This is a genomic window from Bacteroides bouchesdurhonensis (assembly GCF_900155865.1).
GTDB classification, from domain to species: Bacteria; Bacteroidota; Bacteroidia; order Bacteroidales; family Bacteroidaceae; genus Bacteroides; species Bacteroides bouchesdurhonensis.
Window position 1 is genome coordinate 3,017,973 of record NZ_LT707006.1, and the last position, 230,686, is coordinate 3,248,658.

Below are 230,686 nucleotides of genomic sequence, written 5' to 3' on the forward strand. Positions count from 1 at the left end.
GATAATAATTGCTTAATGCATTAAATTTGTAAATTTGATCATGTTGAGGATTAAAAAAAACAACGACAATACATGTTTCTAAATTATTCATACAAATAATTTTGATATATATAGTTACAAATACTACAATGCATGTTTAACTCTCAATAAGAGATTCCAAATGAATTTTACAATTATCGAACGATGAACATAATTATCGCCTACCAATCTCAAAAATTGTATATATTTATGATAAAAATATCTTTTAAAACTTAAATGTCTAATCTCTGTTGGCACTAAAGCTTGATATCGAACATTTTTATTTGCTATAACATCATCTAATATATCAATAATCATCTTAGCAGTCAATCCAATATTGCTAAAGTTTTTTCGAGAAAATTCTTTTGTTCTTTCATAGTAGGAATCATAATTCTCAATCATATCCCTAATACAATCTGTTAATTCTTCTCTTTTTGTTTTAATAACAAAATCATAATCACACTTGGGAAATCTACTAGGACTTACGTCCGGAATTAACCAATTAGATACTGAAACAGAAGGTATAGGCATCATTGCTGCTTCGCATAAAGTAGATGACTCTTCTGAAACTAAAATATCAGAAACAGCAATTGCTTCAAAAATATTTGTTTCAGGCGGTAATATAGTTACCGAAGGAATATCTTTGTGTAAATCATACATCTCTTCAATATTCTTAACAATTTGAGGATACTCCTTAACAGGCCACTTTGCCTGCTTAATAAGAATATTAACATCTAACTTAAGCATAGACTTTACAAAATCATCTTGTTTATGATCATTTTCCCAAGCCGGAGCATACAAAATTGTCCGTTTATTCAAATCAAGGTTATATTTCTTATAAAATTCAACTTTACTCGAGTTCGATTGAATATCCTTAATAACGTCAGCTTTAGGCCATCCAACTTTAAATATACCTTTACGAGGTCTTGTATAATACCAATGAGAACTTTTATTCCAATTATTAACCCACTGTTCACTTGGTAATATACCTATATCATAAATATTCCAAGGCTCTCTATACCAAATATCTGGCCAATTACCATATTGCTGCAAGATATCATGTAGCATGACAACCGATAATTTACTATACTGTGGAAAATTAATATGCTGGCAGTAAAAACCAATTTCGCACTTTTCAAATTTATTGTTCGAAAGTTTAACACGATATCCTCGCTTTTCTGCTTCTTTAATAATAGGAGCAAATAGGCTTTTTTCTTGAGAGGACCAATATATAAAAGTAATATCTTTTTTAATCATTACTCTTGAATTTAATATAATTCAAAATCAAATAACGTTTACGATATGCTAATAATAATAATAATAACAACAACAAATATCTAATAAGCGGCATTGTATAAATCAATAAGCTTAATAACATGAATCCAATAAGGATAATCCAACTTTTTGACATGAATACCATGTTATATATTGATACATTACCAATATTTCTCCTTATGACTTTGCACATAAAAATATAATGCATAACTAGAAAAATCGTATAGCAAGTTAATGAAGTATAGCCAGCTGATATGTATCCGAATTTTGGTAATAACAAAATATTTAAACATATACTACATATTGCCCCTACAGATGTTGATATCATCACATATTTTGTTGCATTGTAATAAAATTCAACCATAGAGAAAAGGCTATAGCAAAAAGTAAAATATATACTCAATGCAATTGGAGGTACAATCCAAATAGCATCCATATACTCATCAGTACCCATTATCAAAATTATATCTGGACCTAAAAGCATTACTCCTAATGACAATAATCCGGCTAGAATACATAATTTGTTTGATTGAGCTCGAACCTCATCATAATTTTTTATCTTAAATTTTTCGTAAGTCCATGGGACATATGAACCATTTATTGCTGATATTATAACACTAGCAGCTAGCGATACTTGACTTGCTAATCCATAAATACCAGCTTTATCTTCTCCACAAATTTTACCAATGAGCAATCGATCTACCTGACCTAGAACAACAAGCGATAAGTAATGTGGTATAAGTGGAATATTGAATTTTAATGCATGAACCCAATATTTTTTATATAAAAAGCATTTCCCTCTATAAAATTGAATTAAAAAAAAATAGCTACCAAAAACAATCTGAATTAAAAGTGTCCCCCAAATAATAGCATTAACTCTTAAATTCGTACCTAACAGCAAAATTATACTTAGGATAGGTGTCATAATTGACATTATGATGGTTAATAATGCCATTTGTTTATAATGGTTTTCAACACGCTGTCTAACACACCAAAAAGAGACCGAAGGATAAGTTACAAAATACAAAAAAAGAAGCAAAATTGTAATTTTATCTATATCTAATATCTTAGACCAATAACTTGGTGAAATCACGTATAATCCAAAAAAGATAATTGTGACAATTAAGCTAAGTCCTTGCATACTAGATGTATATCGATCACGATCCTCGCTATAGTCAACCATAGCTTTCGTAAAGACACCACAGTACAAATTTAATGTGGCAAAAATTACCAATACACTACTCCACGATTGGAACATCGTAAAATGACCATATTCCGAAGTTGTTAGTAATCGTACATAAATTGGTATTACCAAAAAGTTTATACCTTTCTGAAGTACATTGCAAATCATATACCAAAGTGCAGCTTTTTGAGGTATAGACATGCTCTTATATGCTTTGTAGCCTATTATCATATTTTACAAATGTTCCTGTATAAAATTAAATATTATTGAGCAGGAATTGCTAGATTCATGATCCATAAATTTCGTTAATCGGCTCTTTCTTAATTTACTGAAGGTATCTCGACCATTTAGAACATCAGCTATACATTGAATTAATGTCTGCGTATTTGTTGGTGCCGGACCACATACTATATCATCCTTTTCATAATATAATCCTCGATCTCTCTTAGAATAAAAATCATAATCATAAATATAATGAATGATTGGTCTGTCTAATAGTAAATAATCAAAAAAGCATGATGAATAATCAGTAATAAGCGCATCAGAAGCTGCCATTAATTCCTGGGTATTATATTCAATAATATTAATGATTCGATTATTCTTTGTAGTATCTTCTTCTTTATTTGCACCAGTTATGTAATGAACCTTTTCAATCACAATGGCATTTTTTTCAACTAATAATATTTCAAAAAGTTTTTCATTTATAGAATTAAATGAAAATGATTTAGAAGTTGTATCTCTAAATGTAGGCAAATATAATAAAATTTTTGTATCTTCGTTCACAAAACCATATCCATTTCTTTTCAAGTAGCCTAAAAATTTTATTCTAGCGTCGTTTACGCTAGATTTATCATAAAATATTGAATTTCTAGGATAACCAGCTTTAATCAAATGACCGTCATCTTTATAAAAAGCTTTTTTTGCTATTTTGTCAAATTCAGTTGATGGGCTAAGAAAATAGGAAGTCATAAAATGGCTATTAAATAATTTTTCCGACAGAGCATAGAACCTTGATTGGAAAGCATCATAGCCTACCTTTTTCCAAGCTGCGCCATGCCATAGGTTCAATGAAAAAGCACCACTAAAATAGGCATTACTTTTTTCTGTTAAATCAACTATTTCTTCATTTACACAGATTACACCCGCATGTTTTAATATATGATGAGCTTCGCTAGTGTCCATATTAAAACACTCAATAGCTTTATTTAAAGGACTCAAATCAGCTAATGCTTTTGATATCCACACAACGCGAATATGAGGGTAGTTTTCTTTAACATAATTAGCAAAATAGAGGGAATTATCACTACATCTATTTCCAAACCATTCCCCAAAAACCCATAAATTGTTATCTCTTTTAACAAATTTATAAGAAATTGCTGTTGCAATTAACAAAATCTTACAATATAATCTATGAATTAATTTCATGTATGCAAGTGTATTTATTAAATATCAGTACGACCTGATTCTACTTTATAATCATAAGAACGACTTCCTTCCGCTCGGAAATCATCATGATAACGCTCAAGCACATTCTTAAAGATCTCATCGTACATAGGTATGAAAAGGTCATTCTTATTCTCCAAGTGCTCAATAATAGCATTAGCCATAGGTGCTGTTACACGCAAATCAGTTTTACCCTTATTAAAACTAGTTCCTTTTAATGAACCTGGGCTTACATTTAATATCTGATTTTTACTACCAGCTTTAAGCAATTCTACATTAACACTCTCTATAAAAACCTTCAGAGCAGCCTTTGTTGCCGCATAGATACTAAAGAAAGGTGATGACATAAATCCAGCTATACTAACCATAACTCCACAATAGAAATTATCGTCTTTCTCCAACTTATTGTAGAAACGCTTAATGATTCGCATTGCTGGTATCGTGTTCACATTAAAACTGTTCATAATCATATTTTCATCTGAATCCTTGAATAGTTGTAACCTCCCGAAACCTGCAGTAATCATTAAAGTATCGATATCTGAGAACTGATCAAATAAGGAATAATCTGATTGAGTTAGATCAAACTGATAGCACTTAAATTTTTCATTATAATACTCATCTGCTAATGGTACCTTATCTACGATATAGATTTTTTCTATATCTTTGCGTTTTGATATCTCAGTAGCAATTGATAATCCTATTCCATTAGCACCTCCTACAACTAATACTCGCTTCATATTCTAAATACTGGTGACATTTTCACCTCTATTATACTTCTCAATGATCTCTGCAATTTTTACACTCTCACATCTTCTCAATTTATAACAACTCTTACGTTTGTTTGCAATCATTGAGAAGAATTCTTGTATCTCATATCGAAGACCATCACCATCATAACTATAAAAATACTTTTTATTTTTGGTTTGATCTTCGTAGCGTACTTCAAAATAATCTGTTAGCCACCAAGGTGCAGGTACATACACATAGCCCTTTGTTCCTGATATCACAAGGTTGCCTTCTGTTTTAACTCCAATACCAAGTGTTACAGATGCTGTTGCGTGATGGTATGTAATGTTAGCCTTTGTAAATATATCAACCCCATTTTCCATTTTAGAAAAGAAATCGACTCTTTTATATTCCTTTCCTAGTAACCTTATAATAGCCATCAAATTCAATGGAGCATGTTCATTCATAGCACCTCCCTTCTGATCTGGGTCGAGTTCTCGGACTTCTCCCTCCATCATCTTTGAAAGAGAAGCTTTCACATCAACTATATCGCCAATAATTCCACTTTTTACCAGAGTTTCAAGATGGTTGAATGCTGGACAATAAGCAGTCTTGCTTGCCTCAAGCATAACAAGGTTATGTTCGTCCGCAAAATCATAAAGAGTCTTTGCTTCCTCAGCTGTAAGTGTCATAGGTATCTCACATAATACATGCTTACCCGCTTTGAGGGCTTTCATAGAATATTCAAAATGAGAAATGTGAGGCGATGCCACGTATACAGCATCAATAGCTTTAAGAAAACTTTGATAATCGTCACTATATGCAGAAATTCCGTAAGTACCAGCAAATGAATTTGCTTGTTCACGATCTGGATTGAAGACTGATTTTACTTTCACACCGTTAACAAATTTTGTTTCAGGTACAAACCGTTTGGCAATTCTTCCAGTACCAACAATACCAACATTAAAGTTCGCCTGGCTATCAGCTCTAAGCATTGTTGAAGATATGCCTTCAGTACGAGGTAAATAAATTACTTTACAATATTCATTCAAATAATCAAAGTGTCCTTCCCAATCAGATCCAATTGCAAATATATCAACATCATAACGTTGTATATCATCAATCTTCTGGCCTAAATAATCTTCAATAATGACTTCATCGGCATATCCTGTCGCTTTAACAGCTTCAACTCGTTCTAAGACATTATTCCTAACATTAAGTTTTCCACGTCCTTTATCAAAACTGTCACTAGTAACACCTACTATAAGGTAATCTCCTAGTTCCTTGGCACGTCTCAATAGGTTTATATGACCTTGATGTAAAAGATCATAGGTACCGTACGTTATAACTTTCCTCATTATATCAATACTATCACACTAAAGTCAAACTTATGCTTACAAGTTGGCAACAATATTAGATTCAGCATATATCAAGTCATTCTCATCGTCAATTTCATACCACCTGACATTAGAAGAATTGTATACATATAGAGGAACTCCATTTTGAGACATCCAAAGTAACTGATACTCATAGCCTAGCTTTGTTTTTTCTATCACAATCTTCTCATATTCTGCACACATCTTGTGATAGAATACTGATGAGATTTTGTGAATACCTACAAGTTCGCCCTTTGCGGATATTTCGTCTTTATTGGTTGAGCATCTAGTAAGGATACCATTTTCATCATATTCTACATAATATTGATCCTGAAACTTAGTCACTGGTGTGATCAACATAATATCAGAATGTTCATTCCCTTGCAATTCTGTAATAGCATTACGACTATAGATGATGTCTGATTCAAGCAAAATAAAATCGTCATCACCTATAGCCTCACGACAGTTCCAAAGAGTATACATGCTATTAGTTTCTGCATACTTTGGTGAGAATACACACTGAATCTGGGGGTACTGAGTTTTTAATGATTCATAAGCCTCTTTCTTATAACCAGTACCGATGATAATTTTATCAATACCACAACTAACGAGTGTTTCAATAGAACGAATAACCATTGACATTCCACCACACTCAATAAATCCCTTTGGTATCATTTCTGTCATTTTACCGAAACGACTACCAAGACCTGCCGCCATAATAACTGCTGTTTTAATCATTCTGTTTTATTTTGGATAATCCCCAATTATAAACGAGGTCTATCGTTGGTACTTCAACACCATTTTCATGTGCCAAATCATGAATCATTCGCAAACCATATGGAAAATCCTCGGTAAAATACCTACTTGAAAAATCTGGCTCCCATCCTCCAGGTACTTCGATCATAGGAGATTGTATCGTGGATAATGACTGAATGCTCTTTAACTTTCTTGTCATACCTTTTGCATCGGTAGATTCATAATGTGCCAATAATGTTTCGATCTTAGAAGTATCAACCCTTAATGTATCCAAAAGAGTGAAAAATTCTGCATCCATTTTAATTTCAATTTCAGATGCTTCGTCTGTCCATTCATGATAAAAAAGAATGCAATGATCAAATGGAGTTTCATCCCAATCTTTAAACATTGTGTAAAGACGCCCTGTATGAAGAATTGGATTGCTATTGCTCAATGTAACTTCATAAAAAGTATCAACCAATGAGGTTTTCTCTCCAAACATAGCCTCTATTAAAGTCCTAAAGTTCTCTGCATCATCTATATTTTCTACAGCCATGAATAGTTCAGATCTGTATCCTAACAGATTTGCTTGCTTGCCATATTCAACTACTCTTGATACATAAGGGACTCGCTGAAGTCCGAATAGTTTTGCCTTTGAACTTAGATGCTTATGACAGAAAACAAAAAAACCAGAATTTGCAACAACAGTACCTAGTATCTGGTTATCCTTTAGGTAAGGCTTTAGCTGTAAAATTGTATCTTCAACTAAGAATGATGGTAGACATAATAATATAATATCACTTCCATCAATAGCTTTTTTAGGATCCTTGGTAATTTCATTCAATTTTCCATTGATTTTATTACCATCAGGATCATTAACTACAAAAGATTTACACCACTTTTCTGGATGATTTGTCAATAAATTAACAACAACATCAGGATATGTGGACAATATTGCAGAACATGTATGACCTAAACCTCCACCTCCACACACAGTTATTTGCATATCTTGTTATTTTATGATATTATAATATTCTAATGCAGCCTTGAGAACAACAAAAAAAGACTCTATGTCTTCAACAGTAATCGTACCAAGGGAACATAAACGGAATGTATTTGTAGTACTAATCTTTCCAGGATAAATAGTATATCCACGTTCATAACAATAGTTATGAACCTTTTCGAAACTAAAGTTTGTATTCTCAGGATACTTAACAGATACCACTAGTCCTGACTCGATTTTTTTGTCTATTACAGTTTCTAAGCCCAATTCTGCTATTCCTTTGTGAATAGCTTCATAAACTGCGTGATGGCGAGCAAACTTGGCCACTTCACCTTCCTCAAAATATTCCTTCAACGCCTGGATGGTTGCATATATTGTCTGTACTGGAGGGGTAAAGTGCATTTCTCCAGTCTTCTCAAAATACTCATACTGCAAATATAGGTTGCAATAGTATGAGCGAGTAGGATAATTCTTTGAAGCCTCAATAAGATCCTTTCGACCGATGATGAATGAAAGTCCACTCATAGCCATCAAACCCTTCTGTGCTGATGCCATACAGAAGTCAACATTATCTTTCACTACATCCAAAGGAATCATACCTAGAGTAGATGTTGTATCACTCACAAAAATAGCACCATACTGGTGAGCCAGTGCACCAATCTCGCGGATAGGATTAAGAATACCAGTACCGGTCTCATGATGGCAGCAATATACTACTGCAACATCAGGATTTTCCTTCAAAGTTTTTTCTACATCCTCAAGATTTGGCTGTTCATATATACTTGACTTGAGATTGATATGTGGTATATGATACATCTCACATACCTCTACTGCACGAGTATTATAAGCACCATTATTAACAACTAGGATTTTCTTACCTTCTGGTACCAATGAGTTGATACAAATATCAATATTAATTGTACCAGAACCACAGAAAAGGACAGAAGTATATGTATCCTCAGGAGCGTGAACAACTTTCAACAGGTCTGAACGAAGACCTTTCATTAAGCCTGCGAATTCCTTCTCACGAGGACAAATATCTGGTACTACCTGAGCCAACTTCACAGAGTCTGTTGTTGTAGCAGGTCCTGGGTTCAGAAGAACGTTTCTCTTTATTTTAATATCTTTCAATTCCATTATTTTATTTGCTTAGAAATTCCATCAATGCTTCCTTATTTTGGATAGGAGTTGTTGTTGGACGACCAAGATCTTTTCTATTTCCCTTCTTTACTTTTACTTCAAGCAAAATAGGTCCGTTTGCTGCATTCACCTGCTTCAATGCCTCACCAAGAGCCTCAGGTGTTTCTACTGAAAATGTTGCAGAATAACCACATGCCTTAGCAACTGCAGGTAGATCGATCTTCAAACCAACTGTTGGCTGACCACCTACAGAATCATGAGCACCATTATTGAATACTACATGAACATAATTTTTTGGAGCCTTTGAAGCAACGATTGCTATAGATCCCATGTGCATGATAGTAGCACCATCTCCATCGAAGCACCAAACTCTACGATCGGTCTTCTGCATGGCGATACCTAATGCAATCTGAGATGCATGTCCCATCGAACCTACTGTAAGGAAGTCACGATTGTGAGCCTCCCCCTTAGATGTACGATACTCGAAAAGTTCACGAGAAATCATACCTGTTGTAGATACGATGGCATCTTTCTCACCAAGAGCAGCAGCAACTGTTTGGATAGCACTTTCACGAGTCATGGTGAGATCATTCACCTCTACACTCTGAAGTTTGTAATCCTCAAAAGTACCTTTCTCGATAACGAGTGCATAAACCTCATTATTCTTAAGTGCTTCTACTGCAATTGAAATCTGCTTTGCAGCCTTCTCCTCATCAGTACTAAGTACATCATAATTGATACTCATAGTATTGAGGATACCAGTTGTAACCTTACCTTGCTTGACGTGCTGTGGCTCATCATGAACTCCAGGACGACCTCTCCAGCCAATAAGGAGTAGTGCAGGAATGTTGTAAACCTCTTTATCTGTCAAAGATGCAAGAGGATTGATGATGTTGCCCTCACCAGAGTTCTGCATGTAAACAACACCAGCCTTGCCTGTAGCCAAATAATAGCCAGCTGCCAAACCGACTGCAGCACCTTCATTGGCTGCAATGATGTTGTGCTGTGCATCCATATTGTCGGCAATGTAAGCACAAATATTCTTGAGCAGAGAGTCAGGAACTCCTGCATAGAAATCTATATCATAAGACTTAAGAGTCTCAATAAAAAACTTTGGAGAAATCATATCTGCTTAAGACTTTTTGGTACCAGGAATAAGAGTCAGAATCTGCTTGATAGGCATGCAGTACTCATCTGAAGCCTCGAGTGAGCGGCTAGTACGGAGGATTGTTTCAGCGCACTTAACCATTGCAGGATAAGCAGCACGAAGCATATGATTAGCATAGATAACAACATTGATACCCCATGTAGCAAGTTCTTCTTCAGTGAACTGATTGTATGTAGTAGGAACTACAACGATTGGAGTATAATCATCTTTCTCGCGGAAACGAGTACAGAATTCCTTAATATCTTGACCATCCTTATTCTTAGAGTGGATCATAATTCCATCAGTACCTGCCTCTACATAAGCATAACAACGCTCAAGAGCATCATCAACACTCTTACCAGCAATCAAAGACTCACAACGAGAGATGATCATGAAGTCACGAGTAATCTGAGCAGCTTTACCAGCACGAATTTTTGTCTGGAAGCCTTCGATTGTATCCTGTGTCTGAACAGCGTCAGTACCGAAAAGAGAGTTCTGCTTCAAGCCAACTTTATCCTCAATGATAATAGCGGAAATACCCAAACGCTCGAGTGTACGAACAGTAAAGCCAAAGTGTTCAACCTTACCACCTGTATCGCCATCATAGATAATAGGCTTTGTAGTAACCTCAATAGTATCATTCAAATCGTGAAGACGAGTTGTCAAGTCAACAGCTTCAATATCAGGTTTACCTTTGCTGGTGGAGTCTGTCAAAGAAGATGACCACATTCCATCAAACTCACGTTTTTGCCCGTTAACCTCAACCATAGTATGTTCAGCAATCAAACCTGTAAGACCACAATGAGACTCAAGAATGCGTACAATAGGTTTTGCCTCAATTAATCTGCGAAGTGAAGACAAGCGCATTTGAGGAGTTACACCTAGGGCATTGATTTCTTCCTTAATACCAGATGCAGTAACATTCTTAGTGTAAGGAATTTCAATTACCTCACCACCAAGTTTCTCCATAGTTTTATAAACCTCATCACGAAGGAATTTATCAGGACCTTCCTTCCAGTCATCACCATGAATTATGTACTTTGGTTTATACTCGAGGAGATTAGGAATATAGCTCCAATCGTCTTGGGGTACAACCTTAGCTACATTCTTAATATTTTCAACAACTGACTTACGTTGCTCCCATGTTAAGTAAGGGAGTCTGCGATGATTTGCAATCGCCTTATCAGTAAACAAACCAATCATCACTTCGCCATATTCAGCAGCCTTGTTGATGATGTTAATGTAACCAGGGTGCATGATATCACCAATCATGCCAAGATAAACGGTCTTTGCCATATTGTTATTTTTTTTATATTCTTTAGTGTGTATTATACATTAAATTATAATATTTTGATAGTTACCAGAGGTAATATTATCCATCCACTCCTGATTATCAAGATACCACTTCACTGTCTTTTCAATACCTTCCTCAAATTGCAGACTTGGCTCCCACCCAAAATCCTTCTGGAGCTTCGAAGAGTCGATAGCATATCTCAAGTCGTGTCCTGCACGATCAGTGACATACGTGATCAGATCCATATCCTCACCTTCCTTGCGACCGAGCAAGCGATCCACCGTCTTGATCACCACCTTGATGATATCGATATTCTTCCACTCATTGAAACCACCGATATTATAATTATCCGCAATCTTACCCTCGTGGAAAATCACATCTATCGCACGCGCATGATCCTCAACATACAGCCAGTCGCGCACATTCTCACCCTTACCATACACAGGCAATGGCTTGCGATGACGGATATTATTGATGAACAGCGGAATCAACTTCTCAGGGAACTGATAAGGACCATAATTATTAGAGCAGTTGGTCACGATAGTAGGCAAACCATAAGTATCATGGAAAGCACGCACAAAGTGATCACTGCTAGCCTTACTAGCCGAATATGGCGAATGAGGCATATACTTCAAGTCCTCAGTAAAGAACTTCTCGCCATAAGCCAAGTGATGCTCACCAGAAGACGCCTTAGTTGTGAAAGGGGGCTCGATACCCTCGGGATGAGTCATCTCTAGCGCGCCATACACCTCATCGGTAGAGATATGATAGAAGCGTTTATCCTCATACTTCTCTGACAAAGACTCCCAATACAACTTTGCTGCCTGAAGCAAGCTCAGTGTTCCCATTACGTTTGTGCGAGCAAATGTAAATGGATCCTTAATGCTTCTATCCACATGACTCTCTGCTGCTAAATGAATGATACCATCAATCTTCTCATCCTGCATTAGCTTATAGAATGCATCGAAGTCGCAGATATCCATCTTCACGAACTTATAATTAGGCTTATCCTCAATATCCTTGAGGTTCGCCAAATTACCCGCATACGTCAACTTATCTAAGTTGATGATATTATACTCAGGATACTTATTCACAAAAAAGCGAACAACGTGTGAGCCAATGAATCCAGCTCCTCCGGTTATGACTATGTTTCTTTTCATATCGAGCTTCTTTACTTTTTTAAATTTGCAATACACTTCTCAAGGCTATCTACCCAATAAGGCACCTTCACGCCAAATGTATCCTTGATAGAGTGCTTATCCAATACGGAATAAGCAGGACGTGTAACAGGACTTGGATATTCAGAACTATAGCATGGCTGAATATCACAAACTGTATTACCTGCAATCTTGGCAATCATCTGAGTGAAGTCATACCACGAGCATACTCCCTCATTAGAGAAATGAAATACACCAACCTGAGGTTTCTCAAGGATAGTTATAATAGCATTAGCCAAATCCAATGCGTATGTAGGAGTTCCACATTGATCAAAAACAACCTTTAAGGCAGGCTTTGTAGCAGTAAGATTCAACATAGTCTTGCAGAAGTTCTTGCCAAACTCAGAATACAACCAAGCTGTACGGATAATAACGTGCTTGCAACCAGTGGTAATGATCTTCTCCTCACCATGGAGTTTTGTCTCACCATAAACACCTGTTGGTGTTCCCTTCTTTTCAGGACCACAAGGTGTATTGTATGGTTCTTTGCCAAATACATAGTCAGTTGAAACCTGGATCAACCATCCATCTACCTCCTTCATTACCTTTGCCAGGTTCTCTGGAGCATCAGCATTCAACTTCTCTGCCAATGCAGCAAGTTTCTCGTCTGTTTCACAAGCATCAACATTTGTCCATGCTGCACAATTGACAATAGCATTTACGTTATTGTCCTTCACCATCTTGCGGATGGCATCAATATCTGTAATATCAAGATAGTTGGTCTCTAGACCTTCAACCTGATTCACGTCTGTGAAAATATAATTATCGCTTGTGTTCTTAGACACAATGCGCATTTCATTTCCTAATTGGCCGTTGGCACCTGTAACAAGGATATTCATATTGTAAGAGTTTAATTGTTTAAAAACTTACTTGAACTCTGGATAGAGGTCAACGTCAATAGAGAATGGAGAATCAAAGTCCTTCAAAAGAGCATGCTTTGTGTCCTTATCTGAAAGAAGAGCTTTATCAGCATCTATTTTCCAATCAATGCCAAGGCTATTATCAACGATTGAGATACCGCCATCAGCCTCTGGAGCATAGAAGTTATCACACTTATACTGGAATACTGCTGTTTCAGAAAGAACTGCAAAACCATGGGCAAAGCCTCTAGGAACGAAGAACTGACGATGATTATCCCCTGTCAATTCTACTGCCACATGCTGACCGTATGTAGGCGAACCCTTACGAATATCAACCGCAACATCAAGAACAGCACCTTTCACGCAACGTACCAGTTTACTCTGAGTAAAAGGAGGACGCTGGAAATGCAAACCACGCATTACACCATAAGAACTCATGCTCTCATTATCCTGTACACAATTAATCTTGCGAACCTTTTCCTCAAATTCACGCTGAGAAAAAGACTCAAAGAAATAGCCACGAGCATCCTTGAATACTCTTGGCTCTATGATCACAACGCCATCAATGGCGGTCTTGATTACTTCCATTATCTTATTCTAAATTTACTTTTCCTGTTTCTTTAATCTCATCAATCACCTTGAGCAAATATTGCTCATACTGATTCTTAAGCATAGGCTGTGCCAGCTCACGCATACGCTCCTCACTGATCCATCCCTGTCAATATGCGATACCCTCCAGACAGCCTACCTTCAAACCCTGACGCTTCTCAAGTACCTCGATATAAGTAGAAGCTTCAGAAAGGCTATCATGAGTTCCTGTATCAATGTTTGTACTCTGAGTACTCCATCTTTAAAGAATTGCTGATTTACTGTGGTGATTTCATATTCACCACGAGCTGAAGGCTTGATATTCTTAGCAACTTCAACAACCTTATTTGGATAGAAATACAATCCTACCACAGCATAATTGCTTTTTGGTTGCTGTGGCTTCTCTTATATCGAAAGGCAATTGCCGTCTTTATCAAATTCAGCAACTCCATAACGCTCAGGATCATTCACACAATAGCCAAAGCCTGTTGCCTTCTTATCCTCGTTAGCAGTACATACAGCTTCTTTCAGCATGCTCATAAATCCGGCACCAATCGTAAATGCTTGTGCAAGACCATCTGGCGAAGGCTGTTCAGCATAAGTGAAGTTCACTCCATAATCACTACCATTCCCCAACAAACGCTTAAAACCAGGAAGGTCATAAGGAGTTGAAATAATCAAAATATTACGGATGCCTGCAAGCATCCACACACTGATAGGATAATAAACCATTGGTTTATCATAAATCGGCATCAACTGTTTACTAATACCTTTCGTAATTGGATATTTAGCCAGATAACTATTGTACGAAATTCCCTTCTCCAGTCAATTCTTTTTGTATATATTCAAGTGCAGCTATCTTCTCTTTTGTTTCTTCAACATTGAGAATACGTGTATTGTTTGAGTTAAACTCTGTGAGCTTATTGCGCTCTACTTCGCCCTCCTTGAAAAACTTATCATAATTCAAGCCGCGGTTATCTGCAGGAACACGATAGAAGTTACCCATATCTTCTGCTTTAGCACATTCCTCATTGGTAAGTAATGTCTCATACATCTTCTCACCATGACGGATACCAATGACCTTGATATTTTCCTTTTTGCCACCGAAGAGTTCACAAACTGCTTCTGCCTGTGTGCCTATAGTACATGCTGGTGCCTTCTGAACGAGAATATCACCATTCTGGCCATTTTCAAATGCGAAAAGAACAAGGTCAACTGCCTCCTCCAAAGACATAATGAATCGTGTCATTGAAGGCTCAGTCAATGTGATAGGATTACCATTACGGATCTGGTCAATCCACAAAGGAATAACAGAACCACGAGAGCACATCACGTTACCATAACGTGTGCAGCAGATCTTGGTATCACCAGAATAGCGACTCTTTGCAACAGCAATTTTTTCCTCAATAGCCTTGGTAATACCCATAGCATTGATTGGGTATGCAGCCTTATCCGTAGAAAGACAGATAACTGCACCAACCTTAGCCTCAATAGCTGCTGTAAGTACATTATCAGTACCAATGACATTAGTCTTTACTGCTTCCATAGGGAAGAACTCGCATGAAGGCACCTGCTTCAATGCTGCTGCATGGAAGATATAATCAACACCAGGCATAGCATTGCGACAAGACTGCAGATTGCGTACATCACCAATAAAAAACTTGATTTTATGAGCTACATCAGCATACCTAACCTGATACTCATGACGCATATCATCTTGCTTCTTCTCATCACGAGAGAATATACGTATTTCACCGATGTCTGTGCGAAGGAAACGATTAAGTACTGCATTACCGAATGAACCTGTACCTCCTGTAATCATCAGGGTCTTGTCTTTGAATATACTCATAGTCTTATATGAATTATAATTTTTACTAATTGATCACTTACGTGGTATCGAACCACATACTCACAGAGTATTACCTGGAATAAATGAGAGGAACTGGTTATTGATTATTGGTTATTGATCCAATTTAGTTATTTATTATTGACCTTTTGCTTCATCTTTTTTAGGATTACGGTCAATAGTTTGCCAATGCGGGAGCAGTCGTGCTCGAGAGACTCATACATGCGGTCATTAATATATCCATTATCATGAAGTAATGATAATCAGTATTGTGTTTCGTCTTGCTCTTTTTGAGCTATAGATAACTTCGAAATAAAGTCTGCATCGCTTTGTGCGTGCTGACCTTCTCTGATATTAGCTCCAACACTACTACTTTACAAAAGCAATGTTATTAATTGTATATCAACTGATTATACCACTCACTTACATAATCTCCACAACATACTGATAGTTTGCCAACAGCTGTTTAGTATCCTTGGGAAGGCAGTAACCGTCATAACCGAATGACAGGATTGTTGTAGTGAATCCGCAACGGAAACAAAACCTATGCCATTGATGATATCTTATATATCTTTTTATTTGTTAGATAAAAAGTCCTCCTTATCTAAGACTTCAAACCTTGAATTCCTAGAGATAAATTCCGGCACGATCTTTTTCATCAAAGCAACCGTATCCATGATCTCCACATTACGAGCAAGATTCTCAAATGCAGCATAAGCTTCCAATACATCATCATACTCATAACGACGAACCTTAGCTATTTTAATCTTTTTATTGGTAGTAGGAAGAGTATTCTCTTCAGTACTCAGTAATTCTTCATACAATTTTTCTCCTGGTCGCAAACCTGTAAACTCGATCTTGATATCTTCATCCAAACGATAACCTGCCAGTTCAATCATGCGAGTGGCCAGATCTACAATCCTAACAGGCTCACCCATCTCAAAGACAAAGATCTCATTTCCCTCTCCCATCATGCCTGCCTCCATTACCAGACGGCAAGCTTCAGGAATAGTCATAAAATAACGAATAATATCAGGATGAGTTACCGTAACTGGTCCTCCATTCTCGATCTGTTCCTTGAAACGGGGAATTACTGAACCATTACTACCCAAAACATTGCCAAAACGAGTAGTGATAAACTTAGTCTTACCTTTTACTTTTCCTTCCTTGATAGCAGTTCCCAAACTTTGAACATAAATTTCAGCCAAGCGTTTAGAAGCTCCCATCACATTGGTCGGATTAACAGCTTTATCTGTAGAAACCATGATCATCTTCTCTGCCTCATATTCCACTGCCATTTCAGCAACCTGACGGGAGCCGATCACATTGACATAAACGGCCTCACAGGGATTCTCCTCCATCAAGGGAACATGCTTATAAGCGGCTGCATGAAAAATGATCTGCGGATGGTACTGCTCGAAAACCATACGTATGCGTTGTTTGACACGGACATCACCAATAACAGGAACAAAATCGATATTCGGATATTTTTTCTCAAACTCCAAACGGACATTATGAAGAGGAGTTTCAGCAGAATCAAACAAGATCAATTTACGAACTCCTATCTGGGCTAACTGCCGACACAACTCACTACCGATACTTCCGGCAGCTCCTGTTACCAAGATTGTCTTATTACGATATTCGGAAGCAATCTCCTGCATATTGATTTTGATTTCTTCGCGTCCCAACAGGTCTTCTATCCGAATAGGACGGACAAATTGATGGAAAAGACCGTCTACATCAGCTTCACTGATTGATGGAGCTATCAGAGTCTTTACGCCACTACTTTTACAATATTCAAGTAGGCGGTTTTCTTCTTCTTTGATGGATTCATTACGAGCAAACAAAATGCCCTGAATATGATGTTTTTTTATCAGGAGATCGAAACTCTCCTTATCGCTGAAAGAATAAACCCGAGAGTCTACAAGTATTCGGCGGCTATGATCAGGACTATAGATACAGAAGCCGGCTATTTTATAATGGGAACTATTACGCAAACGGGTCTTAAGAGCGACACTCTTATCGTCGGTTCCATAAATTAGAATCTTGGTATCCGTTTTACGGACAATGCCGATCAAGGATTCATAGGTGACAATGACTAATACGCGCAGACCGATCAGAGTGATCAAGGTAAGCATTCCGTCAGAGATGACAAATACCAGATTCTGACCACCGAATAGTTTATCTTGCTTAAAAAAGAAGAATACAAAAATAGCCATGCAAGCTGTTTTAAAAAGAACACTGCAGGTGATGCGCCATAAGTCCTTTATCTCGGAATAGCGAATCGTGTTGCGAAAGGTATTGAATATCAGGTCTCCCACTACACTTGACAGTAAAGCGACAGCAATTACCTGAATCAATTGAATAGTATTCCACTCTATACTCGTAATATAGTGAATACCGACAAAAGTAAACAATGTGCAAAAGCTGGCAATGACCGTATCTACCCCCAAAATGAGCCAGCAACTAAAAAAATTCCGACTTGTATACTGAAGGAATTTTTCCAATGATTTCTTCATAATTATATATCTATAGATTCCCCTTAAACTCTAGATCAGTTCCTGTTTTAACTTGACTAAAATATCTTTCACCCATAGTTTCCAAACTGCTGTGACAGCTACAGCCAGGAATACAAAAAGTATTACATACGTTTTCTTTCCCGTGCCGGAAGACTGTTGCGGAACGACGGCAGGTTCGACAATCGCAAACACAGGCTTCTCTTCCTGAACTTTTGCCCGGGCTACCTGTAACTGGGTTGCCACCTGACTGTAGACCTGATAGGCCAAACTCATATCATTTTGCAAACGTTCCTGTTCCGCACGAACACTTTGAAGGATCAGATTGTCATGGGTATCCACATAGGTTGCATATTTCTTTTGAGCAGTATAATACTCATCCTGACGTTCCTTGAACAACTTTTCTAAATAAATACAGTCTTCTTTTGCTTTGGAAGTACGATAACCTGTTATGCATTCCTGCAATTTATGAACCACTGAATCTGCAACAACTGCGGCAACCTTGGGGTCCTGCAAAGTCACGGAAACATTGGTAATAGCAGTCTTCTTATCTACAGTAGCCGATATCTTTTTCTTTAAAGCATCTATTTTTTCTTTTTCTTCTTTGGTTAAAGAGATTGTTCCGGATTTCATTCTATCAGCAGTATTCTCTTCATTGTCATCAGTAAAGAATGATTTCACACCACCTATTACCATACCGGGCATACCCAAAATATAGTTCCACCAGGGAGAGGACTGGGTATCCAGATAAGATATCAAAGTTATATTCTCATCTTTATTTACAGCAGGAACGTTGATCTCAAAAAGTTCCAATAAAAAGGGAGTAGAAGACACGATATCAGATGAAAGAGAGGCATTCAATGCATCAGAACCATCACCGACTGTTGCTCCACTGCCTAAAAAAGAGGCGGCAAGACCGGCAAGGCCATTGTTGCCTTTTGAATTTCCCATTTCCGGAGAAAGGGTTACCTGAACTGTATATTGTTTCGGAATACTCAAAGCTACAATAATACCAATAATCAATCCTATTCCCGCAGCTTTATACAAAGTCTTACGGATAGTTATTAGTTTGCGTAAGATATCCATCAGATCAATCTCCATCTCATCAGTCTTCGAATCGTTGGATACAGATGGAAGGTCTTTTGCTAGTTTCTGTTCTGTCATGATAGATATCCGTTATTTTTTTATCAAATTAGCAATAGAAGCGATCATCATGCCCAAAGAGCTGAAGGAAGTGGCATAACCCAGTATTTCGCCAACATTAGTACGTTTCTTCGATTTACTCGGAACTATGATCTCACAACCCGGCTCGATCTGTTTCTTGCCGTTACCTTTTACCCTACTCACTTGTCCGTTCATGTAAACGATAAACTTCTTACTCTTCTTAGCATTATCAGAATAACCTCCGGACTGGTTCAGATAGTAATTTATGTCTTTACCTTCCAAATAAGAAACCGTATTTGGAACCATCACAGCACCGTTGATAGTGACTGTATTCGTATTCTTTGGAATTGAAATGACGTCTCCTTCACGCAAAACAATATTGGAACTGCTTTTAGGATCACGAAGGGCTCTCTCCAAGTCAATACCTACAGTAAAGGTATCCTCAACATCTATTCCCAAAGAATCCATCATCTCCTCTCCTAACTGGCGACGCATCAGACGGATAACGTCACCCATACGTTTCTTTTCATCGGCATTGGCTACACGAGTCAGTTTTGCGCCACGCAGATAAGCATAGTTTGTAGCACCGCCGGCCTTATTCACCAAATCAGAGAGACGTTCTTCACGACTCGTCAAGGCATAAGTTCCATCAAAGAGGATTTCTCCTTCAATACCGACGTTCTGTTGTGCCTGGTAACCGGGGCTTCTACGAACATAGACTTCATCATAGGGCTGAAGAACAAAACCGGGCTGACCGTCGATGACAAAACCGTCTTTCAATGAAAAAGAGAACATCTGACCAATCGTATCATTGTCGGTTGTACTCCGGGGATTCTTGATTCTCCGAGATATATCCACACGAACCGTAGAAGCTGCTTCACGTAAACCGCCTGCCTGAATGATCAAATCCTCCAAAGTCATGTTATCAGCATAAGGATAAGAAGCAGGTTTTGTAACTTCACCATGGACTGTGATATTTCCCCGATCTTCCAAATCATGGATACTAGGGATATAAAGGATATCATTTTTTACCAAAGCGATATTGGGAGATGTACCGTCCATGATAGATTTTATATCCACTGAAAGTACTTCTGTTGTTAAATCTTCACGCTGACGGTAAAGAACAGCACGGTTCAAGAAGGCATCACCCGTCAAGCCCTGAGCTTCATTTACTAATTCACGTATTGTATTGAGTTGACCGCTTAATTGATAAATTCCAGGACGATAGACGGCACCGCGAACCTCTAATTTATTGGTAAAGCGATTCAGAATGGCTTCAGCAGTGACAACATCACCATTACGCATCTGATAAACACTATAATCGATATCTCTCACTGTATTGACCTCATACTCTTGACCGTTCTGACGGACTACGCGCAAAGAACGGGTATAGGCATCGGCATCAAAACCACCGGCATACTTTATTAAAGTAGCAAGATTCTCGTCTTTCTTCATTTCGAAACGCATCGGACGTTTTACTTTACCACTGATCTTCACCAAAACATCATAAGCGGGAACGATAACAACATCTCCTTCTTGCAAACGAATATCATCCTGACTATTGCCTTTCATGATGAAATCATATACGTCAATGGTAGCAATATTCTTTCCGTTACGTACTAATTGAACGTTACGTAAACTTCCGATATCACTCACACCACCGGCACGGTAAAGTGCATGAAATACGGTAGAGAAAGAGGAAAGAGCATAAGTTCCCGGTTGAATGACTTCACCCATCACATTGATCTGAATGGTACGGATATTACCCAAAGTAAGGCGAATGTCTGAACTAGGGTCAGTGTCGCTATTCAAACCATTATAAATCTTGTTCAGTGACTTTTTGAGATAGTCATTACCCTCGGATACTGTCAAGCCACTAAGATAAACGGGACCTATCTTTTGAATATTTATAGTTCCATCGGGAGAAATCTGTTGGCGGATGGTATTCTGACTGGCACCCCAGATATCAATAATCACTTCATCACCCGGACCGAGACGATAATTGGAAGGAGTTGCCAGATTGACACTGGGCTCGAAAGTAAGATTCTTGGTGTTGAATATATTCCGACCGAATACCTGATCTTCACGGACTAAATCCTCAGCAGTTGGCTGATCTTCCAACATGTCGGAAGTATTTTCTTTCATCTCCTCACGCAGACGAGACTCATTGACCTCTGTACCTGTTGTATTTGTAGTGCTTACATTATTCTGTTTTTCATACAACTCTTTTACACGCATTGCCTGTTCTTTAGTTACTCCTTTACGAGCTAATTCTGAGGCTAGTTGTTTTTGTTCTTTTCCTTGTTTGATACCGTCTTTTACATACTCAAGTACTTGCTGGTCACTCATGGTTTGAGCCATGACTAGGGTAGTACTTCCTAGCATCAAAACAAATAAAAATACGCTAAATAGTTTTTGTATCTTCATCTATTAAAATTGAATTTTATCAATTGATTTTATTTGATTCTTTTATCTCGTTATAAATCGTAAATAGCTGTTCTTTGATGGGGGAAGAAGTTAGTGAATCGAAAAGGCTCCGGGAACGATTTAGAATTTCCTGTTTTTTGAATTCGTCATCCGGATTAGCATAGATAGATACACTATATCCCATTAGAATAGCCAAACATAAAGCAGCTTCCTGCTCTACTGTTTTGCCTCGCAAAGGATACAGTTTATTAATCTGTTTGTGGATACTTTGATTCAGTTGAGAAAGGTCGTCGGCATAGATATAGCCATTTCCTGTTGCACTTTGTAGAAATGTGTGCACTGTTTGTTGCAAAGCGTCTATCTGACTCTGCAAATCTGAAATTTTCATATTCCCCACAATTATAATTTTTCCCCTATACGTTCGACATAACCTATTGGCATATCAACACTAGCACAACCTAGCATATCAAGTCGAACAGCGATTTTAGTTTTGCCATTTAAAGTCACCAGCTCACCTTCCAGCCCCCTTAATGGTCCTTTTATGACACGAATAGTTTCTCCCGGTTGCAATGGAGTATCACTCATATTGACTGCTTCCTCTGAGTAGTCTAACATGAATTTGAATCTCTCCATTTGTGCATCGGGTACAATAGCCGGAGTGCTCTCACCATGTAGCACCATATAACGGCTGATTGCCGATAACATGAGAACCTCTTTCTGTTCCCGTGCATCGACATGTACAAATATTTTCATTGGAATTACCACGTGATCGATCTTCTTGCGACGGTCACTCCAGAAATGAGTCTGCTTCTGAATTGGGAGGTAATTTTCAATCCCCATTTTCGTCAAACGCTCACTCGTTTTTTTCTCGTGGTAGATGCGGACATGGGCTATTAACCAACGTTTAGGCAAGGCTACGCCGTTACCTGTCACATGTGCAGGTAAACCCTCGGTTCTTGTATCCTTTAACCTCAGAATCATCTCTTTTTACTAAAAGTTATTCTGTTACTTCATAGGTAACGGAATAAATTTCCCGCAAAGATAGATATAAAACATATACCAAACAACGATAATCATTATCTTTTTTAAACTTTTTGTTCAGAATATGCGATAAAAATATGCCATAAGACTACGGGTTATCAGGTGAACTCTCCGTTACCTATGAAGTAACAGAAACCTTCTTTTCCTAGCAATCAAACACTTACAGCCGTTCAATCTCTCATATAGAACTTTCTTACGTAAAAATAATTTTGTTTATTCACTTCGGTTCTTCTTTCCAAATCGAACCCTTTCAGATAGATTTGCGTAGTCTTAATAGACTTATGCCCCAAAGATTCACTAATCATTTCTATCGGTGTACCACAATTCTTAGCAGTAGTTGCCCAGGAATGCCTGAGTGAATAGGAAGAAACATGAGACCGTAGGCAACAAGCTTTGGCAAGATATTTCAATTGATTATTGAATTTACGAAGGGCAGACTGATATTCGATGTAAGCTCTCTCCTCTTTTTTCTTTTTATCACCACGCAGTATATTAAATAGGTAGTCGGGATAATCCGGATGATAGTTTTTGGTGTTCCATAGTTGAGCCAATAGCTTATGGGCAGTATCCAGTACCTCTACACTCATAGAGGTGCCCGTTTTTACTCGATTGTATTTAAGTATATTCCCTTCTAGATTTTTTTTCTCTAAATGAGCCAGATCGGCAAAAGACATTCCACAGAATAGAAACATCAGATTGGCAATTGCCTGCGTTTTTCGTAATTTATCCGATTTTGGATCTTTATACAGAAGTGCATGAAGTTCTCCGGTAGGCAAAGCTTTCTTTTGCCGGGTATCGACTCCTGTATATACTCCCCGGAATAGCCGATGTATGTAAGGGGTATGCCCGGCATCTACTCCTCTATTATATATACATCTCAGCATACGCATATAGGTGGAGACCGTATTGGGCTTGTGATTGTGTTCATACAGATAACGGTTATATCTCTTCAAGTTCTCACGATTGATCTGCCGAAAAGATACATCCGTGCCTCCACAAAACTCTGTAAAAGAACGTAGCGCATGCTTATACACATGCGCCGTGGAATAGCGTCCTTCTTCTTTCAACTTAACAATGTACTTGATAGCACATTGCGTAAATCCATCTTTCTTCATAACTATTTCTTTTGATTAAGTAAAACATAACTGCTGCATAACTCTTTTTAGACAAAGGTAAAATCGTTGATTGTATCAAAACTGGTTAACATGGAGGCTAAAACATCCGAAAAACTTAATAATTCCATCATTCATATCAATTTTAACACTAAAAAGATTCTCCATTTCGCAAAATTGTTTATTTTTGCATTCATAACAGCTCTCCTTTTATTATTGCAAATCAGTTTGTTGATACTCGCTAATTTACGATTTTTTTTCGAGATCTTGCTATATTCCCACCCTTTTTGTTGTATGGGAATCTTTAATTCTTATTACTATGTTAATTACGGATTCAAATATCAAATTTTCTGTTCTGATGCCTACGTATAATCAGGCATCTTTTATTCGACGTGCCATTGCAAGCCTCCTGAAACAGACATATCCTTTCTTTGAGTTGATTATCATCAATGATGGAAGCACGGACAATACAGAGGTGTTTATTTCCGATTATTTACATGATAAACGAGTCTCATATATAAAGAATGATGTTAATTGGGGGTTAGGCAAGGCTCTTAATCAAGGATTAGAGGCTGCAAAATACGAGTATATTACTTATTTACCTTCGGATGATTTTTATGACGAGGATCATTTGGAGTCTTTTAAAAGCAGTTTTCAAAAATATCCAAATGCAGTATTATCGGTTAACGGCATACGATATGATGAGTCTAATGTAGTCGGTGTATTATCCTTTCGTAAGTGCAAAGGTGCCATTCCGGGATACAGTGCTCAATTGGTGCAGGCAGCACATAGGCGAACAGCAGAACGATGGACGGAACGTATGGAATGTGTGTCGGAAGATCTTTTCTTTTTGTTTTGGAGGAAACTTGCCTGCAAGGGGATGTTTGTTTTTACTGGGAAAGTGACATGCGAATGGACGAATCATTTGGATCAGCATCATAAGATATGTGGTGAAAGGTTTGGCGGTGGATTAAATAAATATCGTTCTTATTATAATGTGCAGATCCCCATTCGTTTTCGTTCCACTTCTTATAAGACGATTGATGAACCCGCCGCTTACCTTCCTTATCAGAAATCCGTATCACCTCGGTGTGGTGGTTTGAAAATATTGATTGTAGGTGAACTCGCCTATAATCCGGAACGGATTTATGCTTTTGAAGAGGTTGGGCATAAGTTGTATGGTTTGTGGGCAAAACCTCGATTCTGCTATTCTACCATTGGACCGCTTCCTTTCGGACATGTGGAGACCATTCCTTATCAAGATTGGAAGACACGGGTACGTGACATTCAGCCGGACATAATCTATGCCCAGTTGAGCACTTCTGCAATTGATATAGCTCATGAGGTGCTGATGGCTGATATGAATATTCCTTTCGTCTGGCATTTTAAAGAAGGGCCTCACGAGGCGATGAAAGAGGGAATGTGGAGTAAATTGATTGATTTGTACACTTATGCTGACGGAAAAATCTACTTGAATCCGGAAATAAAAGAGTGGTTTGATTTGTTTACTCCAATCTTATGTGATGTTCCAACGATGATAATGGACGGTGATTTGCCCAAAGCAGAATGCTTTCAGGGAAACTTTTCACCAAAACTTTCTGCTACCGATGGAGAGTTACATACAGTTGTAACTGGGCGAATCATCGGATTACCTCCAACGGATTTCAGGGAGCTGGCTGCAAACGGTATTCATCTGCATGTGTACAACGAGAATTACATCTCCGACAATGAGGTATTAGAACCTTATCGACAAATGGCTCCGTATTATTTCCATGTGCACAGACACTGTTCACAATCAGAATGGGTCAAAGAATTTTCCCGGTACGATGCCGGTTGGCTACATTGCATCAATAGTACCAACGACGGTTCACTTTTTAAGGCTACATGGGCGGACCTTAATCTGCCTGCACGAATAAATACATTGGCTGCGGCAGGGATTCCGATGATTCAGAAACAGAATTCTCGTCAAGTTTCCGCACAATACAGTTATGTCATGAAATACGGTATGGGAATAGCTTATACAGAAGTAAAAGAATTGATAGCACAACTAAAAAACAGCTCTTTATTGGAAAAAGTCAGTCAGAATGTGATGCTCCATCGGAAACAGTTTATGTTCGACAGTCATTTGGAATCATTAATTCAATTTTTCAAAAAAGTAATAGACCATCATCATGAAAGAAGATATCAAAAATAGAGTTCTGCAAAACATTGCCAACACATTGAGCATGTACGTTTACCACATAGATAATAATGGTTTGGTGAATGGGAAAATGGGAATCATGCTTTTCCTTTACTGTTATTCACGATATACGAAGGAGGAATATTACGAGGACTTTGCGGGAGAGCTGTTGGACGGAATGTTAAAGATCTCTCGTTCATTGCCTCCTGGTTTTGAAGATGGGCTTGCCGGTGTGGGATGGGGATTCGATTGGCTGATGAAACATGATTTTGTGGAAGGGGACTCTAATAAAGTACTAAAGCCTATTGACAATAAACAGCTTACACAGTTGGCATACGGCACGGTAACTTCCATTACCGCAATGCTGAACTATTGGACAGCAAGAATTCAGGAAGGAATTCCGGAAAGTGATATTGTAAAGCTGACAGCCGATTTATTGGAATTCATTCATCGTTGTTTGAAAAATGGTGGAATATCACTGTATCATATCAATGCTATCTTGCATTTTCTGTGGTGTGTAAGGGGTATTTTACAGATAAACAAGGAAGCTGCCATTATTCAATTGTTAAATCCGATCATAAACGAGGCGTTCAACAAATTTGCTTTTGAAGCTGTCGACTTGTTTATTTTTCATCAACTATTGAAGAAATATAACGGCAAGATAATATTAAGTAAAGATGCAGAAATCACATTTTGTCTATATGCTTCTGTCTCTCTGACTATCAATCAACGGATTAAAGCAGCATGGCAAGAATGGATTTATTTTGATAAAGTGACTTGTCCTATGCCTGAAGATAAAGAAATAATGGAATATGTAGATAAAAGTCTTCAAAGTATGCAGTTAAATGATTTTGTCCTGAATCAAGGATTGGCAGGATTGGGACTTTGGATTTTGAATGTGTAATCATTAAAATATGTCTAATTTGATACAAAATTGATTATGAAAAAGAGTTTAACAGAAAATAGTTTTCGGTCTATAGATGATATGAGTCCGGATGAATTAAAATCTTATTTAGATGAAAATGGTTATTGGGATTTTTATGATAAGATTTTTATAGAGGGAATAGAAAAAGAAGGAGAAGGTGTGACTTGGATAAGAAAGCATCCTCATGAATTTGAGTATAATATTTTAACTCATGAAGATTTGATAAAGCTTCAGTTAAGTACTTGGCTACAACGGATGAGGGAAGAAGGAGCACCCGGTATGAAGAATAATCCTAATTCGATTGAAGCCTATAATGCTTTTGCGCGTTGTGACGAATGGCACGGTGGATATGTAGAAGGATATGGATATATTGATGTTGCAGCATCTTCTCTATATGGAAATTCTTTATGCTTAGGAAATTCGTGGTATGCATGTGGGACTCCTCAAAATCCTGTTCGTGTAGCTAAGTTTTATAAATTATCTCTTGAAAATAGATGGAGAGGTGGAGAGGTCAGTTCGTGGGGATATGTCTCAGAAAATACAAAAATATTAGGCTGTTCTACAGAAACTCTCACTCAAGTGGGACAAGGGGAAGTGACTTTAGGAACTTTAATTAACGTAAATCATTCTTTGGGACATGGTGTCGTTACAATAGAGTCAATGAAAAATAGGTTCAAAGATTTTTGGGATACAGCAAGAAATAGTTATCAAATAGATGACGGAGCACTCTCAGAGTATATAAGGCAGAATTTTTATTATGCACCAACCAATGATATAAAAGAAGGGTTGGTGCAGCATAAAACAAGTTTATTACGTCAAGTGACAAGGACAACTGACGATTATCAGGGAATTAAAAAATATGGATATGATGTAATGGTAGTAGATTATAATGGAATAAAACATAAATATGAGTGTATCGAACCAACCGGACCGTCTGTAACTTCTATTTCAGAAAAGGATATTCGGGAGGGAAAAATAGAAATTCAAACTCATATACTTTCAAAATCATAACATTATGAAGAATGTTCTGTTAATTAGTACCGTGGCACTGCTATTAGCAGTACCCGTACGCAGCCAAGATTTGAATCGCGACAGTGTGCCGACTGTCAATGTTTATAAAAACGCAGACGAAATACCATTTTTTCCGGGAGGAGTGGATGGTTTCCATCGTTTTGTAGAGAAAAATTTCATTGTTCCAGCAGAAGTTTGGCGAAACGGAGGAGGAAATGGTAGCAAATTACGATTTATTATCAGAAGGGATGGAGTGGCATGTGGACTTAAACGTGATGGTATGCCTCTTCCTTTGTACGAAGAATGGAAACGACTGTTTAGTATTATGCCTCTTTGGACACCGGCAATGATTAAAGGATATCCTGTTGATGTGGAATATTCTTTATTTGTCTCACTATATGATAGGAAAACGGGCTTTCCTTTTCATATAGTGAGACTGATGAAGGATTTAGGAAATTATGACGACCCTAATAAAGAATATAGAAAAGGTATAAATGAAGAGGAGGCGGAAGAATTAGTAACAAAAGTAAGTGAAATTGTGAATATTACCCCTGAAAATGGGAGAGTAACTTCACTTTTGATAAGACTATATGTCTCTTTAGGAAAAAACGACGAGGTGATTCCTTTTGCCAAAGAAAGTGTGGAAAAGGTGCGTGATTTGGGAATAAAAAAGAGAAATATAGACAAGAATAGACCTTGGTTTATTGCGAAAGGTGCAGAGATTAGAACTCCTTCTAATTATGACAGTAAACTGTATATGAATGTGGCACTGGCATATGCCCTTGCGTGTGATGTCGCTGGAAGCAAAGAGCAAAAAGAGAAAGCATATGAATATGCCCTTAACGTAGTAGATGAACGTATTTTTTTGAAAGATATCAAAAAAACAAAGAACGATTATAAAAATGAAACGTACCGTCGTCTGATGGCAGAGAAACAGATTTTAGCGGCAAGCTCCACTTCTCCCGGTGTAACCTTGAACAGTTCGGAACGTTCGGCGATTTTTAATCATGGGTGGGTGAGCAGTGAAACAATGCGAACAATAGACAGAAATATAGAAGAAGGCAAGATAGATAATCCGCGCATTCGGCAGATTAACACTCATCTTAAAGAAATGGACGAAGAACGTCGTAAGAATCCTCCGATCAAGAGAGATACTCTCTATCTGTATGGTCTGCGTGCAATGGCAATTGATTTGTCGGAAGGTCAGGAAGCTTTGAACCGCTATGTAGACAGTATGCAACAACGTGAGAATGTAGGTTCTGAACTGAAATCCTATCTTTCCAAGCTGGCGGAAAACAGGCGGAAACATGCTGCGGTATTAAACGACAGAGAGGCGGTTGTCCGTAGTCTTGCGGGGTATGCTCCTATCAATGCAGAAGGCGAGAGCAAGGTAGCACAAAAACAGCGGGCGAAGGAATTTTATAAATATCGGGATGCCATGAAAGCGGTGTATCCATTGAAGTGGTTGTGGAAGCAATAAGTGTTTTTTAGAGTTTCCTCTCAAACAAAAACACATGCGCAATACACCTCATTGAAAAGAAAGCATAGCTCCGATCTTTTAATATCAGAACTATGCTTTCAATCTTCTATTTCCGTTTCTGTCCGTTATTATATATCTTTTTAAACATTACTTCCAACATTTCAATCGGAAGAGCCACATAACTAGAACAAGCAGGTTCAACCCTTCTCGACAAATCACTAAATTTGATCTCTACTTGGGAAGATTTCTTTATTTGTGCCCTTACCAAACATGCGTACAAACTCTTAACCGTAGACTGAACCAATTCCTGATCTGATCCATCAACAATCTTTTTTGAAGAACCCGACAAGGTAATATAATAGTTAATCAAAGTAAGTACAAATTTCGGGCTGACCCCTTATATATTGCATACGTAGTTCTTATTGTGTAGATAAAAATAATATTTTAAGCCTTCCTGACAGGGATAGTGATTTATGAAAAAAGCTCTGGAATATTTGAATTCCAGAGCTTTATCTTTAATTTTTCTTTTGCTTTAAGCGGTGCGCACGAGGCTCGAACTCGTGACCCCATGCGTGACAGGCATGTATTCTAACCAACTGAACTAGCGCACCAACGTTTTTATTTTATTTTAATTAACCATATACATCCTCACGAATGCGGATGCAAAGGTAGATGTTTTTTTGAAACCTGCAAGAGCTATTGTATCTTTTTTCTCAAAAAGTGTTTTTATTGAGAATTATCCTGTACATTTGCAGGCATTACATCAAATAGAAAATAGAATGAAAAATACACCAATTGAACGACATGTGATTGATGAAACAATAAATGAGTTTCAAATTGTCGATTTTTCCAAGGCAACAATTCGTGAAGTGAAAGCTATTGCTTCGAAAGCTGAAGCTGTATCCGGCGTTGAATTTATAAAGATGGAAATGGGAGTTCCGGGACTTCCCCCTTCTGCTGTTGGAGTAAAAGCAGAAATAGAAGCATTGCAAAACGGAATAGCAAGCTTATATCCTGATATCAATGGTTTACCGGAATTGAAAAAGGAAGCGTCGAAGTTTATCAAATCATTTATCAATGTAGATTTGAATCCGGAAGGCTGCGTGCCCGTAACCGGATCTATGCAGGGGACATTTGCTTCTTTTCTGACTTGTAGCCAATGTGACGAAAAGAAGGATACAATTCTGTTTATTGATCCGGGATTCCCGGTACAGAAACAACAATTAGTAGTCATGGGTCAAAAATATGAAACCTTTGATGTCTATGACTACCGCGGAGAGAAGCTGAGAGAGAAATTAGAAAGTTACCTGAGAAAAGGAAATATATCTGCTATTATTTACTCAAATCCTAATAATCCGAGTTGGATTTGCTTAAAAGAAGAAGAATTACAGATTATTGGTCAATTAGCAACTCAATACGACGTTATTGTTTTGGAAGACCTAGCCTATTTTGCAATGGATTTCCGCCAAGACTTAAGTAAACCGAATCAGGCTCCTTTCCAGCCAACAGTTGCTCATTACACAGATAACTATGTATTGTTGATCTCAGGTTCAAAAGCATTTAGTTATGCAGGACAACGTATTGGTGTCAGTTGCATCTCGAACAAATTATATCACCGAAGCTATCCCGGATTAACGAAACGTTATGGTGGAGGTACATTTGGTACTGTTTTTATTCATCGGGTACTTTATGCGCTTTCTTCCGGAACCAGTCATTCGGCCCAATTCGCAATGGCCGCTATGCTAAAAGCGGCGAATGAAGGTCGCTACAACTTCTTGGATGAAGTAAAAGTATATGGCGAAAGAGCCAAAAAGCTGAAAGATATTTTCCTTCGTTACGGATTCCACTTAGTATATGACAAGGATCTTGACGATCCCATAGCTGATGGATTCTATTTCACCATTGGATATCCTGGAATGACCAGTGGCGAACTGGCTAAGGAATTGATGTATTATGGTGTCAGTGCAATTTCATTGGTCACCACAGGAAGTCACCAGGAAGGATTACGTGCATGCACTTCTTTCATTCAAGATCACCAATATGAACAACTTGAAGAGCGAATGAAACTATTTGCTAAGAATCACCCTATTACCTGATTTATAGATATTCTGAATACTAAAATTCATAAAACTGGTCCTTAATGATAAAAAAATAGGAAAAAAAGAAGGATATTCCGTTTTTTTTCTTAATTTAGGGGCATGAATATCAATTCCGACATATTTAAGATTGAGTCTAATAATGTTTTGCCGTCACGAGGAAAGATTTTAATATCAGAACCTTTCCTCCGTGACACAACATTCGGGAGGTCTGTAATTTTACTGATTGACCATACCGAAGAAGGAAGCATGGGATTAATAATCAACAAACGGCTTCCACTATTCACTAATGATATTATCAAAGAATTCCAATATCTAGATGATATACCTCTTTATAAGGGGGGACCTGTAGCAACCGATACATTATTTTATCTCCATACGTTAAGTAATATCCCCGGTGCGCTTACCATAGGTAAAGGACTTTACTTGAATGGTGACTTTGATGAAATAAAAAAATATATGTTACAAGGAAATGATGTCAATGTACCCATCCGTTTCTTTTTGGGATACTCCGGTTGGGAAGGTAAACAATTAGGTAATGAAATCAAAGAAAACACTTGGCTAGTCTCTGAAGAGGAAAATGACTATCTGTTAAACACGAATATCAAAGGAATGTGGAAACAGGCCTTGGAAAAACTAGGTAGCAAGTATGAAACATGGTCCCGTTTTCCACAAGTACCTTCTCTTAATTAGCCGATTTCTTGTTTTTATTGTTTAGTAGGATTAAGACATTGAAAGATGATAGCATCTTTATATGTACTTTCCACTTGCAACCAATTTTTCAATAATCCACATTGGACAAATCCACAGGAAGTAAATAATTTGATGCAAACTTCATTATCGATAGCGACATGAGAATATAACTGACTTAGAGACAGAAAATCAAAAGCATATTCGCAAAGTAATCTTAAAGCGTCCGTTGCGTAACCTTGCTGGCGATAATCTTTATGGATGGCTATTCCCACTTCACCACGGGAATGCAATGGAGCAAAGTCTGTGATATCGATTGTCCCTAAAACACAATGGTCTGATTTACGCAAAATCATAAGACGTAGCTGTTTATCCGCAAATATATCACATTGAGAACCTTCAATATATTGCCGCAGCACATAACGGGAATAAGGTACAGTAAAATTACTAATATCCCACAAAGAAGGATCATTCTCCATTTCATACATTATGTCCATATCTTCGGGCTCTACTGCACGAAGATAAATACGGTCGTTCACCAAGAATGTTTTTCGCATTTCTTTTTTAATCTTTGTTGATATGAAGTTCATTTCTAAGTCTCTTTTCGCTTGGCAGACAGAAAAGAGAAGCAGTCAGACAGATCAGCATACACAGATTTCCCGTATTACTGAAAGTCAGATAATAACACAGCAAATTCAAAAGGATAGCAACTTCAAGCAATCCCAACCGGACATTACTCAATTGTACATAACGTTTCAAAGCAAGTGTTATAGTCATGTGGTCAATCTTCTTTTTCAGTACCAGATTAAATAATTTAAGAGAAAGAGGTACGCAAACAGCAGTCAACAATATGCCGAAAGTTTCAAAATAATAGGTGGCGCGTACATCGTCTGCAAGAGTGCCAACAGGAAAAAGCTCAAACTCTCCTGCCCCTAACAAAAATGCAGGTAGGACCCAAAAGAAGACATAACTGATATTTAAGTTTCTGACAGCACGTTTTATTTGTTCTTCCATGTTCGTTCAAGAAAAAATAATTAATGATCTATACAGTTCCGGTAAATAGAGTCCGATTCACAATACTACGTCCCAGAGTCACTTCGTCAGCATATTCAAGTTCGTCACCGACAGAGATTCCCCGTGCAATCACACTAAGCTTTACGTTCATCTTTTCCAATTTACGATAAATATAGAAATTAGTAGTATCACCTTCCATTGTAGTACTCAATGCCAGAATAACCTCATTGATTCCTCCTTCCGCTACACGCTGCACCAGGCTTTCAATTTGCAGATCGCCCGGTCCTACCCCATCCATTGGAGAAATAACGCCACCCAATACATGATAAAGTCCCCGATATTGCTGCGTCGCTTCCACCGCCATCACATCACGAATATTTTCGACCACACAGACAGTTGAAGCATCCCGCTGAGAGTTACTACAAATCTGGCATATTTCCGTATCGGAGATATTATGGCATACTTTGCAATACTTCACCTCACGTTTCAATGTCATAATAGAGTTTCCGAAAGCTTCCACAGTAGCTGTATCCTGACGGAGCAGATGCAGCACAAGTCTCATTGCTGTCTTGCGCCCGATACCGGGCAGTTTGGAAAATTCGCCAACTGCTTTTTCCAGCAGTATAGAAGGATATTGTTGATTCATATAAATAAATGATCGTTCTATCGATTACGACCGCAAAGATACAGATATTGTTTTTAAATACCTATAAAAAATATTACCTTTGCAGCCGATATGATGATACTTGCCACTATTACATGCTATTTTACGGCATTATTGCTAATATCCCGTATCACCGGATATAAAAGCGATTCAAATGCAGCGTTCTTTAAAGGAGAGAACAAATCACCTTGGTATGTGGTCTCTTTCGGCATGATCGGTGCTTCTATTTCCGGAGTAACATTTATATCTGTACCGGGCATGGTACGTGGAATGGACATGACGTATCTGCAAACTGTATTCGGATTCTTTTTCGGATATATGATCGTAGCCCACGTACTCCTTCCTTTGTATTACAGACTAAACCTAACCAGTATTTACGGTTATCTGGGAACACGAATCGGAATACGTTCCTATCGTACCGGATCTTTTTTCTTCCTGTTATCGCGTATGTTAGGAACTGCTGCTAAATTATATCTAGTCTGTCTTATTCTTCATACCTATGTATTTCAGGAATTACACGTGCCTTTCTGGGTAATAGCAGTCGGTTCGGTAACTTTAGTGTGGATATATACTCACAAAAGCGGAATTAAGACAATCGTATGGACAGATACTCTACAGACCTTCTGCTTGATTGCAGCATTACTTTTCATCATCTATTTCACAATTCAAAAACTGGATATTGGTTTCAATGGCATTATACAGGCCATTCAGGAGAGTGAACACAGCCGCATTTTTGTATTTGATGACTGGATCTCCCGACAGAACTTCTTCAAACAATTCTTCAGTGGCATCTTCATTGTGATTGTAATGACCGGATTGGATCAGGACATGATGCAAAAGAATCTTTCCTGCCGAAATTTGCACGAAGCCAAAAAGAATATGTATTGCTACGGTTTTTCTTTCATTCCACTGAATTTTCTATTCCTATGTCTTGGAATTCTGTTATTGGCTCTAGCCGGTAAAATGCAATTGGAACTCCCTGCTATGAATGATGATATTCTCCCAATGTTTGCAACACAAGGATATCTGGGACAAGCGGTATTGGTACTCTTCACGATTGGTATCATAGCAGCAGCCTTCAGCAATTCAGATTCCGCTTTGACAGCAATGACTACAAGTGTTTGCATAGATCTACTCAATACGGGAAAAAATACGGAAGAAATCTCACGTCGTAAAAGAAAAATAGTCCATTTGCTACTTTCCGCTCTATTGGCATTTTTCATTTGCCTGGTAGAAATGCTAAATAATAAAAGTGTAATCGATGCAATATATATCATCGCATCCTATACATACGGTCCATTACTCGGAATGTTTGCTTTCGGATTATTCACCCGCAAACATACCAATGACCGTTTAGTTCCATTTATAGCCATAGCTTCACCCTTATTTTGTTATATAGCAGATTGGTGGGTAAACAAAGAATTTGGATATAAATTCGGTTATGAGTTGCTTATGTTGAACGGAGCACTTACCTTTGCAGGATTGATGGCTTTGTCCACAAAAGAGAATCGACTGAAAACGCCTTAATCAAGGCATCTTTCGTTTATTAATAAAAAGGAATGGAGTTTATGCATAAACGGCACATTAGTTTATTAATAAATGGTTTAGTGAGTTTATTAATAAAAAAGAATGGTGAATTAATTGACAAGAATTATGGAAATAACAAATGCAGAATTTGTAATGAGTAACACAGATGTGAAGAAATGTCCGGCAGGAACATTCCCCGAATATGCTTTCATCGGTCGTTCCAATGTGGGCAAATCAAGTCTTATCAATATGCTGACTTCCCACAAAGGACTGGCTATGACATCTTCCACTCCTGGAAAAACGATGCTCATCAATCACTTCCTGATAAATAATAGTTGGTATCTGGTAGACCTTCCGGGATACGGCTATGCAAAACGTGGGCAAAAAGGCAAGGAACAGATACAGAAAGTAATCGAAGATTATATTCTGGAACGGGAACAAATGACCAATCTGTTTGTGCTCATAGACAGTCGTCTGGAACCTCAAAAGATAGATTTGGAATTTATGGAATGGTTAGGAGAAAATGGTATTCCTTTCTCTATTGTTTTCACTAAATCAGACAAGTTAAAAGGTGGCCGCCTGAAAATGAATATTAATGCCTACCTGCAAGAATTACGGAAACAATGGGAAGAGCTTCCTCCTTATTTTATTTCATCATCAGAGAACCGTACCGGGCGCACAGAAATCCTCGACTATATTGAAACCATAAACAAAGAGATAAATACAAAGTAAAAATGAAAAGAAAGTTATTCTTTGCTGCATTCGTAGCAGCATTTTCAATGATGGCAAACAACAGCCAAGCACAGTCTTTAAAAGATCTATTCAACAAGGACAACATTTCGAAGGTAGTAAACGCTGTAACAGGTCAAGCCCAAGCTATCGACATGACCGGAACTTGGAGTTATGAGGGTTCCGCGGTAGAATTTGAATCCGAAAACCTGTTAATGCAAGCAGGAGGAGTTGCCGCAGCTTCTGTAGCTGAAAATAAATTGAACGAGCAACTGACTAAAGTTGGTATCAAAGCTGGACAAATGAGTTTTACTTTCAATGCGGACAGTACTTTTACAAGCAAGGTAGGTAAACGTACCATGAATGGAACTTATTCATATAATGCTGCAACCAAACAGGTATCATTAAAATATCTGAAACTGATAAATCTAAATGCCAAAGTAAACTGTACTACGGAATCTATGGAATTACTTTTCAATTCGGATAAGCTTCTGAAACTATTAGCTTTCATTGGTAGCAAAAGCAATAGTACTGCACTGAAAACCGTCAGTTCATTAGCTGAAAGTTACGATGGTATGATGGTAGGATTCGAATTAAAAAAATAGGTACCTAATTACGCTATAATGGCGTTTTGGATACCTTTTTTGAAGTGTCAAACTCCCAAACAAAAAAGTTCGCACACCTCCAATTCGTAGAGAAAGAGAATACATAATAATTCTTTAAATAAAATGCCGTTTATATGGCAAAAATGTTATAATTTTGCAGCCAATTCTTTACTATTCGGCAGAATAGGAAGATAATCCGATTATTCACATTTAACAAAAGAAAAAGATGAAAGTAGCTATTGTTGGCGTAAGCGGAGCCGTAGGACAGGAATTCCTGCGCGTGCTCGATGAAAGAAACTTCCCGTTGGACGAGTTAGTTTTGTTCGGTTCTAAACGTAGTGCCGGAACAACTTATACTTTCCGCGGTAAACAGATCGAGGTCAAACTCTTACAACACAACGATGACTTTAAAGGTGTAGACATTGCTTTCACTTCCGCCGGTGCAGGAACATCCAAAGAGTTCGAAAAGACCATCACCCAATACGGTGCCGTGATGATTGATAACTCTAGTGCTTTCCGTATGGACGCTGATGTACCTTTGGTAGTGCCTGAAGTGAATGCCGCCGACGCATTGGAGCGTCCACGTGGCGTCATTGCCAACCCGAACTGTACAACTATCCAAATGGTAGTTGCACTGAAAGCCATCGAACAGCTTTCCCATATAAAAACGGTACACGTTTCTACTTACCAGGCTGCCAGCGGTGCTGGTGCCGCTGCCATGGACGAACTGTACGAACAATATCGTCAGGTATTGGCTAACGAACCTGTTACTGTAGAGAAGTTCGCCTATCAACTGGCCTTCAACCTGATCCCTCAGATTGATGTGTTTACTGAAAACGGTTATACCAAAGAAGAGATGAAGATGTTTAACGAAACTCGTAAGATTATGCACTCTGATATCAGAGTCAGTGCTACTTGCGTTCGCGTCCCGGCATTACGTGCTCACTCCGAAAGTATCTGGGTGGAAACTGAACGTCCGGTCTCTGTAGAAGAAGCTCGTGAAGCATTCGCAAAAGGTGAAGGTTTGGTTCTTCGGGATAATCCGGCTGAGAAAGAATATCCGATGCCTTTATTCCTTGCAGGTAAAGATCCTGTTTATGTAGGACGTATCCGCAAAGATCTGACTAACGAAAACGGATTGACTTTCTGGATTGTAGGTGACCAGATTAAGAAAGGTGCCGCACTGAATGCGGTACAGATTGCCGAGTACCTGATTAAAGTGAAGAACGTATAATAGAAGAAACCTAAGACTTAAATAATTTGTCGGCTTGCATTGTGAAATTATTTACAATGTAAGCCGATTTTCATTTTGGGACATAAAAAAAAGAGTGACGGTATATGCACTCAACAAATTACCCATAATACCTTCTTATTTTACTGTAGAAACGCCTGTCAAATTCCCCAAAAATGAAAAATAAATAGGAGTAATTCAAAAAAACTTCGATGAAATGGGCTATTTTTAGCAAAAAGCGAAGTTGGTCCGAAATAGCCAGCCATTTTATTTGCTTTAATTACCCAAACTCCTTATCTTGCGGCATCGAAACACACAAATATTCTTGTATCTTTCGGATGGCTCAATTTTATAAATTACTTTATCTAATATAAAAACACCATTTTTACAAAGCAACTTTGTTAATATGAAAAAGCCCGACACACCAAACAACATTCCGAAAATAATCCACCAGTTATGGTCAGGAGAGGAAAAGCCCTTACCCGAAGATCTTAAAATATTAAGTGAAACCTGGAAAGAATACCATCCCGACAGGGATATGAATCCGAAGAGCTGGAAAACAAATTGGAAGAAGCATATTCTATTCATTATTTCTTCAATGCTTGGGTATAATGATAAAAACATTCAACGTTAAACTATTTTAGAATAGCATGGACCTATCCGGAATACAGAAATGTTGGATCAGCACCCGGAAGGATGGAAAAGATTCAGGCACTGCTTTGGTATTAACTCCGACACCCGATTTCTACGAACGGATCGATGACCAGGAGCAACAGAAAAGGAATTTGTCTTTTTATCTCCGCTATCTGTTTCCTTACAGGTCACAGCTCTTCCAGCTTGTAGCCGGGATGCTATTGGGAAGTGTATTTTCACTCATCCTCCCCTTTCTTACGCAAGCAATGGTCGATCAAGGAATCGGAAACCGCAATCTCAACTTTATCACTCTGATACTTATTGCCCAGTTAGTCTTATCAGTCACCCAGATGGGAGTCGGTTTCATCCAAAGCTGGATCAGCCTGCATATGAATACCCGCATAAGTATTACTCTAATCTCTGACTTCCTTGCCAAACTGATGAGGTTGCCCATCCGCTTTTTCGACGCAAAGAACATCGGGGATATCATGCAACGCATTGGAGATCACGGGCGCATCCAGTCATTTATGACAGGAACCACCTTAACCACTATATTCTCATTCTTCAACTTCTTTGTTTTTGCCTTTATTATGGCCTATTATAACCTGACCATATTGGTAGTTTTTTTGGTAGGAAATGCGTTGTATGTAACATGGATATTATCCTTTATGCGTTATCGCCGCAAATTGGATAATGCCCGTTTTGCCCAAGCTTCCGCCAATCAAAGCAATATGGTACAGCTTATCACCGGTATGCAGGAAATCAAACTGAATAATTGTGAGAAGCAGCAACGCTGGAAATGGGAATCTATCCAAGTGAAGCTGTTTAAAATCAGTATCCAAGGAACTGCTTTGGGACAGATTCAGCAAGTGGGTTCTCTCTTTTTCAGCCGGACTACTTCGCTTCTCATTTCATTCCTGGCAGCTAAAGCTGTTGTAGACGGAGAAATCACGTTGGGTATGATGATGTCTATCAGTTATATCATCGGTCAGCTATCCGGTCCGATCGGTCAGGTGATTGGTTTCAGCCAATCCCTGCAAGATGCCAAAATCAGCTTGGAGCGACTGAATGAGATCAATAATAAAGAAGACGAGATCGTAACAGTGGAAAGCAAAATAAACACACTCCCGGAGGATAAAACAATCAAACTGGAAGATGTCTGCTTCAGCTATGACGGAGCTGAAAGGGAATATGTACTGGAGGATCTGAACCTGACTATCCCCCAAAATAAAGTAACAGCGATTGTAGGTGCCAGCGGTAGTGGAAAAACAACTATCATAAAGTTGTTATTAGGCTTCTACGAACCGGTAAAAGGCAAATTAAAAGTAGGTAATTATTCGCTTACAGACATCAATCCGCACTTGTGGAGGCAGAATACAGGTGCTGTGATGCAGGAAGGGTTCCTTTTCTCCGATACCATTGCAAACAACATTGCGCTGAGTGAAGAGGCTGTTGACCAAAAGAAACTATTGTATGCCGTAGAAACAGCTAACATTAAAGATTTTATTGAATCACTCCCTTTAAAGTACAATAGTAAAATAGGCATGGAAGGAAGCGGTGTCAGTCAAGGACAAAAACAACGCCTATTGATTGCGCGGACTATTTATAAAAACCCGATGTTTCTGTTTTTTGACGAAGCGACCAATGCGCTGGATGCCAATAATGAACGAACCATATTAGATAAGCTAAAAGAATTCTATAAAGGGAGAACGGTAGTGATTGTAGCACACAGGCTTAGTACTGTGCAGAATGCTGATAACATTATTGTACTGGATGAAGGTAAAGTAATCGAAGAAGGAACTCATAAAGAACTGACTGAGAAGAAAGGAGCTTATTATACCTTAGTGAAAAACCAGTTAGAGTTGGGAGTATAATATGATGAAAGAGCAAGATAAAAAAGAAGAAGATATAATCGAACTCAGAAGCGAAGAATTCCAAGAGGTTCTGAGTGGTATTCCCCCATGGATATTACGCTGGGGCATTACCACTGTTGCTATCATCGTCGTAATCTTATTAATCGGCAGCAGCATATTCAAATACCCGGATACCATCACATCCACCATTACGCTTACCGGAAGCAAGCCTGCTGCCAACATCGTAGCAAAGTCATCAGGCAAGCTGCAAGAGTTATTTGTGAAGGACAACCAACTTGTACAACCGGGAGATTATCTTGCAGTCATAGAGAATCCGGCTAAAACTGCAGATATCCTTTACTTGAAAAAATTCCTTCAAAAATATATGTCATCACCCGATTCAATCGTTTCATTGCCACAAAAAGAGATGAATCTGGGGCTCTGCCAAGCACTTTATTCATCCTATTACCTGGCATTATCGCAATATATCCAGTTCAGAAAACTAGGGTACTATCAGGACAAGATAGATATGATGAAAGACCGGATCAGCAGAAATGAAAAGCACTACCAGGATATGTCGTATCAGGAAGAACTGGTGAGCCGACAACTGGCAATCGCGTATAAACAATATCAAAGAGATTCGACCTTGCACATAAAGGGGGCAGTATCGGGCAAAGCTTTGGAAACGACTTACAATCAATATATTGCCGGACAGCTTTCTATGGAGAATATGCATTCTACGCTTGAGAATCTGCGTATTCAACTGGCAGCAATGAAAGAAGATTTACTGGATACTGAATATCAATACATCGACAAAGAGAGTACACTGACTACTCAACTGAAGTCATTAACCATTCAGTTATTAACAGAAATACAAGCATGGGAAATCAGCTATGCACTGATTGCGCCCATACCCGGGAAAGTTACATTCACTAACTATTGGATAGAAAATCAGAATATCATTTCCGGTGATATCGCATTTAGTGTCATCCCTTCATCCAACAATAAATTGATTGGGAAAGCCTTGCTCCCTGCCGAACGATCGGGAAAAGTAAAAGTAGGTCAGAAGGTGAATATAAGATTCAGCAATTACCCCGATAACGAATTCGGCCTGGTGAAAGGAAAGATACAGAATATCTCTCTTATCTCGGTCAAGGTGGAGGCTAAAAATCATTATGTAGTTGAAATCGACCTGCCGGATGGGCTAACGACTACTTATGACAAAATACTGCCTTTCGTCTCGGGAATGGAAGGCCAGGCAGACATCATCACGGACGATCTGTCTCTGCTGGAACGTATATTATTACCTATGAAGAGAATATTAAATGAAAGCTTATGAATAAACAGGAAGTGCTACAACGTACCGCCAGGTATTTAATGCTACACAGTAGCTTTACTGACAAAATCGGGCTATTCGAGGGTAAAATGGGAATTATCCTATTTTTCATGAATTATTCCAGGTATACGAGGTGTAAAAGATACGAAAAATTTGCTGGGGAACTCATTGATGAGATTTATGCAGAAATACACATCGACTGTTCCCCGGATTTCGGAAACGGATTGGCAGGTATTGCCTGGGGAATGGAATATTTAATTAGAAACCATTTCGTAAAAGCAGACCCGAACAAGGTTTTGATAGAGTTGGACAACCGAATTTTAGAGAGAGATGTCAGAAGGGTGAAAGACTTCTCGGTTGAAAACGGGCTGAAAGGAATTGCAACCTATGTAATCAGCCGTTGTGCAGGCAGAAAGTACTCATGCATTTTCGAAGAATATATCTTTGATTTGGCACAGGCTCTGCAAGCAAGTACCCCGGATGACAAAGAAAGTTTTCGTCTCGCCGACATTCTACAGGATATTATCAATAAGAATGAAACATCCAATGAAACGGATTTCCTGGACAGATTTATAGCTAAAATTCAGATAAAAGATCCACTCAATTTTATCATAGGAAGAAATTTAGGAATCAGAGGCGGTCATGCAGGAATTGGACTTAAAATGATGCAGGAGGAAAGTGTATGACGAAAAAGAAAGTTTATATATTCAACAGTAATTCGCGTGCTGCCGTATATGGCATTGGAACGTATATTGCACAACTGACCGATTGTCTGAAAGAAGCAGAGATTGAGTTTGGCCTCGTCTATATTCATGCAGAAGGGGATGAAGTAACGGTAACAGAAGAAGGAGGATACCAATTAATCTCTATTCCGGGTATGAGTTCCAGTAATCCCCGAAGTCGTGAGTATTATGCACGAAACATTGCTTATTTGCTGAAAGAATTCATTCCAGTAGAGAAAGGCGTTGAATATATCTTCCATCTGAATTTTATGGGTAATCCGGCATTAGTCAGCAACCTAAAAAAAATGTTTAGATGCAAAGTCATATTAGTCGCGCATTATTCCAATTGGAGTTTAACTCTGTTGGGAGATAATCTCAAGCTCCAGCGGATTCTGGCAAAAAGACCTAAAAAACGCGATTATAGCGAGCAGGGCATTGTCAAAGACGTTAAAGAAAATGCAAAAATGATTGCCCAATGTGATAAATTTGTTTGCATTGCCCGCCATTCTATGGAATCATTTACAAGTATCTGCCGGATAGATGCAAAGAAAACCGTATTAATAAACAACGCACTAAAGGATTGCTATATACCTGTGGATGAAGAGGAAAAAAGAATCCTTCGACATAAATATTACATTCAGGAAGGAGTCCCTCTATTGATGTTTGCGGGGCGGTTGGATGAAGTGAAAGGTATCGTTTTTCTTATTCAGGCATTCAGGAAAGTACTGGAAACATATAAAAATGCCAGATTACTGATTGCAGGGGATGGAAGCTTTAACAGATGGATGAAAGAAGCCAAAGATATCTGGTCACAAGTAATTTTTACCGGAAGAATAGAGAAGGAAGTCCTTTATGAACTTTATCACATAGCGGATATGGGGATTGTATGTTCCCTCCATGAGGAGTTTGGATTTGTAGCTATTGAAATGATGATGAACCAGTTGCCTGTTATTGTATCAGATACAGGAGGTTTATCGGAGATTGTAGAAAACGGCATTTCAGGACTGAAAGTACCTGTTATGAATGATAGCAAACAACAGGTAATTGACGTTGATGCATTGTCTGCTAAAATGATACAACTGATTGAGCAACCCGATTATGCTAAGGTTTTAGCAGTAAACGCCCGAAAAAGATTTCTCGAGAAATATGATCTGACGATTTTCCGACAAAAGATATTGAATCTTTATCGGGAAATTTAACTCTCGCTGCTGACAATATGTCGGTGATATGTAAAAAACAATTTCTTTTATAACTTTACTATTGATATTTAGTTGATGCTTTCACAATTACCGCACTGTGCGTGCATTATTGACAACTAATTATGTATTAGTATTTATCAATTAACTCATCTGTTTTTTGCTGAAAAGACATTGATAAATATCAGGAAGTGAGAAATGAGAGATATTGTATCATGACTGTTTTTTATTATTAATCTTTTAAAACTAATTAAAGATGAAGAATTTAAAAAGTTTGAACTTGCATCGTCTTGGCCAGGCCGAGATGACAAGAAAGGAAATGAATGCTCTAACGGGTGGTCAAGGTGGTGATGATTACACTTATGGACCTTATGACATACCCGAAGTCTATGTTTGTGGTTGCCGTTGCTCAAATGCGACTTGCGGATGCAAATACGAAGGTCCGCAAGAGGGACCTGATGATTCGTATTATGGTGGTTCTAGCACTACTGACAATAATAGTGCGAATCAAAACAGCCCCGATGCAAGTACGCACGCTTCAATTAGTGCATAAAGCAACAAAGCTTATGACCTCTTGTGATAAATAAGTAGGAAATAAACGCTTTGCAATTGACTCTCTCTACTAATTTTGTAGAGAGAGTTCTCTAATTCTTATTTATTTTTTAATGAATCCACTTAAGAGTACGTTTCTCAGATGCATACTCACCAGATGCATTTATGTGGTATTAATTACTTTATTATTGAACTTAATTATATAAAATAATATGAAATATTTAATTGTTATTGTTTGTATACTAGCAGGTTGTTCCACTAAACCTACATCATCCAGTACTACTGAGACTACAAACGATTCAGTAAAGGATGTTAGAATAGATCCAATAGTTATTGATATGACCAAAACTCCTAAAAAGGTACTAATTTTGGAAGACATCGCAAATATAGAATATATCCCGTTAGAAACAAATGATAGTACTTTAGTTAATCGCCCTCGTCCAAATGTCGTTTCAGACCATTATATTATATATCAGAATGACAATGGTCAGATTCATGTATTTAACCGGAAAGGGAAGAGTCTATATTCTTTCAACCGCAGTGGAGGAGGACCGGAAGAATATTTCAAAATATATGACATTGTTCTAGATGAAAAAAAGGAAGAATTATTTGTTGAAGATATTCATAAAGAAAAAATTTTCGTTTATTCAATCGATGGAAAATTTAAACGCGAACTAGCTTTACCTAGAAAATTTTTTCCTGAATGTTTAATGAATTATGATAAAGATTATCTATTTTGCTATAACGTTTACTTTCTGGATCACGCGGATGAGTCAAATCAGGAAGATTGCAGAAAAAGAGATAATCCTTATTTCTTTATTTCGAAACAGACAGGAGAAATAACTCCTTTGAATTATTGCATACCTAACAGAACGGGTAACAAAGCCAAGGAAATGAAAAATGGGAAAAGAACAGCAATTCTATCTATAGGTATATTCCCTTTGTCTCAAAACACTCCAGATATTATGATTACAGAACATGTAGACGATACTATTTATTCTCTGAAAGAGAGAAAGCTAACACCTATAATGATAAAGAATCCATCAACACATAAAATGGATCCCCCAATGTTGGTAGGAGTTGATTTTTTTACCGATAGATATATCTCTTTCTTAGCATGTAAGATGAAATTCGAGGAGCGCATATCGTCTATTAATATGATTTACGACAAACAGTCTGACGAATTCTATCGGCTCGCTACGCGTCTTCCTATTTCCTTCCCAATGAAAGGCGGCAAAATAAATTTACCTAAAAACACAGCTCTTTGTCGTATAACTCCCGAAAGACTACTTAAAGATTATAACGACGGTAAATTGGAGGGAGAATTGAAAGAGATTGCTTCTAAACTTAAAGAAGATGACAATCCGGTATTAATGTTGATCAAATTTAAAGAATAACACAATGGATAAGTTTAGAAAAATATCCCCGATGGAGATAGAATATAATCTAATGAACTTAAAGCAGTTGATCTTTGAAGTAACTGATGCCTGCAATTTACGTTGCAAATATTGCGGGTATGCAGATTTATATGAAGGATACGACCAAAGAGAAAATTTAAAATTTCCTTTTCAAAAAGCAAAGTTAATTATTGATTATCTTTATGAATATTGGAAGAAGCAATATTGTGCTGATGTTAATAATCCGATCTCAATAAGTTTTTACGGTGGAGAGCCATTATTGAATGTACCCTTTATCAAGCAGGTAATTGATTATTTGGAAAGCTTAAACCCTATCGGCAAAAAGTTTCATTATAATATGACTACTAACGCAATGCTGCTCGATAAATATATGGACTTTTTGGTTGAAAAAGAATTCCGTTTACTAATCAGTTTGGATGGAGATGAAAAAGGACAAAGTTATCGTGTAGATGCCAAAGGACAAAACTCTTTCAATAAGGTTTTTTCCAATGTGCAGTTATTACGTTCCAAGTATCCTACGTATTTCAAGCATTTTGTAATGTTCAATTCCGTTTTACACAATCGAAATGGAGTCGAATCGGCTTATCGCTTTATTAAAGATGAATTTGGCAAAGAAACTGCTATCTCTCCATTGAATAACTCCGGAATTCGTAAAGATAAGGTAGAAGAGTTTTATCAGACTTATCAGAATATGTCTGAGAGTATACAAAAAGCTACTAATTGTGAAGCATTGAAAAAAGAATTGTTCATTAAAGGTCCAGAAACTGGTATGCTTCTTAATTATATCCACTATCAAACAGGGAATGTATTCAATAATTACAATGAATTATTATTGGGTAGAGTAGGACTTCCATTCCCACCATCCGGTACATGTCCTCCTTTTGCAAAAAAAATGTTTGTAACAGTAAAAGGACGTATTCTTCAATGTGAAAAAATAAATCATGAGTTTGCATTAGGACAGATTACGGATGATAAAGTGGAACTTGATCTGGAACAAGCTGCCCAACAGCACAATGAATATATATTCCATTATGTTAACCAATGTAAGACTTGCGCAGTCAGACATACTTGTGCACAATGTGTATATCAGATAGACGATATACATGATAAGACATCCAAATGTAACAGTTATTGGTCAGCTAAGCAACTTGAAAAGCAAAAAGAATACAGCATGGACTATTTGGACAAACATCCGGAGCTTTATAACAAAATTCTAAAAAATGTCGTAATAAGATAATAGTGGAATGAAAAAATATTGGTTGATTTTATACCCGGATACTTTCCTGTGGGTAAAGCAGGATAGAGGATGTATCTATAATGCAAAAAATTACAAGAAAATCTACTTTGAAAACAAAGGAGAACTGTCGGAATTGGCTCAGACTTTACTCGATATTGATCAGCTATACCGAGTTGATTTGTCGGAAGAACTTCTACAAAAGCCACAAATCAAGGAATGGGTAAATGAAATTATTTCTTCGGAGAGCGGTCAGTTGGTTTTAGATGACGGATTAAATAAGAGACCGGTATCAATGAAACCGGAACTGAAAGTGCAGGATGACGTAAAATATTACGAGTGGGAACATAAACGAGGCATTGATGGCAATGTCATTGATAACCTTCACAAAATAATTATCCACATCAATGGAAGTAATTACGGGAATATTGCTTATACCAAACAAACAGTATACCACCCGGTCCAAACAAGTTCGATACTCGATCATGGAAGTATTTCATCATTTGTTAAGAATGCCCGTGCATGCAGTTATCTGAGAGAAATGGCATTAGTGGGGGATGTAGCATCATACCCTAACTTTAAAGGGTTATTATCAGACATTCTGGATTTTGGATTTAGAAGAATATCAGTCTATTGTCTGGATTATGATTTCTTAAAATACATAGAAACGAATCAGGATTGGGAGAATAAGGCGATTTCATATACAGTACTTGTATCCGATTATTCAGTGATAGAAAAATTAATGAAAGCCATTAAGCAGTTACCTCCAGTTTCTTTTATATTTCTTATCCGCTCGGAAAAAGAATATGAGAATGCAAACTCTTGTATAGAAACGAATGAACTATCAAAAGTAGAAATAGTACCTATATATACAGAGGAGAATTCATCTTTCTTTGAAAACAATCTTTATATAGATTCAGAAAGTATTTCAGAGATAGAACTATCTAAGCGTCAAGTTTTTATCCAACAAAAGCTAAATATTTTCTCATTTGGTAACCTAATCGTTTTACCTGATGGTAAAATATACGCAAATTTGAATGATCCTTCCATCGGAACAATCAATGATACACCACATAGCGTCGTTTATCGGGAATTAACCGAAGGAAAATCATGGCTCAAAATCCGTAATCAGGAACCTTGCTGTAATTGCATCTATCAATGGCTTTGCCCCTCACCCTCCAATTATGAGACAGTGATAGGAAAACCCAATTTATGTTTGATGGAAAATACATCCAATTAGTTATTGCCAAAGAGTTAAAGGAAACTTTGCAAAAAGCAATGCAGTTATTTTCTTAAGTACATCTTTCGTGTATATTAAGAAAAGAACTGCTTGTTTTATCATACTAGATTTGTTAATCTATTACAAATCTTAGACTAAATATAACAGACATATCTATAATCATCAATAGAAAGGCACACGGTGGCAAAGGTGCTATCATAGCTATTGTCAAGACCGACGATGTCATTGTTGTGATAGAACCAATCCCTGAAGAAGCACTCCAGATGGTGCGGGAGGTCACGTGACATAAAAAAGAGTTTTAATAGATACTATCTCAGAGAGTTACAAATTTCTTCAAAGGCAGGAAGTATCAAACTTCCGGATTCGAGTTAAAAAAATAGTAAAAAAAGTCCGTTTAATACAATTTCTCATAACAGAGAATATATTTTAGAGAAAAAATATTATCTTTGTCGCTTGAAATCAAAAAGAAGGAAAAATGAAAAAAATACTTTTTTTAGTGACTTTATTAGTGATGGGAGTTAGTCTAGCATTTGCTGAAAGAGCAGATGGAGGTGCTGCCATTAAGTTTGATAAGACAACACACGACTTCGGAAAGTTTTCCGAGAAACAACCGGTAGTAACTTGTGAGTTCAAATTTACTAATATAGGTGATGCTCCTTTAGTGATTCATCAGGCGGTAGCTTCTTGCGGATGCACTGTACCGGAATACACTCAGGAGCCAATTTTGCCGGGTAAGTCAGGTATTATCAAGGTGACTTATAACGGAGCAGGTAAATATCCGGGACACTTCAAGAAGTCCATTACTTTGCGTACCAATGCAAAAACCGAAATGGTACGGATTTACATCACTGGTGAAATGGAAGCCAAAGATAAAGATGATAAAGACGCCAAATAAGAAAAAATAGACCAGAAGGAAAAGGAGAATCTTTTGATTCTCCTTTTTTTTTGTTTACTTTGAAGTCTGGAAACATAAACTACTAAAAAATAATATGAAAGAACATCAAGAAGACGACAAATTCACCGGGTTACCCGAGAATGCGTTCAGAGAATTGAAACCGGGAGAAGTATATAACCCGCTAATGAGTCCCTCAAAGAATTATCCGGAAGTTACTCTCTGGTCAGTCTCGTGGGGTATTGTCATGGCAATTCTTTTCTCCGCAGCAGCAGCCTATCTGGGGCTGAAAGTAGGACAAGTTTTTGAGGCAGCTATCCCTATCGCTATTATTGCTGTGGGTGTCTCAGGTGCTACAAAAAGAAAAAATGCGTTAGGAGAAAATGTAATCATCCAGTCAATTGGAGCTTGCTCCGGAGTTATTGTTGCCGGAGCTATCTTTACCCTCCCCGCTCTCTATATTCTTCAGGCTAAATATCCTGAAATGACTGTAACCTTCATGCAAGTGTTTATCAGTTCATTGTTAGGCGGTGTGTTAGGTATTCTTTTCTTAATTCCGTTTCGGAAATATTTCGTTAGCGATATGCATGGCAAGTATCCCTTTCCGGAAGCTACAGCCACTACACAAGTATTAGTGTCCGGTGAGAAAGAAGGCAGTCAAGCAAAACCTTTATTGATAGCAGGATTGATCGGTGGTTTGTATGACTTTATAGTAGCAACCTTCGGTTGGTGGAACGAGAATTTCACAACTCGTGTCTGCGGTTTTGGAGAAATGTTGGCAGAGAAAGCAAAGTTCGTCTTCAAGGTGAATACGGGAGCAGCTGTACTTGGTCTGGGATACATCGTCGGATTGAAATACGCTTCTATCATCTGTGCCGGTTCACTGGCCGTATGGTGGATTATTATTCCCGGAATGTCTGCTATCTGGGGCGATAGCGTACTGAATGCATGGAATCCGGACATTACTGCTACAGTAGGGATGATGAGCCCGGAAGAGATCTTCAAATATTATGCAAAAAGTATTGGCATCGGTGGTATCGCTATGGCAGGTGTCATAGGTATTATTCGTTCATGGGGAATTATTAAAAGTGCCGTTGGACTCGCTGCTAAAGAGATGGGTGGCAAAGGTAATGTAGAAAAAAGCATTGTCCGTACACAGCGTGACCTTTCAATGAAGATTATTGCTATCGGCTCTATTATAACATTGATTTTGGTTGTATTATTCTTCTATTTCGATGTGATGCAAGGTAATTTGGTACATACGTTGGTAGCTATCGTACTGGTAGCCGGTATTTCTTTCCTATTCACAACAGTTGCAGCAAACGCAATTGCTATTGTAGGAACGAATCCGGTATCAGGAATGACATTGATGACACTAATTTTGGCTTCTGTTGTGATGGTATCGGTAGGACTAAAAGGTCCTTCCGGAATGGTAGCTTCCCTTGTAATGGGTGGTGTAGTTTGTACTGCATTATCTATGGCAGGAGGTTTTATTACCGATTTAAAAATAGGTTATTGGTTGGGAAGTACGCCTGCCAAGCAGGAAACTTGGAAATTCCTTGGAACGATTGTATCTGCTGCAACGGTAGGTGGTGTAATGATTATCCTGAACAAAACTTACGGATTTACTAGCGGTGCATTGGCAGCTCCGCAGGCAAATGCAATGGCAGCCGTTATCGAACCGCTAATGAGTGGTGTAGGTGCACCTTGGTTGCTTTACGGGATTGGAGCCGTTTTAGCTATTATTCTGACTCTTTGTAAAATTCCTGCATTAGCATTCGCATTGGGTATGTTTATTCCTTTAGAATTAAATGTGCCTTTGGTTGTTGGTGGAGCCATCAACTGGTATGTTACCTCTCGTAGCAAAGACACAGCATTGAACACAGAAAGAGGGGAAAAAGGAACCCTGTTGGCTTCCGGGTTTATTGCCGGTGGTGCTTTGATGGGAGTAGTCAGTGCTGCTATGCGTTTTGGTGGAGTCAATTTGGTAAATGAGACATGGTTGAACAATACTTGGTCAGAAGCGTTGGCATTAGGAGCCTATGCTCTGTTAATCCTTTATTTCATTAAAGCTTCAATGAAAGTAAAATAACATGAAGAGATTCTTATTCTTCATAATGTCATTTATAAGTGTAATAACATTTGCACAACAGCCCGTCGAGCTACCTTTGTGGCCCGGCGGTGCTCCCAATACTAACGGGCTGACTGAGAAGGAAAAGGAGGTATCTCATCTGCAACCGATGATAAGAGTCGGGAAATCCTATTTGGGTACTAAATACGTTGCTAATACACTGGATGAAAGTCCGGAGGAAAAGCTTGTCATCCAACCTCAAAAGGTAGACTGCCTGACATTCGTTGAATATGTGTTAGCACAAGCACTTAGTTCTGATATTACCAGAAACTTACAGAACATACGGTATCGTGATGGTATTATCGACGGATATCCTTCCCGGTTACATTATACTTCAGATTGGATTGAAAATGGTGTACGCCATGGATACCTGGAAGATATCACAGCTGAAAACAGTTCATATATCAACAAACTTTCACTTTCGTTTATGTCCACTCATCCGGAACTGTACAAACAGTTGGCTAATTCACCGGAGAATGTAAAACGAATAGCTGAATGCGAAAAAGCATTAACCGGAAAAACAGTACATATATTGCCAAAGAATAAACTTCCCGACAAAGGGCTCCCTTGGATTGAGGATGGAGATATCATTGCAATTACCACTAGTCTGCCGGGTTTGGACATAGCTCACGTGGGAATAGCCAATTACATCAGCGGTAATTTGCATTTGCTTCACGCATCTTCTTCATTAGGAAAAGTCGTGATCAGCGAAAAGCCACTCAGAAATATGCTTGACAATCATAAATCATGGACAGGAATACGTGTTGTCCGGATGTCTCACCCTAAAAAATAATCAATTATGAAAAGAGTAAAACATTTCCTTCTTACTTTTTCTCTACTACTGCCGACGCTATCAGGAGGAGCACAAGGAGTAGCAGACGCTACTTTTCTGGAATTAACTCCGGATGCACAATCAGCAGGTATGGCAGGCACAGGACTAGCCATCACTGATAATGGAAGTACGGCTATCTTTCATAATGCTTCCACCATCGCTTTCTCACAAGACGTCATGGGTGCCAGTTATTCATACGCTGATATCAATAAGGATTATGCACTACACAGCGTATCTCTATTCTACCGGATCGGTCGGGAAGGGAAGCATGGTGTTACACTTGGTTTTCGTCATTACAAACAACCGAGTTTCGATGTAAATGACGAAAAAGAAAATGATATTTTAAACTTTCATCCTCATGCCTGGAGTTTGGAAGCAGGATATTTCAGAAGTATAACACAGAATCTTGCTCTTTCATTAAATCTCAGATATTTGCAGACAAAAGTTTATCCAAATACTGATAGCAAAGGAACTGTTTGTCTGGACTTTGGGGCTACCTATCATCGAAATATGTCTATTTTGGATGAGATGGCTTCGTGGTCTATCGGATTTCAAGCTGCCAACTTGGGCAGAAAGCTCGATGGACAGAAATTACCCGCTCGATTAGGATTAGGAGGAGCCATTGACCTTCCATTCAGTATGGAAAATCGCCTACAAGTAGCATTGGATCTCAATTATCTTCTCCCTTCCGATTACCGTCATTTTCAAGCTGGTGTTGGAGCTGAATACAATTTCCTGAAGTACGGAGTAGTCCGCGCCGGATATCATTTTGGAGATAAAGACAAAGGAGTAGGCAACTATGGTACTTTAGGTTGTGGGATTAACTTCTGGCCCATTCGCGCAGACTTCTCCTATGCATTGGCTGATAAAGACAACTTTATGCATAAGACTTGGCAAATTAGCTTAGGAGTAGTTTTCTAAGCTCACCCTCAAGACGTTGCTTCACTTCGTCCATTGACACATCCTGTTTCAATTCTTGGCGAAGAGAAGTAACGCCTTTATCTATAAATCCACATGGATGGATATAACTGAAATAACGTAAATCCGTATTCACATTCAAAGCCAATCCATGCATAGTGACAAAATGACTACTGCGTACTCCTATCGCACAAATCTTACGGGCACGAGATGTTTCACCTTCCAGCCAGACTCCTGTTGCTTTTTCCAGCCGTCCCGCTTCGATACCGTAGGAAGCACAGACACGTATCACTGCTTCTTCAAGTAAATGTACATACCCCTTTAATCCCAGTTGAAAATCTTCCAGATTCAGAATCGGATAACATACCAATTGTCCCGGACCATGATAAGTAATATCCCCTCCCCTGTCGATATGATAAAGGGTTGCATCAATGGCTTTGAGCTGTTCGTCATTCAACAGCATATTATTTTCTTTCCCGCTACGCCCCAACGTATAGACATGAGGATGTTCACACATAACGATCCTGTTTACATATGGTTCTCCCTGTGCTTTCGCATGAACGAGAGCATCAAACCATTCCGTTTGCCGCTGCCATGCGTCGGCATAAGGTATCAAGTTCCAATATACAAAAGATGTTTTCATAAAAACAAAGATAAAAAATAAAAAGAAAATGTGTACATTTGTCGGACTAAATAAAACAACCGACCTTATGAAAATGGATTTTCCACAGGTTGATTTACCTCTTGAGGTTCTAGCCTGGACAGATGTTACTGAAGATATTCTTAACATTTATAAGCAATCATGCCGACTGCAAGCCTGTATTGTGGCTATTTGTACCGAGGGATACATGAAAGCCTCTATCAATTTACTGGATTATGAGATTCGTCCCAATGATCTGATCACATTACTTCCAGGAACGATTATTCAATTTAAAGAAAAAACTGAAAAGGTACGTTTGTGCTTTGCCGGATTCTCTTCGACTTGTGCCGGGCGCATTAATCTGATAAAAGCTATCGGAGATGCTTATCCCAAATTATTGGAACTACCTGTAGTTCCGCTTTCCGAAGATATTTCTAAATATTTAAAAGAATATTTCGCCCTATTATCTCATGTCAGTTGCGATGATTCTTTTGATATGGATCCGGAATTATCAGAGATTTCTCTTCAGGCCATTCTAACAAGTGTCAGACTAATATACCGGAGACTAATTGTAAAGAATGACAGTTCAAATCGCAAAAAAGAGATTTGCCGGGAATTGATACAATCAATTACAGAGCACTATAAGGAGGAACGTCGTGCACAATTCTATGCAGATCAACTTGGCATTTCTCTTCAACATCTTAGTACCACCGTCAGGCAAGTGACAGGAAAAAGCGTACTTGACACCATTGCTTATATCATTATCATGGATGCTAAAGCTAAATTGAAAGGGACTAGTATGACTATTCAGGAAATAGCGTATTCCCTAAACTTCCCCAGTGCAACCTTTTTTGGCAAATATTTCAAACGATATGTGGGAATGACACCTGTAGAATTCAGGAATGGATAAAATAGGTGACATTTTTAGATAGAATTTGGGGCTAAGAAATCTGTACGCAATAAAGAATCTCGTATTTCACTCATACAAAAGTAGATTCTTCACTGCGTACAGATATTATTTTCTTCCCAGACTCAGAGAATTGAGCACCACACTTACACTGGAAAATGCCATAGCAGCACTTGCCAACATCGGATTCAACAATAAACCATTAAGTGGAAATAAGACTCCGGCAGCAATAGGAATACCAATCAAATTATAAATAAATGCCCAGAAAAGATTCTGATGGATCAGTCTTACGGTCTGTTTTGATAATTCGAAAGCTTTAGGTAATAACAACAAATCGGATGTCATCAATGTTACCATTGCCACATCCATTGCAATATCCGTACCCTTACCCATCGCAATGCTGACATCAGCCAAAGCCAATGCTTGTGAGTCATTAATCCCGTCTCCTACCATAGCCACCTTTTTTCCCTGTAATTGTAGTTCATGAACAAACTCAGCTTTATCATCCGGCAATGCATCAGCAACAAAACGTTCAATACCCAACCGGGAAGAAACAGCCAACGCGGTACGCTGTCCATCACCTGTTAGCATACAGATATCAATGCCCAGACGCTTCAGTTCTCTTACAGCTTCTGCAGAAGTCGCCTTCACCGGGTCTGAGACAGCAATAATGGCCAATAATTCACTCCCCCGACCAAAATAAATAATGCCTTGACCATCGGACTCATACTGCACCAACATATCAGCCATGATATCTACTACTATCGCATTGAAGTCTTTCAGTAGTTTATGGCTTCCAACCCAATAAGTATAACCCTCATAAGAAACTTTTATTCCTTTCCCCGTAATACTTTCAAAACTATCTAAAGTGACAGGCTTGATATTTTCTTCTTGAAGAGCTGCTACAATAGCACCTGCAAGTGGATGTTCGGATTTCATTTCCGCTGCCAACAACACATCTTTGAAATGCATTTCCTGTGGTTGCGCCCACAACCATCCAGTAGCGGTGGGATGGCCTTCGGTCAATGTTCCTGTTTTATCAAGTACGATTACATCCACTTTTCTCATTTGCTCCAAAGCAACAGCATCTTTTATAAGAATATGCTGGCTGGCAGCTTTGCCTATTCCGACCATTAATGCAGTAGGGGTAGCAAGTCCCAAAGCACAAGGGCAAGCAATCACAAGTACAGATACGGCAGAAAGAATTCCATAGGAAATATATTCACTACCGCCAATCACGATCCATAATATAAATGTCAGAATAGCGATACCTAGTACGACAGGTACAAAAATACCTGTAATACGATCTACAATACGTTGTACGGGGGCTTTACTGCCCTGAGCTTCTTGTACCATACGGATGATACGTGCAAGCACAGTTTCAGTCCCAACCTGTGCAGCACGAATAATGAATGAACCACGTTGATTGATTGTTCCGGCTAGTACCTTATCTCCTTTTTTCTTTTCCACAGGAACCGGTTCACCGCTGATCATACTTTCGTCTACATAAGAATCACCTTCAGAAAGTTGACCGTCTACAGGAATCTGCTCTCCCGGACGAACGACCACCAGATCTCCGACTTGCAATTGTTCTATCAGAATTTCTTCTTCCACTCCATTCCTTAAAACGCGGGCAATCTTCGGCTGCATTCCCATTAGTTTCCGAATAGCAGCCGATGTATTCCCTTTAGCACGTTCCTCCATCAGCTTTCCTGTCAGAACAAAAGCGATAATCACAGCAGAAGCTTCGTAATAAACATGCGGCTCCAATCCACGAGCATACCAGAACTCGGGAAAGAATGTATTGAATACACTGAATAAAAAAGCAATGGATGTACTCAGTGCTACTAGAGTATCCATGTTACTACGTCCTAACTTTGCCTGTTTCCATGCACCGGTGAAAAAGGAACCTCCGAAAAGGATCATTACCGGAATAGTAAGTACTAACTGAATCTCACTTGAATAAGGCATATGCATCAGTACCATAGAAAACAGAAGCAAAGGAACAACCAGTATCCAAGCTCCAATAACTTTCCGTTTCAGATGAAGATAACGCTTATGCTGTTCCTCTTCCTGACGTTCTTCTTTATGTGTTTCTTCAATAATTAAATCGTATCCGGCAGCAAGCACTGCAGCACGGATTTCTCCGGGAGTCAATTGACCGCTCTCATACGATACGGTTAATGTATTCGTTGCAAAATTGACCGAAGCTTCTACAACTCCGGTCAGTTTCTTGACTGTTTTTTCGACATTATTAGCGCACCCTGCACAGTGCATATTTAACACAGGGAACGATTTCTTTACTATATTACCCATACAATCTATATTTAACCTCTTCCCTTCTTCCTTCACCCAAAAGGAGTTGAGAAGAGGCTGTTCTTTTATTTATAAACAAGCAGATACGGGTCTTTGTTCGATTACTTCTTATCTGCTTTCTTATCTTCCTTCTTTGTTTCTTTTACAAATTCCGCTTCGTATTCAAACTTCTTAAACCCAGCCTGCAAGTTCTTTACGTTCGTATTTTCAGCATCATAAGTGATGGTTACCGTTTTTGTCTTCAGCTCGGTAGCCAACTCTTTTACCCCCTTTTCGAAGCGTATGTTGTTTTTCACTTTCCGTTCACAATTTTCACAGTGCATCTGAGATACTTTGAATACTGCTATACGGATATCTTTTGCCATTACGGCTGTTACACCTAAAAGAGCTACGATGCATGTAGCCATCCATCTTTTTGTTTTCATTGTCTTTCTCTTATTTGTTTTAATATTATATAATCATCAGTTTCTTGCCAAATTAAATCGTACCCCGATATAAGCTTTTGCTCCATGTACAGGTCCCCATATCATCGTTGAATCGAAATTATCTCCCCAAGGATTCGAGGCATCTATAATAGGATTCTTCTGCTTAAAATTAGTAAGGTTCTCCCCTCCTACGTAGATAGACCAACGACGAAAATAACGGGTTATCTGTGCACTCACTTGTTCGAAACTACCATAGCTACGCTCCCAGGACAGTCTTCCACCCGCCAATTCATAAGGGGACGGCATTCTGCCACCACCATTAAGCTGAAGTGTAGCATCCAACTGCCAAATTCCCATTGGAGTCTGGTAGGAAGCAGTCAATAGTCCCTTATACTTACTTGTCAGAGGCTTTTCCATCCGCTGACCTTTATAGGTAGTTTGTGCATCTGTCAATCGATAAGCCCCGGTCAGTGTAAATCCTTTAAAAAAAGGATAGCTCGCTTCTACCTGGAATACATGAGAATAGGAACGTCCATCCAAGTTATAAAAAGAGACTTCATGCGGATTATTATCCATATCCACAATTACTTGTTTCAGAAAGTTTGTGTAATAATATTCTGCATTGATATTCAATGTTTTTCCAAAGATTGGAATATAAGTAGCTACGCTGGCACCATAGTTCCATGCTTCTTCTATATCCAGATTTTGGGCTATCGTAACTTTTCGACTACTAGAGAGCAAATAATTGTTTTCGGCCAGAACATGATTTGTCCGATAACCTTTTCCTGCCGAAAGGCGAAAATGAACATATTCATTCGGATTATATTTAAGATGTGCACGCGGAGTCATAAAAAATCCATGCTCGTTACTGTAATCTCCACGCAAACCTGCCATAAACATCCATTGGTCATTCAGATTTAATGTATATTGCACATAAGCTCCGGGTACAGCTTCTTTATCAAAAGCCTTACGCAAGAGCCCTTCTGCATCATTTTCCAGGCGGTAATATTGATCGAATGCATCATAATTAAAACTCAATCCTGTAGAAATACTATTCTGCTTATTTAATTCCGTCTCAAACATTAATGAAGCATAGGCATTGGTTTGGTCTACATTATAAAGTTTCTTTCCATATAATGCGTCTTGATTGTGCCAAGTAGCAGATAAGATCAACGCTAAATTAGTGTTTTTCTCTTTATTAAAAATATACGCATTTTTGGTAAAGAGCTCATAACGCTCCGTATCAATGCCGACTTTATATAAGTCTGAAGCTAACATATTTCCATGATGAGTTTGTCCACTGTTACGACTTTCGGATAATGCCTTAAATCCCGCCTGAAAAACATAATGGTCACCCATATATGCCCAACGGTTCCATACATTATATTGTTCCACTTGCGGAATATCTACAAAACCATCATTATTGCCGTCATGTGCTTTAGTCTCATTCTCGTAATGTGCCAATAGGGAGGTACTCCAACGTTTGGAAACCTTCAGGGTAGCATCTGCATTCGCTTCATAACGGTTGGTAGAGCTCGCAAAAAGATTAGCAAATACCCAATCAGCTTCCGGCAATTGCGGTTTCTTAAACTCTACATTAATTTGTCCGGTAATGGCTTCATAACCATTTTTTACGGAAGAAGTTCCCTTTGATACCTGTATACTTTGCATCCAAGGACCGGGAACATATCCTAATCCATAAGGAGAAGCAGCTCCACGATAGTTCGGAATATTCTCTGTAAGCATCTGTACGTAAGTACCGGACAAGCCTAAAAGTTTTATCTGCTTTGCTCCTGTCGCTGCATCCGAATAGCTAACATCCACCGAAGGATTCGTCACAAAACTTTCTCCCAGATTACAACAAGCTGCTCTGCTCAATTCCGCACTAGTTATAATATCTTCATTAAGAACACTATTACGTATCTTCATTGTTCCCATCTTACGTCTAACGACACTGATTTCATTTAGTTCTACTCCATCCTGAAGTACAATATCCAGCTCATCATTCTTATTACTAACATGAATCGTATCATTCTGAAAGCCTATAAAACTTACTACCAACATATGTTCTTTTGCCGGTTTATGAATAGAAAAGCTACCATCTTCTTTTGTGGTTACCCCTTGTCCTGTATTCAACCAAAAAATATTTGCTCCGGGAACCGGTTCGCCAGTATTATCTTTTACTATTCCTCGCACTTGCCCACAGATATCGAATGCCAACAGCGAGAATAAACTTAATATTATATATTTCATTTATTTTATTTTCGAGATACAAAAATAGATTACTTCTAATGCAACCAAGTTGCATTACTTTACTCATAGTCTAATTGACTAAAAGTAAAAACGTAGATTAACGCCGACTCCATCCAGGAATCCACATCAGAAAAATATAAGATGTAAGCTAAATGACAAGTACAGAATGTAGTGCCAACTTCTGTCGAGGACAGACATGTGGCGGATCCCAAAGACAAGAATAGGCCTCCGAACAGTCCATACATATCGAAGCCATCCATTCATTTATCTGTCCATAAAATAATGCAATCACCGGAACAGAAACTGTCATCTCGGAAGTGTGCTTCATCAAATCAATCTTGTAGATAGTAGCTGTGCAGCCTTCTTCCTTACAATCTTTCTTTGAATCACAAATATGAACTTTTCGGCATTTGGAACAACCATCCATACAACAGTTCTGTGCACTCTCACAACGAGCACAACAATAATGCATAATAGACACCCCTACTCCTGAATTAATTATCAGAAGAGAAAGAAGCATTACTGTTATGTAAGATAGTTTTTTCATTGCGGAAACAAAGATAAGGATAAAAATGGAGAGCCCTATATTTTTAACAATAATAATGAGATAGACTAGTATGAATCACCTATACTAAAAAATACTATTCTTACAAATCAAAAATCATTTAACAGATTTCCAAACACCTTTCGGTGTCATTTTATGATATTCAATACTATACTTTTCAACCTTCACAATCTCCCTAAATAAGGATTCAATTTCTTTTTATGTAGATGAGAAAAATAACATCCGACCCCAAATCTATTAAAAAAACCGATTATTTTAAGCATTATTTAATGCCAAAACAACCGGTTTTTAATAAGGGAAAACATCTTGCTTTATTCCAAACAACAAACAATTCTAAAGGTATATTTCATTTTACCAAGAAGCTTTAGTCCCTGGATTCTCCCAAACATATTTGAACCAATTATCTAATTGCGTTCCATTGCTTTCTACCCACTTCGCAAAGTTAGGTGCATAAGCTTGACGAATATCCACTTTTTCAAGCGGAAAATGGAAATCACTGACAACCTTCATCCCCCAAACAAAGTTTTTATCAGTCGAGTAGGTTTTATCTGGACTCATCACTGCATCCTTACTCTTAGCTGCATCCACCTCATACGAACTATAAAGAGGAGTGGCTTCGTATCCACGAAGATGGATTTCACGTTTACTGTAAGTTACCAAGAAAAAGTCTTGATTGTAAGCATTAGATGCTTGTACAAATCTCTTATTAGATTCCTGACTACCTCCCACTTCATTTGCATAAATGCCAAAATTGATAGTGGTTAAGTTTTTATCATCCTGCTGTTCTGTATTATAGTAAATAGAACCATTCTTTTTCAACTGCTTCAGTCCTTCTATATAAAATATAGGAGCAGAATCTGGTTGATTAGGATTAGCAAGACGTGCAGTTAAGCCATTCACACTTTTATCAAGTCCAGTATATTTTCCAATATGACGTTGTAACAAACTTCCTGACTCATCACCTAAAAAGCGTAGACCAAGTTTGTCTGGTGCACTGCCTCCAATAGCACGGATAGTTACTGAAACTTCAATACGTTCATAAGGATATTGTCTTTCATTATTAGCGGTATAACTAGTAATTTTATAGTCTGCTACAAGGTCATTAAAATCATAGTCAGCAAAATCAGGCCAACTATCTTCGAAAATAACATTTCCTGATGTTATATATTTCCTCAGTTGATGTTCATCGCTACCAATAGTTATAGCAGCCATTCCCAATAACTGATCAGTTCCTATTGACAAATATCCTTGATTATCATCTGTGGCACGAATAGCAGTAGCTTTCTGTTGAATCTTAACTTTTGATATAGCAGTAGTGGATTCCCCTGTCGGATATTTCACATAAAGATAATCAATTGAAGTAGGAACATCAACGCTACCCTCAATTACATTTTCCGGTCCTACAGGTAATTCTGCAACCAAACTTTTATCCGAGCATTCTGCCTCTGTATAAATAGAAACAATAGAAGTTACCGGAGCAGTTACCTCTAAATTTACACTACGAGAAGTATTCCACGTAAAATCACTAGGGATATCAAGATCAAGAGTATTCTCTTGAGAACTATCAGGATCAGAATAATCCTTATCATTTTCAACACATGCTACACATAATATTGTAGCCCACATCAGTGAGTACAATGTCCGCTTTTTTATTGTTATCATTTTGTTTGTATTAAGTAATGTTTATACGTTTATAAACTTGGGGCAAATATACAAATTAAGTTATATATAAAAGCAAAAAACTTGAATATATTATTCATTTTAAGCATAGAATACATACAAAAAAAGGAGGAACGCTCGAGAAAGTTGAAATATACCATTCGAAAGACCTAAATATTTTTTCTTTTTTATTCGTCGGATTCGGTAAATTCATTTATATTTGTCGATAAGGAAAGAGACAACAAATATAGAATTTATAGTAAAAACGAGTATGAAAAAACAATATGTCAGCTTGCTTGCGATTATCCTTTCGGCAAGCGTTTTTTTGTTTTCTTGTCATGACAAGATGAACAAAAATACTGGAGCTTTAAAATTCGATAGCATTCAAGTAAACGAAACTGTACACCTCTTTAATGATACAGCTAAACCTGCATGTAACATAATTATTAATTTCACCTTTGCTACCAAGTCATCAGATCCGATTTTAAAAGATAGCATCAACGCCTATTTCATTTCCACTTTTTTTAGCGATAAATACATTGGAGATCAACCTAAGAAAATCGTGAAAGAATATACTGACGAATATATCAACACATATCTTCACGACCAAGAACCGATGTATCTGGAAAGTGAAAAAAACAAAGATGACGAATCGGCAATAGGATCATGGTATTCTTTCTATAAAAGTCTCGAAAGTCGTGTACAACTTTATGAAAAAGACCTTCTCGTTTACCGCATCGACTACAACGAATACACTGGAGGGGCTCATGGTATGTACATGACCACTTATCTAAATATGGACCTTACCTTGATGCGTCCGCTTCGTTTGGACGATCTTTTTGTTGGAGACTACAAAGATGCACTGACCGACCTGATTTGGAGCCAATTAATGGCTGAAAACAAGGTAACTACCCATGAAGCTCTAGAAGACTTAGGATATGCTTCTACCGGAGACATTACTCCTATAGAAAACTTTTATCTGAGTAAGGATGGCATTACCTTCTACTATAATATATATGATATCACACCGTACTCCATGGGACCGGTCAAAGTAACTATCCCTTTCTTCATGATGGAGCACTTGCTGGGTAGTAATCCGATTCTGGGAGATTTGAAAAGCTAAAAATTCATAATTGATAAATTATAATTCAAAACAAGAAAGTGGAAATCATTCTTAAATATTTTCCGAATCTCACGGAAGAGCAACGCAAGCAGTTTGCCGCTCTATACGACCTATACATTGATTGGAATTCTAAAATCAATGTGATCTCTCGTAAAGATATCGAGAACTTATACGAACATCATGTACTTCATTCGTTAGGTATCGCCAAAGTGATACAGTTCCATCCCGGCACCAGTGTCATGGATCTTGGTACGGGGGGAGGTTTCCCTGGCATTCCGCTGGCAATTCTATTTCCTGAGATAAAATTTCATTTGGTAGACAGTATTGGTAAAAAAGTACGTGTAGCAACAGAAATAGCCAATGCTATTGAATTGAAAAATGTCACTTTCCGCCATGCACGTGCCGAAGAGGAAAAACAACTGTTTGATTTTGTGGTAAGCCGTGCCGTTATGCCTTTGGCCGATTTAATAAAAATCATAAGAAAAAATATATCCCCTAAACAGCAAAACGCTCTGCCCAACGGATTAATCTGTCTTAAAGGCGGCGAACTGGAACATGAAACAATGCCATTCAAACATAAAGTCGTGATGAGCAACCTCAGTGACAATTTTGAAGAAGAATTCTTTAAAACCAAAAAGGTAGTGTATGTCCCACTTTAAAGAGAAATCATTATTAAAACCATGAAAATAAAGAGATTTGAATTTAATATGTTTCCTGTAAACTGTTATGTTATATGGGACGAGACTAAAGAAGCCGTGGTTATTGATCCCGGTTGCTTTTATGATGAAGAAAAACAGACTTTAAAGAACTTTATCCTTACTAATAATCTGAAAGTAAAGCATTTGCTTAACACTCATCTACATTTAGATCATATTTTCGGCAATCCGTTTATGCTGAAAGAGTTCGGTCTGTCGGCAGAAGCTAATAAAGCGGATGAGTATTGGATTGACGAAGCTCCGAAACAAAGCCGTATGTTTGGTTTCCAATTACAAGAAGAGCCTGTTCCACTAGGTAAATACCTTCATGACGGAGATATCATAACTTTTGGGAATACAAAATTGGAAGCCATTCATGTACCGGGTCATTCCCCAGGAAGTTTGGTTTATTATTGCAAAGAAGATAATTGTATGTTTTCAGGTGACGTATTATTTCAGGGAAGTATCGGCCGTGCTGACCTTACAGGAGGAAACTTTGACGAGCTAATAGAACATATTTGTAGTCGTTTGTTCGTGCTTCCCAATGAAACAGTTGTTTATCCGGGACACGGTGCGCCTACAACTATCGGCATGGAGAAAGCAGAGAATCCGTTTTTTAGGTAAATTGCTTCTGAAGTTACCTGATAATAGTAATAATCAGAATATAAAAAAGCATGGAGCTAACTAAAAGATAAGACTTTAAATTAAATACATATATGGACAATACAGAAACATCTAGAAATTCCTTTTCCTTTGTCAGAGAAAACTGGGGAACAACTTTTGCTAGCCGTCATATCGGTATCAATGAAGAAGATATCACTGTGATGCTCCGTAAAATTGGCGTAAATTCATTAGATGAGCTAATTGATCAAACAATTCCCGCGAATATCCGACTAAAAACACCTTTGGCATTGACACCTCCACTTACGGAGTATGAATTCAGCCGCCACATTTCAGAGCTTGCAAACAAAAATAAATTATATGCTACCTACATTGGTATGGGATGGTATAATACCATTACTCCTGCCGTTATCCAACGAAATGTATTTGAAAATCCTGTATGGTACACATCCTATACTCCTTATCAAACGGAAGTATCACAAGGACGATTGGAAGCACTGATGAATTTTCAGACAGCAATCTGTGACCTCACAGCCATGCCACTGGCCAACTGCTCGTTACTGGACGAAGCGACCGCTGCTGCCGAAGCCGTCAGCATGATGTATTCCTTACGATCACGTGCACAGCAAAAAGCAGGTGCAAATGTCGTTTTTGTCGATGAAAACATCTTCCCTCAAACATTGGCAGTGATGACTACTCGTGCGATTCCCCAAGGGATTGAGTTACGAATTGGAAAATATAAAGAATTCGAACCGACACCGGAAGTTTTCGCTTGTATATTGCAATATCCCAATTCTAATGGAAACGTAGAAGACTATGCTGCATTTACAGAAAAAGCGCATACCGCAGCATGTAAAGTCGCCGTTGCAGCAGATATTCTCAGCCTTGCTTTATTGACTCCTCCGGGAGAATGGGGGGCAGATATCGTATTTGGAACCACACAACGTCTTGGAACACCAATGTTCTATGGAGGACCTTCTGCTGCTTATTTTGCTACACGCGACGAGTATAAACGAAATATGCCGGGACGAATCATCGGATGGTCTAAAGATAAATACGGAAAACTCTGTTACCGCATGGCTTTACAAACCCGCGAACAGCATATTAAACGTGAAAAAGCAACCTCAAATATCTGCACAGCACAAGCTTTATTGGCAACGATGGCAGGCTTCTACGCAGTTTATCATGGACAAGAGGGGATACGGACGATTGCATCACGTATCCATAGTATCACTGTTTTGCTCGAGAAACAACTGAAGAAATTTGGTTATACACAAGTCAATGCCCATTACTTTGATACTCTTCGTTTCGAACTCCCTGAACAAATTTCTGCTCAACAGATACGTACTATTGCACTAAGTAAAGAAGTCAATCTACGTTATTATGACAACGGAGATGTCGGCTTTAGCATTGATGAAACTACAGATATTGCTGCTACCAACGTGTTACTTTCCATTTTTGCCATCGCTGCAGGAAAGGACTATCAAAAAATAGAAGAAGTACCGGAGAAATGGAATATCAACAAGTCACTAAAACGTTCATCATCTTTTCTGACACATGAGGTATTCTGCAAATATCACACAGAAACGGAAATGATGCGATATATCAAACGTCTGGATCGGAAAGACATTTCGCTTGCACAATCCATGATCTCACTAGGATCATGTACCATGAAATTGAATGCAGCAGCAGAAATGCTACCACTGAGTTGTCCGGAATTTATGAGTATACATCCGCTGGTTCCCGCAGAACAAGCAGAAGGCTATCGTGAATTAATCAATAATCTTAGTAATGACTTAAAGATTATTACAGGATTTGCAGGAGTAAGTTTACAGCCTAATTCAGGTGCCGCGGGAGAATATACAGGCCTTCGTGTTATCCGCGCCTATCTCGAAAGTATCGGTCAAGGACATCGTAACAAGATACTAATTCCTGCTTCAGCTCATGGAACAAATCCGGCTTCTGCTGTTCAAGCCGGTTTCGAAACAGTGATCTGTGCGTGTGATGAACATGGAAATGTGGACATGAATGATCTTCGTGCAAAAGCCGAAGAGAATAAAAGCGAGTTGGCTGCTCTTATGATTACTTATCCTTCCACACATGGTATTTTTGAAACAGAAATAAAAGAAATCTGTGACATTATCCATAGCTGTGGTGCACAAGTCTATATGGATGGAGCAAATATGAATGCACAAGTGGGACTTACAAATCCGGGATTTATCGGTGCAGACGTTTGTCACTTAAATCTACACAAAACATTTGCTTCACCGCACGGTGGAGGAGGTCCGGGAGTAGGTCCTATTTGTGTGGCAGAACATTTAGTTCCTTTCCTCCCCGGACATAGCATTTTCGGTAATTCTCAAAATCAGGTATCTTCCGCTCCGTTCGGTAGTGCAGGTATTTTGCCTATTACTTATGGATATATTCGAATGATGGGAACGCAAGGTCTTACCCAAGCTACAAAGATCGCTATTTTGAATGCAAATTATCTGGCTGCTTGCCTAAAAGATACTTACGGGATAGTTTATCGGGGAGCGAATGGTTTCGTAGGTCATGAAATGATTCTGGAATGTCGCAAATTGCATGAGGAAACCGGAATATCAGAGAATGACATAGCCAAACGTCTCATGGATTATGGTTATCACGCACCTACCCTATCCTTCCCTGTTCATGGCACATTGATGATTGAACCGACTGAAAGTGAGAGTCTTTCTGAACTGAACAATTTCGTAAATGTAATGCTCACTATCTGGAAGGAAATCCAAGAAGTGAAAGATGGCGAAGCTGACAAAAACGACAATGTATTGGTTAATGCTCCTCATCCGGAATATGAAGTAGTCAGTGATCATTGGGAACACTGTTATACACGGGAAAAGGCAGCATACCCGATTGAAAGCGTACGTGAAAATAAATTCTGGGTAAATGTAGCCCGAGTTGATAATACGCTGGGAGACCGTAAGTTATTGCCAACACGTTACGGATCATTCGAATAGATTTCATAAGCCTTGGGATCAGCCAATGTGATCCCAGGGCTTATGTTCTTTCATCCCAAGTCTTTTTAGTATTTATCCCTGGGGTGTCATGGACATTTATCCCAAGGATTAATGAAGTTATGCAGGAATCTCTTATTTTACAATCGTCACCGTTCCGACTTTTACGGCCTTTTCTTTCTTCGGTATCTGCGGATCGGCAAATCCTAATGCAACACAACCATATACTTTATGATTCTCAGGAACACCTAATGAGGTAATAAATTCCCGCACTTCCGGATCATCACAAGTTGTTCCAAGTTGATTAATCCAGCAAGAACCAATCCCCAAGGAAGTAGCGGCCAGAAACATATTTTCAATAGCACAAGCACAATCCATACCAGCCCACCATTGAGTAGATTCGTTAGATACAATCACTAAAGTTGGTGCATGATAATAACAACAATAGCTTTGATTATGTCCACGTTCCTGCATACGTCGGTCATCACTTTTGGCAAATGCCCCTTTGATGCGGTTATTCAATTCAGAAAGTTTATCGGCATTCTGAATAGCAGTGAAATGCCATGATTCATAATGCATTCCGTTTGGAGCATAAGTAGCTGCTTCCAAAATAGTTTGCAAATCCTCGTAAGATATTTGCTGATCTGTATAAGCTCGCACACTACGCCGCGCTTTAATATTTTCTAAAACTTCATTTGTCTTCATACTCCTTTTTCATTTCTGTACCAACTGTTTTTAACTCTCCAGATACTTCTGGTTCTATTACAATAATAAATCCAAGTCCATTCTCATACGAATAATGCAGGTAATACAATTACCAAGCTTTTTCCCTATGATATATTCAGTTATCCCTATCGTTTCGTCAATCCAATCTTAGCATTCAACTTGAAATAATACGTACCATTCTCTTTTTCCAAAAAGCCGTATTTATCTTTATCCAACGAACCTTTCTCCAAACGTGAGTTCCGGAAAAGAAAATCTTCCATTACCTGTTTTTCTGATTTATGATAACATAGCACATTACCACTTCCATCCATTAGTAATATCCCTTCTACAGCAGAATCCTGCCCGTTATATATTTTTGCAGGACGCATCCCCAATGCCAATGCCATAAGGAACTGCTTTATCTTAAACTCATAAAAACAATGTTTATTTATCAATTCATCTTTTATCTTTAAAGGATTGATCTGCTTAATAAGCTCAGTTAGTTCACTGATACGAGTCACATCATCTAAGTGCATAATCCGTACCATTTCAGCCAACACTCGTGGAAAATGCAAATCAATCATCGACAAATTACTACGAAATACCCGGTCAGCTACATCCGAATACTTTAGCACACCACCCAAACGTTCAATCATCCTGATTCGCTCAGCCACCTCAGTCGGTGATTCCGGCAATGCATTAATCTTATTTACTGTGGGAGTAGCAAATTTGATTCCACTCTGTTCCAGCTTCAAGTTTGCTGCACGTCCCCCATCTAGCAACGGATTCATAACACTCAACCGCGAACGTACATTAAATCCGCTCAGCGGTGCTCCAGGATGCCAGAAAGCAATAGAAAAATCTGTACGGTCCTCCGTTTTCGCTTCTAAATCAAAGATAGCCACTTCATCCAGAAACTCTTCCACCCCGGCAGGAGAAGTTACTTCATTCTCCAATGAGCTCTTTACGGCTTGTAATATCAAATCTGCTACTATACTAAAATCTTCACGAGATATTGATTTAGTACTTTTCTCGCTTTCGATACGAATATCTTCTTTTTCTATATAATAACAGCGTGTACCATCATGTTCCTCCCGCTGAATCATAGCGATAGGCCAATATACATCTCCTTTTTTCACATCAGCTGTACCTAATGCTACTTTTCCGTCAGCCAATAAACGGAAGAAGGTTAATAGTTCACACCATTCTCTTTTTGTTGCTTCAAATGCCATATTTTTCTGTTTTCATTTTTCATCCATAATACGTGCTGTTTCTACCTTTTCCAACCTTGCACGCAACTTTGACATCATCGAACTACGGATTCTCAACGTCATACTGCAATCCATATCATAGGTTTGACTGATTATCTCCGGTTCTTCTTCTTTCACGATACGCATAATGTCATTCATAAAGGGATATTCAAACATTACCGTCACTTCTTCATCAACTGTTTTTTCTATAATGTTAGCAGCCGCTATTGCTTCGGCAGCAGCAGCTTTATAAGCTACAATCAAGCCGCTTGTACCTAACTTAATTCCTCCGAAATATCGAACTACAATAATCAGAATATCAGTCAATTCATTCGAATTTATCTGTCCAAGTATTGGTTTTCCTGCAGTTCCGGAAGGCTCTCCGTTATCGTTTGCACGAAAATCTTTTCGCATTGCTCCCAACATGTATGCATAACAGACATGACGGGCATCATAATATTTCTTTTGATACGTTTCAAGATGTGTCTTAATTTCATCGAGCGTACGCACAGGAAGGGCAATAGCAATAAACTTGCTTCGCTTTTCTGTATAAATACCTTCAGAAGGTTCGACTATGGTTTTATAAGTATCTTTAGCAGTCATGCTGCAAAGATACGGCTTTATTGATAGAATTCCATCTCTCATCTGGAAATTATTGTTTACTCAACAAGAACTTAAACAAGTTAAATATATATATTAGAATCACTGGAAAGATGTACTAGAGTTCTTTGGAAGATGTACTAGAGTTCTTTGGAAGATGTACAATAACTGATTGAAAGATGTACATGACTTGGCTGGAAGATGTACTTTAATTACTAATGAAATATTTAACTTCAATCCTTTCAATGTTCGTTGATAAACTATTCGATCTTTTTTTTAATCACTACCGATGTTTGAAATAAACATTGAGAAGATTATTCTGAAACATTTCGATCTTTTTTTAGAAATTTAGTCTACGGAAAGTAAATGAAATCTCTTCTCTGTCATGTCATTTTTTACTGTATATCACTATCAATCTGAGAAATATAATGAAGGAACATAATTTATACCACTTTCTATTGTCGTAAAACTCAACCCAAAGGATGATACATACAGAAAAGATACAAAACAAGTTCCTTCATCATAACTAGCTATAGTACAAACTGATAGAATAAAATATGACGATGAATGAAAATGAAATAGCAATAATTGAATGAATGATTTTAATGCTTGTTTTTATAAAAACCGCTTAGTCTAACTTATGAATCACTAATCCAGAGCGCAGTTTTGGTTCAAACCAAGTAGTCTTTGGAGGCATTATATTACCAGTATCCGCAATATCCATCAATTGTTTCATTGATACCGGATAAAGAGCCAACGCTACTTTCATTTCACCACTATCTACTCTTTTCTTCAATTCTCCTAAACCACGAATACCACCGACAAAATCGATACGTTTATCAGAGCGTAGATCCTTAATACCCAGAATTTCATCCAATATCAGATTAGAAGATATAGTCACATCAAGCACTCCGATAGGATCATTGTCATCATAAGTGCCAACTTTTGCAGTTAAGCTATACCATTTACCCTCTAGGTAAAGAGAGAAGTTATGTAAACCTGAAGGTTTATAAATATCAGTTCCCTCTTCTTTCACAATAAAGTTTTTCTTTAAAGCAGCTAAGAACTGTTCCGGAGTCAATCCATTGAGATCTTTCACTACACGGTTATAGTCAATGATAGTAAGTTGATTTGCTGGAAAACAAACAGCCATAAAGTAGTTATACTCTTCATCACCACGATGATTTACATTTTGCTTCGCTTTTTCGGCACCTACCAATGCAGCAGCTGCAGAACGATGATGACCATCAGCTATATAAAGAGCTGGCATTTTAGCAAATTCAGAAGTGATAGTGGCAATATCTTCATCCTGATCTATAATCCAAAATGTATGGCCGAAGCCATCACCCGGAGCGATAAAGTCATAAACAGGTTTATTAGCTACATATTTCTTAATGACTCCATCCAGTTTTACATTATCGGGATAAGCGAAGAAAACAGGTTCGATATTGGCATTATTCACGCGAACATGTTTCATACGGTCTTCTTCTTTGTCACGACGTGTCAGCTCATGTTTCTTGATGACACCATTCATGTAATCAGGTACATAGGCACCAACTACCAAACCATATTGGGTCTTGCCATTCATCGTCTGGGCATAGATGTAATAGTTCTCTTTTGCATCCTGTACCAGCCAACCTTTGTCCTGGAAAAGTTGGAAATTCTCAGCAGCTTTTTCATATACACGCTCATCGTGTTCATCCGTACCAACCGGGAAATCTATTTCAGGTTTAATGATATGATAAAGGGATTTTTCGTTACCTTCCGCCTCTACGCGGGCTTCTTCGGAGTTCAATACATCATAAGGACGTGAAGCGACCTGCTCAACCAGATCTTGTGGAGGACGAATGCCTTTAAAAGGTTTAATTATAGCCATGATATTAGGTATTTTATATGAAAAATTAAAAGCCACAGACTTATTGAAAATCTGTGGCTCAAATATACTACTTATTTCTATAATAGACGTTTTGTAGTGAACTGTTTTTATTCAAAATACTTACTAATGACTTTGAACATTACTTATTCACTCTAAATTTCTCGCAACCGTCTTTTAGGAATCCTACAATTTGTTTAGCAGCAGCAATTCCTGCATTGATATTTGCTTCGGCCGTCTGTGCACCCATCTTTTTAGGAGTTGAGAAATAACGTCCCGCAAATTTCTCTGCAAATTCAGCATTAGCAGCAGGCATAATATCTGTAAGATACTTAAAGTCAGCACGTTCTTCCATCAACTTAATCAACTCAGCTTCATTGATAACTTCCTTACGAGCTGTATTTACCAGCATAGCCCCCTTCGGCATATCTTTCAGCAGAGCATAATTAATAGAGTTTCTGGTTTCAGCAGTTGCAGGAATATGAAGAGATACTATCTGACAAGTCTTATACAATTCTTCTGCTGAATCAAGTGCTTTTACACCATCTTTTTCGATCACGTCCTTCGGGCAGAATGCATCATAAGCATACACTTCCATTCCGAAGCCTTTTGCAATGCGTGCTACATTGCGACCTACGTTTCCGTAAGCATGAATACCCAATTTCTTACCCATCAATTCAGTACCGGAAGTTCCGTTATAGAAGTTACGAACGGCATAAACCATCATACCCAAAGCTAATTCAGCTACAGCATTAGAGTTCTGTCCTGGAGTATTCATTACACATACACCATGAGCAGTAGCAGCTTCCAAATCTACATTATCATATCCTGCACCTGCACGGACTACGATTTTCAGTTCTTTGGCAGCATCCAATACTTCAGCATCAATAATATCACTACGGATAATGATAGCATTAGCATCTTTCACAGCATCCAACAGTTGAGCTTTTTCTGTGTATTTTTCCAACAAAGCAAGTTCATAACCCGCTGCTTCTATTTCTTTACGGATACCGTCTACAGCAACTTTCGCAAACGGTTTATCAGTAGCTATAAGTATTTTCATAATCTAATTCTATTTATAAAGACTCACCACAGATTACTTAGACTTCTTCAGATTTTATTTAATATCCGGAAATCCATGTAATCTGTGGTGAAAATAATATTAATGAAGCTTCTCAAATTCCTGCATACAATCTATCAAAGCCTGTACGCTTTCTTTCGGCATTGCATTGTAGCAAGATGCGCGGAAACCACCTACTGAACGATGTCCTTTGATACCTACCATACCTCTTTCTGTAGCAAACTTCATGAAGTCAGCTTCAAGATCTTTGTACTCAGGTGCCATTACAAAACAGATATTCATGCGTGAACGGTCTTCCTTGGCAGCAGTACCAACAAACAGTTTGTTACGGTCGATTTCTGCATATAGCATATCAGCCTTTTCAATAGCTCGACGTTGCATTTCTTCCACACCACCTTGTGCCTTGATCCAACGCAAGTTCAGCAATGCAGCGTAGATAGGTACTACCGGAGGAGTGTTGAACATAGAACCATTATCAATATGTGTCTGATAATTCAACATAGTCGGGATATAACGGGAAACTTTACCTACAGCGTCATTCTTTACAATTACGAAAGTAAGACCTGCAGGTGCCAAATTCTTCTGTGCACCACCATAGATACAGATATATTTTGAAACGTCAATCGGACGTGAGAAAATATCAGATGACATATCAGCTACCATGGGAACCGGAGAATCAAGATCACTCTTCAACTCAGTACCGTAAATGGTGTTATTTGTGGTAATATGGAAATAATCTGCGTCTGCCGGAACTGTGTAATCTTTTGGAATGTATGTATAAGTAGCTTCAGCTGAAGAGGCAACTTCGATAACCTCTCCAAATCCCTTCGCTTCTTTCATTGCTTTCTTAGCCCAAACACCGGTGTTCAAGTAAGCAGCTTTCTTTTCAAGAAAGTTGAAAGGCACCATGCAGAACTCCATACTAGCTCCTCCACCCAAGAACAATACCGAATAACCTTCGGGGATATTAAGTAATTCCTTGAATAAGGCCACTGCTTCATCAACCACAGGTTGGAAGTCTTTGGCGCGGTGGCTGATTTCCATCAGAGAGAGACCAGAGCCGTTGAAATCTAAAATAGCCTTCGCCGTATCCTCTATCACCTCACGCGGAAGAATGGAAGGTCCTGCATTGAAATTATGCTTTTTCATTTGAAGTTTGTTTTTGGTTTAACAATTTCGTTAGTTTATGTCGTTAGACCCTGCGAATTTACGAATTAATTTCCGCCACACAAATCTTTCCTTATAAAAATACTGTTTTAAAGCAGATTTCTCTTTCTTTTTATTGGTTTATACAGGATATATACACCATATTGTTATCTATACATATCAAATATGGTATTTTAGACGAAAATAGAGACTTGCAGGAAATATTGATATATACTTCCTAAAATATGAACAACCCATATTATAGCATTTAAATACCTTATCAATCACAAAGCACAGCCAAGAAACATATAACCTCTTTACTTGGCTTCCTCAATAATGGTTTTCATTCCTTTAATCTTCTCGCCTTGAATAAGATTTAATAATTGCTTCACTTTAGTACGACGAATTGCCACAAACGAATAATGTTCTTTCACATCAATTGCTCCAACATCTTCACGACTTAGATTACCTTTTTTATATAAGAATCCTGCAATATCAATCCGATTCAATTTTTCTTTCTTTCCTTTACCTATATATATAGTAGCCCAAACTGACTTGGGAGGACGAGGAGGATTTTCCGGTAATACTATCGTTTCTATGTCTTCCGGAATATAGAGAGGCAATTTTTCTTCTTCATTAAGAATCAGATATGAAGTACCTGTTGCATCCCAACGGGCAGTACGACCATTGCGATGTGTAAACGCTTCTTCATTAACCGGCAAATGATAGTGAATAATATGCTCAATTTCAGGTATATCAAGTCCACGTGCTGCAAGATCAGTAGAAATCAGAACATGACAACTGCCGTTACGGAATTTATATAATGCACGTTCCCGGTCAGGTTGTTCCATTCCTCCATGAAAACGTTCTGTATATAATTTCTTTTCCGCTAATAATTTATGTACACGATCTACAGCATCCCGATGATTGCAAAAAACAATACTGGAGCTACTACCCAATGTACAAAGCAAATTATAAAGTGTATCTACTTTATCTTTCGAAGGAGATATTACCTTCATCAAAGTCAGACGAGAATCTCGCTCCTCAGAAGCTTCTGGAAGGAAATTCAATTTAACAGTTCGATTCAATCCTGTGAATTGAGGGATTTCTTCAGCATCAGTAGCAGACAATAGAATCCGTTTCTTTAATCCCGGAAGTTGAGTGATAATTTCCGCCATTTCATCATGAAAACCGAATTCCAACGATTTATCAAATTCGTCAATTATCAACGTATGGATAGTTTCTGGATTGAAATTTCCTTTTGATAGATGATCAGTGATACGTCCAGGCGTACCAATAATAATAGCAGGATGATTACCCGCAATACTTTTCTTCTCTTCAGCTATAGGATGTCCACCATAACAACAACAAGTTTTCCAAGAAGTCTCCATTGATTTGAAAACAGTATCTATTTGCAAAGCTAACTCACGTGAAGGAGCAAGAATCAATACTTGTACACTGTTGTCATCCGATTTCAGGATGAGCAACAAAGGTAACAGATATGCCAGAGTCTTACCTGAACCTGTCGGCGACAAGAGAATCACATCTTTCTTGCCCATAGCTTGCTCAAGCGATGCTTCCTGCATCGGATTCAGTGCTTTAATATTCAAATTACGAAGGGCTGATTCTATTATTTCATTATTCTGTATCATGAAAACAAAGATATGAAAAGAAATGAAGAATGAAAGTTAATTATGATATTTTAGCCATGCCTGTTAAGATGTAGCGACCTTTTAAATCATGTTCCTTCATATAAATTACAACTTCCGCCCGGCAGGCTGAAATTAAGGCATATCCTGTAAGATTCTCATTGATAGCTTTGGTAAACGAATATTCTGTGTCATTGTGGATAAAAGATATACGGTGATATTCCATAACATAATGTATTTAAAAGATCAATATTGGTGTCAAATGTACAAAAATAATAGGTAATATTAATAAAGAACAGGAAACTATATTTGGAATCTATATAAAATTTATCAATTAGAGACGAAAGCGAAAAGCAAAAAATAAACGGAAAATCTGAAAGACATAATTGCCTTCTTCAGATTTCCCGTTAGTCTTATATTTACATACTAAAAGCAGCAAAGAACCATTTCTGAAGCTTTACAAGTCCATGCTTGTTAGAATATTATCCTCCGAAGTTATCGAACATCAAGTTCTGTGCCGGAACGCCCAGATCGTCAAGCATCTTCTCCACAGCTTTGGACATCGGACCAGGACCACACATATAATATTCAATATCTTCTGGTGCTTCATGATTCTTCAAATATGTCTCATAAATTACATTATGAACAAATCCCGGAGTGTATTTCACACCTGCTGCATCAGCCGCAGGATCCGGACGGTCTAGTGCCAGATGGAATGAAAAGTTCGGGAAGTCTCTTTCAATCTGCAAGAAGTCTTCCAAATAGAACACCTCGTTCAAAGCACGTGCACCATAGAAATAAGACATTTTACGATCAGTAATATGCAATGTCTTCGTCAAGTGCATGATTTGTGCACGCAACGGAGCCATACCGGCACCACCACCAATCCACATCATTTCTTTCTTAGAATCTAAGATTGGATGGAAGTCTCCGTAAGGACCACTCATAATCACCTTGTCACCCGGTTTCAGAGTAAAGATGTATGAAGAAGCGATACCAGCGGGTACATCCATAAATCCGGGACCTTGATCTTTCGGTTTAAACGGTGGAGTTGCAATACGTACAGTCAGCATAATACGGTCACCTTCTGCTGGATAGTTAGCCATAGAATAAGCACGAATTGTTTCTTCGTTGTTTGTACACTTCAAACCAAACAGACCGAATTTCTCCCAAGCCGGCAAATATTCCTCACCGATCAGCCCCTTATCAATGTCCTTGTTGTAATCCATTGTATATTTAGGAATCTTGATCTGTGCATAAGAGCCCGGGATAAAGTCCATATGTTCACCCTTAGGCAGTGCAACAATAAACTCCTTGATAAATGTAGCAACGTTCTTATTGGAAATAACTTCGCATTCCCACTCTTTTACGCCAAGTACAGATTCGTCAATCTTAATAGCCATGTCACCTTTCACTTTCACCTGACAACCCAGACGCCAATGGTCTTGTTGCTGTTTACGGCTGAAATGAGGAACTTCAGAAGGCAAGATCTCGCCACCACCTTCAAGTACCTGACATTTACACTGACCACAAGACCCCTTACCACCACAAGCGGATGACAAGAATATTCCGTTTACAGACAGTGTGTTCAGCAAAGTAGAGCCGGAAGCTACTTCCAGTTCTTTTTCACCGTTAATTGTAAGTTTCACGTTTCCTGAAGGTACCAAGAATTTCTTGGAAACCAACAAGATGATAACAAGCAGCAGAATAACCACAAGGAATACCCCAATGCTCGCTAATATTAAATTCATATCCATTGTTTATTCCTTTCTTTATTAGATGTTCAAACCAGAGAAACACATAAATGCGATGGCCATCAGACCTACTGTGATAAATGTGATACCTAAACCTTTCAAAGGAGCAGGTACATCAGAGTAAGCCATTTTTTCACGTATCGCAGCCAAACCAACAATAGCCAGTAACCAACCGATACCTGAACCCAATGCATAAGAGAGTGCATCCCAAATGTCACCAATATATTTCGGATCGCTCGGAGCCAAGTTGATACGCTGTTGCATGAAAAGCGAAGCACCCATGATGGCACAGTTTACAGCAATCAACGGCAAAAAGATACCGAGTGAGGCATACAGCGACGGGCTGAAACGCTCTACTACCATCTCTACCAATTGCACGATACCGGCAATAACCGCAATGAAAAGAATAAAACTCAAGAAACTAAGATCAACACCTTCGACGATAGCGTTAGCTGCCAATACCTTAGTTTGCAACAAATAATTGACCGGAAGAGTAACAATCAACACGAAAGTTACAGCAATACCTAGTCCTACGGCAGTCTTCACATTCTTCGATACAGCCAGGTATGAACACATACCGAGGAAGAAAGCGAATATCATGTTGTCCACAAAGATGGAGCGGACGAATAAACTTAATAAATGTTCCATATCTTTAATTAAGAATTAAGAAAGAAGAAGTCAGATTGAAGAAAGCACAACGAACGGCAACATAAAAATGTACACACTGCTCACAGTCCCAATTCTTCATTCCCCCTTTTTCATTCTTCATTTATATTATTACTTTTCTTGCAGTTCTTTGTGACGTGCACGTTGATACCAGATAATGCAAGCTACGATAATCAATGCCATCGGAGGCATTAGCATCAGACCATTGTTTACGTATCCAATTTTCTGAATCGGTCCGTAGTTCAAAATGTTGAAACCAAGCAATGTTCCCGAGCCAAACAGTTCGCGGAAGAAAGCTACGATTACCAAAATCTTTGCATACCCCAAACCGTTACCCACACCGTCAAGGAATGATTCCCAAGGACCGTTTTGCATGGCAAATGCTTCCAAACGTCCCATCAGGATACAGTTTGTAATGATCAAACCTACGTAAACAGAAAGCTGTACACTTACATCATATGCAAACGCTTTCAGGATTTCACTTACGATAGTTACCAAAGCTGCTACAACCACCAACTGTACGATGATACGGATACGGTTAGGAATGGTTTTGCGCAACAATGAAATAACGACGTTAGAAAATGCGGTAATCACTGTTACTGAAAGCCCCATCACAATAGCAGGTTCCAGTTTAGCAGTTACAGCAAGTGCCGAACAGATACCCAACACCTGTACGGTTACCGGATTATCCATTCCCAGCGGAGCAGAGAATACTTCTTTATTTCTCTTTGAAAACAACTGTCCCATATTCTTATTTCTCCTCCTTTATTATTTAGTTAAAAAACTCAAGTAACTATTCAGACAAGCCTTCAACATGGCATCTACCCCCACTGATGTGATTGTACCACCGGAAATACCGTCTACCTGATATTCAGGTTTCTCTACCTTGCCGTTCTTAGTAACGCCAAGAGCGACAGTGCCATTTTCTATTGTTTTCTTGCCTTCAAATGCTTTTTGGAACCAATCTGTTGCAATTTCAGCACCCAGCCCCGGAGTTTCACTTGCATGTGAGAAGTAAGTACCATATACAGTATCTTTATCTTCGTTCAGTGCAACATATCCCCAGATAGCCCCCCAAAGACCGGCACCGTATACAGGGACCACATATTTAGTCTGACCATCTACTTCGCATACAAATACGTGCAAACGTTGGTTCTCTTTTGCTTCCTTTTCGTAATTAGTAACAAAATCACCTGTATTTTCAGTCAGTGTGCCATCTACGTTCATCAGCATGTCACCTTTTACATATTTCTTATATTCCTCATCCGCATCTTCCACATTCTTAATGTTCAGGGCAGCGAGAATTTGTTTTTTAGTATCCAACTGTACATTCTTACTTTGCGTTTCTCTTAAAGAAGAACTAACGAATGCCAGCAGGAATGCAACGATAACAACCATTACCGAAGCATAAATGATAGTATAACTATTACTATTCGTATTCATTTTCATTCGGTATTTATTGGTTAGACTTTACAGCGCGTTTTTCGCGGCGAGTGATATTACTCTGCACTACACAGTAATCAATCAACGGAGCAAAAATGTTCATCAGTAAGATGGCGAGCATCATACCTTCCGGATAACCCGGATTCAGTACGCGGATAACAATAGCCATTACACCGATCAAGAATCCGAAGATATATTTACCTGTTTCTGTACGCGCAGAAGTTACAGGATCAGTAGCCATAAACACAGCACCAAAGCAGAAACCACCTAATACAAGATGCTCATACCAAGGCATGTGAGCCATTGCAGTATCAGGACCTACGGTATTAAATACCCAAGCCATGAATGCACCACCAACAAATACAGAGATCATCGTCTTCCAACTTGCAACACCAGTCCACAAAAGGATAGCAGCACCAATCAGGATGGCGATCACACTTGTTTCACCGATAGAACCTGGAATTAGACCTGTAATCATATCCAGGTTGAATGGAGGAACCGCACCGGTTGTTGCAGCTTGTCCCAACGGAGTAGCTACAGTCAATCCGTCTACAGCCTGTCCCATACCAAAGATACTGTCACCAGATACCCAAACGACGTCACCGGACATTTTAGTCGGATAAGCGAAGAACAAGAATGCGCGAGTAATCAATGCTACGTTGAAAATATTCATACCCGTACCACCAAATACTTCTTTTGCGAAGATTACAGAGAATGCAGTAGCTACGGCAAGAATCCACAACGGACAGTCTACCGGCACAATCATCGGGATCAGAATACCAGAAACCAAGAATCCTTCCTGAATTTCTTCCTTCTTCCATTGAGCTACAACAAACTCAATGCCCAAACCTACTACATACGATACAATAATTTTAGGCAATACAGCCAAGAATCCGTAGATAAACATTTCGATGAAGCTGCCAGTAGCACCTGTATGAGTGAAATGCTGGTAACCTACGTTGTACATACCGAACAACAAAGCCGGTATTAATGAGATAACCACAATCGACATGATACGTTTACTGTCGATGGCGTCGTGTATATGCGTTCCCGTTTTCGCAGTCTTGTTGGGCACGAACAGGAATGTTTCGAAGCCGTCGAACACCGACTGGAATGCGTGGAATTTGCCGCCCTCTTCAAAGTTCGGCTTTATCTTATCGAGATAATTTCTTAACGCTTTCATTAATATATTTACAATTTTACGATTTACAATTTACGATTTGCCATACGAACATTATTACGCCATTTCTGCACGAAGCATGTCAAGCCCCGCACGAACGATGCGTTGCAGTTCCATCTTCGATGAGCAGACGAATTCGCAGAGAGCAAAGTCTTCAGGAGCTACTTCATAGATACCCAATGCTTCCATACGGTCGATATCAGCAGCAATGATCGCTTTAATCAGATATTCAGGCAGAATATCCATCGGGAATACCTTATCATATTCACCAGACATGATCATGTGACGTTCGCCACCTTTCACACGTGCATCTAATGTGTATTCCTTTTTGGCCATCAGCCAGCTGAAATAAGAGTGGTTGGCACTGTATTGATCAAAACGAGGCATAATCCATCCCAACATTTCATGAATCTCATCACCTTCAGGGATTACAGTCAGTTGGCTGTCGAAAGCACCAAGGAATCCGTTGGGAGACACTTGTTTACCTGTCAACACATTACCACTGATATATCGCAAATCTTTATCAGTAGTTACGTTACCAGCAAAAACGTTTGTCAGCAATGCACCGACCTGGAGTTTGCAGTATGCAGGTTTCAATACCTCAGAACCTGTAACGGCTACAGTACGTGTAAAGTCTACACGCCCCGTATTAAAGAGACGACCGATGAAAATAACGGCTTGAGGATCAATAGTCCATACAGTTTCACCTTTAGACACCGGATCCAAATGGTTGATTTGAACACCCACGTTTCCAGCAGGGTTCGGACCATCAAATGCAGTAATGGTAACGTTCTTAGCCTGAGTCAGAGCAGCGGCAGTTTGTTTCACACTGATGTTCAAGTAAGTTTTTGCCATTTTGGCAAGAACATCAAGACCTGTCTGGAAGTTTGCTTCTTCTCCTTTCAAGGCAAACTCGAAATTGGGAGCCAATGGATTGGTGTCGAATGCAGAAACGAAGATTCCTTTCGGAGTGACCGTCGGATCAGCAATGATGGCATACGGACGTTGTTTGATAAATGCGAAAATTCCTGCTTCCAACAAAGCAGTCTTCACAGCATCAGCATCCATAGAAGCCACATTCTTCTTACCGAAATCTTCGTAGTCTTGTTCAGCAGCAGCTTCCACTACGATGTTTAATACCTTACGGCGGGCGCCACGTTCTACGCTCGTCACTACGCCACTTACGGGCGAAACAAATTTCACTTCAGGATGATTCTTGTCGATAAACAAGGGTCCACCGGCCATCACATACTCCTGCTCTTTCACAACTACCTTCGGTGTCACTCCAGGGAAATCATCGGGTACAAGTGCGTAGAATCCCGGCTCCTTCACTGTAGCATACGTCTCAGCAGCTTTTCCTTTCAGGTTTATGTCAAGGCCTTTACGTAACTTTATTACATTTGCCATGCTATATAAAATAATGGTTTCATAAATTTGCCGCAAAAGTAATAAATAATAATGTGATTCGAGAGGAAAAAAGAAAGGAATTACGGAGAAATTTCCGTAATTCCTTTCGTGTCCGCACACATTAACATTATTCCTCGGTTTTGAAGTAAATAAAAGACCTAAGGAGAAATTGCAGAAAGCCTTTATACATGGCATATTTAAGTCAGATTTTAATAGTTCTCACTTAACAGAACTCTTTAATGCGAACGTTAATCTTTACTTATTCATCCATTTTATTAAAAGATAAAAAGGATAATTGTCTACGTCAAGTATGCGGCAGAGAAGAAATTATTCTTCTCCGGCAAACATAGGATCCCAGGCAGGAAGACGTATCGGCTTCTGCTTCAGTATTTCAAGAGCTTTAGGAGTTGCAAATTTCGTTTCTATGACAAGACGGAACATATATTCATTGAACCATTCGTCAGTCATAATAAGATGTCCCTGATAGCCGGCACCCGCTCCCCAACTATTTTCAACCATCCACTTGGTCGGCTTTCCATTTTTATCGAGATCTACGGCCATGAGAGTCATAGCATGACTGGAACCGCTGTCAAAAGTTTGGATACGTTGTTTCTTATCCATACCAAAAGAAGTCCCCATCAGAGATTCATAATCATAGTTTTTAACGTCGAGAAGACCACGGTCTGAATTCAGACATTTGCCTACATCACAGGAAAAGTACATCATAGTGCTGTCCTTTAAAGAAGCAATTGCCATTTCCTTAATATCCTCGATCGGGAGATTCACATATTTCCAGTTCGTTCCGTCGTAACGATGCCGGTCATAATCTATTTCGTAACACTTGTAATACTCACGGCTTGGGTCGTTCATTAACATTACATAGTTACCGATTAAGTTTTCATCGCCAAACTTCTTCAGGAAAGAAAGCGGAGTATAGGTAGCCGTCTCAACAGCTTCACCTTTTGAATTATATTGTGTCCAGGTAAATTCAGTGGGAGGGACACCAAGATTCAGGACTAACATACGGTATATAGTACCTAGCATTTCCGTTTTAGCTTTTTCCAAAGCAGCAGGTTTAGCACCTTTTGACCCCATGTCCCGAAGTTGCAATCCTTGTTCACGGAGCTTTAAAGTAATTAATCCTGCCATACGGGAAGTATTTTCACTGCTATTTGTTTCAGGCATCACTTCCTTGGGAACCAAGCCATATTTGCTTACAATGTCGGCAACTCCTGTAAATGTTCCTCCATCACTCAAAGGATGTTTAAAGAGCCATTCCACCATTTTATCGTTCATCGGTTTATCACTGGTGTCAATGATACCTTGCAAAAAAAGGTTTGCTTTTTCCAGTTGATCAAAGAAGAAAGGATAAATCTGCGAAAATTCGAAAGAGCCAAGGTTATATTTAGCAATGGTTTTGGCACGCATCACATTTAGCCCAGTGAAAAGCCAGCAACGTCCCGAAGACTTCTGATCAGTAATACCTTTAGAAGGCACTTTGATGGAAAAATGCGTATCCATACCTTTCAAATTATCCTGATTCAAAGCCAGCTTACGGATGTCGTTACTACCTATAGCGTTTCGGATTGCTTTATCAGCGGATGTTTCTTGATAAGTTTGTTTGATCTGCTGCATCATAGTATCGCTGATACCGCCTTTTCCTTCTTGTGCTTGTACAGAATGATAAAAAGCACATAAAACAAAAACAGATAAAATTCGTTTATTCATAATATAAGTAATTAATTAACTTACCGATTGGCAAGTTACCACATTTGTATACGATTGTTTCGCAAAAATACGATTCTTTTTTAGATTTATTATCAATGAGTATAAAAACTAATCGAAATAAAATAGTTTCCTTTGCATCGAATTTCAAAAATGAGTATGAAGAAATATATTATAGGTATATGGGTAGCATTTCTACCCGCCTGTGTTGCATTGGCCCAAGATAACAGCACAATAGTAAAGGACACTGAATCACCAAATGCTACTATTACCATTAGCGAGGTTGCAACAACTGATACCACTCCTACCCTTTCCAAACGCGAATTACGACGTCAACGCGTAGCAAAGCGAAATCTCCACTATAATATCTTAGGTGGTCCCAGTTACACACCCGATTTTGGTTTGTTAGTAGGTGGTAGCGCACTAATGACATTTCGGATGAATCCGAGTGATACTACCCAACGGCGTTCAATAGTTCCGATGGCAATTGCTTTAATGTTTAAAGGAGGATTGAACCTGATGGCTAAACCACAGCTATTCTTTCAAGGTGACCGTTTCCGTATTTTCGGAACTTTTTCCTATAAAAACACTATCGAAAATTTTTACGGTATCGGATATACGACTAACAAAGATTTCGAACGTGGAAAAGAAACAAGTGAATACCGTTATAGCGGTGTTCAAGTGAACCCATGGTTCCTGTTTCGTTTAGGAAAAAGTGATTTCTTTGCCGGTCCGCAAATTGACTTCAATTATGATAAAATCACCAAACCTGCGCCAGGAATGGTAGAGCAACCCTCTTACATAGCAGCAGGAGGAACAGAGAACGGTTATAGAAACACAAGTTCAGGTCTGGGTTTTTTGCTGACGTATGATACTCGTGATATTCCAGCGAATGCTTATAAAGGAATTTATCTGGATTTCCGTGGAATGATGTATAATAAAGGATTTGGAGGAGACAATAATTTCTACCGTTTAGAAGTAGATTATCGACAGTATAAAAGCTTCGGACGCCGTAGAGTGCTTGCCTGGACAGCTCAGACCAAAAACGTGTTTGGTGATGTTCCTTTGACAAAATATGTTCTTAGCGGCACACCTTTTGATCTACGCGGCTATTATATGGGACAATATCGTGATAAATCATCTCATGTAGTAATGGCCGAATACCGTCAAATGATCAATACAGATAAAAGTAATTGGGTAAAGAAAATGTTAAGTCACGTAGGCTATGTAGCATGGGGCGGATGTGGTTTCATGGGTCCTACTCCGGGCAAAATCGAAGGTGTACTCCCCAACTTAGGAGCCGGTTTACGTATTGAAGTTCAGCCCCGTATGAACGTCCGTCTGGACTTTGGCAGAAACATGGTGAACAAGCAAAATCTGTTCTATTTTAACATGACTGAAGCATTTTAGTCTAACATATTCGTGCATTCTATACAATTTTTGCAAAAATAGGGTGGAAAAATATCGCTAAATGAACTTAATTGTTACCTTTGTGTATTGATAAACAAACAAGAACAAAGACATATGTTCATTATGAAGCATTTTAAAGCCCCTATTGTATTTTTATTGCTATTATTAGCACCTATGTACATTGCTGCACAAGAAGTGAATAATAATTCCAACTCCAGTGAAGTTGATTATGAAAACATTGTACTTCCACCTCTTGATGTTCTATTTGAAAATGCTAAAAACACACCAATTTATGAAATGGCTGACGTAAAAGCTGCCATAGAACGCAAATTACTTGCCAAGGAAAAGCGGGCTTTTCTTGGATTCTTCAGCCTACGAGGAAGCTATCAATATGGTATGTTCGGTAATGAATCTACTTACACCGATGTAGCAATCGCTCCCTATCTCAGTTACTCCACGCAGGCACAAAATGGTTATACCGTCGGAGCAGGGGTTAGTATACCTTTAGATCAACTATTCGACTTAAAGCCACGTGTCAGCCGTCAAAAATTAGCTTTCAGAAGTGCTGAACTGGAAAGAGAAATTAAATACGATGAGATCAAGAAAGAAATCATCGAAATGTATGCTATGGCAACATCCCAATTGCAGGTACTCCAAATGAGAAGCGAAAGTCTAGTACTTGCAACTGTACAATACGAAATATCGGAAAAGAACTTTGCTAATGGTACTATTGAATCTTCAGAGCTGTCCATTGACAAAGAGAGACAATCCAAAGCACGCGAAGCTTTTGAAAGCAGTAAGTTTGAGCTAACCAAAAGTCTCATGATACTCGAAGTTATTTCCCGTACACCGATCATAAAAAACAAATAAGATTTATGAATTTCATCATTTCAACGTTACGGACTCTTTTCCGGCATTATTGGCAAATCATATTAGTGACCGGTGTATGTACTGCATTAGCATTTTACCTTACTTCTAACATGCAAGGAGGTTATGAAGTAAAGTCTACCTTATATACAGGAGTTGCTTCCGGATATAATTTAGAAAGTGAAAAACAAACAAACTGGGCAATGGTACAAAATTCGATGGACAATCTAATTAGTATCATGCAAGCAGAAAGCACACTAAAAAGAGTATCCATTCGTTTATTTGCCCGAGTTCTTATCAAAGGAAACCCTGATAAAGAAGTAAATGGCATTACCCCTTCCAGTTACCTATATACTTATAATCATTTAAAGAACAGCATTCCAGGGAAGGAGATTTTAGCACTTATAGACAAAAGTAGTGAAGATAAGACAGTAGCAAACTTTACCAAATATATGCGTCCTGAGAAATCCAACTATATTTATGGACTATTTTATTATACTCATCCTTACTACAGCTACGAAGCTCTGAAAAAGATAAAAGTTCAGCGTAGGCTTAGCAGTGACCTTCTCGATGTTAGTTACACATCGCAAGATGCGGGAATTGCTTTCAATACGATGAGTATCTTAATGGAAGAATTTGTGAACGAATATAGCCGTATTCGCTATGACGAAACAGATAAAGTAATCGCTTATTTCGAAAAGGAGTTAAACCGTATAGGTACGAAACTTCGGAACGAAGAGAATGACCTGACTAAATATAATGTAGAAAAACGTATTATCAACTATACTGATGAGACTAAAGAAATAGCGGCTATTAGCAAAGAATATGAATTTAGAGAACAAGATGCACTTTTCGCTTACAACAGTGCTAAATCGGTGTTAGAAGAACTTGAAAAACACATGGACAGTAATGCAAAACAAGTGGTAAAGAATTTACATTTCGTAGATAAGTTAAAAGAAGCTTCAACCATCACTGGAAAAATATCTGAAGCGGAAGCAATATCTAAAAAAGGGAAACAAGATAATAAAGAACTAAGTGCTGACAAGAAACGAATGGATGAAATCAAACAAGAACTGAGTGAGTTAGCAGATTCATACGTAGGACATAAATATACAAAAGAAGGAGTAGCACGTACCAATATTATCGATCAATGGTTGGAACAAACTCTTTTATTTGAGAAAGCAAAAGCAGAGTTACAAATTGTGCAAGATTCCCGAAAAGAATTGAATGAACGTTATGTGTTCTTTGCCCCTGTTGGTACAACCATAAAGCAAAAAGAGCGTTCCATCAACTTCACAGAACAAAATTACTTAAGAATACTTCAAAGTTACAATGAAGCATTATTAAGAAAAAAGAATTTGGAGATGACTTCAGCCACTCTTAAGGTGTTGAACGAGCCAACTTATCCAATATCTCCCACTTCTACCCATCGCAAACAAATACTTATGGTTATTTGTGTGGTCAGTTTCTTGATAATCGTAGCGTGGTTTATTCTTATCGAGCTATTAGACAGAACCTTACGTGATGCGACACGTGCCAAAAAGGTTACAGGATTCAAGGTTATCGGTGCCATTCCTAATTTCACATCCATACGTTACGGCAAGTTGAATAAAACTTATACCCAATGTGCTGTCAAAGAGATAGGTAATTCATTACTACGATTTTTCACAGAACGTAAAGCAGGTAACGTATTTACTGTTAATTTATTCAGTACTGGCAACAATTCAGGGCAGGAAGAACTAGGCAATTTACTCTGTGCATATTGGCAAAGCCGTAAACTAAAAGCAAAAGTTATTTGCCATGGCATTGATTTTGACATAGAATCCTCTGACTTTCTTCTAGCCAAGAATCTTTTGGACTTCTACACGCCTCAAGGAGAAGATATCCTCATTATTGTTTATCCTTCATTAGAGCAATGCAGTATTCCCAACGGATTATTATTAAACACTAATCTCAATCTGTTGGTAGCCCCTGCTAACCGAGGTTGGAAGACTGTAGATAAACAACTGAGCGAACAGCTGATGGTACAACTCGGAAAATCATCTTCCCCCTTACGTATGTGCCTGACTGATGCTGACAGGCTTGCTATAGAAGACTTTACAGGATTGTTGCCACCATATACTTTCATACGCAAATTCCTCTATCAACTTAGCCAATTATCGTTAACCGAAAAAATAAGAATCAGAAAAAGAGCAGAAGCAGATAACGACGACGACGATGAGTAAATTAACAGGCATTCATTTAATGTTTATTACACAGTTTCTACTGTTTATTGTAGGAATGTTTGTCGATATTAAAATAGGGTTAATATTTACAGCCTGTGTTTTGATATTTACAATTGTCACTCTGATACAGCTCAGCGATGATGAAAACACAGATTGGAAAACCGGGCGGAATATAATGCTTGGATTATTTGCAGTCTGGTTCGTTTATTATCTTTTGGAACTTTTCAATCCCAACAATGTAATACAAGCATGGAACATTAATTTACCACCCTACGCTTTGTTTCCGTTGATATTTGCTTTTCTTGTTCCCATTACGATACGTAACACCAAGAGTATTGAATATTTATTATTCATCTGGTCCGTTTTCGTAATAATATTCACTCTCAAAGGTTATTGGCAGAAAAACCATGGTTTCAGTGATCGTGATCTTTTCTTCTTATATTCACGTGAAGGTTGGCGGACCCATCTTATTTGGTCGGGTATACGTTATTTCTCCTGCTTTTCGGATGCAGCAAATTACGGTGTACACGCTGCCATGTCATCAGTTGTTTTTAGCATATCGGCCTTTTTTGTAAAGCAGAAATGGAAACAAATCTACTTTCTGTTCATTGCTGCTTGTGCTCTTTATGGAATGGGTATTTCAGGCACGAGATCCGCCATGGGTGTCATTGCAGGAGGGATTATAACAATTGCTATTCTTGCACAAAACTGGAAAGCAGTTTTTACAGGAAGCGTTTTAATAGCCTCTATTTTCTGTTTCTTTTATTTTACAGACATAGGAAGCGGAAATCAATACATATGGAAAATGCGTTCTGCCTTCCATCCCGACAAAGATGCTTCTTATCTGGTACGTATTGAAAACAGGGCAAAGATGAAGACCTTAATGGCAGAAAAACCGATTGGCTATGGGATAGGACTTTCTAAAGCGGGGAACTTCGAATCAAAAGAAAGAATGCCATACCCTCCGGACTCATGGCTCATCAGCGTATGGGTAGAAACAGGTATTATCGGGCTTATCATATACCTTCTTATACATGGCATTCTCTTTACCTGGTGTGCGTGGATATTATTATTCAGAATACGCGACAAACGTTTACGAGGGCTAGTTGCAGCATGGTTTAGTATGGATGTCGGCTTCTTTATAGCTGCCTATGTCAATGATGTTATGCAATACCCTAATCAGCTTCCAGTCTATGTTGGTTTTGCCCTATGTTTCGCAGCACAACATATCGACGAACGAATCTGGTTAGAAAAAGAACAAATACCCAAAAACATAATAAACGAAATAGTATGATCGACGAACATCCGCTTCTTTCCTTTATCACCATCTGCTACAATGGATTCAGTGATACATGCGAACTGATAGATTCTATACAAAAGACAATTCATTCGGTAAGCTACGAGATCATTGTTGTAGATAATGCTTCGCGAGAACATGAGGCTGCAAAGTTACAAGAGCTTTATCCCTCTGTGATAGCTATTCGCAATGATATGAACAACGGATTTTCTGGTGGGAATAATGTAGGTATTCGCAAATCAAGAGGCAAATATCTCTTTTTGATCAACAATGATACCTATATCCGGAAAGACGGAATATCCTCTCTCATAGAACGGTTAGAAAGTAGTCCTAAAATTGGTGGCGTATCTCCTAAGATACTATTTGCATTTTCACCTCAACATATACAGTTTGCAGGATTCACCCATTTGTCGCAATTCTCGTTACGTAACAGCACACTAGGTTTCGACTGTCCTGATGATGGAACGTTCGACAACGCTCACCTCACTCCATATCTTCATGGAGCAGCCATGTTACTAAAGCGAGAAGTTGTAGAAACGGTAGGATTAATGCCGGAAATCTTTTTTCTCTATTATGAAGAACTGGACTGGTGTACTAGCATGACAAGGGCGGGCTATGAACTGTGGTACGAACCACGTTGCAGTATATTCCATAAAGAAAGCCAAAGTACAGGGCAACTCAGCAAGCTTCGTACTTACTATCTGACACGTAATCGTTTGCTCTATGCACGCCGAAACTTGAAAGGTTTTACGCGGTCAGTCAGCCTACTTTATTTGAGTACGGTAGCAGCAAGTAAGAATAGTCTGTTATATGCGTTGAAAGGTCGTTTTGATCTATCCGCGGCCATCTGTAAAGGTACTTATGCAGGGCTGACACTTACATTACCCCAAAAACAATCATCCTACGTACTACCTCATATCCACAACATACCATGAACATTATCGACTGGATACTTTATATTCCTTTGGCACTCTGTGTCGGCTACCTGCTAATATTCGCCATAGCCTCCAAGTTCTACCATGCCCCCCGGTATCCGGAAGCCAGAACTTATGGTCGTTTTGCCATACTATTCCCAGCTTACAAGGAAGATCAAGTAATCGTTTCCTCTGTACGCAGTTTCTTGCAACAAGATTATCCATCTGAGAAGTTTGATATCATTGTCATTTCAGATCAAATGAAGCCCGCTACTAACGAAGAGTTACGCTCTCTGCCCATCAGTTTATTAATTGTGAATTACACAGAAAGTTCAAAAGCCCGAGCTCTCAATACAGCAATTAATTCAATAGAAGGTGAAGGATATGATGGCATTATTATCATGGACGCCGACAACTTGACCATCCCTAGCTTTTTGAGCGAAATAAACAAAGCTTTCAACAGTGGCATTCGTTCTCTACAAGCACATCGTACGGGGAAAAACCTAAATACAAGCATTTCCTTATTGGATAGTATCAGTGAAGAAATCAATAATGGATTCTTTCGAAGCGGTCACAATGCGCTCGGTCTTTCGGCAGGGTTATCCGGCTCCGGGATGGCTTTTCATGCCGAGTGGTTCAGGCAAAATGTGAAACTTCTCCAAACGGCGGGAGAAGACAAAGAATTAGAAATGTTACTTTTACAACAAGGTATTCACACCGCATATCTACAGCAACTACCTGTATACGACGAAAAAGTACAAAAGAAGGAAGCTATCGGTAATCAGCGAAAACGTTGGGTAGCTGCCCAATTTGGTACTCTCCGCACATCACTCCCATATTTTCCCAAGGCCCTATTACAAGGAAACCTTGATTATTGCAACAAAGTCCTCCAATGGATGCTTCCTCCCCGACTGGTTCAGCTTGTCGGAGTCTTTGGATTCACAATTATTTTTACCATTATTGGTGTGTACTTGAGTATGCAAGGAAAAGGAAATGAATGGCAAATAGGTATAAAATGGTGGATTCTATCAATTGCTCAAATCACAGCAATGCTTTTACCAGTTCCGAAAGAAATGCTCAACAAACAACTGCTAGTTTCCATTTTACAATTACCAACACTTACTATCACTACTATCAAAAACCTGTTCAAATTGAAAGGAGCCTATAAAAAATTCATTCATACAGAACATGGTGAACATGAATAAACAAAATCGAAAGATATGAAAATAGCCATTGAAGCACAAAGAATATTTCGTACTAACAAACATGGGATGGATTTTGTCGCTCTCGAAACAATTCGGGAACTGCAAAAAACAGATCAGGAGAATGAATATTTCATATTCGTTAGTCCAGGTAAAGATCGCTGTTTGAAAGATTCAGACAACTTGCACATTGTAGAATTGTCCTGCCCTACTTATCCGCTATGGGAACAAATAGCGTTGCCCAAAGCAGTAAAACGCTTAATGCCGGATTTGCTACATTGCACTAGTAACACTGCCCCATTACACTGTCCAGTTCCATTGATACTGACATTGCATGATATTATATATCTCGAAAAACGACAATCTACCAGCAAGTCTTGGTATCAGGAAATGGGCTGGTATTACCGCCGCATGATTGTTCCCCGCATCCTACCTCATTGCAGTAAAATAATTACGGTTTCTCAGTTCGAGCGTCAACGAATCCGCGAAGCACTTCATCTTCCGGATGAACAGTTAGTTACTGTGTACAATGGATACAGTCCTCACTTTTATCCTCATTCAACAGTTTCCGACACCATTTACAAATACATAGAAACGGATGATTATTTGTTCTTTCTCGGCAATACTGATCCTAAGAAAAACACTTCTCGTGTATTAAAAGCATATAGCTTGTATTTGAAACAATCAGAACGAAAAAGACCCCTATTAATAGCTGATGTAAAAGAAGATTATATTGACAATATACTCCAATCTGAGCAATTAAAAGCCATCAAACCCTATTTACGTTTTCCGGGATATATACCCAACACAGATTTAGTGAATATATATAATAGTTCATTTGCTTTTCTATATCCTTCTCTACGGGAAAGTTTCGGTATACCAATGTTGGAAGCTATGGCGTGTGGTACCCCTGTCATTGCAAGTAACACATCGGCAATGCCCGAGATTGCTGGCGAAGGTGCTTGTCTGGCAAACCCATTTAGTCCAGAGGACATAGCTCAACATATTATTAGGTTGGAGAAAGATAAAGGCTTTTACCAACAGCAAGTAGAATACGGTCTGAAACGCTGCCAGTCATTTTCATGGAAGAAAACAGCTGAGAAATTATTAGAAATATATTCAAAAAATTCTGTATATCAATAATATATAATCAAAAGAGTGAAGTGTAGTAAACACCTCACTCTTTTTAACAAAAAATTAAAATGTCCAATATTCTTTTACATTGAAACATGAATATACCTTAATTTACTCTTCCGATTCAATCTTCCCATTCCTACTCAAATCAGGACTCAAGTCCTGATATCCAACAATACGACAACCAGAAAATGTGTAACCATGAACCGAACGGACTTCGACGGTCTATGTAACTATGATCCCAAACAAAAACCTCTTGATACAATACTCTAGACAAGGAAAAACAACTAAGACAGCTCATACAAGAAAAGAAAACGCTTCGGATCATTGGTAAGCCAGTGGAACAAAACAACCAAAAAGGCAAAAAAGAAAAAACAAGACAAAAAGAATTGCACAAAAAAGAAAATGTTATCATAATTTTCATTATCTTTGTATCAAGAGTATAAGCTTGTCAAAACTAAGTTGAATAAAACATGAACAGTTGTAAAACGGACGATAAAAGTTTAAGAGCATTAATAATTTTTCGGGAAACAAGAGACATGGATAACCTTTTCGCACCTATATTGTGCGAGGCTATCCGGTTGACCGGCATTGATGTTCGATGTTCTTGCAAAGAGTTTTGGGAGTCTGACACGACTTATGATATTATTCATTTTCAATGGCCCGAAGAAGTGGTGGGTTGGAACTGCAACGATCCTAATGTTATTGCCCGTCTGAAAGAACGAATCGATTGGTGGCGTTCACAGGGAACGCATTTTGTATACACTCGCCATAATATCTGTCCATCCTCAGCAAATAAAATCATCAGTCGTGTTTATGAAATAATAGAAACGGAAAGTGACATTGTGGTACATATGGGACGCTACAGCCTTCACGAATTTACCCATGGAAGTCCCAATGACCAAAATATCATCATTCCTCATCCTATTTACGAATATACATACCGAGAAAATATCAGCATAGAACGGGCACGTCAATATCTCAAAATGCCACAAAATGCGTTTATCGTTATTGCATTCGGAAAATTCCGTAATAATAAAGAAAGACGCATGACACTGAATGCATTCCACAAGTGGAACAAAAGTAATAAGTTATTGGTAGCCCCCCGTTTCTATCCTTTTTCAAGAATCAAGAAATACGGTTGCAATTTCCTGAAACGCTGGGTCTCCCGTATAGGTTTCTATCTGCTAATACCCTTACTTAACCGATGGCTGAATATACATGCCGGAGCTAAAGACGAAATAATAGATAATTGCGATTTACCGTACTATATTGCTGCCAGTGACATGGTATTTATCCAACGGAAAGACGCATTAAACTCAGCTATGGTCCCGCTCGCTTTTTTGTATCATAAGGTAGTAGTAGGACCTAATGTGGGAAATATCGGTGAGTTACTATATGAAACAAGTAATCCGTCCTTCAATCCTGATGACCCGCTAAGTATCGTGAAAGCACTGGAAAAAGGAAATTTGCAGACTATTTGGCACAAAGGGGAAAGAAACTACTCGTATGCAATGGAACATATGAATATAAAAAAAATAGGAAAAGAATACGCCCAAGTTTACATGAACTTAGCAAACAATAAATGAGCAAAAGTCATCCGAATGATGTACAACTAATAAGTGAAAATGGAAAGTAATAAAATCAAAGCCAGTATTATCATACCCGTTTATAATACTAAAAAATATGTTCGTCAAACAGTGAAAAGTATCATGAATCAGACACTGAAGGAACTTGAAATTATTATCATTAATGATGGTTCGACGGACGAAAGCCTGAAAATTGTAGAAGAACTTGCTTTACAAGACAATCGTATACAGATATATTCACAAGCCAATCAGGGATTATCCGTAGCCCGTAACGAAGGCATTGCACATGCCCAAGGAGAATATCTCTATTTTATGGATAGCGATGACTTACTCAATACAAACGCTCTTGAAATGTGCTACCATAAATGTGAAGAAAAAGAATTGGACTTTGTCTTTTTTGATGCCCGTACTTTTCGAGATGACGGTTTCACCAATATTCCTCAATTAAGTTATCAGCATACTGAAAAACTAGAGGATAATAAGGTGTATAGTGGCATCGAAGTGCTCAAAATGCAATTACAGAACTACGTTTTTACCCCTTCGGCTTGTCTCAATGTCATCCGCAGACGGTTTCTTGCCGATTGTCATCTACTGTTTTATCCAGGCATTGTGCATGAAGATCAATTATTCACGGTAAAACTTTACCTACAAGCCTCCAAAGTAGCTTGTATCCACCAGGCCTTTTTCCAACGTCGCCTACGGGATAATTCAATCATGACAAGCAAATTTTCGTCCAATAATCTGAAAGGCTATCTTACCGTAACACACGAACTTTTGGACTTCAAGAAGCAAGCTCACAAGAAAGAAATCAGAGAAGTTATTGATCTGCACCTCTCACAAATGCTGAATGCTGTGATATGGCAAGCACACACACTTCCCATAAGTAAACGTATGCAATTAGCTTTCCATGTTCTACTTAAATATAAGCGATATGTGACAACGAAAAACATTGGAGTTTTGTTATTCAAATCTTTGATCCATCAACAATCGAAAAATAATGGCTAGTAATATCAAACAACAACTTTTTTCTGGCGTAATTTACACTGCGATTGCCAAATATAGCGGAATTTTTGTTTCACTCGTTGTTGCAGGTATTTTAGCACGCTTGCTGCCACCTGACGATTTCGGAATCGTAGCCATCGCCTCTGTCATCATAACCTTCTTCAGTATTTTTACAGACATGGGAGTGTCTGCCGCGATCATACAAAACAAGTCGCTGACAAAGGAGGAATTATCAGATATTTTTTCATGTACCATATGGACAGGAATTGGAATTAGCCTTTTATTCTTTGCCGCCTCCTGGCCTATTGCCAATTACTATCAAAATGATATTCTGCGAACACTCTGCCAACTTTTAGCGATCAACCTTTTCTTTGCTTCCGCTAACATCGTTCCGAGTACGATGTTTTACCGAAACAAAGAATTTAAGTTCATCGCTATACGTAGCTTTGTCATCCAAATAGCCGGAGGTGTTGCCGCTGTAACTGCCGCTTTATCCGGTGCGGGATTATATGCATTGATTATCGGCCCGATACTTTCCAGTATCCTGTTATTCGGTATTTCCTATCATCGCTATCCACAGCAAATCCACTTTACCTTAGGATTGAAGGTACTACGAAAGATTTTCTCATACTCTGCTTATCAATTTCTCTTTAATATTATCAACTATTTCAGTCGTAATCTGGATAAACTGCTTATTGGAAAATACATGAACATGTCCGACTTGGGCTATTACGAAAAATCATATCGTCTTATGATGCTTCCTTTACAAAACATCACACAAGTGGTTACTCCGGTGATGCATCCTGTTCTTAGTGATTTTCAGAATGAAAAAGAACGTTTAGCATCATCCTACGAACGAATCGTACGTTTTCTGGCATTTATCGGTCTGCCATTAAGCGTATTACTGTTTTTCACAGCAGAAGAAGTAACTCTGCTAATCTTCGGTGACCAATGGTTGCCCTCCATTCCGGTATTTCGAATTTTATCACTTTCGGTAGGCGTTCAGATCATACTAGCTTCTTCCGGATCCATTTTTCAAGCATCGGGCGATACACGAAGCTTATTCATCTGTGGTGTTTTCTCCTCATTTCTCAATGTATCGGGAATATTACTCGGAATTTTTTACTTTGGCACATTGACATCAGTTGCCATTTGTATTACCATCACATTTACCATAAACTTCATACAATGTTACTGGATGATGTACCGGATAACGTTCAAAAGAAATCTGTGGTGCTTCACCCGACAACTCTTTTCACCAATAATAGTAAGTTTGTTAATAGTAACTTTTCTTTTACCTTTGCAGTACATATTAGAGAATATGAATATTTTTGTTACTCTGATATTGAAAAGTTTCGTTAGTTTTATTATCTTTGGGGCATATATTCAGTTAACGCATGAATATAATATCTTAGAAAAGGTACGATCCATCTTGGGTAAACTAAACAAACAAAGCAACTCATAATGAAAAAAGCACTTTTTTTATTATTTCACGGCTTCGGTGAAGCGAATGGTATCAGTAAAAAAATACGGTATCAGGTAAAAGCACTAAAAGAATGCGGATTAGATGTGCGTACCTGTTACTATGATGTCACAACAAACGGACGTCGTCGCTGGATGCTCGATGACAAGATAATGGTTGACTTTGGATTTGGTTTATCCGCAAAAATTAGAAAACGAATCGATTATAGTTTTATCGCTGATTATGTCCGTCGCGAGGGTATCGAATTCGTCTACATCCGTTCCTATCATAACGCTAATCCTTTTACGATCCATTTGGTGAACCGCATGAAAAAATATGGTGCAAAAGTGTTGATGGAAATTCCTACTTATCCTTACGATCAGGAATACATCACACGAGCAATGAAACTTGATCTTTTCGTTGATCGACGTTTTCGCTCCCGTCTTGCCCGTTATTTGGACGGCATCGTCACCTTCTCTAATGCAGAAACAATCTTCGGAGGACGAACGATTCGTATTTCCAACGGAATCGACTTTGATGAAATCCCAATGAAAACAAGGAGAAATGATACTTCTCGTGAAATGCATCTCCTGGGGGTAGCCGAAATCCATTATTGGCATGGCTTTGACCGCCTTCTACAGGGACTCGCCGAGTATTACCAGACAAACCCCGAGTATAAGGTTTATTTCCATATAGTAGGACCACTTTTCGGAGAACGTGAACAACAGGATATTTTGCCCGTAATCCAAGACAATAGATTAAAGGATTATATCATCCTACATGGTCCAATGCATGGAAAAGACCTTGACGCCTGCTTCGAAGAAGCAGATTTCGCAATTGGCAGTCTGGGGCGACATCGTTGTGGCATCACTCATATCAAAACACTGAAGAACCGTGAATATGCAGCAAGAGGAATTGCCTTCACTTATTCGGAAACCGATGAAGACTTCGACTCGATGCCTTATGTCTGGAAAGTTCCAGCTGACGAATCACCGATCCATATTCAGGATCTAATTGAGTTTCAGCGTTCCATTACGCTTACACCGGAAGAGATACGTGAGTCCGTACGTCCACTTTCGTGGAAAGCACAAATGCAAAAAGTAATCGAAACTCTGCCTTATGGATAAAAAGACAAAAATAGCCTATTGTATTCCCTCACTCTACTACCCGGGGGGAATGGAACGTGTATTGACTATGAAAGTAAACTATTTTGCTAAAAAGTTTGATTATGATATACACATTATCCTGACGGACGGTAAAGACAAGAAACCTTATTATGAGTTGTTACCGTTAATCACCGTACATCAACTCGACATTAATTATGATGAGTTGTATGATCAGCCTCTCCACAAGCGGCTCTTCGGTTATATCGGCAAACAACGTACTTTCAAGAAACGGCTTAACGAATGCCTGTGTCGTATCCAACCGGATATCACAATTTCACTTCTCCGACGCGACATCAATTTTATTTGTAAGATGAAAGACGGTAGCCCAAAACTCGGGGAAATCCATCTTAATAAATCCAATTACCGAGAAATAAATGATCATCTACCCGCTCTCATTCGAGCCTTCATACAGAAATACTGGATGAAGCAATTCATCTATCATATACGAAAGCTGGAACGATTCATAGTCCTTAGCCATGAAGATGCAGCCAAATGGACAGAATTGGACAGTGTATCGGTCATTCACAATCCACTTTCTTTTTTTCCAGACTATCAGTCCGACTGCACTCAAAAGCAGGTGATCGCAGTTGGAAGATATATGCCTCAGAAAGGATTCGATCTTCTTGTTCCTGCTTGGAGCATTGTTAATGAAAGACATCCCGACTGGACACTCCGTATCTATGGTGACGGCAAACGGGATGAGCTACAACAACTGGTCAATTCTTTCGGGATTTCTTCTACTTGTATATTGGAACATAGCATATCGAATATTGTGGAAAAGTACTGTGACAGTTCCATCTTTGTACTGTCCTCGCGTTACGAGGGCTTTGGAGTAGTAATTACCGAAGCCATGGCTTGCGGTGTACCACCGGTTTCATTCATGTGTCCTTGTGGTCCACGAGATATCATTGATGACGGAAAAGACGGCCTGTTAGTAGAAAATGGGAATGTGAAAGAGCTAGCGGAGAAAATCTGCTATCTGATAGAAAATGAAAAAGTCCGTCAAGAGATGGGTAGGCAGGCACGCATTGATAGCGAACGTTTTAAGATTGAACATATCGCCTGTCAGTGGAAGGATTTATTCGAATCGGTTTTGCAGAAAAGAGGAAAGTGATGAAATGGTATGAAAACTACTTGGAAGTCTACGAAAAACCTTTTGAGGAAGCTCCACAGAGTGCTCTTGAAATTGTACGAAAAAGGTTGAAAAGCTTGAATAAGTTTACCAAGCCATTAGTTTCGGTAGTTTTGATATGCCATAATGAAGAAAAACGTTTATTAAGCTGCCTTTGGTCGCTCTGCGAAAATCAATGTAATATTCCTATGGAAATTCTGGCAGTGAATAATAATTCTTCAGATAATACAGAGATGGTGCTACAACAATTGGGGGTGACTTACTTCAATGAATCCCGAGAAGGACCGGGGTTTGCCCGACAATGTGGACTCGATCATACCAGAGGAAAATATCATATCTGTATTGATGCAGATACGATGTATCCGCCACATTTCATTTCAACACATTTGGGCGAGTTAATGAAACCCGACGTTGCCGGAACTTTCAGTTTATGGAGCTTTATCCCTGAAAAGGGGCACTCTAAATCCGGATTGTGGTGTTACGAAACACTAAGAGATATCTATCTAAGCATACAGGCAATTCAACGCCCTGAGTTATGTGTACGGGGTATGGCTTTCAGTTTCAAGACAGAATTGGGAAGGGGGGTCGGATTTCGTACTGATATTCGCCGGGGGGAGGACGGATCGCTCGCTCATGCAATGAAACCTTATGGCAAATTGATATTTATACACTCACGAAAAGCTAGGGTATTAACAGGAAACGGTACACTGAAAGCTAAAGGTTCGCTACTACACAATTTTAAAATAAGATTGAGGGAAGCTTTCGTAAACATAGCTACACTCTTTACCAAAAGAACTAAATATTATGATGATAAAGATAATCTAATTTGATGAATATGATTCCTATAATAAGCATAAACAACAGACATAAGCGTAATCTGCAGCTTCTCCTTTTGGTTGCAACGATATTAAATACCGCTTGCATAAAGGAGATGAATTTTTTTAAAGAAAAAGAGGAAAGCAACAACAAGGAAGAGGAAAAAGACGATAAAGGGTCTTTCTATCTATACCCTTTTGATAAAGAAATTCTGAATGCTTCCACTTCTTTACTTATCCGAACCAATAAGCCAATTGATGTAACTCTGATTCAGGCGGAAATCCCCGTATTAAAATACAATAAACAGTGGTTATTAATGCTGACACAGGATGACTGCCTGCAATCTACTTATTGTCGAACCTGGGCTGCAATCAATGGAAAGCCGATAGCTAGCTCCCAACTCTATCCCGATCCAACAGACAGTGATCCGGATAGAATGATTGACTACTATTACCATGCGGCACAGTTGCAGAAAGGAGATCTTCCACCCACAATTATCCCTGCTGGAAAATCACTCGGAAGTACTGATGGCACAGGGAAAGAAGTTCGCTTCGCCATCACTGCAGCTATTTGGCCGGAAAAGGATATGATGACACAGAAAGTAACAGTGACTCCCGGATTCACAGACAATAATAATTACCGTTTCTATAGAGGTGCCTCACTCGTATGGGATGATGTGTCCGAAATGCTTAACTACGGATCGGGTATTGCTTTCCATGATGTAGAAGCTGAAAACGTAAAAGATCCCGCTTCTATCCTGGAACATTTTACTATTGCGCAGACAATCATTCAGGATAACCTTTCGGGACGAGGATGTAAAACATTGGCTGAGCCCAATGGAAACAAAACATACATCGAAGCAGCCAATCAGTATGTTCCCATCCAAACAATGGTCGCACAAACTGAAGCTGATGATATCTATCCTTTTAAAGTAATTAACGACCTACACAAAGTTGTCCATAACAGATATTTTAACGATGATCCGAGTGAGTTCAAACAAATGATCCTGAAAGAAATTAAGAACTTTCCTCCTAAAGCAAGAAGAGGTATTCATATTGGTGTACACAACACAGATAACAACTGGGTAGAACTGTTGTCATGGGTTAATAATACTTATGGGAAAGACGGTGATGACTCTGTCTGGTTTCCTAGTTTCGAGGAATACTATGAATATAATTATTATCGGATTCACGGCACTATAATGGTTGAGCAGATTGATCTGAATACATTAAAACTTACTGTCAATCTTCCCAGTGAACAATATTTTTATTATCCATCTATTACCGTCAATCTGTTCGGTATTCCTTTAGAGAATGTGGCTTCTATTGAAACTGATAACGTAATCACTGGTTTCTCATACACCAATTTCGAAAATGGTTTAATGATGAATATTGATTGCCGGAAATATCTGGTAGAACATGCAGAGAAATTTATAGAGAGGTATGAAAAAGATCAATCAAACCAATCAAATAAAGCGGATGCCATCTACTATGTAGATATGCTCAAAGATTCAGATACCAAGACGAACTTACTTAACCGCCTCAAATAATAATCTTATGATCACACGTAATCCTTTTGACAGATATGACCTAAAGATTAAAAAAAATGATAGGGTTCTTGAAGTTGGTTCAGGGCACAATCCTACATTTCGTTCAAATACCATCGTAGAAAAGTATGTAGATACAAACTACCATCGTTGTGGTGATATCAAAATATACCCGCATCAAACGTTTGTCAATGCTTCGGGAGAAGAACTTCCATTCAAAGACAAGGAGTTTGATTACGTAATTTGTAATCAAGTACTTGAGCATGTAGATGACCCGGTTCGTTTTATTCAAGAACAATGTCGCGTTGCAAAAAGAGGTTATATGGAGACTCCAAGCCTATTAGGTGAATTTTTATTCCCTAAAAAATCACACAAATGGGTGATTCTTTATATTGACAACAAACTGGTACTGTTTGAAAAAGATAGAATGCCGGGAAATTATGCGAATAATTATGGGGAGTTGTTTCTCAACTATCTCCCCTATCAGTCCCTGATCTATAAATTATTGTGGTACACAGAAGGAAATATAATGCTAAACCGTTGTGAATGGGTGAATGATATCGATATCATTGTGAATCCGACGGATAAAAAGTATTTATCGTTTTTTACAAATCCATGGAACAGAAAAATGGTAGAACAATTATATCCGCCAAGAAGTCTTTCCAAAGAAATAATAAAAACAGTAAGTGCTATAAAATACTTAGTTAAAAGTAAAATTAAAAGCAAAAATAATAAGCATGTAGCACTCAATTTAAATGAATACATGAAGTTACACAACAAAAATATACAACTATGAACAATACACTTATTCTCTGTCTCGAAATTCTTTTTTGGTTTGCCCTATTCATCGTATTCTATACTTACCTGGGCTACGGTATTCTGCTCTACGCTCTTGTCAAACTGAAAGAATTTTTCGTAAAACCGGTGAAACGATCGCTGTCGGCATCGGACAGTGACCTGCCGGAAGTGACTCTTTTCATCACAGCTTTCAACGAAGAAGAGGTAGTTGATGAGAAAATGAAAAACAGCCTCGCACTGAAGTATCCTACGGATAAACTTCACATTGTTTGGGTGACTGACGGTAGTAACGATGGCACTAACAACCGCTTAGAAACACAATGGAGCGGAATGGCAACTGTCTATTTTCAACCGAAACGACAAGGGAAAACTGCTGCCATAACACGCGGGATGACGTTTATAAAAACTCCCATTATTGTCTTCACTGACGCCAATACAATGATAAATAGTGAAGCAATCCGAGAAATAGTGCTCGCTTTTCAAAATCCAAAAGTAGGCTGTGTGGCAGGAGAAAAACGCATTGCTGTACAAAACAAAGATGGAGCAGCTGCTGGCGGAGAAGGTATTTACTGGAAATATGAATCGACTTTAAAAGCACTTGACGCACGACTTTATTCTGCTGTGGGGGCTGCCGGAGAGTTGTTTGCAGTACGTCGCGAACTCTTTGAACCAATGGAGCCGGATACCTTATTGGACGACTTTATCCTTTCGCTCCGTATAACGATGAAAGGATATATCATTGCTTATTGTACCAATGCCTACGCCATCGAAAGCGGTTCTGCAGATATGCGTGAAGAAGAAAAAAGAAAGGTACGTATCGCTGCCGGTGGATTGCAATCCATCGTTCGTTTGCGTCCTTTACTAAATCCCTTCCGCTATGGGATTCTCAGTTTTCAATACACCTCACACCGGGTACTACGGTGGTCTGTTACTCCATTTTTGTTATTTGCGCTACTTCCACTAAATATAGTACTTTTGCTTTCCGGTAGTGCACCTGTATTCTATGGGATTCTGCTCATTTTACAGATCCTGTTCTACATAATGGGATTTTTGGGGTATTATTTGTCTACCAAACAAATAAAAAATAAGTTCCTTTTCATCCCCTACTACTTCCTTTTCATGAACATTAATGTACTAAAAGGTATCGGTTATCTGAAACGAAAAAAGGGAAATGGAGCGTGGGAAAAAGCAAAACGAGCAGAGTCTTAACTCAATGTATCAGGAAATACAACTAATTGATTGATAATTCTATAAATTGTATAAACAATTGACCAATTCTTTTGTTATCTTTGCCGATAGACAATACTCCTATAATCTATAAAGAACATGAACAGGACATTACATGATGCAAGCAATGCACAAAGGATATTGAAACTTACTGCTGATACGATGCTACTGATTGATCGGGACGGTGTTTGCATGGATATCGATACTCATAGTGAGTTGTGGTTTCTACAAGAAGAAAAATTACTTGGCAAAAATATATTTAAATTACTCCCCGAATACACAAGAGAGAAGGTACTTCCTACTTTCCAAATTGTATTGAATGAACAACGAAGTATCAGCAAGAATTTCAAACTGGAATTGTCAAATGATACATATTATTTCAAATGTATCATGTACCCTTACGATGACATGGTGCTGTGTCAATATCGCGACATCACGCAACGTAGCAATGTGAAACGCCTGCTAGAACATGCAAACAGGAATCTACGAGAAATACAGAAGGTAGCACAGATTGGGCAGTGGACGTACAATACCCGGGAAAATATATTCCATTATATGGGACATACTGGGATTCTATGCACCGAAGAGGTGAAAAGCATTTCATTTAACGACTATAAGCAATATATCGTTGAAGAGGACCGTAATATCTTCAACGAGTGGTGCAAAAGAAACATAGAAAACTTTGATCAGGAAAGTATTAGCTATCGTATTCTTCATGATAATGAAATATACTATGTGCAGCTTCAAGCATATTCGCACGAACAACTTTCTGACGGTAGCTTTCACATCGAAGGATATATCCAGAATATCACCGATACTCAACGTCGTAGAAACGATATCAATACCTTGACACACGCTATCAATAATGCCAAAGAGAGTATCTTCGCTACTAAAGATGATGGTACGCTCATCTTTGCCAACCGACAATTTATGCAAAATCATGGAATTACCGAAAATGAGGATATCGGTAAGCTGAAAATCTATGAGGTGGTAGCCGACATAAGTACACAAGAGGAATGGCGCGAACGATGTAGGAATATTATGACTTCAGGAAGCAATTATATTGTCCAAAAACCATCTAAGAATAACAAGGATATTTTAGCGTACGAGGGTATCATGTATAATGTTACCAATGATTCAGGAGAGGAAAGTTACTGGTCGTTCAGCCATGATATTTCTGAAAGATTACGTTATGAGGCGCAAATCAAACGATTGAATCAAATCATGGATACGACAATCAACAATCTTCCCGCAGGTATTGTCGTGAAGGATATTAATAATGATTTTCGTTATATCTACCGAAACCGAGAATCATATAACCGAGATATTTGTAATGGAGATTCTATCGGCAAAAATGATTTCGACTACTATCCGTTAGAAGTAGCTGAGGAGAAAAGAAAAGGAGATATTGAAGTTGCCACCACCGGAAAGGAGCTTCATTGGACAACTGAGGAAAAAGATAAGAATGGAAATTTACTGATCCTTGACAAACGAAAAATACGTGTGGATGGTGATGATATGACTTCTTCAATTATTATCAGCATAGAATGGGATATCACAGCCATGGAACTGATGAAACGGGAATTACAAGCCTCTAAAGAAAAAGCGGAATTATCTGATAATTTAAAGTCGGCATTTCTTGCTAATATGAGCCATGAAATCCGTACTCCGTTAAATGCCATTGTCGGATTTTCACATTTAATTGCCGAAAGTGAAGATCGGGCAGAACGAAAATCGTATTATGCAATTGTTGAAGCCAATAATGAACGTTTGTTGCAATTGATCAATGAGATACTCGATCTCTCAAAGATTGAATCTGGATTTACAGAATTTACTTATGGTCCTACAAATCTCCACAAACTTTGTAAAGAGGTGCACGACGCTCATGTATTCCGCACTCCGCCGGGGGTTAGTCTAATCTATGAACCCTCAAACGAGAAGTTGATGATAGAAACGGACAAGAACCGTGTGTTCCAAGTATTCTCAAATCTGATCGGAAATGCTTTCAAATTCACGAAAGAAGGAAATATCAGTTATGGATTTGAACAAAAAGATAATCGTATTATCTTTCACGTTACTGATACCGGAGCGGGTATTGAGCCAAGTAAAGTAGGACGGATATTCGAACGCTTCGCTAAACTAAATAATTATGCGCAGGGCACTGGGTTGGGATTGTCAATCTGTAAAACGATTATTGAAAAACTTGGAGGAGAAATTTCGGTTACATCAGAAGTTGGCAAAGGTACTACTTTTACTTTTCATCTTCCTTATGAGGCTGAGCAACTCTCGGCAGAATCATCGACGTTACCAAACGGAACTGCTTCATTATCCGATGAATCTCAACAATCTGATAGTAATAATCCTATTGTAGACGACGAGTCGTCTGTCTCTACTAGAACCGAAGTAGAAAAATCTTCTTCTAAGCCTACCATATTAATTGCTGAAGATACCGACAGCAATTATGATTTGCTAAATGCTATTTTAGGTAAGCAATATAGGCTAGTACGAGCACATGATGGCATAGAAGTTGTCACCATGTATGATGAAGTAAAACCGGATCTCATTTTAATGGATATAAAGATGCCTAATCTGGACGGATTCGAGGCCACAAAAATCATTCGCGAATTATCGTCTGAGGTACCTATCATCGCTCAAAGTGCTTATGCGTATGGTCATGATCTGAAAACTGCTAAAGAAGCGGGATGCAATGATTTTATTGCCAAGCCGATCTCACAGGTCAAATTAAAGGAAATAATAAAGCAATGGCTACCGCAAACTTAAAAGATCAAAAACAACCAAACAGGAACAAATGATAGATAGCAAAAGGACAAAATAAAGCGGCTACTTGACAGAAATAAGCATATAAAATAAATTGAATAAAAAATAGAGATCAAAGGAAGTATGAAGGCTTTTTACAGATTATTTTATTATATATCGATTTTACTAACAGTAATTCTTGCAATCTTAACATTAGCCGGAGCTTTTGTTGAAGATACTCCACCGGATAGTTCAATGTTATTGCCTTTCATCGGATTAATATTGCCTGTGCTTTTGCTTATGAATCTAGCTGTGGCTATCTATTGGATTATTCGCTGGAGATGTTGGGTATTTATTCCAATCATTGCTATTGTGGGTAATTGGACATTTCTGAGTCGTATACTACAATTTCCTCTCTTCGATTCGGCTGCTAAGCCCAGAACAAGTATGATTATCGAAAAGAGAAATCAAGCAGGTAATAATCTGGAAATAACGGTAGCAACTTACAACGTTAATAGTTTTAATCAAGAATATACGGGGTATTCCTGTAAACAAATTGCCGAATATATGAAGAGTCTTGGAGTGGATATCTTCTGTTTTCAGGAATTTGGAATCAATAAAGAGTTTGGAGTGGATAGCCTTTATGTGGCACTTTCAGAATGGCCTTATCATTATATTCCTTCTTCTCCTGAAGGAGAAAGTCTTCTTCAGCTCGCTTTGTTCAGCCGTTATCCGATCAAGGATCAACAGCTGATTACTTACCCGGAGTCTAACAACTGCAGTCTTTGGTGTGACATTGACTTCAATGGACACACAGTCCGTCTATTCAACAATCACTTGCAAACCACTGATGTTAGCAGTAACAAACATAAACTGGAAAAGGAACTTAAAGCTGATAACTCTGCTAGAATTGAGCTTGCAGCTATTACCTTGGCAGACGGTCTGCACAATAACTTCAAAAAACGTGCCGCCCAAGCTAATAAAATCAATCAACTGATTACAGCTTCCCCCTATCCTACTCTAGTCTGCGGTGACTTCAACTCTCTACCTTCCTCTTATACTTATCGCACTGTGAAAGGAAATCTGAATGATGGTTTCCAGACCTGTGGACACGGGTATATGTATACTTTCCGTCATTTTAAACATTTGCTAAGAATCGACTATATTTTTCATTCTCAGGAGTTTGAAGGAATGGATTATTTTTCTCCGGATATTAATTACAGTGATCATAATCCAGTGGTGATGAGGATGAAATGTAGAGCCAATATATAACAATCCCCTTATTTTAGCCTTTTCATAAACCGAAAAGAGTAAATAAGGGAATTGCGTTCTAAAGTGATTTTAATCTATTGGATCTTTAATTCCAAAATTCTATCTTGTCAACTCTTTACTCTGAATATTTGCTATTATCAATGAAAGATATAACGAATACTAAACTGAACAGAATACGTAGAATTAAAATTCTTATACTGAGTATAAGTATCTGTCAATCTCTTACCACTACTCTTCTGGAATGTATAACCTTTGCCAGCTCCTGTTCCTTTTTCTCCATATGCATCATATGCCAATAGGTTTGAACTATTCACTATCTTATATAATCCCCAATCAGAATTCAATAGATTCAAGAAATTCTTGATATCAACACCAAATTGAAGTGTATGACGTTTGCCACCTACATTCATGTAAAAATCTTGCATAAATTTCAAATCCAACTGATGATGCCAAGGCATAATAGCTCCACCACGTTCTACATATTGACCTTTGTGTTTCTTCAGATAACTATCCTGATTGATATATGCCCAAAAATCATCTTTCTGTTGCTCGGCTGTATATAGTTGGCCATCCATCTTATAATCATAATATTTTCCATCCACACTATTCCTTGTCTTTTCAACAAATGCCCAATCGTTCAATTCTTCTCTGGATGCAGGAATATATAACAAATTGTTTGCACCACCGTCACCTACAATATTACCTGCAAAAGTATATGAGTAACGAGAATAACCATAACCTCCGGCATACCCCATATTCATTCCTTCATAAATCAGAGACAATGAAGAGGCAAATTTTTTCGCATATTCTATACGATAACCTGCTGAAGCGACAACACGATTTGGAGAAACATAAGTACCATATCCCATTTCATGATCATTAATACCATTTACAGAATAGGTATTTGTCTTATATGCAGAAGTAACCTGGTCGCCAATACCATCGTTATATGACTTAGCTTTTGAATAAGTATACGCAGCAGATAAATACAATCCAAAATCAAACGATTTAGCTAACTGAGCTGTGAAAGAATAATAGTAGGCTTTATGACCGCCATTTTCTATATAAAAAGCATTCTGTTTCGAGCCATTAACCCATGATGGATCAGAGTACTTTGTATATACATTTCGAGTATCATTAGGGCTGAAAGTTTTCGTAGATTCTGAAGGCTTATATACTTTATTAGAGATGACTGCAGGATTAATATCCTTATTAAATATACCTTCTATAGAGAAATCAATGTCACCCGGAAGTTTAGCATCAAAAGCTAAAGATGTCTTCCACGTTGATGGCATCTTCAAATCTTTATCTATAATAGTCGGATCAATGGGTGCCACAATATCTGTTGTTCTGCCATTCGGATACAATTCATTTAACACCCCAGATACAGAAGGCTGAAAATGAGGCTTCAAAGTAGCCACATTTACATCTGAATATTTATATTGATACTGACCAACATTTGAATTACCCACTGCAGAAACCAACCATACAAATGGTAAACGACCAACATAAATACCTGTACCTCCACGTAGAACAAACTTACGTTCTCCTGTGATATCCCAATTAAATCCAACACGTGGAGAAACTGAAATCTTCGCCGATGGCACCTGGTCTGTAGAATAGCTTACTCCACCAAAATCATATTTTGCAAAATCTTCATTATAGTTATTCTTTAATGAAGGATATTTAGGTAATTCAAAACGTATACCTGCCATCAACTTAAAGTTATCACTAATATTCATCTGATCTTGTACATACAAAGAATATTGCAATGTTTTCATTTGAGCCTTAAATTGGCTATAGTCAGCTGCATTGGAATGTGTAATAGCAAATGCAGAAGGTAGTTCGTTATTCTTGAAACTTTCCCAAGAATTGAATACATAGAATCCATTACCTGCTTGTTGGAAACCGTTGGTCGCTTTATTATATTCGAATTGGAAACCAGCTAAGAAATTATGGATACCTGTAGTATAAGAAATCTCATCAGTAGCTACAAATGTTTTTGCTTGAGCCAAGTTTCCCGGAGAGAAAACATCAGGACCAATACGTGCATACACAGCACCATCTTTCAAGATATCAACAGTTGGAAAATCTACTGCGCCATTATAACTTCTTGGTTCATCCTGGAAAGAATATGTCACACGTGTCATGTTATTCAATCTGCCATCCAACCATTTAGAGTTCCATTCGGAAGCGTATGACGTAAAGTTGTACTCTTTAAAATAGCGAGAATTCTCAAAATATAAAGCACCATTACTAAGGACAGTACCTGAACCTTTTGAAATATTATCTACTGTTCCTCCAGGATAAATATCTGACGCATACAGAGGTGATGTTGAGGATGTAGGACCACTATTATCTTTCGAATGAGCACGAGTAAAACGGAAATTCAATTTATTATTATCATTGATATTCCAGTCTAAACGAGCTACGACTTTATAAGCGGGAGTTTTAATAGAATATCCTTGATAACGTCCCGGATCATAACCGTACTTATTTATAAAATAATCTCGAATTTCATTCATATCCGATACAGTCGGACGATTAATATTAACCGTATTAGCTCCCCAATCATCTGTACTATTGATACGTGCTTTGCTAGCAGGACCTGCTGTTACATTATCTTCATATTCCCCATTCACAAAGAAGAATAGTTTATTCTTAATGATAGCACCTCCCAAACTAGCACCATAAGTATAATATTGAGATTTTTCACGAACCAACTCTAAATCACCTACTTTATTACCTTTCAAGTTCTCATTATTTAAAAAGGTATAGGCAGTTCCATAGAAATCATTTGTACCACTCTTAGTAACTGCATTGATTGCTCCACCAATAAATCCGCTTTGACGAACATCAAATGGAGTAACAGATACAGCAATCTGTTCCAAAGCATCCAAAGAAATAGGAGATCCACCACCCGGCAAGTTAGAACCGATACCAAAAGTATTGCTAAAAGCAGCACCATCCACTGTTACATAAGACTGACGATAGTTACCACCACCTACAGCAAAACCATTTCCTGTATTTGCTCCCTGAGGAGTCAAACGCATAACGTCATTCATACTACGACTTACAGTAGGAAGCATTGCTATTTGTGCTTCTCCAATATTAGTAATAGCACCTGCACGATCGCTCTTCATATTACTATTTCTTGTAGCAGTAACTACAATTTCATCCAATAATTCTGAACTTTCCTTCAAAGATACATTCAGTACATAATTTTCTCCCAAAGATAGATTAATTCCATTGTAAATAGCAGTCTGATAACCTACATAAGAGATTTCAACTTTGTAGGGTCCTCCCGTACGCATACCTTGAAGATTAAACTGTCCACTGACATTGGTCACAGTTCCATAACGTGTTCCAGAAGGCTCATGGATAGCAGTAATTGTTGCTCCAATAATCGGTTCATCTTGTGCTGTCACTTTACCGCTCATGCTAGCAGTTGTAACCTGCGCACTCATCGTAGCAGTAATTAGCAACATTACTACTACAAGAAAAGATCGCATTTCTTTTAACATAATGTAATTGATTAGTTTTACTAATTGTTTTGTTCATTAAATTGAGTACAAAGATAATTAATATTATTTAGATTTACGTTACATTTGCAATACAATAATTTAAGAGAGATAAACATTTCTATGTGAACAAAATAAAAAAGCCCCTACACGTATTTGTAGAGGCTTTATACTGAAACACAAAAGATTGTCGTATTTTCCTGACTATTACAGCATGTTAATCATTCATTAACTTTCTATAACGAACACGCTTCGGTTCTTCATTACCTAAGCGCTTCATCTTGTTTTCTTCATATTCCGAATATGATCCTTCAAAATAGAATACATTCGAATCTCCTTCAAAAGCTAGAATATGTGTACAAATACGGTCAAGGAACCACCGGTCATGAGAAATAACAACTGCGCAACCTGCAAAATCCTCCAAACCTTCCTCAAGTGCTCGTAACGTATTTACGTCTATATCATTGGTAGGTTCGTCAAGTAATAGTACATTACCTTCTTCCTTCAAAGCCATAGCCAGATGCAAACGATTTCTCTCACCACCTGAAAGTACGCCACAAAGCTTTTCCTGATCTGCTCCTGCAAAATTGAAACGAGAAAGATATGCACGTGCATTGATATCACGTCCTCCCATACGAATCAATTCATTTCCACCGGAAATCACCTGATAAACACTTTTATTCGGATCAATATCTTTATGCTGTTGATCTACATAAGCTACCTTTACAGTTTCTCCCACTTCGAACTCACCTTTGTCTACTGTTTCCATTCCCATAATCAAGCGGAATAAAGTAGTTTTTCCTGCACCATTCGGACCGATTACTCCAACAATACCATTAGGAGGAAGCATAAAATTCAAATCGTCAAACAACAATTTATCGCCATATGCCTTCGCTACATGTTTAGCTTCAATTACCTTATTACCCAAACGCGGACCATTCGGAATAAAGATTTCCAACTTCTCTTCTTTCTCTTTTACATCCTCATTCAATAATTTATCGTATGAATTAAGACGAGCTTTTCCTTTTGCCTGACGAGCTTTCGGGGCCATGCGTACCCATTCCAACTCGCGTTCCAACGTTTTACGACGCTTAGTGACAGTTTTTTCTTCCATCTCCATACGTTTGGTCTTTTGTTCTAACCAAGAAGAGTAGTTTCCTTTCCATGGAATACCTTCTCCCCTATCCAGTTCAAGAATCCATCCGGCTACGTGGTCTAGAAAATAACGGTCATGTGTCACGGCAATTACTGTACCCTCATATTGCTGCAAATGCTGCTCAAGCCAATCAATAGATTCAGCATCCAAATGGTTGGTTGGCTCATCAAGCAGCAGAACATCTGGCTTCTGCAACAGCAAGCGACAAAGAGCCACCCGGCGACGTTCACCTCCGGAAAGATTCTCTACCAACTGCTCTTCAGGCGGACAACGAAGTGCATCCATTGCACGTTCCAATTTGCTATCCAAATTCCAAGCATCGGTAGCATCAATAATATCCTGCAATTCCCCTTGACGTGTAAATAGAGCATCCATTTTATCTTGATCTTCATAGTACTCAGGTAAACCAAATTTTTGATTGATTTCTTCGTATTCCGCCAGTGCATCAACAATTGGTTGTACACCTTCCATTACTATCTCTTTTACAGTTTTAGTATTGTCCAGATATGGTTCTTGCGCCAAATACCCTACAGAATATCCTGGAGAGAACACAACTTCTCCTTGATAGGATTTCTCCAAACCTGCAATAATCTTTAATAACGTAGATTTACCAGAACCATTCAGACCAATAATACCGATCTTCGCTCCATAAAAAAACGACAGGTAAATGTCTTTCAGCACATTTTTATTTGGTTGGAAAGCTTTGCTCACTCCCACCATTGAGAAGATAATTTTTTTATCGTCAGCCATATATTATTATTGTATATTGTTGATAATTGCACAAAGGTAATAAAAATGTTTGAAATGCTTTGGAGTTCTAAAAAAATGTTCTACCTTTGCACCCGCATTTCGAAAGAGTAAGCAAAAGGATTGATTCGCTAGCTCAGCAGGTAGAGCACAACACTTTTAATGTTGGGGTCCTGGGTTCGAGCCCCAGGCGGATCACTTCTAAAAGATTGAAAAATAAGCGGTTATCTAAAACAGATAATCGCTTTATTTTTTATATACATTAATATACACTTCAGTTTGATGAAGACAAATGAATGAGCAGAATCTTTCAGTAAGTACTATAATTGCCGATACAGTATAAGAGCCGAAGAAGGTGTCACTCCGATATTTCCTCCATGCAAATGCTCCTGACCGTCTAAGTCAATTCGCCCATCGCGACAAACTACAGTCCAATCCTGTTCCGGAATATTAAATTCTGTCTGATGCCGATTTCCATTGTAAGCTACTAGAATTTCTTTCCACTCATCTCCGTTCGCATATTCACCTAACGTATAGGCTATTACACCAGAATCACCCGTATCCATAAAATGAAGATACTGTTGTAACCCCTCTACTGTTGGAATACGGAAAGCGGGATGCGCTTTACGAAGCATAATCAACCCTCTTATATAATCAAACACATCACGATTCTTAGCTTTGAATGCCCAATCAATCTGGTTGATGGCATCCGGTGATTTAAAACTATTCGGCTCCCCCTGTTTGTCCTGCATGATTTCGTCACCTCCACGAATGAACGGAATTCCTTGGGATGTTAATAGCACAGTATGCACCAACTTGACAATAGGAACCAACTCATCGGCTGCCTGCTCACCATGAACTGACAGTTTCAGTTTATCCACCAAAGTATATCCATCATGACAGGATACGAAATTAATCATTTGTGAAGGAGCAGCCGCATATGGGGCATCGCAATAAAGTAATCCATCATAAACTACTTGCGGATGCTGTGTACCACCGACAATACCGTATTTCACCGGCTCAAAATGTCCATTTATATTTCCAGAGGCATATCCGGGCTCCTGTTCATCAAAAGTACTTCCTTTCAAACCATCACGAAATTCGTCATTAAACACGGCAATACCTTCCATCTGACCGACATTTTCTTTTATCGCCCGTTTTTCCGGTGGTAGAGGAGAATCAGCAGCAAGCCATCCTTCGCCATATATAAAAATAGTAGGATCAATCTTCAGCAACTCTTCTCTCAAACAATTCATTGTCTCAATATCATGTATCCCCATAAGGTCGAAACGAAATCCGTCAATATGATATTCATTAGCCCAAAACTTAACAGATTCAATAATGTAGTGTCGTACCATATCTCGTTCTGAAGCTGTTTCATTTCCACAACCAGAAGCATCCGAATATGATCCATCCGGGTTCTGCCTGTAAAAATAATCCGGAACCGTCAGATTAAAGTTCGAATATTTAGTAGAAGCAGTATGATTATATACCACATCGAGAACGATACGAAAACCGTTTTGATGAAGGCTCTGGACCATTTTTTTGAATTCACGAATACGGATAACAGGATCAGACGGATTACTAGAATAACTTCCGTCAGGTACATTATAGTTTTTCGGATCATATCCCCAATTGTAGTTATTTTCCTCCAATTTTGTTTCATCAACTGTTGCAAAATCGAAAGAAGGCAGAATATGAATATGCGTCACGCCAAGTTCTTTTAAATGATCCAAACCGGTAGCTTCTCCTTCAACAGATTTAGTTCCGGTTTCAGTCAGAGCCAGAAACTTTCCTTTATTTTCAATACCCGAATTAGGATCAATACTAAAATCTCGGTGATGCAATTCATAGAGAATGATGTCGGAATACATTTTCAATTCAGGTGCTCTGTCCGATTCCCAGCCTTCCGGGTTCGTTTCATTCCAGTCGATTACGGCACCGCGACAACCATTAACACCAACTGCTTTTGCCCAAATACCAGGTGTCTCATCCAGCCAATTTCCATCTTTTTCTATCTGGAAAGTATAGAAATAACCTTTCAGATCACGATTTAACTCAATACGCCATGTGCCATCATCGGCCATATCCATTTCCAATTGTTCCTCTACATCTCCTTCTTGACCTGATAAATACAGATTCAGTCTAGCTCTATTTGCAGAAGGTGCCCACAGAGTAAAAATTGATTTCTCAGGTGTGTACACTAACTCCAAATCACTTCCATAATAACATGGATATTTGTCAAACGAATCCAATTGTTCTGCAGACGGATGATTCTTTATCTTTTCCATTTATTAAATTAATTTAATCCCATAAAAATTGGTTTACTTTCCAAAACAAACAAGTTTGAATGTTTTGTTTTTCTATTATAACAACGTAAAAGACAAAATAATCGTTATCAAATCAAATAAATATGAATATAAAAGGAATAGTTAAGATAAATTTTAATTAAAAAGGCAAATATGCCATATCTTATAAAAAAATAAAGTAAACATGCAAATACAAGAACTTTACTATTGACATTTTTGTTAGGCTTTAATTATTAAAAATTTTAGAGTTATGGAAAATGGTGTAATGATGCAGTATTTTGAATGGAATCTGCCAAATGATGGAAATTTATGGAAACAATTAAAAGAGGATGCATCGCATTTACATGATATCGGTGTAACTGCTGTCTGGATTCCTCCCGCCTACAAAGCCGATGAACAACAGGACGAAGGTTATGCGACCTATGATTTGTATGACTTGGGCGAATTTGAGCAGAAAGGAACCATAAGAACAAAATATGGAACGAAAGATGAACTGAAAGAAATGATTGATGAATTACATAAAAATCATATTTCAGTCTATCTAGATGTAGTATTGAACCATAAAGCGGGAGGCGATTTCACCGAAAAGTTTATGGTGGTGGAAGTAGATCCGAATGATAGGGAAAAAGCATTAGGAAAACCTTATGAGATACAGGGATGGACCGGATATAGTTTTCATGGACGTAAGGATAAATATTCTGATTTCAAATGGCATTTTTACCACTTCTCTGGAACAGGTTTTGATGATGCTCAAAAACGAAGCGGCATTTTCCAAATACAGGGAGAGGGAAAATCGTGGAGCACAGGTGTAGATAATGAAAACGGAAACTACGATTTCTTGTTATGTAATGATATCGATTTGGATCATCCGGAGGTCATTACCGAACTGAACAGATGGGGTAAATGGGTTTCTAATGAGCTGAACCTTGACGGGATGCGCTTAGATGCCATCAAGCACATGAAGAACAAATTTATCGCACAATTCCTGGATGCAGTGAGAAGCGAGAAAGGTGATGCATTTTATGCGGTAGGAGAATATTGGAACGGTGACCTGGAAACACTTGATGCCTATGTAGAATCTGTAGGTCATAAAGTCAATTTATTCGATGTTCCGTTACATTATAATATGTTTCAGGCATCGAAAGAAGGAAAAAACTATGATTTACAGAATATCCTGAAAAATACCCTGACTGAACATCATTGCGACTTAGCCGTTACCTTTGTCGATAATCACGATTCGCAATCAGGAAGCTCTCTTGAGTCACAAATCGAAGATTGGTTTAAACCATTGGCTTATGGACTGATTTTGCTGATGAAAGATGGTTATCCCTGCATTTTCTATGGAGATTATTACGGCATTAAAGGAGAAAAGTCGCCTCATACTAAAATTATTGATATACTATTGGACGCAAGGCAAAAATATGCTTATGGCGAGCAGATAGATTATTTTGACCATCCTTCAACTGTAGGCTTTATCCGTACGGGAGATGAAGAACATTCTGGTTCCGGATTGGTTTTCTTAATGTCTAATGATGAAGCGGGCAGTAAAATGATGAGTTTAGGTGAAAAACATAAAAACGAAGTGTGGCATGAAATAACCGGAAGCATTCAGAAAGAAGTTACTTTGGATGAAGAAGGTAACGGAGAATTTTCTGTTGAATCTCGTAATATAGCTGTTTGGATAAGAAAAAATTGAGTATTGATATATTCAATAAATTATGAAGGTGCTATTTACATTTGCAAAACTGCATCTTCATAATTTATTTGTACCTACTCATGGACTTTCAAGATGCAGTATACGTGCCCGAATTGATAGGTTCGTTCTTATTTATATAAAGTGTTTGAGTAGGGAATGCAAAATCGAGCCCTGCTTTATTAAAAGAAGTAAGTATCTCCAAATTCATATCCGAAGTAACTTTCAATATATCACCTTGTTTCTTTATATAGTAGTTATAAGTGATAACAAGTGCCGAGTCAGCGTAATCTGTAAAAACTGCAGAGATATCCGAAGGATTTTCAGATACATTTTCCATCCTTTTGGGAATAGCCCTCAATATATCCAAAGCCTCTTTCATTTTTTCAGGTGTTGTATCATACGTCAATCCGAGTTTTACAGTTACCCGGCGCATCGGTTCGGAAGAGATATTGATGATTGATGTATCCGTAATTTTATAATTCGGAAGCGTGGTAATACGCCTATCATAGCCCAATATTTTTGTACTCCGCACGCCAACATCAACAACTGTCCCCTCAGTACCATTCACATTTATTGTATCGCCAATGCTGAAAGGCTTGTCTGTAAAGATGGTAAAAGCACCGAAAATATTCTTTACCGTATCTTGTGCAGCCAAAGCGAAAGCAATACCACCAATACCCAGAGTACCTAATAACGCACTGATATTAACGCCGATGTTACTTAATGCCATTACAAGTCCGATAATCCATACAATGACCAAAATTGTCCTTTTAATAACTGGCATCATTGTATTGGCCTTTCCGTCGGAGTTATGCCTCCAATAAATCTGGAGCAAGCCACTGAATAGGCGAGCAAAGATCCAAGTAATATCCAGAATAATCAAAATTCGATAAGCATTGTCAACAACCTTGACGAAACTATCCGGATAGACCAACCTGTGAATAGCTATCCAGATACCAAGTAATATTACAGCAAACTTTATAGGTGATTCTAGAGAATAATAAATAATATCATCTACCCTGTTAGTGGTGCGGTTGGTAAATGGCTTGATAACCTTCTTCCCCAACAATGATAAAAGTTTTATCAATATGAACGCTCCCACTACAATAAATATGGAAATGACCCAGTTTTCAACGGTATTTCCCCCAATTTCCTGTTCCAACATATTCTCAATATTTTTAATTATTCATTTAAAAAATTATATTCTTATCTGCTTTCTTCTGTCATTCTACTCTTTCCATATAAATCTTACCCTCAATTATAATTTTTATGCAATTTTCTGTCCGCTAAACCACATTGTACCAATTGTTGATTCATTTTTTGTATCAACAATTCTTCTACAGATAGAACACCCTGTTGGGTAAACAAATAGAGCTTAAATTTGGCAAAAAACGCATATACTGCACCCGATTCCTCCATCATCCACACATGTGACAGCCTCCGTTATTTATGGACAAAGCAACCCGTTCCTGTATAGTTATTACTCAGGAACGGGCTCTAATAATAATCTTAGTTCCCAATGAAACATTGTTAAAACTTATAGCCATATCCTAACATAATGACCACATTATCTTCATGTGCAAGCATAAATTTAACTTCCGCATTTAAAAAACTATGAGAGGATAAAGGGAGAGAAATACCGCCACCTAAATTAAATGCAAACTTTGATGTATTATCGCTCTTTTGTTCAATGTTTTCACCGTCTACGGTAATTGTACGTTTTCCGTAAAAATTATTCTGCATACCAATACCGGCAAGCGGATAAACAGAAAATCCCTGTTTATCTTTACTAAAATTGAATACATAGTGGAAGTTGAGGTTTACATCCAGCCCTGTTATTTTATCTTTAGGAAAGAATAATGTAATATCCGGAGCTAGACGAAGGTTGTTTGCTATAACATAGCGTCCCTGTACTTCCAGCCCAAATCTTTCATAATTTGTCTGGTAACCTAAATTTCCCATGATAGAGCCTTCACCTTTCAATGTCTGCGCATCTACTCCTGCGGTAGCCATAATAATCATAATAAATAATAATATTTTTTTCATGATTTCTTTTTTTTGATTGATAAAACGTTTTAAAAATACAGAGAGAGCAATGCGATTTTTTTTCATAATTCCCTCTCTGCGAAAATCAACATCCACTTATTTTTTTGCATTGTCTGCAAAGTTGTGGACTTTGTTCTTCATCTCATCGGCCTTCTCTGCAACATTAAAAGTCGTGTCGGCTACCTTATCGGCAACTTTTGTCCCAGCATCTATGACTTTGTCTTTAGCAGAACCAACAAAATCTTCTGTCTGGTCAGTAGCTACATGAAGGGCATGAGATATTTTATCCTTTACTTGCTTTGCTTTTGAAGATTGACAACAGCGATAAACAATAGCTCCGAAAATGGAACCTAATCCAAGCCCTATCCAGAAATTTGAACATTTACTTTCCATAATTAAAATTCAGTTTAAAAGTTAATAAATACGATTCAAGAAACACGTGGTTTTCTGAATAAAGAAACAATCCATAACAGCAGAATAGCACCTACAATAGATGTTATGAGGCTGCCGAGAATTCCAACAGTGGCGATCCCCAACAAACCAAAAACCCAGCCACCCAGAAGACCGCCTACGATACCAACCAATAAGTTGATGAGTAGTCCAAAGCCGCCTCCTCTCATAATTTTGCCAGCAACAAATCCAGCAATAATTCCAATAATAATGTACCAAATAAAATTCATACACTTTTAAATTTAGGATTTATAATCAATTTAAAACTTCTGTTTTTTCAGTCTTTTTCAGAAAACAGAAGTTTCAATATATAGTTCGATATGCAAAAATACAATTAACAATAATTTTAATATTAGAAAATTATCACTTTAATCCTCTAAAAAGTTTCAATTTACAATCAAATCGTGATTTTTTTTTAAATTAAAGTTTGTTCCTTTTTCGAATTAACCTAAACATTTATCATCACGGATTCATGTTAGAGGAGTATTTTACTGGATTGTCAAAAATCCACAGCTTGATTACTTTTATCCATCAAGGGAAAACTATTCTATGGATAGTCATTAGTCATTCAGTTCCAGTATTACTAATGCTCTAATCGTTCTATGGATAAAATACATATAATTATGGAGTGGAATAATATCCTTAAAGAGAAGTTCTCGCAATTAAGCAAAACTAATTATGAAGAAACACTTCAAATATGTCTAAACGCATATTCCCGAAGGATGCGAGAAGGAAAAGTCACTTGCTATCGAAGCTTATAAATTGCGTTGTCATAGTTTGATAGAGAATCGTTATATGTGTCCCAGATTTCCGGGAGAGAAACAAAAAAAGAAGTGAAAAAGAAATTTTATTAAATTCTTTTAGCACTTAATCAATGTGGTGTCAAAATGAAGTAACTCTTTAACTACAATATACATGATTATAAAGATATAAAAAGACCGAATATTCAGTCTTGCTTTTTATCTCCCTTCATTTTGGACTTACACGTTTTATATCCATCCGTTAATGTTTTCATAAATGCCACGATATCCGCCTCTTCCTTAGCAGTCAATCCTAGATTACCCAACTCTTCCCCGTTCACAGTAGCGGGATACTCTGCAAGAGGATATTCATTACCTACATCCCGGACATTATAAAAATGAACAATATCTTCCAACGTTTTAAAATACCCGTTATGTCCGTAAGGAGCAGTTAATTCTACATTACGGAGTGTAGGCACACGAAACTTACCATTTTCATCTTCGGATTTCACAATGGCACCTAGACCTAGATCAATAGAGTCAGAAGTTAACAAGAAATATTTAGTAGGTACCTTATAATGTGGATTGTCTGGATTCCTAGGTATTCCTAGATTATCATATGTAAAATCAGTAAAGAGAATTTGATAAGCCTGTTCATCCCGCTCCATAACATGGCAATTGGCACATTGCCCCTCAGTCTTAAACAGTTCCATTCCCCGCATCTCTTGTTCTGTTAACTTGCATTCCCCCTCCATATAGGCATCAAATTTAGAAGAAAAAGGAGAGAGCTCTTCTGAAGACTCATACGCAACCATTGCATCAGTGATATATGCAAAAATTGAATCCACATCATCAGTCTTTCCATAAATGCGTACTAATTCTGAATAATAAGCTGTACGCTTTACCTTTTCTACTACCATATTTTTATCTGCATTCCCCATTTCGACAGGATTCAACAAAGGAATCCCGGCCTGATCCTGTAAAGAAGGAGACCGTCCGTCCCAGAATAGGCCCCCAACATAAGTCGAATCAGAATCATCATAATGTAATTCTGGAATATACTTGGCATAACATATACTCATAGAATTACGTTGAGAAAAAAGGCTGGCTATGGCACCGGGAGAAACAGCACGGTGCTTCTCGTCACTGAAACCTTTCGAATTATCATGGCAGGTTGCACATGACTGTCCTGCAGGTTCGGACAAAGTAATATCATTGAAAATAAGTTTTCCCAGTGTTTCTTTATCATTGCATATCTTGAGATGTGTATTTCCACACGCAGTAAACAGCGAGCCAAACAATACCATATAAAGTAGTTTCTGCATAGTGTTCATAGTCAAATGAGATATAATAACGTTATAATCCATAAATTACTCAAATATAGAATATTTTTGCCAAATTACAAATAACATATAACATTTCTACTACATTACCAACTCGTTTTTTTTTAAACGACATATTTTAAAGTATTCAAGTTTCCTATACAAAATGTAAATATGCATATATCCACTTACATCTTAACTCCATTACTCACATAAGTACAAGAGCAATTGATGACGAAAAAAAGATAAGTCCAATCGAACGAATCACATTTATAATCCAGATTCCTTTCATATTTTAGCAGCCCCTACAATTTTAAAGTAATACAAAACACGATAAGTATAACGATAACCTAACAGGTCAACCTATTTATTTGAAATTTATTCCGGCTTTACGTGCCTGTGAATGCTGGAATTGGCGTTTGATAAAATATAATTTTTTATCTTTGATAAATTTGGCTCCAGTCTGTTTGAACCAGAAAGCAATATCATTCTCTACGCATACATTACGTAGTTCCATTACCCAATCGAAATCACATAAACGAGCTTCATATCCCGATTCTCCACCCACAACTACCTGTTCAATCCACATACCAATATCGAAAGCACTAAGGTCTATCCTTTCTAGAAGTGGCTCGCAGATTATGATTTTATGCTTGATAGGTGCAGCTTTGTATATAGGTAAGCGGTAATCGGCACACATCTGATTCTCAACTGTACAACAAATAGTCACATTCTCATACCCATCACCCCAATCTTCAGGTAAATTCTGAGCAAAACGATCAATACGTTTAGTAATCATCATAAAATTAAGATCACTACGTTCACGCATCATCGCCCAAGCCTCCATGCGCCAATGGTCGGCATCTTCGATAAAGAAATCGGATGTAAAACAAGTATATACCATTGTCCCTGAAGGAACTTTGTAATCCCCATTGCGTTTCCTGCGTATTGGCAAATCGAAGTTTTTCGTTTGCGCTACTACCGAACTATCCACATCACGCTTGACATCACCACGATAAACGTAGCAGTGTTTACATCCTGGACTTAACTTGTGGCAACCGTGCCATAAATTCCACATCACTGATCCTTTCACAATAGCGTTTGTTGGCATTACACTTTCCGCAGACTCCTGACGTTTTACAAACCATAAGCGTCAGGAGTAATAAATAATAATGAATCTATTTTTTTAAAGACTGATATACAGTTTTTGCCATAACCTTTGCACCTTCTTCGTTAGGATGAATACGGTCTGGGAATAATTGAGGCATTCCATCCATTGCCGTATGAAGGTCTATAACAGGCAAATCATTTTTCTTGGCTACTTTCTTGATCATTGGAATAATTTCCTCGACAATAATATCATCGTTTATATGTTCTCCGACCAGATAAGCTTTTGAAGGAAAGCAAAGATAAATTTTTGGCTGAACAGGTAATGCTTTAAATGAATCAATCATAGTCTGTAGATCCTTCATGTAATCTGTCTTGTATTTCCAATTAAATGATTTACTGTCATTAGTCCCTAACTTAATAACAACTATATTAGGCGCAAAGGCCAATGCATCTTTATATGCTTGTTCTTTCATATAAGGATGATCACCTTTATTTAATAAAGTACGTGCACTGACTCCGAAGTTTTTCACCCAATAACTATCCCCTAACAGACGACTCAATACAGAAGGATAACTATCATGTTTCGGGTTTCTTGTTCCTACCCCATACGTAATACTATTACCAATACATGCCACGCGTACAGCATCTTTACGAATGGCTTTAAAACTACGTAACCAAGAAGTCAGTTCGTCAAGCATTTCATTTTTATAGGCAAAATCCTCACGAATACCCCAACCATGACCACCAGTTGGATAAATATGAAGGACGGCAGGAACTCCTTTTTTATTCAAAGCCAAATAATAATTAACTCCATTAGCAGGAGGAACCGCCTTATCATCATCACTATAAACAATGAAAGCACGAGGAGTCTCTTTCGTCACCTGCTTTTCATTAGAATATTTGTTTTCCAGCTCAACAGAAGCATCTTTACCCAAAAGAAAATCATGAGAACCCATGTGAGTATATGATTTATCCATTGTGATCACCGGATAGAATAAAATCTGGAAATTAGGACGAAGTTCCGGTTGGGTATGTGTTGCGATAGTCGATGCAAGATGTCCTCCTGCAGAAGAGCCCATGACACCAATATCATTCGGATTCAGATTCCAGACATCAGCACTGTCCCTAGCCATTTTCATTGCTGCTTCCCCATCAGAAATAGGAATTGTATAATCTCCGTTAGGCATACGATATTTCACAACAATCAAAGCAATACCTTGTTTATTAAAGTAAGGTGCCCAATCATATCCTTCATGACCTACAGCCAGATTCACATATCCCCCACCTGGAAAAGCAACTACGGCACGACCTGTTGCCAATTCCGGATCCGGAAGGAAAACACGTAGTGATGGTTGTTCAATATCAAAAGATTTGGGAGCATTTTGAGCCGTTCCCCGCGAACTTGCTAACAAAGTAATTAACAGTAAGAAGAGAGTAGAAAATTTCTGTTTCATAGTATCTTTATACTTTGGTTAATGAATAATTAGATGTGCAAAGATAGCTATTTTTATGTATATTTGTACTTTCTTTTAAACAGAAAATTCATATGCAAGGAATAAAGAACCTTACACAAGGTCCCATCAACCGCCAATTATTTAACTTGGCAATGCCCATTATGGCAACCTCATTTATCCAAATGGCCTATAGTCTAACAGATATGGCTTGGGTAGGACGATTGGGAAGTGAGGCAGTTGCTGCTATCGGTTCTGTAGGAATCTTAACGTGGATGTCCGGTTCCATATCCTTATTAAATAAGGTAGGTTCCGAAGTCAGTGTCGGACAATCCATCGGAGCACAAAATCAGGAAGATGCCCGCCATTTCGCCTCACACAACATAACGATTGCACTTATTATCTCTATTTGTTGGGGCGGATTGCTTTTCATATTTGCAGATCCTATTATACGCATCTACGAACTGGATGAACACATCACAATCAGCGCAATCAAATACCTGAGAATTATTTCTACCGGATTACCCTTCGTTTTCCTCTCCGCAGCTTTCACCGGAATTTACAATGCTGCCGGACGAAGCAAAATTCCATTTTATATCAGTGGAACAGGATTAATTCTTAACATAGTACTCGATCCTCTATTTATCTTCGGTTTCAGACTAGGCACAAATGGTGCTGCCTATGCAACCTGGATATCAGAAGCAACCGTTTTCCTTATTTTTATCTATCAATTACGCTACCGTGATGCATTGCTTGGAGGTTTCCCTTTCTTCACCCAATTAAAAAAGAAATATACCCGGCGTATTTTGAAACTTGGATTACCTGTAGCTACCCTAAATACATTGTTTGCCTTCGTCAATATGTTCCTTTGTCGGACAGCTTCCGAACAAGGAGGACACATCGGACTAATGACTTTTACCACCGGAGGACAAATTGAAGCTATCACATGGAATACCTCACAAGGATTCTCTACCGCACTCAGTGCCTTCATTGCCCAAAATTATGCAGCAGGACGAACTGAACGAGTCATCAAAGCTTGGTATACCACTCTTTGGATGACAGGTATCTTCGGAACGTTCTGCACACTGCTGTTTATTTTCTGTGGGAATGAAGTCTTTTCTATTTTTGTTCCCGAACGAGCTGCTTACGAAGCCGGAGGTGTTTTCTTACGTATTGATGGATACTCACAGCTCTTCATGATGCTTGAAATCACCATGCAAGGAGTCTTTTATGGTATCGGACGTACCGTACCTCCTGCAATAATAAGTATCATATGTAATTACATGCGTATACCGCTCGCTATCTTGTTTGTACGTATGGGTATGGGAGTAGAAGGAATTTGGTGGGCTGTCAGTGTTACTACAGTTGTCAAAGGATTGATTCTTTTGGGATGGTTCATAATTATCAAGCAGAAGTGTTTGAACTTACCTTCTGTAATGCAAAATCAAGTATCGTCTTCCAAAACCTAACAAATCTAAAAGATAGAGATTATTATTTTAACTTAAAAAGAACGTCGAAGACAAATAATATTTATCTTTGCATTGTTATTTATTGAAACATTATAGAATATAAACCTAATTAAAAAACATTGGATTATGAATAAGATGAAATTTATGGTTCTTTTCATGAGTATCACTATGATATTCAGTGGCTGTGCTAGTATGAGCAATACAGGTAAAGGTGCTGCTATCGGCGGTGGTTCGGGTGCTGCGCTAGGTGCTATCCTGGGTGGTGTTATCGGTAAAGGCAAAGGTGCTGCTATTGGTGCCGCTGTCGGTACTGCAGTAGGTGCCGGTACAGGTGCACTTATCGGTAAGAAAATGGATAAAGCAGCAGCTCAAGCAAAACAAATTGAAGGAGCTCAAGTTGAACAAATAACCGATAATAACGGATTGCAAGCTGTAAAAGTAACATTTGACTCCGGTATTCTTTTCAATACAGGTAATGCTAGTCTGAGTGCTGCTGCAAAAGCAGCTTTGAGCAAGTTTGCCAACAATGTGTTGAACCAGAACCGAGACATGGATGTAGCGATCTATGGTTATACAGATAACCAAGGCTGGAAAAACAGTACTGCAGAACAAAGTCGCCAGAAGAATATAAACTTATCACAAGAGCGTGCCCAGAGTGTATCAAGTTATCTTTTGAGTTGTGGTGTTGCGGCTAGCCAGATCAAGAGTGTAGACGGAATGGGAGAAAGTGATCCTGTTGCCAGCAATGAAACTGCTGCAGGTCGTGAACAGAACCGTCGTGTAGAAGTTTATATGTACGCCAGCGAGCAAATGATCAAAGATGCACAGGCAGCTAATTAAAAAAATACTTCGTTACACTCGTAATCTGCTGATTTTTTTCTTTGCATCTACTATTCTAGCGGTCCTTGTTTATCGTTTTATGCCAGTCTACATCACACCGTTGATGGTGATCCGTAGTGTTCAACAGATTACATCAGGAGATAAACCCACGTGGAAACACACGTGGGTTTCTTTTGATAAAATATCTCCTCATCTGCCGATGGCAGTCATTGCTTCCGAAGATAATCGTTTCGCAACACATAATGGTTTCGACTTCATCGAAATAAAAAAAGCGATGAAAGAGAATGAAAAACGGAAAAAGAAACGGGGAGCAAGTACTATTAGTCAGCAGACAGCTAAAAATGTATTCTTATGGCCGCAATCTTCATGGGTACGGAAAGGATTCGAAGTTTATTTTACTTTCCTCATTGAATTATTTTGGTCGAAAGAACGAATCATGGAAGTATATCTTAACTCTATTGAAATGGGAAATGGCATTTATGGTGCGCAGGCTGCTGCCAAATATAAATTCCATACCACAGCAACCAAACTAACCAAAGCTCAATGTGCATTGATTGCTGCGACATTACCCAATCCCATACGATTCGATTCAGCCAAACCTTCTCCTTATATATTAAAACGACAGAAACAGATTCTTAGATTAATGAATCTTGTCCCAAAATTTCCTCCGGCTCCAATGAAAAAGCCTGTGGAAAAGAAGAATGCAAAGAAAAGTAAACGATAAATGGTGAATGACAAATAGGATTGTGCCATGACTACATCAATCTATGATTTACCGTTTGCACAAACTTCAATGATACGTCCACTAAAATTTGCCATCACACAATCACAAGTATTCCATGGAGTGGCAATATAACAAAATACATCATTCGGCTCGTACTTATGTCCTACTTCAAGTGGCATAGAAGGTGATTCGACATCTATTTCCCAGATAATACGTCCTTTTTCCATAGCAGAGATAGGCTCTACCTTAGCACGTTTTAGTCGTTTCACCTCTTCCTCAGAAAAACCTTGTTTAGCAAGAGTAACATCTTTGGCACGTTGCAAATCAGTCTCGAAACATTTTTTGGCAATCCCCGATTTATAATCACGATATTGGCGATCATGCATGACCAGTTCAAACAATTCCTCATCGTCCTGTCCGAACTCCCATCCGTTCTCTATCATCTCCTTGCGATATTCTTCTAACTGATCCGGATAATTCTTCTGTGGATCTTCATCTGTAAATTCATACCCTTTTTCTTTAGCCAAAGCAATTATTTCGGGAGCAAGACTTCCCGGAAGACGTCCACTATTACCCAATATCATATCCCAAGTATGATTATCGATCATCGCCCAACGTCCCTCCCCTTTAATCAAGGACATCACATTCATCAAAGCTACATTTTTCACATACTGGCTGAAAGGAGTTACCAATGGAGGATAACCAAGTTTTGGCCAAACATACTCAACTTCATCAAACAACATCACTAATAAATCATCAATACTCAATTCCGGTTCATTCTTACTTTTCAATATCATGTTAATACCGGAATGTACTCCTTTCAAATCCGCCATCATGGAGCCCATCATACCACCGGGTAATCCACGATTGCCACATGTCCCGATAAACGAGACTAAACTTAATTTCTTTTTTCATTGCTTTTAATTAGATGAGATTCATTTATTTAGGCTAACTAGTTATTACAAGCACACTAAGTCATTTAACATTATGACAAATAAGAAACAATAAAGTTTGACCAATAAACACATTTAATAACATATTGCTATAAAATCAAAGGAGCAAGCGAAGATATATTCCGTTGCTCCTTACAAGAACTAAGTTCTAAAAATGTTATCCTCTATTAAACAAAATCTTTCAATTCCTGTTGCAAACGTTGGCGAGTAAAGAAGATACGGCTCTTCACTGTTCCAAGAGGCAGATCCAGCTTTTCAGCAATCTCCCGGTATTTAAAACCGGAAACGTGCATGGAGAAAGGGACTTTATATTCTTTCGGCAACGCATTGACAATACGGTGCATCTCTTTCAAGTCATAAGCACCTTCTGTACTCTCAAATCCTGAGTCTTGAGGAAGATTCAAATGATATAAGTTATCGGTTTGGTCTACATAAGTCTGATCCCGTACTATCTTACGGTAATTATTAATAAATATGTTGCGCATGATGGTATACATCCATCCTTTAAAATTAGTATCCGGGACATATTTTTCCTCATTATCTAATGCTTTTAATGATGTTTCTTGCAATAAATCGTTTGCTTCCTCACGATTAGCCGTTAATTTATATGCAAAACGAAGCAATTCTTCCTGAACTCCAATTAAATCTTTTCTGAAACTTAAACTTTTCATACTCTAAAGGTTTTTGGTTAATATTTCGTTTCTTTCTCAATGGTTGCAAGTTTAAAGGTATTTTCAGAGTCTAACAGGGGAGGAATCAACATTTCATAGGGGGTAAAACTGTCAATTGATAGAATTTAGGTGGTTTTTGATAGTTTTTGGGTGGTTATTAATGTTTTTTATTTGCCTCTTTTTGGTAAAAAAGACCAAATAGCCTACTTTTGATAAATAAATTAAATTAATTAATAGACTATGGCTACACTTATTATTGTTGGAGTAATCGTACTACTGGGAATCATTTTTGCTTCCATGTACAACTCTTTAGTGAAATTGAAAAACAATCGCGAAAATGCTTTCGCAGACATTGATGTACAGTTAAAACAGCGTCATGATCTTATCCCGCAACTAGTAGAAACAGTAAAAGGATATGCCTCACATGAAAAGGAAACGCTCGATCGTGTGATTCAAGCAAGAAACGGTGCAGTAAATGCTAAATCAATTGATGAAAAAATAAACGCAGAGAATCAACTATCATCAGCATTATCAGGACTGAAAATTACTTTAGAAGCCTATCCCGACCTGAAAGCAAATCAAAACTTCCTGCAACTGCAAGAAGAAGTTTCCGATGTAGAGAACAAATTGGCTGCCGTACGCCGTTATTTCAACTCTGCGACAAAAGAATATAATAATGCTGTCCAGACATTCCCTTCCAATCTTATTGCAGGAATGTGTGGTTTCCGTAAGGAAATCATGTTCGATCTAGGACAAAACGAACGTGCAAACCTGGAGCAAGCACCCAAAATTAGTTTCTAACACCGTCATTTACCCAACCACAAAACTCGAACATTTATGCAATACGTCGGGATCCAAACGCAACAGAGCCGGAATAACCGCCGTTCTGCGATTCTGCTACTATTATTTCCATGTCTAGTAACAATGCTCCTTTATCTGTCTTGTTATTTAATAATCGTTTTCGGATATGGGACAAATATGGAAAGCGAATTATTGCCAATGGTCAATCAGTTATTCATTTCAGCCTTTCCTTATACTATAGGGATTGTACTGGTCTGGTTTCTGATTGCTTATTGGGCTAATACAAGTATCATCAATACTGCGACCGGCTCCAAGCCGCTAGACCGCAAGGAGAATAAGCATATCTACAATTTAGTAGAAAATCTTTGTATGTCGCAAGGCATGAAGATGCCTAAAATCAATATAATTTATGATAATTCTCTGAATGCTTTTGCCAGTGGTATCAACGAACGGACTTATACTATTACTCTTTCACAAGGCATCATCCAGAAACTAAAAGATGATGAACTGGAAGCCGTTATAGCCCATGAACTAAGTCATATTCGCAATCATGACGTTCGCCTGTTAATCATATCTATTGTATTCGTTGGTATCTTTTCTATGCTGACACAGATCACCCTTTATACTATCACACACGTTCGTATACGCAGTAATAATAAAGGTGGAGCAGGAATCATTCTCTTTATACTTATTACTTTAATAGTGGCTACCATCGGTTTCTTTTTTGCAAGCTTGATGCGTTTTGCTATTTCACGCAAACGCGAATATATGGCTGATGCAGGATCTGCAGAAATGACAAAGAATCCATTGGCTCTGGCAAGTGCTTTACGCAAAATATCGGCAGATCCGAATATAGAAGCTGTAAAACGTGAAGATGTGGCGCAACTATTTATTCAACATCCCGGAAAACAAGCCAAAAGTTCTTTCATAGGATTGAGCGGACTGTTTGCTACACATCCTCCTATTGAGAAAAGAATCGCTATTCTAGAACAATTCTAAAAACAAATAGGAAAATCAGGAAATTAACACCAATCCTTGCTTATTTTGTGATTAATAAGCATGGATTGGTGCACGGCTTTTTCATTTAAGTTTTGATTTAGGGGTACAATCCCCCTACCCATGCCAGTGCGGCATGGGCGGGTATCCCGTTGTTGGTAATCAATGCGTTACGAATATGTCAAATCTGAATTTTTCTCATTTTTGAGCCAAAAAATGCAACACGTTAGTGAAGCTTACCGATAGTTCCCTTATTATCTCAGCTGTACCCTTTTGCTTATCTGATATTTTTTTCCTTCTGTTCTTCCAAACGGCAATCAATGCCAACACCATCCTTTGAATTGTGTCCAGATTCCTGGCCGCCCGTTCAGCCTTACGCTTTATGCTGTCCTGCCGGAGATTGCGGTCAAGATCCCAGTGCATGCTTTCAATAGCCCAATGCTGTTTGGTTATCTGACTAAGCCGCTCTGCACTGCTATCCAGGCTTGAAATGTAGAGTCGCTGTTCAGATGTACTCCTGCCATCGGACTTTTTTTCGGTAGATGTGACTATTTCTATAACTGTCAAATTGCCATTCCATTTTTCCCTGTCCACAATAAGTTCTTCCCCACGGTATATACGGCATATCCTTGACTCAATCCTGCCGTGTTCCAAGTATGGACCTTCCTTGTAGACATCAGTCGGGGTGGCGGTCTTTATAGAATCTTCAAGTCCATAGCGCAAAGATCTTTGATTCGCCTTGAGTTCGATCACGAAGTCTGCTCCTTTATCTCTAATCTTGTCTATTATTACCTTTTGGAATGACATGGCGTCTGCTGTGACTACACATCCTGACACGTCTAGTTTGTCCAATAACCGGGGCACGGATTTGATTTCATTACTTTTCTCCTTGCAAATATCAGTAGCCAAAGTAAGGCCCGAACCAAGTGAGTAGGCAGAGACGATATCAGGGTTACGTCCGTTGTCGTACAAGGTACCCCGCATGGCCTTGCCATCAATACAAATGATATCAGTTGCCGTAGTGGATATTTCCTTGCGGAAAACATCTGCAAAAGCAGACATGCGCTCAGCCATCTTTTCATCGTCTATGCTTTGAAACACACGGCAAAGCGTAGCTGCTGAGGGTAGCCCATACGGGAATAGCCCTTTCCCCTGCAGGCGTTTTAAGTGATGTTTGCCAAATTGAAGTATTTCAGCCCTGGTAATACACTTGCTGAGTCTCCCCAATATGACAAGCATGAGTATGTCTTCAAGTTTGTGCTTGAAGTTTCCCCTGCTTGTTCTGCGGTATTCAGGGACTGAGGATACAAATTTTCTCAAATGAGTCAGGATGCTGCCACGAAGACAGTCAAGGTGTTTCTTCTTTAGTAGTATTATGCGTAAAAAGTTGTATATCAGGGAAATAAATCGTATTTTTGCTGTCGCAAAAACAAAGGCGGAAGACAATAGAAACATCATACCACTATTGAATTCCGCCTATAAAAAAATAAAAATGAACGATAAGAAGAAACACCTAAGGCGGTGCTTCAGCATCGCTGCGCACGAATATAAGGATTTTTATTACAACAACAAGCGATGAACAATATTTCTTAAATGAAAAAGCCGTGTGGATTGGTGTTTAATTTTCATTAAAGATAGCATAAGTCATCTGATTTTTAGTATATTTGAATGTTATAATATATACTCACTAAAAATATAACTGATATGAAAACGAAAAAACAAATCTTGGTGTTATTACTAGCTATGCTAGTAGGAGCTCCTACCCTTTCGGCTCAAAGCAAGAAAGAAAAGCAGGAACAGAAAAAAGAAGCGGTTAAACAAGAAATCGTATCAGAGAACTACAAGATAGATGTCAATACCGCCATGCCTATGCGTGGACGTAATATTTCATTGTCATCTCCCTATTCATTAGAAATCAGGAATGATTCGGTTATCTCTCAATTACCTTATTATGGAAGAGCTTATAGTATTCCTTATGATGGTGGAAAAGGTTTAAACTTTAGTGCTCCACTTAAAGAATACACTATGAAAGTAGATAAGAAAGGTACTGCACGCATTAAGTTTACAGCACGTAGCCCGGAAGATTTATTCGATTATAATATTAGAATATTCAGTAACGGATCGGCTTCTATCGATGTCAGTATGCAGAATCGGCAATCTATCAGTTTTATGGGAGATTTAATAATGAAAGACAGTAAGTAATAACCAATCTGATCTTTTAAAGATGATGTCACTATCCTGTTAATATAATAACGCTATAAGCTAAGCATAGCGGCATTATGGTAGCAGGATAGCGTCATTATTATTAAGAGGAAGTCCACCATTTCACCCCTCTTCATTTTCATTCTCTTCATTTCCTTTCAGGATTGGCAGACAGATATGATATTTCACAGCTAAGATACGAGTCACGAAAACGGTTAATCCGCCTATCACTTGGCAACCGTATGAATGCATACCTATAATATCGCATATCCAATAGGCAATTCCACCGACCACACACGCCATAGCATAAATTTCTTTTCGGAAAATCAATGGTATTTCATTGATAAAGACATCTCTTATCACACCTCCGGCAGCACCCGTTATACTGCCCATAATAATTGCCACCCAAAACGGATAACCTAAAGCAAGACTTTTACCGACACCAACTACCGTGAATAAAGCCAGGCCGACAGTATCGAATATAAAAAATGTATTATTAAGCCGAATCAACGAACGCCCGAAGAAGATGACCCACAACAAAGCCAGAGCCGTACATATCAAATAAATAGGATTAGTCATCCAAGCAGGGGTGACATCCAGTAAGACATCACGTATAGTACCGCCTCCGATAGCTGTAGCAAGTCCCACTACATAAGCTCCAAACCAGTCGAAACGTTTTGCTGAAGCCAAACGGATACCACTAATTGCGAAGGCAAACGTGCCAATAAAATCAAGAATTTGAACGAATGTGGGCATATATTTGTTATTTTTGCATGCAAAGAAACGAATAAATTCCGTAAGAAGATGTATTTTTGCTTCTTGAATTAGATAGAAACGATATGAAAATAACAATTGTTGCCGGGGCTCGCCCCAATTTCATGAAAATAGCTCCTATTACGCGTGCTATCGAAGCTGCAAGGACGCGGGGTAAAAGTATTTCCTACCGTCTGGTCTACACAGGCAAAGAAGACGATACAAGTCTGGATGCTTCTCTATTTTCAGATCTGGATATGAAAGCACCTGATGTTTACTTAGGAGTAGAAAGCAGCAATCCCACCACGTTGGCAGCCGGAATTATGATCGCTTTCGAACAGGAACTGACTGAAAATCCGGCACACGTTGTTTTGGTAGTAGACGACCTGACAGCAACGATGAGTTGTGCCATTGTAGCCAAAAAACAAGGAATCAAAGTAGCACACCTTGTAGCCGGAACACGTTCATTCGACATGAAAATGCCGAAAGAAGTGAACCGTATGATTACGGACGGAGTATCGGATTATCTCTTTACTGCCGGAATGGTAGCCAACCGTAATCTCAATCAAACGGGAACAGAAAACGAAAATGTGTATTACGTAGGTAATATCCTGATTGACACCATACGATACAGCCGTAACCGTCTGCTCAAACCTATTTGGTTCTCTGTTTTAGGACTGGAAGAAGGAAATTATCTTTTGCTCACTCTCAACCGTCGTGCATTACTGAACAATCGAGAAACTTTGCGCTGCCTGCTGGAAACAATTATTAAGAAGTCGGAAGGCATGCCTATTGTAGCTCCCCTGCATACATACGTACGTAATGCTATTAAAGAACTTGGAATTGAAGCTCCTAACCTTCATATCATGCCGACACAGAATTATCTATTTTTCGGATATCTGATCAATAAAGCCAAAGGTATTATTTCGGATTCCGGTAACGTGGCGGAAGAGGCTACATTCCTGGGAATCCCCTGCATTACTCTCAACACCTTTGCCGAACATCCGGAAACATGGCGTATGGGAACCAACGAATTGGTGGGAGAAGATCCAACTGCACTCGCCCAAGCTCTGGACAAACTGATGAAAGGTGAATGGAAAAAGGGAGGATTGCCCGAACGCTGGGATGGACGTACAGCAGAACGCATCGTACAGATTTTAACAAATAAATAAGCGATGAGTTTCAAGGAACAAGACTAAGTGTTTCATGCCTTGAAACAACTAGTTTCATCCATTGAAACATTTAGTTTCATCCATTGAAACATTTAGTTTCATCCAATGAAACACTTAGTTTCACCCCATGAAACCAATAGTTCCACCCATATGAAACCAACAGTTTCAAACCATGAAACTAAAAGTTCCAAACCACGAAACAAAAAGAGACTATGGATCGTTCTATGATTATGCATGTAAAGAACAAAAAACGATGAGTAAAAAAAGTTATATAATCTGTTATACTTAGAGTTATTTGCTAACTTTGCGCCCCTACTACGTACGAACGTTATGAAACAACAATACAACAAAATAATTATGCTGCTCTTATTCATACTGGCAAATTCAAATACTTTTGCACAGCAGATAAAGGGAGTAGTTACGGACTCTATTACCAATGAGCCATTAATGTACATCTCGGTTTACTACCAAGATAAGAAAGACTTGGGTACTATCACGAACATCGACGGTGAATATAAGCTCGAAGCCCGAAAAAACGGCGGAACTCTTATATTCTCAGCTATCGGATACATCAGTAAGACAGTAAAAGTAGGTTCGGGTAACCAAACTGTCAACGTCAAATTATCAACGGATAATGTACTGATTGATGAGGTCGTAGTGAAACCCAAGAAGGATAAATACAGTCGTAAAAACAATCCGGCTGTCGATTTCATGAAAAAGGTAATCGAACACAAAAAGGCACAATCCTTGGAAGTGAACGACTACTATCAGTACGACAAGTACGAGAAAATGAAGATGTCTATCAATGATTTGACACCGGAAAAGCTGGAAAAAGGTATTTATAAGAAGTATTCTTTCTTGAAGGACCAAGTGGAAGTGTCGGAGACTACTAAGAAACTGATTCTTCCTATCTCCGTTCAGGAAACGGCTTCACAAACTATCTTCCGGAAGGATCCCCAGAACAAAAAGACTATTATTAAAGGAAAGAATTCTAATGGTATAGATGAGTTCTTCTCTACAGGTGATATGCTGGGAACAGTCCTGAAAGATGTATTTGCCGATATTAATATCTACGATGACGAAATCCGTCTTTTACAACAACGTTTCGTCAGTCCTATAGGCAATAATGCCATTTCTTTTTATAAGTTCTATCTCATGGATACGCTTGTGGTCAATAAGCGTGAATGCGTACATCTGACTTTCGTTCCGCAAAACTCACAGGATTTCGGTTTTACAGGACATCTTTATGTCCTGAATGATTCCACTTATGCAGTTCTGAAATGTACCATGAACCTTCCGAAAAAAACCGGAGTAAACTTTGTAAATCAGATGGATATCGTGCAACAATATGAACAGCTTCCCAATGGCAACTGGGTATTGGCGGATGACGACATGACGGTAGATCTTTCCTGGAATACCAATAAGACTGCCGGAGGATTACAGGTAGAACGAACAACGAAATACACTAATTACCTGTTTGATCCTATTGAGCCACGACTTTTCCGATTGAAAGGTGATGTAATAAAAGAAGCAGATATGCTCTCGAAAAGTGATGAATATTGGGCAGAAGTCCGGCAAGTACCACTGACGAAGAAAGAGAGTAATATGGATATCTTCGTAAATCGCCTGGAGCAGATCCCGGGATTCAAATATATTATATTCGGAGCAAAAGCACTGATCGAGAACTTTGTAGAGACAGGAACCAAAGAACATCCGAGTAAAATTGATATCGGTCCTATCAATACAATGATTTCAAGTAATTATATTGATGGAACCCGTTTCCGCTTAAGTGGCATGACAACAGCTCATTTCGATAAACATTGGTTCCTCAATGGCTATGGAGCGTATGGTCTGAAAGATGAGCGTTGGAAATATAGTGGGACTCTGACTTATTCCTTCAACAAGCGTGATTATGTAGTATGGGAATTCCCGAAACATTATATATCAGCGACTTATAGTTATGATGTGATGTCACCGATGGATAAATTCCTGTTTACGGATAAAGATAATATCTTCCTTTCTCTGAAAACGACAACGGTGGATCAAATGTCTTACATGCGTGATGCTACTATCAATTACGAACTGGAAACTCAAGCAGGATTTGGTGTAAAAGCAATGCTTCGCCATCGTAACGATGAACCTTGCGGAAAACTGGAATATTTGCGTAATGATGCAGCACAAACGCGTGTACATGATATTACAACTTCTGAAGCCAGCCTTACATTACGATATGCTCCGGGAGAGTCTTTTGTTAATTCAAAGCAACGCCGGGTGCCTGTTTCGCTAGATGCTCCCATCTTTACATTGACTCACGCAATGGGATTCAAAGGGATATTGGGGGGAGAATACAATTTCAACCGTACAGAAGCAAGTATCTGGAAACGTTTCTGGCTTCCTTCATCCTGGGGTAAAATTGACTGTAGCGTGAAAGCTGGTGCAGAATGGAATGTAGTGCCTTTCCCATTGCTGATTTTACCGGAAGCTAACTTATCTTACATCACCCAGCGCGAAACATTCTGTTTGATCAATAATATGGAATTCCTCAATGACCGTTTTGCTTCCATGTCCGTTTCTTATGACATGAATGGAAAACTGTTTAATCGTATTCCTCTGATCAAGAATCTGAAATGGAGGGAAATGTTCCGTGTACGTGCTTTGTGGGGATCATTGACCGATAAAAACAATCCATTCAAGAGTAGTAATCCGGAGCTATTCCGTTTTCCTACCCGCGATGGTAAATTTACCAGTTTTGTAATGGATCCTAAAGTGCCGTACATTGAAGGTAGTGTCGGTATATACAATATATTCAAATTGCTGCACATCGAATATGTGCATCGTTTCACTTATCGTGATAATCCGGGTATTAATAAAAATGGTATCCGCTTCATGGTATTAATGGTATTCTAAGAATTATGCAACCTCTAGCAGAACGGTTACGACCTAAAACTTTAGATGAATATATCGGTCAGAAACACTTAGTGGGACCGGGTGCTATCTTGCGAAAAATGATTGATGCGGGACGTATCTCTTCTTTTATCCTTTGGGGACCTCCCGGAGTAGGAAAAACGACTTTGGCACAAATCATTGCCAATAAACTGGAGACTCCGTTTTATACTTTAAGTGCTGTAACTTCGGGTGTAAAAGATGTGCGCGAAGTGATAGATCGTGCCAAGAATAACCGTTTCTTTTCACAATCCAGCCCCATTATGTTTATCGATGAAATTCATCGGTTCAGTAAATCACAGCAGGATTCATTGTTGGGAGCCGTAGAACAGGGAACCATTACTTTGATTGGTGCTACAACTGAAAACCCTTCATTTGAAGTGATTCGTCCTCTCCTATCCCGTTGCCAACTTTACGTGCTCAAATCTTTAGAAAAAGAAGATTTGCTAGAATTGCTTCAACGAGCTATTACTACTGACGTAGTACTGAAGGAACGAAATATAGAATTGAAAGAAACTACAGCCATGTTACGTTTCTCCGGTGGAGATGCACGTAAATTATTAAACATTTTAGAATTGGTTGTAGATTCGGAAACAGAGGATAAGGTTGTCATTACTGATGAAATGGTAACTGAACGTCTACAACAAAATCCGTTGGCATATGATAAAGACGGAGAAATGCATTATGACATTATTTCCGCTTTCATCAAATCCATTCGGGGAAGTGATCCGGACGGAGCTATTTACTGGCTTGCACGTATGGTAGAAGGAGGTGAAGATCCAGCTTTTATTGCCCGTAGATTAGTGATTTCTGCTTCTGAAGATATAGGTCTTGCCAATCCCAATGCTTTGCTTTTGGCAAATGCTTGCTTTGATACACTAATGAAAATCGGTTGGCCCGAAGGAAGAATTCCTCTGGCAGAAACTACAATCTATTTAGCGACAAGCCCTAAAAGTAATTCTGCTTACAATGCAATCAATGATGCATTGGAATTGGTACGTTCTAGCGGCAACCTACCTGTGCCTTTACACCTCCGTAACGCTCCTACTAAGTTAATGAAACAGTTAGGTTACGGACAAGAATATAAATACGCTCATAATTACGAAGGGAATTTTGTAAATCAGCAGTTCTTACCTGATGAATTGAAAGATAAACGAATCTGGCAACCTCAGAATAATCCGGCCGAGCAGAAACATGCTGAACGAATGCAGCAATTGTGGGGAGAAAAGTTCAAGAAATAGGAATAGACAATTCAAAATATATATTTATGAAAATAGTAGTTTTAGACGGCTATGCCGCCAATCCAGGAGATCTATCTTGGGAAGGTTTGAAAGCTCTCGGAGAATGTACTATCTACGATCGTACTGCCCCCGAAGAAGTGCAAGAACGTGCTGCCGGTGCAGAAGTAATTCTAACCAACAAGGTTGTTATCAATAGCGATCTTATAGCTGCTCTACCCGAACTAAAATATATCGGTGTATTAGCAACCGGATATAATGTGGTAGACACTATTGCAGCTAAGGAACGTGGTATCACTGTGACAAATATCCCTGCATATAGCACTGCTTCCGTTGCACAGATGGTATTTGCCCATATCCTGAATATTGCATTGCATGTACAACATCATTCAGAAGAAGTTCGGAAAGGTCGTTGGACAAATAGTAAGGATTTTTGTTTCTGGGATACTCCATTAATAGAACTTAGAGAAAAGAAAATTGGCCTCATCGGATTGGGAAATACAGGATATACTACTGCGCGCGTTGCTATCGGCTTCGGCATGCAAGTGTATGCAGTAACTTCCAAATCACATTTCCAACTGCCACCAGAAATAAAAAAAACGGATATGGACCAGTTGTTCAGCGAATGTGATATTATCAGTTTACATTGCCCGCTGACTCCTGATACTCACGAGTTAGTAAATGCCCGCCGTCTGGCTACAATGAAACCATCGGCAATCCTGATCAATACTGGTCGCGGACCGCTAATTAACGAACAAGATCTTGCTGATGCGCTGAATAATGGCAAGATTTATGCAGCCGGAGTAGATGTACTTTCATCAGAGCCTCCTCGTGCTGATAATCCGTTACTTACAGCAAAGAACTGTTACATCACTCCGCATATCGCATGGGCTACTTCAGAGGCACGCGAACGGTTGATGAATATCGCAATCAGCAATTTACAAGCATTTATTGCCGGAACTCCGGAAAATGTAGTGAATAAATAAGGGAGTTGCATACTTTAAAATAATGTAAGACTACTCCATTCTGAAATACCCCCTAAAAGTAGAACAAAACTTTTAGAGATTCTATTAACAGAATGAAGTAGTCTTATTTTTAGTCACTCCAATGCCCTTATAAATATTCTAAAACCTAACAAGTATGTTTAAATTCTATTTCAATAGGCATGTCCACCTTCATCCATTTCTTTCTCTGTGATCTTCTTGTTGTCAGTACTCCGCCATGCATAGAAAATATATGCAATCACAAATGGAACAAGAATAGAAACCCATGCCATTGTTTCCAACGTATACATACTGGAACAACTATTGGCTAACGTCAAAGAACTTTGCAAATCCGTAGTAGATGGGTAATAGGCTGTATTATTATATCCTGCTACTAATAGCAAAGCCAATACAGTCAATACAGTTCCAATTCCTGTAAACCAAATACCTTTGTCAAAAGTCTTTTTAAGAACAGTCTTTCCTATTCCAAAAAGTACTAATATAACTCCAACTAGAAACAGTCCCAAAACAACAGGCATCTCTATGAAGTTGGTAAAATACTTAAATGGCTGCATATAAATCTCTTGAGTATCGGGGTTTACAGCAAAGCCATCTGATACTAATGTACGAATTACAAATGCTAAGAAAAATACTAGAAACAATATTGTATTGTTCAATACCGCCCGGCGACACTTTGTGTTTAATTCTTTATCGCTAATATTATTAATAAAATACAAAGCTCCTAACACACGTGCTAAAAAGAACACAGCCAATCCCAAAATCACATTCCAAATATTTGTCAGCGCATCTAATCCATGCCAACCATTTCCCCAGTGACTGATAACCGGCATAATCGTATCCGTAATATTTGATTTATTTACATAAAAATCCGAACCGGTAAAGAAGGTAGCAACTGCTCCACCTAACAACAACGGACCTACTACTCCATTAATTACCAGAAAAGTCTGATAAGTCTTTTTACCTAACAAGTTTCCTGCTTTACTTTGGAATTCATAGCTAACTGCCTGCAAAACAAAGCTAAATAGAATAATCATCCATAGCCAATAAGCACCTCCGAAACTAGTACTATAGAACAATGGGAAAGATGCAAAGAAAGCACCTCCGAATGTTACTAGTGTAGTAAATGTAAATTCCCATTTACGTCCTGTAGAATTCACCATCATTTTGCGATGTTCTTCTGTCTTACCAAGGCAAAACAACAATGAATTTCCTCCTTGCACAAATAACAAAAATACGAGTATGGCTCCAAGCAAGGATACAATCAGCCACCAATATTGTTGAAGAAGTATATACATGAGTTATTAGTTTTAAGTTTCATATTATTTGTTTAATCCCTCCGGTCCCTTCTTAATAGCCCGCAACATTATTCCGATACCGGCTATCAGCATGACTGTAAATAAAAGTAAGAAAATAAAGAATGTAATCTGTACGGAACTTACATCCAATTTTGAAATAGCGACCGTTGTAGGAAGTAAGTCGCGAATAGCCCATGGCTGACGACCACATTCGGCTACTACCCAACCTGCTTGTCCGGCAATATATCCCAAAGGAATAGTCAATAAGGCAATCCAATGTATCCAACGCATTTTACTCAGGTCTTTCTTATATGCAAGGTAAAGCACAACAATAAAGAACAGGATAAAATAACCACCCAATATTACCATCACGCGAAAAGCATAGAAATTCAAAGGTACGTTAGGAACCAGCTCATTTACATCTTTAATATATCCGTAACCAAAATAAGGCATATTCTCTTTCAATACTGCATGTGCAACTTCTGCATCCTTTTCATTCCCAGCCTTCTTTGCAGCTTTAAATGCTTTCAATGCACCAATAGCTGTTTTTCCACGATCAATCTTCTCCTGTGCCGAAAGCGCAGTTGAACCATCCTTTAACTGATAACCTCCTTCAATGATATTTGTAATTCCGGGAACGTATGCATTCGCATCCCGTTCAGCCAAAAATGAAAGGAAGCTTGGAATTTCTATTCGGAATAGGAAAGGTTCTTTCCCATCATCATATGTTTTCTTCTCAGGATTTAATGCTCCAATAGCTACCAAACCGACATTATTACCTCCTTCATACAAACCTTCTACAGCGGCCAACTTCATTGGTTGGGTCTGCGCTATTTGATATCCGGAACCATCACCTGTCCATGCAGAAAGCAAGGAAGCTACTAATCCAAAGATTGCACCAATCTTAATACTGGCAAGTGCAAATTCACGATTGCGTTTCTTAAGTAAATACCAACAACCGATACCCACTACAAAAACTCCACCCAGTACCCAACCGGATAACACTGTATGAAAGAACTTATTGACAGCCACTGGAGAAGTTGCTACAGCCCAAAAATCAACCATCTCATTACGGGAAGTCTCCGGATTAAATTCCATCCCCACCGGATGTTGCATCCAAGCATTAGCAACAAGAATCCACCAAGCAGAAATAGTAGCACCTAAGCCAGTCAGCCAAGTAGAAGCTAAATGAAAACGTTTGCTAACCTTCTCCCATCCGAAAAACATAACAGCAATAAAGGTGGCTTCCATAAAGAATGCCAGAATACCTTCAATAGCAAGTGGTGCACCAAAAATATCCCCTACAAACCATGAATAATTACTCCAATTCGTACCAAACTCGAATTCCAGAATTAATCCGGTTGCCACACCAATAGCAAAGTTAATGCCAAACAGTTTCATCCAGAACTGGGCAGTACGTTTCCAAAACTCATTACCTGTCTTATAATACAACGTCTCCATTATTCCCATCACCACTGCTAGTCCAAGGGTGAGTGGAACGAAAATCCAATGGTACATAGCTGTCATTGCAAACTGGGCTCTCGACCAATCGATCAGCGAGGTGTCAATACTTTCAATCATAATCTTATCGGATTTTAAGTTTAATAATCAGTAGTTTTCTCTGGGAGTGCACGTTGAATTAATTCATTTCCCACATAATCAGCTTTATCTGCATCCGTAGGATAATCGCCGAGAAAATCAGAGAAAAAGAAGAATTTAAGTATAAAGAACATAACAAATAGTTTCACCAGAATAATAAGCCAAAGTGTACGACCTAAGGTCATACTACGGAAACCATCAAGATAAAAGTTCCAGACTCCAAGTAGTGCATTCTTCATAATCGGATACTTAGGATTTGTAATTAGTACAAATATACAATTTTTATAATTAAAACAAACAAGTAGGCTAAAATGTTGAGTGATTTATACACTTTTTCCTATAATACCTTCCTATCGACACAAAAAAATCATTTAACGGGGAAATATCGACATTTGTCTATCGTTTTTGCACCTAATATTAGATGTACGTACCTTCGCATCAGTAAAATCAATAGCAACAAAATATGATAAACGTAAAAAGATTGGCAGTGATAGCAGTTCTGGGAACGGGTATACTGACAGGCATATCCGCCCAGAATTCTTCTGTGCAAACTGATACCCAAAACGAAGTGGCAACCCCAGCTCAATGGGATTTGCAATCGTGTATCGATTATGCTTTGCAGCAGAATATTACTATTCGTAAGAATCGGGTTAATGCGGAAAGTACGCAGATTGATGTCAAGACAGCAAAAGCTGCTCTGTTTCCCAGCTTGTCGTTTTCTACTGGTCAAAATATGGTAAATCGTCCATATCAGGAATCAAGTAACACTGTTAGTGGAAGCGAGATCATCAGAAGTACAAGCAAAACCAGCTATAATGGTAACTATGGTTTGAACGCTTCTTGGACTATTTACAATGGCAACAAACGACTTAATACCATTAAACAGGAAAAACTGAATAATCAGGTAGCCGGACTTGAAGTAGCGACTTCGGAAAACAGTATTCAGGAATCTATTGCACAGACTTATATACAAATTCTTTATGCAGCAGAGTCTGTGAAAGTAAATGAAAATACATTGCAAGTCTCTATTGCACAACGCGACCGCGGACAAGAACTTTTAAATGCAGGAAGTATTGCTAAAAGTGATTTTGCTCAATTGGAAGCACAAGTAAGCACAGATCGTTATCAACTCGTTACAGCGCAAGCCACTTTACAGGACTACAAATTACAACTAAAACAATTGCTCGAACTAGATGGGGAGAATGAAATGAATATCTATCTTCCCTCCTTGTCCGACAACAGCGTGCTTTCTCCGCTACCGACTAAAAAAGATGTTTATGCCAACGCTCTCGCAATCCGCCCGGAAATTGAAGCAAGTAAACTGAATGTAGAAGCATCTGAATTGGGTATCGATATTGCTAAAGCAGGTTACCTCCCTAGCGTTAGTCTTAGTGCAGGAATTGGAACGAATCATACAAGTGGTAGTGACTTCACTTTTGGTGAACAGATGAAAAACGGATGGAATAATTCGATCGGATTATCCGTTAGTGTACCTATCTTTAATAATCGCCAGACAAAGAGTGCTGTACAAAAAGCCGTATTGCAACGTGAAACAAGTATGCTATCTTTACTTGACGAGCAAAAGGCTCTCTATAAAACGATCGAAGGTCTCTGGCTAGATGCCAATAGTGCACAACAACGTTATATAGCAGCTAATGAGAAACTAAAAAGTACTCAGATCAGCTACGATTTAATTAGTGAACAATTCGATATGGGTATGAAAAATACCGTCGAGCTCCTCACAGAAAAGAATAATTTGTTGCAAGCACAACAAGAGCAACTTCAGGCTAAATATATGGCAATATTAAATGCACAATTGCTGAAGTTCTATCAGGGAGATAAATTAGCATTATAAATAAGTAAAAACATAGAAAAAGAATGAAAACAAAAAAGATTATCCTAATCGCTGTGGCAGTCGTCGTGGTAGTGGGTGGAGGAATCTGGTTCTTTACTGGTTCTCCTGCTAAACACAAAGTCACTTATGCAACTGCTAATGTCAGCAAAGGCGACATCTCCAATTCAGTGACTGCTACAGGCACCATTGAACCGGTGACAGAAGTAGAAGTCGGTACGCAAGTATCTGGTATCATCGATAAAATTTATGTAGATTATAATTCAGTAGTAACCAAGGGACAGTTAATTGCAGAAATGGACCGTATTACTTTGCAAAGTGAACTTGCCTCTCAAAAAGCTACTTATGATGGTGCAAAAGCTGAATATGAATATCAACAGAAAAATTATGAACGTAGCAAGGGATTGCACGATAAATCATTAATTAGTGATACTGACTTTGAACAAGCGTTATACAATTTTCAAAAAGCTAAAAGTTCTTATGATAGTAGCAAAGCTTCATTAGCAAAAGCTGAACGTAATTTGTCCTATGCAACCATTACTTCACCAATTGATGGCGTAGTTATTAGCCGTGACGTAGAAGAAGGACAAACGGTAGCTTCCGGATTTGAAACTCCCACCCTCTTTACCATTGCAGCCGATTTGACACAGATGCAAGTTGTGGCTGACATTGACGAAGCTGACATAGGTGGTATTGAAGAAGGTCAGCGCGCCAGCTTTACTGTAGATGCTTATCCGAATGATACGTTTAACGGAGTAGTAACACAGATACGTTTAGGTGATGCAAGCAGTTCTAGCAGCAACACTAGTTCTAGCAGCAGCACTGTCGTTACCTATGAAGTAGTAATTTCGGCTCCTAATCCTGATTTGAAATTGAAACCTCGTTTGACAGCCAATGTTACCATCTATATTCTAGATAAGAAAGATGTATTATCTGTTCCAAACAGAGCTTTACGTTTCACTCCGGAAGAACCGCTAATTGGCAAGAATGATATCGTAAATGACTGTGAAGGCGAACATAAATTATGGACTCGTGAAGGAAACACCTTTACTGCCCATCCAGTAGAAATAGGAATCAGTAATGGAATCTCAACAGAGATCATCAGTGGAATTGCTGAAGGTACTAATGTTGTGACAGAAGCTACTATCGGTGCTATGCCTGGAGAAGCCGTTACAGCTGAAACCGATCAGGAAAATACTGAGAAAAGTCCTTTCATGCCTAGCCATCCGGGAAGTAAGAAGAAAAAGTAAAAAGAAACTTTTCCTCAGCTCTCTATTAAAAATTAAAGAACTGGAGATCGGATTCGACTATATACAGAGTATTTAGAGACTAATTATTAATCAAAAAAAGTACCCCCTATTCCTTTTCCTTTAGAAAGGGTTGGGGCGAGGCTAATATGAAAAAAGTAATCGAACTTCAAAATATCAAACGAGACTTTCAGGTAGGAGAAGAAACTGTCCATGCGTTACGAGGCGTTTCGTTCACTATTTGTGAAGGTGAATTTGTCACTATCATGGGGACTTCCGGTTCTGGTAAATCTACATTGCTCAATACATTGGGTTGCCTAGATACTCCTAGTAACGGAGAATATTTGCTCGATGGAATCTCTGTCCGTACAATGAGTAAGCCTCAACGTGCTGTGCTGAGAAACCGTAAAATCGGTTTTGTATTCCAAAGTTATAACCTGTTGCCTAAAACAACAGCTGTAGAAAATGTAGAGTTGCCACTCATGTATAACTCTTCAATCAGTGCAACAGAACGTCGGCAGCGTGCAATCGAAGCTTTACAGGCTGTAGGGCTGGGTGATCGATTGGAACATAAATCCAATCAAATGTCCGGTGGGCAGATGCAACGTGTAGCCATTGCACGTGCTTTGGTAAACAATCCTGCAGTTATCCTTGCCGATGAAGCCACAGGTAACCTCGATACACGTACCTCATTTGAGATACTTGTATTGTTCCAAAAACTTCATGCGGAAGGACGTACTATCATATTCGTAACGCACAATCCCGAAATTGCGCAATATAGTAGCCGGAATATTCGTTTACGTGATGGTCATATCACAGAAGATACTATTAATTCGCATATTCTATCTGCTACTGAGGCTTTAGCTGCATTGCCGAAAAATGAGGAAGATTAAATGATTTAAATTATGAATGGAACCAATTTATTTAAGATAGCTCTCCGGGCCTTAGCTAATAATAAGCTTCGTGCTTTTCTTACTATGCTAGGTATCATTATTGGCGTCGCTTCGGTTATCACGATGCTTGCCATCGGGCAAGGATCCAAAAGAAGTATCCAGAAGCAAATTTCTGAAATGGGCTCGAACATGATTATGATTCATCCGGGAGCCGACCGACGCGGAGGTGTTCGTCAAGACCCATCAGCGATGCAAACATTGAAACTTACTGATTACGAAGCTTTGCGTGATGAAACGAATTACCTGGCTGCCATCAGTCCGAATGTCTCTTCATCGGGACAACTCATTGCCGGTAATAACAATTACCCTTCTTCTGTTAGTGGTGTCGGATTAGAATATCTCGAGATCCGTCAATTAAGCGTTGAGAATGGGGACATGTTTACGGAAGCCGATATACAAGGCTCTGCCAAAGTATGTGTTATTGGTAAAACAATTGTGGATAATCTTTTCCCGGGTGGTAATGATCCTATCGGAAAAATTATCCGTTTTAACAAAATACCATTCCGAGTTGTAGGAGTACTCAAAGCTAAAGGATACAACTCTATGGGACAAGATCAGGATAATATTGTGCTGGCTCCTTATACCACAGTAATGAAACGTCTGTTAGCAGTTACTTATTTGCAAGGTATCTATGCCTCTGCTCTCACAGAAGATATGACGGATTATGCTACTAACGAAATTAGTGAGATTCTTCGCCGTAACCATAAACTTAAAGCTTCGGATGAAGATGACTTCACAATCCGTACACAACAAGAATTAAGTACAATGCTAAATTCTACAACAGATTTAATGACGACTTTACTTGCTTGTATTGCCGGAATTTCCCTTGTGGTTGGTGGTATCGGAATTATGAATATCATGTATGTTTCTGTGACTGAACGTACTCGTGAAATTGGTTTACGTATGTCTGTCGGTGCACGTGGAGTTGATATTCTCAGTCAATTCCTTATCGAAGCTATTATGATCAGTATCACTGGTGGTATTATTGGAGTGGTAATTGGTTGTGGGGCAAGCTGGGTTGTTAAGAGTGTGGCACATTGGCCTATCTTTATACAACCATGGAGTGTCTTCCTTTCTTTCGCTGTTTGTACTGTTACGGGAGTCTTCTTCGGATGGTATCCTGCAAAAAAAGCTGCAGATTTAGATCCAATTGAAGCAATCAGATACGAATAAAAAACTATCTTTGTCTTTATGAAACAAACCTTTACATCCGCACGTCGTCCCCTGGAAATACTGATACATATTATCAGCTGGGGGATTATGTTCGGATTTCCATTCTTTTTCGTTGAGCGGGGAAATGGAAATATAAATTGGATGGCCTATATACGGCATGCTGCTGTCCCACTCTCTTTTATGATTGTGTTTTATATTAACTATTTCCTTTTGGTTCCAAAATATCTTTTCCAAAACCAGACTAAGAGATATATTACATATAATATTCTCCTGCTCTGTGCCATTGGAGTATTATTGCATTTCTGGCAAAGTTTAACATTCGATCCATCATTAGCTCCCAAACCTAAACGACCGAATATGCCTCCGGGTTGGTTATTTTTCGTTAGAGACATGTTGAGTCTGGTTTTTACAATTGGCCTGAGTGCTGCGATTCGTATGAGTGCACGCTGGAGTAAAGCTGAAGCCGCTCGTAAGGAAGCGGAACGTAGTCGCGCAGAAGCGGAACTGAAAAATCTACGTAATCAATTAAATCCTCACTTCTTGTTGAATACCTTGAACAACATATATGCTTTAATCGCATTTAATACAGATAAGGCACAACAAGCTGTACAGGAGTTAAGTAAATTGCTTCGATATGTTTTATACGATAATCAGCAGACTTATGTTCCACTATGTAAGGAGGTGGATTTCATACGCAACTATATCGAACTGATGCGTATCCGGTTGTCATCTAATGTACAAATGACAACTCAATTCAATATTCAGCCGGACAGTCAGACACCTATTGCCCCACTCATTTTCATATCTCTGATCGAAAATGCGTTCAAACATGGTATATCTCCTACCGAACCTAGCTTTATCAATATCTGCCTTGCTGAAAACGATAAAGAAGTAATATGTAATATCCGGAATAGTAATCATCCTAAAAACATGATGGATAAAAGTGGTTCCGGCGTGGGCTTAGAACAGGTAAGCCGACGTCTGGAGATACTTTATCCCGGAGCTTACACTTGGTCAAAAGAGATCTCTGAAGACGGTAAGGTATATGAATCAAAATTAAGGTTAAGTATTAAGTATTAAATATCAAAGTATTATGGTGTTACGTTGTGCTATCGTTGATGATGAGCCTTTAGCGCTCGGCCTACTGGAAAGTTATGTAAACAAGACTCCATTTCTACAACTTATTGGGCAGTATTCTAGTGCAGTGCAAGCTATGAAAGAGTTGCCGGATCAAGAAGTAGATCTTCTTTTTCTGGATATCCAAATGCCGGAACTAAATGGATTGGAATTCTCTAAAATGGTTGATGCACGCACCCGTATTGTATTTACAACTGCTTTTGGACAATATGCCATTGATGGTTACCGTGTTAATGCACTCGACTATTTACTAAAACCTATTTCGTATGTTGATTTCTTACAAGCAGCCAACAAAGCACTCCAATGGTTTGAATTGACACAGAAACCGGAAGAAAAAGATAGTATCTTTGTAAAAAGCGATTATAAACTTGTACAAATAGATTTAAAGAAAATACTATATATCGAAGGCTTAAAAGATTACATTAAAATATATACGGAAGATGTCCCCAAACCAATATTGTCATTAATGAGTATGAAAGCAATGGAAGAGCTTTTACCTTCTAGTCGCTTCATACGCGTTCACCGTTCATATATTGTCCAAAAGGATAAAATCAGGATAATTGATCGTGGACGGATTGTTTTCGATAAGACCTATATCCCCATCAGTGATAGCTATAAACAAGCCTTTCAAGTTTTTCTTGATGAAAGAAGCTAAAGCTAATGTTTGCATATTTATCGGCAAAAATAGAATTTTGTCGATTATGCTTTGGTAGACCGGGTTTTATCTATATCTTTGCATTGAACAGAAAGGGATTGTGAAATTCCAAGAATAGAATAGTTTAGTTAAGTCTAGTTTAGTTTTTGTGTTGATCGGAAGCCTGCAAGCGAGCATGAGCTTCCGATTTTTATTTTATTGATATACAGAATATTAAAAGCACAATCGAACTATTTTTCCTATCAATTAGTAGTCTATAATAGAGAGCAAAAACGTCACTTTTGACGCTATAAAATGGTCGGATTATGGTCGGAAAATTCCCGGATTAGAATCTGATTATAAGTAAATTACAATAGGATGTTAAAAAAATAATGGTCGAAAACGCCATTTTTACCCTAAAAACACAAATTATGGCTACATTAACATTGGTAATAGTTCCCGCAAAAAGGTTATCAGACGGGACACACAAAATAAGAATTCGAGTCGCACACAACTCTGAAACGAGATTCATCACCACGGATATAGTGGTAAGGGAAAACGAGTTTAAGAACGGTAAAATAGTACACCGTCCAGACAAGGATTTTCTCAATACGAAATTACAACAGCTATACAACCTTTATTTCAAGCGATACATGGAACTGGACTACCCTGATTCACTCACGTGCACGCAATTAGTCAAAATGATAACTAACCCGTTAAACGGAGAAAAGCACCGTAAGTTCGAGGATATCGTGGATGAATATCTGTCCCAAATAGATGAAGAAGAACGTACCAAGACATACAAACTCTATCGGCTGGCCACAAACAAGTTTATGCAATTCATCGGGAACGGTTCTCTCATGGAACATATTACCCCTATCAGAATGAACCAGTACATATCATGGCTCAAAAAGACAAAACTGTCAAGCACCACAATCAACATCTACATAACCCTGCTAAAGGTTATTATCAACTATGCCATAAAGATGAGATACGTCACCTACGATATCGACCCTTTCATCACAGCCAGAATTCCATCAGCCCAAAAGAGGGAAACGCAAATCACCGTCGAAGAACTCAAGACAATCAGGGACGCCAATTTAGAGCATTACAATCTCAACGTCACACGGGACATTTTCATGCTTACTTATTATCTTGCCGGCATGAACCTAGTAGACATACTAGCATACGATTTCCGGACAGATGAAATAAACTACATCCGAAAAAAGACCAAAAACACCAAAGAGGGGGACTCCCTGATTTCCTTTTCCATTCCCGAAGAAGCAAAGCCCATTATAAAAAAGTATATGAAAAAGAATACAGGGAAAATCATATTCGGGAAATACAAGAACTATACCTCCTGCTATAACCTGCTGGCCAGGAAAATCAGTCAATTAGGTAAGGTGGCAGGAATCAGGCATAAATTCACCCTATATTCAGCCCGCAAATCTTTCGTCCAACATGGATATGACCTGGGAATTCCTCTTAGTACACTGGAATACTGTATCGGGCAATCAATGAAAGAAGATAGGCCAATCTTCAACTATGTCACAATAATGAGAAAACACGCTGATAAAGCAATCAGGGAAATACTTGACAACTTGAAAAATGAATAATCACATATAAAATAAATCACTAAGAATTTGCATAATAACCAAATGCTTATTATCTTTGTAGTGTCAAATAAGAGTTCTTAATTTTAATGTTTAACTGATGAAAGATGAAGAAAAAAAAGAATTAGAACAAGAGTATGAGAATTTAAAACTTCTCGCTTCATTTCACGAGGTCTATGGGGTTCCTGAAAATGCCAAAGAACGGGAAGCGCTTATAAATGACATACTCGATCGGATGAACGAAATCCAAGAGAAATTAAAGAAGTTGTAATTAACATCCCTCCCTTCGGGGAGGGACAAACATTAAAAGCTATGATAGATTGGAATGATTGCCTGCCAACAAAAGAAATGCAGGCTGACTTTGAAAGATTCAAAGAACTAAAAACCACAGAAGAACAAGAAGCTTTCAAAAAGGAAATGCAGGATAAATATAATAAACTACCGGAAGCCCAAAAGGAAGCCTACAAAAAAGCATCTGAAGCCGGGCTAAAAGCAACGGTAAATGCCTGCAATGATTATATAGAAAGAGTGGAAGAAGCCATATTACGTGATAAACTTGGAGAATTGCCCGAAGCAATCTCATTCAGTTATATTGCAAAGAAATATTTTGGTAAAAGTAGAAACTGGCTATATCAGCGTATTAACGGGAATATAGTCAACGGGAAAAAGGCTCGCTTTACTGACAATGAACTCAAAACGTTCCTGAACGCTTTGAACGATGTTAGCGAAATGATTCATCAGACATCATTAAAGATCAGTTAAGCTCTTATTTGACACCATCCCTGCATTTGAGCCGATGCAGGGATTTTTATTGCTTTATCAAAAAATAGTAGTATCTTTGCAACATCAAGATAATACGGACATAATTCGGATTATTTTGGTTTGACTTTGGTGAGGGGGTGGTTCCCCTCACTTTTTTTATGCCCCTACCGAACTTTTCATTTATATGTTAGTACTATCTTATGTAAGCCTTCTTGAGAGTGTGTTGATTGTGTGTGTTGTTGATCGGAAGGATTACAAAACAAAGAGGTAGCTTATTCGGCTACCTCTATTTTATTATTTTCTAATTTCAAACGGAATTCTTGAAGTTTAGATTAAAAGAAACTTATTTTCTTTCAAATCGGCTCAAAAGTTTTATTTTAGAAAAATAATCATTCCAATACTCATTTGATGATTGAGGATTAGTTCTGTCATTGTATAAATAAATACGATTAATTTTCCCATCAGTATCTCTCTCTACAAACTTTTCATCTCCTGCAATTTCAAAAAGCTTCTTTTCTGTTACTTTCTCATACTCTGTATGGATGGGAATATTCCCAAAAGCATTATCAGAATTTATATCTACCGGAGAATCCTCTCTTTCATTCCATCCAAGAGGTAAATACTCCCGGTTGAAAGCAGACCATCTACCTTTAGAATCTCGGACAATGCCATAAGGAAGATTAATTCTAAAAAAATCAGTTAGTGCCATGATGCATTTTTTTTTATTAATAATTATGTAAACTGTAATACAAAGATAACATATTGTTAGTCATTAGCACTTCGTTAGTACACCAAATTCATGATATTAATAAAAAAAGCCCTGACTACACTTAGTCAAGGCTCATCCTTTTTGGAGTAAATAACGTATTATCTCTCAAACCCAAAATCTAGCAAATCTTCCACGTAGAGAGATGATACAACAGACATCCACGTCTGTACACAAATATAGGAATTATAAATGAGATGAGCAAAAGAAAAGCCCCGAATCAGGGAGACGGGGCAATAATTTGTTTGTGAATAAGTAAACTGCTAAGTTTATTAAAACATAAATAGTTCGTAGGTTTACTCAAGTTCTACTTTATGCGTTTTTCTGATACTGGTTGCGGATTTCTATAAACAACAGTATCAATCTTTGATGTATTCACTGTACTTGATTTTATCGTGGTAAACGTTACTCTATTACCCACCTTCCATGATTTATTTTCTTTATTATACTTCAACTTATCTCTATAAACTTCTAATAAGATAAATGCAGAATCTATTTTGGGGGCATAATAGGGACTAGGAAATACTATACTTTCATTCTCATTTTTCGCATTTAACTGTATTCCATACCATTTTAGAACTTGCTGATATTCACTTATTTGATTTTTTAATTTTATGTTTTCCCTTTCACTTTTATTATATTTCGCTTGACACTCTTCCAATACATTCTTCTTAACAGCATTTGGATCAAGAGAATAATTTCTCCCTCCGCTTGCATTTGAAGTAACAACATACTTATGATTAAAATACCGTTGACTTAAATCATGGTATATCTTGTAATATCTAACAGAATCATTTAGTGAGTTTATTTTTTTGTGCAATTGTAAAATTTCGTCACTTAGACTATTGGCATATTTTACCAATTCACTAATATTAACCTCTGATTTACCACTTCTTATAGTATCCACGACCTTTATTGATTCTTGCAATATTGAATCTTTTTTATTCAAATTCTCAATTAAAGAATCTCTATTTGCAAGCTCAATTTTAAGTGAATCTGAATAATCGAAAAGTACAATCAAGGAGGCAAAAAGGCTGATGATTAAGACAATGGACACTCCTCCAAATATTTTGCTATATTCAATTTTTAACTTCATATTGTTTATTGTATTTATTCATATTACTTTTCAATTCTTCAAACTCTTCTCTTGTCACAGATGTATTACTATTTCGGCATAAATCCAATTCCGATTTTAAATTCTCACGCTCTCTTTGTAAATGTCCAATCTCTTGAATATATTTTTCTGTACACTTTATTTCCATATAAAAACATCCAGCTTTATATCCAATACCAAAAACTGTGACTATAGCACCGATATATATCATTATTTCCTTAACAATATCTACATTGCTTTTGTTATTATTTGCTACATTTTTTTTTGCCATATCCATATAAATATTAGGCAAATATACTACTTTTTTCCTACCTTATATATCTTAAATCCAATAATAATTAGTCCAAATGCAGCTGCATATACATCCAGTTTGTGTAAATTCCACCACGATAGTTCAACTAACTTCTCTTTCTGATCTAGCATAGCATCGACCTTATTACTAATCGTATCAAGTCGGTTAGAAAAAAGCTGCATAGTTAGCAGCATGGTTTCATCTATTTTCATATTCTCCTGTTCTTTCTTTGAAGCCGTAGTCGTACTTTCTCTTATAGGATACTGCTTACCCAACGAATCAGGAGGGGATAAATCTACTGTCTTATTCTCAATTTTCAGATCGCTTAATTTCTTTGATGTAATCTTCGTTTGCTTATTCACATCTAGGCGTAGTGATTCAATAACATTTCGGAGATATTGAAACTCTCTGGAGTAATCAACCTGTTTATGCATCTCAATATTGCGAGAAGTCTTGCATGAAGAAAACCATATTCCCGACATCAGGAACATGGTTATATAAATCAAGGCTTTCATAATCCCAGGTATTTAACGATTCCTTCAATATGTATCTGAGCAACTGCATCTTTACCCTCCCGAGACAAAAGGTACTCAACGTCCTCTTTATTGTCCTGGAAGAAGTTCTCTGTTAATACAGCCGGACAATTAGTATCCCGACAGATGGCAAGATTCTGTTCCCAGTATTCCCGTCCGGGCATCTGCTTTCGGACGGGAACCGGAATACATTCTGCTACTTGTCCCAGGCAGTCTGCTAATTTTTTGCTGTTACTAGAAGCATTATTCGATACAAACACGCTCCAACCTTTTGCGCTCATCCAAGAACTACCATTGCCGGCTGCATTACAATGAATAGATACAAGGATAGCTTTTTTACCTGCTTCCTTGTAAATAGCATTAGCCCGTCGGCATCGCTCAGACAATGGAACATCTGTATCCTCTTTAACGATGCGCTCGGCATCAATTCCCAACTTGCGCAATCCTACTACTACCATATCGGCAATCTCTCTTGAATACGCCCACTCTCTCAATCTTCCGTCCGGTGAACGTTTACCAGGTGTATTTTCACCGTGACCATTATCAATCAATACTTTCATATCTTTTCCTCTTTATCTAATTCGTTCTCGATTCTATCAATAATTCCCTGTACATGTGTAGGCGTGGCCCGTTTAAATTCAAAGCGTATTACATGATAGATAATACGAAACCCTTTGTTTTTAGGATAAGCAATAATTAGATTCTTAAATGCGTTCTGAAGATACACATAAGAGAACACATACGTAATAGTCTTAATAACTAACAATGAGTTCTCACCGTCTCCTATCAAGGTCATAAAGGAGAAGACTACCTCAATGATTATAAGATAGAGGAGAAGTTCGACCAAGGCATTTTTAAACTTATCCCACTTAAAGTTTTTACAACGTATAATTGAAACACCATCAGCCCTCATTCCGCACCAAATATTAAATCCAAACATTACAACTAATGCTATAAGAAAACCTTTAGTCGGCGTTAAATAAGCAAGAAGAGAACTGAACATCGAAACGAAAATAATTCGTATCTGGTCTACATTAAATAACTCATATAACCATCTCATAATATTAATCATAAAGTTACTACCAATATTGAAAACACAGTAATCAGCCCAGGAAGCAAAACAGTAGCTAATGCGTCAAGCCAATCAAAGATGAACCCGCACTTTTTCTGAATGTACTCAACCACTATTGCGGCAATGGCGGTTGTCGTTAAAGAAACAATAGCAGATTTACAGAAATCAATGCCTAATAGAAGGAAACAGAAAACAAGCATTACAACAAAGACGAACATCCCGGCTTTGACGTGTGCCGGTCGGTTAGATTGCAAAAGCCAATCATACAATACTTTTATACCCATACTCATAGCGTTTAATTATTAATAAAATATTCTGTATGGAACAAATGTATTGAGTATAATAACGAGTTTTACAAAAATGGAAAATCTTGGAAATCAATTCTATGATAAATATCTATAAAACAAGACATTATAATTTTCACTTTTTCCATAAATAAAAAAGGGATGCTTGATAAGCACCCCTAAACAACCAACAGATTGAACTATTAATCCGTAAACATATACACGGAAAGATCAACCTTTTCTATTTCGTCTGAAATCGTATCTCCATACATTGTAAGACACACCCGATAACGGTCAATACTTCTTTGAATCTGTTGCAAGGTAGGTTTCTCGGGATATTCCGAACTGGCAAAAGTTACTAGTTCTTCACCATTCTCACTGGTACCAACCACCCGGAAGTGATGACGTACAATCCAAGTTCCGTCCGGCTGTTGCTCGATAGGCTTAGCAATCCCACGCGGTAAGATATTTTTTTGATCCATGTCTTTTGATATGTTTAATTAGTTGTTTTCTATGGTTATATTTATTCTTCAATACAAACTTTTCAAAATGTCCTTCGATATAAACATATTCCCACCATTCAGGAAGTAACATCGCTGCAATTCTACGGCGGATATTGTACGTTGCAAAGTGTTTCATCAGGCCATAATAAGAGTTCATCGTACTCACAAACTTCTCAACATACGCTTCTGCAAATCCATTTTCAGCTATTCTATTAAATTTCCTGACAGCGTTATATGTGTTACCAACCACCCTGTCAGATACATAAATTCTACCAGGCAAAATGAACGCCCCTACAAACAAGACTCCTTTTTTATAATGCTGAAGATACAGTTTGCGTGGATGCAACCGTAAAAGGAGTTGTTCTTTCAGGAAACCATCAAGAAGATGGACTTTGGACAATATTTCTTCCGGTGATTTCACTACGATACAAAAGTCATCAACAAAGCGTACATAATACATGAATCCCAGTATTTCCATCACGAAATAATCATATACAGACGCCAGAAAGTTGGCTATGAGTTGCGACGGCAGGTTCCCGATAGCCACTCCCCTGTCAGGGTCATTATGAAACAGACTTTTATTACTGGGAAGTTTGTCCCACATGGAGACGGGAGAGCGTCTGATACACTTATTTTGTGGACAATGAAAGATAGTAACGGCTAGAAGGTAAAGCAGACATTCAATATCATCGCCTTTATAATTGTCCCTTACGAATATGTTCAGCATTTCCCATACCAACGATTTCGAGATAGACATGAAGAAACTGAACAGGTCATCTTTGAAAATGTACGCATCAGCAGTATAATTCTCACTGACCTCGACTATCATGTTATTCAGATAGTGCACGGCAGACAAGCATCCCTCACCTTTCCGGCAGTTCTTCGAGACGTTCCCTTGTTCCCGAAAACGTTCCTCTAAAATCGGCTCGATACGAAGAGCGATCCAGTGATGGACAACACGATCAATGAAAGCGGCGGCAAAAACCTCCCGATATACCGGGTAAGTCCGTATGAATACTTTTGAAAAGTCCGGTACATATTCACCGTAAATAATAGAATACCATAGCCGCACCAATGCAGACTGATAATCATTATAAAACTCAACACAATCCGTACTCGTTCTTTTCTGCCTGGCACAATCTTCGGATGCTTCGAAAATACTGCTAAGAAGTATGTCATAGATTATATTACCTGTTGCGGCGAGGGGACGAACCCGGTTCGCGTTCTGGCGGTTGTTCGTGTTGACGTTGCCGTTGTTGAAGTTCACGTTCCAACTGCTGGAAGCCGTTGCATCCGCTATCTTAGTCTTTCCCGGCTCATCACCGGGGGGATGCCCAATAAATAATTCTAATTGCTCACTCATAATCCCCTTGGCGATTATGACTCCGGCTTTGCGACTTGTTGCGATCCGTTAGCTTTTTGCCGTTGGAGATCTGCAACCGTTTTTTTGTACCAGCCGGTACTTTGCTTACCGATACTCTCTGCAAGCAGACAGATTTCGGCTGTTTGAGTCAGGCTGGTCAAATGTCGTTCTTCACACACTCTTAGCAGTAATTTCAATGCATCAAACTCACACAAAAACTTCATCAGATAATCTGCACGGTGCTCAAGGTTCATATCTGTATTTGCATAACGGATATATTCGCAACAATGAACGGCAAGCATCATCAACTCCGTACCAAATTCATACCGGAACGCCTTGGGGAATTGTTGCCGGGCATCAATGATAAGGTTCAGAAGCTTATACATCGAATTTGATATAGGAAGGTCTTGTGTAAGTGCCATGTTAATTTTTTAATATTTTAATGTATGTATTAGAGGGCGCAAAGTTAATAACTGTAAAGCAATTAACACAATTTTAGCTCAAAAAAGTGAAACCAAAAAGCCCCTACCGGGGCTTTTATTTAGTTAACCCTCTAAGGGATAAAGAATTAAAGGGATAAAGTGTTTATTGCGGCGAGGGGACGAACCCGGCCCGCGCCCTGGCGGCCGTACGCGTTGACGATGCCGCTGCCGAAGCCCACGGTCCAACTGCTGGAAGCGTCATATTCGGTACTAGACCAATACCAGTCGTTTGTAAATATATTTTGATTACCAAACATAGAAGTTATGAGCTCATTGATTTCGGTTTTATACTTGGCCATAAGCATAAGTTCACCCAATGCGGGCAGGTTCCACACGGTTGTATCTTCAATTCCGTCAGATTCAAGCGTACAGGCTTTATAGGCTCTGGCAACTTCGGCGGCAGGGGCACCGACAGTTCCCTGGGTGTCCTTGACGCCTGCAAGGGTTTCTATTATAACATCGGTATTTTCTTTGCCGTCGAACGTATCATAGAGTCCTTGGTTACCACTGCCGTAGTTTTTCAGGCCGCGCAGGTCTGTGCCGTAGCCGCCCCATTTGAAGGTTTTCGTACCATCGGCGGCGACACAGTCGCTTTTGGCGATAATGAACTGGTGACACTCGGCACGTAGCCGGATGCCGATACGGATATACTTGGAGCGGTTATTCGCGCTCATGGAGTTCCATTCGGAAGCCGTGAAAAAGACTTGTTCACCGTCTTCGATTCGAAGCGTAGCCAAAGAAAGGTCAAGAAGTGTACCTGCCCATTGCATATACTTGGCGATGTCACTCGCCGGGGTATTTTCATTGACGGTTGTAAAACCGATTGATTGCAAAGCCGCAACTTGGTCTTGTTTATTCAGGCGCATAAGCATTGCGTTAGCGATATTTTTATCCATTTTATTATATAATTTTAGGTTAATACTATTCAGAAGCAACAGCTCTCACATGGAGAAGATTTGAATTTTTGTTTTGGTTCGTAATACGTCCGGTATTCAGTTCGAAAGTCCAGGCGGAATTATTATCCCAAATCGTACTTGACCAATAATACTTATCGGTCATCAGCATGGAATCACTGCTCCAAAAGGTACGCATCATCTCATTGATTTTATCACGGTAGCGGTACATCAGAAGCATTTGACCGGATGACGGAAGGAACCAGTTGGATTCATCCTCGATACCATCACTTTCCAAAGTGTAGGCACGGTAGGCGCGGGCGGCTTCGGCAGCTGGCGCACCGATCACACCACTATTATTTTGGTCTTTCAGAGTTGCGATAATAAGGTCGGTATCTTCCGCACCCGTGAAGCAGCCATACATGGCGCCCAGTCCTTTTTGATTCAGGCCGTCTATGGCTTTGCCCTGACCGCCCCAGTAGAAGGTGGTAGTCATGTCGGCATTATAGCACTCCTGAGCGGAAATTACGAAGGAGTGTCCGTGGGCACGGATACGAAGACCGCGTTTGATAAACAACTGTTTGTTGGTAACCGTGAGGGAATCCCATTCCTCACGGGTGAAATACCATTTGGAGTTATCCGAGATGCGGTTACAGGCAAGATTCAAATCAAGCAAGCCAGCGGCCCACTTGATACGTTGTCCAAATTCAGATGCGCGGGAATTCTCGGTGACATCCGAGAAGCCCACGGCGTTCAGTGCTGCCACTTGTGCCTGTTTATTCAAGCGAAGCAGCGTTGCGCTTTGTTCATTCGTCATAGTTACTTGTTAATTAAATCATTAATATCCATATTGTCTTCAGCAAACCGTTCGAGATATTCCTCGTAGGTTTCGCCGTTATAATATTCAAGGACTTCATTGATGTTGTCCAACGTTACGTTATCGTAGTACGGTTCTCCGCCATAAGACTCATTATTGAACCAGTTGATCAGGTCGATGTAGGCATCTATGACGGTAAGGATGACAAGGCCGTCAATACCGGATTCAAGGGATTCGATTTCATCCGTTTCACGGATAACTGTCAGTTCATACGTGCCGTTGACTACCGGTTTATCCTGTCTGTTGCCGTCCTCATCCATTCCGGCAACTCCATATTCGAGAATGGCAAGAAGCTCGGAGCCGTCAGCCTTCAGGGTCATGTTCGAGATACGGAGCATGGAAAGTTTACGGGATGCCGCTTGTGAAGCGAGGACGTCACGGAGCATCTGAATGGCGTCAAGTTGAGGCGACGTTTCAAGACGCAGGCGTTGGACGTTCGGCATGGATTCTATTTGCAGGCCGGACGGGGCGGAAAGACCGGTATAGGTCAGTTCAGGAAGACCGACAAAACGGAGGCTTGTCATTGTTGGTGGAAGAGAGATGTCATTAATCGGAGAAGTCTCTGCAAGAGTGATGTTCTCCAGTTTGCTACCGGACGCATTGATATGGGCGATACGTGGGCATTTGTCGGTAACGAGCGTAACGATTTGTGTGTTCCGGATATCGAGTGATACGAGGAAGGGCATTTCGCCGCAGTTCAGCGAGGTAAGCGGTGCGTAAGAACCGATGGATTGTTCTGTATGGGTGTCAGAGCCCAAGATAAGGGTTTCCACAAGTTGCATGGCGGAGAAGCTCACCGTACTTGACAGGGAGATTTCAGACAGGTCGAGCAGCTTCATGCGGTCAGCCTGATAGATATATAGCAAGGCGCCTTCCTCATGTGAGAAGTTGGTGAATACATATTCTTCGCCCGCTTCAAGGAAGCAGCTTTCGGAAAGGTTGCCGCTAGCGTCATTGCCGACACCGAAGTAACCGTTTTTAGCAGCGACAATCCGGATGGTGGCGTTTGATTTGGAAGATACGCGCCCGGAAATTACACCGCTGAAGAAATCACCGGTTTGGAAATAACCGTCCCGGATACGCCAGCGTCTTTCGATGAAGGACGGAAGGGCGGTAAGTCCAAGACCTTGGAGGGCGTAGAAATAGATAGCGTCAGAGGTGGCGGTATAGGAGATGTATTTCCGTTCACCATCGTAAGAACTAACCAGTTTCTGCCATTTCTTGAGCCGTTTGTCAATGAAGAAATGCGTAGCTCCTTCGGGTGAGAACGGGTGCAGGGTGACGCCATCAATGGTCGCCTGAACGTTACGCATGGCGGCGGCAACAGTACGTAGGGAGAGTTCCGTACCGGATGAGTCAATCCACACTGTTTGTTGGAGATAGATGTTATTAAACAGAACGGAGCCGTAGCCAGCATAAGGGTTAGTGAATGTTTCATCGCTCGTCCGGTTGGGATCCACCTCGGCGTCAACCGTGCAACCACCGTCGTTATCCTTGCTGTTGAGCGTATCGCAGTCATAGATTTTATTCAGGTACATGCGCATGGCATCCTCGGAGCTGTACACACCGTCCGTTACGGAAGCATACTCTTCCAAGAACCACATCGGCTGCATATTCTTGGCACGCTGATCCGTGGCGGCAAGGTAGTCGGTGAAAATATCATAACTCAAGACACTTTCCGGACAGGCGTATTTATACATGTTTTCCTTCCATGTTTTTTGCCAGTTCCCACCTTTGGAATAATCACAGGAATCACAGAAGCGTAACCACCGGTAGAGGCTATACGGCACTTTCTTACCAAGAGCATAGTCAATAGCGAGCTGATCGTCATCAATAAGTGATTCAAAATAGTAGGTCCATGCAGGGAAGGTATCGGCAGAGATTGTCCCACCGTCCACTAGTTTCTGAACCCATGATGATTTATCCGTTTTCATGGCCATCATATCCTGAACGGAGCCAACGCCTTGGAACCAGTCCATTCCCTGATAGTTCAGAAGTTCGAAGCCTTCGACGGGGTTAAGGACATCACCGGTGACATTCCATTTGCCGTTTTCGTACTTCATGGAACCGGATTGCTTTTTCCAGGAACCGTCCTGATACCTCATTATCCGGTATGAACTACCACAATACAGGGAAAGCAGGTACACGCTATCCGTATCGAGTCCGTCAGTCTGTTTGAAGCGCGTTTCGATGGCATCAAGGGTTTCGCCGGACGTACCGAAGAACTCGATGAAATCACCATAATTCAGACAGCCTTTATTATAACCGGGGGTATCCTTGAAACCGAGGGCGAATTGTTCCCCCTTATCTTCCTTCCAGTTACCTTTGGCATGGAAATAGACATTTTGCAGACTGTCATCTTTACACCGGTAGGTGGCTACAGGGTGATTGGCAGTGGAGTGGTTCATCTGTAAGCCTTCGATGTGTAAGTCTCCGCTGTCAAATGTTCCGTCAAATGCACGTTGAACGGGCGTCATGTAGTTACCTGCCAAGGCACGATAAGTAACGTTCATCATTTCACAGGCGCCGCAATCGTTCGCATTGCCGGAATCGGAGTAATCGACTTTTACGGTGATGACATCGACCGGGATTGTATTATCACCGACCTGCACTTTGTTGATGGCGGCAAGAGCGATTGCCCGGCGCCCTTCTTCCGTTGTATCGTCCGGATTAAGCAGGATGATTCGGGTATCCTTGTTTTTGCCTTTGCTCTTGGCGAGGTAGTAGCGTTTATTCTTTACCGGGCGTTTGGCAGAGGTGGTTCCCTGGTTGCGGGTTTGGACACTCACGGCCTTGAAGTTACGCCACGGGCGTTCGGGGTCAAAGTAATAGAGCGTGATGTATATCTTCGTACTGGTGGAAGTGGTGCCGTCCAGTGCTTCTATATCGGAGCCTTCATAGGGGCATTCGACAATGTAAGGCATACCGCGTGAATAGATTTCGGCAGCCGACGGGCGGCTTTGGGTACTACCCTCGGCTGTCTGGCTTTTAAGGATGTCCTCAAAGGCGTATTCCTTCACCATTACCTCTGTATCGGTCAGACGGACAAGGTAGTTCTTGAACGCCTGTGCCCATTCCATATAGGAGTTCCAGGCCATCATGTAATAAAGATACAAATCACCCAGTTTGCCGTCCATCGTTATATACTTGGTTTGAATCAGGGAGCCGCCGCCCGGAACATAACCAAGACAGGCGACTTCCTCACCGTTGAGGAAGAGTTTCATCATGGAATATCGTGTGCCGTCACGTTCGACGTAGTTGCTTGCAGGTCCAACAACTACGGCTACGGTTATCTTTTCACCCTGCCGGTAGGCGCGTTCTTCACGACGGGCGACACCATTGTTACAGAAGATGCCGACCACCCGGCCGGTGACATAGAAGCCGGCACCGGACGTTTCATCATAGCAGCTAAGGAGCAGGGCATCATCATCGGTCACGTTCTTGGAAGCGAAAGCGAACTGGATGGCGGCACCGTTGGATTCGATGGACGAGCCGGCAAACGGGGCATGGTTTAATGACACGCCCACATTCTCGGCTACGCGAAGGCAGTTCTCACCCAAGAATGTGCCAAAACCGTTGGTAGTCCAGTTGGCACCGTCCACTTTCATTTCATAATTACCGCTGACAATGCTATGGTCAGTTTCCTGATTGGTACGGGATGAGAAGTCAAAGTTATAGATGGCGCCTTCTTTTATGGCGGCGTCAATGGCGGAACCGCTAACTGTCACCCGGACAGGTTCGCTAGTCACGTCCTTGCATACGGCAGTATAGTTGACCGTATCGGTGCCGTCAGCCTTGTAGCCCTGCAGTTGTTGTTTGACCTGATAGGTTTTGTTACGACTGGCAGCAATTTGTGTTACCTGCACGTTATTGGCTTTCACGCTGACGGGTGAAGTCATTTCCAACGGGTCATAACAGGCAACATCAAGTTCTACGGTTTCGTACAGTCGGACTACTCCACCGTTTTTATCATCGTATCTCAAGGCGACAAGAGGTGTGGAACTATTCGGGTCAATTACCATGACAGCCGTGTAGATGACATTTCCTTTCACTCCGGATGCGACATCCGTTCCTTGGATGCGCAAGGGATAGGTACCGTGTTCTAGGCCGAGGGAAGCAGGGCGGATTACAACGGAGTGCGAGTAGTTGTCATTTACAACGGTGGTAGACAGGGATTGCCATTCACCATTAATCTTGATGTCAACCTGGGCACTGATACCTTTATCAGAGGTGTTGTTTCCGAACTTATAGAGTGGAAGGCTGAAACTTTCAGTTGTCGGAGTAAGCAGAGTTTCAGGGGTATAGTTGAGCACCTGCACACAGGTACAGGTAATATCAACAGCTGTTACATTGACATTCTTGGAACCGGTGTTGCCGCTTTCGTCAGTGGCTATCAGCTTGAATTTCCGAGTACCGGCAGCCGTAAAGTATGTGGTGAAGTCCAGTTCAAAGGAGAAGTCCTTCATGTCACCGGAAGATGCTTTGTTGACGGTTTCAGTCCAGACGGTAAGCCCGCTTTCACGGTCTACGAGTTCCAGTTTCTCAATCAGGTTGTCAGAGGATTCGACACCGTTCGAGGTCACGGAACGAATGGCGGCAAAGGTTCGTAGCGTGGAGCCGTAAGAGCCATAGACAGGTGTCGACTGGAAAGCAATGGCAACAATGGTACCACCAGTTTGACCGCCGCCACCCGTGCCGATAGCGAACTGCACTTCATCGCCAAGGGTTTCACCGGCAGCGTTCTTCATCTGAAGTTTTACAATGCCTTCTGTTTCCACGTTTACGTCGAGGTTGGCCGGAACATAGGCATAGGCGCCACCAGTTGAAAAGGCGTCCTTTCCCCCTTCCGCCGGTTCATCGGAAGTTTCAAAAACGGAACTGCCACCACCATTCCCGAAGGGTTTCCAAAGAGAAGGGGTCGCAAAATCGGACACAGCACCCTGGAACTGCCGGGTTTCCATTTCATACTCGCCTGTTTTGTAAGTAATGATGAGACCCGTTCGCTCATATTTGACGCCAGATTCCTGTTGATAGGAGACAATGGCGGCAATAGCGGTTTCAAGGGTATAGTAGCCGTCTTTCAATGGGCGGATCTCATCAACAATGACGATGGGGTGTGTTACATCGTCAGCGGGCGTGCCGCTCTTCATATCCTCAAGGGCTTGCTTATCCTCGGCGGACAAAAGGCCGGCTTGTTCAAGGGTAGCAGAAGGCAAACGGAAGCTGTCATCCGTTTCTTTACCGGTTGTTTTGGACACTTTTTTGAAAGATACATTGAGATAGGAAGCGTCAGACAGGACGGAGAATGAATCAGGTTTGATTATGTCGGAAGGGATATTTGTCATTGCATCCTCTAAAGCCTTTCCACGGTCGCCGGGGAAGGCTTCATCTTCACTTTCCCCAAGAGACAACGGTTCAGGCAGACATTCAGAAGGAACTTTACTTTCTTCGTTCAAAGGAGCGATACCGTTCGCTTTTCCTATCCTTTCCTCAAAGTCATTTATTACAGAGGTCCATTTGCCCCATGTAACACTCTCATTGGAAACAATACCTATTCGTGAGATTGTACAAACTGTACCTAAATATACACCTTCGGCATTGTCTGACATGGTAGCCAGTTGTATACACGAAGTGAATGATTGACAAACCTTATTAAGCTCCAACCGTTCAATTTGTATATTTACAGGAATCTTAGACGAATCAACAGACAAAATACACCGATAATTCCCAATAGAAGAATCCCCGGAATACATTGTTTTTAATTTATCTTTAAAGCTACCAATAGTAGTAAAAGAGCCAATACTTTTAAATGGGTCAGTCAAAGGATTGGATTTATCAGACACTCCTGTTATACGTTTCAATAACTCGGCGTCTCCATCCGATAAATCTTTTGCAATCTTATTGACATTCTCCACTAATGCATCAAAATCACCATTCACCATTTTAGCAATGGTACTTGAAAGTAAATCAATAGATATTTTCCGACCGCCACTAACTTCAACGTACATATCTTTGGATAGCTCTGTTGTATCAGTCAGTTGCTCTATTGTAAGACTGTTTGTCTTCAACGCTTGTAACACAAGGCTAATAATCTGTTGTTTTTCTGTTTCTGTCATAATTCTCTTTTTTAATCATTTTCATATACCCATACAAGCTCAATGGTCATACCAAGATTATCTATGTCGCAATCATAGACATTATCAAGATAAAGTTGGAACTCCTTCAGAGCACCAATATCTCCACCGTTAATACCTTTCAAGACACATACACCATCCCTACTGATTACACTCCCTTCAATGAGGTTAGTATACGAATCTCCTTTATATAGTACAGCACGCAAATTTATCGAACCGTTGTCCAAATCGTTCTTTAGTCTATCCAGTCCATTAACTGTAAGTTTACCGTAACCTCTTCTACCAATATACTTGTTATCTATGTCAGTCGTCTTGATTGCAATCAAATCCCAATATGAATTTTTATCAACACCTGGGTGATGAATACTGTTGACAGTAACCATAGTATCACTATTAATAGAAACTCCAGTATTAGGAATAGCCTTAGTCATATTGATATATGCTCCGACCTCTGCAACCCCACTTTCTGAACCATACTTGATACTACGCATTCCTTCATCATCTGCTATCCTATAAGCACCGCTTTGTACACACCTCATAGCAAGCTGGTTATTCCATTCCAAAACTGGATTCATCGTTCTTACCTTCTGTAACATTTGATTGAACACAAAACTCTTCAATCCCTCTATTTGCTGGTTAAGTTCCGGAACATTACTTTCCTTTCTGGTATATCGAACACCATCAAAGTAGACGTAATTACAGCATAAGACACGATTCAATAATTCAGCAAACCACACAGGGCATCCCATCCCATTTCCAAGCGTGAATAATACTGTTGTATATTCGTGGCTGAATAGCTCAACAATATCCTCATCAGAGGTCACGAACTGCTCATTATCCACACCGAACGTCCATCCGTTATCTTTGAAACCACCAGGAACGCGAAAATCAAAAAAGTATTGCATCCCATCTATCCACCAGACAGCATCAAGATGCTGCTTATTATCTTTCATTGAATACTGAATAAGGCTGGTTTCTGATAACTCACATTCATCGTCCGTAACTTTAAAAATCTCACTCGTATTCCCATTAACTGTTACAGTATAGTATCCACATGGAAGCAATGAAATGTTATAGAAATAAAGAATCTTATCATCATTCATCTTCCATGAGCTTAATGATACAGGTGTAGATATATTACTTAAAAGATTATTAATGTAAACTATAGGCTCCTGCTCTTTGGCTGTCAAAATCAATTCAACAAAAATCCTGTCTGTACGTGCGAATAATTGCACATATTTACTCTTCGCTCCAAATTTATCGGTAGACGGAGAAAAAAACAGTGGGGTAAACGGGCTTATAATCATATTTCTAGGCTTTTGTTATTGAACGGACAAATAAATCATACTTCACTCCCTCGTTTCTCTCAACTGTACTACTCACCTCTTTGATGTAGCCCTCGTAAACTAGATCATCTTTTAAGATTTTAATCGTTTCATCATCTGTTGGTGGAATATCTTCATTATAAGTTGTGAATGAAACATCTCCACAAGTTATAATACCACTTTCAACGTTAAAATCATCTTTCATTCCTATACCATTGACAACAACATCACTATTACCGTCAGAAGAAGAATAAGATAGTTTTTTAGTGAACATACCAATATAGCCGGCATTTGCTTGCAATATGCCTCCTTGCCAATACATGGTATTAAACATCGTTTCAGGATCAAGTACACCACTTATTTCCCAACCGCTCCTTATAAGCCTATACTCTTTATATGTTTGTACTCCGCCATTATCATGTAATGTAGTACTGGCACAAACAAAAAACACATCATTGTCACTTTCACTATCCGTTGTATCTTGGCCTCTCTTTTGCGATAAGAATTCAATTCCATAAACATCAGCACGGTAAGGGCTAATCAACTCTAATACATTATCAGTTATATCAATGCCAGTAGTATATTCAGTAGTAAATCGGAATTCGTCACGACCATTCATACTTTCATAGTCCTGTTTATCATATCCTACCCTAACCAAAGAATATATTCTTGATGAATCAACCTTATACTCAAAACTAGAAAAGCTGCTATTTAAATCCTTTACATTGTTATCACTAAACAATTTGTCCCGGTGTTTAAAAAAAACAGTGACACCATTGATCACAGGCACAAAGCCAAAAACTGTTTCCATCCAGTTTTTAAACTTCGTATAAGAAGTATATAGCTTAGCTTGAGGGATTCCACGAATACTTTCAGCAGCTAATATCACGCAATTATCTAACCTTTCATCAACACCTGAAGCTATTTCACCATAGATACCTTCATTTCCACCATTCATGCTTTTAAGCAATCGGTTTAACACATCAATAGGTCTTATTGCATCCACATAGATAGGGTTAGCTCGAGAAGTAAAGCGTGTCTCAAATTTGAAATTACGAAAATAAATATTGCCAGTAGAAGCATTAACTCTGTTAAATGTTACCTTCAAATCAAAAAATAAAGCCTGCCCTTTAGTCAGATGAATCTTGATGGATTCATTCAGATTACTTGGGGTAACATCCCCCTTATTATACCCCCATCTTTTCAACTCGACTAAACGACCATCTTCGTAACGCCCACCTAGAACAATTTCAGCTTTAGTTGTATACGCATCACTATAACTGATATAGTATTCAAAACTAAAATTCAATACTATATCAATGTCGGACAAGGCTTTAACAAATACATTTGGATCATCTTTCGATTCCTGTGGTGCATCATAAAACTCAAGAGGTGAATCCCGTGACGGAAGTTCACCACCAGAAATATATAAGGGAAGCGAATATGTTATAGCTTCTACATATATTCCTTTGTCAATTACAATATATTGCAAAGAAGCATCATTTTCTACAGTATTACCACCTAATGTATGCGGTTGACTATAATTCATACTTACAGAATCATAATAAAGCTGATATACATCTTTTATCTCATCTACCGAATATTCGTACTGCGTTCCTTTGTTAGCCTTTATGATATTAGCGACACTATCATCTATCGAATTAATAGAAACAGTATTTCCATCATAAGTTAATGAACCGAAATCCAATCGACAACTAAAGAATTCTTCATAAGTATGAGAATTAGTTATAGTATAAACGGTGATACTAGCATTAGAAGCCAGGTATTTGCTCAAATACTCCTCCAATATGAGATCATAGGCTTCTCCCACAAACTGGAATTTTGAAGTAAAGGTTCTAGTTATTCCTTCAAGTCTGGAGCGTTTACGGGAAAACTTTATTTCATCCCAATTCTGAATACAAGATTTGGGAATTTCATAGATAATACGATCAACGGTAAGCACATATTTACAAAGCATTTTAACTCTTTTTGAATGTTCACGAGCAAATATATAGAAAAAGCCAACCGGTTTCCCAGTTGGCTAAATTCTTGAAAATCATACTTTGCCAAAACGCCACATAATTCACTGGCTATCAGTGAATAAAATATTATTTTAGAAAAAAGCGTTTTATTTATAGCTATTTTATATCATGATCATCCAAAGTGTTTAAACTTCTCAAACGTTTACTTCCAAATTTGTTAGATAATACACCATCAAAATATAATTCAGGTGTCCATTTAGTTAATGCCCCAACAACTTGATCAATAATGCCAGCTGCAATTCCCACATAAGGATTCCATAAGCCAAGTCCAGTAACAGCCCCAAATCTTAACCATTTGGTTATTAATTGTTCCCCTTTCTTAGCTATTAATATATTTTGAAGTTCTCTCCAATCATAATCATTCCCAGCGATCCATTCTCTGAATTTCACTCCATGAACATTCTCCCTGACCTCTAATATATCTTGAAGTGTTATTGCCCCTTTATAATATAAAATAGAAAGATCTGGAAGAGCTTTACTTTTTAAAACCTGATCAATATTTCCCATCAATGACTGATCTAATTCACGACCACTTTTCAACGTTAACCAATATTTAGCATTCCCTTCCATTCCTATTTCATTCATTCTAAACTCACGTGACCAAACCAATGTGCGTTCAAGAATAAATAGCCTCATTATAGTAAAAGCATCATCATCACAAATATTAAACAAATCTTCAGTTTTAAGATTTAAATGTGCTTTTAACACAGGAATATTTATATCTTCTAAAGTATTATCTAGTGCTATACTATCTAAATAGCCTGATGCGTCCTCCTCTAATAATTCATGATACAATACATGATATAAATAACTATATTGAGAAATCCGGTATCTATTCGACAATCTAGAAATAATATTTAATCGCGCACTATCTGAAGGAATTTGAGTATTCCAAAAAGAAAAATTCTGATCCTCAAATGCCATAATTTTGGGAGAAGACCAACCATCTAATATTTTCAATATATCTTTGGATATTAACAGACTCGTAGCCTCAATCCCAAATACTTCAATAAATTCTTCTAACGAAGTAATACGTATATATATTTTATCATGTAGTAATAATGAGTTTATTATATTCTTAATGAAATACAATCTTTCAGGTAAAATAAATTCAGGAAATGTATTACCATCCCATCTATCCAAATATACTCCACCTGATAATTTTTTAACTCTATATGAAAAACTATCTAACAATATTGCCATATCATGCTTATTTAGTGATAATACAAATATATAAATAAATTTCTATAAGAACCAAAATCACACAATATTAATAACCTAGAGCATGAAATATCATTTTTCTTCCAAATGAAATACGACTTCTTACAGTTCCGACAGGAATGTTCAGGATTTCACTTATCTCATCATAAGAATACCCACTAGCATAATACATCACACTATCAATACAACGGGATTTTTTAGCACACCGTTGTATTGTGGAAACCAAATCATCAAACAGTATTGAATGAGCTGTACAGTTAGAAATGGCACTTCCGTCTACCATATCAAGCCCTGTAAAATGTATAAGGGAATTTCTATTGTATCTTATTATATAAGTATTCCTCATTATAATAAGGCACCACGGTTGAAGTGGTTTAGAACAATCAAATTTATCACGATTCACAAGTAGCTTATAAACTGTATCACCGGCTAAGTCTTCAGCATCTTGCATGGAACAGCAGAATTTTCTTGCCACCTTTAATATCCAAGGATATATTTCTGATAATTCCTTTTCAAAGTCCATTGTCAGCCCTCCTTATTAGGTGTATCTTCGGTTCGCCATTAATGCACCTTTCCACATATTTCCGGTGCATGATACTTTGTTCGTGCATTTCCTTAGCAGAACGCTCGATTGAACTAATAAGAGTGCCTATATCGGGGGGCAATAAGGCAATCATTTTTTTTACCTCGGACACTTCTGCTGTTATCCGATTACACTTCGTCTCTAATGTACGTAATTCTGACAATAAAACATTGTATAAATGCCTATTTATACAATGGATGCTGTTTTTTCTATTCATAAAAAAGTCGTTTGTGATTCTAAAGGAGATGTACAAACGACTGTATGAAATAATTCGCTTTAATTAAAAATTAATCGAATTACAGCATATATGTAGTACCAATATTATCATGTGCTTCTTTTTCTGATCAATATTTCAACATCAGCTTGATGAACGATATTTGCGTAGACAGCAGCATTAATTACACGAGAATCAATACTCATTTTAAAGAATGTCATTAGAAAAGCAATCTCAGCATCAAAAGAAGAACGAATTTGTTCAGGAGTAGCCTTACTTCCTTTATGTTCCTCACTGCGTCTTTCCTCATTCCGTTTTTGCTCAAAAATTGCAGAATGAAGTAAATAATCAATCTTCGATATTACTTGTTCATCACTCATATTTCGGGTATCTACATTTAGTTGACCCAATACCTGACGAACATCATCATAAAAGCCAAGAGAAACTAGAGCCTGACAAATACGAAGACTCAATAGTTTGGCACGTTCTTTCAGCATATCCTCTTTGTCCATTACCATAGCCTTCATATTTGAAGGATTAACAATACTTCTGTATTCAATGAGCAATTTAGATGCTATCTCTTTAAGCGTACTTTCGGACATAGATTTGCAGTCCGAAAGCAAACAAGCATAGTTTCCGCATGAAAGTTCAATGAAATCACTCAATGTTATCTGATTTAATCTTTCAATCATGGCTATTTCAGTTTAGATAACTTATACAGTTCAAATTCACGGTTAGAAGCATCTTGGCGTTGCATTTTTAGACTCTTCATCAAAAGGAAATTTGTTCTATCAACCCTTTTTTCTAATCGGGAATAATCATTGAAAACAATGGTGTCACCGGAAGAAGATGCAAAATATGTCGGTGAAAATGTGGGAAAGTCCCAATCCGGTATATCAAAATTAGAGATATCTACCTTATCAACATCAGGAAAGACTTGCGCACCTTTAGGAATATCAACTAAAGTTGGAGTATCAGGAGTAATCCATGCTTTTCCAGAATACATGATAACTTCATGTTTACCGGCATCACCAACTAAAGCGGCACCGCCGGGATGCCTATCATTACCTTGAGTACCGTCTGCATAGGAAGGAATAGGAGTTGCAAGAATAGTTGCAACCTGAATTGCTCCCATGGCACCAATAACAATAGATAAAGGAATATTCGGTAAAGCTTCAGTTATTGCCAGTGCAGTGGCTATTCCAGCTTGAGCGACACTAGTCGCCTTTTCCCAAATGGCTTGTTTACGTGCCATTTCTTGTTTTTGTTTTTCAAGTTCAGCATTCTTAGCTTCAGTTCTTTCCTTGGCCGCACGCTTACGAGCTTCTGCTTCTTCTTCGGAGATTGCTCCCGAATCAGCTAGATTCTGTATTCGTTCTACATCCTTATCATATTTCTCATCATTAGCTTCCTGCTCTTCTTCTATTTTCTGAATCTGACCATCATAAATAGTAGAGACTAGATCACCAATAGCACCCACTGCTTGAGATGCAGTTTGAAGCCATTTTTTCAGATTCCTCTGACGTTCTTTCTGTGCTTTCTCATCCGCTTTAGTAACTTTATTGATAGCATCTATTTCCGCTTCTGCTTCTTGCTGGGAAAGGTCCGCTTTCAATTTCTGTAACTGCTCTGCAATCTTTGCCCTATCCTCTGCGCTCAAATTTTCGTTTCGAAGCTCCAACTCCAACGCATCAATTGCAGCTTCGGTTGTTTTACGTACATAATCTAATTTTAACTGATACTCAAGTTCTGCATACTCTTGCTGGGTTATTTCCTTAGAAGCTAACTGTTTTTTAAGAGCAAGCGTATCCATAACATATGCAGCATCCCGGATTTCCTGCTCATGCGCTGCATTCTCTGCTATTAATTGCACCTGATCGGATGCATGTCTTTCGTAAAGTTCTTGTTTCTTTTTTGCATATTTGTCGTCAATGAGAAAAACATCTTCACCTGTTTTCTCTGCTGCATCAATTTCTGCTTCACGTTGCAACTCCAACTGGTGCAATTTCAAATCAAGTTCTTCCTGGGACCCCTTTTTTACAACAGCAAGAGCGTTCTCAACATCTTTCTTTTCACGGTCAGAATTATACTTAATAGAGAATTCATCTAATTTATCCTGCATTTCTTTCGCCAAATTCTGACGAGTAGCAATTTCCTCTTTGCTATTACCCTTGACGGCAGCAATCTTCTTTGAGTAAGCAACACCAATTTTAGCAAGTTCTTTCTCCAGTCCCTCATCCATAAGAGCTAGTTCTGATTCCTGATAAGTTTCATGAATTTTCAGCTTCTCTTTGAGAGCTTTTTCCTGTTCACGTTTTTCTTTATCAGTAAGGACTGTTATACCTGAACCATTTTTGTCGTTACCCTTTGGACGGAACTTTTCTGCAATCACATCAAGTCCACGATTAAACTCATCGCTAGATGCTATTTTAAATAAGTTTTTAGAAAATTCCAACTGAGCCTTATCCGCTTTTTCTGCTTCCGATGTGTAATAGCCAAACATTTTAGCAGCACCATTCTTTATCCAAGACATATCTTCAAACTCTGATGTTGCATATTGAGCACGAGTTTTCATCCGTTTTAAAGCTTCTCTCTCTTGGGCCGTTACTTCAATACGTTTATTTTTCATTTGAATAACAGCTTTTGTGTATGCTTGTTCCTCTGTATCACCAGCATCAATAAGCCTCTTATATTCTGCCTGAAAATCTTTTTCTACTTCCAATAACTTTTTGTTCGCATCTTTTTTTGCAAGTGTTCTAAAATTATAATCTATCTTTTCTATTTTTTCTTCAGGAGATTTCAAATCATTGGCGATACCTCTTATTTTATCAGCCATCCAATTAAGAAACTCCTTAGCAGGTCCCGTTGACTCGGAGAAAGAAAGCATAAACGCTTCCCATGCTGAAGATAAGTTAGCAAGAGCTCCATGAACATTATCTCCCATCGTGTGAGCCATATCGCCCAATTCACGTTCTACACCAGTAATCTGTTCTCTAAGTGGTAATATTTTATCAACAGCGGTGAGAAAGGCATTAAAAGCGGCAACACTACGCTTATCAGTTAATTCAAGAGTAGTATTCAAGTCTACCCCTTTTTCTTTTAGCGATTTCAATCCTTCAACTAACTCAGGCAATGTTTTAACGGGCTTACCTAACGCCTTTGCCAGCTTTCCATTACTATCAGCTAAATTTAGAAAAACATTACGAGTAGCAGTAGCAGCCATTGAAGCATCAAAACCGGCATCCGATAATTTACCCAACAAAGCCAAAGTATCTTCAATACTGAAATTAAAGGCTTTTGCAACCGGTCCAACAATTGGTAATGCAGTAGCGAGATATGAAAACGACAATGCGCTTTTGGTTGTTGCGACAGCCATCGCAGACACATATCTTTCAGTTTCTCTTGTATCAGCATTAAACATACGAAGAGAAGCACCTGCCAATGAAGCCGCATCTGCTAATTCTGCCCCGGTAGCTTGTGCAAATTTTAGAACGTGCTCTGTTGCATCTAATATTTCTTTTCGAGTAAAACCTAGTTTAGCAAGTTCTATTTGCAAATCCGTAGCTTCGGATGCAGTGTATTTCGTTGTAGCACCCAAACGTTGAGCATCCGCAGTTAACTCCTTCACTTTATCAGAAGTGGTTCCTAATATTGCAGCAAGCCTACTATTAGCTAATTCAAATTTAACAATATCACCTACTCCTTCACGCAGTTTTGTAAATAAAGCAACAACTCCACTAACAACAGCTTGTGCACCAATATATCCAGCTGCCCACCCTTTTAAACCAGCACCAACTTTACTTAACCCAGGAGCAAGCTCTGTATTAAGCATCCTACCGGCATTCCGGGCAATAACACCCATATTCTGCATGGATTTATTACCGTTCTGTATCTCAACCCATGCAGCCTTTACTTCTTCCCGGTATGCACCGATAGTCATTTTCTGTTGACTATATCGATCGGAATTTCGCTTTATGTAATCGGTATTGATTCCGATTGTAGAATTAAGACGGGCAAGTGTACGAATATAGTTTTCATCCGTATCTTTCAAAACATCAACAGCCTTTTGCAGCTGCTTATTCATTTCCTTTGCTTGTGAACGGCTATGTACTTCCTGATTAGTCAAGATAATAGCAGTTCTGATAAGTTTTAAACGTTCTTCTTCAGATAGAACAGCTTTCTTACGAGTAGTATTACCGGCATTCTGCGCTTTTGTCAAGTTAGCTTCTGCTTTAGCAGCCTTTTCCAAGGACACAGCATTATCCGAGTTTGCTTTGGTTAGTTTCTTCAGTTCAGCAGCAGATAATTTCTCTACATTTAGCTTTTCCTCTATCTTCTTACTGACAGTTTGAGTTATTTCAGACTGTTTTCTAAGAGCTTCGGTTAATTCAGCAGATGCAGAACCAGCCGTTTTTGCTTGAGTATTATAAAGGTTACTCAACTTTTCAAGATCAGCAACACCTTCTACATTTAGTTTCAAACCTTTTGCTAATTCTTTGGCCGCATTAACATAATCAGCCCTCACACGCTCAATAGTATTATCAAGCTCCACCAATTTCTGCAAATCGCTCTCATCAACGAAATCTTTCAATTTTAAATCCATAATTACAGATAATGTCTATATTCAATAATCTTTCCTTTTATCTCAACTCCAAGTTTATCAAAAGCATAGGTACCATCTTCTTTCTGATAAACAACATACATGCAACCATCCAAGACAGCTGCTTTCTTTGCAAGATCACTGATACGTTCCAGTTCACTCTGCATCTTTTTTATTTCGCAACTACAAGCCATTTTCTACCGATATCCACATTCTGAAAAGAAACGTTCCATCCAGGGACGGAGATACATAATATTAAAGTACTCTTTAGCTGTATCACCAATGCCTAAAATCTGCTCACCGTATTTCTTCTCAATAGAACTACCGTCCGTAAATCCTTTCGTTGAGAATCGAAGCCCGGAATCAATTCTATCGGCAGTTATGCTATCATAGAAAGTACCAGTAATAAAGAGGTTAGGTACCTCAACCGGACGCGGTGGCAAATAAAGTATCTCACTTCTAAGAGGTGGAGTTATCCTCTCCTTCCATCGTTTATATTGTTCCGCACGGTTCTGCCAGGGACCGGGCTCGTTAAAATAGGTGTCAGTATCATAATCAGGATTCAATAGATGTTCGGTACCGTCCAAGCCGGAATATAATTGTTCCTGAATACAATCAACGAGCACATTCTTATGTTCTTCCATACACCTAATACATTCCTCTTCAAACCCGGATGCAATGGAATGAATAACTCTATGTAATTCATCAAAATCTGCCATACAGTAAAAATATAACGGGCTGGGCTGTAATCACACCCCAGCCCGTCGGTTACTTAGTTATCGCATCGTACACTTCCGAGAGCTTCTTCTTACGGTCAGCTTCCTTCAGTTCCTGCCACACGACTTTAATGTGCGCATTAATAAACTCTTCCTTCGTCATGCCCTTCACAGCAACCTCGACGAACGTAACATTATCTACCTTCATGACACCTGCTCGATACCTCTGATTCCTTTTTCATACAATACAGAAGGAGCTTTCAACGAAGGAACCGCCCCGGCTTTAGGAACAATGGTAATGATACCATCCGAATATGTAGCAGAAGTTACGTTATTCATAACTTCAGCAGCACCATCAGCAATAAGACTGCCAAATTCTTCTGTACGGTCATAACCACCAACAACTTCAACTATTTTGTAAGTATTTTCGGCCTCCAACTTTTGAAACACAACATCAACCAAGCCTTTAACGAAATTCTTGGGATTGAAGTCTAACTGCACGTAGTCAAAGTGCAATTGGCTGTCTTCCACATCTTCATGTGAAAAACTAACAGTCATCGCAGACTTAGCACTACTGGTCGGGTACTGTGTCACGGTCGGGTAAACAGTAGACATCGGAATACCGGCAAGGATATCAGTGTCATCATTATAACCGATCAACATATTATCCTGATTCCAAAAGTAAACGTCCCATCCTTTATTGGCACATTTCAGAAGCTGGGCATTCAAAACCTCATCAAATTTCTTCAAAGTGAAGGTGTCTGTTTGAGCGCTAAGCCCGTTGTATTCACTTGCACCGTACCCTACAGGATTAACTTGAGGCTCTCCACCATTCTTGGCATACTCCAGGAATGGCAAAATAGGGTAAATACGCCCGGGACGGTCTGCATGGCACAATTCGAGCAACTTCTCACCTGTTATATCAGCAGGGAGTTTGACACCATGTTCTGTCAAGATAGCACCTTTGACTTTTTTCCAGTCAATGCTACAGGCAGAACTACCAGTGTTCATCCGGGAACCCTTACACGTTCTAATCTTTCTCATTTTCTTCTACAATTAAGATTATTAATTTTTATTTCCATCGAGCGTATATTTATGGCATCAATCGGCTCGCTCACAGCCTCACCGGAATCTGTATAGGCTCCGTATCTGCCATATGAATAGTTTTCTGAATAACTATGTTTCACTTTTTCGTCATAGTCGCAGTCGAACCGAGAATCTTCATATAATACTTCCAATAAACGTTTATAGATTGGCCGAAGGATATTTTTAAAAGATGTGGTTCTGCGCATCTCATTGCTCCACTCTTTACAAGAAGAACATGCTATAATTAACGAAACCTTTGCTTTTGAAAAATAATCCGCATCACCTCTATCCTCACTAATTGGAGTGAATAGTGCAACCAATGGAAACTTCCTTTCAGACTGGGCAGAAGACTTACTGTATTCATCTAAAATATCTTTGATATATTGACTGCTACCAAAGATGTAATTCAATCTTGGTGACTTTACAATTTTTGCCCCACCTTTCCCATTAGGGTAGAGGATTTCAAGTCCTTCAGGAAGTTTTCTAACTACTTCTTCAAACAGTTCTGTTATATCCAATTCCATCATAAATTGAAAGCATTAATGGGAGTTAATAGGTTCTTTTGAATCTTCAAACCGGTGAAAGGACAATCATCGGACATCGCCCATTCTACAAAGAGTCGGTTCTTCTTCACCATGCTGTTCCAGACACTAACCTGTCTCTTAATCGGAGATATATACTCGTTAGCACATTTCAATCTTACAAGACCAGTGATAGTAGCCTGTGTATTCATATCACGTAAAATGTGAAAGAACACATAATCGGCGAACGGTTCACTTAGCTTTTCACATAAAAGTGCATATCCGGATTGAGGTTCATCTTTTTCCAAGATATCAACCTCATCTGAAGAATCCTCTTTTTCCTGTTCTACGATCTCCAAATAATCAGTAATAGCTTGTGAAAGACTAAAACCGACAGCAGTATGAAGAAATTCGGTCTGAAATGCCTTGATATACCCGTTTATCACCTCATTTACTGCAAGAGACTGGGGCGAAGGCATTTCAGCGACCGAAGCATTCTCAATATGCCTGGGACCTGACGTAAAATATGAAACATCAATCAACATGGCAATAGTTATTTAGAAGCCTTACCCTTTCCGGTTTTCTTTTCATCTTCCACGGAAACGGTTTTATCATCAACAACAGTTACTTCCTTAGCATCTCCAGCAGGCAATTCTTTTGAATCGGCAGCCGGAAGATTCTTGTTATCAGAAGGAATCAGGGCTTCAAGTTCTGCAATACGAGCTTTCATTGTATCACGTTCATCTGTCAGTTCAACAATAGCTTTATCTTTCTCCGTAATGGATTCAGTAAGTTCACCGATTTTCGCATCTTTCTCTGTGAGCATACATTCCAATGTCTTTCGAGCATCTTCTTCTGTAACAAGACCACACTCGGAAATAGGGGTGAATGAAACCACCCCTCTACCAATCCGAATGCGTTGCTCTTTAAGCACATTGGCTACATCCTTATCATTACCTCTAAGTATGTAATCCATAATCCTACGCTTTAGTTATTGCAGTCTTCAATGCGGCCAAATCCCCATAAGCGAAAGCCCACGGCATATAAATCGGGAAGATAACTTCTTCTTGTGCCATCAACACAACCTCATTGCAAAGCTTGGTCTCCACATCTTCAGCCCATTCAAGTGTCAAAGTGGTATAATCAACCAAATTTGCGGCTTGGTTAAAGTCACCTAAAAGATACTTACCTGGAAGAATACCACCATACTCGATAATCGGACGACCGGCAATATATTTCACCCCATCAACCATTTTAACGATACCAAGATTACGTCCTGTCGTATCTTTTTCTGATTCCATACCGTTAACAGTCATTGGATTAAGAATAATAGCATTCGGAAAATACTGGGCATATGTCATTGCGGCGAAAGCTGTTTTCACTACATCTTCAGAGTTGGGTTCCTCAATGTTCTTAAAGCCGGCTTCATGAACACTGAATGTCATTTTATCCGTAGCCGTTTCAGCACCGGAGAACGCGACACCAGAAATAAGGATACGACCATCTTCCATTTTCACAAGAGCGTGTGTTTTGTTCAGTTCTGTAAGAACAGCGGCACCAGCGAACGTGATACTCATTCCATCAAGAATCAAATCCTGTGGTTCTGCAAACTCTACAATCACATCCTTATCACCGTTATATCCGGTAATAGCTTTTACAGCACCGGCGGCACCTGTAACAATGGCTGTACTGATAATCTTCTCTACAGAAGTCACCCCAGTATTATTAATAATACCAAGCAAATTCTCACCATTACCGTCACCAAACAAGATGTTCCAGTCTTCTGCCATCCAAACAGCTTCAGGAAGCATGTTCAAGATGTAGGAACGAATGTACACTCTTGATTTCAACATACGTTTTGAGATACGGATATGAGTACCAAGGCGCTTAGTTCCTGTCTGTATCTCTTTTACCTTGATGCTTGATTCAGGCAAACGCCCATTCTCTGTTACAAAACGGGCATTGCGGTTGAAAGCATATACTTGTGCATAGGCAAGTTGAGGGTATGCAGGATCAGCAGTCAACGTCGTTAATACATCACGCATATGCAACTTTTTGTTGGCAACCTGAGTCACAACACGTTTCTGTTGTTGAGTAATCAACAAATCACCGGTGTAATTGTCAGTCATGGAAACGACATCTTTCAAGGAGAAGCCGTCAAATTCTCCTGATTTGCGTGTTTTTCCTTCTGCGAAATCTCTGAATTTTTCAGAATCAAGCATCTCGTTCAACTTCTCATCGAACTTGTTGATAGTATCCATAGAAAGACCTTTCTGCTTCATTTTCTCGATACTTTCACCTAGAGTTTTAACTTGTTCTACAAGTTGCTCGTTGTCCTTTACCAATTGCTGGAACTTTTCTCCATCATAGGCTTTCAATAGATTATTGATGTCACCAAACTGTTTCGTTACCTCCTCCGGTGAGGCAAATCCTTCAAGTGACTTGTTAACTACTTCACACATCATGCCGACAATGTTTTCCATGAAAGTTTTCTGTTCTGCCGGCAGACCGTCTGTTTTCAGATTAAAATCTGATACTGTAAATTTTTTAGGCATAAAATTTAAATTTTAAGTTATTTATTCTCGAAACAGCTATTCAAACTCTTGAAATCGAGTAAAGTGCCATTATCAGCGGCTTTAATCGTTACTTCATCGTTCCCATTTTCCCCGTCATTCTTTTCTTGAGTGTCAACAGACGGCTCATTTTTTCCGGTGGTATTTTCAGAAGTGTTTTGCAGAATAGCATTCGAACGATATACTTTTCCCCAACAGTGGGGACATCTTACATAATTCATAAGGTCTTGTAGACCCTTTTGAGTAAATTCTTTCTTTTCTGATTTGACAGAATCAATAAGAGAAATTACTTGGGTTCTAATCTCCGGAGTGAGCTTCTCCATTTCTTCCCTTACAATGTCCTGTGTTATCCATCTCTGATAATCAGCAGCATAATCTAATACCTGTTGGGCAAAGGTATGCTCTGTTTCTGCATCATAATCAAATTGATAACCACAATGAGGACATGAGACAACGGCACCACCGTTGAGGCTCTTCAGTAATAAACTTAATTCCATATCGTATCCTTTTAAACGTTCATCACTATATCCATGCTGCAAGAACGCTTTCCGGACGAAATCAACAGCTTCCTTTACCTGGTCAGCAGTAGCAGACTTGATATTCACAAGGAACGTCTGTGGATTACTCCCCCAACTTGTCAATGTTGAATATTCCATCATACGCCATTCAAGCACCTTACAAGGATCGATAGAATCCCTTTTGATGGCTTTTACTCCGATAGAGTGTTCTAGGGTTCTTCCATTCTCTGCAAACAGCTTATAATCAGCTAACGTATCACGGCCAATCTGTTTTTCAAGATTTAACTGACCGACCATAACCAAATTACCTTCTGTTTCCTTACCACTCAACGGAACACCTAACAACTGGTCTGTACGATGATTCAGGAACCAACGCATCCGACCAATATTTTCTTTCAATGTCTTATTGAATGAGCCGGGCATAGATATGTCATTTTGTGAGTCCTTCACACCGATACCGTTCACCGCAACGGTAACGATACCCTTCTCATCAACATCATTTGCCTTTGTCTTGTACTGAAGGCTTTTGATTTTCTCTTCCATCTTTTTCATCTCCACTTTTAGTGTTAAAAACTCGATTTACTTTATCCAGTTCCTCATCTGACATATCAAATTTCAATTTGTCAAACAAGGGATTTTCTATCATACTTTCGCCTATTTGGGCACGCCAGTCATTGAGTGTTATAAGCCCACATGAGAATTGTTCACGACAACGTTTATTTATATTTGTCTTTACGTCTTCGGATTCTTTCAATCCTTCCTGCAAACAATCAACATCAGAGAAATCACAATCCAAATAATATCCCCCTCCTTCAAGACCAAGGAAAGCTGTAAAATCCTTGCAGAATTGTTTGGCCATAGGAATAACAGTTGAACAATATACGCTCTTTTCAGCAGTAGCCTGATTGCTAAATGTGGACTGGTCTTTTCGCGGAACAAGAACGGCAGGGATGCCGTATGCCCCTGCAATATTTATTGCATCAGCCAAAGTCTCTTCAAACGGCTGTAACTCTGCAATAGAAAGATTAGTACGAACAAAGTCAATGTCTGCATCTGAAATACCATAAGGTACCTGGCCCTTCCTTACACCATACTTCTCAAAATTTTGCTTCAAAAGCTGTTCCTTTTCATCGTCAGTCAACGCTATTGAACCGGTAGCATCAGTTTTCTTACTTACAATAAAGCCCAATCCACCCCGCTTTACATAAATCACATTTCTAGCTTCATATACAGCTATTAGATTTGACATTGGCTTATTTTGGGAAGCAAGACGACTTTTGGACTTCAAGAACATAGCCCCTGAATAGAACTCTGCACTTCCGTCTCTATCATGCCATATTTGGTATGGAGGAATTTCCAAACTACCATTCCAACCATACTCCAAACGATAGCTACGAATAATATCTTCTGTTTGGGCAATGCCAAACAATGGTATATTCCCGTAAACAGGTTCTACAATAGTCTTATCAGAAGGTAGCACCCAATAATTATCGCAATATCTCCATTTTTCAGCTGTAGAAAAGACATCAGGCATAGCGGCACGAATAAAGCTATTCCCTGTACACAATTTATAAATATGGTGCTGATAAATCAATTCTTTCCAACGCATCAAACAATTAGGACGACTAAGTATGCCATTCATTCGTTTATTCGCCCATACTATACTGTCATCCTTAGTTTTCTTCAATTGAAAATTAGCACCTGCAATTCGCGATGCAATATAATCGATCGGGAAAAAGACTTCAGGTATCGTACTGAATAGCGTTAGATAGTTACTGCCCGCTACAATAGGACTAGTAAGGTCCTCAATGTATGCAACTGACCATTTTTCAGCCTTGCCACTTTGAGTATCTATATCCTTATTTTCAGATGAAGTAACTATTTCAACTTCACCTTTAGTCTTAGATTTCTTTCCAAATAGATTATCAAAAAAAATATTCATTGGGTTCCTTTTTGAGCAAAACTAAGTAAAAAGGAAAACCGTTTTCCAAAACACTAAAATCTTGAAATTACGAAAACATAATATCAACAATACAACATCCTTATTTTCAATCACATATAACGCAATTCAATTCAAACCTAATTTTACAACGAACTGTACTAGCCCACTCAAAACAGCACTGGCCTCTTTTGTTTCACTATCTTTATTATAGTCCATCAGATTATTCATGAAGGCAACATATTCCGTATCAGATTCTACTTTTGATGCAGAAAAAAGAATACTATTTTTCACATAATCAGATGTTGCAGCAATACGCTTATCTACATCCGGAAACTCTTTCATTACACGAATCTCCTTGTTTGTACTAGAACGGAGTTCCCGGATAAAAGGGAAATAAGCATCTGTACATTCAATTACACATGAATCAGATTCATGGGACAAAATAGAAGAACGTATATCTTCTGTTGAAGTAGTATCCATAAATACGACATCAACAACATGCCATTTATTTCCACATCTAAACGCTTGTATAAGGACAAATTTCCCATTAACATTCGGCATCACATATAGAATCTTCTTAGTGTATTTACATTCGGTATCTGGATTGAAGAAATTAATAGTGCCATTACAAGCATACAAGTTTCTTTTTCGCCGGTTACTAAACTCTATATACTGCTCACTACACAAATCCACAACGACATATCGGAACGTATCAGACAGGTGTCCGTGCTCCTCATAAGTCTGCAAGGTAGTTTTATTCTTGACCTTAGTTTTAAGAATGGCACCGTTAGCATCTTTCTGTACGCTCATGTAGTCCTCAATAGATACCGAACATGATTCGTCAATGTGTATCTCTATACCGGGAACAGTACAATCAAAGATAGCATTGATAAACTCACCGGTCATGGCAACACTCGGATTCTTGTTGCCTACCTTATCTTCAATCTCGAATCCTTCTTTCTGCAATGTATCTATGAATAAGTCCATCCAGGAACGCTTCTCATCGTCAATGCTGTTTGCCGCTTTCGTTGATGCATCACCATGTACATATAACCTATCAGAATATTGGATAGATTTCAGATACTTTGCAACAAGTTTGGAAGCTTTCTTTACTGTATTGTTGGGGCTTTCAGCACACGTTTCATGGAATTGCCAAACCTTGGTACCAGTTGTGAAATCGACCTGCCAATATGATACGCTGATATACGGAAGCACGTTGTTATCGACAGAGATATGAATAGGTAAGTCCGGAACATACTTATGCTCACCGGAATGTTTGCCACGATTGAAGGAACCGAAGAACTCACTACCGGTACGAATGACACCCCATTCTCCCAATGCGTACACATTGTAATAGTCCGGATCGTGAACTCTATCATACTCAAAGTCGGCAACACATTGCTCATCATAGAAACCATACGTACCGTCAGGACTACCAACAACCCAAAAATTATTCAAATAGGTAGATTGGATAATAACTGTATTAGGGGCCTGTTCCTCGATTTGCTTAGTACGAAGATTAAGTATTTGCCTAGGTGCGTTCTTTCTTACGGATTTGACCTTGGTAAGTTCTTCCGGCAACTCTTTGCCGGCAATGGTAACAGTCATCGGTACATCATGCCATTTATCTTTATCAATAAACTCTTTCTTTATCCAATGGCTTTCACTGATCGGGTTAAAGGTACAAATAATCTGCTGCCCTTTCTTACCACGCAAACGCTTACGTAGCTGCTTGAAATCCGGATGCTCGAACTCTGACCATTCCTCTAACTGAACTCGCTTATAGTTAGAGATACCTTTTATCTTCTCCGGATCGTCAAGACCGGAGAAATCTATCTTCGCACCATTTACCAGACATTTAATAGTATTCTGTTGAAATTTGAACAAATGGGAGATGCCAAGACCGATCGCAGCGACCTTATAATCTTCATAAATGGTTTTGAGAATAGAAGCTCCTACCTTACGCATGACAAGAGTGTTCTCACCATCCTGTAATGTCTGTATCAGTATTGTTTGTGCCACACTATACGACTTACCGGAAGATGAACCTCCATAGAGAATGATAAAACGGATAGTCTCATCATTCAAGTACTTCAATAGATAGAATCCGTTAGGATTTAGCTTCTTATAATTTATAACCATATTGTTCTAAAAGTAAGGTTTCTCCGTAGGATGAATACCGGATTTTGCAGTTCAAATTGTTCTATTCTTCCGAATTCTCATTATCTTCAAATCCGATACGAAGTTCACCGACTTTATTTCCGTCTCCACCTTTGATGTTGACATTCTTATCGGCTTCCCATCCATTCCAGGCACCAAGAATCCGGGCGGCTTCTGTCTTGCCGTTGAACTCATAATTAACCACTCCTCTATTATTCTGAATCTTCTTCAACGCATTACGGGCGCGCTTTGGAAGTTGGGACGGACTTCTCATCTTTGTTTTCCCGGTAACAGGGTCTACATAATGTAAATCATCGGGATCAGCGAGTACAATATCCATTAATACCTTCTCGACCGTTTTCCTCTCTACTTCAGTCTCTTTCGCCCTCTGTTGCTTAATCTCACTTATCCTTGCACTAACCTTGCTATTGGCTAACAATCTGCTAGCAGCACTCCAAATCGTTTCAGGTTTCATCTTTGACGCATCATAAGACATCCTATATGCTTCACTAGCATTACCTTCTGTATCAACGTAGTATTTACAGAATTTCTCTTGCTTGAATGTTAATGGTTTCTCTTGCTTTCCCATATCATTTGTTATTTATTCCTACGAGAAAAAGAAGCTGCTCTCTATCCTTTAAAAGCTCATAGGTGGCAAGCAGTGTGCTGCCAGTTGTTAATATGTCATCATACACTATTATTTTCTTTTCCTTTATCGGACGAAGAAGAAAGAATTCTGGATTCAATCTATCTTTAGTTAGGCACTGGATTGCATTCTCATAGAATGGTATTTTCACCGCCCCCGCAATTTTCGTACAGATAGAGGTTGAAAAATGAAAGCCCTCGTTGTGTCTCCGTCGCGGTGTGGTGACTATACACCATCCTTCATATCCCCCTACTATGAAGCGGTGGAGAAACTCACACGCTCTCTCTGCAAAGAATGATGCAAGTTCCTCCGACTGTTTAATTTCTGAAAAGCTGGTACCAGTCTTGGAACGGGTGAACTGGGAGATGTAATAGATATCACCCTTTTTATGAAGTGATACCTTTTCTTTCAGATCACATAACCGTTCCTGATGAGACCAGCTCTTATATTTCACCGCTTCCGGCTTATCCCAGTCATCAATACGACATATCTTTCCCTTTCCTTTCATCAAAGATCTTCTTTACTCCGTCCTCGACAGATGTGTAAGACAAAGGTACTAAATAGATATCCCGGTTCACCGACTGCTCTAAATTGTCAAAATCCCGTTTTTCATTAATTAGCTCAATTTCAAGCGGTTTGTAGTATCTTACTAAAGAAGCAAAATACATAGTAGTCACAGGTTGGACGTTACAAATATTGATAAGTTGCCGGTTACAACCCACCGAATAGATAAGCCCCTCAATGACATCATCTATGTAAGTGAAGCACCGGATATTCTGACCACAGTTGTATAATGACACGTTTTCCTTTTCCATCAGGAACCAGAGAAGAGTTCTTTTTCGCGGATTAGGTCCATATACATTATGCAGCCGGCACCCGGTCGCAGCCTTACAATAGATAGATGCATACTGTTCATCGAAATACTTGCTTATTCCATACATAGAAGTGGTATTCTCCGGATTAGCCGTTGACGAACTGGCATATATTAACTTCACATGATTTTGATTGCAAGCATCAGCTACTCGCATGAAAGTATCAATGTTATCCTTCCTGATCTGTTCCAGGTTTCCATTAAACACACTAGTTTGCGCTGCCAAATGGAACACACAATCAATACCCCCATTTTTCAGGAGCTCACATACTTTTGTGGCTTCAGTACCAGACTTTCGATCAAGTCCTATGACTTCAACACCTCTTTTTGTCAATTCGCGGCAAAGGGCTTTTCCTATAAACCCCTCACTGCCGGTTACAATCATTCTTCTCATCATCACAAAAAAATAAAGGATATATCAAACTCTCGTATATCCAAATTCAACATATTGTTAGTAAAAAACTCAAAAAAACATTAACTTCAAAATAGAATACACTACATTTGTAGCTGTATAAAATATAAAATCAAATAAAATGAAAAGACCGCAAATAGATATAATCAAATACGCATTAATTGCAACAGCCATATTTACTCTAATATTAATATTAGTATATGTATATAGATTTCATCACGGACTGTCCTATAATCATAATGATTTTGCTGATTTCGGCAGTTATTTAGGTTCAATTACAGGATTACTTGCTTTCATTGGAGTACTTTATACAATAAAAGACTCACAAATAAATAGACAAATTGATAATGAAAGGTCAACATTTTATAATTTGTTGGGATTATATCAGCATCAAGTCGACACCAACAAATATACTGAACACCAAATTGAGAAAACAGGAATTGAAGCATTCAAAGCATACGCACATGAAGCGCGTTCATTATTCTATGCTTATGTAATATATCATTTTATAAAAGATGGAGAAAAATTTCCATCAGAATTAACACAAGTCAGTAAGTTAGACGAGCAAGCATTTCTGGAGATTTATACTAAGTTTGGAGTTCATTCAACTACAGAATTAAATGTATTATTAAAAAGTAGGGATCCCAAATATTATTACGATACTATATACGAAATAAAAGGCATAATAATGTCAAGCAAAATTCATGAAATGTATCGTATAATTGTTGCATCAATCTGTAATAGGATTTGTATAGAAAAAAGATACCAACAGCTCTATAAGTTCATAAGAAATGTCGGAGATTATTTATATGGGCAATATGGACAATATTTAGGGCAATACCATAGAAACATATATTATCTGTTGGATTCAATCCAAAATTTTAAATACCCCAATGACTATTCTAAAATATTTAGAGCACAATTATCCTCAGATGAGTTAACAGTCATACTATTCAATTCAATGAGCTCGCAATCAACTCTCAAAACAATTTCTTTATTAAAGAAATTTGATATATTCAATAACATTATTGCCCTCGAACTTCCTATATCTGGATATGATACAGAAAAAGAAATCGTAATTCAGACTATTAACTCTCTTTTTCATGAATTTATAGCTGATTCTACAAACAAATGATTATATACCCAATTATTATATTTATTGTAACTGTACAAGAATATAGGGAAAAGAGTGGTTGTATTATTCAACAGTTTTCTCTATACTTCCGCATTCAGAACGTTCAATTTCTACTTATTTGATACCAAGATAATCCCAAAAAGAAAGTCTACCTTTTACATTCTCAATAGGACTTTCAAAAAGTATTGGATTAGCTAATACCCAGTTATAAACTTCTTTTTCAGCCCAGATGGAAGAATGATTCTGTACACAATCCACTATCTCAATGCTACCGATAATGGAGCCTGTACAAAAACTAAAATCTTTCCACTCTTTGTTTTCCGGTAATGCCAATAACTGCTCATTGGTAAGTATTGAATCATAGAAATTATCGTAATTCAAAGGTTTACCGCTTGCATGAATCAGTACCCTCTGCCCTAAATATTTCTTAGGACACGGCCAAGTACGGTTCTCAATGTCTTTAATACCGTGGACTATCAAAGAGGCCCACGGTTGTTTTATTGTTATTGCTTTCATTTTTATTAGTTTTACGCAAATTGCTTTAAATAATAATCGCATCTAAATCCCTTACGAGGCGAAAAGTCTACAAAGTCAAATGACTTAAACAGCCACATTTTATTTGCCCACCTTGCAAGGTCTAACTCATATTGTTTAGGCTTTCTTTTATTCGTGAAATCCCGGTAGGGTTGAACAAACGGAGTAATACCTAAACTCCTCAATGTGTTAAGCCGAAACAAATCCTGCTCAATGGTAGAATTGAAGCCGACCAAGACATAGCAAGTAATCTTATAAGGCTTCACATACTTGATCATTTCTTTCAGCCGATCAGTCAAATCTATTTGAGGTAAATCCCAAGCAATGTGAATATTCTGTTTCATCTTTAGTTTATTCAACCAATACGCCTGTTCTTCGTCCATTATGCGAACATCTACGCCATGTAACTTTATAGGTTGTCTAGTTTTCAAAAGATAGCTTACGGCATTTTTCCATTCCGGGTTCGCAAAAAAGTTGTTGTCTAACACTTCAATCCACTTTCCTTTCGGGTTCAACCCCACCGGCTCAACGGTCTGAATGTATCCCTCTTTCTCACGAACGAGGCAGAACGGGCATTTCCGAATACATCCCCTGCTAAAAAACTGTATGGAAAAAGGATATTGGGGATAAATGGAGTAGTCCATCAATGAACTGTTCTCCACTGCTTCAGGAAGTCTGCTTGCAATTTTATACCCGGTACCACCTTTTTCGATTACATCAGCCTGCAATGTCAGATAGTTGAAATCCGGAGTGAAAGTAAACACTTTGCTTGCCATCACCTTGTCGTATCTGCTGAAAGGTGTAGCCCATTCTACTTGATCTCCTTTCGTTTTATGATATGCAGAGGCACGCATAAGAGCGAAATTTGGAAAGTTATGACCATCAACGTCAATTAATCCGATGTTCATTACTTCATTGTTACGAATTAAAATGCTTGATAAGTTCTTCGGCTGTTGCCTTGTGAGTTTTTGAGTAGTCGAATTTAATTAACTGGAAATACTCTTTTAGTTCAAGAAGAGAATGGATATCGCTGATTACCCATTTCTCACCATCAGTAAACCATTGATGAATATCTGAATCATTTCGCAGGGATGCTAAAGCAAGAAACAAATCCTCACTTTCTTCACAATTAATGAATCCGGCTAAATCATTCAATTCACCGAATGATATAATGTTCGTGGATACTCCACAAACACAAGGATATGTAATATTCTCTGGTATTCCATATACTTTTCTGTCGCCTATACTTTTTAATGCTATCAGTAGACGATTAGCGTGATTTCCGTCTTTAACAGCCATATAGCATGGTGTTGTAAATCCTTTATTTTTCTTCATTTCTTTATCGTTATTCTTCAGTTATGCAAAAAACTATCTTCTTTAAAAGTTTTATTTCCCAAGCATGAACAATGATTTTCTGTTTTCCTTTTTGGATCACAATTTTCCCATTCGTATCCTTGCCTATCAGCAATGGTTCTTTTTCTTCAGGTAATTCAATATTTTCGTTCATCTCTATCTTTTATTGAATTAAAATCGTTCTATCAAATCTCTGTTCATCAATCAATTCAGGAACACCCGAAGTTAAATCCCAAAGCCGGTATTCCTCAAACATTCGAGTTTCCGGATTCATCTTTAGTGTCAATCTTCCAATTTTTATAGTTGTTTCCTTTTTTGGAAAAAACACATCAGTACCTCGAATAGTAAGTCCCCATCGGGTAATGGCTTTTGTTTTTGGCTCAAACATATTGGCTCCTTTCTTCATTGTTATACGTTAAACTTCTATCTCAAACTGCTCACTTTTTGCCGATGGCATACATTCAAGAATGGAAGAACCTACTGAAACGTAATAAACACCATCTTTTTCAAGTGGGAGCCAATGGAAATAGCGTCCTGTTTCTTCGTGCATTACCGGAATCCCCAATTTATTAAGAGGTCTACCATCTATACCTCGAAATTTTCTACACCATTTATCAATAAATTCTCGACCCTCCTTCTTTCGTTTATTGATTTTCCAACACAGATGCTTCTTATCATCATTATTCGGAATCAGTTTTTCAGGAACAAACTCCTTATTTTCAAAACCGATAAGTGTATAAAACCACTCGGCAGTGAAGCCAAACGCCCAAACATAACCGATACTATCTGGTCTTGAACCACAATATTCCTGAATCATATCTTTAGCTTCATCTTGTTCACGCAAAAGCCGTTCATTCATTTGTTTCAGTAGCTTCTCAAGCTCTGAACCTTGTTTTGCTATTATTTTCATATACTATTCTGTTTTGAGAGTTATTTACTGACGATAGTATCATACATTTCTTTGGCAGTCCAAAATCTATAATCATCTGATATATCCGTTATTCGCTTATCTGAACCTTTGCAAAGTCGAATTATTCTTCGAGCAAACTCTTTCCGTTTCCGGCTTTTTCTTGCACGCTGTAAAAGCGAACGATAAGCGAGTATAAGCCAATAGTCGCAAACATGCTCTTTATCTTTCAATCGTATGTACTTAATCTTCATGTAGCTTGTACTTTTCATTAAACATCGAATCCACTTCTTGAAACTGTTTTGTAAAGCGGTTCTCTTTATATTTTCTCGGTGAAGCACATCCCACTATCAAAGTGAGAAGAGTGTATATTAATATCATTTTCTTCATTACTAGTTTTGAATTACTTTTTTATTACAACTGCCATAGTGCTAACAGTCGTTCCACTTTCCTTGAATTCACCTGCTCCGATTTCAAAAACTTCTCCATGAACTTCTTCCAACCATTCCCGGAAGTCAACACATTTCTTTTCAGACGCGAATTTCCAATGCTGACTGGTAATAGCTGCAAGAATTCCACCTTCTTCCAAGCGTTCATACATAAGTCTTACATGGTCAATATCCTGATTACCGGAAAACGGAGGATTAGCAATAATTTTAGTGTAATGTCCTACACTGTCTTTCGTAAAATCTTCATCAAGCAATATTACGTTATCAAGTGTATGAAGAAACTCCCTGTTTTCTGGCATCAGTTCATAGCATTCAACTGTTACTGACGGGCACGACCGGTGAATCGCTTTTATCAGAGCACCACGTCCGGCACTTGGTTCAAGTACGGTATCTGTTTCGTGAATTCCACCGGCAAGCATTACCAGCCAGTCTGCAATATCAGCAGGTGTTTCAAAGAACTGAAAATCTTTTTGCAAATCGCATCGCTTACCTTCTTTCAAGATGGAGAACACACGTTCCGGATTAAAAGGAAATGTGAATCCCTGTATCTTACCTCCCTGCCATGAGCCGCCAGCTTCTTCTATCCATTTCTTTGCTTCAGCATAGGATTTCTTATTGAATTGTACTTTCGGAAGTTTGAGAACACTATCCTCAAGAGTACAATGTTTCAGTATTTCTTCCACATTCCATTTCTTACCTTCATCAGCCTGCTTCTTCTTTTCATCATCTGGAGCGTCTGGCGCTAACAGCGAAGATATTTTCGCAATAACCATATTACTCGCATCCATGAAAGTATTAACACAGGAAAGCGCTTCCATAAGAAATTCAGTATCAACATATCCGGCAGCGTCATAAACATCTATGCCTTCAGTCATATCCGACAATTCATTGAGCTGGGCTACACTACCACGTAACGTTTTTATTAAAGTCTCTTTGTTGTTCATCATAACTTTTTTGTAAATAAATTCTTGTTGTATCTACACTACCATGACCAAGAAGGTCTGCTAATTGAATTACATCTTTGGTTTTCTTCAGGAACATTTTAGCAAAGAAGTGCCGGAAGGCGTGAGCGTGCATTTTTTTCGAATCAATACCACAATGTTTACCCCATACTTTCAGATGCTGTGAAAGACCTCTTTGAGTCAACGGCCCGAATCTCCCAACAGCAAGAGTACCGGACTTGCCTGTCTCCTTTATATAGTCCTTCACTTCCCTCTGCAATTGCTTTTGGAAAAAGAAACGCCGATACTTGTTCCCTTTCCCTTTCAAAACAACTTCGCCGGCCGCTATATCCTCCCACGTGAATTGCTGAAACTCCGAGAGCCGAGCTCCTGTAGTACCCAATACCTTAATGAAGAAATAGTAATCCTTGTTGAGTTTTGTTTTCAGATACTCCAGTAACCTATTATATTCCTCTTCTGTCGGCACATTGTTTACATCCAACTTGCGTTTCATTCTAGGTCGTTTCAGTTCAATAGGTTTCTTCACCCATTTGGAGAACTTCTCAATGGCTGTAATACGTAATCGAATGGTAGCTGGAGAAAGTTTTTCCTCTTCAAGGCTTTTTATAAATCGTCTGCAATTATCCATATTTAGTTCATTGGCGTATTCAAAATATTTTCTCAACGAGGTATAATAGACATCAATTGTGTGAGAGGAATAATCATTGTTATCAGTCAACCATATTATAAAATCATTAAGCAGTTTCTTATTCTTCTCTGAAATAACCTCAAGTTTCTCCAAAGGCTTTACAGCCTTTTCCCGTCGGCCATATCCGATTTTAAGATAAGACAATAAATCACAAACAGCCTCACACATAAACGAATGGCGCACCATAGCATCAGCATTTTTATGTTTATATTTATAATAACCATGACGATTGATTTCTTCGGAATTTTCAAGAAAATCAGTCACATATTTGATGTATTTCCCGATGCTATCATAGCTCCTACCCGTCGTATACAGGTAGGATATGTAATCTACCAATATTTGTTTTCGTTTATCATCCATTTTTTTGATTTGAGAGTTAATACTTCATCCCGTGCATCTTTTCACGGAGTTCGTTATACTTCATTTTCTGCTCGATGTGCCAAAGCAGGTTTATATCTAAGTGCTTGGCAAGCCCGAAGATAGATAGTATCATATCATTCACGGCTGTAGGAAAATCAAATATTCCGTCATACCTAACAGGAAGTGTAGAGATGGAATAGATTGATTCGGTAAAAGTTTCGCCTTTACAGGCTTCTGCCATATCTTCAATACAGTCATCAATATCTCCATTGGCAAGTTCAAGGTTTATTCCTCGAAGTCCTGCAAGATCAAGCAAGCGGATAACAGCATCAGCTAATTCTTCTTCGATTGAACCTTTAATGGTTTCGTTATATGCAACTTCGTAACCGCGCTCTTTGGGAATGTCAGAATCCAATCCTTGACAAATGCGGCTGTTAGCAATCTTCTTATTATACCGATCAACATTAGCACGCCTTCCTTTTCTATCTGCTTCCACAGCTTCCATCAGTTCAGAAATCACAAGGCAAAGAAAATGATTGTTACTTAGCTCTTGATCGTGAAACCCATGTTCACAAGCTGTTTTATATGCTTTGTCTCTTAATTCATTTAAATTCATTTTACTCATCCTTGTAATGCTTAAATATATCTATCCAATTCCTTTTCTAATAATTCTCCATCTATTTCAGGAAACAGCCTCAGAACTAAATCCAAAGATTTACAATAATTGTTACTGTATTCTTCAGTATCCATTAATCGAAGTACCATAGAACAAAAGATACTTTTTGTGTCTCTTAATTCGCCTTTCATCAGCAACTTTGATAGTTCGATAATTTGACTAGCAGGATTATGAAATTTTCCGTTTATATATTGAAAAATTATTCTTCCTTCAAATTGGCATATTTCACAATCTAATTCACAATCAATGTACTCTATTTTACTATCTATGAATTCACAATAAACACATTCACTATTAGAAGCAAATAAAATTGCAAAATCATAGATATCATCACTATTACCTACAATTATTGAAGTAGATTCAAGAGTTTCCGAAACACCATTATTCCACTTTGCATCTTCAATCAGTTCCCTCACATATTCTTGAACTCTTGTGATGTTCTGCTCTATTAAATCTTTTTTACTCATAATTTCAATTCAATTAAGTTCGATTATTTTTTTGCAATATTCTCCCAAAAAGCAACGCCTTCAGGAGTACCATTAAAAGGGAATGAAATAGCTAGAAACCGATGAAAACAGCAATCAACATCTAACAAATTGTTCATCCGCTCTTCATTTGTCATTGAGAAGTCAGGACACTCAATATTAAATGTCTCATTTGCTCTTTCTGTATTATATTTCCATTGATTGAAAATACCTAGTCTTTCTAATTTTTCTATTTTTTCATTCCTCTTCATGTTGATTGACTTTTAATGCTTTACGTCTATAAAGGTAATCTTTATTGACAAGTTTAGCAAACAGAATCTTCGCCATTTTAACGCCATTTTACTCGGTCTTTTTCTTCAACAATTCAAGTATTATTCTCTCACTCTCTCTTAATCCATCAAGATAGCCTTTTGCATGTTCACCGGCATTATACACTATAAAAGAGAGGATCAACAAAAACAGTCCGAGCGAACGATTCCAGTATGGAAGTTGGGCTGTGAACGGCTTGATTGTTATAGAAAAGTGTCCTACATATAGCAGGAACACAAACAAAATCACACATGAAATAATTGTTGTTTTCATATTAATCTGTAAATAAATTAAGTTGAGTTGTAAACTCGGGTTTATAAATTCTAAATTTACGGTTAAAGAAAGTCTCAAAGGCTGTTACAATTTCAGAGATGGTATTATCAGCAATTCCTAATAATTTATCATCGGCAACTATAAGAGATAAAGCCTTGTCAAGAGTCATTTTCTTCTCAATAAACAGGGAATACACCAAATATCTACGGGTATATTCCCCAGCCTCGAGTGACTCAACTTCTTCAGGAGTGGCCTTTCTCTTGTACAATACTTTATACCAATGTGTTTCAGCAGTACGAGCACGCTTTTGTCTCGGTAACAAGTCATAAAACACGGCAATTTCATTCTTTTGGATACACTTATGTTTTTTACGAACACCATACATCACATAAGGAGTGTTCCAATCAGGATGAGTCTTTCGATATTCAAGCTCCAGCTCTCGATCAATAAGATCTTGCTCAAAGTCTTGTTTCATTAACCATTCCTCGAACCAAGCAGCAAGTGCTTCTTCTCGATCATAATAATCTTTTCCATTTATACATAAGGGAATCATAATAACTATTTTTGTTGCATTTCACGTTTAAATCTTTCCTCTAAATCAAAAATGGTTTCTCCACTATTACGCCGATAGGGTCTATCGGTATTTAACTGAAGTTCTTTCAGCTTTTTCCAATACCATGGAAGGTACAAATACATATTCTTCAACTCCTTCAAGTTCTTATTTCCACAACACCAGCAACTCACACGATCAAGTAGTTCATATAGCCTTACTCCATCCTCATGCCAAACAAAGCCTTTTGTGTAACAGTACTGGAGTGCATCTGCTTCAGTAATGCCCCAATCACGAAGTGGTAAAACCCGATTTGGTCGTTTTTCCTTTTCAAAGCGATGGGTCTCATCGGCAGCAATACCGACATAATCAATTCCGTCTTTTGTGTGAGCTTTCAATGCACGAAGTTTTTCACTCGTTCCCCACCGGCATGTTCCCCCACACCAACTATATCCTTTTTTATGGATAATATTGGTCCCTCTTTTCTTAACCGGCCTTTCAAACATTGTCCAAAGAAAAGGTTGCTCCGGATGCAGTTCTGTATATTTAATGCCAAGTTTTTTAAGAATTGGAAGAACAGCATCACGAGTGTTATAGATTGCCTGAAATTCCATACCTGTATCATAGAAAACGACTTCATCCAACTGATATCCTTTATCTATTAGCATGAAAAGCATTGCCAAGGAATCCTTTCCAAAGCTGACTGAAGCATAATATTTCATACAAAAAATTTAATAGACAAGTCACTTTTTCTTCTTTGCCCTCTGATTATTAATCTGTGACATACACATACGGCACCAGGAAGTCAACAAATGATATTCCTTACCTTTTCTCACCACTATACGATTGTAGAACCGGTTCAAGTAGAAGTAATTTCCGCAATGGGTACATTTTTTCATTTCACGTCCTGAATCATCTATAATCCGATTACGCGGCTTACGACGAATTAGAGTACAACTTTTACACTTCTCATCAGTTTCGCGGTGCCGCCGGCAATGTGATAAGGATTTTGCTCCACATTTAGCAAACACCTTACAATCTCTACGAGGTATTGATTGACACACATTCATGGCTTCCTCGCATTCAAGAATTTATTTACTACACGAGAAAGTACATCCTCATTCTCCGGCATCAGCCATTCTTTTGCAACGTTCCAAGCAATACTCATAGCAGGATTGAAGTTATCCTTCCTGACTGTGTGATGAGACAAACGTCCTTCAGTGGGCTTCAAACCCTTATCATGTAAGATACACAGTCCATTCTCGAAAAAAGCACAATACTCCTTACCAGCAACGGGCTGAATCATCGGAATAGCAATATTAATAACCCCTAAGAATATACCAGCAGCCCAGTTCGTCAGCGCTAACCTGTCGGCATAACCTGCATCAATAATTCGTTCAATATCATCAGGAGTACCTAAACATGGCGTATGACATTGTTGTTTACAAACACTGCATGAGCATTGTACAGGTACACGACCTGAAGCCCTCATTACCCTTTGTAATGAGGTTTCTTTTGATAATTCTCTCATAGTAAATTATTTGAGATACTACAAATTATTAAACATCGCCCCACAGCTTTACTGCAAGGTCATAATTTTTTTTAGCCTCTTTTACTGCTTTATTGGCATAAGCCATAGCGTATGTATGCTCGCGTCGGTACTTACCGGACTTCAATCCTTCGTGATATTCTTTTGCTTGTTCCAACTTATGTTCGTAGAAATCTATACTTTCCGGCATGGACAAGTTTATCGTATTAGCCCTTTTTTCCCAATACTTCGCAACTCTTTCATGTTCGGCAGCCTTATCGCTAAACTCAACGCTTTTCCCCATATTGTTCCACGCATCATCTATCGCTTTTCTGTGTCGCTTCTCGCTATGATGTCCCACTTTGATAGGCTCACCTAGAGAAAGAAAATCCTTATCTTTATTGGACTTGTTGTAATATTCACAGCTTTTCTGTACAGCAGATGTAGCCCATTCATGACGACGTTCAGCTCTTTGTTTGGCCCACTCTTGCACATTAAAGCCATCAGCCCGTACGATTGAGTAGTAATAGAATCCATCACGTTCGTAAATGAGGTTGAAAACAATACATTCATTTTCTTTTCCATACTTGGTGGTAACTTCAATAGTTTCACCTTTTTCGTGCTTCTCATCACACTTTGCCAAAAATACATTTGGCGCAAATTTGTAATACGTGTTCATTTTTTTAATTAAATTGGTTTGACTTATATGAAAAATGATGAAACCACAGCTACTTAGCCGTGGTTTCATCATTAAATAACTTTGGTTGACTGGGTTGAACCAAATCATCGAATAAACCAGGAACACGAGGTTGTAACGCCTTGTATTCTTCCTGAAAGAATTCTTCTTTGGTTCTCCCATGTTTTTTACCCTTTCGTGTATGTACATCGAAAGTGTAATCTGGAATAGGAATAGGGTAACGCCTGACATCATTTATCCACTTTTCTATATCAATATCCTTTCTATCATAGATGAAGTTTTGCAAATGATCCGCATCACGATTCTTTCTACATTCACAAAGGAGAATAACAGCTTTACTGACAAATATCCTCCCTTTGGGTTCAGTAGCAGTCTTGTTTACCAGCTCATGCCCCTGCCACAATGCTTCTATCTCTTTAGTAATGATTCCATAGCAATCTTCAGCACTAATGGTAAACAGACGCTTCCACACATAATCGCGGTACCCACTCGCCCAAAGTTCCAATGCAAAAAAGCCGGCTACCCCGGTGTCGGCTCGCCTAATGGCTTTCTGCATTGCAGAACTCACCTCAAAGAAATCATATCCGCAAACTGTTCTTATAATCATAATTCTAATTTAATGGTTTGACTTTTAGTTTATTACATCAGTAAAATTAGCTAAAAAAGGCGAATATGACAAACAGAATGGACGCCATTTAAACGCCTTTTTTACAGACTATTAGAATTTGAATTTGCATGATATATTATATTGAACGAGCTGCTTTGTTTTGTCTTTCCCATTAGTGGTTGCACTCTTTAGCAAAATACTATCACCAAAATTCTTTTTGATAAAGAGGATAGATTTACGTTCCTCTTCCTGATTCCTTATAGAAGCAAGCCCACCAGCGTTTACAAAAGTGTTCTTTTGCTCAAAATTATACCGCAAATCGGTTAAAACCTTACGTTCTTTGTACTTCATGTAACAAGAAATCCAAAAATCTTCCTTCAAACGTATTTCCTCATTCCACCAAGTGTTTTTGTTATAGATTACTCCATAACTGCAACCGGTTATCATTTTCGAAAGAGAAAGAAAAGCGGATTCATCATACATTACCGGCGATATCCGAGCGGTGAAGCCAAACAGATGTACATCCATCATACTGGCCATCTCAAATAATGACTGAATGATATTGGTTATCTTATCTTTATCCTTTATCCGGCTAGGTTCTCCTTTTTCCACATAAATAGGTTTGCAGGCATGGACATCATCATCAAGCATGAAAAGTTCTCCAAAATGCTTTGCCATCCAGTTACGTTTCGGGATGAGGCCCATAACGTCGTCAGGATGAGTAACAATTTCACATTCCGGGTTAAATTGTTGATATAAGTCAGCTTGACTTTCAGCAACGCAAATGATAGGATCGTTCACCAACTTTTTAGCGAACACCCGGTCATGGCGTTTATGACTTGGTATTACTATCTTGCAGGGCATGGCGAACGTCTTTTATATCAATTACATTGGATTTACTTATTTTCCCGGTTTTGTACGACTTCATGTGCTGCATGTCCAGCCTTTCACGAAGCCAGTTGCTATCTACCTCATTACTTGAGGTGATGATAAACAACTCATGTTTTTCGTCATACTTTGGAATGAGAGGATAAATGGCTGTATCATCCGTGATGGCATCGAAGCGCTCTTTAAATTCATCCTCTTTCTTCTCCGGGGCAAATTCGATGCCCCAATCTTGGAGTTCCGCCTTATTCCACTCGTTTTCCATAACGTCCAAATCATTCTCACCAAAATTGACATTATCTTTAGTGGCATATTCCCTCAACTTCTTAACGGGGGTATCAGGTGCCAGAATTTTACAAGGCAGTTCTTTATAACCTAACTCCTTGCAAGCTCGCAAACGTAAATTACCACAAACAACAATATATCTGCCATCATTGTAGGGAAAAACTATAAGTTCTCGAAGCTCAAGCATCTCTGGCGAATCCTGAATGCTTTTCTTCATCGCTTCAAAGCGGTAATCACGAAAAAAACGTGGATTTTTCGGCAATCCCGTGAGCTGCCCCTTATTAAAATCAAGTAGGCAGACTTGAATAATCTCTGTCATAACTAACTATATTAAAATCAACAACACAAAATCAACAACACAAACAGTCAGTAACAACACCTAATCATTTTTTCTATCATCGAACTCTATCTTATCTTTGATAAGCTGTTCAATGTCCTCACAACCAAATCTTTTTAAATAGGCAACAAGGTAAATTATCATCTCGGCTGCCAATTCTTCATCTTCCGAATATTTAGGAAGATTATCACTCCTATATTTAGAAGCAATATCGAATTTTCTCCAAACGGCTTCAATTCTTATGCTAAACGCTTTTCTTGAGCTATGCTCATTCATCTTAAAGCGCTTCCTCATGATATTCAAGCATCTCTGGGCAAACCTATTCAATGTTATCATATCGATCGGGTTAAATTGTTAGACTATGAATAATCTCACACGATTCTATTAGGTTGGTCTCTGATGCGAAACCAATGAACATATTCTTTATCTATCAGCATACTATTATTTATTTTGAGGGGTCTGTTGTATCTAAATATTTCCTGTACTCTAATTCTGTCTTAGCAAGATTGATTACGGTATTAACCCCTTGGAAAACTTGTTTTGCTTGGCTCACTTTACTAGGATCTTCTTTCACATCCTTAATTTGTTGAAGAACCAAATTCCTCAAATCTTGTAAAATGGTAGGGTTCACTGTAGACACCTTATTCAACCGTTCATTAGCCAACACGACAACTGTGTTTGTTATTGGCCGAAAACGATTCAATTTGGAAGCCAAATCAAACATACTAAATACCAATACTTTGCCATTATTCAAGTATATCTCAACTTCGGTACCATCATCACCGGTACCGTCACAGTAATTGAGAATTACAACTTCTTCATTCTGATAAAGGAATGGTTTATTAACCATTTCTTTCAATCTATCTATTGCTCCATCAGTCATGATTCATTCTTTTTTGTTGCTTTATTAATTTGTCTATTCAAAGCTCCTTTTAGTTTGATTAGGTACTGAACATCTTCCGGATATCGGGCATACAAAGAATTCTCTTTTTTTAATTGTTCAGAACGACTAATCATGTAAAGGTTCTCAATGGAAACGTTTTGCCTGTTGCCATCTTTAAACTGAATATTATAACCAGGGGGGATTTCTCCATTATGCTCAATCCATACAAGCCGATGTTTAAGTTCAAAGACATTCGGTTCGGCAGTTTTCACTTCAATGTAACCGTCACGAGTTATGCGTTCATAACCGACTGGTTTATGATTTTTGGGGACATGTCCTTTCTTAAATCGAGTAGCTTTCGTTTTTGCTAATTGTTCCTCTGACATATATTCCGTTTGCTTACGTCCCTTGTTCATCGGTTGGTGGCCTTTGGGAAAGAAGCTTTTAGAAGCGCATTGAAATTTAAATTCTTTAGATTTAAAGAGCCGTAATTTAAATGCAACTCCATTTACAGCAGAATAAGTGGTACCTAATATCTGTGCTATTTCCTCATTAGTATGATTGGGATACAACTTTTTCAATTTATCAAGTCTCTCACTATTCCAAAACGAGATTCTCGGAGAGCGCCTAAGTTTTCGAATCAAGGCCTTTGTTTTAACAGCACTAAGTGTTTTATCAAGACGCCTAGCAAGTTCTTTTAAATCAGCAGTCGGGTACTCACTGTCAAGTATAGCAAGTTGTTCGTCAGTCCACGTTTTCATAAGTGCGTCAATAAAGAGAGGAAACCACTAGGCTTCCTCTGTGTTATCGTTATTTAGTTCTTTCAGTCTTTCTTTGAGCTTCTTTTCTTTCTTATCATATGAATCCGCAAGTTTCTTAGAGAGCGCTTTGAAATCATCCGGATATTGTTCTGCAAAAAGGATTTTCTGACACTTTTGCAAATAGGAGTAGAAATTCACATTATTCGATGATAAGCATTCAGCAATAAAGGCTCTATACCATTGGTGTCGGTCAGCTTGGTTGTTCTTGACATAATTTACAAAATCACTCTCACCATTCCATTTTTTTAAATTCAGTTTTTCAAGATAAGTACTGCTACAACCGCTAAGAACCAGCACATCAAAAACAAGTTGTTCATTTTCAGAGAATTCTTTTGTTCTCTGATAATATGTTTTCTCTTGCGCCCACTTGCGCATTTCTTCAGCAGACTTCTCCTTGACTATATCCTTCGCTCTTTTTAATTGGGCGTTTATTTTTTCCCTTTCTATCTCTTTTAGATCGGCAACGGCGGAAGTAGAGGAAGCCGTTTCTTTTCTAACATAATAGAAACTAACGTTAAATTCGGGAGAATAATGTCCAAAAAATGAAAGACAACGATAAACTTCTCCATCTTCAAGCATTTTCAAAGTGCGTTCATCATCTTCTGAATACCAGCACTTACATCTAAAGATTTCATCAGGATCAACTATTTCAAATCCAAGTTGTTTAACAGCTTCCAAAGTTTTTTCATAGAAAACCTTTCTATCTTCTCCCCAATATGTATCGGGACGTCTAGCGATAATTACTGTTTTTCCAAATGAAAGAGGTTCGCCAACTTTAACAAGATGTTCATATTCTAGTTGAATTTTCCGCGTCACATAAGCAATCTGTTTTTTCTCATAGCAAGCAGCATTGATACATCTAGCATCCTTACTATTCATTTCATAGAACAAACAACCATGATTACACGTATTATTCTCACATTGAGAACATGATTTAATATCGGTATTTTCCCAATTATCGGAATCATCTTTAATCCAAGGTGCGTTACCAAGCTCCATGAAAGAATTACTCACAAATTCTCGAATCATAGCAGTAGTACATTGTTCTTCCTCCTCCTCATGAAACTCTTTTTGAGTATCTTCATCCAATTTAGAAAGAATCATAGCACCGGACAATGGTATATCTCCATTTCTTACCCGCTCTTTTAGTTCAGGAATAAGAGAATTCAATTTAATACGGTCAAAAACAAACCGGGTAGACTTTCCTATTTTAAGAGCGATATCTTCCAAAGTTCGTCCTTTTTCAGCCAACTGCGCAAAGGCAAAAGCTTCTTCGATGGGATCAACATCTTTTCTTTGAAGATTCTCGGTAATCATCGCTTCAAAAGCCTCATCATCTGTCATTTCTCTGACAATGCAGGATATTGTCTGAAATTTTTCCGACTTTTTTCGATGGGCTTTGATTTTTGCAACATTCGCTTCATCTTCCTTTGCTTTCAAAAGTGACACAGCCCGGAAACGACGCTCACCGCAAACAATTTCGTATGTGTAAGGTAATGGGGTAACATCTCCGATTTCTAGGTTAGTCATCTCCTCGGATTTAGCAACTCTGACAGTGATAGGTTGCAATAAACCTTGCTTTTCAATGTTGCTTGCAAGCTCTTCAAGAGCTGCTTCATCAAAAGTCTTTCTCGGATTCAAAGGAGAAGGACTGATAAGGTCAATTCTAATGTTTTGTACTTCCATAATTTAATTATATTGGTTTGACTTTTAATTCATTACATCAGTAAAGTTATCGTAAAATGACAAGTTATGCAAACAGAAACTTCGCCATTTTAACGCCATTTTCATGCGGGCTTATTACGTATTTGAATGAAGCCACGTTTTTCCGTTTCCCGAAGCAATTCCATATCTTCCTCACGGATATAACAATCCGTTTCACCATTAACAGTTGTGTGATTAGGAATACCAAAACGCTCCCGTATTCTTCTTTTCACTTCAGGAATATCTTCAAGTTTGATATGCCTAGTGTTCCAGTAAATTGTCACCTTCTGCTTCTTGTTTGCCATATTCTCTTTTGTTTAGATAAGAGATTATTTCATTTGAGAGACTTAACGCTTTAGCAGCTTCTTCATCTCCTTGCTCAACTCTAAGTTTGAGTTCGTTCCGGTATTCTTCATACGACAAGCCACTTGTAAAACTCGTTTCCCCTGACAATTTAGCCTTATGAGTATTCCATGACTGATTATCAGCAACAGCACAACGTTCTTTGTTGTATTCACGAAGCCATCCCATAATGATAGAACCATCAATACGATTGTAATTTTCACCATATTTCATTTTCATTGCATTCTTGAAACACAGTTTAAAATCATCAGTTTTCATATAGGGATATTCTTCAATGATTAAATCTACTGTAGTAGCAACTTGGGTAGCAGACATTGTATTACTGACATTGAAAAACTCCAAGGCATCAGCTATCAATATGACCAGCACTGCTCTAGCCTGTGGTTCACCAAACTTTCTTATGATAGTGCCAATAGAAGGTTCATCACTTTGAAATACATCTTCAACCTTCTTTGGGCATAGAGCTTTGCAGTAGTTCTTCGGCGAGGTCCGTAAGACTGCTAACCGATTCTCTTCTTGTGGCCGCAGTATCAGTTCGTTTTCCATTATAGTTACCTTCTAAAATATTTGTAAATTTTGTAGGCAAGAATATCCAGTCAAAAGTGCACCTCCAATTTTTATCGTTTTGTCCAAGCAAGAAAGGACTGTCTAAAACCAATTGGAACACATCGAATATAGCTTGCTTCCCGTATTGTGCGACACGTGCTTTAATAGCTTTCTTTCGTTTTGCATCTATGGACTTTATAGCAGGAAGTTTACCTTTAAACGTGGAATTAAAATAATCCATTAGCCCACCCCAATCAATCTTTTCCTCGGGGAACAAAGAAAGCTCGTCTTTCTTTGATTCTCCTTTAGGAGAAGTTTCTTTCTTTTTTAAATGAGAATCATTATCATCTACATAATCATTATCATATTCATTATCATTATCGGGTTTTGTGGGTTCTTTTGGGTTTCCAAATAACCCAGTGGGTTTTGTGGGTTCTTTGGGTTCTTTTGGGTTTTCACTTTTCGGACGTCCCCCCTTAGAACCATTGCTCTTATTCCTTTCCACAATAGACATATACTTTTCAGTATCCCTGTCTATATCTATCTTTATAAAGTTGAAAGCAATATTTGCCATAGGTTTCAACCCCCGAAGATTTCCCGTTGTCGCATACTCAATTATGCTTTCGTAAATCTCCAGCCTGACATCATCCGGCAAATCCTTGATTGCTTCTCTCCACCCTTTATAAAAGATGAATGAATTTCTTTCCATATTTTAAGGGATTATACTCCGATTAGTAATAAAACTCACAGACCTTTTGCTTCCTTCAGTTTTTTCGCTTCTTCCTTGTAATGAGTAATCAGCTTTTCTAATTGAAAGTCACTAAATTGCTTAGTAACATTTTTCTTGGCTTCCAGGATCAGCACATTTCGTTCACCATACTTGGCAACTAGACGTCTGCGATAATCCTGAATATTTCCTTCCATGAAGCGGTTACAATGTGAACATTGAGCATTGCAGTTCATTTCATCAAAGCGAGTACTCATGTGTTGGCGGTTGATGTAATGACCGCAATCTGCTTTATTGAAAGGCTTTATTTTACCACATGAAATACACTGAAAATATCCATTAGGCATCGTATCACGATAACGGATGAATAAACTAAATATTCTGTCTAGTTTATCGACAAGATCAGGTTTCTTCTTGACCTTAACACCTTCTACCTCGAAAAGAGGCTTTTTCTTTTCTTTCTTCTTGTAATTTCTCCACATGATAATTAAAATACTACATTGGTTAATTGACGGCCACGACTCATTATACACCATTTTCCCTTTTCAGGCTGTTCTATGCGTAACTCTTCAACACGCCCAAAACGCCGGAAATTCCCACTCAAATCAACAACCCAACCCTCTTTACCTTGGCAGGGACGAATAACACGACCGACCATTTGATAATAGAGGGAAAGGGATTTGGTTGGACGTGCAAGAACAATCGTATCAAGCTCCGGGTAATCGAATCCGGTTGTAAGTACTCCGACATTAGCAACAACTTTTATTCTTCCATCTTTAAAACCTTTCAGAATTCGTGCCCTTTCTTCCTTTGGAGTAGAACCGCTAACGATCGCACAATTAGGAATTTCGGAAGCCAGTTTTTCAGCTTCACGAATAAACCTCGTGAATATTAAAATACCTTTGCGTGGTATGCCCGATTTGGGGTTCAACAGACGTTTTGTCCATCCAACTATATCTTTGTATATGTCCACACGTTCAAACTCTTGCAGAAGACTTTTTTCATCGTAATCTGCACCAGTAGAATTAGTCCTGACTCTACTTAAATCCAACTTTGTAATATCATAGTATTTCAAACTTGCGAGAAATCCTTTAGCAAGTAGTTCACTCACCTGACAGTGATAAATAACATCAGTGAAAACCTTTGGCCGGGTACGAGTTATAAATTTAAGCATAGCACCACCTCTTCCTGAACATAATCTGTAAGGAGTCGCTGTCAGCCCAATAACTTTCCTTTGCTCATCTTCAAAGAATTCCTTATACATTCCTTTCTCCGGATTCACTAAATGACATTCATCAATCAGAACGTGCTTGAAATGTTTGAAGAAACTCATGTGTTTCATCACACTACCAATCATAGCAAACGTAATACGATTGATATCCTTTCTTCCGGCAGAAGCTGAATAAACTCCACAATCGAATATGCCGTATGATTGAAGTTTCGCAAAATTTTGTTCGAGTATTTCCTTGCTAGGCTGGAACACTATCAGCGGCCCGTCTATCCGTGCAGCTATATTGGCAATGACAAGGGACTTCCCGGCACCAGTGGGAAGAACTATCACGTAGTTTTTCTTTTCCTTGGATTTAAAAACGCTGACCGCTGCATCACTAGCACTTTTTTGGTAGTCTCTTAACTGGTATGTCATAATTTGATGTGATATTTATGAACTTTCAAATGACAGTCACCACAAAGGGTAACGAGACAATCAAGATGTTCAAGCTCATGACCAACGATTGATTTTCCGTTAACCCTGTATGTTTTGTGGTGAATCTCTAAATTAAAGTCTTTACCGCACATCTGGCATTTATGTCCGTCCCTAATACGAACTTTACGCTTGGCTTCTTCCCAATCTGGATTATTCACAAGCCGCTTCACATAGTTGGACTTCCTGCCTTTTTTGTGCTGCAATCTACTCATCGTCTTCCGGTTCTTCTTCAGGAAGTTTATCAGACAGGTCTTCTTCGAACTTGTCCCCATAATCTTCTGTATCATCAATAGGACGTTCTACTTCAGGATATTCAATACCAAACAAATCAAGCATCGCTTTTCTGTTTCGATCTTCCTGTGCCCAAAGAGAACGTTTGTCCCAATCAGGAATTTTTTCAGCTTTCACAAGCTTAAACTCACCGTTCACCCATGAATAATACAGGAAATATCCATCAAGAGCAAACCGGATCGTATTCTTACTTGAAAGATGATACTCCCTCGTCCCCTTTTTGACCTCGGCAGCCAGGTCTTTAATTTCAGTCTTAATAGAAGCTAACCTGTCTTGTGCATCACTCTTAATTTTCTTTGCACGTTCAATGGCTTCCAACAGTTCACGTTCGCGTTTGGGGACCTCATTCTCTTGCTTGATGCAATACTCTTCACGAATTTCGGAAATTTCAAATTCATCCAGTAAACGTTGTGTCACCTCACTTTCAGGGAATGTAGCATTGAAATGCTCATTCACCAACTTTATCAATTCATCTACATTCGTAGAACCCTGAAATAAAACAGGGGGAAATTTTTCCCGAATAGAATCGGGAACTACAAACTCGATTGTCTCGGGTTCGTAGTTTCTCAAATTTGCAATCATAAATTATAAAAGGATTAATTAGTACCGGTTTTGGTACTCATGAATAAAATCTAAGTAATGCTGGTCTTCAGGCAATGGAAGTGTAATACCAAACTCGGTGACCGCATCTATTTTCACGCTTTCCATGAAATTATGCATCTCTAAAGTATTAAGTTTACTTGTTCCTCGCACAATAGTTTCCACCTTACCATTCACATGAACCTGTTTCACAAGAAACTTCTTACAATACAAGTCATGTATATCCTGAACTCCAGCAGCAGTGCTCCAATACTCTTCACCTGTGTATTCACGCAAACAGGCACCAATACACTGAAACCATTTCCACATGAGAGCATTTTGATTTAATGTTCTCGGCTGTGTTTTTTTCTTAATGGTTACAGTGTATTCTCCATTACGAAGTGTGCTGCACATGAACTCGAAAGACTTATCCATTTGGATTTTGCCATCTTTCTTCGTCAATGTTGCTTCCATAACCTATCAGAATGGCAAATCGTCCTTGGTTGGTGGCGGCGGTGGCGGGCACTCATTCACCGCACTTCGAGTCTGATTATTGGTGTGTTCCGGAAGAGGTGGCGGTGGTGGCGCTTGTTGAGGCTTAACAGAAAGCATCTCCATATTATCAACAAAAAGTTCTGTAATATACCGTTTAATTCCTCTGCTATCATCATAACTCCGAGTTCTTATCTTTCCTTCCAGATACAACTTGTCTCCCTTATGGACATACTTCTCAACAACATCGGCAAGACCACGCCAAACAACAATATTATGCCATTCAGTTCTTTCAGGAACCTGTGTTCCATTGGCAAGGGTATAACCTTTTTCAGTGGTGGCAAAGGAGAAAGTGGCCACTTTAGAACCAGCTTCCAAAATTCTAATATCGGGGTCTTTGCCAACATGCCCGATAAGCATCAATTTATTTAAACTCATGATTTATCCTCCCTTATTGTTACACGGATACTATCAGCTTTAGGAACTGTTTTGATATACTTAGAATATAATTCCGGATAGTCAGCCTGAAACTTTTTAGTATCAAAATTGTCACTCGTAGAAGCGGGTGTATAACTAACTCGCAATCTTCCGGCATCCCATGACTTGACACCATTCTCACGCATAGCAGTTTTCAATTTTGCCTTATAATCTTTCTGAATCTTGGTTAGATCTGCAAGTTCTTCCTCAATCCCGATTATAGTATTTACAAGCTGCATTGGAATAAGTAACTTGTCATCATCAGGGGCAGGAACGGGAAGATTGGATAGATATTGCTCACCCTTCTTCTCGCATTCCATTAACTTCTTGACTTCTTTATCAGACTTACGACTAATTTCAACAAATTCATGTTTATTACCACGCAACCAAGTGCTAAACAATTTATCAACTTTGAGTAATGGATTTTGAAGTTCAAAGAAATAAGCATAGATTGACAACTGCCAACTTAAATACTCCTTATCAAGATGAAGGGTAGTTTTGATGTCAACAAGACTAATTCTACCGGCTTTCTCCCAAACACAATCTATATTCGATGCAAAGTATTCGTTATCAGAAACGGTATATTCATTGGCAAGCGCCTTATATCCGGCATTTACCCTCATTCTGATATAATTCTCTGCTTCAATACTTTCAGGAGGTAAGCCTGTTACATCAGCAAACTGGCATTGAGCATGAATAAGGCTACCCTTCTCTGCAGCTCTCTTCAATACAAAATCGGGGACATCTTTATATTTGTCAGGGAACAACTGCCGGCTAATCATACCGGTTATACCTTGCAACTGTTTTTCACCGAGCATATAAGTGTGGTTTTCCTCATTGAAAACCACACTGGATTTCACTAATTCTATCATTATTATCAATTTCTAGGAGGATACGTTTTCTGCATGTCAATAGTTATGTTTCTGAACTCCTTATTATTGTGAAGTTCGGGATGTTCAGCCCAAACTCTCTCAAGCTCTTCGCGGCTTTTAACACCAGTCATTTGTTTAATTGCACGATCCAGGTCTACACCAGTATATACTTTGCCCGAAGCGTTTGAAGCAGAAACATTGGGAGCATATACTTTTTCCTTTGTATTACCATAAGCAAAACGAACGCGGTTTTTATTGTCCACAATAACAAGTAAAATAATCTCCTTTTGCTCGTTATAACCAATCTCTTTTACACTGAATTTGGTGTATAGAGCAGGAGAACCTGTTTTGCTCTGATATATTTCATTTTTCTCAAGTGGAATCCAAATGAAAGGACCCGTATAAAGTTCACGCCCAATTCCCCAGTTAAATCCTGCACGTTTAAAGGCGTCCGAAGCCTGCCCTTTCTCTTTTTCTGTGCTAGATTCTGTCCCAACATCCTGTTTACTCACCCATTCCTTCTTTTCATTATCCCAAATGGACAACGTACAGAATAGATTCCCATTAACGACATCATGGTGCCGTTTCCAGTTCATTTCTCCGAACACTTCATCAAGTATTCTCATGTCTACTCGAGCATCCTTGTATAATAGCAAGGAGCAGCCCGAACCGTCCGGTTTCATAGTACCAACCCTACATTCAATTTCAGAAGCTAGAAGCGGTCTGATAGAATTTTTCTTCTTCTCTTCATTCTGAACCGTTGATACAGTGTTTTTTCTCGCTGTCATAATTCTAATTTAATGGTTTGACTTTTAGCTCATTACATCAGTAAAGGTAATCGTTATTGACAAGTTTAGCAAACAGAAACTTCGCCATTTTAACGCCATTTTCAGGTAGTAAAAACTGCCTGTACGATATTGTACAGGCAGAAAAATAAGAAAATGAATAATCCAATGTACCTTATGGAACGGCTACGCTTTGAAGGGTGTACGGCTCCCTGATTTATACATAATGTAAATGCTAGTGGACGGAACCGGAGTCGAACCGGTCTCACGGAATATTGGTGCACCTCACCGCAGTTTCAACCAACGATATACATATCCGCCCGATTAATTAAAAAGGTGCACTATCTTCACAGACCATACACCCCAATCACAAACACAAAACAAAACTCATGAACTACTATAATTTAATTAGGATCAGAAGGGTGAATGGCGTGGGGATCGAACCCACATCACGCATATCTGCGTATGCTGCCAATTACACCAGCCATCCGTTTTAAGTGAACTATTCTCACGAACCATTCACCTAGAACACAAACACAAAATAAAACACGACATTAACTATTAAATAGCACTCTCACGAGCTTCTTGCTTCCGGATAGCCGTTCAAAGCACACCGGAATAGTATAGAACAATTAAAACTCAAATAACAGGGGCTTTAACCCTACAGCGTCCTTTTCGCTGGCAACATTAGTTAAACATAAAAAGAAAAATTCTCTGTGAAGGAACCCGGACTCGAACCGGGATGATAGATTACCTATGTATGACTTTCTTCAATCTATCTGCATACTTGCGTCTACCAATTCCGCCATTCCTTCAGGTCGTAGCCAGACGCTTCCGGCTACATTGATTGAATTGTTATTGATACAAACATAATTTTCCCCCTCACGGGTTACTTAACTCTGATTGAGTTGAGCCGGGAAACGGATTCGAACCGCTGACCTCATGTAGAAACATGCGCTCTAACCAACTGGGCTATCCCGGCAGATGCCCGGCGAACCGGGCTAAATAAACATGACAAATACTAAAATTAAGCAATGCAGACCTTCACAGGCTATCTTTATTTTGTTTCCTATCTTCGTAGTATCGAAAACAGATATAATTCACTGATACGACAGTCACCAATACAAAAGCAGCAATAAATTCTTTCTTGCTAACTTCAATGCTATCTACAAGATACAGTGTTGTCCATAAGGCAATGAACATCATGGCATACTGTATCACTTTAATCTTTTTCATTTCTTCCGTTTTTTAGATTTAACTTTCCTTCCCGCACATCGGCAATGAAGTAATACTTGAGCAGCATTACAATGCCACTTGCCGTTTTGGACATTAGTGGGCTTATCACTTTCAATCTTACCCGCTTCTATAAGATTCATCAATTTCTTTTCCCCACCCACATAATACGCAGACTTATCTTTTCCAAACGTTTCTGTAGAAAACAGACGGAGAATATTATCTAGCAATATTTCAGCCATTTCACCTCTGATCATCTCAACAAGCAAGGTAGTTATGCAATTCTGGTTACTATAAACTGCATATTTTTTACATCTGACTTTGTTTTCCAAGCCATTCCTTCAGCTTTTTCTTTATAAAGCCGAGCATTCAATGTATTAGTTACAGACGGTTTCTGAACGATAGGAAATACTTCTATTGCACCAACATCCATACCCCGTAATACATCAATTACGTTACGTCTCTGAATATCCTTTTCCATACAATCTAATTTTAAATTAAACATTGAAGCGATGAGCGGATTCGAACCGCCGACCTCTGCTTGTGGTGCTCTTCCGTTAAGCTAAGAGTGTTTCTTGAGAGACTCGAACTCTCAACCATCCACCACACACAGCGCTCTAACCTGCCTGAGCTACATCACCTTTATATACATAAAGCAAATACCTCGATTTGCCGACAAACGTCTAACTGATTTAGTTTTACAACGATACGGCTTGACCATTAACCACAGCATTATATCGTTGAGAAGCCCGCCTACGTCAGTAATCCCTTTCGGCACGTGTCGGCTTCCAAAACACCATTTTACCAATATGTCAAAGAACTCTTCTCTGTTGTTCCCAGTCTCCCTTCAAGGGCAGGCTCAAAGACCGGACTGGGTACCGGATAACCGGCGGTTTGGTTTGACTTTAGTGAGGGTTAGAGAATACTTTGGTTGTTCTTCAAAACTATGTCCATTAAGTTTCGTTGCGATTCAATAAATTTCTTCAAATCATCACATTGGGAAACTTTCTCTCTATAAAATCCACGTTCTGATTCTAAATCTCGTTTGAGTTTTTCATTTTCACCTCTCAAAGAGCTGATCAACGCGTCTCGTTCTTCAATCACAGCTTCATATTTGTCTCGCTGTATTTCTAGTTCGGTTCTTTTATCCATTGTTGTATAATTTGATTAATCTCCGACGTAATGTGCACCGTAATGAGTACTATTTGGGTTGTAGTAAGCGGAAGCGGGAATATTAAGGTTATTATATTCCTTACTAGGTGTAGCTTTGGCAGTCTTGCTCATAGCTTCATGTCTTTCAGCTAAAAATTTATCAGTTCTTGATTTCACAGCTTCCGGTGAGAAACTTTCTTGGAGTTTTGCAAAGCTCCATGCAGATTTTAAACACTCTGAAAATGTTTTTCCACCCTTCTTGTAATTGCGGTGTGCAGACTTCATTATTTGTGATAAATTGTAGCTCATAATCGTTATTTTTTAATTGGTTTTATCAATCATTTTTTGTATGTTTGTATGATTGATTGATTTATGATGCAAATATAATCGCATTTGCGTTATTTTAAAAACAAAAAACTTTTTATTTTATCGCATTTGCGTTTTATTAACTTTTGATTGATTGGATTTATGACAAATAACAACACTATCAATGGAAGAATTAGAGAAATAATTCTGTCTGCCGGCATTACAGATAGCGCATTTGCGAAAAGAATTGGTGTAACACAATCTGTAATAGCATCAATGTTTCAACGTGGAACAGAACCTTCCGCTAAGGTATTAACTTCAATTCTACTAACCTATGAAGATATTTCTGCTGAGTGGTTACTTCGCGGAAAAGGTCAAATGCTACTTTCAGAAGTAACACCTGACCCAAACATAGAACAAATGAAACGCTTGGTAGATACGATCACTACCTTGCAAGGTATAATCACCGAACAAACTAAAACGAATCAGTTACTCACAGAAGAACTTAAAAAAGCCAAAGGAGAACTGACTATGTTGAAAAATGAACGAAATGTAGGATAAACTTATATACGTATGAAAAAAAGATTTTTAATACTATCCTTCTTATTTGTGCTTATATTTAATTCATGCTCTGATGACAGTATTAATTTAGCAGGAACAACATGGACTTCTGCAAAAGACTGGTACGGAAAAACTCGATTGTCTTTTGAAGAAGGCACTCCTTATTTAAGATCTTTTTTTGCTATATCTTTTGACTTGAAATCTTTCACAATATATAATGTTGCAGATGATAATGAGGATTTAGAATATGAATGGAAAGAAACGGTATCAGGTAAATACTCTATAAACGACAATATTGTGAATCTAATAGTAGAAAAAGACAATTTAACAATTCCCTGCGAAATAGAAAAAGATATAATGTATTACAGTAATACTAGAATGAAACTATATAAACAATAGAATAAATATTTTTTCAAATATGCGCCCAATTAGAACTGTACCCCCAAAAGATGAAAGAGAATATCCTTTAGTTATAACAGCTGAAGAAAAGGATAAAGTATTAAATTATATTTTGGTTGTAGCAAACGGGAAAAGAACAGCTAAACTAAATTATAAAGATATACCAGACCTTAGGATCAGTAAAGAACAATATGAAATAGTTTTAGAGGAGTTCAAAAATAGGAGATTTATTGACTATAAAGGATATGATATTGAATATCTTACGTTGAATTTTGAAATATTCAATTTTGCAGAAAAGGGGGATTCACTGTTGAAAGAGACTTATATATATTAAGTTTTGATACATTTCAAATGCAGCTAGAACGATTAGAAAAGGAGTTAAGCCCTGATACAGCAGCGAAAGTTGATGATGTTGTCGGAAAAGCCCAAAATATAACTGAACTACTGATAGGGCTCTCTGCTCTAGCTGAAAAAATGAATCTCTAAGATTTATTATCAGGATCAGTTAATAGGAACTCCAATATAGAAGCTGCACGAAGCAGTCTTGAAGCATATAGAGTTGCATCTGCATCCGGGTTGTATTGATAACGCCTAGTCTGAAACTTTTTAAAAGTAACAAAGCCACTAGACATATCATTAGCAAGTGTTTTCAAGCTTGATATAGTTTCTTTTACATTTTGGTCATAAGACATTTTTATACGCATACGAGCGGAATCATCCACTTTTGCACAACACTGGGGATAAAAGGCTGTTGCATTATCTTCTTTAGAAGATTGTTTTTTACTTATCCTTCTTAGGACATTTTTTAATAACGATTTCATAAACGCACTATTTTAGTTTGACAATGCGCAAATATAATATTTAAAGTAATATAAAATATGAAATATAGAAATCTTGATAGTACATAAAACATCAAATGGTCGAATTATGGTCGAACCATAAAAAAAAGCAGGACTATATAATTGATATACAGAATATACAACTAGATTTCCAAAAATGTGTCTAGTTTAGTTTTTGTGTTGAGTCGGAAACCTGCAAGAGAGCATAGGTTTCCGACTTTTATTTTTCTGATGTTCAGCAATTTACATTCACAATCGAACTTTTTTTATATCTATTAGTAGTCCATATTAGAGAATTAGAACAAATCGTAACGTCACTTTTGACGCTATATAATGGTTGAAAAATGGTCGGATTATGGTCGGAAAACATGATACGATCGAAAACAAAATGAAGTATGGCTACATTTTCATTAGTAATTGTCCCAGCTAAAAAACTATCAGACGGGACACATAAGATAAGAATTAGAGTGGCACACAACTCTGATACAAGATTTATCACAACAGATATTGTTGTTCGTGAAAACGAATTTAAGAACGGAAAGATAGTTCAACGCCCGGACAAAGATTTCCTCAACATAAAATTGCAGGAATGGTATAACACGTACTTCAAACGCTATATAGAATTAGAGCATGCAGAATCGTTAACTTGCGCCCAATTAGTTAAGATGATAACAAACCCTATTAATGGCGAACGTAATCGCAAATTTGAGGATATCGTTGAAGAATTCCTCTCACAGATCGATGAAGATGATAGAGAAAAAACGCATAAACTTTATAAATTGGCCGCTAAACATTTTATTCGGTTTACTGGTCCAGGTTCACTCATGGAACACACAAAGAAAGTGATCATATATAAATAGGCTAATCTCTTCTATTTATACAAGTTGTTTTTGTACTTTTGCACTGAAAAGTCTCAAGAATGGAATACAACGTAGAAGAACTTAAAAAAGCATTGATAGAAAAATGCAAAGAGGAAAGCATAATATATGCTTTGGTAGCAATAAATCGATATACGAAAGAGATTATTCTACCAAATTCCTTACAAGATGCATTAGATAATCCCAATTATTATGTATGCACTTGTAGAAAAGTAGAAGAAAAGTACCAAATAGAAGAGGAAAAATAATGTTTTTTCACATTATATATCCTTTTTACTATATTTAGATCAAATAATTATTAAATTATAACAGCTTTACTTTATTTCTGTATATAATGAAAATATTAGTCAATACCTATTATAATTTCTCAATATGTTAAATATGTACGACCTAATATAAGATAAACAATTATTTTTTGATATAAAAACCAAGTTTTCCGAGTAAATCATACGAAGGTACAAAAAAGAGTGTTCCAGTTATTGGCGTACTAAAATCTAATAAGCGATCAGTATTCCCTATCGGATTACCAATAAACATATTCTCTAACATTTGATGCGTCGTACTGAAAGCATTAGCATAACCGATAAAATAAGTACCATATTCTCCTTTTGAAGTATTAGCAAATGGCATATTAGCTCTTACTATTTTTAAATTATCTCCAATATTAGTGACAGCATTATGAGCATTTTTAGGTTTTTCCTCATCTGAAAGCTCAACATCATTGAATTTACGACGTCCAATCACTTTTTCTTGCTCTTTAACCGAAAGTGTATTCCATGCTACCATATCATGGATATATTTCTGTACAAAAACATAGCTTCCCCCTTTAAAATTGGGGTCCTCTTCACCAATCACAGCAAATAAATATGGATTCTCATCAACAGCTGGATTCTCCGTGCCATCCACAAAACCAATAATAGCTTTACCATCCAAATATCTAAAACCATGTGTCTCATCAACAGATTCAACTACTCCTCTAAGTTTTTCGTCTATAATAGAAGCAAATTCAAAACACAATCCCATCTGACTAGAGCGAATATGAAATAATAAATCACCCGGGGTAGATACTGCTGTATACTTATTTCCTTTTATTTCTTGAAAAGGTACCAATTCTTTGGGTTTTCCTAATTCTGGAAAAAAATGACTCCATGCATCAGCTCCAAATCCCATAGTACAGCTAAACTGCATTTCAGGGAAACGATTACGCATACTACGAATCAATGCGGAAAAATTGGAACAGACATCTTTTATCTTATCACTAGTATCTGGTAATTGTTTCAGTTTATAAACTATAAATATAGCATTCTCTCCTTGCTTCCTCACAACATCTTGTGGGAAATTATCACCAAACGGGCATTGATTAGGATTCATACGATTCTATTTTTTAGTTATTATCAAATTCATTCTACCTCTTAGTAAAGTTTGAAGCTGCTAATTCATCAACAAATAATTCGACATTATTTGCATGATGAGCAACATAAGCAGCTGGACTTACATCTCCCGAGTTACATATCTCACTTACAACCTCAGCTTTTGACCTTCCAGTAATTAAAAATATAGTCCAACGAGCATTAATAATAATGTTTCCAGTCATTGCTATCCTCTTTTGACCATTAATTGGATTATTAGTTAGAACATAGGATACATCAGAAGTAAGAAATTCTTCCTGCCCTGGGAAAATAGAAGAAGTATGTCCATCCACTCCTGCACCAAGTAATATAATATCAAATTCTGGAAAACCATTTTTTTCGGGCACAAACTGTTCTACTAATTCGGAATAGCGTTTAGCTTCTTTGTTAGGCGACTTCATTTCTCCATAGATACGAAATACATTTTCATAAGGAATAGGTACCAAACTTAATAGCAGAGAACGTGTCATTCCATAATTACTATCTGTATCTGAGGGAGGTACGCAACGCTCATCTACCCAGAATATTCTCATTCGCTCCCAAGGTGTGACATTTACATATTCATTTGCCCATATATCAAACATTAATGCAGGAGTTTGCCCTCCACTCAACGCTATATTGAATATTTTTCCTGGCTCCTCATTCAAAATATTTATTATATATAGTATTAACTTACGTGACGCCTCGGCAGACGAAGGATAAATAGATAATTTCATAATTCACAATATTGTTCAGTATGTTTCAAATTTTTACAAGGATTTGTCCATTCCGCACCATGTTCATGCATCATGACTTCACTTTCCAGAGGTCCCCATGTACCTGCAGGATAACCATAAAGCGGTGCATTAGGAGTATCACTCCAAAAACGAAGCACGGGATCAAAGAAACGCCATGAAGCCTCAACAGCATCACTACGTGTAAACAAAGTCGCATCACCCTGAATACAGTCATCTATTAAACGCGCATAAGCATCACCACCAGGTACTCCACCTAAATCAGCATAGCTAAAGTCCATTGTCACTTGCCGGACCTCAAAACCAGCCCCTGGAACTTTCATTCCTATTTTAAGGACTATACCTTCATTGGGTTGTAAACGGAGAATTAATTTGTTAGCACGCGGACAATTGCCACCAGAACAACGAAACATTTGATGAGGCGTTTCTCGAAAATGGACAACAATTTCAGTTACCTTTGTTGGCATTTGCTTACCTGTACGAATATAAAAAGGTACTCCACTCCAACGCCAATTACTGATACCCAACTTCATCGCAATATAAGTTTCTATACGTGAATCAGGAGCCACACCTCTCTCTTCACGATATCCTTTTTTATTACCAGAGGCAGTATATTGTCCACGAACTATGTGTTCGTTAAGGTCAATTTCATTTAAAGGGGTTAATGACTCATAGACTTTTACTACCTCATTACGGAAATTATCAGCATTAAAGATTGCAGGAGGTTCCATAGCAGTTAATGCTACTAATTGAATCAAATGATTCTGCACCATATCACGTAAAGCACCAGCAGTCTCATAAAAACCACCACGCTGTTCTATTCCAAGATTCTCTACAGCCGTAACTTCTACATAGTCTATATAGTTACGATTCCACAAAGGTTCAAAAATACCGTTAGCAAAACGGAAAGCAAGTACATTCTGTGCTGTTTCCTTACCTAAGAAATGATCAATTCGATAAATTTGACGTTCATCAAAAACAGAAGCATAGATACGATTTAATTCTCGTGCCGATTCAAGATCGTAACCAAAGGGTTTCTCAACAATAATACGAGCCCCTGACGTATTCAATCCAGCTTCTTTCAGATGTAGAGGTACAACTCCATAAAGTGAAGGTGGAGTAGCCAGATAGAACAACAAATTATTAGGATTAATATCATTTGTTAATTCTATCAGACGCTGACGTAATAATGAATACCCTTCTGCCTCTGCCGGATCCATTGGCAAATAAAATAAATGAGTAACAAATGAAGTCATAAGTTCCAGATCCTGTTCTTCAGACTTGAGAAAATGTTGTAATTCCTCAAGGATATAAGAACGATAACTCTCATCAGTATAGACCGTACGTCCAACACCTAAAATAATGAATTCTCCGGTAAGTCTCTTATCCCCAAATAATGAATACAATGCAGGCATCAGTTTACGTTTTGTTAAATCTCCCGAAGCCCCGAAAATAATCATTGCAAATTTATCCATACCTTAACTTATATACTTTAAACCTTATACATTATATGTTCCCGACTTTGTATCACCTCCATGCCCCGTCCAATTCTCATGAAAGAACTGTCCTCGAAGTTCATCCTTACGTTCGAAAGTATGTGCACCAAAATAGTCACGTTGCGCTTGTACCAAATTGGCTGGCAAATCAGCAGAAGTTAAAGAATAAAAATAATTCAATGCAGAAGAAAATGCCGGAACAGGCAATTCTTCTTTCATAGCCTCCGCTACAAGGTTTTTCCACCCAGGAATCAATGTTTTTATTTCTTGCTGGAAATATGGAGCTAACAACAAATGTTCTGGCTTGTTAGCAGCTTCAAAAGCAGCGGCTATATCATTCAGAAAAATACTACGAATAATACATCCTCCCCGCCACATACGAGCAATAGAAGCGAGATTTAGTTGCCAGCCAAAAGTATCGGATGCACGCTGTAAAACTGCAAAACCTTGTGCATATGAAACAAGTTTTGAAGCATAAAGTGCCGAAAATATTTTTTTCACAAATTCAACTTTATTATAAACAGGCATTATATGTGAATGTGGAAACTGCTTACTAGCCAAATGCCGTAAATCTTTCTGTGCAGAAAGACTACGTTCGAAAACAGCTGTAGCAATCAATCCCAATGGCATCCCAAGTTCCATTGCATTCATAACCGACCATTTACCTGTCCCTTTTTGCCCCGCCGTATCCAAAATTTTATCAATAAGATAACCTCCTGCTTTATCTTTATGCCTAAGAATATTAGAAGTAATTTCTATCAGATAACTACGGAGTTTTCCTTCATTCCAATTTTCAAAGACATCTGCCATTTCTTCATTATTCAAATCAAGCAAATACTTCATTACCCAATAGGCTTCTGCAATAAGTTGCATATCTCCATATTCGATCCCATTATGAATCATTTTCACAAAATGCCCTGAACCGGCAGGACCTACCCATTCACAGCAAGGAGAGCCATCCGGTGCTTTGGCAGCAATACTCTGTAAAATAGGTTTCACTTCTTGCCAAGCTTTTTTCGAACCACCAGGCATAATAGAAGCACCATTTAGAGCTCCTTCTTCACCACCTGATACACCACTACCTACAAACAGTAAACCTTTTGATTCGGCGAGCTTCACACGACGATTAGTATCCTCATAATTAGAATTGCCACCATCTATCAATATATCACCAGGAGAAAGTAGAGGAAAGAGTTGTTCCATTAATTCATCCACAGGTTTACCAGCACGAACCATCATCATAATTTTACGAGGGATTGCTATTGATTCTACAAATGCTTTTATATCTGTAAATCCCTCGATATTTTTACCTTTAGCACGTCCATTAACAAAACGTTCCACAACCCCCTCTTCTACTCCAGGAACAGTACGGTTGTAAACCGATACATGCCATCCTTTACTCTCCATGTTCAAGGCAAGATTCTCACCCATCACAGCCAAACCGATCAATCCAATATCTGTCTTATTCTGATTTGCCATAACTTGTATAATTTATTAATATTGTTTATGTAAATAACAATTCATAAGAATATTTGTTCGATATTTTTAGATTAAAACATTACTTTTGTAATTCATAAAAGAATCCAGAATGAAGAAGTTTAAAATCGATTTATTGCCACGCATTATTATTGCTATCATCTTAGGGATAGCAATCGGTACTATATTTCCAACACCATTAGTACGTATATTTGTTACTTTTAATGGCATTTTTAGCGAATTCCTCAATTTCTCTATCCCACTAATAATTGTAGGACTAGTCACTATAGCAATTGCCGACATCGGAAAAGGTGCTGGCAAAATGTTGCTTATTACAGCACTGATAGCCTATGGTGCTACATTATTCTCCGGTTTTCTCTCTTATTTTACAGGTGTCACCATTTTCCCTTCTCTTATTGATACAGGTGTACCACTTGAGGAAGTTAGCGAAGCGCAAGGCATTGTACCCTACTTTTCCGTATCCATTCCTCCACTAATGAATGTAATGACAGCATTAATTCTTTCTTTTACTCTTGGCTTAGGTCTAGCCTCATTACAGAAAGATGCACTAAAAAATGTAGCACGTGATTTTCAAGAAATCATTGTGCGTATGATTAGTGCAGTAATATTGCCGTTATTACCACTTTATATTTTCGGAATATTTCTAAACATGACCCATTCAGGACAGGTATATTCCATTCTAATAGTCTTTATCAAAATTATTGGAGTCATATTCATACTCCACATCTTCTTATTAATTTTCCAATATTCCATTGCCGCACTTTTTGTTCGGAAAAACCCATTCAAGTTACTTAGAAAAATGATACCTGCTTACTTCACAGCTTTGGGAACGCAATCTTCTGCTGCCACCATCCCTGTGACATTAGAACAAACAAAAAAAAACGGTGTATCTGCTGACATTGCCGGATTCGTAATTCCACTTTGTGCAACCATCCATCTGTCCGGTAGTACACTAAAAATTGTAGCTTGTGCTCTAGCATTAATGATTATGCAGGGCATTTCTTTCGACTTCCCTTTATTTGCCGGATTCATTTTCATGTTAGGAATTACTATGGTAGCTGCACCTGGTGTTCCTGGCGGAGCTATTATGGCTTCATTAGGCATCTTACAATCTATGCTAGGTTTCGACGAATCAGCTCAAGCACTAATGATTGCACTATATATTGCCATGGACAGTTTTGGTACAGCATGCAATGTAACTGGTGACGGTGCTATCGCATTAATAATCGATAAAGTCATGGGAAAAAATACCGCTAAAAATAAAATCGAATGAGTTTTTGCGTATGCAGCAAAAATTTCCGACATTTGTATCCGTATTTTCAAATAAAAACATATAGTGTATGAAAACAGCCCTTATATCAGGCATTACCGGACAAGACGGTTCCTACCTTGCTGAGTTTCTTTTGCAAAAAGGTTATGAAGTTCATGGCATTCTTCGCCGTTCTTCTTCATTCAATACTGGTCGTATAGAACATTTATATTTTGACGAATGGGTACGTGACATGAAACAGAAACGTACAATTAATTTACATTATGGTGATATGACTGATTCCAGTTCTCTTATCCGTATCATCCAACAAGTACAACCAGATGAGATATACAATCTTGCAGCCCAAAGTCATGTAAAAGTATCATTCGATGTTCCCGAATATACAGCAGAAGCTGATGCTATTGGCACATTACGTATGCTCGAAGCAGTACGTATTCTGGGATTAGAAAAGAAAACTCGTATTTATCAAGCTTCTACCTCCGAATTATTTGGTAAAGTACAGGAAATTCCACAAAAAGAAACAACCCCCTTCTATCCACGTAGTCCATATGGAGTAGCAAAACAATACGGCTTCTGGATAACTAAGAATTATCGTGAAAGTTATGGGATGTTTGCTGTTAATGGTATATTATTCAATCACGAAAGTGAACGTCGTGGAGAAACATTCGTAACACGTAAAATCACATTGGCAGCTGCACGTATAGCACAAGGAGAGCAGGACAAATTATATTTAGGCAATCTGGATGCACGACGTGACTGGGGATATGCTAAAGATTATGTTGAATGCATGTGGTTAATTCTCCAACATGATGCCCCGGAAGATTTTGTAATTGCTACAGGAGAAATGCATACGGTACGTGAATTTGCAACCCTTGCTTTCAAAGAAGTGGGAATCGAACTCCGATGGGAAGGTAAAGGTACTGATGAAAAAGGCATTGACATTGCCACAGGAAATATATTAGTTGAAATTGATCCTAAGTATTTCCGCCCTGCAGAAGTGGAACAATTATTGGGTGATCCAACAAAAGCCAGAACATTGTTAGGTTGGAATCCACGTAAAACATCATTCGAGGAATTGGTAAGCATCATGACTCGTCACGATATGGAAAAAGTGAGACGCATGATTGTCACCAAACATTAACACGACTTTATATGGAAAAGAATGCAAAAATATATGTAGCAGGACACTGCGGTCTGGTAGGTTCTGCTATTTGGAAAAATTTGCAAGACAAAGGATACACAAATCTTGTTGGCTGTACTCACAAAGAACTTGATCTTTTGGACGGTATTGCTGTCCGTCAATTTTTCGACAAAGAAAAACCAGAATATGTATTTCTTGCTGCCGCCTTCGTAGGTGGTATAATGGCAAATAGTATATATCGTGCCGACTTTATTTACAAGAACCTGCAAATCCAGCAAAACATAATCGGGGAAAGTTTCCGACACAACGTAAAAAAGCTTCTATTTCTTGGTAGCACATGTATATATCCTCGTGACGCCGAGCAACCAATGAAAGAAGAGGTTTTACTGACATCTCCATTAGAATATACCAATGAACCTTATGCAATAGCCAAAATAGCAGGATTGAAAATGTGTGAAAGTTTTAACTTGCAATATGGTACAAATTATATTGCAGTTATGCCAACCAATCTGTATGGTCCAAATGATAACTTTGATTTAGAACGTAGCCATGTACTTCCTGCCATGATTCGCAAAATTCATCTGGCACATTGCCTGAAAGAATGTAATTGGGAGGCTGTTCGTAAAGACTTGAATCTACGACCTGTAGAAGGAATCAATGGTAATAGTTCAAAAGAAGAGATTCTTGCTGTTCTCCGCAAATATGGTATTAATGAAATGGAAGTCACACTATGGGGTACAGGTACTCCTTTGCGTGAATTCCTTTGGAGTGAAGAAATGGCCGACGCCAGTGTATTTGTCATGGAACATGTGGATTTCAAAAACACTTATAAAGAAGGTGATAAAGACATCCGCAACTGCCATATCAACATTGGAACCGGAAAAGAGATCTCGATCCGCCAATTAGCCGAACGAATTGTTGAAACAGTTGGTTATAATGGAAAATTAACCTTTGACAGCAGTAAACCAGATGGTACAATGCGCAAGCTAACCGACCCGTCTAAACTCCATGCTTTAGGGTGGCATCACAAAATTGAAATAGAAGAAGGTATACAGAAAATGTATGAATGGTACCTGCAATAAAAGAACAAAGAAAGATGAAGATTTGGATTTAGCTGTTATTACACAACCATTCTTCATCTTTCTTTTTATAAACATCCCTTACTACCAAAGATTCTTCTTCCCCAAAAAATCTTCACTCATAATGCTTCATTCTCAATTTAATTATTATATTTGCACAATTTAATACCAAATGTGCAAAAAACAATGGAACAAAGTTTTATAGCTTACATTGAGAATAGTATAAAAAACAATTGGGACTTGGATGCCTTGACTGATTACAAGGGAGCCACCCTACAGTATAAAGACGTAGCTCGCAAAATCGAAAAACTCCATATTATTTTTGAAGAAAGTGGAATCCGCAAAGGAGATAAAATAGCTGTTTGCGGAAGAAATAGTTCTCATTGGGGGGTTACTTTTCTGGCTACATTAACCTATGGAGCGGTTATCGTCCCCATTCTCCATGAATTTAAAGCAGATAATGTACACAACATCGTCAATCACTCCGAAGCTAAGTTATTATTTGTTGGAGATATGGTCTGGGAGAATCTGAATGAATCAGCGATGCCACTATTAGAAGGTATCTTGATGATGAACGATTTTACTTTATTAGTTTCACGTAGCGAACGCCTGACACATGCTCGAGAACATCTAAATGAATTGTTCGGCAAGAAATATCCAAAGAATTTCAGAACAGAACATATTAAATACCATAAAGATCAACCAGAAGAATTGGCAGTTATCAATTATACTTCTGGTACAACCAGCTACTCAAAAGGTGTTATGCTCCCCTATCGTAGTCTATGGTCAAATACAAAGTTTGCTTTTGAAGCATTGCCGCTACAAGCCGGCGATAAAATTGTATCTATGTTACCAATGGCACATATGTATGGTTTGGCCTTTGAATTCTTATATGAATTCGCTGTGGGATGCCAGATTTATTTCCTTACCCGTATGCCTAGCCCCAAAATCATTTTTCAAGCTTTTGCAGAAGTAAAGCCAAGACTAATTGTTGCTGTTCCTCTGATTATCGAAAAAATTATCAAGAAAAATGTACTTCCAAAATTGGAAACTCCTGCTATGAAGTTATTACTAAAAGTACCTTTTATCAATGATAAAATCAAAGCAACTGTCCGCGAAGAGATGATCAAAGGGTTCGGAGGAAACTTTGCTGCTGTAATTGTAGGTGGTGCAGCTTTCAATCAGGAAGTGGAACAATTTTTGAGAATGATCGACTTTCCTTATACTGTAGGTTATGGAATGACAGAATGTGGTCCGATTATATGTTACGAAGATTGGACCAAGTTCAAACCAGGCTCTTGTGGAAAAGCAGCGCAACGTATGGACGTACAAGTACTCTCTTCTGATCCTGAAAATATTGTAGGTGAAATAGTATGTAAAGGTCCTAATGTAATGTTAGGCTACTATAAAAATGAAGAAGCAACTCGCCAAGTAATAGACAAAGATGGTTGGTTACATACAGGTGACCTCGCCTTAATGGATGCCGAAGGTAATGTTACAATCAAAGGACGCAGCAAAAACATGTTACTCAGTGCTAGTGGACAAAACATCTATCCTGAAGAGATTGAAGATAAACTTAACAATCTGCCCTATGTAGCTGAAAGTATTATCGTCCAGCAAAATGAGAAATTAGTAGGCTTAGTTTATCCGGATTTTGATGAAGCATTTGCCAATGGTTTAAAAAATGAAGATATCGAACGAGTAATGGAAGAGAATCGACTTGTGTTAAACGAAACACTACCTGCTTACAGTCAGATATTTAAAATGAAAATATATCCTGAAGAATTTGAAAAGACTCCTAAGAAGAGCATCAAACGTTACTTATATCAGGAAGCTAAAGGATAAAAATATGGAAATCAAAAAAGCAATATGTACGGCAGCTATTTTAATGGCTGCCGTTTGTTTACAAGCACAGAATAAGTGTGCAGGTATTAATCTGTCTGTTTGGAAAGGTATTAGTACCCAATCTCTAGATAGTACTCAAACTAGCTATGTAAATCTAGGTTTCCTATCGACTATAAACCGTCTTAATGGTATAGGAATAAATGTCTTAGGAGGGGTGACTCGTAAAGAGATGAATGGAATGCAAATTTCCGGACTAGCTAACATAGTGGGTGGCAGTATGCAAGGACTTCAATTATCTGGTATTAGTAATATCAGTGGAAACAATCTGGCAGGTCTCTCTGCTTCTGGTTTGGTCAATATCACAGGCAATGGTGCTAAAGGTATAATTATTTCAGGTCTCACAAGTATTGGAGGAGATAATACAACAGGAATAATGATGAGCGGATTTATGAATGTTACAGGAGAAACAGCTTCAGGACTACAACTTTCCGGACTGGCAAACATAACCGGAGAAGATCTCAGTGGTATGATGGCTTCCGGACTCCTAAACGTAACGGGTAAAAACATGAATGGAATACAAATTGCAGGTATTGCTAATATAACTGCTAATTCATTAAATGGAATGCAAATTGGATTATGTAACTATGCAACCCAAGTCCATGGAGTCCAACTTGGCTTAATTAACTATTATCAAAAAACAATAAAAGGCTTCCAACTTGGATTGGTAAATATGAATCCTGAAACAAAAGTCCAAATGCTAATATATGGCGGAAATACGACACTTGGAAATATAGGAGTACGCTTCAAGAATAAGTTATTCTATACTATATTAGGACTTGGAACATACAATCTAAATTTGGATGATAAGATCTCAGCTAGTGCTTCTTATCGTGCCGGTCTATCATTGCCTGTTACCCAAAAACTATCAATCAGTGGAGATTTGGGATACGAACATATAGAAACATTTAAGAATAAAAATGAAGTAATCTCTAAACGCCTCTACGCTTTACAAACACGCATTAATGTAGAATATCAAATCACTGAGAAACTTGGAGTCTTTGCAACCGGAGGATATGGATGGACTCGTTATTACAATAAATCCCACAACTTTGACAAAAACACGATTGTAGAAGTTGGACTTATCCTTTTCTAGAGTCTCATCTCACGACCTTTAGTATAAAATATAGAAAAAAAATATATCATCCGTGCTAAACGGGAAATGAAATTAACCCTGGTCCATGCAGTGCTGGATATGAAATTAAAGTTTATCCTCATGAAAAAATAAAAGCAAAACCTAGTCTAATTAAACAGGATATATCTATAATAATAAATATATCCTTAATATAACCTCAAACCTTTTCTTTAATTAAACCGATTCGATAAGCTACAAGTAACTTCTTCAAATCCTGAATCTGTGTTATAAGTTCCTTTCCCTTATCTGTATCTTTCACCATCATTCGCTGGGAATTAAACTCAAGAACAAAGTTCGTAGATTTAATATCAAGTGCCTCTTCAATTGCTTTTTGCCTTGACTCAAACGGTTCATGTTGCACTAACTGTAGGCCATGAGAGTGATATACAAGAGTATATCCGGCTATTCCAGTTTCAGGCTGATAAGCTTTCGAGAACCCACCATCAATAACAAATAGTTTTCCATTGGCTTTCATTGGTTGTTCCCCCTGAGTAGTCTTTACAGGTACATGACCATTAATAATATGAGAATGAGGTCCTAAAGCTCCAAATTCAGACAAAATCTTATTGCAAATATCCTCCTGATTACGCAATGTATAATAGTACCCTTTTTTCTCTTTATGTAATTCCTTATCTTCTAGAAAATAACGTTCAAAAGTAGCCATTTTGTCCTTGTCGAACAAAGGAGCATCAGGACCACACCACATATACCATATATAATCCATAGCAAAAGCTTTATCATCCTCACCTTCTTCATCAAAGTAAGCAGTACGGATTAATTGGTCAGCTTTATCCAGCAATTTACGTCCCCAATATTCTTTACCACGTATTTTAACATGTTTAAAACTACCATCTTCATTTAAAGGAACAGATGCATGATACAAAAGATTGGAATTACATACTAAATACATACCGCCATATGTAAATAAACAACGCATATGTTTCTTCAATTTCTCACTATTCATAAACGAGTAGTGAATTTTATCTACCAACTCACGTTCTTCCTCAGTCAAGCGATAAGGATCAGTAGGATCGATAGTTGGAAAATTCGTATCACGTAAAGCATATTCTTTTCCTTCATATACAAAAACTCCTCGTTCAAAATCTATCTTATCTAACAATTTTCGATTTCCCATACCGAACTCCGGGCGACGATCGATAATTGCAGCTTCTAATTTAAATTGAATAATAGTGATAGCCTTATGCATCTGAGTAATCAAACGCAAAGTTTTCTCATTATAATGAGCATCTGCATAATTCATTTTCGGCATAAAAATAGCACATGGATCATCGGCATAAGTATCCATAGCAAAAGTAGCCAACGGAAGAAGATTAATTCCGTAACCATCTTCAAGAGTAGACAAATTGCCATAACGCATTGACATACGGATCACATTTGCTATGCAACTATCATTACCCGAAGCAGCTCCCATCCACAATATATCGTGATTTCCCCACTGAATATCAAAATTATGATAATTACACAACGTATCCATAATAATATGCGCCCCTGGTCCACGATCATAGATATCCCCCACAATATGCAAAGAATCAATAGTCAGACGTTGAATCAGATTACACATAGCAATAATAAAAGCGTCTGCACGTTTCGTGGAGATAATCGTGCTAATGATCACATTGATATACGCATGTTTATTCGGTTCAATAGAAGATTCATGCAACAATTCCTGAATTATATAAGAAAAATCTGCTGGCAATGACTTACGCACCTTTGAACGAGTATATTTGGAAGAAACATTCTGACAGACTTTCACCAATTGATTCAAAGTTATCAAATACCAATCATCCAGATCCTTCTCACAAGCTTTCACCAACTGAAGTTTTTCTTCCGGATAATAGATTAATGTACAAATTTCCTTCTTTTCCGATTCACGCAAAGTATTGCCAAAAATCTCATTAACCTTGCGCTTCACCGCTCCGGAAGCATTCTTTAAAACATGTTGGAAAGCTTCATATTCACCATGTATATCCGTCAAGAAATGTTCTGTACCTTTAGGAAGATTCAATATAGCCTCCAGATTGATAACCTCCGTACTTGCGTCCGCAATTGTAGGGAAACTACGGGAAAGTAGTTGTAAATAGCGTAAATCAGCCACAATACTCTCAGGAGTTATATTACTTTGAGCAGTCATTCTATTTTAGAGTTTTATAATTTACAATTATCATATTTTCAACACTTATTTCTCAACCAAGCAAGAACATTAAAAGGACTTGAGCAATAATGACTCTTAAAAACATACATAATGGATACACCGTTGCATATGCTACCGAAGGATTATCTCCGGGTATCGTATCATTTGCATAGTTTAGTGCCATCGGATTAGCCATACTACCACACAA

General features: G+C 38.4%; 218 protein-coding genes, 6 tRNA genes and 5 pseudogenes (2 of these 229 only partly in view). 78 read left to right on the forward strand and 151 right to left on the reverse strand.

Annotation, left to right across the window (positions count from 1 at the left end; genetic code table 11):
* The 23 genes and pseudogenes from CZ225_RS12690 to CZ225_RS12800 form a co-directional block, all read right to left on the reverse strand.
* Window positions 1-91: the 5' end (the start) of a glycosyltransferase family protein gene (locus CZ225_RS12690; protein WP_077154344.1), read on the reverse strand. 734 nt of this gene lie to the left of the window's left edge; the window shows 91 of its 825 coding nt (coding positions 1-91); the start codon lies at window positions 89-91; its stop codon lies beyond the left edge, outside the window.
* Between the two features lie 32 nt (window positions 92-123).
* Window positions 124-1,275, reverse strand: a complete 1,152-nt coding sequence (locus tag CZ225_RS12695; RefSeq protein ID WP_077154345.1) for a CDP-glycerol glycerophosphotransferase family protein — start codon at window positions 1,273-1,275, stop codon at window positions 124-126.
* Entirely contained in the window at window positions 1,268-2,677 is a 1,410-nt protein-coding gene (locus CZ225_RS12700; protein WP_159441769.1) for a lipopolysaccharide biosynthesis protein, read from the reverse strand. Before CZ225_RS12700 ends, CZ225_RS12695 begins: the two co-directional genes overlap by 8 nt.
* A 33-nt stretch (window positions 2,678-2,710) precedes the next feature.
* On the reverse strand, window positions 2,711-3,901 hold the full coding sequence (locus CZ225_RS12705) for a CDP-glycerol glycerophosphotransferase family protein (RefSeq protein ID WP_077154347.1): 1,191 nt from the start codon (window positions 3,899-3,901) through the stop codon (window positions 2,711-2,713).
* A 17-nt stretch (window positions 3,902-3,918) separates the two neighbouring features.
* A complete protein-coding gene (locus CZ225_RS12710) occupies window positions 3,919-4,656 on the reverse strand; it encodes an SDR family NAD(P)-dependent oxidoreductase (protein WP_077154348.1) in 738 nt (245 codons plus the stop codon).
* 3 nt (window positions 4,657-4,659) lie between these two features.
* Complete coding sequence (locus CZ225_RS12715) at window positions 4,660-6,003, reverse strand: Gfo/Idh/MocA family oxidoreductase (RefSeq protein ID WP_077154349.1); 1,344 nt, start codon at window positions 6,001-6,003, stop codon at window positions 4,660-4,662.
* A gap of 36 nt (window positions 6,004-6,039) precedes the next feature.
* A complete protein-coding gene (locus tag CZ225_RS12720) occupies window positions 6,040-6,738 on the reverse strand; it encodes a phosphocholine cytidylyltransferase family protein (RefSeq protein ID WP_234983049.1) in 699 nt (232 codons plus the stop codon).
* Between the two features lie 13 nt (window positions 6,739-6,751).
* Window positions 6,752-7,762, reverse strand: a complete 1,011-nt coding sequence (locus CZ225_RS12725) for an NAD/NADP-dependent octopine/nopaline dehydrogenase family protein (protein WP_077154351.1) — start codon at window positions 7,760-7,762, stop codon at window positions 6,752-6,754.
* A gap of 6 nt (window positions 7,763-7,768) precedes the next feature.
* Window positions 7,769-8,896, reverse strand: coding sequence for a 2-aminoethylphosphonate aminotransferase (locus tag CZ225_RS12730; RefSeq protein ID WP_234983050.1), 1,128 nt, complete (start codon window positions 8,894-8,896; stop codon window positions 7,769-7,771).
* Between the two features lie 4 nt (window positions 8,897-8,900).
* A complete protein-coding gene (gene aepY / locus CZ225_RS12735; RefSeq protein ID WP_077154352.1) occupies window positions 8,901-10,025 on the reverse strand; it encodes a phosphonopyruvate decarboxylase in 1,125 nt (374 codons plus the stop codon).
* A gap of 6 nt (window positions 10,026-10,031) precedes the next feature.
* Window positions 10,032-11,342 carry a phosphoenolpyruvate mutase gene (gene aepX, locus CZ225_RS12740; RefSeq protein WP_077154353.1) on the reverse strand — a complete coding sequence of 437 codons (1,311 nt, stop codon included), beginning with the start codon at window positions 11,340-11,342 and terminating at the stop codon, window positions 10,032-10,034.
* A 22-nt stretch (window positions 11,343-11,364) separates the two neighbouring features.
* A pseudogene (locus tag CZ225_RS12745) lies at window positions 11,365-12,500 on the reverse strand (dTDP-glucose 4,6-dehydratase).
* An 11-nt stretch (window positions 12,501-12,511) separates the two neighbouring features.
* Entirely contained in the window at window positions 12,512-13,396 is an 885-nt protein-coding gene (rfbD, locus tag CZ225_RS12750) for a dTDP-4-dehydrorhamnose reductase (protein WP_077154354.1), read from the reverse strand.
* A gap of 27 nt (window positions 13,397-13,423) precedes the next feature.
* Window positions 13,424-14,005, reverse strand: a complete 582-nt coding sequence (gene rfbC, locus CZ225_RS12755) for a dTDP-4-dehydrorhamnose 3,5-epimerase (RefSeq protein ID WP_077154355.1) — start codon at window positions 14,003-14,005, stop codon at window positions 13,424-13,426.
* A gap of 4 nt (window positions 14,006-14,009) precedes the next feature.
* Window positions 14,010-14,830, reverse strand: a pseudogene (locus tag CZ225_RS12760) (sugar nucleotidyltransferase).
* Window positions 14,805-15,854: a polysaccharide biosynthesis protein gene (locus CZ225_RS12765; RefSeq protein WP_077154356.1), complete on the reverse strand. Its 1,050-nt coding sequence runs from the start codon at window positions 15,852-15,854 to the stop codon at window positions 14,805-14,807. The pseudogene CZ225_RS12760 and the gene CZ225_RS12765 overlap by 26 nt, the downstream one beginning before the upstream one ends.
* A gap of 260 nt (window positions 15,855-16,114) precedes the next feature.
* Window positions 16,115-16,213: pseudogene (locus tag CZ225_RS24880) on the reverse strand (four helix bundle protein); the annotation flags it as partial.
* A gap of 213 nt (window positions 16,214-16,426) precedes the next feature.
* Window positions 16,427-18,370 carry a polysaccharide biosynthesis protein gene (locus tag CZ225_RS12775; protein ID WP_077154357.1) on the reverse strand — a complete coding sequence of 648 codons (1,944 nt, stop codon included), beginning with the start codon at window positions 18,368-18,370 and terminating at the stop codon, window positions 16,427-16,429.
* A gap of 30 nt (window positions 18,371-18,400) precedes the next feature.
* Complete coding sequence (locus CZ225_RS12780; RefSeq protein ID WP_077154358.1) at window positions 18,401-19,531, reverse strand: chain-length determining protein; 1,131 nt, start codon at window positions 19,529-19,531, stop codon at window positions 18,401-18,403.
* Window positions 19,532-19,543: 12 nt separating this feature from the next.
* Window positions 19,544-21,958: an SLBB domain-containing protein gene (locus CZ225_RS12785; protein ID WP_077154359.1), complete on the reverse strand. Its 2,415-nt coding sequence runs from the start codon at window positions 21,956-21,958 to the stop codon at window positions 19,544-19,546.
* 19 nt (window positions 21,959-21,977) lie between these two features.
* Window positions 21,978-22,346, reverse strand: coding sequence for a UpxZ family transcription anti-terminator antagonist (locus CZ225_RS12790; RefSeq protein WP_077154360.1), 369 nt, complete (start codon window positions 22,344-22,346; stop codon window positions 21,978-21,980).
* A gap of 11 nt (window positions 22,347-22,357) precedes the next feature.
* Window positions 22,358-22,939, reverse strand: coding sequence for a UpxY family transcription antiterminator (locus tag CZ225_RS12795; protein WP_077154361.1), 582 nt, complete (start codon window positions 22,937-22,939; stop codon window positions 22,358-22,360).
* Window positions 22,940-23,169: 230 nt separating this feature from the next.
* Window positions 23,170-24,114, reverse strand: coding sequence for a tyrosine-type recombinase/integrase (locus CZ225_RS12800; RefSeq protein ID WP_077154362.1), 945 nt, complete (start codon window positions 24,112-24,114; stop codon window positions 23,170-23,172).
* Between the two features lie 355 nt (window positions 24,115-24,469).
* On the opposite strand from CZ225_RS12800, the gene CZ225_RS12805 reads away from it, so the two are divergent.
* Genes CZ225_RS12805 through CZ225_RS12820 form a run of 4 tightly spaced genes read left to right on the forward strand, consistent with a single transcriptional unit; the run spans window position 24,470 to window position 29,706 of the window.
* On the forward strand, window positions 24,470-26,305 hold the full coding sequence (locus tag CZ225_RS12805; protein ID WP_234983051.1) for a glycosyltransferase family 2 protein: 1,836 nt from the start codon (window positions 24,470-24,472) through the stop codon (window positions 26,303-26,305).
* Window positions 26,283-27,194, forward strand: a complete 912-nt coding sequence (locus CZ225_RS12810) for a hypothetical protein (protein ID WP_077154364.1) — start codon at window positions 26,283-26,285, stop codon at window positions 27,192-27,194. Before CZ225_RS12805 ends, CZ225_RS12810 begins: the two co-directional genes overlap by 23 nt.
* A 36-nt stretch (window positions 27,195-27,230) precedes the next feature.
* Window positions 27,231-28,226: a hypothetical protein gene (locus CZ225_RS12815; RefSeq protein WP_077154365.1), complete on the forward strand. Its 996-nt coding sequence runs from the start codon at window positions 27,231-27,233 to the stop codon at window positions 28,224-28,226.
* A gap of 4 nt (window positions 28,227-28,230) precedes the next feature.
* Window positions 28,231-29,706 (forward strand): hypothetical protein, encoded by a 1,476-nt coding sequence (locus tag CZ225_RS12820; RefSeq protein WP_077154366.1) that lies wholly within the window; start codon window positions 28,231-28,233, stop codon window positions 29,704-29,706.
* 537 nt (window positions 29,707-30,243) lie between these two features.
* Here CZ225_RS12820 and CZ225_RS12830 read toward each other — a convergent pair.
* Window positions 30,244-30,317 (reverse strand) — tRNA-Asp (locus CZ225_RS12830).
* Window positions 30,318-30,485: 168 nt separating this feature from the next.
* On the opposite strand from CZ225_RS12830, the gene CZ225_RS12835 reads away from it, so the two are divergent.
* Together CZ225_RS12835 and CZ225_RS12840 are read left to right on the forward strand one after the other, a co-directional pair.
* The gene (locus tag CZ225_RS12835; RefSeq protein WP_077155815.1) at window positions 30,486-31,802 is read left to right on the forward strand and encodes a pyridoxal phosphate-dependent aminotransferase; all 1,317 of its coding nucleotides are present in this window, start codon (window positions 30,486-30,488) and stop codon (window positions 31,800-31,802) included.
* A 102-nt stretch (window positions 31,803-31,904) separates the two neighbouring features.
* Entirely contained in the window at window positions 31,905-32,495 is a 591-nt protein-coding gene (locus CZ225_RS12840) for a YqgE/AlgH family protein (RefSeq protein ID WP_077154368.1), read from the forward strand.
* Window positions 32,496-32,509: 14 nt separating this feature from the next.
* Here the strand turns inward: CZ225_RS12840 and CZ225_RS12845 are convergent, their stop codons facing one another.
* The 3 genes from CZ225_RS12845 to recR are packed head-to-tail and all read right to left on the reverse strand — an operon-like array spanning window position 32,510 to window position 34,152.
* Window positions 32,510-33,049, reverse strand: coding sequence for a GNAT family N-acetyltransferase (locus CZ225_RS12845; protein WP_077155816.1), 540 nt, complete (start codon window positions 33,047-33,049; stop codon window positions 32,510-32,512).
* Window positions 33,050-33,056: 7 nt separating this feature from the next.
* Entirely contained in the window at window positions 33,057-33,506 is a 450-nt protein-coding gene (locus CZ225_RS12850) for a hypothetical protein (RefSeq protein ID WP_077154369.1), read from the reverse strand.
* A gap of 28 nt (window positions 33,507-33,534) precedes the next feature.
* Window positions 33,535-34,152: a recombination mediator RecR gene (recR, locus tag CZ225_RS12855; RefSeq protein ID WP_077154370.1), complete on the reverse strand. Its 618-nt coding sequence runs from the start codon at window positions 34,150-34,152 to the stop codon at window positions 33,535-33,537.
* Between the two features lie 90 nt (window positions 34,153-34,242).
* On the opposite strand from recR, the gene CZ225_RS12860 reads away from it, so the two are divergent.
* From CZ225_RS12860 to CZ225_RS12920, 13 genes are all read left to right on the forward strand, one after another.
* Window positions 34,243-35,697: a sodium:solute symporter gene (locus tag CZ225_RS12860; protein WP_077154371.1), complete on the forward strand. Its 1,455-nt coding sequence runs from the start codon at window positions 34,243-34,245 to the stop codon at window positions 35,695-35,697.
* Between the two features lie 126 nt (window positions 35,698-35,823).
* On the forward strand, window positions 35,824-36,429 hold the full coding sequence (yihA, locus tag CZ225_RS12865; RefSeq protein WP_077154372.1) for a ribosome biogenesis GTP-binding protein YihA/YsxC: 606 nt from the start codon (window positions 35,824-35,826) through the stop codon (window positions 36,427-36,429).
* Between the two features lie 2 nt (window positions 36,430-36,431).
* Entirely contained in the window at window positions 36,432-37,031 is a 600-nt protein-coding gene (locus CZ225_RS12870) for a DUF4923 family protein (RefSeq protein ID WP_077154373.1), read from the forward strand.
* A 226-nt stretch (window positions 37,032-37,257) separates the two neighbouring features.
* Entirely contained in the window at window positions 37,258-38,265 is a 1,008-nt protein-coding gene (locus CZ225_RS12875; RefSeq protein WP_077154374.1) for an aspartate-semialdehyde dehydrogenase, read from the forward strand.
* Window positions 38,266-38,668: 403 nt separating this feature from the next.
* Window positions 38,669-38,896, forward strand: a complete 228-nt coding sequence (locus tag CZ225_RS12880; RefSeq protein WP_077154375.1) for a glycosyltransferase family 32 protein — start codon at window positions 38,669-38,671, stop codon at window positions 38,894-38,896.
* Window positions 38,897-38,912: 16 nt separating this feature from the next.
* Window positions 38,913-40,769 carry a peptidase domain-containing ABC transporter gene (locus CZ225_RS12885; RefSeq protein WP_083714643.1) on the forward strand — a complete coding sequence of 619 codons (1,857 nt, stop codon included), beginning with the start codon at window positions 38,913-38,915 and terminating at the stop codon, window positions 40,767-40,769.
* Between the two features lies 1 nt (window position 40,770).
* On the forward strand, window positions 40,771-42,087 hold the full coding sequence (locus tag CZ225_RS12890; protein ID WP_234983052.1) for an HlyD family secretion protein: 1,317 nt from the start codon (window positions 40,771-40,773) through the stop codon (window positions 42,085-42,087).
* Complete coding sequence (locus tag CZ225_RS12895; RefSeq protein ID WP_083714644.1) at window positions 42,084-42,770, forward strand: glycoside hydrolase family protein; 687 nt, start codon at window positions 42,084-42,086, stop codon at window positions 42,768-42,770. Before CZ225_RS12890 ends, CZ225_RS12895 begins: the two co-directional genes overlap by 4 nt.
* A complete protein-coding gene (locus CZ225_RS12900) occupies window positions 42,767-44,005 on the forward strand; it encodes a TIGR04157 family glycosyltransferase (protein ID WP_077154376.1) in 1,239 nt (412 codons plus the stop codon). The genes CZ225_RS12895 and CZ225_RS12900 overlap by 4 nt, the downstream gene beginning before the upstream one ends.
* A gap of 253 nt (window positions 44,006-44,258) precedes the next feature.
* Window positions 44,259-44,555: a TIGR04149 family rSAM-modified RiPP gene (locus tag CZ225_RS12905; RefSeq protein WP_077154377.1), complete on the forward strand. Its 297-nt coding sequence runs from the start codon at window positions 44,259-44,261 to the stop codon at window positions 44,553-44,555.
* A 211-nt stretch (window positions 44,556-44,766) separates the two neighbouring features.
* Window positions 44,767-45,951 (forward strand): 6-bladed beta-propeller, encoded by a 1,185-nt coding sequence (locus CZ225_RS12910; protein ID WP_077154378.1) that lies wholly within the window; start codon window positions 44,767-44,769, stop codon window positions 45,949-45,951.
* 4 nt (window positions 45,952-45,955) lie between these two features.
* On the forward strand, window positions 45,956-47,209 hold the full coding sequence (locus CZ225_RS12915; protein WP_077154379.1) for a radical SAM peptide maturase: 1,254 nt from the start codon (window positions 45,956-45,958) through the stop codon (window positions 47,207-47,209).
* A gap of 7 nt (window positions 47,210-47,216) precedes the next feature.
* Window positions 47,217-48,446 (forward strand): TIGR04150 pseudo-rSAM protein, encoded by a 1,230-nt coding sequence (locus CZ225_RS12920; protein ID WP_077154380.1) that lies wholly within the window; start codon window positions 47,217-47,219, stop codon window positions 48,444-48,446.
* Between the two features lie 134 nt (window positions 48,447-48,580).
* Here CZ225_RS12920 and CZ225_RS23675 read toward each other — a convergent pair whose 3' ends face one another.
* Complete coding sequence (locus CZ225_RS23675; protein WP_159441770.1) at window positions 48,581-48,733, reverse strand: hypothetical protein; 153 nt, start codon at window positions 48,731-48,733, stop codon at window positions 48,581-48,583.
* Window positions 48,734-48,921: 188 nt separating this feature from the next.
* Here CZ225_RS23675 and CZ225_RS12925 point away from each other — a divergent pair, with 188 nt between their 5' ends.
* The 4 genes from CZ225_RS12925 to CZ225_RS12940 all read left to right on the forward strand — a co-directional run bounded on the left by CZ225_RS12925 (window position 48,922) and on the right by CZ225_RS12940 (window position 53,222).
* On the forward strand, window positions 48,922-49,341 hold the full coding sequence (locus tag CZ225_RS12925) for a DUF1573 domain-containing protein (protein WP_077154381.1): 420 nt from the start codon (window positions 48,922-48,924) through the stop codon (window positions 49,339-49,341).
* 94 nt (window positions 49,342-49,435) lie between these two features.
* Entirely contained in the window at window positions 49,436-51,430 is a 1,995-nt protein-coding gene (locus CZ225_RS12930) for an OPT family oligopeptide transporter (RefSeq protein WP_077154382.1), read from the forward strand.
* A gap of 148 nt (window positions 51,431-51,578) precedes the next feature.
* A complete protein-coding gene (locus CZ225_RS12935; protein ID WP_392387505.1) occupies window positions 51,579-52,262 on the forward strand; it encodes an N-acetylmuramoyl-L-alanine amidase-like domain-containing protein in 684 nt (227 codons plus the stop codon).
* A 6-nt stretch (window positions 52,263-52,268) separates the two neighbouring features.
* The gene (locus CZ225_RS12940) at window positions 52,269-53,222 is read left to right on the forward strand and encodes a PorV/PorQ family protein (RefSeq protein ID WP_077154383.1); all 954 of its coding nucleotides are present in this window, start codon (window positions 52,269-52,271) and stop codon (window positions 53,220-53,222) included.
* Here the strand turns inward: CZ225_RS12940 and lipB are convergent.
* Window positions 53,200-53,862 carry a lipoyl(octanoyl) transferase LipB gene (lipB, locus tag CZ225_RS12945; RefSeq protein WP_077154384.1) on the reverse strand — a complete coding sequence of 221 codons (663 nt, stop codon included), beginning with the start codon at window positions 53,860-53,862 and terminating at the stop codon, window positions 53,200-53,202. The two genes, CZ225_RS12940 and lipB, sit on opposite strands and share 23 nt — an antisense overlap.
* A gap of 67 nt (window positions 53,863-53,929) precedes the next feature.
* Here lipB and CZ225_RS12950 point away from each other — a divergent pair, with 67 nt between their 5' ends.
* Window positions 53,930-54,769, forward strand: coding sequence for an AraC family transcriptional regulator (locus CZ225_RS12950; RefSeq protein WP_077155820.1), 840 nt, complete (start codon window positions 53,930-53,932; stop codon window positions 54,767-54,769).
* 105 nt (window positions 54,770-54,874) lie between these two features.
* On the opposite strand, the gene CZ225_RS12955 is transcribed toward CZ225_RS12950, so the two are convergent.
* From CZ225_RS12955 to CZ225_RS12975, 5 genes are all read right to left on the reverse strand, one after another.
* A complete protein-coding gene (locus tag CZ225_RS12955; protein ID WP_077154385.1) occupies window positions 54,875-57,082 on the reverse strand; it encodes a heavy metal translocating P-type ATPase in 2,208 nt (735 codons plus the stop codon).
* A 101-nt stretch (window positions 57,083-57,183) separates the two neighbouring features.
* Entirely contained in the window at window positions 57,184-57,507 is a 324-nt protein-coding gene (locus tag CZ225_RS12960) for a heavy-metal-associated domain-containing protein (protein ID WP_077154386.1), read from the reverse strand.
* Between the two features lie 36 nt (window positions 57,508-57,543).
* Window positions 57,544-59,760: a TonB-dependent receptor gene (locus CZ225_RS12965; RefSeq protein WP_077154387.1), complete on the reverse strand. Its 2,217-nt coding sequence runs from the start codon at window positions 59,758-59,760 to the stop codon at window positions 57,544-57,546.
* Window positions 59,761-59,908: 148 nt separating this feature from the next.
* On the reverse strand, window positions 59,909-60,307 hold the full coding sequence (locus CZ225_RS12970) for a hypothetical protein (protein ID WP_077154388.1): 399 nt from the start codon (window positions 60,305-60,307) through the stop codon (window positions 59,909-59,911).
* A gap of 369 nt (window positions 60,308-60,676) precedes the next feature.
* Window positions 60,677-61,987: an LruC domain-containing protein gene (locus CZ225_RS12975; protein ID WP_083714646.1), complete on the reverse strand. Its 1,311-nt coding sequence runs from the start codon at window positions 61,985-61,987 to the stop codon at window positions 60,677-60,679.
* A gap of 268 nt (window positions 61,988-62,255) precedes the next feature.
* Here CZ225_RS12975 and CZ225_RS12980 point away from each other — a divergent pair, with 268 nt between their 5' ends.
* The 4 genes from CZ225_RS12980 (at window position 62,256) to gcvP (ending at window position 67,416) form a co-directional block, all read left to right on the forward strand.
* A complete protein-coding gene (locus CZ225_RS12980; protein ID WP_077154390.1) occupies window positions 62,256-63,107 on the forward strand; it encodes a DUF3298 and DUF4163 domain-containing protein in 852 nt (283 codons plus the stop codon).
* A 38-nt stretch (window positions 63,108-63,145) separates the two neighbouring features.
* Entirely contained in the window at window positions 63,146-63,766 is a 621-nt protein-coding gene (gene rsmG / locus CZ225_RS12985; protein WP_077154391.1) for a 16S rRNA (guanine(527)-N(7))-methyltransferase RsmG, read from the forward strand.
* A gap of 21 nt (window positions 63,767-63,787) precedes the next feature.
* Window positions 63,788-64,426: an MBL fold metallo-hydrolase gene (locus CZ225_RS12990; protein WP_077154392.1), complete on the forward strand. Its 639-nt coding sequence runs from the start codon at window positions 63,788-63,790 to the stop codon at window positions 64,424-64,426.
* A gap of 92 nt (window positions 64,427-64,518) precedes the next feature.
* Window positions 64,519-67,416 carry an aminomethyl-transferring glycine dehydrogenase gene (gcvP, locus tag CZ225_RS12995; RefSeq protein ID WP_077154393.1) on the forward strand — a complete coding sequence of 966 codons (2,898 nt, stop codon included), beginning with the start codon at window positions 64,519-64,521 and terminating at the stop codon, window positions 67,414-67,416.
* A 132-nt stretch (window positions 67,417-67,548) separates the two neighbouring features.
* Here gcvP and CZ225_RS13000 read toward each other — a convergent pair whose 3' ends face one another.
* The 15 genes from CZ225_RS13000 to CZ225_RS13070 form a co-directional block, all read right to left on the reverse strand.
* Complete coding sequence (locus CZ225_RS13000) at window positions 67,549-68,118, reverse strand: nitroreductase family protein (RefSeq protein ID WP_077154394.1); 570 nt, start codon at window positions 68,116-68,118, stop codon at window positions 67,549-67,551.
* A gap of 146 nt (window positions 68,119-68,264) precedes the next feature.
* Window positions 68,265-69,350, reverse strand: a complete 1,086-nt coding sequence (locus tag CZ225_RS13005; protein ID WP_077154395.1) for an HpaII family restriction endonuclease — start codon at window positions 69,348-69,350, stop codon at window positions 68,265-68,267.
* Between the two features lie 12 nt (window positions 69,351-69,362).
* Complete coding sequence (locus CZ225_RS13010; protein ID WP_077155821.1) at window positions 69,363-69,971, reverse strand: IMPACT family protein; 609 nt, start codon at window positions 69,969-69,971, stop codon at window positions 69,363-69,365.
* A 625-nt stretch (window positions 69,972-70,596) separates the two neighbouring features.
* Window positions 70,597-71,844 (reverse strand): DUF1015 domain-containing protein, encoded by a 1,248-nt coding sequence (locus CZ225_RS13015; RefSeq protein ID WP_077154396.1) that lies wholly within the window; start codon window positions 71,842-71,844, stop codon window positions 70,597-70,599.
* Between the two features lie 139 nt (window positions 71,845-71,983).
* Window positions 71,984-72,904 carry an NAD(P)-dependent oxidoreductase gene (locus CZ225_RS13020; protein WP_077154397.1) on the reverse strand — a complete coding sequence of 307 codons (921 nt, stop codon included), beginning with the start codon at window positions 72,902-72,904 and terminating at the stop codon, window positions 71,984-71,986.
* A 99-nt stretch (window positions 72,905-73,003) separates the two neighbouring features.
* Entirely contained in the window at window positions 73,004-74,071 is a 1,068-nt protein-coding gene (gene serC, locus CZ225_RS13025) for a 3-phosphoserine/phosphohydroxythreonine transaminase (RefSeq protein WP_077154398.1), read from the reverse strand.
* 314 nt (window positions 74,072-74,385) lie between these two features.
* Window positions 74,386-75,720, reverse strand: a complete 1,335-nt coding sequence (locus CZ225_RS13030) for a DEAD/DEAH box helicase (protein ID WP_077154399.1) — start codon at window positions 75,718-75,720, stop codon at window positions 74,386-74,388.
* A gap of 40 nt (window positions 75,721-75,760) precedes the next feature.
* The gene (locus CZ225_RS13035; protein ID WP_077154400.1) at window positions 75,761-75,943 is read right to left on the reverse strand and encodes a hypothetical protein; all 183 of its coding nucleotides are present in this window, start codon (window positions 75,941-75,943) and stop codon (window positions 75,761-75,763) included.
* 256 nt (window positions 75,944-76,199) lie between these two features.
* Window positions 76,200-77,474, reverse strand: coding sequence for an NADH:ubiquinone reductase (Na(+)-transporting) subunit F (nqrF, locus tag CZ225_RS13040; protein WP_077154401.1), 1,275 nt, complete (start codon window positions 77,472-77,474; stop codon window positions 76,200-76,202).
* Between the two features lie 18 nt (window positions 77,475-77,492).
* The gene (nqrE, locus tag CZ225_RS13045; protein ID WP_025074245.1) at window positions 77,493-78,119 is read right to left on the reverse strand and encodes an NADH:ubiquinone reductase (Na(+)-transporting) subunit E; all 627 of its coding nucleotides are present in this window, start codon (window positions 78,117-78,119) and stop codon (window positions 77,493-77,495) included.
* Window positions 78,120-78,248: 129 nt separating this feature from the next.
* Window positions 78,249-78,884, reverse strand: a complete 636-nt coding sequence (locus tag CZ225_RS13050) for an NADH:ubiquinone reductase (Na(+)-transporting) subunit D (protein WP_077154402.1) — start codon at window positions 78,882-78,884, stop codon at window positions 78,249-78,251.
* Between the two features lie 21 nt (window positions 78,885-78,905).
* Window positions 78,906-79,580 (reverse strand): Na(+)-translocating NADH-quinone reductase subunit C, encoded by a 675-nt coding sequence (locus CZ225_RS13055; RefSeq protein WP_077155822.1) that lies wholly within the window; start codon window positions 79,578-79,580, stop codon window positions 78,906-78,908.
* Between the two features lie 13 nt (window positions 79,581-79,593).
* Window positions 79,594-80,763 carry an NADH:ubiquinone reductase (Na(+)-transporting) subunit B gene (locus CZ225_RS13060; RefSeq protein WP_077154403.1) on the reverse strand — a complete coding sequence of 390 codons (1,170 nt, stop codon included), beginning with the start codon at window positions 80,761-80,763 and terminating at the stop codon, window positions 79,594-79,596.
* 54 nt (window positions 80,764-80,817) lie between these two features.
* Entirely contained in the window at window positions 80,818-82,167 is a 1,350-nt protein-coding gene (locus CZ225_RS13065) for a Na(+)-translocating NADH-quinone reductase subunit A (RefSeq protein ID WP_077155823.1), read from the reverse strand.
* Between the two features lie 327 nt (window positions 82,168-82,494).
* Complete coding sequence (locus CZ225_RS13070; protein ID WP_077154404.1) at window positions 82,495-83,895, reverse strand: C1 family peptidase; 1,401 nt, start codon at window positions 83,893-83,895, stop codon at window positions 82,495-82,497.
* A gap of 156 nt (window positions 83,896-84,051) precedes the next feature.
* On the opposite strand from CZ225_RS13070, the gene CZ225_RS13075 reads away from it, so the two are divergent.
* The 18 genes from CZ225_RS13075 (at window position 84,052) to CZ225_RS13160 (ending at window position 107,708) form a co-directional block, all read left to right on the forward strand.
* Window positions 84,052-85,302: a BamA/TamA family outer membrane protein gene (locus CZ225_RS13075; RefSeq protein ID WP_077155824.1), complete on the forward strand. Its 1,251-nt coding sequence runs from the start codon at window positions 84,052-84,054 to the stop codon at window positions 85,300-85,302.
* Window positions 85,303-85,425: 123 nt separating this feature from the next.
* A complete protein-coding gene (locus tag CZ225_RS13080) occupies window positions 85,426-86,172 on the forward strand; it encodes a TolC family protein (RefSeq protein WP_077155825.1) in 747 nt (248 codons plus the stop codon).
* Window positions 86,173-86,177: 5 nt separating this feature from the next.
* Window positions 86,178-88,394 (forward strand): GumC family protein, encoded by a 2,217-nt coding sequence (locus tag CZ225_RS13085; RefSeq protein WP_077154405.1) that lies wholly within the window; start codon window positions 86,178-86,180, stop codon window positions 88,392-88,394.
* Window positions 88,395-88,413: 19 nt separating this feature from the next.
* Window positions 88,414-89,688, forward strand: coding sequence for an O-antigen ligase family protein (locus CZ225_RS13090; protein ID WP_077155826.1), 1,275 nt, complete (start codon window positions 88,414-88,416; stop codon window positions 89,686-89,688).
* Window positions 89,685-90,626 (forward strand): glycosyltransferase family 2 protein, encoded by a 942-nt coding sequence (locus tag CZ225_RS13095; RefSeq protein ID WP_077154406.1) that lies wholly within the window; start codon window positions 89,685-89,687, stop codon window positions 90,624-90,626. The genes CZ225_RS13090 and CZ225_RS13095 overlap by 4 nt, the downstream gene beginning before the upstream one ends.
* Complete coding sequence (locus tag CZ225_RS13100) at window positions 90,623-91,810, forward strand: glycosyltransferase family 2 protein (RefSeq protein ID WP_077154407.1); 1,188 nt, start codon at window positions 90,623-90,625, stop codon at window positions 91,808-91,810. Before CZ225_RS13095 ends, CZ225_RS13100 begins: the two co-directional genes overlap by 4 nt.
* A gap of 15 nt (window positions 91,811-91,825) precedes the next feature.
* Window positions 91,826-92,950 carry a glycosyltransferase family 4 protein gene (locus tag CZ225_RS13105; RefSeq protein ID WP_077154408.1) on the forward strand — a complete coding sequence of 375 codons (1,125 nt, stop codon included), beginning with the start codon at window positions 91,826-91,828 and terminating at the stop codon, window positions 92,948-92,950.
* A 464-nt stretch (window positions 92,951-93,414) separates the two neighbouring features.
* The gene (locus CZ225_RS13110) at window positions 93,415-94,530 is read left to right on the forward strand and encodes a glycosyltransferase family protein (protein ID WP_077154409.1); all 1,116 of its coding nucleotides are present in this window, start codon (window positions 93,415-93,417) and stop codon (window positions 94,528-94,530) included.
* Window positions 94,531-94,569: 39 nt separating this feature from the next.
* Complete coding sequence (locus tag CZ225_RS13115) at window positions 94,570-95,535, forward strand: glycosyltransferase (RefSeq protein WP_077154410.1); 966 nt, start codon at window positions 94,570-94,572, stop codon at window positions 95,533-95,535.
* Window positions 95,528-96,997, forward strand: coding sequence for a lipopolysaccharide biosynthesis protein (locus tag CZ225_RS13120; RefSeq protein ID WP_077154411.1), 1,470 nt, complete (start codon window positions 95,528-95,530; stop codon window positions 96,995-96,997). Before CZ225_RS13115 ends, CZ225_RS13120 begins: the two co-directional genes overlap by 8 nt.
* Window positions 96,997-98,121: a glycosyltransferase family protein gene (locus tag CZ225_RS13125; RefSeq protein ID WP_077154412.1), complete on the forward strand. Its 1,125-nt coding sequence runs from the start codon at window positions 96,997-96,999 to the stop codon at window positions 98,119-98,121. The genes CZ225_RS13120 and CZ225_RS13125 overlap by 1 nt, the downstream gene beginning before the upstream one ends.
* The gene (locus tag CZ225_RS13130; protein ID WP_077154413.1) at window positions 98,114-99,274 is read left to right on the forward strand and encodes a glycosyltransferase family 4 protein; all 1,161 of its coding nucleotides are present in this window, start codon (window positions 98,114-98,116) and stop codon (window positions 99,272-99,274) included. Before CZ225_RS13125 ends, CZ225_RS13130 begins: the two co-directional genes overlap by 8 nt.
* Window positions 99,274-100,122, forward strand: a complete 849-nt coding sequence (locus tag CZ225_RS13135; RefSeq protein ID WP_077154414.1) for a glycosyltransferase family 2 protein — start codon at window positions 99,274-99,276, stop codon at window positions 100,120-100,122. The genes CZ225_RS13130 and CZ225_RS13135 overlap by 1 nt, the downstream gene beginning before the upstream one ends.
* 101 nt (window positions 100,123-100,223) lie before the next feature.
* On the forward strand, window positions 100,224-101,657 hold the full coding sequence (locus tag CZ225_RS13140) for a polysaccharide deacetylase family protein (protein WP_234983054.1): 1,434 nt from the start codon (window positions 100,224-100,226) through the stop codon (window positions 101,655-101,657).
* Window positions 101,658-101,664: 7 nt separating this feature from the next.
* Complete coding sequence (locus tag CZ225_RS13145) at window positions 101,665-102,450, forward strand: class I SAM-dependent methyltransferase (RefSeq protein WP_077154415.1); 786 nt, start codon at window positions 101,665-101,667, stop codon at window positions 102,448-102,450.
* Window positions 102,447-103,661, forward strand: coding sequence for a glycosyltransferase family 2 protein (locus CZ225_RS13150; protein WP_077154416.1), 1,215 nt, complete (start codon window positions 102,447-102,449; stop codon window positions 103,659-103,661). Before CZ225_RS13145 ends, CZ225_RS13150 begins: the two co-directional genes overlap by 4 nt.
* A 117-nt stretch (window positions 103,662-103,778) precedes the next feature.
* Complete coding sequence (locus tag CZ225_RS13155; protein ID WP_077154417.1) at window positions 103,779-106,460, forward strand: hybrid sensor histidine kinase/response regulator; 2,682 nt, start codon at window positions 103,779-103,781, stop codon at window positions 106,458-106,460.
* A gap of 120 nt (window positions 106,461-106,580) precedes the next feature.
* Window positions 106,581-107,708: an endonuclease/exonuclease/phosphatase family protein gene (locus CZ225_RS13160; protein ID WP_077154418.1), complete on the forward strand. Its 1,128-nt coding sequence runs from the start codon at window positions 106,581-106,583 to the stop codon at window positions 107,706-107,708.
* 137 nt (window positions 107,709-107,845) lie between these two features.
* Here the strand turns inward: CZ225_RS13160 and CZ225_RS13165 are convergent, their stop codons facing one another.
* Entirely contained in the window at window positions 107,846-111,232 is a 3,387-nt protein-coding gene (locus CZ225_RS13165; RefSeq protein ID WP_077154419.1) for a TonB-dependent receptor, read from the reverse strand.
* A gap of 214 nt (window positions 111,233-111,446) precedes the next feature.
* Entirely contained in the window at window positions 111,447-113,135 is a 1,689-nt protein-coding gene (ettA, locus tag CZ225_RS13170) for an energy-dependent translational throttle protein EttA (RefSeq protein WP_077154420.1), read from the reverse strand.
* 122 nt (window positions 113,136-113,257) lie between these two features.
* Here ettA and CZ225_RS13175 point away from each other — a divergent pair.
* Window positions 113,258-113,330: transfer RNA gene (locus CZ225_RS13175), tRNA-Lys, on the forward strand.
* Between the two features lie 122 nt (window positions 113,331-113,452).
* Here CZ225_RS13175 and pulA read toward each other — a convergent pair.
* Window positions 113,453-115,423, reverse strand: coding sequence for a type I pullulanase (pulA, locus tag CZ225_RS13180; protein ID WP_077154421.1), 1,971 nt, complete (start codon window positions 115,421-115,423; stop codon window positions 113,453-113,455).
* A 268-nt stretch (window positions 115,424-115,691) separates the two neighbouring features.
* On the opposite strand from pulA, the gene CZ225_RS13185 reads away from it, so the two are divergent.
* On the forward strand, window positions 115,692-117,137 hold the full coding sequence (locus CZ225_RS13185) for an alpha-amylase (RefSeq protein ID WP_077154422.1): 1,446 nt from the start codon (window positions 115,692-115,694) through the stop codon (window positions 117,135-117,137).
* 88 nt (window positions 117,138-117,225) lie between these two features.
* Here the strand turns inward: CZ225_RS13185 and CZ225_RS13190 are convergent, their stop codons facing one another.
* The 7 genes from CZ225_RS13190 to CZ225_RS13220 all read right to left on the reverse strand — a co-directional run bounded on the left by CZ225_RS13190 (window position 117,226) and on the right by CZ225_RS13220 (window position 124,259).
* Window positions 117,226-118,302: a mechanosensitive ion channel family protein gene (locus CZ225_RS13190; RefSeq protein WP_077154423.1), complete on the reverse strand. Its 1,077-nt coding sequence runs from the start codon at window positions 118,300-118,302 to the stop codon at window positions 117,226-117,228.
* A 365-nt stretch (window positions 118,303-118,667) separates the two neighbouring features.
* A complete protein-coding gene (locus CZ225_RS13195) occupies window positions 118,668-119,183 on the reverse strand; it encodes an outer membrane beta-barrel protein (RefSeq protein WP_077155828.1) in 516 nt (171 codons plus the stop codon).
* A gap of 96 nt (window positions 119,184-119,279) precedes the next feature.
* Window positions 119,280-119,576: a YtxH domain-containing protein gene (locus tag CZ225_RS13200; protein ID WP_077154424.1), complete on the reverse strand. Its 297-nt coding sequence runs from the start codon at window positions 119,574-119,576 to the stop codon at window positions 119,280-119,282.
* Window positions 119,577-119,611: 35 nt separating this feature from the next.
* Window positions 119,612-119,863: a GlsB/YeaQ/YmgE family stress response membrane protein gene (locus CZ225_RS13205; protein WP_077154425.1), complete on the reverse strand. Its 252-nt coding sequence runs from the start codon at window positions 119,861-119,863 to the stop codon at window positions 119,612-119,614.
* Between the two features lie 716 nt (window positions 119,864-120,579).
* Window positions 120,580-121,740, reverse strand: a complete 1,161-nt coding sequence (locus CZ225_RS13210) for a cytochrome-c peroxidase (protein WP_394334020.1) — start codon at window positions 121,738-121,740, stop codon at window positions 120,580-120,582.
* A gap of 322 nt (window positions 121,741-122,062) precedes the next feature.
* A complete protein-coding gene (locus tag CZ225_RS13215) occupies window positions 122,063-122,806 on the reverse strand; it encodes a DUF5131 family protein (protein WP_077154426.1) in 744 nt (247 codons plus the stop codon).
* Window positions 122,807-122,873: 67 nt separating this feature from the next.
* A complete protein-coding gene (locus CZ225_RS13220; RefSeq protein WP_077154427.1) occupies window positions 122,874-124,259 on the reverse strand; it encodes a GDSL-type esterase/lipase family protein in 1,386 nt (461 codons plus the stop codon).
* Window positions 124,260-124,351: 92 nt separating this feature from the next.
* Between CZ225_RS13220 and CZ225_RS13225 the strand changes: the two genes are divergently transcribed.
* The 3 genes from CZ225_RS13225 (at window position 124,352) to mtgA (ending at window position 127,289) form a co-directional block, all read left to right on the forward strand.
* Complete coding sequence (locus CZ225_RS13225) at window positions 124,352-125,725, forward strand: MATE family efflux transporter (protein WP_077154428.1); 1,374 nt, start codon at window positions 124,352-124,354, stop codon at window positions 125,723-125,725.
* A gap of 126 nt (window positions 125,726-125,851) precedes the next feature.
* Window positions 125,852-126,565: a YiaD family glycine zipper/OmpA-like lipoprotein gene (locus CZ225_RS13230; RefSeq protein WP_077154429.1), complete on the forward strand. Its 714-nt coding sequence runs from the start codon at window positions 125,852-125,854 to the stop codon at window positions 126,563-126,565.
* On the forward strand, window positions 126,546-127,289 hold the full coding sequence (gene mtgA / locus CZ225_RS13235) for a monofunctional biosynthetic peptidoglycan transglycosylase (RefSeq protein ID WP_077154430.1): 744 nt from the start codon (window positions 126,546-126,548) through the stop codon (window positions 127,287-127,289). Before CZ225_RS13230 ends, mtgA begins: the two co-directional genes overlap by 20 nt.
* Before the next feature lie 41 nt (window positions 127,290-127,330).
* Here mtgA and CZ225_RS13240 read toward each other — a convergent pair.
* Both CZ225_RS13240 and CZ225_RS13245 read right to left on the reverse strand, forming a co-directional pair.
* A pseudogene (locus CZ225_RS13240) lies at window positions 127,331-128,152 on the reverse strand (oxaloacetate decarboxylase); the annotation flags it as partial.
* 257 nt (window positions 128,153-128,409) lie between these two features.
* Window positions 128,410-128,913 (reverse strand): RNA polymerase sigma factor, encoded by a 504-nt coding sequence (locus CZ225_RS13245; protein ID WP_025075748.1) that lies wholly within the window; start codon window positions 128,911-128,913, stop codon window positions 128,410-128,412.
* 240 nt (window positions 128,914-129,153) lie between these two features.
* Here CZ225_RS13245 and CZ225_RS13250 point away from each other — a divergent pair, with 240 nt between their 5' ends.
* Together CZ225_RS13250 and CZ225_RS13255 are read left to right on the forward strand one after the other, a co-directional pair.
* A complete protein-coding gene (locus tag CZ225_RS13250) occupies window positions 129,154-129,714 on the forward strand; it encodes a LemA family protein (protein WP_077154431.1) in 561 nt (186 codons plus the stop codon).
* 36 nt (window positions 129,715-129,750) lie between these two features.
* On the forward strand, window positions 129,751-130,713 hold the full coding sequence (locus tag CZ225_RS13255; RefSeq protein WP_077154432.1) for a M48 family metallopeptidase: 963 nt from the start codon (window positions 129,751-129,753) through the stop codon (window positions 130,711-130,713).
* Window positions 130,714-130,908: 195 nt separating this feature from the next.
* Here the strand turns inward: CZ225_RS13255 and CZ225_RS13260 are convergent, their stop codons facing one another.
* Window positions 130,909-132,168 (reverse strand): ISAs1 family transposase, encoded by a 1,260-nt coding sequence (locus CZ225_RS13260; protein ID WP_234982984.1) that lies wholly within the window; start codon window positions 132,166-132,168, stop codon window positions 130,909-130,911.
* 246 nt (window positions 132,169-132,414) lie between these two features.
* On the opposite strand from CZ225_RS13260, the gene CZ225_RS13265 reads away from it, so the two are divergent.
* Window positions 132,415-132,912 (forward strand): DUF4251 domain-containing protein, encoded by a 498-nt coding sequence (locus CZ225_RS13265; RefSeq protein WP_077154433.1) that lies wholly within the window; start codon window positions 132,415-132,417, stop codon window positions 132,910-132,912.
* Window positions 132,913-133,035: 123 nt separating this feature from the next.
* Here the strand turns inward: CZ225_RS13265 and CZ225_RS13270 are convergent, their stop codons facing one another.
* Complete coding sequence (locus CZ225_RS13270) at window positions 133,036-133,668, reverse strand: trimeric intracellular cation channel family protein (RefSeq protein WP_077155830.1); 633 nt, start codon at window positions 133,666-133,668, stop codon at window positions 133,036-133,038.
* 83 nt (window positions 133,669-133,751) lie between these two features.
* On the opposite strand from CZ225_RS13270, the gene CZ225_RS13275 reads away from it, so the two are divergent.
* The 4 genes from CZ225_RS13275 to CZ225_RS13290 all read left to right on the forward strand — a co-directional run bounded on the left by CZ225_RS13275 (window position 133,752) and on the right by CZ225_RS13290 (window position 140,004).
* On the forward strand, window positions 133,752-134,837 hold the full coding sequence (locus tag CZ225_RS13275; protein ID WP_077154434.1) for a UDP-N-acetyl glucosamine 2-epimerase: 1,086 nt from the start codon (window positions 133,752-133,754) through the stop codon (window positions 134,835-134,837).
* Between the two features lie 330 nt (window positions 134,838-135,167).
* A complete protein-coding gene (locus CZ225_RS13280; protein WP_077154435.1) occupies window positions 135,168-137,744 on the forward strand; it encodes a DUF5686 and carboxypeptidase-like regulatory domain-containing protein in 2,577 nt (858 codons plus the stop codon).
* Between the two features lie 5 nt (window positions 137,745-137,749).
* On the forward strand, window positions 137,750-139,021 hold the full coding sequence (locus tag CZ225_RS13285; RefSeq protein ID WP_077154436.1) for a replication-associated recombination protein A: 1,272 nt from the start codon (window positions 137,750-137,752) through the stop codon (window positions 139,019-139,021).
* A 26-nt stretch (window positions 139,022-139,047) separates the two neighbouring features.
* Window positions 139,048-140,004 carry a D-2-hydroxyacid dehydrogenase gene (locus tag CZ225_RS13290; protein WP_077154437.1) on the forward strand — a complete coding sequence of 319 codons (957 nt, stop codon included), beginning with the start codon at window positions 139,048-139,050 and terminating at the stop codon, window positions 140,002-140,004.
* A gap of 170 nt (window positions 140,005-140,174) precedes the next feature.
* Here the strand turns inward: CZ225_RS13290 and cydB are convergent, their stop codons facing one another.
* The 3 genes from cydB to CZ225_RS13305 are packed head-to-tail and all read right to left on the reverse strand — an operon-like array spanning window position 140,175 to window position 143,155.
* On the reverse strand, window positions 140,175-141,317 hold the full coding sequence (cydB, locus tag CZ225_RS13295; protein ID WP_077154438.1) for a cytochrome d ubiquinol oxidase subunit II: 1,143 nt from the start codon (window positions 141,315-141,317) through the stop codon (window positions 140,175-140,177).
* Window positions 141,318-141,341: 24 nt separating this feature from the next.
* The gene (locus CZ225_RS13300; RefSeq protein WP_077154439.1) at window positions 141,342-142,898 is read right to left on the reverse strand and encodes a cytochrome ubiquinol oxidase subunit I; all 1,557 of its coding nucleotides are present in this window, start codon (window positions 142,896-142,898) and stop codon (window positions 141,342-141,344) included.
* Between the two features lie 20 nt (window positions 142,899-142,918).
* Entirely contained in the window at window positions 142,919-143,155 is a 237-nt protein-coding gene (locus tag CZ225_RS13305) for a DUF4492 domain-containing protein (RefSeq protein ID WP_077154440.1), read from the reverse strand.
* Window positions 143,156-143,379: 224 nt separating this feature from the next.
* Here CZ225_RS13305 and CZ225_RS13310 point away from each other — a divergent pair, with 224 nt between their 5' ends.
* From CZ225_RS13310 to CZ225_RS13345, 9 genes are all read left to right on the forward strand, one after another.
* Window positions 143,380-144,771, forward strand: coding sequence for a TolC family protein (locus tag CZ225_RS13310; RefSeq protein WP_077154441.1), 1,392 nt, complete (start codon window positions 143,380-143,382; stop codon window positions 144,769-144,771).
* Window positions 144,772-144,794: 23 nt separating this feature from the next.
* Window positions 144,795-146,018, forward strand: a complete 1,224-nt coding sequence (locus tag CZ225_RS13315; RefSeq protein WP_077154442.1) for an efflux RND transporter periplasmic adaptor subunit — start codon at window positions 144,795-144,797, stop codon at window positions 146,016-146,018.
* Between the two features lie 146 nt (window positions 146,019-146,164).
* Complete coding sequence (locus CZ225_RS13320) at window positions 146,165-146,908, forward strand: ABC transporter ATP-binding protein (RefSeq protein WP_077154443.1); 744 nt, start codon at window positions 146,165-146,167, stop codon at window positions 146,906-146,908.
* Window positions 146,909-146,920: 12 nt separating this feature from the next.
* Window positions 146,921-148,141, forward strand: coding sequence for an ABC transporter permease (locus CZ225_RS13325; RefSeq protein WP_077154444.1), 1,221 nt, complete (start codon window positions 146,921-146,923; stop codon window positions 148,139-148,141).
* 18 nt (window positions 148,142-148,159) lie between these two features.
* A complete protein-coding gene (locus tag CZ225_RS13330; RefSeq protein WP_077154445.1) occupies window positions 148,160-149,221 on the forward strand; it encodes a sensor histidine kinase in 1,062 nt (353 codons plus the stop codon).
* 13 nt (window positions 149,222-149,234) lie between these two features.
* On the forward strand, window positions 149,235-149,933 hold the full coding sequence (locus CZ225_RS13335; protein WP_077154446.1) for a LytR/AlgR family response regulator transcription factor: 699 nt from the start codon (window positions 149,235-149,237) through the stop codon (window positions 149,931-149,933).
* 371 nt (window positions 149,934-150,304) lie between these two features.
* Complete coding sequence (locus CZ225_RS13340; protein WP_004318751.1) at window positions 150,305-151,528, forward strand: tyrosine-type recombinase/integrase; 1,224 nt, start codon at window positions 150,305-150,307, stop codon at window positions 151,526-151,528.
* A gap of 97 nt (window positions 151,529-151,625) precedes the next feature.
* Complete coding sequence (locus tag CZ225_RS23900; RefSeq protein WP_022199780.1) at window positions 151,626-151,796, forward strand: hypothetical protein; 171 nt, start codon at window positions 151,626-151,628, stop codon at window positions 151,794-151,796.
* A gap of 41 nt (window positions 151,797-151,837) precedes the next feature.
* Window positions 151,838-152,287 carry a DUF5053 domain-containing protein gene (locus CZ225_RS13345; protein WP_022199781.1) on the forward strand — a complete coding sequence of 150 codons (450 nt, stop codon included), beginning with the start codon at window positions 151,838-151,840 and terminating at the stop codon, window positions 152,285-152,287.
* A 343-nt stretch (window positions 152,288-152,630) separates the two neighbouring features.
* Here the strand turns inward: CZ225_RS13345 and CZ225_RS13350 are convergent, their stop codons facing one another.
* The 33 genes from CZ225_RS13350 to CZ225_RS13505 all read right to left on the reverse strand — a co-directional run bounded on the left by CZ225_RS13350 (window position 152,631) and on the right by CZ225_RS13505 (window position 188,015).
* On the reverse strand, window positions 152,631-152,996 hold the full coding sequence (locus CZ225_RS13350; protein ID WP_004300323.1) for a hypothetical protein: 366 nt from the start codon (window positions 152,994-152,996) through the stop codon (window positions 152,631-152,633).
* A gap of 364 nt (window positions 152,997-153,360) precedes the next feature.
* Window positions 153,361-154,149 (reverse strand): hypothetical protein, encoded by a 789-nt coding sequence (locus CZ225_RS13355; protein ID WP_077154447.1) that lies wholly within the window; start codon window positions 154,147-154,149, stop codon window positions 153,361-153,363.
* Complete coding sequence (locus tag CZ225_RS13360; RefSeq protein ID WP_129585807.1) at window positions 154,133-154,438, reverse strand: hypothetical protein; 306 nt, start codon at window positions 154,436-154,438, stop codon at window positions 154,133-154,135. The genes CZ225_RS13355 and CZ225_RS13360 overlap by 17 nt, the downstream gene beginning before the upstream one ends.
* 26 nt (window positions 154,439-154,464) lie before the next feature.
* Window positions 154,465-154,974 carry a histidine kinase gene (locus tag CZ225_RS13365; RefSeq protein WP_077154449.1) on the reverse strand — a complete coding sequence of 170 codons (510 nt, stop codon included), beginning with the start codon at window positions 154,972-154,974 and terminating at the stop codon, window positions 154,465-154,467.
* Window positions 154,971-155,552 carry an N-acetylmuramoyl-L-alanine amidase gene (locus CZ225_RS13370; RefSeq protein ID WP_004300315.1) on the reverse strand — a complete coding sequence of 194 codons (582 nt, stop codon included), beginning with the start codon at window positions 155,550-155,552 and terminating at the stop codon, window positions 154,971-154,973. The genes CZ225_RS13365 and CZ225_RS13370 overlap by 4 nt, the downstream gene beginning before the upstream one ends.
* Window positions 155,549-156,052: a hypothetical protein gene (locus tag CZ225_RS13375; protein WP_224440796.1), complete on the reverse strand. Its 504-nt coding sequence runs from the start codon at window positions 156,050-156,052 to the stop codon at window positions 155,549-155,551. Before CZ225_RS13375 ends, CZ225_RS13370 begins: the two co-directional genes overlap by 4 nt.
* 8 nt (window positions 156,053-156,060) lie before the next feature.
* A complete protein-coding gene (locus CZ225_RS13380; protein ID WP_004300312.1) occupies window positions 156,061-156,348 on the reverse strand; it encodes a hypothetical protein in 288 nt (95 codons plus the stop codon).
* Between the two features lie 203 nt (window positions 156,349-156,551).
* A complete protein-coding gene (locus CZ225_RS13385) occupies window positions 156,552-156,830 on the reverse strand; it encodes a hypothetical protein (protein WP_004300310.1) in 279 nt (92 codons plus the stop codon).
* Window positions 156,793-158,214: an RNA-directed DNA polymerase gene (locus tag CZ225_RS13390; protein ID WP_004300308.1), complete on the reverse strand. Its 1,422-nt coding sequence runs from the start codon at window positions 158,212-158,214 to the stop codon at window positions 156,793-156,795. The genes CZ225_RS13385 and CZ225_RS13390 overlap by 38 nt, the downstream gene beginning before the upstream one ends.
* Window positions 158,215-158,228: 14 nt before the next feature.
* Window positions 158,229-158,636 (reverse strand): four helix bundle protein, encoded by a 408-nt coding sequence (locus CZ225_RS13395; protein ID WP_004300306.1) that lies wholly within the window; start codon window positions 158,634-158,636, stop codon window positions 158,229-158,231.
* A gap of 146 nt (window positions 158,637-158,782) precedes the next feature.
* The gene (locus CZ225_RS13400) at window positions 158,783-159,592 is read right to left on the reverse strand and encodes an Lcl C-terminal domain-containing protein (protein ID WP_077154450.1); all 810 of its coding nucleotides are present in this window, start codon (window positions 159,590-159,592) and stop codon (window positions 158,783-158,785) included.
* 25 nt (window positions 159,593-159,617) lie between these two features.
* Complete coding sequence (locus tag CZ225_RS13405; RefSeq protein WP_077154451.1) at window positions 159,618-160,406, reverse strand: Lcl C-terminal domain-containing protein; 789 nt, start codon at window positions 160,404-160,406, stop codon at window positions 159,618-159,620.
* Between the two features lie 2 nt (window positions 160,407-160,408).
* The gene (locus CZ225_RS13410) at window positions 160,409-166,582 is read right to left on the reverse strand and encodes a leucine-rich repeat domain-containing protein (RefSeq protein WP_077154452.1); all 6,174 of its coding nucleotides are present in this window, start codon (window positions 166,580-166,582) and stop codon (window positions 160,409-160,411) included.
* Between the two features lie 11 nt (window positions 166,583-166,593).
* Window positions 166,594-167,907: a hypothetical protein gene (locus CZ225_RS13415; protein ID WP_077154453.1), complete on the reverse strand. Its 1,314-nt coding sequence runs from the start codon at window positions 167,905-167,907 to the stop codon at window positions 166,594-166,596.
* Window positions 167,908-167,911: 4 nt separating this feature from the next.
* Window positions 167,912-169,903 (reverse strand): hypothetical protein, encoded by a 1,992-nt coding sequence (locus CZ225_RS13420; protein ID WP_004318773.1) that lies wholly within the window; start codon window positions 169,901-169,903, stop codon window positions 167,912-167,914.
* A 160-nt stretch (window positions 169,904-170,063) separates the two neighbouring features.
* A complete protein-coding gene (locus CZ225_RS13425; RefSeq protein ID WP_077154454.1) occupies window positions 170,064-171,170 on the reverse strand; it encodes a hypothetical protein in 1,107 nt (368 codons plus the stop codon).
* Window positions 171,171-171,237: 67 nt separating this feature from the next.
* A complete protein-coding gene (locus CZ225_RS13430; RefSeq protein ID WP_077154455.1) occupies window positions 171,238-171,711 on the reverse strand; it encodes an RNA polymerase sigma factor in 474 nt (157 codons plus the stop codon).
* 384 nt (window positions 171,712-172,095) lie between these two features.
* The gene (locus CZ225_RS13440) at window positions 172,096-172,677 is read right to left on the reverse strand and encodes a hypothetical protein (protein WP_077154456.1); all 582 of its coding nucleotides are present in this window, start codon (window positions 172,675-172,677) and stop codon (window positions 172,096-172,098) included.
* Window positions 172,678-172,679: 2 nt separating this feature from the next.
* Window positions 172,680-176,591, reverse strand: coding sequence for a phage tail tape measure protein (locus CZ225_RS13445; protein ID WP_077154457.1), 3,912 nt, complete (start codon window positions 176,589-176,591; stop codon window positions 172,680-172,682).
* Window positions 176,591-176,779 carry a hypothetical protein gene (locus CZ225_RS23390; RefSeq protein WP_008775911.1) on the reverse strand — a complete coding sequence of 63 codons (189 nt, stop codon included), beginning with the start codon at window positions 176,777-176,779 and terminating at the stop codon, window positions 176,591-176,593. Before CZ225_RS23390 ends, CZ225_RS13445 begins: the two co-directional genes overlap by 1 nt.
* A gap of 3 nt (window positions 176,780-176,782) precedes the next feature.
* Window positions 176,783-177,304, reverse strand: coding sequence for a hypothetical protein (locus CZ225_RS13450; protein WP_008775912.1), 522 nt, complete (start codon window positions 177,302-177,304; stop codon window positions 176,783-176,785).
* Between the two features lie 49 nt (window positions 177,305-177,353).
* A complete protein-coding gene (locus CZ225_RS23905; protein ID WP_004300280.1) occupies window positions 177,354-177,509 on the reverse strand; it encodes a hypothetical protein in 156 nt (51 codons plus the stop codon).
* A complete protein-coding gene (locus tag CZ225_RS13455; protein ID WP_004300278.1) occupies window positions 177,506-178,345 on the reverse strand; it encodes a hypothetical protein in 840 nt (279 codons plus the stop codon). The genes CZ225_RS23905 and CZ225_RS13455 overlap by 4 nt, the downstream gene beginning before the upstream one ends.
* A complete protein-coding gene (locus CZ225_RS13460) occupies window positions 178,342-178,914 on the reverse strand; it encodes a hypothetical protein (protein ID WP_032849492.1) in 573 nt (190 codons plus the stop codon). Before CZ225_RS13460 ends, CZ225_RS13455 begins: the two co-directional genes overlap by 4 nt.
* Window positions 178,911-179,453, reverse strand: coding sequence for a hypothetical protein (locus tag CZ225_RS13465; RefSeq protein ID WP_008775914.1), 543 nt, complete (start codon window positions 179,451-179,453; stop codon window positions 178,911-178,913). Before CZ225_RS13465 ends, CZ225_RS13460 begins: the two co-directional genes overlap by 4 nt.
* A gap of 8 nt (window positions 179,454-179,461) precedes the next feature.
* Window positions 179,462-179,884 (reverse strand): hypothetical protein, encoded by a 423-nt coding sequence (locus tag CZ225_RS13470; protein ID WP_008775915.1) that lies wholly within the window; start codon window positions 179,882-179,884, stop codon window positions 179,462-179,464.
* Between the two features lie 4 nt (window positions 179,885-179,888).
* Entirely contained in the window at window positions 179,889-181,463 is a 1,575-nt protein-coding gene (locus tag CZ225_RS13475; protein WP_008775916.1) for a phage major capsid protein, read from the reverse strand.
* Between the two features lie 17 nt (window positions 181,464-181,480).
* A complete protein-coding gene (locus CZ225_RS13480; RefSeq protein ID WP_004311553.1) occupies window positions 181,481-182,542 on the reverse strand; it encodes an HK97 family phage prohead protease in 1,062 nt (353 codons plus the stop codon).
* Entirely contained in the window at window positions 182,496-183,941 is a 1,446-nt protein-coding gene (locus CZ225_RS13485) for a phage portal protein (RefSeq protein WP_004311552.1), read from the reverse strand. The genes CZ225_RS13480 and CZ225_RS13485 overlap by 47 nt, the downstream gene beginning before the upstream one ends.
* A gap of 126 nt (window positions 183,942-184,067) precedes the next feature.
* Window positions 184,068-186,083 carry a PBSX family phage terminase large subunit gene (locus CZ225_RS13490; protein ID WP_077154458.1) on the reverse strand — a complete coding sequence of 672 codons (2,016 nt, stop codon included), beginning with the start codon at window positions 186,081-186,083 and terminating at the stop codon, window positions 184,068-184,070.
* Between the two features lie 61 nt (window positions 186,084-186,144).
* Window positions 186,145-186,690 carry a terminase small subunit gene (locus CZ225_RS13495; RefSeq protein WP_004311550.1) on the reverse strand — a complete coding sequence of 182 codons (546 nt, stop codon included), beginning with the start codon at window positions 186,688-186,690 and terminating at the stop codon, window positions 186,145-186,147.
* Between the two features lies 1 nt (window position 186,691).
* The gene (locus tag CZ225_RS13500) at window positions 186,692-187,255 is read right to left on the reverse strand and encodes a phosphoribosyltransferase (protein WP_004318800.1); all 564 of its coding nucleotides are present in this window, start codon (window positions 187,253-187,255) and stop codon (window positions 186,692-186,694) included.
* The gene (locus CZ225_RS13505; RefSeq protein WP_077154459.1) at window positions 187,224-188,015 is read right to left on the reverse strand and encodes an NAD-dependent epimerase/dehydratase family protein; all 792 of its coding nucleotides are present in this window, start codon (window positions 188,013-188,015) and stop codon (window positions 187,224-187,226) included. The genes CZ225_RS13500 and CZ225_RS13505 overlap by 32 nt, the downstream gene beginning before the upstream one ends.
* A gap of 136 nt (window positions 188,016-188,151) precedes the next feature.
* Here CZ225_RS13505 and CZ225_RS13510 point away from each other — a divergent pair, with 136 nt between their 5' ends.
* Entirely contained in the window at window positions 188,152-189,165 is a 1,014-nt protein-coding gene (locus tag CZ225_RS13510) for a putative phage abortive infection protein (protein WP_004311547.1), read from the forward strand.
* Between the two features lie 114 nt (window positions 189,166-189,279).
* Here the strand turns inward: CZ225_RS13510 and CZ225_RS13515 are convergent, their stop codons facing one another.
* The 45 genes from CZ225_RS13515 to CZ225_RS13715 all read right to left on the reverse strand — a co-directional run bounded on the left by CZ225_RS13515 (window position 189,280) and on the right by CZ225_RS13715 (window position 213,989).
* Complete coding sequence (locus CZ225_RS13515) at window positions 189,280-189,681, reverse strand: ASCH domain-containing protein (protein ID WP_004318802.1); 402 nt, start codon at window positions 189,679-189,681, stop codon at window positions 189,280-189,282.
* A gap of 11 nt (window positions 189,682-189,692) precedes the next feature.
* Complete coding sequence (locus CZ225_RS13520; RefSeq protein ID WP_077154460.1) at window positions 189,693-190,607, reverse strand: hypothetical protein; 915 nt, start codon at window positions 190,605-190,607, stop codon at window positions 189,693-189,695.
* A gap of 10 nt (window positions 190,608-190,617) precedes the next feature.
* Window positions 190,618-191,034, reverse strand: a complete 417-nt coding sequence (locus CZ225_RS13525; protein WP_077154461.1) for a hypothetical protein — start codon at window positions 191,032-191,034, stop codon at window positions 190,618-190,620.
* Window positions 191,035-191,044: 10 nt separating this feature from the next.
* Window positions 191,045-191,206: a hypothetical protein gene (locus CZ225_RS23680; RefSeq protein ID WP_159441771.1), complete on the reverse strand. Its 162-nt coding sequence runs from the start codon at window positions 191,204-191,206 to the stop codon at window positions 191,045-191,047.
* A 9-nt stretch (window positions 191,207-191,215) separates the two neighbouring features.
* Window positions 191,216-191,458 (reverse strand): hypothetical protein, encoded by a 243-nt coding sequence (locus tag CZ225_RS13530; RefSeq protein WP_229109709.1) that lies wholly within the window; start codon window positions 191,456-191,458, stop codon window positions 191,216-191,218.
* 9 nt (window positions 191,459-191,467) lie between these two features.
* Complete coding sequence (locus CZ225_RS13535; RefSeq protein WP_077154462.1) at window positions 191,468-191,962, reverse strand: hypothetical protein; 495 nt, start codon at window positions 191,960-191,962, stop codon at window positions 191,468-191,470.
* Between the two features lie 20 nt (window positions 191,963-191,982).
* Window positions 191,983-192,213 carry a hypothetical protein gene (locus CZ225_RS13540; protein WP_077154463.1) on the reverse strand — a complete coding sequence of 77 codons (231 nt, stop codon included), beginning with the start codon at window positions 192,211-192,213 and terminating at the stop codon, window positions 191,983-191,985.
* A gap of 149 nt (window positions 192,214-192,362) precedes the next feature.
* Window positions 192,363-193,355 (reverse strand): SAM-dependent methyltransferase, encoded by a 993-nt coding sequence (locus CZ225_RS13545; protein ID WP_077154464.1) that lies wholly within the window; start codon window positions 193,353-193,355, stop codon window positions 192,363-192,365.
* On the reverse strand, window positions 193,312-194,418 hold the full coding sequence (locus CZ225_RS13550) for a tyrosine-type recombinase/integrase (RefSeq protein ID WP_077154465.1): 1,107 nt from the start codon (window positions 194,416-194,418) through the stop codon (window positions 193,312-193,314). Before CZ225_RS13550 ends, CZ225_RS13545 begins: the two co-directional genes overlap by 44 nt.
* Window positions 194,419-194,434: 16 nt before the next feature.
* On the reverse strand, window positions 194,435-195,043 hold the full coding sequence (locus CZ225_RS13555) for a nucleoside triphosphate pyrophosphohydrolase family protein (RefSeq protein WP_077154466.1): 609 nt from the start codon (window positions 195,041-195,043) through the stop codon (window positions 194,435-194,437).
* Window positions 195,044-195,054: 11 nt separating this feature from the next.
* A complete protein-coding gene (locus CZ225_RS13560) occupies window positions 195,055-195,561 on the reverse strand; it encodes a hypothetical protein (RefSeq protein WP_004311540.1) in 507 nt (168 codons plus the stop codon).
* A 23-nt stretch (window positions 195,562-195,584) separates the two neighbouring features.
* Window positions 195,585-195,830 (reverse strand): hypothetical protein, encoded by a 246-nt coding sequence (locus CZ225_RS13565; protein WP_024986976.1) that lies wholly within the window; start codon window positions 195,828-195,830, stop codon window positions 195,585-195,587.
* A gap of 88 nt (window positions 195,831-195,918) precedes the next feature.
* Complete coding sequence (locus CZ225_RS13570; RefSeq protein ID WP_077154467.1) at window positions 195,919-196,161, reverse strand: hypothetical protein; 243 nt, start codon at window positions 196,159-196,161, stop codon at window positions 195,919-195,921.
* Window position 196,162: 1 nt separating this feature from the next.
* Window positions 196,163-196,714: a hypothetical protein gene (locus tag CZ225_RS13575; protein WP_077154468.1), complete on the reverse strand. Its 552-nt coding sequence runs from the start codon at window positions 196,712-196,714 to the stop codon at window positions 196,163-196,165.
* Between the two features lie 5 nt (window positions 196,715-196,719).
* Window positions 196,720-197,433, reverse strand: coding sequence for a phosphoadenosine phosphosulfate reductase domain-containing protein (locus tag CZ225_RS13580; protein WP_008999331.1), 714 nt, complete (start codon window positions 197,431-197,433; stop codon window positions 196,720-196,722).
* A 21-nt stretch (window positions 197,434-197,454) separates the two neighbouring features.
* Entirely contained in the window at window positions 197,455-197,781 is a 327-nt protein-coding gene (locus CZ225_RS13585; protein WP_008999330.1) for a hypothetical protein, read from the reverse strand.
* Window positions 197,778-198,242, reverse strand: coding sequence for a hypothetical protein (locus CZ225_RS13590; RefSeq protein ID WP_004300224.1), 465 nt, complete (start codon window positions 198,240-198,242; stop codon window positions 197,778-197,780). Before CZ225_RS13590 ends, CZ225_RS13585 begins: the two co-directional genes overlap by 4 nt.
* Before the next feature lie 28 nt (window positions 198,243-198,270).
* Window positions 198,271-198,918 (reverse strand): DUF3560 domain-containing protein, encoded by a 648-nt coding sequence (locus CZ225_RS13595; RefSeq protein WP_004318814.1) that lies wholly within the window; start codon window positions 198,916-198,918, stop codon window positions 198,271-198,273.
* Between the two features lie 49 nt (window positions 198,919-198,967).
* Window positions 198,968-199,543 carry a hypothetical protein gene (locus CZ225_RS13600; RefSeq protein WP_004300222.1) on the reverse strand — a complete coding sequence of 192 codons (576 nt, stop codon included), beginning with the start codon at window positions 199,541-199,543 and terminating at the stop codon, window positions 198,968-198,970.
* 111 nt (window positions 199,544-199,654) lie between these two features.
* Window positions 199,655-200,407, reverse strand: coding sequence for a GREB1-related protein (locus CZ225_RS13605; protein WP_004300221.1), 753 nt, complete (start codon window positions 200,405-200,407; stop codon window positions 199,655-199,657).
* Window positions 200,376-201,032 (reverse strand): ParB N-terminal domain-containing protein, encoded by a 657-nt coding sequence (locus CZ225_RS13610; RefSeq protein ID WP_004311535.1) that lies wholly within the window; start codon window positions 201,030-201,032, stop codon window positions 200,376-200,378. Before CZ225_RS13610 ends, CZ225_RS13605 begins: the two co-directional genes overlap by 32 nt.
* Before the next feature lie 60 nt (window positions 201,033-201,092).
* Window positions 201,093-201,386 (reverse strand): hypothetical protein, encoded by a 294-nt coding sequence (locus tag CZ225_RS13615; protein WP_004318818.1) that lies wholly within the window; start codon window positions 201,384-201,386, stop codon window positions 201,093-201,095.
* Window positions 201,387-201,495: 109 nt separating this feature from the next.
* The gene (locus CZ225_RS13620; protein WP_004300218.1) at window positions 201,496-201,933 is read right to left on the reverse strand and encodes a hypothetical protein; all 438 of its coding nucleotides are present in this window, start codon (window positions 201,931-201,933) and stop codon (window positions 201,496-201,498) included.
* Window positions 201,930-202,694 (reverse strand): HNH endonuclease signature motif containing protein, encoded by a 765-nt coding sequence (locus CZ225_RS13625; protein WP_004300217.1) that lies wholly within the window; start codon window positions 202,692-202,694, stop codon window positions 201,930-201,932. Before CZ225_RS13625 ends, CZ225_RS13620 begins: the two co-directional genes overlap by 4 nt.
* A 27-nt stretch (window positions 202,695-202,721) precedes the next feature.
* Window positions 202,722-204,440, reverse strand: coding sequence for a ParB/RepB/Spo0J family partition protein (locus CZ225_RS13630; protein WP_077154469.1), 1,719 nt, complete (start codon window positions 204,438-204,440; stop codon window positions 202,722-202,724).
* 101 nt (window positions 204,441-204,541) lie between these two features.
* Entirely contained in the window at window positions 204,542-204,763 is a 222-nt protein-coding gene (locus CZ225_RS13635) for a hypothetical protein (protein WP_004318822.1), read from the reverse strand.
* Entirely contained in the window at window positions 204,720-205,136 is a 417-nt protein-coding gene (locus tag CZ225_RS24700; RefSeq protein ID WP_008999325.1) for a hypothetical protein, read from the reverse strand. Before CZ225_RS24700 ends, CZ225_RS13635 begins: the two co-directional genes overlap by 44 nt.
* Window positions 205,137-205,263: 127 nt before the next feature.
* Window positions 205,264-206,076, reverse strand: a complete 813-nt coding sequence (locus CZ225_RS13645; protein ID WP_004300213.1) for a DUF6291 domain-containing protein — start codon at window positions 206,074-206,076, stop codon at window positions 205,264-205,266.
* A 35-nt stretch (window positions 206,077-206,111) separates the two neighbouring features.
* Window positions 206,112-206,576 carry a recombination protein NinG gene (locus CZ225_RS13650; RefSeq protein WP_004300212.1) on the reverse strand — a complete coding sequence of 155 codons (465 nt, stop codon included), beginning with the start codon at window positions 206,574-206,576 and terminating at the stop codon, window positions 206,112-206,114.
* 5 nt (window positions 206,577-206,581) lie between these two features.
* Entirely contained in the window at window positions 206,582-207,739 is a 1,158-nt protein-coding gene (locus CZ225_RS13655; RefSeq protein ID WP_008999323.1) for a DEAD/DEAH box helicase, read from the reverse strand.
* Window positions 207,736-208,011 carry an HNH endonuclease gene (locus CZ225_RS13660; protein WP_004300210.1) on the reverse strand — a complete coding sequence of 92 codons (276 nt, stop codon included), beginning with the start codon at window positions 208,009-208,011 and terminating at the stop codon, window positions 207,736-207,738. Before CZ225_RS13660 ends, CZ225_RS13655 begins: the two co-directional genes overlap by 4 nt.
* Window positions 208,004-208,672, reverse strand: coding sequence for a hypothetical protein (locus tag CZ225_RS13665; protein ID WP_004300209.1), 669 nt, complete (start codon window positions 208,670-208,672; stop codon window positions 208,004-208,006). The genes CZ225_RS13660 and CZ225_RS13665 overlap by 8 nt, the downstream gene beginning before the upstream one ends.
* Before the next feature lie 18 nt (window positions 208,673-208,690).
* Entirely contained in the window at window positions 208,691-209,143 is a 453-nt protein-coding gene (locus tag CZ225_RS13670; RefSeq protein ID WP_044917615.1) for a NinB/YbcN family protein, read from the reverse strand.
* Between the two features lie 6 nt (window positions 209,144-209,149).
* Entirely contained in the window at window positions 209,150-209,599 is a 450-nt protein-coding gene (locus CZ225_RS13675; RefSeq protein ID WP_004300206.1) for a single-stranded DNA-binding protein, read from the reverse strand.
* On the reverse strand, window positions 209,596-210,510 hold the full coding sequence (locus tag CZ225_RS13680) for a hypothetical protein (RefSeq protein ID WP_004300205.1): 915 nt from the start codon (window positions 210,508-210,510) through the stop codon (window positions 209,596-209,598). The genes CZ225_RS13675 and CZ225_RS13680 overlap by 4 nt, the downstream gene beginning before the upstream one ends.
* Window positions 210,511-210,515: 5 nt before the next feature.
* Window positions 210,516-211,298 carry a hypothetical protein gene (locus CZ225_RS13685; protein WP_004300204.1) on the reverse strand — a complete coding sequence of 261 codons (783 nt, stop codon included), beginning with the start codon at window positions 211,296-211,298 and terminating at the stop codon, window positions 210,516-210,518.
* A gap of 236 nt (window positions 211,299-211,534) precedes the next feature.
* Window positions 211,535-211,617, reverse strand: a tRNA-OTHER gene (locus tag CZ225_RS23685).
* A gap of 101 nt (window positions 211,618-211,718) precedes the next feature.
* A tRNA-OTHER gene (locus CZ225_RS23690) sits at window positions 211,719-211,785 on the reverse strand.
* A gap of 227 nt (window positions 211,786-212,012) precedes the next feature.
* Window positions 212,013-212,110 (reverse strand) — tRNA-OTHER (locus CZ225_RS23695).
* Between the two features lie 96 nt (window positions 212,111-212,206).
* Window positions 212,207-212,277, reverse strand: a tRNA-OTHER gene (locus CZ225_RS13690).
* 62 nt (window positions 212,278-212,339) lie between these two features.
* On the reverse strand, window positions 212,340-212,531 hold the full coding sequence (locus tag CZ225_RS13695; protein ID WP_004310922.1) for a hypothetical protein: 192 nt from the start codon (window positions 212,529-212,531) through the stop codon (window positions 212,340-212,342).
* A complete protein-coding gene (locus CZ225_RS13700; protein ID WP_004300201.1) occupies window positions 212,528-212,785 on the reverse strand; it encodes a hypothetical protein in 258 nt (85 codons plus the stop codon). Before CZ225_RS13700 ends, CZ225_RS13695 begins: the two co-directional genes overlap by 4 nt.
* A 17-nt stretch (window positions 212,786-212,802) precedes the next feature.
* Entirely contained in the window at window positions 212,803-213,009 is a 207-nt protein-coding gene (locus CZ225_RS13705) for a hypothetical protein (protein WP_077154470.1), read from the reverse strand.
* A 434-nt stretch (window positions 213,010-213,443) separates the two neighbouring features.
* Window positions 213,444-213,680, reverse strand: a complete 237-nt coding sequence (locus tag CZ225_RS13710) for a hypothetical protein (RefSeq protein ID WP_004300198.1) — start codon at window positions 213,678-213,680, stop codon at window positions 213,444-213,446.
* 15 nt (window positions 213,681-213,695) lie between these two features.
* Window positions 213,696-213,989: a hypothetical protein gene (locus tag CZ225_RS13715; protein ID WP_008765982.1), complete on the reverse strand. Its 294-nt coding sequence runs from the start codon at window positions 213,987-213,989 to the stop codon at window positions 213,696-213,698.
* Between the two features lie 159 nt (window positions 213,990-214,148).
* Between CZ225_RS13715 and CZ225_RS13720 the strand changes: the two genes are divergently transcribed.
* From CZ225_RS13720 to CZ225_RS13730, 3 genes are read left to right on the forward strand one after another with little or no spacing between them, the layout of a single operon-like run.
* Window positions 214,149-214,547, forward strand: coding sequence for a helix-turn-helix domain-containing protein (locus tag CZ225_RS13720; protein WP_008765983.1), 399 nt, complete (start codon window positions 214,149-214,151; stop codon window positions 214,545-214,547).
* Window positions 214,548-214,559: 12 nt separating this feature from the next.
* A complete protein-coding gene (locus CZ225_RS13725) occupies window positions 214,560-214,946 on the forward strand; it encodes a hypothetical protein (protein WP_004318836.1) in 387 nt (128 codons plus the stop codon).
* A gap of 19 nt (window positions 214,947-214,965) precedes the next feature.
* Window positions 214,966-215,280, forward strand: a complete 315-nt coding sequence (locus CZ225_RS13730; protein ID WP_234983055.1) for a hypothetical protein — start codon at window positions 214,966-214,968, stop codon at window positions 215,278-215,280.
* A gap of 148 nt (window positions 215,281-215,428) precedes the next feature.
* Here the strand turns inward: CZ225_RS13730 and CZ225_RS13735 are convergent, their stop codons facing one another.
* Window positions 215,429-215,767 (reverse strand): hypothetical protein, encoded by a 339-nt coding sequence (locus CZ225_RS13735; RefSeq protein WP_004300192.1) that lies wholly within the window; start codon window positions 215,765-215,767, stop codon window positions 215,429-215,431.
* Between the two features lie 413 nt (window positions 215,768-216,180).
* On the opposite strand from CZ225_RS13735, the pseudogene CZ225_RS13740 reads away from it, so the two are divergent.
* Window positions 216,181-216,618 (forward strand): annotated as a pseudogene (locus tag CZ225_RS13740) (Arm DNA-binding domain-containing protein); the annotation flags it as partial.
* Window positions 216,619-216,704: 86 nt separating this feature from the next.
* Entirely contained in the window at window positions 216,705-216,911 is a 207-nt protein-coding gene (locus CZ225_RS13745; RefSeq protein WP_077154471.1) for a hypothetical protein, read from the forward strand.
* Window positions 216,912-217,071: 160 nt separating this feature from the next.
* Here the strand turns inward: CZ225_RS13745 and CZ225_RS13750 are convergent, their stop codons facing one another.
* Genes CZ225_RS13750 through gnd form a run of 4 tightly spaced genes read right to left on the reverse strand, consistent with a single transcriptional unit; the run spans window position 217,072 to window position 221,781 of the window.
* Window positions 217,072-218,034 (reverse strand): Dyp-type peroxidase, encoded by a 963-nt coding sequence (locus CZ225_RS13750; RefSeq protein WP_077154472.1) that lies wholly within the window; start codon window positions 218,032-218,034, stop codon window positions 217,072-217,074.
* Window positions 218,035-218,068: 34 nt separating this feature from the next.
* Complete coding sequence (gene pgl, locus CZ225_RS13755; RefSeq protein ID WP_077154473.1) at window positions 218,069-218,788, reverse strand: 6-phosphogluconolactonase; 720 nt, start codon at window positions 218,786-218,788, stop codon at window positions 218,069-218,071.
* Complete coding sequence (zwf, locus tag CZ225_RS13760; RefSeq protein WP_077154474.1) at window positions 218,785-220,281, reverse strand: glucose-6-phosphate dehydrogenase; 1,497 nt, start codon at window positions 220,279-220,281, stop codon at window positions 218,785-218,787. Before zwf ends, pgl begins: the two co-directional genes overlap by 4 nt.
* 24 nt (window positions 220,282-220,305) lie before the next feature.
* Window positions 220,306-221,781, reverse strand: a complete 1,476-nt coding sequence (gene gnd / locus CZ225_RS13765; RefSeq protein WP_077154475.1) for a decarboxylating NADP(+)-dependent phosphogluconate dehydrogenase — start codon at window positions 221,779-221,781, stop codon at window positions 220,306-220,308.
* A 109-nt stretch (window positions 221,782-221,890) separates the two neighbouring features.
* Between gnd and CZ225_RS13770 the strand changes: the two genes are divergently transcribed.
* From CZ225_RS13770 to CZ225_RS13790, 5 genes are all read left to right on the forward strand, one after another.
* The gene (locus CZ225_RS13770; RefSeq protein ID WP_077154476.1) at window positions 221,891-223,072 is read left to right on the forward strand and encodes a dicarboxylate/amino acid:cation symporter; all 1,182 of its coding nucleotides are present in this window, start codon (window positions 221,891-221,893) and stop codon (window positions 223,070-223,072) included.
* A gap of 67 nt (window positions 223,073-223,139) precedes the next feature.
* Complete coding sequence (gmd, locus tag CZ225_RS13775) at window positions 223,140-224,210, forward strand: GDP-mannose 4,6-dehydratase (RefSeq protein WP_077154477.1); 1,071 nt, start codon at window positions 223,140-223,142, stop codon at window positions 224,208-224,210.
* An 11-nt stretch (window positions 224,211-224,221) separates the two neighbouring features.
* On the forward strand, window positions 224,222-225,292 hold the full coding sequence (locus tag CZ225_RS13780) for a GDP-L-fucose synthase family protein (protein ID WP_077154478.1): 1,071 nt from the start codon (window positions 224,222-224,224) through the stop codon (window positions 225,290-225,292).
* Between the two features lie 183 nt (window positions 225,293-225,475).
* Window positions 225,476-227,134 carry an AMP-binding protein gene (locus CZ225_RS13785; RefSeq protein WP_077154479.1) on the forward strand — a complete coding sequence of 553 codons (1,659 nt, stop codon included), beginning with the start codon at window positions 225,476-225,478 and terminating at the stop codon, window positions 227,132-227,134.
* Between the two features lie 4 nt (window positions 227,135-227,138).
* Window positions 227,139-228,287 carry an LA_2272 family surface repeat-containing protein gene (locus CZ225_RS13790; protein ID WP_077154480.1) on the forward strand — a complete coding sequence of 383 codons (1,149 nt, stop codon included), beginning with the start codon at window positions 227,139-227,141 and terminating at the stop codon, window positions 228,285-228,287.
* A gap of 196 nt (window positions 228,288-228,483) precedes the next feature.
* Here the strand turns inward: CZ225_RS13790 and CZ225_RS13795 are convergent, their stop codons facing one another.
* Both CZ225_RS13795 and CZ225_RS13800 read right to left on the reverse strand, forming a co-directional pair.
* Window positions 228,484-230,478 carry a fructose-bisphosphatase class III gene (locus tag CZ225_RS13795; protein ID WP_025076294.1) on the reverse strand — a complete coding sequence of 665 codons (1,995 nt, stop codon included), beginning with the start codon at window positions 230,476-230,478 and terminating at the stop codon, window positions 228,484-228,486.
* Between the two features lie 52 nt (window positions 230,479-230,530).
* Window positions 230,531-230,686, reverse strand: partial view of a putative transporter gene (locus CZ225_RS13800; protein WP_077154481.1) — the end only. The gene runs 1,509 nt beyond the window's last position; 156 of the gene's 1,665 nt are visible here — the last part of the coding sequence; its start codon lies off the right edge, out of view — the gene reads right to left on this strand; its stop codon occupies window positions 230,531-230,533.

Coding starts and splice junctions, on each gene's coding strand:
- CZ225_RS12695 (WP_077154345.1), bottom strand. CDS start 1,275: ATGATTAAAAAAGATATTACTTTTATATATTGGTCCTCTCAAGAAAAA.
- CZ225_RS12700 (WP_159441769.1), bottom strand. CDS start 2,677: ATGTCTATACCTCAAAAAGCTGCACTTTGGTATATGATTTGCAATGTA.
- CZ225_RS12705 (WP_077154347.1), bottom strand. CDS start 3,901: ATGAAATTAATTCATAGATTATATTGTAAGATTTTGTTAATTGCAACA.
- CZ225_RS12710 (WP_077154348.1), bottom strand. CDS start 4,656: ATGAAGCGAGTATTAGTTGTAGGAGGTGCTAATGGAATAGGATTATCA.
- CZ225_RS12715 (WP_077154349.1), bottom strand. CDS start 6,003: ATGAGGAAAGTTATAACGTACGGTACCTATGATCTTTTACATCAAGGT.
- CZ225_RS12720 (WP_234983049.1), bottom strand. CDS start 6,738: ATGGCGGCAGGTCTTGGTAGTCGTTTCGGTAAAATGACAGAAATGATA.
- CZ225_RS12725 (WP_077154351.1), bottom strand. CDS start 7,762: ATGCAAATAACTGTGTGTGGAGGTGGAGGTTTAGGTCATACATGTTCT.
- CZ225_RS12730 (WP_234983050.1), bottom strand. CDS start 8,896: ATGGAATTGAAAGATATTAAAATAAAGAGAAACGTTCTTCTGAACCCA.
- aepY (WP_077154352.1), bottom strand. CDS start 10,025: ATGATTTCTCCAAAGTTTTTTATTGAGACTCTTAAGTCTTATGATATA.
- aepX (WP_077154353.1), bottom strand. CDS start 11,342: ATGGCAAAGACCGTTTATCTTGGCATGATTGGTGATATCATGCACCCT.
- rfbD (WP_077154354.1), bottom strand. CDS start 13,396: ATGAATATCCTTGTTACAGGTGCCAACGGCCAATTAGGAAATGAAATG.
- rfbC (WP_077154355.1), bottom strand. CDS start 14,005: ATGGAAGTAATCAAGACCGCCATTGATGGCGTTGTGATCATAGAGCCA.
- CZ225_RS12765 (WP_077154356.1), bottom strand. CDS start 15,854: ATGAGTATATTCAAAGACAAGACCCTGATGATTACAGGAGGTACAGGT.
- CZ225_RS12775 (WP_077154357.1), bottom strand. CDS start 18,370: ATGAAGAAATCATTGGAAAAATTCCTTCAGTATACAAGTCGGAATTTT.
- CZ225_RS12780 (WP_077154358.1), bottom strand. CDS start 19,531: ATGACAGAACAGAAACTAGCAAAAGACCTTCCATCTGTATCCAACGAT.
- CZ225_RS12785 (WP_077154359.1), bottom strand. CDS start 21,958: ATGAAGATACAAAAACTATTTAGCGTATTTTTATTTGTTTTGATGCTA.
- CZ225_RS12790 (WP_077154360.1), bottom strand. CDS start 22,346: ATGAAAATTTCAGATTTGCAGAGTCAGATAGACGCTTTGCAACAAACA.
- CZ225_RS12795 (WP_077154361.1), bottom strand. CDS start 22,939: ATGATTCTGAGGTTAAAGGATACAAGAACCGAGGGTTTACCTGCACAT.
- CZ225_RS12800 (WP_077154362.1), bottom strand. CDS start 24,114: ATGAAGAAAGATGGATTTACGCAATGTGCTATCAAGTACATTGTTAAG.
- CZ225_RS12805 (WP_234983051.1), top strand. CDS start 24,470: ATGCCTACGTATAATCAGGCATCTTTTATTCGACGTGCCATTGCAAGC.
- CZ225_RS12810 (WP_077154364.1), top strand. CDS start 26,283: ATGAAAGAAGATATCAAAAATAGAGTTCTGCAAAACATTGCCAACACA.
- CZ225_RS12815 (WP_077154365.1), top strand. CDS start 27,231: ATGAAAAAGAGTTTAACAGAAAATAGTTTTCGGTCTATAGATGATATG.
- CZ225_RS12820 (WP_077154366.1), top strand. CDS start 28,231: ATGAAGAATGTTCTGTTAATTAGTACCGTGGCACTGCTATTAGCAGTA.
- CZ225_RS12835 (WP_077155815.1), top strand. CDS start 30,486: ATGAAAAATACACCAATTGAACGACATGTGATTGATGAAACAATAAAT.
- CZ225_RS12840 (WP_077154368.1), top strand. CDS start 31,905: ATGAATATCAATTCCGACATATTTAAGATTGAGTCTAATAATGTTTTG.
- CZ225_RS12845 (WP_077155816.1), bottom strand. CDS start 33,049: ATGCGAAAAACATTCTTGGTGAACGACCGTATTTATCTTCGTGCAGTA.
- CZ225_RS12850 (WP_077154369.1), bottom strand. CDS start 33,506: ATGGAAGAACAAATAAAACGTGCTGTCAGAAACTTAAATATCAGTTAT.
- recR (WP_077154370.1), bottom strand. CDS start 34,152: ATGAATCAACAATATCCTTCTATACTGCTGGAAAAAGCAGTTGGCGAA.
- CZ225_RS12860 (WP_077154371.1), top strand. CDS start 34,243: ATGATGATACTTGCCACTATTACATGCTATTTTACGGCATTATTGCTA.
- yihA (WP_077154372.1), top strand. CDS start 35,824: ATGGAAATAACAAATGCAGAATTTGTAATGAGTAACACAGATGTGAAG.
- CZ225_RS12870 (WP_077154373.1), top strand. CDS start 36,432: ATGAAAAGAAAGTTATTCTTTGCTGCATTCGTAGCAGCATTTTCAATG.
- CZ225_RS12875 (WP_077154374.1), top strand. CDS start 37,258: ATGAAAGTAGCTATTGTTGGCGTAAGCGGAGCCGTAGGACAGGAATTC.
- CZ225_RS12880 (WP_077154375.1), top strand. CDS start 38,669: ATGAAAAAGCCCGACACACCAAACAACATTCCGAAAATAATCCACCAG.
- CZ225_RS12885 (WP_083714643.1), top strand. CDS start 38,913: ATGGACCTATCCGGAATACAGAAATGTTGGATCAGCACCCGGAAGGAT.
- CZ225_RS12890 (WP_234983052.1), top strand. CDS start 40,771: ATGATGAAAGAGCAAGATAAAAAAGAAGAAGATATAATCGAACTCAGA.
- CZ225_RS12895 (WP_083714644.1), top strand. CDS start 42,084: ATGAATAAACAGGAAGTGCTACAACGTACCGCCAGGTATTTAATGCTA.
- CZ225_RS12900 (WP_077154376.1), top strand. CDS start 42,767: ATGACGAAAAAGAAAGTTTATATATTCAACAGTAATTCGCGTGCTGCC.
- CZ225_RS12905 (WP_077154377.1), top strand. CDS start 44,259: ATGAAGAATTTAAAAAGTTTGAACTTGCATCGTCTTGGCCAGGCCGAG.
- CZ225_RS12910 (WP_077154378.1), top strand. CDS start 44,767: ATGAAATATTTAATTGTTATTGTTTGTATACTAGCAGGTTGTTCCACT.
- CZ225_RS12915 (WP_077154379.1), top strand. CDS start 45,956: ATGGATAAGTTTAGAAAAATATCCCCGATGGAGATAGAATATAATCTA.
- CZ225_RS12920 (WP_077154380.1), top strand. CDS start 47,217: ATGAAAAAATATTGGTTGATTTTATACCCGGATACTTTCCTGTGGGTA.
- CZ225_RS23675 (WP_159441770.1), bottom strand. CDS start 48,733: ATGTCACGTGACCTCCCGCACCATCTGGAGTGCTTCTTCAGGGATTGG.
- CZ225_RS12925 (WP_077154381.1), top strand. CDS start 48,922: ATGAAAAAAATACTTTTTTTAGTGACTTTATTAGTGATGGGAGTTAGT.
- CZ225_RS12930 (WP_077154382.1), top strand. CDS start 49,436: ATGAAAGAACATCAAGAAGACGACAAATTCACCGGGTTACCCGAGAAT.
- CZ225_RS12935 (WP_392387505.1), top strand. CDS start 51,579: ATGATAAGAGTCGGGAAATCCTATTTGGGTACTAAATACGTTGCTAAT.
- CZ225_RS12940 (WP_077154383.1), top strand. CDS start 52,269: ATGAAAAGAGTAAAACATTTCCTTCTTACTTTTTCTCTACTACTGCCG.
- lipB (WP_077154384.1), bottom strand. CDS start 53,862: ATGAAAACATCTTTTGTATATTGGAACTTGATACCTTATGCCGACGCA.
- CZ225_RS12950 (WP_077155820.1), top strand. CDS start 53,930: ATGAAAATGGATTTTCCACAGGTTGATTTACCTCTTGAGGTTCTAGCC.
- CZ225_RS12955 (WP_077154385.1), bottom strand. CDS start 57,082: ATGGGTAATATAGTAAAGAAATCGTTCCCTGTGTTAAATATGCACTGT.
- CZ225_RS12960 (WP_077154386.1), bottom strand. CDS start 57,507: ATGAAAACAAAAAGATGGATGGCTACATGCATCGTAGCTCTTTTAGGT.
- CZ225_RS12965 (WP_077154387.1), bottom strand. CDS start 59,760: ATGAAATATATAATATTAAGTTTATTCTCGCTGTTGGCATTCGATATC.
- CZ225_RS12970 (WP_077154388.1), bottom strand. CDS start 60,307: ATGAAAAAACTATCTTACATAACAGTAATGCTTCTTTCTCTTCTGATA.
- CZ225_RS12975 (WP_083714646.1), bottom strand. CDS start 61,987: ATGATAACAATAAAAAAGCGGACATTGTACTCACTGATGTGGGCTACA.
- CZ225_RS12980 (WP_077154390.1), top strand. CDS start 62,256: ATGAAAAAACAATATGTCAGCTTGCTTGCGATTATCCTTTCGGCAAGC.
- CZ225_RS12990 (WP_077154392.1), top strand. CDS start 63,788: ATGAAAATAAAGAGATTTGAATTTAATATGTTTCCTGTAAACTGTTAT.
- gcvP (WP_077154393.1), top strand. CDS start 64,519: ATGGACAATACAGAAACATCTAGAAATTCCTTTTCCTTTGTCAGAGAA.
- CZ225_RS13000 (WP_077154394.1), bottom strand. CDS start 68,118: ATGAAGACAAATGAAGTTTTAGAAAATATTAAAGCGCGGCGTAGTGTG.
- CZ225_RS13005 (WP_077154395.1), bottom strand. CDS start 69,350: ATGGCATTTGAAGCAACAAAAAGAGAATGGTGTGAACTATTAACCTTC.
- CZ225_RS13010 (WP_077155821.1), bottom strand. CDS start 69,971: ATGACTGCTAAAGATACTTATAAAACCATAGTCGAACCTTCTGAAGGT.
- CZ225_RS13015 (WP_077154396.1), bottom strand. CDS start 71,844: ATGGCTATAATTAAACCTTTTAAAGGCATTCGTCCTCCACAAGATCTG.
- CZ225_RS13020 (WP_077154397.1), bottom strand. CDS start 72,904: ATGAAAATACTTATAGCTACTGATAAACCGTTTGCGAAAGTTGCTGTA.
- serC (WP_077154398.1), bottom strand. CDS start 74,071: ATGAAAAAGCATAATTTCAATGCAGGACCTTCCATTCTTCCGCGTGAG.
- CZ225_RS13030 (WP_077154399.1), bottom strand. CDS start 75,720: ATGATACAGAATAATGAAATAATAGAATCAGCCCTTCGTAATTTGAAT.
- CZ225_RS13035 (WP_077154400.1), bottom strand. CDS start 75,943: ATGGAATATCACCGTATATCTTTTATCCACAATGACACAGAATATTCG.
- nqrF (WP_077154401.1), bottom strand. CDS start 77,474: ATGGATATGAATTTAATATTAGCGAGCATTGGGGTATTCCTTGTGGTT.
- nqrE (WP_025074245.1), bottom strand. CDS start 78,119: ATGGAACATTTATTAAGTTTATTCGTCCGCTCCATCTTTGTGGACAAC.
- CZ225_RS13050 (WP_077154402.1), bottom strand. CDS start 78,884: ATGGGACAGTTGTTTTCAAAGAGAAATAAAGAAGTATTCTCTGCTCCG.
- CZ225_RS13055 (WP_077155822.1), bottom strand. CDS start 79,580: ATGAATACGAATAGTAATAGTTATACTATCATTTATGCTTCGGTAATG.
- CZ225_RS13060 (WP_077154403.1), bottom strand. CDS start 80,763: ATGAAAGCGTTAAGAAATTATCTCGATAAGATAAAGCCGAACTTTGAA.
- CZ225_RS13065 (WP_077155823.1), bottom strand. CDS start 82,167: ATGGCAAATGTAATAAAGTTACGTAAAGGCCTTGACATAAACCTGAAA.
- CZ225_RS13070 (WP_077154404.1), bottom strand. CDS start 83,895: ATGAATAAACGAATTTTATCTGTTTTTGTTTTATGTGCTTTTTATCAT.
- CZ225_RS13075 (WP_077155824.1), top strand. CDS start 84,052: ATGAAGAAATATATTATAGGTATATGGGTAGCATTTCTACCCGCCTGT.
- CZ225_RS13080 (WP_077155825.1), top strand. CDS start 85,426: ATGAAGCATTTTAAAGCCCCTATTGTATTTTTATTGCTATTATTAGCA.
- CZ225_RS13085 (WP_077154405.1), top strand. CDS start 86,178: ATGAATTTCATCATTTCAACGTTACGGACTCTTTTCCGGCATTATTGG.
- CZ225_RS13090 (WP_077155826.1), top strand. CDS start 88,414: ATGTTTATTACACAGTTTCTACTGTTTATTGTAGGAATGTTTGTCGAT.
- CZ225_RS13095 (WP_077154406.1), top strand. CDS start 89,685: ATGATCGACGAACATCCGCTTCTTTCCTTTATCACCATCTGCTACAAT.
- CZ225_RS13100 (WP_077154407.1), top strand. CDS start 90,623: ATGAACATTATCGACTGGATACTTTATATTCCTTTGGCACTCTGTGTC.
- CZ225_RS13105 (WP_077154408.1), top strand. CDS start 91,826: ATGAAAATAGCCATTGAAGCACAAAGAATATTTCGTACTAACAAACAT.
- CZ225_RS13110 (WP_077154409.1), top strand. CDS start 93,415: ATGAACAGTTGTAAAACGGACGATAAAAGTTTAAGAGCATTAATAATT.
- CZ225_RS13115 (WP_077154410.1), top strand. CDS start 94,570: ATGGAAAGTAATAAAATCAAAGCCAGTATTATCATACCCGTTTATAAT.
- CZ225_RS13120 (WP_077154411.1), top strand. CDS start 95,528: ATGGCTAGTAATATCAAACAACAACTTTTTTCTGGCGTAATTTACACT.
- CZ225_RS13125 (WP_077154412.1), top strand. CDS start 96,997: ATGAAAAAAGCACTTTTTTTATTATTTCACGGCTTCGGTGAAGCGAAT.
- CZ225_RS13130 (WP_077154413.1), top strand. CDS start 98,114: ATGGATAAAAAGACAAAAATAGCCTATTGTATTCCCTCACTCTACTAC.
- CZ225_RS13135 (WP_077154414.1), top strand. CDS start 99,274: ATGAAATGGTATGAAAACTACTTGGAAGTCTACGAAAAACCTTTTGAG.
- CZ225_RS13140 (WP_234983054.1), top strand. CDS start 100,224: ATGAATTTTTTTAAAGAAAAAGAGGAAAGCAACAACAAGGAAGAGGAA.
- CZ225_RS13145 (WP_077154415.1), top strand. CDS start 101,665: ATGATCACACGTAATCCTTTTGACAGATATGACCTAAAGATTAAAAAA.
- CZ225_RS13150 (WP_077154416.1), top strand. CDS start 102,447: ATGAACAATACACTTATTCTCTGTCTCGAAATTCTTTTTTGGTTTGCC.
- CZ225_RS13155 (WP_077154417.1), top strand. CDS start 103,779: ATGAACAGGACATTACATGATGCAAGCAATGCACAAAGGATATTGAAA.
- CZ225_RS13160 (WP_077154418.1), top strand. CDS start 106,581: ATGAAGGCTTTTTACAGATTATTTTATTATATATCGATTTTACTAACA.
- CZ225_RS13165 (WP_077154419.1), bottom strand. CDS start 111,232: ATGTTAAAAGAAATGCGATCTTTTCTTGTAGTAGTAATGTTGCTAATT.
- ettA (WP_077154420.1), bottom strand. CDS start 113,135: ATGGCTGACGATAAAAAAATTATCTTCTCAATGGTGGGAGTGAGCAAA.
- pulA (WP_077154421.1), bottom strand. CDS start 115,423: ATGGAAAAGATAAAGAATCATCCGTCTGCAGAACAATTGGATTCGTTT.
- CZ225_RS13185 (WP_077154422.1), top strand. CDS start 115,692: ATGGAAAATGGTGTAATGATGCAGTATTTTGAATGGAATCTGCCAAAT.
- CZ225_RS13190 (WP_077154423.1), bottom strand. CDS start 118,302: ATGTTGGAACAGGAAATTGGGGGAAATACCGTTGAAAACTGGGTCATT.
- CZ225_RS13195 (WP_077155828.1), bottom strand. CDS start 119,183: ATGAAAAAAATATTATTATTTATTATGATTATTATGGCTACCGCAGGA.
- CZ225_RS13200 (WP_077154424.1), bottom strand. CDS start 119,576: ATGGAAAGTAAATGTTCAAATTTCTGGATAGGGCTTGGATTAGGTTCC.
- CZ225_RS13205 (WP_077154425.1), bottom strand. CDS start 119,863: ATGAATTTTATTTGGTACATTATTATTGGAATTATTGCTGGATTTGTT.
- CZ225_RS13210 (WP_394334020.1), bottom strand. CDS start 121,740: ATGGATTATAACGTTATTATATCTCATTTGACTATGAACACTATGCAG.
- CZ225_RS13215 (WP_077154426.1), bottom strand. CDS start 122,806: ATGCCAACAAACGCTATTGTGAAAGGATCAGTGATGTGGAATTTATGG.
- CZ225_RS13220 (WP_077154427.1), bottom strand. CDS start 124,259: ATGAAACAGAAATTTTCTACTCTCTTCTTACTGTTAATTACTTTGTTA.
- CZ225_RS13225 (WP_077154428.1), top strand. CDS start 124,352: ATGCAAGGAATAAAGAACCTTACACAAGGTCCCATCAACCGCCAATTA.
- CZ225_RS13230 (WP_077154429.1), top strand. CDS start 125,852: ATGAATAAGATGAAATTTATGGTTCTTTTCATGAGTATCACTATGATA.
- mtgA (WP_077154430.1), top strand. CDS start 126,546: ATGCACAGGCAGCTAATTAAAAAAATACTTCGTTACACTCGTAATCTG.
- CZ225_RS13245 (WP_025075748.1), bottom strand. CDS start 128,913: ATGAAAAGTTTAAGTTTCAGAAAAGATTTAATTGGAGTTCAGGAAGAA.
- CZ225_RS13250 (WP_077154431.1), top strand. CDS start 129,154: ATGGCTACACTTATTATTGTTGGAGTAATCGTACTACTGGGAATCATT.
- CZ225_RS13255 (WP_077154432.1), top strand. CDS start 129,751: ATGCAATACGTCGGGATCCAAACGCAACAGAGCCGGAATAACCGCCGT.
- CZ225_RS13260 (WP_234982984.1), bottom strand. CDS start 132,168: ATGATGTTTCTATTGTCTTCCGCCTTTGTTTTTGCGACAGCAAAAATA.
- CZ225_RS13265 (WP_077154433.1), top strand. CDS start 132,415: ATGAAAACGAAAAAACAAATCTTGGTGTTATTACTAGCTATGCTAGTA.
- CZ225_RS13270 (WP_077155830.1), bottom strand. CDS start 133,668: ATGCCCACATTCGTTCAAATTCTTGATTTTATTGGCACGTTTGCCTTC.
- CZ225_RS13275 (WP_077154434.1), top strand. CDS start 133,752: ATGAAAATAACAATTGTTGCCGGGGCTCGCCCCAATTTCATGAAAATA.
- CZ225_RS13280 (WP_077154435.1), top strand. CDS start 135,168: ATGAAACAACAATACAACAAAATAATTATGCTGCTCTTATTCATACTG.
- CZ225_RS13285 (WP_077154436.1), top strand. CDS start 137,750: ATGCAACCTCTAGCAGAACGGTTACGACCTAAAACTTTAGATGAATAT.
- CZ225_RS13290 (WP_077154437.1), top strand. CDS start 139,048: ATGAAAATAGTAGTTTTAGACGGCTATGCCGCCAATCCAGGAGATCTA.
- cydB (WP_077154438.1), bottom strand. CDS start 141,317: ATGTATATACTTCTTCAACAATATTGGTGGCTGATTGTATCCTTGCTT.
- CZ225_RS13300 (WP_077154439.1), bottom strand. CDS start 142,898: ATGATTGAAAGTATTGACACCTCGCTGATCGATTGGTCGAGAGCCCAG.
- CZ225_RS13305 (WP_077154440.1), bottom strand. CDS start 143,155: ATGAAGAATGCACTACTTGGAGTCTGGAACTTTTATCTTGATGGTTTC.
- CZ225_RS13310 (WP_077154441.1), top strand. CDS start 143,380: ATGATAAACGTAAAAAGATTGGCAGTGATAGCAGTTCTGGGAACGGGT.
- CZ225_RS13315 (WP_077154442.1), top strand. CDS start 144,795: ATGAAAACAAAAAAGATTATCCTAATCGCTGTGGCAGTCGTCGTGGTA.
- CZ225_RS13320 (WP_077154443.1), top strand. CDS start 146,165: ATGAAAAAAGTAATCGAACTTCAAAATATCAAACGAGACTTTCAGGTA.
- CZ225_RS13325 (WP_077154444.1), top strand. CDS start 146,921: ATGAATGGAACCAATTTATTTAAGATAGCTCTCCGGGCCTTAGCTAAT.
- CZ225_RS13330 (WP_077154445.1), top strand. CDS start 148,160: ATGAAACAAACCTTTACATCCGCACGTCGTCCCCTGGAAATACTGATA.
- CZ225_RS13335 (WP_077154446.1), top strand. CDS start 149,235: ATGGTGTTACGTTGTGCTATCGTTGATGATGAGCCTTTAGCGCTCGGC.
- CZ225_RS13340 (WP_004318751.1), top strand. CDS start 150,305: ATGGTCGAAAACGCCATTTTTACCCTAAAAACACAAATTATGGCTACA.
- CZ225_RS23900 (WP_022199780.1), top strand. CDS start 151,626: ATGAAAGATGAAGAAAAAAAAGAATTAGAACAAGAGTATGAGAATTTA.
- CZ225_RS13345 (WP_022199781.1), top strand. CDS start 151,838: ATGATAGATTGGAATGATTGCCTGCCAACAAAAGAAATGCAGGCTGAC.
- CZ225_RS13350 (WP_004300323.1), bottom strand. CDS start 152,996: ATGGCACTAACTGATTTTTTTAGAATTAATCTTCCTTATGGCATTGTC.
- CZ225_RS13355 (WP_077154447.1), bottom strand. CDS start 154,149: ATGAAGTTAAAAATTGAATATAGCAAAATATTTGGAGGAGTGTCCATT.
- CZ225_RS13360 (WP_129585807.1), bottom strand. CDS start 154,438: ATGGCAAAAAAAAATGTAGCAAATAATAACAAAAGCAATGTAGATATT.
- CZ225_RS13365 (WP_077154449.1), bottom strand. CDS start 154,974: ATGAAAGCCTTGATTTATATAACCATGTTCCTGATGTCGGGAATATGG.
- CZ225_RS13370 (WP_004300315.1), bottom strand. CDS start 155,552: ATGAAAGTATTGATTGATAATGGTCACGGTGAAAATACACCTGGTAAA.
- CZ225_RS13375 (WP_224440796.1), bottom strand. CDS start 156,052: ATGAGATGGTTATATGAGTTATTTAATGTAGACCAGATACGAATTATT.
- CZ225_RS13380 (WP_004300312.1), bottom strand. CDS start 156,348: ATGGGTATAAAAGTATTGTATGATTGGCTTTTGCAATCTAACCGACCG.
- CZ225_RS13385 (WP_004300310.1), bottom strand. CDS start 156,830: ATGGATCAAAAAAATATCTTACCGCGTGGGATTGCTAAGCCTATCGAG.
- CZ225_RS13390 (WP_004300308.1), bottom strand. CDS start 158,214: ATGAGTGAGCAATTAGAATTATTTATTGGGCATCCCCCCGGTGATGAG.
- CZ225_RS13395 (WP_004300306.1), bottom strand. CDS start 158,636: ATGGCACTTACACAAGACCTTCCTATATCAAATTCGATGTATAAGCTT.
- CZ225_RS13400 (WP_077154450.1), bottom strand. CDS start 159,592: ATGGATAAAAATATCGCTAACGCAATGCTTATGCGCCTGAATAAACAA.
- CZ225_RS13405 (WP_077154451.1), bottom strand. CDS start 160,406: ATGACGAATGAACAAAGCGCAACGCTGCTTCGCTTGAATAAACAGGCA.
- CZ225_RS13410 (WP_077154452.1), bottom strand. CDS start 166,582: ATGACAGAAACAGAAAAACAACAGATTATTAGCCTTGTGTTACAAGCG.
- CZ225_RS13415 (WP_077154453.1), bottom strand. CDS start 167,907: ATGATTATAAGCCCGTTTACCCCACTGTTTTTTTCTCCGTCTACCGAT.
- CZ225_RS13420 (WP_004318773.1), bottom strand. CDS start 169,903: ATGCTTTGTAAATATGTGCTTACCGTTGATCGTATTATCTATGAAATT.
- CZ225_RS13425 (WP_077154454.1), bottom strand. CDS start 171,170: ATGGCAATATTGTTAGATAGTTTTTCATATAGAGTTAAAAAATTATCA.
- CZ225_RS13430 (WP_077154455.1), bottom strand. CDS start 171,711: ATGGACTTTGAAAAGGAATTATCAGAAATATATCCTTGGATATTAAAG.
- CZ225_RS13440 (WP_077154456.1), bottom strand. CDS start 172,677: ATGATTGAAAGATTAAATCAGATAACATTGAGTGATTTCATTGAACTT.
- CZ225_RS23390 (WP_008775911.1), bottom strand. CDS start 176,779: ATGGCTTGTAGTTGCGAAATAAAAAAGATGCAGAGTGAACTGGAACGT.
- CZ225_RS13450 (WP_008775912.1), bottom strand. CDS start 177,304: ATGGCAGATTTTGATGAATTACATAGAGTTATTCATTCCATTGCATCC.
- CZ225_RS23905 (WP_004300280.1), bottom strand. CDS start 177,509: ATGAAGGTAGATAATGTTACGTTCGTCGAGGTTGCTGTGAAGGGCATG.
- CZ225_RS13455 (WP_004300278.1), bottom strand. CDS start 178,345: ATGAGAAAGATTAGAACGTGTAAGGGTTCCCGGATGAACACTGGTAGT.
- CZ225_RS13460 (WP_032849492.1), bottom strand. CDS start 178,914: ATGATGGAATTGGATATAACAGAACTGTTTGAAGAAGTAGTTAGAAAA.
- CZ225_RS13465 (WP_008775914.1), bottom strand. CDS start 179,453: ATGTTGATTGATGTTTCATATTTTACGTCAGGTCCCAGGCATATTGAG.
- CZ225_RS13470 (WP_008775915.1), bottom strand. CDS start 179,884: ATGGATTACATACTTAGAGGTAATGATAAGGATGTAGCCAATGTGCTT.
- CZ225_RS13475 (WP_008775916.1), bottom strand. CDS start 181,463: ATGCCTAAAAAATTTACAGTATCAGATTTTAATCTGAAAACAGACGGT.
- CZ225_RS13480 (WP_004311553.1), bottom strand. CDS start 182,542: ATGGAAGAGAAAATCAAAAGCCTTCAGTACAAGACAAAGGCAAATGAT.
- CZ225_RS13485 (WP_004311552.1), bottom strand. CDS start 183,941: ATGAATATTTTTTTTGATAATCTATTTGGAAAGAAATCTAAGACTAAA.
- CZ225_RS13490 (WP_077154458.1), bottom strand. CDS start 186,083: ATGGTTATAAATTATAAGAAGCTAAATCCTAACGGATTCTATCTATTG.
- CZ225_RS13495 (WP_004311550.1), bottom strand. CDS start 186,690: ATGGGAAAGCAAGAGAAACCATTAACATTCAAGCAAGAGAAATTCTGT.
- CZ225_RS13500 (WP_004318800.1), bottom strand. CDS start 187,255: ATGAAAGGAAAGGGAAAGATATGTCGTATTGATGACTGGGATAAGCCG.
- CZ225_RS13505 (WP_077154459.1), bottom strand. CDS start 188,015: ATGATGAGAAGAATGATTGTAACCGGCAGTGAGGGGTTTATAGGAAAA.
- CZ225_RS13510 (WP_004311547.1), top strand. CDS start 188,152: ATGAAAAGACCGCAAATAGATATAATCAAATACGCATTAATTGCAACA.
- CZ225_RS13515 (WP_004318802.1), bottom strand. CDS start 189,681: ATGAAAGCAATAACAATAAAACAACCGTGGGCCTCTTTGATAGTCCAC.
- CZ225_RS13520 (WP_077154460.1), bottom strand. CDS start 190,607: ATGAACATCGGATTAATTGACGTTGATGGTCATAACTTTCCAAATTTC.
- CZ225_RS13525 (WP_077154461.1), bottom strand. CDS start 191,034: ATGAAGAAAAATAAAGGATTTACAACACCATGCTATATGGCTGTTAAA.
- CZ225_RS23680 (WP_159441771.1), bottom strand. CDS start 191,206: ATGAACGAAAATATTGAATTACCTGAAGAAAAAGAACCATTGCTGATA.
- CZ225_RS13530 (WP_229109709.1), bottom strand. CDS start 191,458: ATGAAGAAAGGAGCCAATATGTTTGAGCCAAAAACAAAAGCCATTACC.
- CZ225_RS13535 (WP_077154462.1), bottom strand. CDS start 191,962: ATGAAAATAATAGCAAAACAAGGTTCAGAGCTTGAGAAGCTACTGAAA.
- CZ225_RS13540 (WP_077154463.1), bottom strand. CDS start 192,213: ATGAAGATTAAGTACATACGATTGAAAGATAAAGAGCATGTTTGCGAC.
- CZ225_RS13545 (WP_077154464.1), bottom strand. CDS start 193,355: ATGATGAACAACAAAGAGACTTTAATAAAAACGTTACGTGGTAGTGTA.
- CZ225_RS13550 (WP_077154465.1), bottom strand. CDS start 194,418: ATGGATGATAAACGAAAACAAATATTGGTAGATTACATATCCTACCTG.
- CZ225_RS13555 (WP_077154466.1), bottom strand. CDS start 195,043: ATGAGTAAAATGAATTTAAATGAATTAAGAGACAAAGCATATAAAACA.
- CZ225_RS13560 (WP_004311540.1), bottom strand. CDS start 195,561: ATGAGTAAAAAAGATTTAATAGAGCAGAACATCACAAGAGTTCAAGAA.
- CZ225_RS13565 (WP_024986976.1), bottom strand. CDS start 195,830: ATGAAGAGGAATGAAAAAATAGAAAAATTAGAAAGACTAGGTATTTTC.
- CZ225_RS13570 (WP_077154467.1), bottom strand. CDS start 196,161: ATGAAAACAACAATTATTTCATGTGTGATTTTGTTTGTGTTCCTGCTA.
- CZ225_RS13575 (WP_077154468.1), bottom strand. CDS start 196,714: ATGATTCCCTTATGTATAAATGGAAAAGATTATTATGATCGAGAAGAA.
- CZ225_RS13580 (WP_008999331.1), bottom strand. CDS start 197,433: ATGAAATATTATGCTTCAGTCAGCTTTGGAAAGGATTCCTTGGCAATG.
- CZ225_RS13585 (WP_008999330.1), bottom strand. CDS start 197,781: ATGAATGTGTGTCAATCAATACCTCGTAGAGATTGTAAGGTGTTTGCT.
- CZ225_RS13590 (WP_004300224.1), bottom strand. CDS start 198,242: ATGAGAGAATTATCAAAAGAAACCTCATTACAAAGGGTAATGAGGGCT.
- CZ225_RS13595 (WP_004318814.1), bottom strand. CDS start 198,918: ATGAACACGTATTACAAATTTGCGCCAAATGTATTTTTGGCAAAGTGT.
- CZ225_RS13600 (WP_004300222.1), bottom strand. CDS start 199,543: ATGATTATAAGAACAGTTTGCGGATATGATTTCTTTGAGGTGAGTTCT.
- CZ225_RS13605 (WP_004300221.1), bottom strand. CDS start 200,407: ATGCCCTGCAAGATAGTAATACCAAGTCATAAACGCCATGACCGGGTG.
- CZ225_RS13610 (WP_004311535.1), bottom strand. CDS start 201,032: ATGACAGAGATTATTCAAGTCTGCCTACTTGATTTTAATAAGGGGCAG.
- CZ225_RS13615 (WP_004318818.1), bottom strand. CDS start 201,386: ATGATAACATTGAATAGGTTTGCCCAGAGATGCTTGAATATCATGAGG.
- CZ225_RS13620 (WP_004300218.1), bottom strand. CDS start 201,933: ATGACTGATGGAGCAATAGATAGATTGAAAGAAATGGTTAATAAACCA.
- CZ225_RS13625 (WP_004300217.1), bottom strand. CDS start 202,694: ATGAAAACGTGGACTGACGAACAACTTGCTATACTTGACAGTGAGTAC.
- CZ225_RS13630 (WP_077154469.1), bottom strand. CDS start 204,440: ATGGAAGTACAAAACATTAGAATTGACCTTATCAGTCCTTCTCCTTTG.
- CZ225_RS13635 (WP_004318822.1), bottom strand. CDS start 204,763: ATGGCAAACAAGAAGCAGAAGGTGACAATTTACTGGAACACTAGGCAT.
- CZ225_RS24700 (WP_008999325.1), bottom strand. CDS start 205,136: ATGTCTGCTACCCAAGTTGCTACTACAGTAGATTTAATCATTGAAGAA.
- CZ225_RS13645 (WP_004300213.1), bottom strand. CDS start 206,076: ATGGAAAGAAATTCATTCATCTTTTATAAAGGGTGGAGAGAAGCAATC.
- CZ225_RS13650 (WP_004300212.1), bottom strand. CDS start 206,576: ATGTGGAGAAATTACAAGAAGAAAGAAAAGAAAAAGCCTCTTTTCGAG.
- CZ225_RS13655 (WP_008999323.1), bottom strand. CDS start 207,739: ATGACATACCAGTTAAGAGACTACCAAAAAAGTGCTAGTGATGCAGCG.
- CZ225_RS13660 (WP_004300210.1), bottom strand. CDS start 208,011: ATGAGTAGATTGCAGCACAAAAAAGGCAGGAAGTCCAACTATGTGAAG.
- CZ225_RS13665 (WP_004300209.1), bottom strand. CDS start 208,672: ATGATTGCAAATTTGAGAAACTACGAACCCGAGACAATCGAGTTTGTA.
- CZ225_RS13670 (WP_044917615.1), bottom strand. CDS start 209,143: ATGGAAGCAACATTGACGAAGAAAGATGGCAAAATCCAAATGGATAAG.
- CZ225_RS13675 (WP_004300206.1), bottom strand. CDS start 209,599: ATGAGTTTAAATAAATTGATGCTTATCGGGCATGTTGGCAAAGACCCC.
- CZ225_RS13680 (WP_004300205.1), bottom strand. CDS start 210,510: ATGATAGAATTAGTGAAATCCAGTGTGGTTTTCAATGAGGAAAACCAC.
- CZ225_RS13685 (WP_004300204.1), bottom strand. CDS start 211,298: ATGACAGCGAGAAAAAACACTGTATCAACGGTTCAGAATGAAGAGAAG.
- CZ225_RS13695 (WP_004310922.1), bottom strand. CDS start 212,531: ATGAAAAAGATTAAAGTGATACAGTATGCCATGATGTTCATTGCCTTA.
- CZ225_RS13700 (WP_004300201.1), bottom strand. CDS start 212,785: ATGATCAGAGGTGAAATGGCTGAAATATTGCTAGATAATATTCTCCGT.
- CZ225_RS13705 (WP_077154470.1), bottom strand. CDS start 213,009: ATGGAAAAGGATATTCAGAGACGTAACGTAATTGATGTATTACGGGGT.
- CZ225_RS13710 (WP_004300198.1), bottom strand. CDS start 213,680: ATGGATAAAAGAACCGAACTAGAAATACAGCGAGACAAATATGAAGCT.
- CZ225_RS13715 (WP_008765982.1), bottom strand. CDS start 213,989: ATGAGCTACAATTTATCACAAATAATGAAGTCTGCACACCGCAATTAC.
- CZ225_RS13720 (WP_008765983.1), top strand. CDS start 214,149: ATGACAAATAACAACACTATCAATGGAAGAATTAGAGAAATAATTCTG.
- CZ225_RS13725 (WP_004318836.1), top strand. CDS start 214,560: ATGAAAAAAAGATTTTTAATACTATCCTTCTTATTTGTGCTTATATTT.
- CZ225_RS13730 (WP_234983055.1), top strand. CDS start 214,966: ATGCGCCCAATTAGAACTGTACCCCCAAAAGATGAAAGAGAATATCCT.
- CZ225_RS13735 (WP_004300192.1), bottom strand. CDS start 215,767: ATGAAATCGTTATTAAAAAATGTCCTAAGAAGGATAAGTAAAAAACAA.
- CZ225_RS13745 (WP_077154471.1), top strand. CDS start 216,705: ATGGAATACAACGTAGAAGAACTTAAAAAAGCATTGATAGAAAAATGC.
- CZ225_RS13750 (WP_077154472.1), bottom strand. CDS start 218,034: ATGAATCCTAATCAATGCCCGTTTGGTGATAATTTCCCACAAGATGTT.
- pgl (WP_077154473.1), bottom strand. CDS start 218,788: ATGAAATTATCTATTTATCCTTCGTCTGCCGAGGCGTCACGTAAGTTA.
- zwf (WP_077154474.1), bottom strand. CDS start 220,281: ATGGATAAATTTGCAATGATTATTTTCGGGGCTTCGGGAGATTTAACA.
- gnd (WP_077154475.1), bottom strand. CDS start 221,781: ATGGCAAATCAGAATAAGACAGATATTGGATTGATCGGTTTGGCTGTG.
- CZ225_RS13770 (WP_077154476.1), top strand. CDS start 221,891: ATGAAGAAGTTTAAAATCGATTTATTGCCACGCATTATTATTGCTATC.
- gmd (WP_077154477.1), top strand. CDS start 223,140: ATGAAAACAGCCCTTATATCAGGCATTACCGGACAAGACGGTTCCTAC.
- CZ225_RS13780 (WP_077154478.1), top strand. CDS start 224,222: ATGGAAAAGAATGCAAAAATATATGTAGCAGGACACTGCGGTCTGGTA.
- CZ225_RS13785 (WP_077154479.1), top strand. CDS start 225,476: ATGGAACAAAGTTTTATAGCTTACATTGAGAATAGTATAAAAAACAAT.
- CZ225_RS13790 (WP_077154480.1), top strand. CDS start 227,139: ATGGAAATCAAAAAAGCAATATGTACGGCAGCTATTTTAATGGCTGCC.
- CZ225_RS13795 (WP_025076294.1), bottom strand. CDS start 230,478: ATGACTGCTCAAAGTAATATAACTCCTGAGAGTATTGTGGCTGATTTA.